This is a genomic window from Ruegeria sp. HKCCA0370, from assembly GCF_013033705.1.
Taxonomy (GTDB): domain Bacteria; phylum Pseudomonadota; class Alphaproteobacteria; order Rhodobacterales; family Rhodobacteraceae; genus Ruegeria.
In genome coordinates, this window is record NZ_WQEP01000004.1 from 115,344 (window position 1) to 346,029 (window position 230,686).

Below are 230,686 nucleotides of genomic sequence, written 5' to 3' on the forward strand. Positions count from 1 at the left end.
TTTCAGCGCGGCCGGGCTGGTAATCGACCGGTCCGTGAAGGCCCGCAGTTCCGTCTTGGCCAACAGCCGGTCCAGCCGATCTTCATCCATATATGCCAACAAAGCTTTCCCGATGCCCGATGCGTGCATCGGAGACAGCGTGCCCGGAGGGAAAAACGCCCGGATGCTGGCATGGGTTTCCACCTGGCTCAGGAACAACACCATTCCTTCTTTCTCGACCCCAAGGTTTGCGGTCTCGCCGGTGGCCTCCATCAGCTTTCGCATCACGGGTCGGGCCCGGTCCACAAGGCTGGTGCGACGCAGGAAGCGCGAGCCGATTACGAACGCGCGAGGACCGATGTGCCAGACCTGCTCGTCATGATCGAACTCGACAAGTCCCCTGCCCTCAAGCGTAACGAGAATTCGGTAAACCGTGGCGGGCGACTGGCCCATTTCGTCGGACAGCGCGGTTAACGCCTTGCCCTGCGCTTCACTCAAATACTCAAAAACTTCCATCGCACGGTCGAGAGATTTGATCGTGTTTTGCGCTGTCTTGTCGTCCCATCCCCGTGGTCTTCCACGGGCTTTTCTGCGGACTTCGCGAGTATTGTCTTGAGAATCCATAAAAACCCTTTGATCATTCGTGAAAGACTAATTCATCATATGAAAAATATAAGACACTGACAATTATAAATTAAATTCAAAACGTGGTGTTTCGAAAGTCTTTTTCAAAAATATATCGGGCAGAGCGGCTAGAACTTATTGTGTGGTCAACGACGGAAGGAGACCACCCATGAGCTTTCAAAATCCCGTTTTCATTCCGGGCCCGACCAATATCCCCGAAAGCCTTCGCAAGGCTTGCGACATGCCCACGATCGATCACCGTTCGCCGCTGTTCGGGCAGATTCTGCACCCAGCACGCGCGGGTGTGCAAAAAATTCTGAAAAGCAACAGCGCCGAAATCTTCATCTTCCCGTCGACCGGAACAGGAGGCTGGGAGACCGCGCTGACCAACACCCTGTCGGCCGGTGACAAGGTTCTGGCGGCACGCAACGGCATGTTCAGCCATCGCTGGATCGATATGTGCCAGCGCCACGGTCTGAACGTCGAGATCGTCGAAACCCCTTGGGGCGAAGGTTTGCCAGCCGATCGTTACGAAGAGATCCTGACCGCCGACACAAGCCACGAAATCAAGGCTGTTCTTGCCACGCATAACGAAACGGCGACCGGTGTGAAATCGGATATTGCCGCTGTACGCAAGGCTCTGAATGCTGCCGGGCACCCCGCAATGCTGTTCGTCGATGGTGTTTCATCGATCGGATCCATGGATTTCCGTTTTGACGAATGGGGTGTTGATGTGGCCGTCACGGGTTCGCAGAAAGGGTTCATGTTGCCTGCGGGCCTTGCCATCGTCGGGTTCAGCCAGCGGGCAATGGACGCGACCAGCACAGGGACCCTGCCCCGCACCTTCTTTGACGTGCACGACATGGCGAAAGGCTATGCCAACAGCGCATACCCCTACACACCTGCGGTTGGCTTGATGAACGGCCTCAATCAGGCTTGTGACATGCTGCTGGGTGAAGGTTTGGAAAACGTCTTTGCCCGGCATAACCGTATTGCTGAAGGTGTTCGCGCGGCAGTAGGCGCCTGGGGACTGGACCTGTGCGCGGCGAACCCTTCGGTATATTCTGACACCGTCAGCGCGATCCGTACGCCAAACGGTCTCAACGCCACCGATATTGTCACGCACGCGGCCGAAAAATACGGCGTTGCCTTCGGTGTCGGCCTTGGCGAAGTCGCGGGCAAGGTATTCCGCATCGGGCATCTGGGAAGCCTGACGGATGTCATGGCCCTGTCCGGGATTGCCACTGCTGAAATGTGCATGGTCGACCTGGGCCTGAACATCCAGTTGGGCTCGGGCGTGGCGGCTGCGCAGGAATATTATCGCGGTCATTCGGGCGCCGTTCAAAAGGACGCCGCATGATGAAGGACTGCAACATGTATATCCCGACCTACGAGGACGTGCTGGCGGCACATGATCGGATTGAACCTTTCATCCGCCGCACACCGATACGTACTTCGGACTTTCTGAACGAGCTGAGCGGTGCACAGCTGTTCTTCAAATGTGAAAACTTTCAGGAACCGGGCGCCTTCAAGGTTCGCGGCGCTGCAAACGCCGTGTTTGGCCTTGATGACGATCAGGCCAAGAAAGGCGTTGCAACCCATTCTTCGGGCAACCACGCCTCGTGCCTGTCCTATGCGGCAATGAAGCGGGGCATACCGTGCAACGTCGTCATGCCACGCACAGCGCCACAGGCCAAGAAAGACACGGTGCGGCGCTATGGTGGGAAGATCACGGAATGTGAGCCCTCCACCTCGTCGCGCGAAGCAACCTTTGCCGAGGTTCAGGCGGCCACGGGCGGCGATTTCGTCCATCCCTACAACGATCCGCGGGTGATTGCCGGGCAAGGCACCTGTTCGCGCGAGTTCATCGAGCAGACCGACGGTCTGGATGCAGTTGTCGCACCTATCGGCGGCGGTGGCATGGTGTCCGGCACCTGTCTGACACTATCGACGCTCGCCCCGGAAACCGCGATCATCGCGGCGGAACCGGAACAGGCCGACGATGCCTATCGCAGCTTCAAAGCCGGCCACATCATCGCGGATGACGCACCCAAGACGATTGCCGACGGGCTGCTGGTTCCACTGAAAGAGCTGACCTGGCATTTCGTGTCGAACCATGTCTCTGAAATCTACACGGCCTCAGAGCAAGAGATCATCGATGCGATGAAGCTGACGTGGAAACACCTTCGGATCGTGATGGAGCCATCTTCGGCCGTTCCGCTGGCCACGATCCTGAAGAACCCGGACGCATTCAAAGGCAAGCGTGTCGGCCTGATCATAACCGGGGGCAATGTCGATCTGGACAGGCTGCCCTGGCTGAACGCGTGACATCAATCCCGACATAGGAATACGGAAATGAAAGATATGACCAATCTCGACGAATTCGAAGTAGGCTTTGACATTCCGGCCAAGCCCGGAATGGACGAAGCAGATATCCAGACCCCCTCTCTTGTGCTCGATCTCGACGCGCTTGAACGCAACATCAAGAAGATGGGCGACTATGCCAAGGCGCACGGCATGCGCCACCGCGTGCATGGAAAAATGCACAAATCGGTAGACGTGGCCAAGTTGCAGGAGAAGATCGGAGGCGCTGTTGGCGTCTGCTGCCAGAAAGTTTCAGAGGCCGAAGTGTTCGTGCGCGGCGGTATCAAGGACGTTCTGGTCTCGAACCAGGTGCGTGACCCCGCCAAGATCGACCGTCTTGCCAGCCTGCCAAAGTTGGGCAGCCGCATCATCGTCTGCGTCGATGATCTGGACAATGTCGCGGATCTTTCAGGCGCGGCGGTGGATCACGGAACACAGTTGGAGGTCTTCGTTGAAATCGACTGCGGCGCTGGCCGGTGCGGTGTGACGACAACACCTGACGTGATCGAAATCGCCAAGGCCGTCGAAGCAGCCGAGAACCTGAAATTCACCGGCATTCAGGCCTATCAGGGCGCAATGCAGCACCTCGACAGCTATGAGGCGCGCAAGGAAAAGCTCGACACCGCAATTGCGATGGTAAAGGACGCGGTTAAAGGCCTCAAAGCCGAAGGCATCGAATGCGAATTGGTCTCGGGCGGCGGCACCGGCTCATATTACTTCGAATCCAACTCGGGCGTGTACAACGAACTGCAATGCGGGTCCTACGCCTTCATGGACGCCGATTATGGCCGGATCCTGGACAAGGACGGCAACCGGATCGATCAAGGCGAGTGGGAAAACGCATTCTTCATCCTGACCAGCGTCATGAGCCACGCCAAGGCGGACAAGGCGATCGTCGATGCGGGCCTCAAGGCGCAATCGGTGGACAGCGGCCTGCCCGTTATCTTCGGCCGAGATGATGTCGAGTACATCAAATGTTCAGACGAACACGGCGTCGTCAGGGACCCGAACGGCGTGCTGAAGGTCAACGACAAGCTCAGGCTGGTTCCGGGGCACTGCGACCCAACCGCAAATGTACATGATTGGTATGTCGGCGTTCGCAACGGCAAGGTCGAGACCGTCTGGCCCGTATCCGCCCGCGGACGCGCTTATTGATCCGAACTTGCTCTGTTTGGGAGGGCTGGCTCGGAAGCAGCCAGACAGCCGCCCGCGTGTATGCTCTCCTTCCGGCAGTGGCACGCGGGCGCACGAATGTTTGATTGGAGAATGAAATGCTGATCGTACCCGAGCGTGAGATCGCTGACCTTATGACCCGACAAGCGGCTTTTGACGCGGTCGAACAGGTCTTTGCCGCAATGGCGTCCGGCGACGCCTACAACTTCCCTGTCGTGCGTGAAGCCATCGGGCACGAAGATGCACTATACGGCTTCAAAGGGGGGTTTGACCGCGCCGGCCTGACGCTGGGACTGAAGGCGGGCGGCTATTGGCCGAACAATCTGGAAAAACGCGGGCTGATCAACCACCAGTCCACCGTTTTTCTTTTCGACCCCGACACGGGCAAGCCATCTGCGATGGTCGGCGGCAACCTTCTCACGGCCCTTCGAACGGCGGCAGCATCATCGGTATCGATCAAGCATCTCGCACGCAGGGACGCCAAGGTCATAGGCATGATAGGCGCTGGCCACCAGGCAGCCTTTCAGCTTCGCGCGGCACTGGAGCAGCGCGCCTTTGAAAAGGTCATTGGCTGGAACTACCACCCTGAAATGCTGCCGAATATCGAGAAGGTCGCCAATGAAGCCGGCGTTCCGTTCCAGGCGGTCGAGCTTGACGAAATGACTGAGGCGGATGTGATCATTTCGATCACTTCGGCCTTTGCGCCATCGCTGATGGCGAACCATGTCAGCGCCGGAGCTCATATCGCCTGCATGGGCACGGACACTAAAGGAAAACAGGAAGTCGAAGCCGCCCTTCTGGCCAAGGCAAGCGTGTTCACGGACGAAGTCGCGCAATCCGTCAGCATCGGTGAAGCGCAGCACGCGGTGGCCGAAGGCCTGATCCAAGAAAGCGATGTGGCGCAGCTTGGCGCGGTCATCAACGGCACCGATCCGGGCCGGATATCGGACAATCAGATCACGCTGTTCGATGGCACGGGGGTTGGCCTTCAAGATCTTGCGGTCGCTGCGTCCGTGGTTGACCTCGCCGTTCGGAAAGGGATCGCGATCGAGGTCGATTTCTGAAGCCAGACGGCGACACCTTGTTGGGCATTGTCTCGGCGGTCCTTTTGGGCAGAGAGCTTTTGACAGCAGATCTCCATTAAATGGTGACCAAAAAATGAAACGCGGCGCGCCAAGGCGCGCCGCTTCATGTTTTTTCCAGGAAGATCAGTGTATCAGGCCGAACGCATCAGACGTGGTCGTCTTGCTCGATGGACCCAAGACCATGTCCGGCCATGCCGCCCGAGACCTCTTCCGTCGCTTCGTCGGAAAGTTCTTCGGGAAGCACCAGATTCAATACAATGGCGATGACGGCGGCGGGCAGGATTCCTGATGTCGCCAGAACCTTCAATGTGCCGGGCAAGTATTGCAACGCGTTGGGTTCCAGCTGCAAACCCAGCCCAAGGCTCAGGGCGATTGCAAAAATCACCATGTTGCGCCGGTTCCAGTTCACGTCCGACAGCATCGAGACCCCTGCGGCAACAACCATGCCGAACATCACGATCACGCCGCCGCCAAGAACCTCGATCGGAATGGACGAGATTATCGCCCCGATCTTGGGGATAAGCCCACAAACGATCAGGAAAACCGCGCCGATGGTCACGACCATGCGGCTCATGACTCCGGTCATGGCAATCAACCCGACATTCTGGCTGAACGACGTGTTGGGCAGCGCCCCAAACAGGCCAGAGATCGCAGTACCAAGACCATCTGCATAGGTCGCGCCCTGTATTTCCTTGTCGGTGGCTTCTCGGCCAGCGCCCCCTTTGGTGATACCGGATACGTCCCCAACGGTTTCAACGGCGGAAACAAAAGACATTGCACAGAAACCGATGATGGCCGCGACCGAGAATTCAAGACCAAAATGCAAGGGGTTCGGCAGAGCAAAGGATGCCGCGTTGCCGACGTTGCCCAGATTCACTTGGCCAAGCAGGAAGGCCACGGCGTATCCGACCAGCAGTCCGATCAGAACCGCCGACACCGACAACATGCCCCGGGCAAAGAATTTCAGGCCAAGCGTGACCACGATTACGGTTCCGGCCATGAACCAGTTCAGACCCGAGCCATATTCCTCGGTACCTATGGCGGGCACACCGCCGGCGGCATATTGGATGCCGACTTTGACAAGTGCCAGGCCGATCATGGTCACCACAAGGCCCGTAACCAGCGGCGGAAGAGCAAAGCGAATACGTCCAATGAACAACCCGAGGAATGCGTGGAACAATCCACCAACAACGATACCGCCCATCAGAACGGCAATGGCGTCGACGCCCTTTCCAACCACCAGCGGGATCATGATCGGGATGAAGGCAAACGAAGTCCCCTGCACGATGGGCAGCCGGGCACCGACCGGGCCTATGCCAACAGATTGAAACAACGTGGCGACGCCCGCGAAGAACATCGACATCTGGATCATGTAGATCATCTGCGGAAAATCGGGGCTGTTCGAGCCAAAGCCGAAACCGGCCGCGCCGCAAACGATAATGGCTGGCGTGACGTTGGACACGAACATCGCCAGCACATGCTGAATTCCAAGCGGCACCGCCTTCAACAGCGGCGGAGTATAATTCGGATCGCGGAGTTGTTCCGGCGATCCGATGGATGCATCTGACATTTGGTCTTTCCTCCCTTGAGGTTCGCAGCCGGCTCCTCTTCCGGCAACGCGCCTCATTCTGTGATTTCAATCGCCTCGTCGAACCAATGCTCTTCGAGGTTGGGCCCGGCTCCAATTCGGTCGACCACCGCAAAAAGTCCGGGCGCATGAAGCGGGGTCAGAACGCCATGCCAGGTATTGCGATGATAATTCACTCCCTGTCCGGGCGCTGTTTTGAAGGCGATGGGCCGCCCGGGTGTTCCGTTTTCATCCGGGGCCACAACCACGACAAATGGCTTGTCCGACAAAGGCAAAAAGGCTTGGCTGCCATCCGGATGGCGTTCAACCATTTCCAACTTGATCGGCAGGCTGAAGGCTTCGGACTGAAACACGCTGATACCCGCGCGCCCATCGTGGAAATCCAACACGGCCCGGTCGTGATAGCGGGCGCATTTACCCTGATTAATAAGCTTGTCCACCTGGCCAGCCGCTTCGATGACATCGCCGAAAGGTGCAAATGCCTCTGACGTCAAGGGGCGGAGTTTCAAGGCAGCCGTCATTGCGCGAACTTCTCGATCAGGCGCAATTCGGCAATGCGCTCGACCTGATGGCAGGCTTCGGCAAATTCGCTGTCGCGGTCATTGTCGATGCGACGGCGAAAGGCTTCCAGAATGCTGGCTTTGGTGTTGTCTTTGACGGCAATGATGAAAGGAAAGCCGAACTTGGTCGTGTAGGCTTCGTTCAACGCCGTGAACGTTGCGCGTTCTTCATCGGTCAGCATGTCCAGACCCGCACCGGCCTGTTCCGCGGTGCTTTCCTTGGTCAGGCGGCCGGCGGCGGCCAGCTTGCCCGCCAGGTCCGGGTGGGCTGTCAGTACGCCAAGGCGCTGCTCGGGCGAGGCGGAACGGAACACACGCGCCAGCGCGTTGTGGACACCAGCGGCATTGTCATGCGTCGGGCCCAGTTCCAGTTCATACGCACCTTCGGCAATCCACGGGCTATGCTCGAACACGCCGCCGAATTCCAACACGAAGGTTGGTCGATCCATTTCGGACGGGGTCAGCCGTTGCACCGGTGGGTGTTCCCTGGCCCAGTGGTCGGCAATCTGCTCGCGCGTTGCGAACCAGACACCGTCGTGGTTTCTGAAATAATCAAGTGCGCGTTTCAGCGCCATGGCGCGACCCGGGCGACCGATCAGACGGCAGTGCAAACCAATCGAGAGCATCTTGGGCGCGCCCGCCTCACCCTCGGCATAGAGCATGTCAAAGCTGTCTTTCAGATAGCTTTCGAATTGTTCCCCATTGGTGAACCCAGCCTGGATTGCAAAGCGCATATCGTTGCAGTCCAGTGTATAGGGCATGATCAGTTGATCCTTGCCCCCTGCCTTGATCCAGTATGGCAGATCGTCGGCGTAGCTGTCGGCGATATAGGCAAAGTCGCCTTCCCTGGCGGCCAGTTCGACCGTATTCACCGAACAGCGGCCGGTATACCAACCACGGGGCGGCTGACCTGTAACCTCTGTGTGCAGGCGGATTGCTTCGCGGATCTGGGAACGTTCTTCTTCTGCGCCCATGTCCTTGTGTTCAATCCACTTCAAACCGTGGCTGGCGATCTCCCAACTGGCATGCTTCATCGCCGCAACTTGAGCAGGTGCACGCGCCAAAGCAGTTGCAACACCGTAGACGGTAACAGGCAGATCCTGCAAAAGGCGATGCACGCGCCAGAACCCCGCGCGGCTGCCGTATTCATAGATCGATTCCATGTTCCAATGCCGTTGCCCCGGCCAAGGGGCGGCTCCGGTGATCTCGGACAGAAACGCTTCGGATGCGGCATCGCCGTGCAGAACGTTGTTTTCACCGCCCTCTTCGTAATTCAGCACGATCTGAATGGCGATTTTGGCGTCGTTCGGCCAGTTTGCTTTGGGAACTTGCCCACCGTAACCGGTCATGTCTCGTGGATAAGGCTTCACATCGGTTTCCTTCTTCTTGAATTGATCAATACCCCAGATAATCAAAGATGTTTTTCAAAAAATGCAGAAAGCAGCTTCCCACAGACTGCCTTTGCTCCTGGATGCGAAATCAGACTAGTAACTGTATAACTTGAGGAGTAGCGCAAATGACCGGTTACCTTACAACACATGTTCTGGATACGGCCCGGGGGTGCCCCGCCGAAGGATTGAAAATCGAACTGTTCCGCATTGAAGGTGCAGACCGCCAGTTGCTGAAAACTCTGGTCACCAATGACGACGGCCGGACCGACGAACAAATTCTGCCCGAAGCAGAGTTTTCAACAGGTGACTACGAACTTGTCTTCCATGCCGGGGATTACCTTGATGCCTGCGGCACACCACCTGAAAACCCGCGCTTTCTGAACGTCATCCCGATCCGGTTTGGAATGTCCGAACATTCGCATTACCACGTGCCTCTGCTGCTTTCGCCCTTCGGGTACTCGACCTATCGCGGCAGCTGAGCGACCTACCGGGCCTTATTTGCCGCCGCAATCGACGACCCGATGCGTTCGATTATGAATTCCATGAAAAGCCGCGTTTTGGGGTCCTGCATACGGCGGTGCGTAAACAGACATGCCATCTGAATCGGTTCTGGCGGCGTCTTTTCCGCCACCGGAACCAGTGTCCCGGCCTTGAGATGTTGAGCGATCTCAAAAATCGGCTTCAACGCGATACCATGTCCGCCAAGGGCCCAGTCTGTCAGCACGTCGCCATCGTCTGACTCGTAGCGCCCGGAAACCCGGAACCGTTTTGGCCCCGTATCGGTCCTCAAGAGCCATTGAAACTCGGTCGCGCCCGGGAACCGCAAATTGAGACATTCGTGCTCATCAGCGATCAACGCGTCCCCGCTTTCGGGCATCCCGCGCTTTTTGATGTATTTCGGGGATGCACAAAGCACTCTTTCGACATCCGCGATCTTGCGAATACGCAGGTTGCTGTCCTCTGGCTGACCAAGAAAAAATGCCAAGTCCAGACCTTCGGTTGTCAGATCTACCTTTCGGTCGGTAAGCCTTAACCGAACGTTCACCTCGGGGTACTCGGCAAGAAATTTCGGGACCTGCGGCGCAATCAACCGACGCCCGACCCCCAAAGGCGCCGCGACATAGAGTGACCCTTTCAGGTTTTCGGTAAGATTGACGATCTGGGCTTCGGCACTTTCGACTGCTTCTAGGATCTCTGCCGCGCCACGATAGAAAGATTTTCCCTGCTCGGTGGGGGTCAGGCTGCGTGTTGTGCGTTGGAACAAACGCACGCCAAGATGCTCTTCCAATTGCGATATACGCGCCGACGTGACGGCTGGCGAAACCCTCAGATCACGGCCCGCGGCGGACATGCTGCCCAATTCATAGACCCGGACAAAGGTTCTGATGTTATCAAGGTAGGACATTTTTTTGCATTTTTTGATACTGCTTGGTCTTTACCAGCAATACCAGAACAAAACACACTCGCATAGAGTAACCGGAAGCAAAGAATCTTAGGAGCAAAGCCATGTATGACTTGGCCGTAATGTGGGAGTGGATCGCCTTTTCCGTCCGCTGGTTGCATGTGATCACCGCGATGGCGTGGATTGGGGCGTCATTCTACTTTATCGCGCTGGACCTCATGCTCAAGCCGAACCCAGCCCTGCCGGACGGGGCCTACGGCGAAGAATGGGAAGTACATGGCGGCGGCTTCTACCACACCGTCAAATATCTGGTTGCGCCCTCACGCATGCCTGAGCACCTGACCTGGCACAAATGGCAGAGTTACACGACCTGGCTGTCAGGTGCGGCGTTGCTCATGATCATATACTGGGTCGGTGGCGAGTTGTTCCTGCTTGATCCAACCAAAGTGGACCTGGCGCTGTGGCAGGGGATTCTGATTTCTGGCGGATCGCTGACCATTGGTTGGCTGCTCTACGACCAGATGTGCAAATCCAAGCTGAGCGATCACCCGACCGTTCTGATGCTGCTGTTGTTCGTGATCCTGGTGATCATGTCCTGGGGTTACAACCAGATCTTCACCGGTCGTGCTGCGCTTTTGCATCTTGGCGCCTTCACTGCGACGATCATGACGGCCAACGTGTTCTTTCAGATCATGCCGAACCAACGGATCGTGGTCGAAGACCTCAAGGCCGGTCGGACACCTGATGCCAAATACGGCAAGATCGCCAAGGTACGATCCACGCACAACAACTATCTGACTTTGCCGGTCGTGTTCCTGATGTTGTCGAACCACTATCCGCTTGCTTTCGGCACCGAGTATTCCTGGATCATCGCCAGCCTGATCTTTCTGACGGGCGTCACCATCCGTCACTATTTCAACACGATGCACGCAACCGGGAAAGGCCCGCACTGGACCTGGGGCGTGACGGTTCTGCTAATGGTCGTGATCGCCTGGCTGTCGTCGGTGAGAAACACCGAGACATGGGAGGACGCCGAGGCGCGCGACCTGACGCCATACGAGCAGAAATATGCGTCCGCCGCGGGCTTCGAAGACGCCTATGACACGGTCTTGGGCAATTGCTCGATGTGCCACGCCCGCGAGCCGGTGTACGGCACCATGAAATGGGCCCCGAAGAAAGTTTACCTTGAGACACCCGGCGATGTCGCCCGACATGCTGACCAGATCTATCTGCAAGCCGGGATCAGCCACGCAATGCCGCCACCATCAGCAGTGCAAATGGATGAAGAGGCACGCCAAACCCTCATCGCATGGGTGCGTGAAGTCAGAAACAAATAGTCGCCTGCGTGCGAAACCATGACAGCGAACCGGGCCGTGATGCCCGGTTTTCTTTATGCGAAAAAGCGTTTGCTGTGTTGCGCGATATGTTCGACAAACAGGCGCACCTTGGGATCTTGCAGCTTTTTGTGCGGATAAAGACACCCGAAAATCGTTGGCAAGGGGGGCGTCTCGGGCAGGACCTCGACCAGCCGCCCATCCTCGAGAAACTCCCGCACGTCAAAGCGCGGCTTGTTGACGATCCCACGACCGGCCAAGGCCCAGCCCGTCAGCACATCACCATCATCCGCGTCGTATTTGCCGCCAACTTCAAGCTTTCGCGGCCCCATGTCAGTGCGGAGCGTCCAGTAGTATTCCGGAGACCTTGGATAGCGCAGCAACAGACAGTTGTGAGGCATGTGCAACAAATCATCCGGTGTTTTGGGCGTCCCAAACTGCGACAGGTAATCGGGCGAAGCGCACAGAACACGATCACAATCCACGAACTTCCGCAGTTTCATGGTTGAATCACCGGGCTCACCAATGAAAAAGGCGATGTCCAGACCGTCGGCCAGAATGTCCACCTTGCGATCAGACAAACGCATGCGAATCTCTGTTTCCGGGTAGCGGTCAGAGAATTCCGGCACCAGAGGCGCAACGATTCTGCGCCCGACACCCAAAGGCGCGGTGATGCGGATCGCCCCCCGAGGCGCGTCGGAAAAGCTGGCGACACGCGCTTCGGCGTGATCAAGCGCCAGCAGGACCGCCTTGGCTTCATCGTAGAAAACCGTCCCCACTTCGGTTGGTGTCATCGACCGGGTCGTTCTGTTGAACAGCCGTACACCCAAATGGTTTTCAAGCTCTTTCAACCGTTTGCTAGCCACCGCCGGGGTCAGCCGAAGATCACGCCCGCCAGAGGTGATGCTGCCCAGCTCCATCACTCGGACAAAAACACGCAGACTTTCGATGTAAGACATTGGAACCTCCCGGCAGCGAAAGAATGCGCCATAGCCCCACCTTTTTCAACGATCTGTTGAAAGTATTTGCCGTTTGCGGCGATTTTCCACCTCAATCTTTGCTCCTATGGTTCCACTGACCACCCTCCGGAAGGCAGGGGCAGAGGGAGAATTCCATGACGCATCGCACCCACATCCAATTTGTCCTCAATGGCAAGGATGTCTCCGTCCCAGACGTATCGGCAGGCCAGACACTTCTTGATTTCCTGCGCCTGGAACGTCGACTGACAGGAACGAAAGAGGGCTGTGCCGAAGGCGACTGCGGCGCGTGCACCGTGCTTGTCGGACGGCTTGGGCGCACGGGCCTGCGCTATGCTCCGGTCAATGCCTGCATCCGGTTTCTTGCCTCTGTCGACGGCTGTCATGTCGTGACGGTTGAACATTTGTCCGGACCTCAAGGCCGGCTGCACCCGGTGCAACAAGCCATGGTCGATCACCATGGCAGCCAGTGCGGGTTCTGCACACCGGGCTTCGTCATGGCCCTCTATGCGCTTTGGATGCAAACTCCGGAACCGACCGAGGTTCAGGTTGAAACCGCATTGCAGGGGAATCTGTGCCGCTGCACAGGGTATGAGCCGATCATCCGAGCGGCCATTGCCGTCAGCCGCTACGGCACCCCGGCATCTGATCATCTGAACATCGAACGCGAAACCATGACCGCGCGCCTGGCGGCCCTGAAGGACGGGCGGCGCGTGGTGTCCGGACCCAAGAACAACCTGAGCATTCTCCCGTCCAGCGTCGATGATCTTGCCGAATGCCTGCAAGCTTATCCAATCGCCACGATCGTGGCGGGGGCCACCGATGTTGGCCTTTGGGTCACCAAGTTCCTGCGCGACATTGGCCCCGCCATCTTCACCGGTCATCTCGAAGACCTGAAAACAGTCGAAAGACAGGGGTCTCTCCTCCTGATCGGTGCCGGCGCCAGCTACACCGATTGCCAGGACCTTCTGTCTGAACACCTGCCACACCTGTCCTCGTACTGGGATCGCATCGCAGGGTGGCAGGTGCGGAATATGGGAACCGTCGGCGGAAATATCGCCAATGGCTCTCCCATCGGGGACACGCCACCGGTTCTTATTGCGCTTGGCGCGGAAATCACTCTGCGGCGCGGTTCCGAACGCCGAACGCTGCCTCTGGCTGACTTCTTCATCGACTATGGCAAGCAGGACCGCCGGCCCGACGAATTTGTCGAAAGCATCCGCGTGCCCCTGCCCCGACCCAATGATCTGGACGCGGCTTACAAGATTTCCAAGCGCCGTGACGAGGATATTTCTTCCGTGGCCGCCGGACTGCACATGAGCGTCACAGACGGGATCATCAGCGATGTGCGCATTGCATTCGGGGGCATGGCCGCCACGCCTAAACGCGCATCGACAGCCGAGGCGGCGCTGAACGGCCAACCCTGGGCACGCGAAAGTTTCGAAGCCGCCGCTGAAGCGCTGGCCGAGGATTTCGCGCCTCTTACAGATTGGCGCGCATCGTCGGACTATCGGATGCTGACCGCCCAAAACCTGCTGCGCCGGTTCTTCCTTGAAAACGACGGCGAAACCGACACCCCAGTTCAACTGGCTTGTGCCTGATCAGGAGACGACAACATGAAAGACAACGTTTCCATCATTGGATCGGCCCATACCAACGTAAACCACGACAGCGCGGTCAAGCACGTCACCGGGCAGGCCGACTACACCGACGACATTGCGTTACCGGAAGGCGCGCTGCACGCGTATCTCGGCGTGTCAGACGTCGCACACGCCAAGCTTCTGGGTATCGATTTCAGCGACGTTCTGGCAACGCCCGGCGTGGTCGGTGTGCTGACCGCTGATGACGTGCCGGGGGCCAATGATATCAGCCCGACCCACCTGAACGACGAACCGGTTTTCCCGACCGACGCCATACAATTCCACGGCCAGCCGTTGTTTGCCGTGATTGCCGAGACCCGCGACATCGCGCGCCGCGCTGCGGAACGGGCAAATATCGAATACGAAACCCTGCCCTACGCGTTGGACCCGATCACCGCGCAGAAAGCAGGATACCCGCATGTCACAGCGCCCCTCAAGCTGGAGCGGGGAGACGTGGCACCGGCTCAGGCGGCCGCGCCCAACCGGATCAAAGGCCGCATGAGCGTTGGCGGTCAGGATCACATGTACCTTGAAGGTCACATCGCCTTTGCGATTCCCGGCGAAGACGACGACGTGGTGGTGCATTGCTCGACCCAGCACCCGTCCGAGGCGCAGCACATGGTGGCGCATGTCCTTGGGGTGCCGTCCAATGCGGTCGTGGTCAACGTCCGTCGCATGGGTGGGGGGTTTGGCGGCAAGGAAAGCCAGATGAACCTGTTCTGCGCAGTGGCGGCCATGGCTGCCAAAAAGTGGAACCGCGCCGTCAAAATCCGCCCCGACCGGGATCAGGACATGACCGCAACCGGCAAACGCCACGACTTCGTGATCGACTATGATGTCGCCTTTGACGATGAAGGCCGCATTCAGGCGGTCGAAGGCAGCTTTGCCGCGCGCTGCGGCTTTTCGGCAGACCTGTCCGGCCCCGTGACCGACCGGGCGCTTTTCCACGCGGACAACGCCTATTTCTATCCGAATGTGCGCCTGAACAGTCGCCCGATGAAGACCAACACCGTGTCGAATACCGCGTTTCGTGGGTTTGGCGGCCCGCAGGGCGTGATCGCGGCGGAACGGATGATCGAAGAAATCGCCTATGCCACGGGGCAGGATCCGTTGGATGTGCGCAAGGCCAATTTCTATGGCACCACGGACCGCAACGTGACCCCGTATCACCAAGAGGTCGAAGACTGCATTCTCGACCGGCTGGTCGGAGAGCTGGAAGAGACCTCGGAATACCGCCAGCGCCGTCAGGACATCATCGCGTTCAACAAGACATCGCCGGTTCTGAAAAAAGGCATAGCGCTGACACCGGTCAAGTTCGGCATTTCTTTCACTGCGACCTGGTACAATCAGGCCGGTGCGCTGGTGCATGTCTATAACGACGGGTCGATCCACCTGAACCATGGTGGCACCGAAATGGGCCAGGGTCTGAACACCAAGGTTGCTCAGGTCGTGGCCGAGGCCTTCCAGGTCGATTTCAACCGGATCAAGATTACCAAGACGACGACTGAAAAAGTTCCCAACACCTCGGCCACTGCGGCGTCCAGCGGGACCGACCTGAATGGCATGGCGGCGTTGAACGCGGTCGAACAGATCAAGGAACGTCTGGTGAAGTTCGCATCCGAGACCTGGAGCGTCTCGCCAGAGGAAGTGGTCTTCCACGCCAATCAGGTGCATATCGGTCAAGACGTACTAGCCTTCGATGCGTTCATCAAACAGGCCTATCTGGCGCGCGTGCAACTCTCGGCGGCCGGGTTCTACAAGACGCCAAAAATCCACTGGGACCGGGCCAAGGGACAAGGCCGCCCGTTCTACTACTTCGCCTATGGGGCGTCCTGTTCAGAGGTCACGATTGACACTCTGACCGGTGAATACCGCGTGGATCGCACCGATCTGCTGCACGACGTCGGACGTTCGCTGAACCCTATGCTGGACAAAGGTCAGGTCGAAGGCGCATTCATTCAAGGTATGGGATGGCTGACCACTGAAGAGCTTTGGTGGGACGATGCCGGCCGCCTGCGCACCCATGCCCCGTCGACATACAAGATCCCGCTCGCGTCAGACCGCCCGCGCATCTTCAACGTGAACCTTGCCGATTGGTCGGAAAACCGCGAGCTGACCATCAAACGCTCCAAGGCCGTCGGCGAGCCGCCGTTCATGCTGGGAATTTCGGTGTTCGAGGCCCTGTCGATGGCCGTGGCCTCGGTCGCTGATTACCGGGAATGCCCCCGCCTTGACGCGCCGGCCACGCCCGAACGTGTGCTGATGGCAGTCGCGCGGCTGCAAGCCGGGTCCTGAGCCATGGTTGCCCCGGATTCCCTGAACGAATTTCTGTCCGCGCAGCATAGCGTGATCCGCGTTGCGTTGACCCGAGTCCGCGGGTCTTCGCCGCGCAATGAGGGGACAGAAATGTTCGTCGCGCCCGGGGCGTTGTGGGGAACCATAGGCGGTGGACAATTGGAATTCCTCGCCATCAACGCCGCGCGGGACATGCTGCGTGACGGTGCGTTGCATCAGGATCTGGACGTGCCACTTGGCCCCGAGATCGGGCAATGCTGCGGCGGCCGGGTCGAACTGAACCTGTCCCGCATGCGTGCGTCCGACAAATGGGCCGCGACGGAACGCGCGGCCCGGAACGAAGATGCTTTGCCTCATGTCTATGTCATGGGGGCGGGCCACGTGGGGCGTGCCCTCGCCAATCAGTTTCAGCATCTGCCGGTACGCTGCATCCTCGTCGATACCAGACCCGAAGAGATCGCGCTTTGCGCCGCTGATGTCGAAACCCGGGTCAGCGCGATTCCCGAAGCCGAAATCTGGCGCGCGCCCGCAGGCAGCGCCTTTGTCGTTCTGACCCATGATCACGGGCTGGATTTTCTGCTGACGACCGCCGCGCTGGAACGAAATGACGCCGCTTATGTGGGGATGATCGGTTCCGCCACAAAGCGGGTAAAGCTCAGGAACTGGGCGCAGAAACACTGTGACGGACAGTCCATCGAACATTTGAAATGCCCCATTGGGGCTAGCGGTAGCCGCGACAAGCGGCCCAGCGTCATCGCCGCCTTCGTCGCGGCCGAAGTGATGGCTGAATTGACCTCTGAAACTGCCGCGACCGCCCTGACCGGGGCAAACCAGGCACCCCTGCGGGGCCACCATCACGACCGGAAAGGGAGATCGGCCTGACACCTGTCGAGCCAAACCGGTCACATCAGAGGAGGAGACCGTCATGGACGGGAGGACCTATGAATACAAGCTGTTTAGCCGCAGCGATTTCAGCGCTTTCTGGGCGCTGTTTACCGACAACCTTGTCAACTTGCTGATCCTGTCCGGGGTCTGCCAATTCGTGTTTCAAATGCCTGCGGACATCGTCTTTGGCCGCATCGTTCCCGGCGCTGCCATAGCGATTTTGGCCGGTGTAACCGTCTACGCATACCTCGCCAAATGGGCGGCAAACGCGCAGGGCAAAGACGTAACCGCGTTGCCCTACGGCATCTCGACGCCAGTTATGTTCGTCTACCTGTTCGGGGTGATCGGACCCATCTATTGGGCGACAAATGATCCAATGCTTGCCTGGCAAGTGGGCATCGGCGCCGGGTTCATGGGCGGCATCGTCGCGGCTTTGGGCGCGGTGGTTGGACCGTATCTCAAGCGGATCACGCCACGTGCGGGGATGCTGGGGACGCTGTGCGGCATTGCCCTGGTCTTCATCGGCTCTGTGCCGCTGGCCGAAGTGTTCGAGAACCCCATCATTGGCTTTACGTCGCTGCTGTTCATCCTCTGGGGGTTGATCGGCCGTTTCCGCCTGCCGGGCAATGTTCCGGCCGGCCTTGTCGCGATTGCTGCCGGTACCGTGATCGCCCTTCTGCTTGGCGAGTCCAAAATTGATGTCAGCGGCATCGGGTTCTACCCGCCGATCCCGTATTTCGGTGATCTGATCGCCGGTATGCAATACCTGTTCGCCAACCCTGAGCTGTTCCTGGTGCTGATCCCCGTGCAGATCTACAACTTCATCGAAACGATGAACAACGTGGAATCCGCCGAAGCGGCAGGCGACCATTACCCTGTCGGGCTCTGCCAGGTGACGGACGGCGCGGGCACGATGCTGGGTGCTCTGTTTGGTTCGCCATTCCCGACAACCGTTTACATCGGCCATCCGGCCTATAAACGGCTGGATGCCCATGCGGGGTATATTGTCGGTGTGGCCGTTGTAATTGCCGCCGCCGCCTTTCTGGGGTTCCTGTCCTTCCTCGCGGGGCTGATCCCGATCGCCGCAGCCGCACCGGTACTGGTCTTTGTCTCAGTCAGCCTGATCACTAACACCGCCTGGGCCGTTAAACCGATGCACATGGCTGCGGTATCCTTTGCGATCCTGCCCCATATCTCGGCCTTTCTAATGGTCAAATGGGGATCGTTGATGAACGCGCTGCGCAGCAGCGGTGTCGAAGGGCTGCCATCCTTGGGAGATCCTGATCTGACCTCGGCCCTTCTGATGGAAGGGGCTCATTACGAGGGGCACCTTGCCCTGAGCCAGGGGGCGATCATCACCGGTCTGGTCTGGGGTGCCATCGTGGCCGATGTGATTGACGGGCGCTTTCGGATGGCCGGCGCGTTTGCTGTCGCAGGTGGGCTGATGTCTTCGATCGGCATTATCCATTCCTACACGCTACAGATGCCTCAGTTCGACGGGATAACCATCGGATATCTGATCATCGGTGCGTTCCTGTACGTCTACCCGGTGTTCGCCCCCAAAGAGGATCTTGAGCATCGCATCATCGTACCGGACGAGCCCGACCTCATCGATGACGACTCACCCGCTCAACAGGCCTGATCGGCAACGGGGCAGTCGCATGGCTGCCCCAAAAACCATCCCTTCCCGTTCAATCGCGGCCGTTCAAGAGGCAGAGTTTGCCCTACGGTCGCTTGTTGATCTTTCTCTCGCCTATCTCCGAGCAGGGCATTTGGTTCGCACAGGTCTTGCAGAGGATCACCCTTGTGAACAACGCATCTGCGCCGCCTGGGCATCTTCCAACACGAACACGGGCGCCGCATCGGCTGGGTCACACAAAATAGACGACCACAGGTGATGTGCGCGGGGTCAAGACCCTCACCCGCAAGCCCCGCAATCGGCCAGGCGTGACGAATTTTGTCGTTTGCAGGCTTTTGTGTCGCTTTCCGGCTTGTTGCGGCAAGCTGGTGTGAACAAGAATACCTGCTAATGAAGAGTTGTTTTCCAAATCCCATGGACCGCCGTGCCACCGGCTGTGACCTTGTGATCCCAGCCTGATCTCAGGGCCTTTGGCCCATATGCATCACGCTGTGACTACGGATTTTTCGGATAACCTCATGACAACTCAAGCGCTGCGCCTGGCCATCGATATTGGCGGCACGTTCACGGATACGGTTCTTGTCTCTGGCGACGAGACGATACTTGCCTCGACCAAAACCCTGACCACACATCACAACCCCGCCGACGGGGCCATGCAAGGCGCAGCGCGCGTAATGCAACAGACAGGGCACCGTCTGAGCGAAGTCACCGGTTTCATTCACGGCACCACGCTGGCCACCAACGCGCTGATCGAAAAACGCGGTGCGGTCGTGGCAACCGTGACCACCGAAGGGTTCAGGGACATTCTGGAAATCGCCTACGAGCGGCGCTATTCGCAATACGACATCAATCTGGAAAAACCTGATCTGCTGGTGCCACGTGAGCGCGCGCTGACGGTCCGCGAGCGCGTTTCGGCGGATGGCAAGATATTGATTCCGCTGGAAGACACAGCCATCGACGCGCTGTTGAAGGACATCGACGCCAGCGGAGCGGAAGCCATCGCCATCTGCCTGATGCACGCATATGCAAACCCCGAGCACGAGCGCAGGCTGCGCGATACGCTGGTGGACAGGCGCCCCGATCTGACCGTCTCGATTTCGTCGGACGTCAGCCCCGAAGCGCGCGAATTCGACCGGCTGTGCACGACAGTAGCCAACGCCTATATCCAGCCTCTGATGGCAACGTATCTGGCCCGGTTTGTCCGACAATTCGAGGCCCAGGGCGTCACCTGTCCGATCTTGATGATGACAGCGGGTGGTGGAATGTGCACCATGCGAACCGCCGCGCGGTTTCCGATCCGGCTGGTGGAATCCGGCCCTGCCGGCGGTGCCATTCTGGCCGCCCGCGTCGCCGCCCGCGCCGGTCTGGATCAGGTACTGTCCTTTGACGTCGGCGGCACCACCGCCAAACTGTGCCTGATCGACAACGCCCGTCCCCAGACCTCGCGCCAGTTCGAGATTGCCCGCGCCGCCCGGTTTATCAAAGGATCCGGCATGCCGGTGCGTATACCGGTCATCGAAATGATCGAGATCGGCGCCGGAGGCGGTTCGATTGCCGGGGTTGACCGGTTGGGGCGGCTGACCGTGGGGCCAAAATCAGCGGGATCCGAGCCCGGCCCCGCCGCCTTCATGCGCGGCGGAACCGAACCTACGGTGACTGACAGTGATATTGCACTGGGATATATCGTACCGGACACGTTTGCCGAGGGGCATATTCAGCTTGATCCCGACGCTTCGAAACGAGCGCTGAGCCGGGTGATCGGGTCAAAGCTGGATCTGGATGCCGTAGGCGCCGCCGATGGCGTCAGCCGTATCGTCGACGAAAGCATGGCCAGCGCGGGTCGGATGCATGCGGTGGAATCCGGCAAGGACCTTGGCCCACGAACAATGATAGCGTTTGGGGGCAACGGGCCATTGCACGCCAGCCGGGTCGCGCGATCCGCCGGGGTCAGCCGCATCGTGATCCCGCCCGATCCCGGTGTCGGATCGGCTGTCGGCTTCCTGTTCGCTCCGGTGTCTTTCGAGATCGTCCGCTCGCGTTATACGTTGCTGGGCAGCATGGACCTGAACGGGATCAACACGCTGTTCGAAGCCATGATTTCCGAGGCAAGAGAGGTCGTCTTGCAAGGGGCCGGCGATGTCCCGACCCAGACGCTGCGCACTGCTTTCATGCGCTACCACGGACAAGGGCACGAGATCGAGATCACCCTTCCCGACCGCCCCCTGACCGCCGAAGATATCGAGCCGCTGACCGCTGCATTCGAACAGGAATACCGCAAGCAATTCTCGCGTCCGGTACCAGGAATGCAGATCGAGATTCTCAATTGGGCGGTGCGTGTCGCGACCTGTGACAGCGGCGTGCCGGCGGTTCCTGAAACGCCCCGGTTGAAGACAATCTCGGCGCCGGATACCCGTCCGATCACCTGTGACGTGGACGGAGTATCGAAACCAGCGGCCTTCGTTGCCCGAGCGGATCTGAAGCCCGGCGACCACCTTCACGGCCCCGCATTGATCACCGAACCGCAGACAACCACGCTCGTATCCGCCGACTTCTCGGCGCATGTGGATGCCATGGGAAACCTCGTCCTCGTTCAGGACCAGAAAGGAGGCGCATGATGTCGTCCGATCTTTCACACGATCTTTCGCCCGCCCGATTGCAGGTGATGTGGAATCGTCTGCTGGCCGTGGTAGAAGAACAGGGCCAAACCCTGATCCGCGCCGCCTTCAGCCCGATCGTACGCGAATGTGGTGACATCTCTGCAGGGATATTTGACGCCGATGGCCGGATGCTGGCGCAGGCCGTGACCGGCACGCCGGGGCACATCAACACCATGGCCGAGGCGGTGCAGCACCTGCGCCGGGCTTTCCCGGTTCAGACCACGAAGCCGGGCGACATCTACATGACGAACGACCCATGGCTTGCCTCGGGGCACCTGAACGATTTTCTGCTGATGATGCCCGCATTCAAGGATGGCAAGGTGGTGGGCTTTACCTCCTGCACCTCGCATCTTGTTGATCTGGGTGGGTTGGGCATGGGCCCCGAAGGTTCCGACATCTATGACGAGGGCCTGCTGATCCCGCCCTGCAAGCTGGTTGAACAGGGCACTCCCAACGCTTTGCTGCTGGACATCATCCGCGCCAACAGCCGCGAACCCGTCGCCAATGATGGCGACATCTATGCACTGATCGCCTGTTGCGAAGCCGGGGTTGCAAGGCTGCTGTCGATGATGGAGGAATTTAGCCTCGACGATCTGGAGACGCTCGGCTCGTACATCATCGACACGTCGCGCCGCGGCACGCTGGAGGCCATCGCCGACGTGCCCGAAGGTGTCTACAAGAATGTTCTGAAGATGGACGGCTATGAGAATGAGCTGGAGCTGCACGCCACCCTGACCGTAAGGAAGGACGGCATGCATGTGGATTTCTCTGGCACCTCGGGCTGTTCGCGCAAGGGCATCAACGTGCCGCTGAACTATGCCACCGCCTATACGGTGTTTGCCTTGCGCTGCATTGTCGGCGCGGACATTCCCAACAATGCGGGATCGCTGGAGCCGTTTACCGTTGACGGGCCAAAGGGCTGCATCCTGAACGCGCAGCGCCCGGTGCCGGTTGCGATGCGGCATACCCTGGGTCAGGTCACGCCCGATCTGGTTCTGGGCTGCCTGCATCAGGCCCTGCCCGATGCGGTCCCGGCCGAAGGCGCAAGTTGCATGTTCGACTTGCCCATGCGCCACGCACCCGAAGTGGCCCGTGACGGCGGTCGCGAATTCGCGGTGGAACCCGTGCACAATGGCGGAACCGGCGCGCGACCTCATGCCGATGGTCTGTCGGCCACGGCCTATCCGTCGGGCGTGTTCGGCAGTCAGGTCGAGATCACCGAAAGCGTCGCACCCGTGACGATCTGGCGGCGCGAACTGCGCCCAGATTCCGGCGGCGCGGGCAAGTATCGCGGCGGGCTGGGGCAGCGGATCGAGATGACCTCGTCCAACGGGGCGCCCTTTATCGTGTTCCTGTCGGTCGAACGGCTGAAATACCCGGCGCTTGGCCGTATGGGCGGCAAACCCGGCGCCCCCGGTCGCATCCGTTTCAGGGACGGTGCAAACGATATTCCGGGTAAAGGAGAATTGCGGGTGGAACACGGTGATTACCTGATCTTCGATACACCGGGCGGCGGCGGCTTTGGCGACCCTGCCGAACGCGACCCGGATGCGCTGGCACTGGACATCAAACGCGGGTTGGTAAGTGCGCAAGGCGCCAGGATTTACGGGGGTGACGCATGATCCGACCGGTTCCTTACGTTGGCGCCATGGGCGCTTATGCGCTGCCTGATCCGAACGGCGCAGGCACGATTTCACTGGCGCAGAACGAAAGCGCCTTTCCCGCAAGCCCCGCCGCCGTTGCGGCCGGGCAGGCAGCGCTGGCGGATCTGGCCCTTTATCCAGATCCGGAATGGGCCGAAATGCGCTCGGCCATTGCCGAGGTGCACAGGCTCGACCCCGCGCGCATTTTATGTGGGGCGGGCTCGATGGAACTGATTGGCTGTCTGATCCGCGCCTTTGCCGGACCGGGCGATCAGGTGCTGGGCACACAATATGGCTATGCCTTTGTCGCCTCGGCCACAGCACAGGCACAGGCCGAATATGTGGCAGCGCCCGAGGTCGATTTGACCGTATCGGTGGACGCGCTGCTGGCCGCTGTCACACCTGCCACCCGCATCGTGTTCGTCTGCAATCCGGGCAACCCCACCGGCACGCTGATCCCGAATGACGAAATTGTCCGCCTGCGATCGGATCTGCCTGGCGATACATTGCTGGTGGTGGACCAGGCCTATGCGGAATTTGCCGATGCCACGAACGATCCCGCGCAGATCTTTGCGCTGGTGGATCGGGGCGACACCGTGATCACGCGTACATGTTCCAAGGCCTACGGGCTGGCGGGGGCGCGGGCCGGCTGGGGCTGTTTCCCAAGCGAAATCTCGGGTGAGGTCCGCAAGCTTTTGAATCCCAACAATATCTCGATTGCCTCGCAGGCAGCGGCGGCGGCGGCGATGCGGGATCAGGCCCATATGCGCAACGTGGTCGCACGGACAGCCGAAATTCGGGACCGGTTTGCGCAGGAATGCCGCGAACTGGGCCTGAGCGTGCCGGAAAGCCACACAAATTTCGTGCTGATCCGCTTTGCCTCGACCGCGCAGGCACAGCGCGCCGACACGGCCCTGCGGGCTGAGCGCCTGATGATGCGCGGCATGGGCGGCTATGGTTTGTCGGACTGTTTGCGCGCCACGATCTGTGCGCCCGAGGTGATGGACAAGGCCCGCGACATCTTGAAAGGAGCGCTGACATGACCGAGACCCGCACAGCCGCCAAGATCGGTGTTCTGGTGCCCTTCACCAACACCAATCTGGAACCGGATATGGAGATGCTGCGACCACCAAACACCACCATCCATTTCCAGCGCATGGGCGGCTATGACGTGAATGAAATTCCCGGCTCGGATCAAATGGCAGGTTTGGGCGCTTCGGATATCAGCCACGATCTGCGGATGATCTCGGGGGTGCGGCCCGATGTGGTGCTGTACGGCTGCACCTCGGCCACCCTGACCCATGGGCCGTCTTTCGACGCTGAGCTGGCGCAACAGATCAAATCGGAATCCGGTGCGCTGTCGCTGACCGCGGCCGGATCATTGATCGCCGCAATCAAGGCACTGGGGGCCACGAAGGTCGGCTTTTCCTCGCCCTATCTGGGCGAAATCAACGTACAGGCGATGGATTTCATGGCCCAGAACGGAATCGAGACCGTTCGATGCGCCGATGTGGGCCGAAAGCTGGGCAATTACGGTCAGGGAGAGCTGACCCCGGACGACGTCTATGAACTGGCCTGTCAGGCCAATCACCCGCAGGCACAGGCCATAATTCTCAGCTGCACCGACATGCGTTCGGTCGAGGCGGTCGACCGGATTGAAGCAACGCTGGGCAAGCCGGTGGTCACCTCAAATCAGGCGATGATGTTCTGCCTTGTGCGGGCGCTGAACCTGCCGCGTCACGACGAGCTGCCGGGGCGATTGTTCGACCTGCTCTGACCGGATCAGGGCGCAAGGCGACAATGTAAAAAAGCAAGCTCACCTCGAACGGGTCTTGGATCAGCCAGACTTGTTCCCAGCTCCAATTCAACCTGTCCAGCGGGCGGCAAGACCGTCGCCGCGCCGTCATCAGGATCAAGGGTGCGGATGTGCCGGTCGGAATGCGTTGATACGGCAGCTTCGGCAGATTTTACGTCTGGTCGGCGGGGGCGTAGATCAACGCGCCAAGGTCTGAGAATTTCGAACCTGGCGCGCCCAGCCCCAGAACCGCATCACGAATGGCGGCGGCACGGGATGCACCCAGTGATGGTGTCGCAAATTCCATGAATTTGTCGATCACTTCTGCCTCATCCATTCGTGCCTCGGGTCCGCCGCGTGCATGTACGTCGCCCGACTCGAGTATCCGCCCGTCGGTCAGGGTGATGCTGACATCGGCGAACCGGCTTTCGGGGAAACGGTCGGAATGGCGTGCTGCCTCTGCAACCGAGATACGCTCGACGATCGAGGCGACCAGCGGGTCGGCCAGGCCCGCACCGGTGATGTTCTCAACTCCGATCCGGCCATGCGCAACCATTGTTGCGACGGCAAATGGCAGCGAATACTGCGCCTTGGACGTATCATCCGGCATGCCCCGGAAAAGGCAGGCGCTTTCCCGAAACGTGTTAACATGAATCGCGGCAATATCCCGGTGAGTCAGGTCGTTTTCACGCATGAGCGCACGGGTGGCATCAATTGCCGCGTGGGCCCAACGGCAGATCGGGTAGGGTTTGACATATTGATGCTCCATTTGCCAGAAATCGCCCAGATCTTGCCAATGGGGGGCAACGTCTGCCGCTTCGACGGTGATGGCCGGCGCCCCGGCAAAGCCTTTCTCGGCCAATACCGCTGAAGAAATGCCAACCAACGCACCCCAGCCCGAACCGTCATGCAGCATGGTGGGATTGGCGATCTCGCGCATCATCTGGCTGCGCGGGCCATGATATTCGGCAATCCCCATGGCCTGCCGCATCTGTTCGGCCGTCAAACCGCGCAAGCGCGCCGCCACGGCCACCACGCCAAGCGCGTTCCAAGCTCCGGATGTGTGATAATCGCTGACAGTGTCATGCAACGAAATGCCCGCGCGTCCCGCGACCTCGTATCCAACGATCACCGCCGCCAACGCTTCGGGGCCTGAAAAATCTTGAACGGTTTCAGCCAATGCCGCCAGTGCGGGAACGACGACAACCCCGATGTGGCCTTTGGTCGGATTGTATCCATCATGTCCGTCCAAATTGTCGGTCTGTGTGGCCGCTGCATAGGCCGCACCCGCGACGCTGACGCGTCGACCGTCGAAAAGCATGCGCGCGCTCAGCCCCGGGTCGCCCGCGCCAAACAGCGCTACCGCACTCTCGCGCGCAATCCGTCCGGCCTGCATCGGCCCCGATCCTATGGTGATCCCCAGCGTATCCAGCAGCATCAACGCCGCTGCCTTGCGTGCGGTATCAGGAAATTCCTGCGCGGCACGATTCAGCGCAAAATCTGCAACGGTCTGAAAGGTATCTGTCACGGTGTCCAGTCGAGGTTTTTCTTTCGGGTTCCGGTTACAAGAAAAAGCCTATGTGAGTTTGCGCATAGCGGCACGAAAACAATCATGGGGCAATGGCCCCGGATTATTTGTGACTAGGACCAGATCACATTTCGAGGCAGAACCATACGTGTGAGTCGCTCATGGGCAAGACAGCAAGCCCTGGGCTTATTAATTCTTTGCGATGTGCCTTGCCTGAGAAACGTCCGTCATGATGAATCTTCCACACCTGACCTTTCTTCGCTCGTTCGAAGCGGCGGCACGGCACCTGAGCTTTACCGCTGCTGCCGAAGAGCTGAACTGCACCCAATCTGCCGTCAGCAATCATGTCCGCTCGTTGGAAGAGTTTTTGCAGCGCCCCCTGTTCGTGCGCCATCCCCGTTCCCTGTCGCTGACAGATGTGGGCGAGGCCTATCTGCCGTCGGTGCGCCATGCCCTCCAGGAAATCAACGCTGCCACGCAATCGGTCATCGTGCGGTCGCATACCCGCAAAGTGGTGGTTTCTTGCCCGGTCAGTCTGGCCGAGAACTGGTTGCCGGATGTGATCCGTGGTTTCAACGCGGTGCATCCCGATATTGATCTGACGGTTCATGGCACTGTCTGGACTGATGTCGAACCAAATGTTTCGGACATCTCGCTGACAATCAATCATGTCGACGATGTGTCGCCGGACGCCCAACGTTTGTGGGTCGAAAAGCTGGCCTTGGTCTGTGCGCCCGGCTTTCTGGTCGATGGCGCGCCGCTGACCGACCCCAAGCAATTGCAGAATGCACCGCTGATCCACATCCTGGGCCGCCCCTCCTATTGGGAGCACGCGGCGCGGCATTTCGGGTTGTCCGATCTGAGCCAGAAGGGCGGGTTGCGGACGAATGTCTCGAATTTGGCGATGGAAATGGCCGCCAAGTCACTGGGATGCGTCGCCCTGCCCCGGTCGCTGGCCCGGTCCTATGTCGAGCGGGGGCTGCTGATCGAGCCTTTCCGGTTTGATCTGAACAGTCCCTGGACCTATTTCATGCGTCTCAAGGAAAAACCCGTTTCACCACCGGTCCGGCTGTTTCGGAACTGGCTGTTGCAAGCCGCCGCTGAAATGGACAGCTGATCGACCGGTCATTTGCCGGGGCATGTCACGCGGCCCCTATTTTCCCTTGCCAGCCAGCTTGTTGGTGGCGAGAACGCGCAATCACTTCCGCGCGTCATCAATACCCAAGGCAGGGGCTATTCCAGCCATCAACAGCACCCTCTGTGCAACCGAGTTTCGACACCAACCAGTTCTTCCTGATCCTCGGTTCCGCTGAACAAAGCGGACATGATCATGGTTTCGAAGGGCTTTGCACCATCTGCGCTTCTATTGCCTCAATATCCGCAAGAATCTATGGGATGCATCACGCAACTGCTGACGGCCATTGAAACCGGCGTCAGTTTCTTTGATTGTGCCCACGCCGTCCGTGGTAATTGGTAAGAAGGATTTTTGGATGCGTATTGCAATGATCGGCACCGGTTATGTTGGCTTAGTGTCCGGTGTATGCTTTTCGGACTTTGGTCATGACGTGATTTGCGTCGACAAGGCTGAGCAAAAGATCGACATGCTCAAGGCCGGAGAAGTACCGATCTATGAACCGGGCCTGGATGTGCTGATGGCAAAAAACGTTGCTGCCGGTCGCCTGAGTTTTTCAACCGATCTGAAGACGGCAGTTGATGGCGCCGATGCGGTTTTCATCGCGGTCGGAACTCCGACCCGACGAGGGGACGGCCACGCGGATTTGACCTATGTGATGGCGGCGGCAGAAGAGATCGCCCAAGCGGTTACTGGTTACACGGTCATCGTCACCAAATCGACCGTGCCGGTGGGAACAAACAGAAAAGTTCAGGAGGTCGTTGCGGCAACCAACCCCACAGCCGAATTCGACGTGGCCTCGAACCCTGAATTTCTGCGCGAAGGCGCCGCAATCGATGACTTCATGCGCCCCGATCGCGTCGTGGTGGGTGTGGAAAACGATCGCGCCGCCGAAGTGATGGCCGAGATTTACCGACCGCTTTATCTGCGTGACTTTCCGATCTTGACCACCGATCTGGAAAGCGCCGAGATGATCAAATACGCCGCCAACGCGTTTCTGGCGACCAAGATCACTTTCATCAATGAAATCGCGGGCCTGTGTGAAAAGGTCGGTGCGGATGTCAAGGAAGTTTCCCGCGGCATCGGTCTGGACGGACGAATTGGCAACAAATTCCTGCACGCAGGGCCGGGCTATGGTGGCTCTTGTTTTCCGAAGGATACCGCCGCGCTGGCGCGGATCGGGCAGGATCATGCATATCCGATGCAGATCACGGAAACCGTCATTCGGGTGAATGACGAGGTCAAGAAGCGGATGATCGAGAAAATCCGCGACGCCTGCGACGACCGCCTTAACGGCAAGACGGTGGCGGTTCTGGGTGTCACTTTCAAACCCAACACGGACGACATGCGCGACGCGCCATCACTGTCCATCATTCCCGCTTTGATCGGCGGAGGGGCCAAAGTGCGCGTCGTCGATCCGCAGGGCAAAACGGAAGGCGATGCGCTATTGCCCGGGGTCGAATGGTGCGACGATCCCTATACAGCGGTCCAAGGGGCTGACGTTGTGGTGTTGCTGACAGAGTGGAACGAGTTCCGCGCGTTGAACCTGACCGAGCTGGCCGGTTCCATGAACTCTGCCAGAATGGTGGATCTGCGCAATATCTATTCGAAGTCACAGGCGCTGAAATCCGGCTTTGAAACCTATGTCGGTGTTGGACGCTGAACGCACACCACCTGTTGGATCAAACGCGCCCACCGGACCCGCTTGGGTCCGGCAGGGATCTGCCTTCACGGGCTATTCGGTGGCCCAGATCTTGCGGCGGCGTTCCTTGACCATGTCATTGCCTTCATCGGTGCCGTCGTGGAACGTGTTGAACCATTCATCCCAAGGGGTTTCCCAGGTGCCGTAGTTGCAGTCAAAAAACCGATGATGCAGCTGGTGAAAGAAATCCCCGACCTGAAACTTGGCCTTGTCGCCGAACTTCACGTGCTCGAACCCGGCATGAGAGGTCGGAGCGCCGATGCCGTGATGGAACAGCAGGAAAATGGCGTGGGTCGGATGGGACGGCAGCAGGAAGAAGATCATCGTATCGAACATCAGAAAGAAACTTTCGACCGGATGCATCGCAAGCCCCGACCAAGGACCGGTATTGATGTTGCGGTGATGCCAAGCGTGGACTTTTTTATAAAGCACACCCACATGCAGCAGCCTGTGCAGCCAGTAGAAATGGAACCCGGCCCAGATCGGCACAAAGACGGTCATGGCGATGAACCAGATCGGATTGCCGTCTAACGTGATCATCGTGATCCAGCCATTGGCATAGGAATACAGGATCAGACATTCCCAGAACGTCCAGAACGTCAACGCCGGGCCCAAGGTCCAGAACATGTTGTCCCAGACCTGATTTTTGAATGTGAACACCTTGGCGCCCTTCATCATCGGGCGCATGTCATAACGGTATTCGTCCTGCTGCGTGCGGAACCTCCAAAGGGCCAGGTGCAAGCCGCTTGCGACCACCATCAGGATACAGAAATTGCGGAACCAGATTTCCGCAACCCAATCCCAGCCGAAGGTCTCGATCCTGCTCAGTGAAGGCGTCAGATAGGTCCAGGTGATGACCGCAAAGACCAGCAGCAGCGCCCGCAATGCAAGCGGATTCCAGCTTTGCAGCAGGTATTTCAACGCGGCCAGAGGTTTCATCGGCCAATCCCAATAGGGTGCGGTCTGAATCGGAAGCTGAGGCGTGTAATTCCAGATCTTGCGCTTGGCTCGTGGCGGCAGGGCGGGGTCTGACATAGAAGGCTCATTTCATCTGTTCACTGATCACAAGCCTAAGGCGTGGGATCAAAAGCTCAGACCTAATTGTCTTGCCGGAGAGGCTAAGTTCTGCTTAGCCTGTCGGAATGAACACCCGCGTCCCTTCCCTCAACTGGCTGCGCGTATTCGAGGCTGCGGCCCGAACCGAAAGCTTTGCCCGCGCCGCGACCCAGTTGAACATGACGCCTGCCGCCGTCAGCCAGCAGGTCAAGGCGCTGGAGACAAGACTGGGCACACCCTTGTTTCACCGTCACGCGCATGCGGTCACTTTGACCGAGACCGGGCGCGCCTATCTGCCGTCGGTACAGCAATCCTTGCTCATGCTGGAAACGGCAACCGCCGGTCTGTTCGGCGAAACCCGCGAGCAAAGGCTTTACGTGCAGTCGGTGCTGCTGTTTGCACATGGCATTCTGGCCGGGGGTGTTCCCGGATTTCAGGCGGCGCATCCTCAGATCAACCTTTCGCTTTCGACCGGCAATGTCATGTCGGATTTTGCCAATCGGTTCACTGACCTTCAGATCGTGTTCGGAAACCCCGCGCTGTTCGGCTCGGAAAGTGACGAGTTGATGCGCGAACATCTCTATCCCATCGCCCCACCCGAGATTGCTGCCCGGATCGAGACGGCAAGGGACTTGTTCGACTTCACCTTGATCGAAGTTTCGACCCATCGGGCAAGCTGGCCGCATTGGTTCGAACACCAGCGGCTGCCAGCAGGCCAGGCACGGTATTTTTTTGCCGACAATTCGGTGATGGCGGCCGAGCTCTGCGCCAGAGGATGCGGCATTGCCTTGGCGCGCGCGCCCGCGTCAGATCGCATTATGAAGCTTTCCGGTTTGGTCCCCTGCCTGCCGGACTTCTCCTGCCCGGGGCAGGAAGCCTACCATCTGGTCTATCCCTCCCGCACGGCGCTGCGCCCGGCAGCGCGTACGTTTCGCGATTGGCTGATGGATTACAGCGCCGCCGTCCAGACGCGGTAACGCCCCTGCCCGGTGACTTCGCGAACCAGACCCCGCTGCGCGAACAGGTCGAAATTGCGCTGTACCGCGGCGCGGGAAGCCTTGGTCAGGTCTTCGGCCAAAGGCGCGGATACCATGGGCCAGGCCGTCAATGCATTGATCAGGCGCGGCGGGGTGCGGCCGCTCAGATCCTGCGTGACCTCTTTGGCTTTCGCCTCCCACGCGCTGATCCGGTCCAGATGCAGCAACGCCGCAAGGGCAGCCTGCCCGGCGCCGCCGATCCATGCGCTCAGTTTTTCCGACGAATCCCCCGAGCCGCGCAGCGCACGCGGCCCGGACAAAGCCAAGGGCATGAACTGCGCACCGCCGCGCCCCATGGAGGCCGCATGCCGCGCGGCTATGACGGCTGCTTCCGTGTCCTGTCCGATGCCTTGTGACACCGCCCGCCACGCGTGAAACGCAATTGCCGACTGCGTCACAGGATGCAACCCTTCGGCGTTTTGCATGACCTCGGCCAGATCAATGATGGATTCCGGGGTCGAGTCGGCCCCCTGAGCCAGTCGGTCAAGAAACGCGGTCAGCCCCCGTTCCCAACCGCCGGCAGCAGGCGGCGCGCCCGAACTCAGGCGTCGCACGGCCCATCCGGCCCGGAACAGGGCCTGCACGTCATCATGAGTCGCGCCGATCCGCAAACCGGTCCACAAAGCCAATCGATCCACGCTGATCCGGTCTCCGGTCCACCACCCCAGATCGGACGTCTCCATCAATGCCAAGCGATGCGTCCAGCCTTCGGGGCCCGCTCGCAACCGTTCATCCAGCGCGCCAAAAGTCAGGGCCAGATCCGCAAGTTCCGCAGAAAGGTCGGACTGCGCAGCCCGCCAATCACGCGGATCGAACAGCAGGCGCTGTTCGCGTCGCGGCCCGGGCAGGAAGAAACCCTCGTCTTCCTCGACTTCATCCGGTGGCAAGAACCACAGGTCGTCCTCTTCGGACGGATCGCCGTCATAGATGCTGGCGGGGCCAAGATCTTCGGCCTCGTCTTCAGGAAGGGGCAAGGGTTTCTTCGACGTCATACCCCGCATTCTTCGGGCATTCCCGTTGCTTCACAAGGGGTATTCCGTCAGCTCGCAAAGGTTCGGGTCAGAACATCCAGTTCGCTGCTCAAATCGGTCTGCGGAGAGCTGCCCAGCAGCATGTAACCATAGCCATCCTGCGCCCAGGTCGCTGTTGCCAAACCGCTCAGAATGGCCTGTTTGACCTCTGCCTTCGGGGCGTTCGGCCCCTGGCGGATAACACAGAAGGCAAAAGGTTGACCCTGCTCATCGGCGAAAACGACCTGAACCAAAGGCTTTCCCTTGAACGAAAGCACTTGTGCTCGCTTCAACTCCAGCCCAGGCAGGGAGTCCAGCGCTTCACGGTTCAGAGACCTGCCAAGTGCTGCCTCGGCCATCGCGAACTGCTTGTCCAGCGATGCCTCGGAACTGTCCAGCGAGACAATCGTCTCGGGCACATAAAGCGACTGATAGATCGCCGCTTGCTGCGCCCAGCCCAGTTCCGCCGGACGCGTCGCCCAGAATGTCAGGGCAACGGCTGCAACCCCGACGCCCGCGGCCACGGCCAGAAGGCGCAGAAACCCGCCATTGGTGTTTCGCGCCACGGGTTCCGGCAAATCGACCTTCGGCGCCGCGGTGGGCAGTGTCTCAAAGACCTGCCGAACGACAGGCGCAAACGGATCCAGCGCCATCAGGCGGCGTTCAAGCTCGACATCATCCTCAACCGCGGCCTCGATGGCGCGGCTCTGAGCCTCATCCAGCGTGCCTTCCAGATACGCCAACAGCGTCTCGTCGGAAAACGTCATTTGCCACTCCGTCGCGCGGCGTCTGCCGCCTCAAACTGCATCACGGTTTTCAGTTTCCGCCGGGCATTCGATAGCCGGCTCATGATTGTGCCGATGGGAACGTCCAGCAATGCAGCGGTTTCGCGGTAGCTGTACCCTTCGACGAACACGAGCATGACCGTTTCCCGCTGCGCTTCTGGCAGCTGCATCACTTGAGTAAACACTTCAGCCGCAAAAATATTCGTTTCTGAATCCGGCAAAGTTGCGACCAGTTCCGATTCTGGGGTCACGGACAGCGCCTGTGCCCGCCGGACGGAACGAGACCGCACTTCGTTCAACCAGATTGACCGGCAGATCGTCATCAGCCAACTGTCCAGACGATCATGCGACGTTACCTGATGATGCCGCTCGAGCGCACGCAGGCATGTGGCCTGCACCAGATCGTCCGCCACATCCGATGCCCCCGACAACGCCAGAGCAAACCGCCAGACGCGTCTTGAGTGCATCTGTACGGCGTCACGAACGGCCTGTTCGGAAGTCATCTCGGCACTCATCGAATAAAACGCGACCTGTGTGTGTTTGTCAGAAACGGACCCGGCCCGCAGGGCCAAAACTGACATAAACCGCGGAGGAAAGAAATGAAACTTCTGTTGAAGGCAGTCACGTTTGCGTCGGCAATTGTTGCAACACCCATATGGGCAGCGGGCTGGACACTGGAGTCCGATCGCTCGCATCTGGCCTATGGAACGATCAAGAAAAACGCGGTGGGCGAGGTCAACAGCTTCACCAGCCTGAGCGGACACGTGACGCAGGAGGGCGTGGCCGAAATCGAGATCGACCTGTCCTCGGTCGAGACCAACATAGAAATTCGCAACGAACGGATGATCGAATTTGTATTCCGCCAAGCACCCACTGCGCGCCTGACGGCCGAATTCGACATGGCGAAGGTTGCAGGGCTGGCCGTGGGTGAAACCACCACTCTGGATGCTGCTTCCGTGCTTTCGCTGGCCGGCACGGAAGTTGAGTTTGACGCGGAAATGTTCGTCGCACGCTTGTCCGAGACGTCAGTGCTTGTTTCGACAAACGACATGGTGTTTCTCAGCACCGAAGACGCCGGTGTCAACGCCGGCGTGGACAAGCTTATGGAATTGGCAAGCCTGCCCGGCATCACCCGAACGGTACCGATTACAGCCCGGCTGATCTTTCACACGGATGAAGAACATGCCGCGACGGCATCGGAAGCCACAGAGGTTGTTGCTGCCGCAGCTGTTCAGGGTGACGCGACGGCCGGCAAAAAGGTGTTTCGCAAGTGCAGCGCTTGCCACAAATTGAAAGAAGGCAGCCATGGTGTTGGCCCGTCCCTGCACGGCATTCTCGGCGCAAAGGCCGGTCAGGCCGAGGGATTCAAGTATTCGACAGCGCTGGAAAGTTCCGACATCGTCTGGACCCATGAAACCCTGAGCGCATTCCTGACGGATCCCAAAGGGTATCTTCAGGGCAATCGAATGCAGTTTCGCGGCCTGAAAAAGGACGAAGATATTGTTAACCTTCTTGCGTATTTGCAAGAAGAGGGGTGACGGCAACACCCAAGAGACCTGCTGAATTTCGATTTCACGCAACCGGCCCCGGGATCGGATACGATGCTTGTGCCCGTCCCCTGTCTGGTTTCGGATCAACACGTGTTCAAAGTCAGGAATTACAGCCTTCTATCAGCGGATTCATGCCGGACACACGACTCGTTTGTGGCAAAACAGCCCGTATTTTAAGGCGTTTTTTGCGGATCCTGTCGCGCCACCAACCCTGCCTGCGCCCGTACAAAGGGGCAAATCGCGGTTGTTGTTGCGCTTTCCAACTCTTGTCCGATCGTCAACCAGCCATTATTTAGCGGGCCTACAGCTCAGATGGTCAGGATGGGCCGCTCTGCCGCAGCATGGCATCTGTCCTTTAGGCCCGACAAGATATAGGTTAACTGAGCGTGCGCACAGTTTCACGATTTGGAGAACGCAATGATAAAGCGCGCCTGGAACAAGTGGCGATCAGGCTATATGGGCCGCCTTGTAGGTGAAAGCTTTTACGCGCAAGGCAAGCTGTATGGTATTGCGGTTCTGGCAATGATTGCCGTGGCGGTCACCACGGCCGGCTCCGCATATATGATGGAGTACATTGTCGATGCGATGACCAGCCCGGAATTGCGGGGCTACGCGCATGTCATTGCGCTTGGGGTCGTGATTCTGTTTCTGGTTAAGGCCATTGCCTCGTATATTCAGTCTGTTTTCCTGGCCCGCGCCGGCAACCGGATCGTCGCGCAACAGCAAGACAGGGTTTATCGCAAACTCCTCAGGCACGGCGTCTCGTTCTTTTCGACCAATGAATCCTCAGATCTTTTGATGCGCACCACCCACGGTGCTCAGGCGGCTCGCAGCCTCATCGATGTCCTGGTCACCGGATTTGTGCGCGACGCCCTGACTTTGGTCGGCCTTGTAGGGGTTATGGTTTACCAGCAACCCGTTCTGTCGGTGATGTTCTTTGTCGTGGGCCCGATCGCCCTTCTAGGGGTACGCTATCTGCTGAAAAGCGTGCGTTCGATCATGCAGGCCGAGTTTGCATCGCTGGCTGAAATTATTCGGGTACTTCAGGAAACATCCGCTGGTATCAAGGTTATCAAGGTCTTCTCACTGGAAGATCGCATGATCAATCGCATGGACACCGCCATTCGGAGGGTCGAGGACCGGGCAAACGATATCTCGAGACTTCAGTCCGTGGCCAGCCCCCTCATGGAATTTTTGGCCGGTCTTGCTGTGGCAGGTGTACTAGTCGTCAGCACAATGGGAATCGCTGGAAGCGAACAACCTAGCGCAGGTCAGTTGATGTCTTTCATAACCGCACTTCTGATGGCATATGAACCAGCAAAACGTCTGTCGAGAATGCGTGTCCAGATCGAAACCTGCATGGTCGGTGTCGCCATGTTGTTCGACTTGCTGGATCAGGACGAGACGATGTTGGAGAGCCCCAAAGCCCATGACCTCATCGACGGCCCCGGACAGATCGAATTGCGCAATGTAACCTTTGGCTATCATGGTGCGATGCCGGTGATCGAAGAGATGAATGTCACGTTCGAGGCCGGTAAAACCACAGCTCTTGTTGGTCAATCCGGCGGCGGTAAGTCCACGTTGTTCGGCCTGATCATGCGTTTCTATGATCCCGATCAGGGCAGCGTTGAGATTGATGGTCAGGATCTACGCGAGGTGAGCTTTGCCTCGCTGAGACGCAAAATATCCTATGTCGGTCAGGATACATTCCTGTTCTCGACATCGATCATGGACAACCTGCGCTGCTCGTCCCCTGACGCCACGGACGAAGAAGTCATAGACGCCGCCAAAGCCGCACATGCGCATGATTTCATCATGGATCTGCCCGAAGGCTACAATACGCAGGTTGGCGAAAACGGCACCTTCCTGTCAGGTGGCCAGAAGCAGCGAATTGCGATTGCCCGCGCTATTCTGAGAAAAGCCGAGATCCTGCTTTTGGACGAAGCCACAAGCGCGCTGGATGCTGAATCGGAATCGCTTGTCAAAAAGGCTTTGGACACCCTGACAAAGGACGTGACCGTCGTCGTCATTGCGCACCGACTTTCGACTGTTCTGGAAGCGGACAAGATTATCGTGGTTCAGGATGGCTCGATCGTGGAACAGGGCAATCTGGACGAGTTGATGAAAAAGAACGGAAGCTTCCGCAATCTGTTCAATCAGCAATTCAAAAAACACGCACCCTCGGCGGAAGTGGCAGAGTAGCCCCTGCATTCGGTCTGGCACATGCCTCCCTTCTCTGGGCAAGACCTGTCCGGAAGAGGGGCGGAGTATTCTCTTCACGCGCGTCCGTGCATCGAAATCATCAAGCCCAAGCCGCCCAAGGGATTTGGGCGGCTCGGGCCGCATCTTGGGAAGTAACCGGTCCTGTCTTGCGCAAGGGTTCGAAGATGGCGGTCTTCGACAGTAGCGACACAAACATGTGGCTTGGTCGCCCACGTCGGCGCCTTGGCGGGGTGGTTCTCCCACAAGAAGTCAACGTCGCTTCTATCGAGGCCGCCCTGTTTGCCACTGCCTCACGCCACGCAAAAAACCTACTTGCACTACAAGGGGTACAGACACGCGACCTGATGCGGTTCTCCGGCCAGTTCAGGCAATGTTGCCCTGCACTGATCGGTTGCCAGCCAACATCTTTGCGCAAAGGCGCAACCTTTTGGAATATTCATCGGCGATGGCAGTTCGCCCTCAAGCTTGATCCGTTCTTTTCGGGCCGTGGGGTCGGCCCGGGGCGTCGTGGACAGCAACGCCTTGGAATAGGGGTGGCGCGGCGCGGCGAACAGCTGTTCTTTGGGCGCCTTTTCAACAGCGCGCCCCAGATACATCACGATCACGTCGTCGGCAAAATGCCGGACCACGGAAAGATCATGCGAGATGAACAGATAGGCGAGGTCAAGCCGTTCCTGCAAATCCACAAGCAGGTTCAGGATCTGTGACTGGATCGAGACGTCCAGAGCCGAAACCGGTTCATCCAGAACCAGGACCCTGGGGTTCAGCATAAGCGCGCGTGCAATGGCGATCCGCTGACGCTGCCCGCCAGAGAACATATGTGGATAGCGATCATAATGTTCGGGGCGCAATCCCACCATCTCGATCATGTCGCGCGCTTGTGCCTCGCGGTCTGCGGCGGACATGTCCGGGCGATTGATGATCAGCGGTTCCTGCAATATCTGGCCGATGCGCTGACGTGGATTCAACGATCCATACGGATCCTGGAACACGATTTGCACCGTTTCCCGCATCTTGCTCCACCGCGACGGGGTAATGTCGACACCGTCAATCGTCAGCCTGCCCGACGTCGGCTCTTCAATCATCGTGACCAATCGGGCCAATGTTGACTTGCCACAGCCGGACTCTCCGACGATGGCCAGAGTCTTTCCCGGTTTCAGTTCGAAATCCACCCCCGAAAGGGCCTTCACTGTCGCTGACTTGGACAGCAACCCGCCCTTCACCGTGTAAAAACGGGTCAGATCTTTCGCCTGAACGATGGGGTCGGTCATGCCAATTCTCCGGCCGCAATTTTCTCTACGTAGTGACAACGTGCCTTGCCGAAGGCATCGGCATGAGGGGTCGGTGGTATTTCAGCGCAAATTGCATCAGCAAACCGGCATCGCGGGCTGAACAAGCACCCTGCGGGGCGATCGAACTGGCCCGGCACAACGCCGGGAATCGTCGGGAGAATCTTGGAGGTCGCGCGCTCGGGCAAGGCGCTCAGCAGGGCCGATGTATAGGGATGACGCGGCGTGCGGAACAAATCACACACGGGCTGCTCTTCGACTTTTTGTCCAGCATATTGCACCTGGACCCGTTCGGCGGTTTCGGCCACCACCCCCATGTCATGAGTGATCAGCACAAGGCCCATATCGTGTTCGTCCCGCAACCGAACCAGCAGGTCGAGTATCTGCGCCTGAATGGTGACATCCAGCGCGGTGGTCGGTTCGTCCGCAATCAGCAGCTTGGGCTTGCAGGCGATGGCCATCGCGATCATGACGCGCTGGTTCATGCCCCCTGACATCTGGTGTGGAAAGGTGGTCAGGCGGCTTTCCGGAGCCGGGATGCCGACCTGGTCGAACAGCTCAATCGCGCGCTGGTGGCGGTCCTTACGGTTCAAGCCAAGATGGATGCGCAGGGCCTCTTTGATCTGGAATCCCACCGTGAAACAGGGGTTCAGCGACGACATCGGCTCCTGAAAGATCATTGCCATGTCCTTGCCGATGATCTTGCGGCGCTCACGGGCCGAAAGACCGGCCAGATCCACCCCCTCAAAGCGCATCTCGTCAGCGGTGATCGTCGCGGTCCAGGGCAACAACCCCATCAGCGCCAACATCGACACCGACTTGCCCGAGCCGCTTTCGCCGACGATGGCCAGCAGCTCGCCCCTGTCGACCGACAGATCGACACCGTCCACGGCGCGGAACTTGCCCGAGGCCGTGGCGAATTCAACAGTCAGGTTGCGGATCTGCAAAAGGCTCATGCGATCAGCTCCGTTTCAGTTTCGGGTCAAGCGCATCACGCAGGCCATCACCCATCAGGTTGATGGCAAGAACGGTGACAAGAATCGCCAGACCGGGGAAGGTGACCACCCACCAGGCGCGCAGTATGAATTCGCGCGCTTCGGCCAGCATGGTGCCCCATTCCGGAGTGGGCGGCTGCGCGCCCATGCCCAGAAAGCCCAAGGCAGCTGCATCCAGGATCGCCGTCGAAAAGGACAGTGCCGCCTGTACGATGATGGGTGCCAGACAATTGGGCAGCACGGTGATGAACATCAGCCGTGACCTGCCAGCACCGGCCACACGCGCCGACGTGACATAATCCTTCTGACGTTCCGCCAGAACTGACGCGCGGGTCAGGCGCACGTAGTGGGGTTGGAAAACGATGGCGATGGCAATCATCGCGTTGGTCAGCGACGGGCCAAGGATGGCCACCAGCACCAGTGCCAACAGCAGCGACGGAAAGGCCAGAACGATATCCATCACCCGCATGATCAGCGTATCGACCCATTTGGGAGCAAAGCCCGACAGCAGGCCAATCATCACGCCACCCGATACGGCCACACAGACGACGACGATTCCGACAAAGAAGGAATAGCGCGAGCCCATGATCAGGCGCGACAGCATGTCCCGACCCAGCGGATCGGTACCCAACGGGAAAGCCCAGCTTCCGCCCTCCTGCCAAGCAGGCGGTTGCAGGATATGATCGCGGAACTGCTCGGTTGGGTCATAGGGGGCCAGAAGGGGCGCAAAGGCGGCACAAAAAACGAAGGCTGCAAAAACCCAAAGCCCGATGACAGCGCCGCGGTTTTCGCTGAAGTAGTACCAGAACTCGCGCAGGGCGCTGGGGCGGTCTTCCGTTCTGGGCGGGGTTGAGGATAGTTCGGCCATCACCGCCTCCGAATTTTGGGGTTGATGATGCCATAAAGGACATCGACCAGCAGGTTCACCAGCATCACGATCACCGCGATCATCAGCAATCCGCCCTGAACAACCGGGTAGTCACGGCGAAAGATGCTGTCGACCATCCACTTTCCTATGCCCGGCCAACTGAAGATGGTTTCGGTCAGGATGGCTCCTGCCAGCAATGTGCCCACCGACAGGCCGATCACCGTTACAACCGGAATCAGCGCGTTACGCAGCGCGTGCAATCCGTTGATCCGCGTTGGCGACAAACCCTTGGCGCGCGCGGTGCGGATGTAATCTTCGCCCAGAACTTCCAGCATCGCCGACCGGGTCTGGCGTGCGATGACCGCCAGAGGAATCGTTCCCAGCACAATCGTCGGCAGGATCAGATGGCGCACGGCTGATCCGAATGCCCCTTCCTGACCCGACCACAGGCTGTCGATCAGCATGAAGCCCGTGACGCTGGGAAAGTAATACAACAGGTCGATGCGGCCCGAGACCGGCGTCCAGCCCAGATTGCCCGAGAATATGATGATCAACAGCAGCGCCCACCAGAAGATGGGCATCGAGTACCCGACCAGCGCCGAGGACATCAGCGCCCGGTCAAAGAACTTCCCTCGGTTCACCGCCGCGATCACACCTGCCGGCAGACCCAGCGCAACGGCGAAGATCATGGCGCACAGGGACAACTCCAGCGTTGCGGGGAACAGCGAAAAGAACTCATCCCATACGGGTTTCCTGGTGACAAAGCTTTCGCCCAGATCACCTTGAAGCACTCCGGTGAGGTAATCCCAATACTGCTGCAACACCGGCTTGTCGAAACCCAGCTTTTCGACCATTTCCTGATAACGTTCTTCCGTCATGCCGCGTTCTCCGGCCATCACGATGATCGGATCGCCGGGCAGCACCCGGATGAACATGAACGAAATCAGCGTCACGCCCAGAAATGTCGGAACAAACAGGCCAAGACGGGTGAGGAAATAGCCAAGCATCAGCGACCTATGATTGTAAGTTCTTTGGGAAAGCGGGTCAGTGACCGACAGCCATCCCCGGTGACAAGGACGTCATCTTCTATGCGAACGCCGAACTTGTCCAATTCATACAGACCGGGTTCGTTGGTCCAGACCATGCCCGGCAGGATTTTCTGGCTGTTGCCGCGCATGATATACGGCGCCTCATGCACATCCCGGCCCAGACCGTGACCTGTCTTGGTCCGGATACGATCGGCAAAGGGCGAGGCCTCAAGCACGCCTGTGACGGCATCGTCGATGTCATGCGCTGTCACGCCGGGGCGGCAGGCTTCGAACCCGGCTTTGTTGGCGCGCAAAACCGTGTCGTAGACATCCCGGCCTTCGTCCGTGACGTCCTGAACGAAAAAAGTTCGCGTGATGTCGGCCGCAAAACCATGTTTTCGAGCGCCAAAGTCGAACAGCAAGGCGTCGCCTGCCTTGATCCGGTAGTCGGCGCGCGCCTTGCCGTGCGGTCGTGCCGAGTTGTCCCCCGCAGCCACGATGGGGGAAAAGGCCAACGACTCGGCGCCTTCCGCAAAAAGCGCCTGTATCAGCGCCTGTTCGATCTGTTTTTCGGTCTGACCTGTGCGAACACCCGCAATCACACGCTCCAACGCGCGTTCCGAAATATCGATGGCCGCTTGCAGCGCGGCGATATCTTCTTCGGTTTTGATGATGCGAAGGCCTGAGATTTCGCGTTCGCCGTCCACAATCTGCAGATCCGGAATTGCGCGGGTAAACGCGTCTGACACGAAAAACCGCATCACCTGACCTTCGACGGCCAACGATCTGATCGGACTATGCGCTGCCAGCGCGGAAAAGGCGCCGTCATAGCCGGTCTGATCGCGCCAGTCGAACACGGCACCCTTAAATCCAACCAGATCCCATGAGGCGAGTTCCAGATTGGGCACGATCGCCGCCGGATCACCCTGGGCCGGAATCACCACGACAAAAGGGCGCTCGTGGCTCATGAAGGATTTGCCCAATGCGCGGGTGAAATTCGGACCCGGCACCAGGGCCACTGCGTCCACTGACATATCCAGTGCCAATTGGCGGTATTCGGACAAATCCGGCATTCTGCCCGACCTCCTCAATAAGAAAGCCGGAGCCACCACTCTGGTGGCTCCGGTTTGCGAGTGGTGGTTTATTCGACGCTCACACCATAGAAGATGTGACCGCCCAGAGGGTGCACCTCATAGCCTTGCACCTTGTTGCTCATGGGCATGTAAACGACCGAATGCGCGATGGTTGCCCACGGAGCCTGCTCTTTGAACACAACCTGCGCTTCTTCATACAGTTTGGTCCGCTCGGCCTGATCCGTGCTTTGCTTGGCCTTCAGGATCAGGTCTTCGAATGGCTGATGGCACCATTGCGCCCGGTTGGATGCTTCGACACCGTCACAGCCCAGCAACACCGCCAGGAAGTTGTCCGGGTCGCCATTATCCCCGGTCCAGCCCAGCAGAACGGCACCGTCCCGGTTCAGTTCTTTCGACCGAGACAGGTATTCACCCCATTCGTACGAGACGATTTCGACGCCCACACCGATCTTGGCGAAATCCGCCTGGATCAACTCGGCCATGCGACGGGCATTGGGGTTGTAGGGGCGCTGGACGGGCATGGCCCAGATTTTCATCGACAGGTCCGAAACACCTTCGGCCTCAAGCATCGCCTTGGCCGCTTCGGGATCATAGGGATCGTCCACAATGGCGTCGTTGTAGCCCCACATGGTAGGCGGGATCGGGTTCTTGGCCACCTGGCCCGAGCCCTGGAAGACCACGTCGATGATCGCCTGCTTGTCGATCGCCATGTTCAGCGCTTTGCGCACCTTCGGATTGTCGAATGGCGCCATCGTGGTGTTGTAGGCCAGATAACCAACATTCAGGCCCTCTTGTTCCAGCATGTTGATGTCCGGATCATCCTTCATTGCCTGAATGTCAGCAGGGTTCGGATAGGGCATCACATGACATTCGCCTGCTTTCAGCTTTTGATAGCGCACAGACGCATCCGGCGTGATGGCAAAGATCAGGTTTTCGACCTGCGCCGGGTCTTTCCAATACGCATCATTGGCCGCGTAACGGATCACCGCGTCTTTTTGATATGCCACGAACGAGAAAGGTCCGGTGCCGATGGGTGCCGTATTCAGTTTTTCCGGCGTACCGGCTTCCATCATTGCCGCAGCGTATTCCGCCGACACGATTGAGGCAAAGTCCATCGCCATATTGGCGACAAACGGTGCTTCGGGCTTGGACAGGGTAAATTTCACCGTGTAGTCGTCGATCTTTTCGATGGACTCGACCAGATCAGGCATCCCCATACCCTGGAAATATTCCCAGGTTCCGCCTGACACTTGATGATAAGGGTGGTTTTCGTCTTTCTGACGCATGAAGGTGAAAATCACGTCATCCGCGTTGAAGTCGCGGGTCGGCGTGAACGCGTCATTCGAGTGGAACTTGACGCCCTGACGCAGCTTGAAAGTGTATTCCAGACCATCATCGCTGGCCTCGACGCTTTCGGCCAGGCCGGGGACCACATTGGTCGTGCCCGTTTCAAATTCAAGCAACCGATTGTAGATCGGATGAGAAGACGCATCAAAGGTCGTCCCTGCGGTGTACAGCGCAGGATCAAAGCCTTCAGGCGACCCTTCGGAACAATATACAAGTGTATTTGCCTGCGCCACGGCACCCGTCAGGGCGATCGCAGTGGTTGCGGCCAGAAGTTTGAGTTTCATGATTTTCTCCCAGAAAAGGACTTTAAAAGACAATCGCATGGCTCTTTGTCGTCAGAGCATTCAGTGACAGCACAGGTCGTCGCGATCCCTCTGCCCAATGTATCCAAAATACAAAATCTAAAGTCAACAGTGTCTTTCTGCGGATGTCTCTGACAACCGTTTCTGCCTTTGCACCCTGATTTCAGGGTCTCATTCTCATCTTCGCCGCGAAAACGATACGACGCCACGAAACGCTCTGCCGCGCACTCAGACCTTTCTGTTCATGGGTGCGGATTGCATGCTCTCATGGCCTGTACCCTCACGTCTTGTCCGTATGCGTAACCGCACGCCAATCCCGTGCGGGAGGGTTGGTCAAAAGCTTCGTTGCGCGCAACTTCATAACCACGGACACAGGATCCCCGCCCCGCATTTTGTCCGCGGCTTCAAACGCAGCTATCGCCTGCTCGAACCGGCCGGAACGATAATGCGCAAGACCTTGTTCGTATGTCTCGATCCAATCAAATGATCCCTCAAAACTGTCGACCATCGCAATCAGCTCATAGACCACCAGTTCCTCGGTCCGGCCAAAGACCGCAAGCGTGTCCAGCTCTCGCACGACAATTGCGTCGGCGGCTTCGCGCCGGGTCTCGGGGCCGATCAGAATACGCGTGCCATACTCCTTGTTGGCCCCTTCCAATCGGCTGGCCACATTCACGACGTCGCCGATTGCCGTATAGTTCAACCGCTGCTCTGACCCAATGTTGCCAACCAGAGCTTCCCCACTGTTCAACCCGATCCTGACACGCAGGGAATTTCCGGCCTCGTCCTCGATGCCCGCATCTTCCACGGTCGCGACAAGATCCAGTGCCGCGCGGCAGGCATTCTCGGCATGGAGCGCATCCTTGCGCGGTGCCCCCCAGATCGCCATGACCGCGTCACCCATGAATTTGTCGATCGTCCCGTCATGGCGCGCGACGGCTGCTGCGGCCGCAGAGAAAAAAGGCTCCATCAACTGGATGATCTTGGGGCCCAGTTTTTCCGACAACCCGGTGAATCCGGTCACATCGCAAAACAACACGGAGACCTGTTTTATGTCGCCGCCCGGCTGTGTCTTGATACCCTCGGCGACCAGCATCTTCACAAGATCGGTCGGCACGTATTTTCGGAACGCGGACAACCCTGCGGCCATGCTGGCAGTGGCTGCTGACAGATTGGCCAGCTCGGACAGGTTGGAAGGCCTGCGTGAAATGTGTTCGACATCAAAGCGTTCGATTTTGCTCAGGTCTTCTGCGATGCGCGCCAATGGGTTGGCCACAATTCTACGGATCAACCAGATCGCCAGAGCGGTCGAGACGATCACGACCCCGATCAGGATATAGATCAGGTCTATCAAGGTTGCATTGATACCCGACAAAAAGGCCGATTCCGGAATGACCGTAGCGACGCGCCACCCGTAAAAACCCAAAGGTGTCAGGGCCACCGCATAGGGGACGCCATCGATCACCACGCGTTTCGTCGAACTGCCCGCAGTCTTGCCATCCGGGTCGCCCAACAGTTTTTCCCCCGAGATCTTGGCAACCTCGTACAGCTCACCCTCGCCCATGCGCGCCGGTGTAACTTCGTCCGCCTTTGCGTCGGGAACAGCAATTACTTTGCCATCGGCATCCAGAATAAAGGCGGCTCCGAATTCGCCGGGCTCGAGCGTCGCCAGAAAGCGTGACAAACGGTCGGTTTCGATTGCGACCGCAAGGACACCCTGCCTTGCCCGGTTGACATCGATCGGCCCTGCAAATGCGTATACGGTCTTGTCACTGCCCGGAAGATCGCGTGCTTCGATCCATCCCATCGTGTCCAGGGACATAAAATTGTTGAACCAGGCGTGATCGCGAGGATCATAGGAGGTCGGAACAAAGGTCCGTTCTTCGAACTGAATATCCCCGGGAATAAAAATGTATCGATCGGTCCGCAGGTTCCGGTCGCGGATGTCCTTGTCGATCTCTATCATCTCAAGCCCGCTGTCGCCCAAACGGTGCGACGCGAAAAAATTGCCGTCCGGCCAACCAAAGAAAATCCAGGAAATATTCGGCTGCGCCTGCAACTGAGACAGAAAGACGAACTCTCGTTTATCGGCCTGCCGTGTTGCGATGACATTCTGTACAAAGATCGTGCGCACCGCCGACCATGCGGCTTCGGCGGATCTGAGGGTTGCCCCGACTTCGATACGGACCGTGTTTGCAATCTGGCTGTTGATCTCAGCGGCAAGCATGCGGCTGTTGTCACGCGCGGTCGTCCACCACAGCGAATGAACAACGAAGGTCGACACGCCGATGGATACGGCGACCAGCATAGATACAGCAATGCCGACACTGAACCGCATGAAAACCCCGAAAAGAATGTCCTGTACCACAGTATTCGGTTGAGATCGCAGGAAGAGCAAAGCTTAGTTTGCTCCTACCCCGAAAAATCACGCAACTGTTAAGCACATGTGTATGCCGCGACCGAAATCCACGGCACCTGGTCACTTGCCGATGCCCAGAGGACAGACCTTGCGCGTGGCGGAAATCAACTGCCCTTGGGTCCGGATTTGCGACGTTTTGGAACTGCGTTGCCACCCTTGGCGGATTTGACGGCCGCCGCGCGTGCACGATTCTTCTTGCTGTTTGGCTTGCCCTTCGGCGGCGGCGGACCTTTCGGCGCGTCTCCGGCTGGTTTAGAGCGACCTCTCCTTTGCTCGACACTGCCGGGCTTGCGTTTTTTCGGTTTTGCGCCCGAAGCGCTGAACTGGCTTTTTGCGTCGTCATCCGACGCTCGGCGGGTTTCGGTCGCGGGCACGGTCTGGGCAGGCTGAACCTCGGGCTTGGATTGGCGGCGGCGGGCTTTCCGCTCAGCCGGAGAGTTTTCCGTTTTGTGTCCCGTAGGTCTGCCTTTGAACTTTCTTTTGAGACCAGACCGACCGGTTGACGACAGGTCCGGTGCTTTGTCCAACCGCACAAGGTCTTTGGTTTCTTCGACTTTCATCTCTGGACCAATGGCCGTCAGAAAGCGGTCGACACTTCCCTCACTGATTTCGAAATAAGTTACGTCCTCGGCAATCCGAATGGCACCGATGTCGTCTTTTGTCAGATCGCCCGCCTTGCAGATCATCGGCAGCATATGACGGGGAGACGCATTCTGATTGCGTCCTTCGGACAGTGAAAACCAGACGCCTGGCCCAAAAGATGCGCGCAGCTTTGGGGCGGTCTGATCGACCCCCGACAGCTCTTCCGGGGCGGAATGGCGTAGTTTGTATTGCCTGAGGTAAGCGGCTGCGATTTGTTCGGGCGTGAAGCGAGCAATCAGTTTTTCAACAGACGGGCGCTCGCTTTCCATGACCTCGACCTGCCAGTCCTCTGATGCCAGCATCCGAGCCTGATCACGCTCGTTCACCTCATCCGCAGACGGGGCCGATCCCCATTCTGCTGTCAGCTTGGCAAATTTCAGAATGCGCTCTGCCTTTTTGCGCGATGATGGCGCGACGATCAGGGCACTGACGCCCTTGCGCCCAGCGCGACCCGTGCGGCCAGACCGGTGCAGCAGTGTTTCATGGCTGTTGGGCAGTTCGGCATGGACCACCAGATCAAGGTTGGGCAGATCGATGCCGCGGGCCGCAACATCGGTTGCGACACAGACCCGGGCCCGTCCATCGCGCATGGCCTGCAACGCGTTGGATCGTTCGCTCTGGGTCAGCTCACCTGACAGGGCCACGACAGAAAACCCCCGGTTCGACAGGCGCGCGGTCAGGCGCGAAACCATCGCTCGGGTGTTGCAGAAAACGATGGCATTGGGGGCCTCGTAATATCGCAGCACATTGATTATCGCGTTTTCACCATCACGCGGCGCCACCGTCATGGCCCGATACTCGATATCCGCATGCTGGGTCAGTTCGCCGACCGTGCTCACACGTTCCGCGTCGCGCTGATACCGCTTGGCCAGATTGGCAATTGCGCTTGGCACAGTGGCAGAAAACAACAAGGTCTGACGATCCGCGGGTGTTTCATCAAGGATGAACTCAAGATCCTCGCGGAACCCCAGATCCAGCATTTCATCCGCTTCGTCCAGGACAACCGCTCGGATAGCTGTCAGATCGATTGAACCTCGATTGATATGGTCGCGAAGTCGTCCCGGAGTGGCCACAACGATATGTGCGCCTCGGGCCAACGCGCGACGTTCATCCCGAATGTCCATGCCCCCGACGCACGAGGCCAGAAACGCTCCCGCTCCGGAATACAACCAGCCAAGTTCCCGTTTTACCTGAAGTGCCAGCTCGCGGGTCGGTGCGACAACCAGCGCCAACGGCGCTTCGGGTTTGCCGAGCGTTTCTTCATCGCCTAGCACCCTGTGCGCTATCGCCAGACCAAACCCAATGGTCTTCCCTGATCCGGTCTGGGCCGAAACCAGCATGTCGCGCCCTTCCAGCTCGGGCTGGGTGACGGCTCGCTGAACTTGGGTCAATGTATCATAGCCCTTGCGCGCTAGCGCATCTGCAATGGTTTGTTTCACGGTGGTGGTTCTTTGTATCGGCCAGGTGATAGGCGCTGTGCGGAATTGCGATCAGCGGATCATCCAAGGGTAAAGACAGCCCCTTATCGGCTGCCATCCCGGTTGTATAGACGGGAAAACGGGCATTTTCGCCGAAAAGCTCCTCATAAGGGAACACCCTGACAGGTCAGACCCTGACGCAACCGCCAGGGCCGGGCCGCGTCAAGCCTAGGTCAACGCGGGAACATAATTCAACATCTTGCCGGCAGCTGCCTGCTGTTGGGCGTCGGAAACATGCACCGGGCACGCATAATCGCGCCGATCATTTCGATGACATGGCCGTCGTCGATGCGACATGGGTCAAACAAGAGCCCGAGCGGGTTCGTTTTTGATCTTGTTGCCCCAATCTCAAGCCCCTGTTGCCCTAAGCAGTACTCTGCCACGGGTCAATCCATTCACTTTTTCGATGATGGCATCGGCGTCGATACAGTGGTGGCGATAGAGATCACCGATCGTTCCTGTCTGGCCAAAATGTTCGACCCCCATCGGAATGGTCTGATGACCGCGCACAGCGCCCAGCCACGACAATGTTGCAGGATGCCCGTCAATCACGGTGACCAGATTGCAGTGCGCCGGCAGGCCAGACATCAGGGTTTCGATGTGGGATAGTGCGGCGGGGTTGCCGCGCGACCGCGCGCGTTGTGCAGCCGTCCAACCGGCATTCAGCCGATCCGCGGACGTCACGGCCAGAACGCCGACATCGCGCCGGCCCTCGCCGATGATACCGGCGGCCTTGATTGCCTCGGGCGCGACAGCACCTTGATAGGCGATTACAACTTCGCAATTGGGCCCCGGTTTTCGCAACCAATAGGCCCCGTCAATGGCACCCTGCCGAAACTCGTCATCCACGCGTTTGCCGGGCTGCTCAATCGGGTTGGTCGTCAGACGCAAATAGACGGAACCGCCGGTTTCATCGCGCAGCCATGTGCGCTCGTCCGGTTGTCCTTCACCGTCGCGTTGCAGATAGTCGAAGGCCCATTCCATGATCACCGCCAGTTCATCAGCAAAGGCGGGTTCAAATGCAGCCAGCCCGTCCTGGCTCATCCCGATCAGCGGTGTGCCGACGGATTGATGCGCTCCGCCTTCAGGTGCCAGTGTCACGCCCGACGGCGTACCAACGAGAATAAAGCGTGCATCCTGATAGCAGGCATAGTTCAGCGCATCGAGGCCGCGACTGACAAAGGGGTCATAGACGGTGCCGATCGGGATCAAACGTTTGCCAAACAGGGAATGCGACAGACCCGCCGCTCCTAGAAGCAGCATCAGGTTCATTTCGGCGATCCCAAGCTCGATATGCTGCCCTTCCGGCGTGAATTCCCATTTCGCCGTCGAAGGGATCCGATGTTCTATGAAGGCATCGGCTTGCGTGGATCGGGCAAACAGCTTGCGCCTGTTCACCCAAGGCCCCAGGTTCGTCGTGCCGGTGACATCCGGAGAGGTTGTCACGATGCGTTCGGTCAACGGGCCATCACCTTTTGACAGATCGTCAAGGATCTTGCCAAACGCCATCTGGGTCGAGATTTCACGGCTGGTGTCGACCTCGATCCTTGGCACGTCCAGCTTGTCATCGAAATAGCGGCGCGGACCCTTGGCAAAGAACGGTGCCCTGGCCAGAAAATCCTTGAATGCGGCGGGGTCCTGTACTGTCGCAAGCGGCTCCCATTCCTCGCCGTCTGGCACGCCCATATGCGACTGCCACGCGGCGAACTGGCTGTTGTTCATCAGCCCGCCGTGATTGTCCTTGTGACCTGCGATGGGGGTGCCCCACCCTTTGACAGTGTAGGCCAGGAAACAGGTCGGGCGATCATGATCGATGGCGGCAAATGTCCGGGCCATGGTCTCGACGCAATTGCCGCCAAGGTTTTCCATCAGCGCCGCCAGCTCTGCGTCCGTCCGCCGTTCAATCAAGGCAGTCACATCCCCCTGATCCCCCAGATCGTCTATCAAGCGCTGCCGCCAGACTGCGCCCCCCATGAAGGTCAAAGCCGAATAATCCTGATTGGGGCACGCATCGATCCAGTCGCGCAGGCGATCGCCACCCGGTTCTTCAAAGGCCGCGCGTTGCAGAACCCCATATTTCACGCGCACGACATCCCAACCGAACGCATCGAAGATCTTTTCAATCCGTTCGAACAGCCCTTCGCGGACGATGCCATCCAGGGATTGCCGGTTGTAGTCAATGATCCACCACGTATTGCGCAGGTCGTTCTTCCAGCCTTCCTGCAATGCCTCATAGACGTTGCCTTCGTCCAGTTCTGCGTCGCCTACAAGGGCCACCATCCGCCCCATCGGAGCATTCGAGCCCCAGCTTTTGGCCTTGATGTAATCCTGAATGATCGAGGCAAACGAGGTGATCGCGACACCCAGCCCCACAGACCCGGTGGAAAAATCAACGTCGTCGATATCCTTGGTCCGGCTGGGATAGCTTTGCACACCGCCAAAACCACGGAAGTTTTCCATCTTCTCGCGCGTTTGATTGCCCATGAGATACTGCATCGCATGGAAAACCGGCGAGGCATGGGGTTTGACAGCCACCCGGTCTTCAGGGCGCAGGGCCGAAAAATAGAGCGCGGTCATGATCGACACCATCGAAGCAGACGACGCCTGATGGCCACCAACCTTGATCCCATCCACCTTTGGCCGGATGTGGTTGGCATGGTGGATCATCCAATGCGACAACCATAACAGACGTTGTTCAACGATCTTCAACTGGGTGGGATCAATGTGCATGGCGGTCTCCGGGTTCAGGCGGCGCTGCGGGCAGGATACGGCAAAGCTTGCTCCAGGTCTGCGAGGATATCTTCGACATCCTCAAGCCCGACGGACAAACGGATCAAACCATCGCTGATCCCATGCTCGGCCCGTTCTTCCGGGGTATAGGTCGAATGAGTCATGGATGCAGGGTGCTGGATCAGCGTTTCGGCATCGCCCAAGGACACCGCGCGCTGGATCATGTTCAGACGATTCATGAATTCGATCCCACCGGACAGGCCGGACTTGATCTCGAACGCGATCATGGCGCCGGGTTGGGACATTTGCCGCTGCGCGACATCATGCTGGGCAAAGCTTTTCAGCCCGGGGAAGTAAACCTCGCCGACGGCGGGATGGGCCTCGAGGAAATCAGCGACGACCCTGGCTGACGCGCAATGACGATCCAGACGCAGGTTCAGTGTTTTCAGGCCACGCAGGATCAGCATCGCGTTGAAAGGGGCCATGACCGCACCGGTCATATCCTTCATTCCGACCAGGCGGATTTCGGCGATCTGTTCGGCGGTGCCGACAACCAGACCAGCGACCACGTCGCCATGACCGCCGAGATATTTGGTGGCAGAATGCAGAACGATATCCGCCCCGTGCTCGATCGGGCGGGTCAGATAGGGGCTGGCATAGGTGTTGTCGACGACAACCGTTGCTCCGACCGAATGCGCAATTTCGGCGCTGGCGGCGATGTCCACCAAGCGCATGTTCGGATTGGCCGGAGTTTCGAAATAGACAACGCGGGTTTTGTCGGAAACGGCGGCTTTCAGGTTCTCTGGGTCTGTCATGTCGACATGGGTGATTGTGACCCCCCATTTTGCCAGTCCGTGGCGCATGAAGGCGAAGGTGCAGCCATAGAGCGTTTTGTCCACGATGACTTCGTCCCCCGGCGACAGAAGGGTCCAAAGCACTGCCGTGATCGCCCCCATGCCGCTGGAAAGGGCCAGTCCGGCCTCGGCCCCTTCAAGCACGGCAATGCGTTGTTCCAGAAGGTCACATGTGGGGTTCGAAATACGGCTGTAGATATGACCTGCGCGTTCACCGGCAAACATCTCTCCACCGGCCTCTGCGGTTTCAAAGGCAAACGTGGACGTCAAATGCAGCGGTGGGGTAAGGGCGCCGTCATTTTCCAAAGGGTTGTAAGCGTGGTGAATGGCGCGGGTGGCAAATCCGGTTGAACGAGTCATTGCAAGCTCCTGTTTCAAGCTGGCGACAGTTTGCACCTTTACTTTGGGCTTTTGCTTGCAAATAATACCAAGACCGCGATCCATATTGGCAGATTCTGCCAAGTTTAAGGTTGAAATGGACGAAAAAGACAGACAAATCATTCGGGCGTTGCAAAAGGACGGGCGCATGACGAACCAGGACCTTGCCGACGAGGTGAACCTGTCTCCGTCGCCCTGTCTGCGCCGGGTCAAGAACCTCGAAGCGCGCGGGATCATAAAGGGTTACAGCGCAGATGTGGACGCCACCGCATACGGCATAGGCATTACCGTTTTTGTGCGGATCCGATTGGAGCGGCACAATGAAACGGACGTTCAGAATTTCGAAAAACGCGTTCGGATGATCGACGAAGTTCTTGAATGCCACGTGCTAACCGGGGCGATGGACTACCAATTGCGGGTGTTGGTATCGGATCTCGAGGCATATGAAGAATTCATTCGAAACAGAATTCATCCGATCGGTGGGATTGCTTCGATCGACACCAGCTTTGTTTATGGAACGGTAAAGAAGACCGCCGTTTTTCCACCCTGATGGAACGCCCGGCCAATCTGCAAACTCAGGTTGAGGTGCATGTTCAACGGGCGCTGGGATCAGGAGTCACAGCCAACAGATGACGATGGCGACGCGGACGAGAAGACCATTGAGCCTCGGTTGCACAGGATTGCGACGCGCCGCCAGCCCTTGATCCTGTCGAACAAGATCTTGACGCGATTGCGCCGCTTGGCGTGCTTTGCAGGCAACCAGCACTGTTTGCGACCCTGGTTTCTGGCACGTATCCCGAAGATCAGACATGTTCACCGCTCGTTTTTTTCGAACCGTGAACACGCTGACCTGCCAAGTTCAATGGGTTCCGGGCCTAGTAGGCGACCATCGTCAAAAGCTCATATTCCGCAACCATTTCATCATCCTGCTGGGTCAGGGTGACATGCCAGCGGACTTCGCCGTATTCCTCGTTCCGTTTGGTCTTGGCCTTGACCGTCAACCGCACCTTGATGGTATCACCCGCCTCGACGGGCTTCATGAATCGCAACCCGTCAAGACCGGTGTTTGCCAGAACTGGGCCTTCGTTCGGTTCAACAAACAATCCGGCTGCAAATGACAAAAGCAGATACCCATGGGCCACACGGCCCGGGAAGAACGGGTTCCGTTCGGCCGCTGCCTGATCCATATGCGCATAGAACGTATCGCCGGTGAAATTGGCAAAGTGTTCGATGTCTTCCATCGTGATTGTACGGGGCGCCGTGTGGAGGGTCTCGCCAATCGCCAACTCGTGAAACCGGCGCGTGAACGGATGGGCTGGCCCTTCGACCTCGGTCGCGCCGGGAACCCATTTGTTCCCGATCGCGGTCAGCAGATCGGGCGACCCCTGAATGGCAGTCCTCTGCATGTAATGCTTCACGCCACGCACACCGCCCATCTCCTCGCCGCCACCAGCGCGTCCAGGTCCGCCGTGAACCATATGCGGCAGAGGAGAGCCGTGGCCGGTAGATTCCTTCATCGAGTCGCGATTGTTGAAATACAGCCGCCCGTGATAGGCCCCGGCCCCCAGGGCAACGTGCCGTGCCACATCCGCGTCACGGGTTATGACCGATGCCACCAGCGACCCTTGCCCGCGATTTGCCAGTTCGATCGCATGGTCAAGATCGCGATACCCCATCACCGTGCTAACCGGGCCAAAAGCCTCGGTGTCATGGACGCGTCGGGCCGCATCCGGATTGGCACAGTGATACAACATCGGCGGCAGGAACGCGCCTTTTTCGGCATCCGCTCCATCAACCTCAAAATCGTCAGGGTCGCCGAAAACGCGCTCGGCTTCCTGCCCGATGATTGCCGCCTTTTCCAGAACATCGCGTTTCTGACCGTTCGAGACCAGCGCACCCATGCGTGTGGTTTCCAGCCTTGGGTCGCCGATGACCGTTTTTGCCAACCGCTCGGACAGAGCTTCGATCACCGCCTGCACCTGAGGCTCTGGGGCAATGATCCGGCGGATCGCCGTACATTTCTGCCCGGCCTTCGTGGTCATCTCGCGCTGGACTTCTTTGACAAAAAGATCGAATTCCGGCGTTCCGGGCTCGGCATCAGGGCCCAGGATCGAGCAGTTCAGACTGTCCTGCTCGGCCACGAAACGAACTGAATTCTCCAGAATCACCGGGTTGGAACGCAGTTTCGACGCCGTTTCCGCAGATCCGGTGAAACTGACCACGTCCTGCATGGTCAGACGGTCCAGCATATCGCCCAGACCACCCGAAACCAGCTGCAACGCGCCAGCAGGCAAAATGCCGGAATCCAGCATCAGCCGGACGCATAGTTCGGTGACGTAGCACGAGTTCGTTGCTGGCTTTACGATGGCCGGAACGCCTGCCAGAAGGGTTGGAGCCAGCTTTTCCAGCATCCCCCAGACAGGAAAGTTGAACGCGTTGATGTGAACTGCCACCCCGTGCAACGGGGTACAGATGTGCTGCCCCAGGAAGGTGCCATTGCGCGACAACTGCTCGACCTCACCGTCCAGATAGACATGTCCGTCCGGCATCTCGCGGCGACCTTTCGAAGCGAAGACGAACATCGTGCCGATACCACCGTCTATGTCGATCAAGTGGTCGGACTGGGTCGCACCTGTGCTGAAAGACAGGTCATACATTTCCTGTTTGTGCTGACCCAAATGAACGGACAACGCCTTGAGCATCTTGGCCCGCTGGTGGAACGTCATCTGCCGCAGCGCCGGCCCGCCGACATTGCGCGCATAGTCCAGCATCCCCTGCACATCCAACGCGCTATTGCCGGCCGTGGCGATCACCTCGCCGGTGACCGCGCTTGTAATATTACGGGCACCCGCACCGGGCGAAACCCATTCACCGGCCGCGAAGCTGGAAATCTGTTGGATTGTCATGAGCGTCTCCTCATTTGTTGTGTGAACTTCGCGCGGCCATATGCCCGTCTCACGAAATCATAATATAAACCGATCGGTCGGTCAATAAATTGGCGAATTGGCAACCCAAACCGAACATCTCAGACTTGAGCTGGCAGTCGCGCGAAACCCCGAAACCGGATGCGGCCGCCCCGTGCGGCACCGTCAGTGATGCGATAGGTCGGGAATCGCGCAAGAAACCGTCCGACGGCCACGCGACCCTCCATACGCGCCAGGGTCAGGCCGACGCAGGTATGGGGCCCTCCGGCAAACGCGTGATGCTTGTTGGGACGTCGATCCAATACAACCTCATCAGGTTGTTCAAACTGCCGCGGATCGCGATTGGCCGCGCCGATACACAGGTGAATGTCCGTACCTGCCGGAATGGTCTGACCGTGGAACGTTATATCTTCGGTGGTCAGACGATTGCCAAACTGATTTGGGCTTTCCAGCCGCAGAAACTCGTCCACTGCCGTGTTGATCAGATCCGGATTGGCCAGAAGCTCGGCCCGTTTGTCGCGGTGCCGTTCCAACAGTTCCAATGCGTTGCCGATCAGGTTGGTGGTGGTCTCGTGCCCTGCATTCAGAATGAAGATGCAGTTCTGGTACAGCTCGACCTCGGTCAAGCCACCATCGGTGTCATCCTGCATCAAACGTGTCAGGACATCCGTCGCAGGATCTCCGGGATTGGCCCGGCGATCTTCTATGACATGCCGAAGATAGTCCTTGAAATCAGATACCGACCGGTTGCCCCACTCTTCCTGCTCGGGCGTCAATTGAGGTTCCAAAGCGCCCAGAATAGCCAAAGACCAATCCCGCAAAGGGCCACGTTCCGATCTGGGAATGCCAAGCAGGTTGCCGATGATCTCGATCGGGATGGCACCGGCGAAATCCTCGATCAACTCTACCGAGCCCTTGGCCTGCATCTCGTCCAGCAGCCCATCGACAAGTTGAATCAGGCCCGGTTCCATCTGCGCCAGCGCCCGTGGGTTCATCGCACCGACCATGACCTTGCGGACGCGGGTATGCAGAGGCGGATCATTGAACACAAGGCTGGTGGTATGGTGTTCGTACAGCGGGCTGTCGATACCGTATTTGGGGCCGAAAACCGCCTTTTTATCCGATATGAAACGCTCGGTATCCCGGTACACCAGATCCAGGTCGTCATACCGCGACAGGACCACCGAACCATCGGGCTGCCAGCAGACGGGCGTGTCTTCGCGCAACGCGGCGTAGGTTGGATAGGGATCCATATGAAACCCGTCCGGAAGCGCAGTCAAAGAGAACATCAGTGACCCATCGCTCCCATTTGTTCGGGAAGGACCAGAACCAGCCAAGGCACCAGAACGATTAGAGCCAGACGGAAGATGTCTGCCACCCAGAACGGTGTGACCCCCTTGAAGATTGTTCCGGTCGATACGTCCCCGACCACGCCTTTCAGAATGAACACGTTCAGACCCACGGGCGGCGTGATCAAACTGATCTCGGTCACGACGACGACAACGATGCCGAACCAGATCGGATCATATCCCAATGACGTGACCAGTGGGAAAAAGATCGGAACCGTCAGCAACAGCATCGACAGCGATTCAAAGACGCATCCCAGAATGATGTAGATCCCGAGGATCATCAGGATCACGACGAAGGGCTCCACCTCATATGCGGTGACCAAGGCGATCAACGCTTCGGGCAGACCGGCCAGGTTGATGAAGTTCGAAAAGATCTGCGCGCCGATCAGAACCGAGAACAGCGCCGCGGCGGTGAAACTGGTTTCCTTCAGCACTTCAAAGGTCGACCCAAGGGTCAGCCCGCCGCGCGACAATGCGATCAGGAATGCCCCCATGGCGCCCATACCGGCGGCTTCGGTCGGGCTGAAGGTCAGGTTCAGAGGATAGAAATCGAACGCTCCGTACAAGCCGCCGATCACCAGGAAGAACAAAAGCAACACCGCCCAGACCGAGCGCAGGGCCGACAGGCGTTCGCCCCAGCCGTGGCGTTCACCGGCGGGGCCGGCCTCGGGCCTGCGCCAAACGGTCCAGCGCACCGCGAACAGATAGAAGAGGATGCCAAGTACACCGGGGATGATGCCCGCAACGAAGAGTTTGCCGATCGATGTTTCGGTCAGCAGGCCGTAGATCACCAAAATGACCGACGGTGGGATCAGGATACCCAGCGTGCCCCCCGCTGCAATCGACGCGGTCGACAGCTCATCCGAGTAGCGGTACCGGCGCATCTCGGGCATCGCGACTTTGGACATGGTCGCAGCCGTTGCCAGCGAGGAACCGCAAATGGCCGAAAAGCCGCCGCACGCGGCAACCGTCGCCATGGCGATACCACCTCGGAAGTGGCCCAGGAAGGCGTTTGAAACCGCGTATAACTCGCGCGCGAGCCCGCCCTTGTTCACGAACAGGCCCATGAGGATGAACAGTGGAACGACCGAAAGGCCATAGTCCTGTGCCGTGTCCGTAATCTGGCGACCCACCATCGACATGGCGGCCTTCAGCCCGCGCTCGGACAGAATGCTGCCACCGCGTTCATATGCGAACCCAAGCGTCCCCACGAGGCCCATCGCAAACACGATGGGCAAACGTACCAACACAAGAACCAAGACAAGGGCGAAACCGATCAGTGCGGCAGTCATCAGGCGTGCTCCGACAAGGTTTGGGGGGCAAAAATGTGCAAAAGACCGGTGATGACCATCGCAACGGCCGTTATTGCAGTGAAGGCGGCGATGAACCAGCCGACATAGAAGACAGGGATCGACAGGTATTCGGTGACATCCCCGTAATCCCTTGCACGTTCAGCCAGAACCCAAACGCGCTGAATCGGCCAGATCAGCATGATGCCGGACACCAGATAGACAATTGCATCGCGCGCCCTGCTCAGCCGCAGGCGGGAAAAAATTCCATCGGTCAGATCAACGGCGATTTGCCCTTTCCCGGCCGAAATCATCGGCAGAACCGAGAACACAAGGATCGCCATCAGAATCCGCGTCAGTTCGGTTGCCGCCTCGATCGGAGCATTGAAGACTGAGCGCAGGATGACGTCAAAAAAGGTCATCACCATCAGGATGAACAGCGCCACACAGGCCAGCACCGTCGGAATGATACTGACGCGACGCGCGAAGGTCACGATAGATTGCATGATTGGCCCCCAACGGGTGAAGATGGCTGGCGGGTCAACCCCGCCAGCCCGGCTGCGTTACTGGGCAGCCATTTCGTTAACGATCATGTCATAAGCGGCTTGCGCATCAACACCGGTGCCATTGACCTCTTCGATGACCTTGGCGCGCACATCGGCAGCGATCGCATTGAACTTTTCCAGATCTTCAGCAGAGGCTGCATTGATCGCGTTGCCCTCGGTCTGTTCGGTCGCTTCACGGCCGATCGCGTCGATCTCATCCCAGATTTTACCGATTTCGCGGCTCAGCGGTTCGCCGAAGACCTTTTCTTCCAAAGCGGCCTGCACATCGGCGGGAAGATCAGCAAAAGTGTCTTCGTTCATGATGAACGCAAATGACCCGCGATACAGGCCACCCGGAACTTCATATACGTTTTGCGCCACTTCGGTCAGCTTGAAACCCTTGCGCGATTCAAACGGCATAACCACACCATCAGCAGCTTTCGACGCGAGTGTCTCGTATACTTTCGGCGCGGGAACCTGGATTCCGGTTGCGCCCAGCGCCGTGCCGACATCTCCGCCGACACCACCCGGGATACGCACCTTGAGGCCCGATACCTCGTCGAGCTTGGTCACCGGGCTGCTGGAATGAAGCTGTGCCGGGCCGTGTGTGTGCAGGGCGATCACTTTCACACCGCGATGTTCGTCCGCTGCCTTGAGATACTTGTCGTATGTACGCCAATACGCGACCGAGGCCGCTTCGGCCGAGCCCTCATATCCGGGCAGCTCAATCATCTTGGTGGTGACGAAACGACCGGGCTGGTATCCGTGGAAGATGATCGACGCATCCGCCGCGCCATCCATGATCAGGTCCATCTGCGCCGGCGGCGGGGCAATTCCCAGCTTCAGTTCAGCTGTGACTTTGCCGTCGGTGGCTTCTTCGACCATTTCCACGAATTTCGGCCACATCTTCGCGTTTATGCCGTGGGTCGGCGGTGCCCAGCTGGAAATCGTCAGCGTATAATCCGCTGCCAGCGCCACCGTGCCCGAAACGGCCAGCGCGGCCGAGGCCAAAAGAGTGCTCAACTTGGTGAACTTCATGGTTTTGTCTCCTCCCTGTGAAACATGACTCGAGAATGCGTTAATGGTCACTTTTGTAACCATCAACATGTTAATTGTTTTCCAATTGGCCCGCGAGGCGCCACGAACCTGGACTTTCTTTCGCTACGGTTAGCATATTTGCGGCGCACCGGCTGATGCCGATTTCGTTGCAATAGTTCATCGGTCCTCCTCTCCAGCGAGGAAAGCCGTATCCATGGATTTGAACCATATCGACAGCTTCGGCGTTTTCCGCGATCCCGTCTTCAATGATCAAAGCGCCCTCGTTGGCCAAGACCGCCAGCAACCGCGAACAGATTTCCTCGTCCGAAAAATCCCTGCGGGTGATGCCCTGCTGGTCGGAATAAGCTTCGATCAATGCCTCAACTTCGGGATCCCGAACCGGATCGCGACTGCCCTCTTCGTAGCGGTACCAGCCTTTGCCGACACGCTGGCCGAAACGCTCGCGCTGACAAAGCTGGTCCGCGATGGTGACATAACGTTCGTTCGGGTCGCGGTTGGCGGCATTGCGTTTGCGGTTTGCCCAGGCAATTTGAAGACCGGTCAGATCCTGAAGCTCGTACGGCCCCATGGGCATCCCGAACGCCCGCATTGCACGGTCCACCTGATGGGGAAGCGCCCCATCTGCCAGCAGATAATCGGCCGCGCGCCGATAGGCAGCCAACATGCGGTTGCCAATGAACCCATCGCAGATACCCGACAGCACCGAAACCTTGCGAAGCTTCTTCCCAAGCGCGACCGCGGTTGCGACCACTTCAGCAGACGTTTGCGGAGCTACCACGATCTCGAGCAGTTTCATGACATGGGCCGGGCTAAAGAAATGCAGCCCGATGCATCGGGCCTGATTGCCGACGTCCGCGAAAATTTCGCGCGGGTCCAGATAGGACGTATTGGTGGCCAAAATCGCATCGCTGCTCATACGCCTTGCCAGCTCGTCAAATACCTGCTGCTTGACGGACAGGTCTTCAAAGACGGCCTCGATCGCCAGTTCGGCATCCGCAGCGTCTGCATAACTGTTCACCGCACGAAACGCAGCAAGGCGATCCCGAAGCTGCGCCTCGGACATCTTGCCTCTCTTGACCGCGCCTTGCAGCAGACCCTCGACCCGATTGCGCGCTGCGGCCGCGGCGTCGGCGTCTCGCTCGATCAACGTCACGGACAGCCCGCCGTTCAGGGCCGCAGTTGCGATCCCTGCCCCCATCAACCCACCTCCGACAACGGCGATCCGTGTTATGTCACGGGCGGCCACACCTTTGATCAAAGAAGGTTTGGACACGGCCCGTTCAGCAAAAAACGCGTAGCGCAAAGCGCGGCTTTCCGGGCTTTGGCGCAACTCCAGATGGCGCGCGCGCTCTTTCGGTTGTGCGGTGGCAAATGGCTCAACCGACCAACCAAGCGCCGTCAGGTTTTCCAATGGCGATTTCTGACCCTTGGCGCGTTTTTTCAAAGCCTCGCGGCTCGCCTCCAACAGATCCGGCGCAAATTCCGCCACAGCACGCTGGCTGACAGGTATTGGGCGTTCGGGCAGGTCGGCAACCAATTCCAGAGCAGCAGCCTTGGGGTCTTCGGCGACGCGGTCGACGCCGCCAAGCTCGGCCAGTGTCTCTGCCTTGAGAATTTTGCCCGAACAGGCCACGTCAATTGCAGCCTGCATCCCGACCAGACGCGGCAATCGTTGTGTGCCCCCTGCCCCGGGGATCAAACCCACATTGACTTCCGGCAGGCCAAATCCCGTTCCCGGCGCCGCGATCCGCCATGCACAGGCCATAGCGATTTCGAACCCGCCACCCAGCACGTTGCCATGCATGCAGGCAATGAACGGAACCTCGCTGTCTTCGATTTTCTGAACAACGTCGGGCAAGTGCGGCTCGACCGGCGGCGCATCGAATTCGGACATGTCGCCGCCTGCGACAAAAGTTTTTCCGGCGCAACACAGCACCGCCACACGCGCGCCCTTGACCGCATCAACCGCGTCAGACAGCCCTTGCCGAACACCTGTCGACGTCGCGTTTACCGGCGGGTTGTCAATGGTGACCCACGCCACGTCGCCCTCAAATTCAACGCTCACCAGCGACGACTGCGACATTTGCAATCCCTTTGATCGGTTCAGATTCGGTTCGGGTTTATATATTGACCAACCGTTCGGTTAATGCAATGATTAAGTTGAAACGAGACCAGATGAGACAGTCATGAGCGATACGATTCTTGTACAAGACAACGGGAACTGGGCCGAAATCACCCTGAACCGCCCGGACAAGCTGAACTCGTTCAATGAAGAAATGCACCTGGCGCTTCAGGATGCGCTGAAAGCCGCGCGCGACGGCGGGGCCCGCGCGATATTGCTGACCGGTGCCGGACGAGGCTTTTGTGCCGGTCAGGACCTCGGCGATCGCGACCCGTCGAAAATGGATGGCCCGCCGGATCTAAGCAAAACGGTACGCAGGTTCTATGCCCCTCTTGTCCGGTTGATCCGGTCGATGAATATCCCGGTGATCTGCGCCGTGAACGGAGTAGCCGCCGGGGCGGGTGCAAATCTGGCGCTGGCCTGTGATATGGTTCTGGCCGCGGGAAGTGCGAAATTCATTCAGAGCTTTTCCAGGGTGGGCCTGATTCCCGACACGGGCGGCAGTTGGCACTTGCCGCGCCTGTTGGGCGAGGCGCGCGCCAAGGGGCTGGCCCTGACAGCCCAACCCCTTCCGGCCAAGCAAGCCGAAGATTGGGGGCTGATCTGGAAGGCGGTGGCCGATGATCAATTGATGACCGAAGCGCGCGCACTTGCCGCGCAATTGGCAAACGGCCCCACCCTCGGGCTCGGGCTGACAAAACAGTGCATTCAAACGGCTGCCACCACGTCGCTCTCGGATCAGCTTGAGATCGAAGCAGACGCAATGAAGACCTGCGGGGAAAGCGCGGATTACGCCGAAGGCGTATCCAGTTTTCTTGAAAAGCGGGCACCGGATTTCCAGGGACGCTGATGATGACGCCCAAAGAACGTGCCACGAAATCCGCTGAAGCGATGTGGGCGAATGACCAAGCCAGCAAATGGTTCGGGATGGATCTGGTCGAAGTCGACGAAGGCCGTGCAGTTCTGACCCTGACAGTCGGGGACCATCACTGCAACGGGCACGGCATTTGCCACGGGGGCGTCACTCATGCCCTGGCCGACAGCGCCTTTGCCTTCGCCTGTAACAGCCGCAACGTGGCAACCGTCGGCCAGCATACGATGATGAGCTACCTCGCGCCCGGAAAAAAAGGGGACCATCTGACCGCAATCGCGTCAGAGGTTGCCGTCACCGGCCGCAGTGGCATCTATGACGTCCGCGTCACCAACCAAGACAACACCCTGATCGCCGAGTTTCGCGGAATGTCCCGCGCGGTCGGCGGGCAGAATTTTCAGGAATAGCTTCGCGACTGGAGGAGTGACGCGATGGAAGACCTTTCCCCAAACAAAGCGGATCTGGACCCGATCGAGATCGCCTCAATCGACGAAATCCGCGCGACGCAGCTTGAACGCCTCAAATGGTCCGTTCGCCACGCCTATGAGAACGTTCCGATGTATAAGCAACGGTTTGACGAAACCGGTGTGCATCCTGACGATCTTCAGCAGCTTTCGGATCTGGCGAAGTTTCCGTTCACGTACAAGAATGATCTGCGTGACAACTATCCGTTCGGCCTGTTCGCCGTTCCACGCAGCCAGATCATTCGCCTGCACGCCTCGTCCGGTACGACGGGCAAGCCGACGGTGGTGGGCTACACGAAAAACGACATCGACAATTGGGCGGATCTGGGCGCAAGGTCCCTGCGCGCATCGGGGTTGCGCAAGGGGGACATGGTGCACAATGCCTATGGTTACGGGTTGTTCACCGGCGGTCTTGGCGCACATTACGGGATCGAGCGGCTTGGCGCGACCGTCGTCCCCATGTCCGGCGGGCAAACCGAAAAGCAAGTCAACCTGATCAACGATTTCCGCCCCGACGGGATCATGGTTACGCCTTCCTATATGCTCAATATCCTTGAACAGTTCCACAAGGTGGGGCTCGACCCGCGTGAAAGCTCGCTGAAGGTTGGCGTGTTCGGTGCCGAGCCCTGGACGGACGCCATGCGTGCCGAAGTCGAGGATGCGTTTGATATGCATGCGGTCGACATCTATGGCCTGTCCGAAATCATGGGGCCCGGGGTGGCCAATGAATGCGTGGAAACCAAGGATGGCCCGGTGATCTGGGAAGATCACTTCCTGCCTGAAATCATTGATCCCGCGACCGGAGAGGTCCTGCCCGATGGCGAAACTGGCGAGTTGGTGTTCACGACCCTGACCAAGGAGGGTTTGCCGATGATCCGCTATCGCACGCGCGATCTGACCTGCCTGCTGCCGGGGACAGCACGATCCATGCGCCGGATGGCCAAGATCACCGGTCGCAGCGACGACATGATGATCCTGCGCGGCGTCAACGTCTTTCCCAGCCAGATCGAAGAACAGGTCATGGCGACGGGGGGCCTTGCCCCTTATTATCAGATCGAGCTGTACAAATCCGGCCGCATGGACGCCATGCGGGTTTATGTTGAATCGTCCCCGGATTCCACCGACGAACTGTCCAAGACGGCCGCGGCACGGATGCTGAACAAGCGGATCAAGGACGTCGTTGGCGTCTCAACGGAAATTGTTGTAGGTGACCCCGGCGACGTCGAACGCTCTCAGGGCAAGGCGAAGCGCGTCGTCGACAATCGCGATAAGGAATAAGCCGTGGCCCGTACAATCGCCAAAGATCACGACCAGAAGCGGAAGCAAATCCTGAAAACGGCCGCCAAAGTGTTCGCCGACCAAGGGTTTGATCGCGCCTCGATGACCCTGTTGGCAAAAGAGTGCGGGATTTCCAAGGCAAACATCTACCACTATTACGACAGCAAGGATGCCATCTTGTATGACATCCTTGAAACCTACCTGCGCGAGCTTCGCGACCGTATCTGCAATGTGGATCTGAACGGTCTTACGTCTGAACAGAAGCTGCGGAAAGCGGTGCGCGAAATCCTGTTTGCCTACCAAGGCGCAGATGACGAACACCGAGTGCAGATCAGCGGCATGAGCGCCTTGACCGAGGAACAGCAGAAACTTCTGCGCGGGTATCAGCTGGAATTGGTGAATTTTGTGCGCGAAATCCTGAAAGAACTGGCCCCGACAGCCTTCAACGATGACAAGGACAAGCTGCGCGGCACCACGATGTCAGTTTTTGGGATGCTGAACTGGTATTACATGTGGAACAGCGGAGCAGGGCCCAAGGCCCGCGAAGACTATGCCGATCTGGTCAGCACTCTGACCGTCCATGGTATCCAAAAGCTCTAGCTGAGGCCTTTCGAGCAAAACCGTTCCAAGCCCAACACAGGGGTGCCTGCCCTTGACCCGTTGCCACAGTGGCAGGTTCAGGGCCGCAACGTGTTTTCCTCATCCTGACCAATCAATGCGGAATTCTTCCCGAAACGCAAAACGCGCCAGATGAGCCTCGATGACCTGTTGCCATCGGGCCAGATCACCGCGCGCCCGGGTGGCGGCGATTACGGTCAGGCTGGTGTCGCCCGCCGAAAGGGTGATGCGGTTCCCGTCCGGAAAGCTCACGCTGCCTTGTGTTTCATCGAATGTTACCTGAGCCTTGTGCGACCAGTGTTTGCAAAGCTGTTGCAGGTATTTCGACGCCGCGCCTGTCTGCGCGATTCCCGAAGCCACCTGATCGGGCAGCAGGCTGAGCCCATCAGCGGCAGCGGCCCGGATTGCCTTGGCGAACAAAGTCACATCGATGTCCGTGGCCACGAATGTTGCCCCCAGATCCAGGCATTTTCGCTGCATGACCGGGTCTAGCGACAATATCCCTGCCGGCTTGCCTGCCGCAACGATGCGCCGGATCGCATCAAGAACGGCCTCGATCACGTCCGGGTGCCCGGCATCGCCGATATGGCCCATATCTGCGGCCAGATCCGACGGGCCGACGAACACCCCATCGACGTCGGTCGCCAGGATGTCGTCCAGCGCCTCCAGCCCAAGCCTGTTTTCGACCTGCACCAAAAGACAGATCTGCTCGTCCGCCGTTTTCAGATAATCCGGGATAGCCGCAAAACGCGAGGCCCGCGCCAAAGCGGAACCTACGCCCCGAACGCCACGAGGTGGATACTGCACGGCCCGCACCAGTTCGCGCGCCTGATCGCCGCTTTCGACCATCGGCACCAGAATATTCTGCACACCGGCATCAAGATATTGCTTGATCATCCAGGTCTCGCCAATCGGCAGGCGTGCGACAGGGGTACTGCCAGATCCTTCAATCACCCTCACCTGCTCGAGGATCGAGCGCAGATCGTTTGGCGCATGCTCACCGTCGACCAGCAGCCAGTCAAACTGCGCGGTTGCGGCGATCTCGGCGGTGTAGGCATTGGCCAAGCCGATCCAACACCCGATCAAAGGGGTTCCAGACGTCAGCGCGGCCTTGAACGAATTGATTGGCGCAGGCATTGGCGCTCCTTTCAGGCGAAATTGATATCGACTGAGCCGAACGGTCCGAAATCCGCGTGGATTTCTGTTCCCGGGGGGCATTCGACCGGGCGGATGAAGCTGCCGGACAGAACAATCTGGCCCGGCGCGATGCTCTGACCGTATTGCGCCATGCGTCGCGCCAGCCAAACGACGCTTTCGACCGGATCGTTCAGCACCCCCGCGCCCAGACCGGTTTCCTCGATCTCGCCATTGCGGAAGGTCAGCGCCCCAACCCATCGCAGATCAAAGGCATCCACCCTGTGGCGATCGTTGCTCAAAACGATACCGGCATTGGCGGCATTGTCACTGATCGTGTCAAACACCGTACGGGCCTTGCCGGTTTCGGGATCCACCCGTTGAATCCGCGTATCCAGAATTTCGATGGACGGCACAACGTAATCCGTCGCCTCGATGATATCTGCGCGGGACACGTTTTCCGCGCCTATGGCTGATTTCATGACAAAGGCAATTTCGGCCTCGATCCGGGGCTGGATGAAGCGCCCGGCCGGAACGGTGGCACCCTGTGCAAACACCATGTCGTCAAACAGAATTCCACTGTCAGGAATGTCGATGTTCAACGCGTATTGCATGGCTTTCGAAGTCAGGCCGATCTTCCACCCGATCACCTTGCGTCCTTCGGACAGTTTCTGGCGACAGATGGCGTTCTGCACCTCGTAAGCGTCATCCATGCCCATCTCGGGGTGGCGCAGGCTGAGCAGGCCAATCTGTTCATGCGTTCGTTCCGCCTGCAACAGATCAGCGGCCGCGCGAGCATGGTCTTCGGGCGTCATACTTTTTCGTCCTCAACCGTGTTTCGCAGAGTACCGATACTGTCGACCGAGACCTCGACCACATCACCGGGTGCCAGGAATTTCGGCGGATCGAACCGCGCGCCCGCCCCGGTCGGTGTACCGGTCACAATGATATCGCCGGGCTGAAGCGTCATGAAAGTCGAGATATATTCGATCTCGCGCCGGATCGGGAACATCATGCGGTTCAGCGTATCATCCTGTCGCAGCTCGCCATTCACACGGGTTTGAAGACGCGCCTCATCCAGCTGAGCCGCATCCGTGAACGGAACCAGCCACGGGCCGATGGCCCCGGACCTATCCCAGTTCTTGCCTTGTGTGACATTGAACTTGGCGTGCCGAACCCAGTCGCGAATGGTTCCCTCATTGCACAACGTCAGCGCGGCGATGTGATCATACGCGTCTTCCTGTGGAATGCGGCGGCCAGCCTTGCCAATCACGATGGCAACTTCGCCTTCGTAGTCCAGCGTGTGGTTTTCCGGCGGGCGGATCAGAGGCCGGTCATGGCCGGTAAAGCCACTGGCGAAACGCGGGAACAGGGACATGTATTTGGGCTGCGCGCTGCCATCTTTGTATTCTGCGTTCCGGTCGGGAAAGTTCACTCCGACGCAAATGATACGTCGCGCATCCGGCATCACCATGTCATAGATGAAATCGGGATGGGTGACAGGTTTCCCCCCGGCCGCCTCTGCCAGTTGATCGAACGCCCCGGCCGCGATCACCTCATAAAGGCTGTCGTGTTCCGGGAATTCCTGGTTCAATGCAATGGCACCACCGTCGGTGATTGCCCCGAAGAAACGTTCTTCGCCCGAAACGAAAGTGGCAAACTTCATTTCATGGCCTCCCACACGTCCCGGATCACGTCCGCCGCCATCAGCACGTCGTCGCGGGTGGTATCGAACTGCCCGACCTGAAAGCGGATGATTTTGCGGCCGTCGAACATGCCCTGCGTCAGGTAAATCCGGCCGTCGTCATTCAGCGCGTCCACCAGACGCTGCTGCTGAGCATCGTCCCCCGGGCAGCGGAAGGAAAACAGGCTGAGGATCGGGCCGGTTGTGATCTCGAACCCCTCGATCGCACCAATCTTTTCCGCCAGTTCGCCGGCCCATGCCACATGGTTGCGGATGCGTTCGCGCAATCCCTCCAACCCATATGACCGCAACAGGAACCAGATTTTCAACGCCCGGAACCTGCGGCCCAGCGGGATGGTCCACTCTGAGTAATTCGTCACCTCGGCTCCGGTCGTCTTGAGGTATTCCGGTTCGATTTTCAGCGTATCGAGCTGCGGCGTGGCGTCCCTCAGGAACTGGATCGCACAATCGAATTGCGCACCCATCCACTTATGCGGGTTAAAGACGATGCTGTCATAGCGGTCGGCGCCCTGCCACAGAGCCCTGCGGAATTCGGGGCAGATCATGGCCGAACCAGCCCAGGCGGCGTCAAGATGGGTGTAGAGGTCGTATTTTTGCGCAATATCAGCCACGGCCATCAGATCATCGCAGGCCCCCACACCTGTGCCACCGGTAATCGCAACGATCCCGGCCGGGACATGTCCGGCGGCGATGTCATTCTGAATGGCGGCCTCAAGCGCCGAGGGAACAATCCCGAAATTCGGCCCCTGCGTGGGCAACTTGACCAGATTGTCCTGACCGATCCCGGCAACCCAGCATGCCCGGTCAATCGACGAATGCACCTGATCGGAACAATAGATCCGCAACGCTCCCTTCGCGTTCAGGCCCTCCCGGTTGCCGGTAAAGCCGGTGGCCCGTTCCCGCATGGTCAGTACCGCCGACAAGGTGGCCGAAGAGGCGCTGTCCTGTATGACGCCGGTCATACCCTCGGGTAATCCGAGGGCCTGCCGCAGCCAGTCGACCATGACGCCCTCGACCTCGGTCGCGGCAGGCGAGGTCTGCCACAACATGCATTGGGCCGCGATGGTCGTCACCAGCATCTCGGCCAACATGGACGGGGGCGCAGCGTTGGCCGGGAAATACGCAAAAAAGCGCGGATGCTGCCAATGGGTAATGCCCGGCATCACGATCCGTTCGAAATCGGCCATGATGGCGTCCATCGGCTCGCCTGTCTCGGGTGGCGTTGCAACAAGCTGTGCCGCGATTTCCCCCGGCGCGGTCTGCGCCCGCACGGGACGTTCAGCAAGTGTCTTGTGATAATCCACCGCCCATTTCGAGATGTGCTGACCCCAATACGAAAACGTGTCCCAGTTCATCTACTGACTTTCCTTTGTGACGGGATCACCGCCAAATCCTTTTGTTCCGTTGCGTGCGTCACACCGAAAAGCTGACATTGGCCTGACCGGTGCCAGAGCTGCCGAAATACGGGGTGTAAATGTCGATCTCACCCTTGTAGCTTCCCCACCCCAACGCACCAAACAGCAAAGCGGTGTCATTCATGGCGCATTCACCGGTGCATTTTTTTGCATAGTCCGGCAGCATTTCCAGAAACTCTTCAAATCGGCCCTGCTGCCACAGCTCCAGAACGCGCATGTCCATCTGGCGGTTGAACTCGCCATTCACGGCATTCAGCCCGTCGACCGAGCGTTCATTCGGCGTAAAGTCGTGGCTGAGCGAGCCGGACGCCAGAATGGATACATTGCGGTCCGAACGTCGGATACCCTCGGCAATGGCCTCGCCCCAGGCCCGGTTTTCCGCAATCGACGAGAATTGATTGACCGCCACCGGCAAAACCCGGGCATTCACGCCATCATTGATGAAATGCATCGGCAGGAGGGTGCCGTATTCCATGCCCATGTCGGGGTGCGAATGGCCCAGCGCCCGCTCTCCCCGTTCGCGCAGAACGTCAAGGATGGTTTCCCCAAGTTCATGATCGCCGCGATAGTCGAACTCCATATCCGCCAACATATGCGGCAGTTCGTGACTTATGAACCGGCCCTTGTGATGTTCCTTCGTGTTCAGGTGAAACCCTTGATTGGTGATCCAATGGGTGTCGAACACGATGAACGTCTCGACCCCGCGGTCGATCGCGTCCTGACGCAGGCGTGCATATCCATCAATGGCGGATTGCCGGATGCCCTTGTACTTTGGCATCGTGTGGGACATCCAGATGCTGGGTACATGCGTGATCTTTGCGGCCTGTACTATCTTTCCCATGGCAATTCCTCCTCGTGTAATGGGCTTGCCCCAGCCGGGGTCGGCCTACGTGATCTATTTACCCAACTGCATGATCTTGTGCTGACCGGTGGCAAAGCCGATATGTTTCTGTTCCATATAGAATTCAAAGCTCCAGTCGCCGCCATCCCGGCCGATGCCGGACGCCTTGACCCCACCGAACGGCGTGGGCAGGTGACGCACGTTCTCGGAATTCACCCAGATCATTCCAGCCTCCAGCCTGTCTGTAAACCGAAGCGCGCGGGTCAGATCATTGGTCCAGACATAGCCGGTCAGGCCATATGGCGTGTCGTTGGCGATCTCCAGCGCCTCATCCTCGGTCGAGAACGGGATCGAGGTCAGGACAGGGCCAAATATCTCTTCACGCGCAATGCGCATCTGGTTGGTGGCATTGGTGAACAGGGTCGGCCGGACGAAATAGCCCGCATCCCCCACCGTGACGCCGCCAGCGGCGACAGTTGCGCCATCTTCCTTGGCGATGTCGAAATAGCTCGTGACCTTGGTGTAGTGTTCTTCGGTCACCAACGGCCCGATCTCGGTATCGGGGTCCAAGGGGTGGCCCACCTTGATGTTGTTGACGCGCTCAATCAATCTGGCTTCGAAGTCTTCCTTGATCGTGTCCTGCACCAAAAGCCGCGAAGACGAGGTGCAGCGCTCGCCATTGATCGAATAGATCATGAAGATCACGGCATCCAAAGCGCGGTCCAGATCCGCATCATCAAACACGACAACCGGGTTTTTTCCACCCAGTTCCAGATGGTTGCGCTTATGGGTATCTGCGCCTTGCTTGACGATCAGACTGCCGGTACGGCTTTCGCCAACAAAGGCAATGGCCTTGATCAGCGCATGCTCGCACAAAGCCTTGCCAGCGTCGGGGCCAAACCCGTTGACCGTGTTCAGCACACCTTTGGGCAGCCCTGCCTGTTCGGCGATTTCCACCAGAAGACGGGCCGTCAGAGGGGAATCCTCGGCGGGTTTGTGAACCACCGTGCAACCCGCAGCCAACGCAGGCGCGATCTTCCAGGTCGACAGCATGAACGGCGTGTTCCACGGGGTAATCACGCCAACCGGGCCAATCGGCACACGGGTCGTCACATTCATCAGCGTCGGAGACTTCAGGTGCTGCCCATCCCGCGCCTGAATCACCTGATCCGCGAAATACCGGAAGTTCTCTGCCCCGCGCAAAGCTGCCTTTGACATGAAGCGCAGGGTCTGCCCCGTGTCCCAGCACTCGCACAGTGCTATTTCCTCGGCGCGCGCTTCAATGGCATCAGCCACATTCAACAAGATGCGACGGCGTTGGGTGGCGGGCATGTCTCGCCACTCTGCAAAGGCTGCGTGGGCGGCCTTGGCTGCCGCATCGATGTCATCTGCCGTGCCATGGGCAACATCACAGATCACGGATTTATCGACGGGCGAGACCGACTGAAACACTCCGGCGGATCCGTCCCGGTCTTCACCCGCGATACGGTTGCGGATGCCCGTTTCCCGGAACCGGTCCAGAAAGCCGTTCAGCTTTTCGATGTTTGTGTCCAGTGCGCTCATGCGTCAGGTCTCCTGCGTGGTCGCCGACAGGTGGTCGCGGATCGTACCGGCCTTGGGCGACAGCTTGGGGTCGATGTCACGCATCTCAAACGAGAGCGCGATGGAATGCTGTGAAAAAACCGGCGCCAGGTATGTTTTGACCGCCTCGAATATTCGCTGTGTCGCATCTTCTTTGACATCCGCGGATCGGCCCGCCCGCAGGCGGATCGAGATATCAATGAACCCGTGCGCCGGGTTGCCGTCCGCTATGGCGTAATGATCGACCCGTGTCGCGCGCACACGAATACCGGGCATGGGAAAGGTCTCGATTCCGGCCGCCGTTGACCGAATGCACTCGCACAGGCCATCCATGTCGATCCTCTCTTCAAGATTGCCCGAATATTCGACGTGGAAGTGAGGCATGGTCTCTCCTTTATTAGTTAACATGTTTAGTTTTTAATGCACCCCCTGTCAAGAGATTGCTTTGTTAATCTTTGCAATTCACGGAACGGCGTTCTAGAAGGCCGCATGAACACTCAAAGCCATTCCAAAAGCACCGCCCGGTCCCTTCCGATCGCGTTGCTGCGTGCCCGCGAAACCGTCATGGCTCCGATCCGGGATATGCTGCAAGGCATCCAACTGACCGAGCAGAAATGGCGCATCCTGCGCGTTCTGGACGAGTTGGGCGAAGTGGAGCAAAGCACCATCGCGCACGAGGCGTGCCTGCTGCTGCCCAGCGTGACCCGCATTTTGCGCACGATGGAGGCCGACGGCCAGATCACCCGCCGTCAGGACAGCGACGACAAACGCCGCACCATGGTCAAGATCACCGAAGCAGGCCGCACCATCCTAAGGGAAAACCTGGCCACTTCACTTACGATCTCCAGCAATATCGAAACGCAGATGGGCAAGGAGAAGCTGGATCAGCTGCTGGACCTGCTCGAGGAGCTGCAAGCCATCAAAGTCTGACCCCGCCAGGTTCCGACGGGGTCGGTTGACCGCCTACTGACCGCCTACAAAGTGGCAAGACCGGTATCCAGCGCCGACAGAATTTTGGCCACATCTTCCGAAGTGACGATCAGCGGCGGCGACAGAATGATGTTGTTGCCAGACACACGCACCATCACGCCATCTTCATATGCGGCTTTCTGAACCTGAAGCGGCAGGTGTTTTGCGACAGGTGCCTTGGTCGCCCGGTCCGAAACCAGTTCCAATGCACACATCAGTCCCTCGCCGCCCCGCACGTCCCCGATCGCGTCATGCTTGTCGGCCAGCTTTTGCAACCCGGCAAACAACTCATCCCCGCGCGCAGCAGCATTTTCCCAGATCCTCAGCCGGTTGATCTCGGACAGGGCGGCCAAGGCCGCGGCCGCCCCGACCGGATGGCCAGAATAGGTGTACCCCTGATCCACGGATGCCAGGCCCGTGGTATCACTTTCAAACACCTCTGCGACCGCACCGGAAATCATGGCCGCGCCAAAAGGGAAATACCCGTTGGTGATCGCCTTGGCCGTCGTCATGATGTCGGGCTGAACACCCCAGTGCCGCGCACCGCTTTCGCTGCCGGTACGACCAAAAGCGGTGATGATCTCGTCCGAGATCAGCAGGATGCCGTGTTTCGAACAGACCTCGCGCACCATGGGCATGAAGCTCTTGTGTGGCGGGATCACCCCCCCGGCCCCCAACACCGGCTCCATGATGAAGGCGGCAACAGTGTTTGAACCCTGAAAAGCGATCTCGGCCTCAAGCGCCTTGACGCAAAGCTGCGCCAGACGCTCGGGGTCGGTTTCGTCAAACGGGTTGCGATAGGTCCACGGCGCAGGCACGTGAAAACAGCCGGGCATCATCGGCTCATACACCGCGCGGAATTTCTGGTTGCCGTTGACCGAGGCTGCAGCAAAATGGGTGCCGTGATAACCCTGCTTCAGGCTGATGAACTTGGTGCGCCCTGCTTCACCCCGGACCTTGTGATATTGACGCGCAAGCTTCAGCGCAATTTCGACCGAATCCGACCCGCCCGACGTAAAGAATGAACGGGTCAGCCCGTCGGCCTCGAAGAACTGGGCCAGCTCATAGGACAGCTCGATCGCCTTGTCGTTGCTGGTGCCGCGAAAGGTCGAGTAATAGGGCAACGCGTTCAGCTGATCCGCTATGGCCTGTTTCACCGGTTCACAGGAATAGCCCAGATTGACGTTCCACAACCCCCCCACGGCGTCCAGCGCCGTGTGGCCATCGACATCAGTGATGTTGACCCCTTCACCACCGCTGAGAATGGTCGGTGGGTTCTTCCGGCTGTCGGCAGGGTGCGCCATCGGGTGCCAGAAGTACCGGGCGTTGTTTTCCTTCAGAAAGTTGGAGTCTTTCATGTCGCGGGTCTCCGAGTGTTGAATCCGCCCTGGGTCACGGGTGGAATCCGGTTGGAAAGGAGTCGGGCAACTGGCCGCCAAAACCAGCAGTCAGATCAACCGAAAGTGAATGCAGCGTGGACAGTATTGCCGGAAGGCGGTCGCCGGTTGCCCGGGTTTCCGGGACAGCTATCGCGATGGTACCCAATGCGACCTGATCGATGCCGAAGATCGGCGCGGCATATCCAAAAACACCTTCTTCGTAACTACCACGGCTGTCGGCCCAGCCTGAAACTCTGATCTTTGCGACCCGTTCCTTGATAAGCTTCGGATCAGTAAGCGTGGCTTGTGTAAACCGTGCCTGCACGTCCTGATCCAACTGCTCCAAAAGGTAAGCCGGCCCGAAACTGAGCATGCACAGACCGGAAGCCGTCGCATTGAGTGGCAGCATCTCGCTGGGATCAAGACTGACACGAACACTGTGCTGCGTTGTTTCCACCACAAGCGCCGTCTGCAACCCCGTTTTCTCAAGCAAAGACAGATGCAGGGATTCACCGACCACCTGCATAGCGGCCTGCATTTTTTGACGCGCGTCCTCAATGCCGGGTCTGGCGATCTCTCGCAGCGCGGCCAAACGCAAAGCCGCCGGCCCGATCGCATAGGATTTCGTCATCGGGTTCTGTTCGATCAACCCGAACTCCTCAAGCGCGCGCAGGTGCCGCAATGCCGTTGCTTTGTTCAGCCCGGACAACCGCGCCAGGTGACTCAGCCCGATCTCAGGGCGGGCATTGGAAAAGTAGTCCAGCATTTTTAGGGCCTTAAGGGCTGTACCCATGTGCGTGTGGTCCTCTTGCTCAGGTAATACTTGACAGAACTAACTTAACAAAGCAACATTATTATTGTTAACGCGGTTCAAATAATGAACCACTATCGGGAGGTGTCAATGAAGAAATTTCTAACAGCCGCCGCTTTTGCGGCTTCGGCCACTGCCGCACTGGCTGAATACCCTGAAAAGCCGGTAAGTTTTGTCGTCCCCTGGCCTCCGGGTGATCTGGAAGATGTCCTTACCCGGATGATCGCCGACGAATTCCAGGCCATGTACGGTGTGCCTGCCGCTGTGGTGAACAAACCCGGCGGCGGAGGCGGCCCATTCCCCGGCGCGGTCGAGGTGGCAACCGCCCCGGCGGATGGTTACACCATCGGCTCATTCGTCATCGGCGTACCTGTCATCGGCCCCGAAATCGGAATTCCCGAACTCAACCCGAATCCTTTTGATCCAATTGGCATCTTCCTGACCTATCCCTTCGTCATCGCGGCCAGCAAAGACGCGCCGTTTTCAAATTGGGAAGAACTGGCCGACTACGGCAAGGAAAATGACGTGGCGCTTGGCCATTTCGGATCGGTTCTGCCCCCCACTCAGGTCACATTTGCAGCCGCGGTCAGCAGCGGGTTCGACTTTGCCAGCGAAGCGGCTTTCGACGCCCTGGATTGCAACACGCTGGCCTCAGGCGACGTGGATGTCATCAATACGACGCTACAGCTTATCCTTCCCTGCCTTGATCAGGTGAATGTCCTTGCCAGCATCGGCGGCGAGCGGATTTCACTGGTTCCGGACACGCCGACGATCGTGGAGCTCAATCCGGATCTGCCTTTGGCCCTTTGGAACGGGCTGTTCGTGCACAAGGACACGCCTGCCGACGCGCGTGAAAGAATCACGGCTGCCGCGCAGAAAGCGTTGTCCTCGGACAAGGCCAAAAAGCTGGCTGAGGAAACGGGCGCCCTGATCTACTGGCAGGACCCGGACGCTTCGAATGCTCAGATCGAGCAGGACAAAGCCTCTTTCGCCAAGATCGAAGAGATTCTGGGCGAATAATCCGAAACAGGCCCGGCCAGATCGAACAACGCCGGGTCTGTTTGATTCAAACAGGAGGCCAGAATGATAGCAAAGACGCTGCAAGACATGTTCCGACGGTATCGACGTCCTGGCGATATTGTCTTTGCTTTCCTTTTCTTCGGCTTCTCCCTGTTCCTTCTCAGCCAGATCGGCGCTGAGACTCAGGCCGTCAAACGAACCAAGTGGTTTGCGCAACCCGCCCTGTGGCCCAAGATCGCGATCTGGGGCATGGTTTTGTTCAGCGGCCTCCACTTGCTGGGCTCCTTCCTGTCCCCACGCATTCCCGGACGGTTGCGAGAGGTGACGTTCTGGTTGATGTCCCTCGAATACGTTGCCTACTTCCTGATCTATGTCGTGGCGGTTCCGTGGCTTGGATACCTGCCATCGACCATGCTTTTTGCAGCCCTGCTGACGATACGATTGGGGTTTCGATTACCCGGGGCTTTTTGCGTTGCACTTGCCTTCGGCGCGGTCGTTGCAGTCGTTTTCCGCGCGTTGCTTCAGGTGAACATTCCTGCCGGTCGGATATACGAATACCTGCCCGACGGGCTGCGCGCCTTTGCGCTGACCTACCTGTGAGGCCAAGATGGACAATCTGATTTCCGGCTTTGCAATTCTGGCGCAGTGGCAGGTCGTCGTGGCATTGGTCATCGGATCGGTGGGCGGGGTCATCATCGGCGCATTGCCCGGCGTCGGCGCTGCTGTCGCAATTGCCATCCTGCTGCCCGCCACCTTCGCGTTCGAGCCCATCGTCGGCCTGACCCTTCTGTTGGGCATCTACGGGTCGTCCATGTATGGCGGCGCAATCCCCGCCATCCTGATCAACACGCCCGGTACCGCCGTCAATGCACTGACCACCTATGACGGCTATCCCATGACCAAGCGCGGCGCGGGCCACCGGGCCCTGTCGCTGGCCTATTCGGCGTCGTTTTTCGGCGGCATCTTCTCGATCCTCTGTCTGATCATCCTGTCACCCGTATTGGCCTGGGTTGCCCCGCATTTCGGCAGCCGCGAGATTTTTCTGGCCGCACTCATGGGCATCCTTCTGGTGATCCTGGCTCATCGCGGGCAAACCTTCTCGGCCGCGATGCTGGCGTTCTTCGGCATCTTTCTCAGCACCGTCGGTCTGGAACCCGTCAAATACACCAAACGTTTCACCTTTGACCAAACCTGGCTTTCGTCAGGTATCGATCTGATCGTGGTGGTTCTTGGGCTGTTCGCCATCAGTCAGGCGCTGCTATTGCTGGTCGACAAAGAACACGCGCCGGGCGAAGCCCATGTGCGCGGCAGCATCTTCGCGGGCCTCAAAGAGCTACTGGGCCTGAAACGCATCGCGACGGTTTCGTCATCGCTGGGTGTGCTCATGGGCATGATACCGGGCACAGGCGAATTCACATCACAGTTCCTGTCATACACATACGCACAGAAAACCTCTGAGGACCCGGACAAATTCGGCGATGGGTCACCCGAAGGTCTGGTGGCGTCCGAGGCGGCCAACAATGCCGTTCCCGGGGCTGCGATGATTCCACTGCTGGCGCTGGGTATTCCGGGCGAGGCGCTGACCGCGATGATGCTGTCGGTCTTCTATGTTCACAATGTGATCCCCGGACCGCAGCTTTTCGCCGATCAGATGGATTTTGTCATGGCGCTGTACATGTCGCTGATCCTGCTCAACGTGATCGTTCTGGTCTTTCTTTTGTTCTCGACCAACCTGCTGCTGAAGATCATTCAGATCCCGACGCGCTTTCTGGGGATCATGATCCTGACGCTGTCCTTTGTCGGTGTATTCAGCCTGCGCAACTCAGTCACGGACTGCGCCATTGCCGCCGGGTTCGGCGTGTTCGGGCTGATCCTGAAGCGCCTGAACCTGCCCATTGTTCCGATCATTCTGGGCATGGTTCTGGGCGGGATCATGGAAGTCAAACTGCGCAGCGCCATGGCGCGGGTGAAGTCACCACTTGATTTCATCGACCGACCGATTGCCGCAATTCTTTTCATCATGATCCTCGGGATCCTTCTGCTGCACGTTCGCTCGCTGATCAAGGAACACAAGGAACGCATCACACCGCAGCCGGTTCTCGACGAAGACTCAACTCAGCAAGGATAACCCCAATGGACCAATCCTCGATTGATGCGCTGCGTGCGCAGGACATTGCTCCGCGCGGGCATTTCATAAACGGCCGCAGTCAGGATGGCGAAACCGGGGCCCGGCATCAGGTTCTGTCTCCGATCAACGGTCAGCCTCTGGCGCTGATCACCGAAGGCACACCGGCCGACGTCGATATGGCCGCGCGCGCGGCGCGCGATGCTTTCGAGGACGGGCGATGGTCGCGCATGGCCCCTGCCGGCCGCAAGAAAGTGCTGTTGAAGCTGGCTGATCTGATTGAAGGCCGCGCACTTGAACTGGCCGTGCTGGGCGTGCGCGACAATGGAACCGAGATCACCATGGCCTACAAGGCCGAGGCACTCTCGGCGGCGGCCACTTTCCGGTATTATGCCGAGGCGATCGACAAGATCTACGGACAAATCGCCCCGACAAGCGGTGACGTCCTGGGTCTTGTGCATCACGCTCCGGTCGGGGTTGTGGGGGCCATCGTGCCCTGGAACTTTCCACTGATGATCGGCAGCTGGAAAATTGCACCGGCACTGGCCGCAGGCAATTCCGTCGTGCTGAAACCTGCCGAAAGCGCCTCACTCAGCCTGCTCAAGATTGCCGAACTTGCCGCAGAAGCCGGAGTGCCCGATGGGGTGTTCAACGTCGTGACCGGGCGTGGCTCGGTCGTGGGTGAGGCGCTGGCCCTGTCGATAGATGTCGACATCATGGTGTTTACCGGCTCGGGCACAACCGGGCGGCGGCTGCTGGAGTATTCGGCGCGGTCGAACCTGAAACGCTGCTATCTTGAACTGGGCGGAAAATCCCCGAACATCGTTTTTGCCGACGCCCCTGATCTGGCCGAAGCCGCCAAGGTTTCCGCGGCGGGCATCTTTCGCAACTCTGGTCAGGTCTGCGTCGCCGGATCGCGCCTGTTGGTTCAGCAAGAGATCTACGAGGACTTCGTCGCCGAGATCAGCCGCCACGCCGAAGGCTTTCGCGTCGGCGACCCGCTGGATCTCAACAGCCAGATCGGTGCGGTCCACAGCCTGCCAGAGCTTCAGGCCAATCTGGATTTCGTCACCAAGGCCGAGGCCGAAGGCGCCGAACGCCGGACCGGCGGAAACCGCATCCTGACCGAGACCGGAGGCTATTACATGGCGCCGACCGTGATGGCCAACGTGAAAGAGACCGACACCCTGTTCCAGAATGAGGTCTTTGGCCCTGTTCTGGCCGTCACGCCCTTTGCCGACGAAGACGAAGCGCTGCGCCTTGCCAATTCCACCGTTTATGGGCTGGCCGGTGGTGTCTGGACCTCGAACCTCAGCCGTGCGCATCGCATGGTGGCCGGCATTCGCGCCGGCGTTGTGCATGTCAACACATATGGCGGTGCCGACCTGACCGTTCCGCTGGGCGGCGTTCGCCAATCCGGCAACGGGCACGACAAATCGCTGCACGCGATCGAGAAATACTTCGATCTGAAAACCGCCTGGATAAAACTCTGAAAAAAGGCCGCCCGCATGACCCTTCCAGCAAAATCCGCGGAACTCATTGAACGCAGGGCCCGGTTGCTGGGGCCAAATGTATCGACCTTCTATGACGAACCCGTTCATTTCGTGAAAGGTGAAGGCGTCTGGCTGTGGGATGCGGACGGGCGCAAGTATCTGGATTGCTACAACAACGTGCCTCATGTGGGGCATTGCAACCCGCGCGTGGTCGAGGCGATCTGTCGTCAGGCGCGCACGCTCAACACGCACACCCGGTATCTGCATGACGGGATTCTGGACTATGTGGAAAAACTGACCGGAACGATGGACGACTCCCTGGATACGGCCATCCTCACCTGTACCGGCTCCGAGGCAAATGACATTGCTCTGCGAATGGCCGAGGCGATGACCGGAAAACGAGGGATTATTGCCACCGACGCCACCTATCACGGCAATACCGCGCTGGTCAGCCAGTTGAGCAAATCGAACATCCCGACGGTCGGCTTCGGTCTGGGCCGGTATTTCCGCTTTGTCAGCGCACCCGACAGCTATCGCCATCCCGACCCGGATGGGTCAAAATTCGCCGATGCCGTGGCGGAACAGATTGCGGAACACGAAAAGGCCGGCACCGGTTTTGCCGCATTGATCCTCTGCCCTTATTTTCTGAACGAGGGGTTTCCCGACAATCCGGACGGTTGGCTGGCACCCACGGCCAAGGTCGTCCGCCAGGCCGGGGGCCTGCTGATCTGCGACGAGGTGCAATCAGGCTTTGGCCGAACCGGCACCCACATGTGGGCGCATCAGAAGTTGGGCGTTGTGCCGGATGTCATGACCTTGGGCAAACCCATGGCCAACGGCCATCCAGTAGGCGGCGTGGTCACAGGTTCCGAGATCATTTCGGCATTCCGCAAGGGATATCGGTACTTCAACACGTTTGGCGGAAACCCTGTTTCCTGTGCTGCCGCGATGGCGGTTTTGGAAGAGATCGAAGACCAGAGCCTGGTCGCACATGCCAGATCCGTTGGCGACCATGCGCGAAAACGGCTGAACCTTTTGAAAGAAAAATATGACGTCATCGGAGACATACGCGGCTCGGGGCTGATATTCGGGGCTGAAATGGTCCTTGATCGCGACAGCAAGGAACCCGCCGGTGAATTCACTGACCGTATCATCAACGCCATGCGCCAGCGCGGGATCATTCACTCCAAGCTTGGGCGTCACAAGAATACTCTGAAAATTCGCCCGCCCATGCCATTCTCTGTCGAAAACGCGGATCTTCTTTTCGACACGCTGGACGACGTGTTGGCGGAAACGCCGCTGGTGGCATGAAGCAGATCGTGGAACATGCGCTGTCCCTTTGGGGGCTGGCTGATGGCCAGGCGTCTCTTGTGGCGGCTCGGGAAAACCTCGTCTATCGCGTTCAGGCAGGCCAGACCGCCTATGCCCTGAGACTGCATCGCAAGGGCTTGCGAACGGATGCCGAACTCCGGTCAGAGCTACAGTGGATGGCTGTTCTCGGCAAAAACGGGGTCCGGGTTCCAACGCCCGTTCCGGCCGCAGATGGGCGCTATCTGCATCTGGTGGACGGTATTCAGGTCGACATACTCGACTGGTTGCCGGGTCGCCCTTTGGGTGCGACAGGACAGGCTTTGACGCATCAGGACAGGACAGGCGTCTTTTGCTCAATCGGCCGGGAAATGGCACGGCTGCACCACATCAGCGACCAATGGACACCTCCTCAGGACTTCGTGCGTTGGTCATGGGATCGCAGCGGGCTGCTTGGGGACGCCCCTGTCTGGGGTCGTTTCTGGGAAAACCCAACGCTTGGAAAAACGGACCGGGCCCTGTTCCTGGCGTTCCGGGATATCGCAGATCGTGACCTTCGGCGCGTGGAAAATCATTTGGATTACGGGCTGATCCACGCCGATCTTGTCCGCGAAAACGTCATGGTTGACGGTGACGTACTGTGGCTGATTGATTTCGACGATGCCGGGTTCGGTTTTCGCCTGTTTGATATCGCAACGATGCTTCTCAAGAACCTGCACGAACCTGATTTCAACCAGCTGCGCGGTGCTTTGCTGGCGGGGTATCGATCTGAACGACCGATCTGCACCCGCCAACTCGACCTGTTCATGGCACTGCGCGCCGTAACCTATGTGGGATGGGTTGCATCCCGACTGAACGAAGATGGATCGGGTATACGCAATGAGCGGTTCATTGAAACCGCCCGGGCGTTGATGTCCCAATACCTTCAACAGCACACCTAGACAGGAGGCACCAATGGCCCAAAAGACAATCCTGCTGATTGGTACGTATGATACCAAAGAGCCCGAAATGCGGTTTATCGAAAAGGCGGTCAGAGCGCAGGGCGCTGACGTGCTGACCATGGATGTATCGGTTCTGGGTGATGCGTCCGAATCGACGGATATCTCGAAACACGACGTTGCCGCTGCCGGCGGCATGACAATAGAACAGGTCATCGCGCAAGGAGACGAGAACAAAGCCTTTCGCGTGATGTCCGCAGGGGCCGCAAAAGTTGTTGCACAGGCCTATTCAGAAGGTCGATTTGACGGGATGCTGGCCACGGGCGGGACCATGGGCACAGACCTTGCGCTGGATTGTGCACAGGCTTTGCCGATGGGCGTTCCCAAATATATCGTGTCAACGGTCAGCTTCTCGCCTCTGATCCCTCCGCACCGGTTGGCGCCGGATGTTCAGATGATCCTGTGGGCCGGCGGCCTGTATGGCATGAATTCGATCTGCAAATCGTCGCTCAGCCAGGCTGCCGGGGCCGTCGTGGGCGCAGCCAGGGCAGCGACCGCACCCGATCGCAGCAAACCTCTGATCGGGATGACCAGCCTTGGTTCGTCCTGCCTGCGCTACATGAAAATTCTGAAACCGGCACTGGAAGACCGCGGCTTTGAAGTGGCCGTGTTCCACTCTACCGGCATGGGCGGCATGGCCTATGAAAAACTGGCGGGCGAAGGCGCGTTTGCCTGCGTGATGGACTTCTGCATGCAGGAATTTGGCAACCTGATGGCGGGCTCTGTCGTGTCCAGCGGCGATGACCGGGTCACCAATGCCGGGCGCGTAGGAACGCCCCAGATGGTGGCACCCGGTGCGCTGGATCTATTGGATTTTGCGGGTTGGCAGGACATCCCCGAACAATATGCCGATCGCCCGTTCCACGAACACAACCGCCTGATCAAAAGCTCGGTCTTCAACGGCGCCGAACGGCGCGCCTGGATTCGGGAACTCGCCAACCGGCTGGAAGCCGCAACCGGGCCGGTGCATTTCTTTTTGCCCGTTCAGGGCGTCGAGGCCTGGGACAGGGAAGGCGAAGAGGCGCATGATCCAGAGGCTCTGGCAGAAATGGTGGACGAGGCGCGCAAGGTCATGCCCGGCCGGGTGCCGATGACCGAGCTGGATGTTCACATCAACGACGCGGCTTTCTGCGAAGCTGTTCTGTCGCGATTTGACACGTGGGTGGAAACCGGCGTCATCTGAACAGACTGAACGCCATTGGCAGCATCGGGAAAGGGAAAAACAACCCTGCGCGTTGTCTTTCAGCGAATGGGGGCACCTGTCCGGGTTGTGCAGGTCGGTTCCGTGACCCTCGGGCACCCAGTCCTCAGGCGGACGGTTCCAGAACGTGTTGGGGTTTTCTACGTCCATCCCGGCCCGTTGCAAGCTGCGCAACGCGGACCGGATCAGAATGACCGGTCCTTCATTGGATGTTGCGCCAAAAGCGTCTCCACAACGTTTTGAACGATTGGATGATCGGCTTGCCCCCACCCCCAAGACGATCAATCAGCCAAGGGCGTTTCTTGAACACTTAATCCATCCTGTAGCCGGGTACGGGCCCGTTTCTGTTGCCGGTGGAAATTTTTTATGGATGTTGGATCCAATATCCTTTATTCGTGATCGCATCTTTGATTCAGGGAGGATCACATGCTCAAGAAACTCGTCGCTTTGGCGGCCTTCACCACTTTCACAACAGGTCCTGCGATGGCGGACACGCTCGACGATGTCGTGGATCGCGGTACTCTTCGCTGCGGCGTTGTTCTGGACTTTCCGCCGATCGGGTATCGCGACGCCAGCAACGAACCGGCGGGTTTTGACGTGGATTACTGCAATGATCTGGCCGCGGCGCTTGAAGTTGATGCGGAAATCCTGCCTTTGACCTGGGCCGAACGCCTGCCGGTCATCGTGACCGGGCGCGCCGACGTCGTGTTCGGCGCAACCTCGGACAGCCTTGAACGGGCGCGGACCGTGGGCTTCAGCATTCCCTATGCAATCTACTATGCGCAGGGCGTCGTGAACGCGGACAGCGGGATCGAAACCTTCGAAGACATCCGCGGCAAACGCGTCGCCGCCGCGATTGGCACCGTGCCGGAACAGGAATGGCTGAAGATTGCCGCCGAATGGGGTGAGGAAGGCAATTATCAGGGCTATCAGTCGGAAAACGAGGTGTTTCTGGCGGTCGCGCAGGGCAAGGCCGATATCGGCATCACCACCAACACCGCCGTTCTGCCGATCACCCAGCAGTATGAAACCGTGCTGGCCGGCCCCCGTATGCCCTGGACCACCGACTACACCTCGGTCGTGGGCAAACGACAGGACGTCACCTGGCTGAATTTCCTGAACCTGTTTGTCACGCATCAGGTGCGCTCGGGCCGGTACCAGGAACTGTGGGGCAAATATGTCGGAGGTGAAGCACCCGAGCTGCGCATCCCCGGCGTGATGTACTGATTTCACCCCCCAAGTGCTCTTTCGTCGGGTTTCGCCCGGCGAAGGAGCCGGTCAATTCGGAAAAAACCTGTGTTCGATTACAACTTCCACTGGCGGCCGGTCATGAAAAGCCTGCCGGACTTGCTTGAGGCATCGCTGCTGACCTTGCAAGTCGCGGTTCTGGCGATGATCCTGGGCATCCTCATCGGCCTGTGTCTTGCGCTGACGCGGCTGCACCTGAAGGGGCCGCTGTACTGGTTCGCCTCGGCCTGGGTTGAACTGGCCCGAAACACGCCCGCCCTGTTTCAGCTGTTCTTTTTCGGCTTCGGGCTTGGCGCATTCGGCCTGCACCTGTCGCCTTACTTCATCGTGCTGGCGGGTTTGACCTTCAATTGCGCCGGCTATCTGGCCGAAAACTTTCGCGGAGGTTTCCAGGCCGTCCCCGAGACGCAACTGCGGGCCTCTCGTTCTCTGGGCATGACCGCGTGGCAGGCTTACACACGCGTGGTGATCCCGCAGGTGTTTCGCATCGTCTATCACCCGATCACCAATCAGATGGTCTGGGCCGTGCTCATGTCCTCGCTGGGCATGCTGGTCGGTTTCCGCGAGCTGTCAGGCGAGACGCAGTTCTTTGCCTCGCGCACCTTCCGCATCTTTGAATATTTCGCCGTCACCGCGATCATCTACTACGTGATCGTCAAAATCATTCTCGGAGCCTCACGCCTGCTGGCGACCCGGCTCTTTCGCTACTGAAGGACGCTCGGATGGAACCCACTGTCAGCTTTTTCAGCGGCTTCACCATCAATGATCTGTGGTTTCTGGGCGAAGCGGCCCTGCGGACACTCTGGATTTCGGTTCTGTCGATATCCATCGGAACGCTTCTTGGCGTGGTATGCGGGTGGATCCTGTACGAGGGCAAGCTGGCCGCAGCCCTCACAGTGGCCCCGTTTCTGGATGTTTTCCGTTCCGTCCCGCTGATCATCCAACTGGTGCTGTTCTACAACTTTGCGCCCATTGTCGGGCTCAATCTGGATCCGTTCGCCTCGGGCGTGGTGATCCTGTCGATCTACACGGCCGCCTTGGTTGCGAATGTCGCACGCGGCGGGATCGAGGCCGTCGGTGCGCCGATGCGCCGTGCCGCGCGCAGTCTGGGCATGACCTATTGGCAGGATCTGCGCTATGTCGTCTTCCCGATTGGCGGGCGCGCGGTGTTCCCGGCCTGGGTCGGTGTCGCATTGGGAGTGATGAAAGACAGCGCGTTGGTTTCGGTGCTGGGCTATGTCGAACTGCTCAAGGCCAGTCAGATCCTGATCACCCGGACGCAGGAACCTTTCCTGATCCTGACAATCGCAGGCGCGTTCTATTTCGCGCTCAGCTATCCGATTTCGCGCTATTCCGCGTCTCTTGAAAAAAGGTGGGCCCAATGATCGAAATTCGCGACCTGCACAAGTACTTCGGCGCGTTGCATGTGCTGAAGGGCATCGATCTAGATGTGCAGAAAGGAGAGGTCCTGTCGGTGATCGGCGCATCGGGCTCCGGTAAATCGACCCTGCTGTATTGCATCAACGGGCTGGAACCGATCCAGCAAGGCTCGGTCATAGTGGATGGCACAGATGTTCATGCCAAAGGCACCGATATCAACAAGCTGCGCACAAAGCTGGGAATGGTGTTTCAGCAATGGAACAGCTTTCCCCACCTGACCGCATTGGAAAACGTCGCGCTGGCCCCCAAGATCGTCAAAGGACTGTCAAAATCAGAAGCCCGCGATATCGCCGCCCGCCAACTGACCCATGTTGGCCTGGGCGAAAAGCTCGACGTCTACCCATCCGCCCTTTCGGGTGGCCAGCAACAGCGTCTGGCCATCGCCCGCGCGCTTGCGATGGAGCCGGAATACATGCTGTTTGATGAGGCGACGTCAGCGTTGGATCCCGAACTGGTGGGCGAGGTTCTCGACACGATGCGCCTTTTGGCCGAAGAAGGGATGACCATGATCTGTGTCACGCACGAGATGGGTTTCGCACGCGATGTGTCGGACCGGGTTGCTTTCTTCCATCAGGGCGTGATGGAAGAGATCGGTCCGCCCGGGCAGATATTCGGTGATGCGCAATCCGAACACACCCGTAAATTCCTGGCCAACGTGCGCTGAGTGCACTGGCCCCCTGAAACAACGAGGAAAATCACCTTCATGTCCAAGAATATCTTTACCGGCACCATGCCAGCCCTGATGACCCCGTGCAAAGCCGACCGGACTCCGGATTTCGATGCCCTGGTGAAAAAGGGCAAGGAAATGATCGAGGCCGGCATGTCGGCCGTGGTGTATTGCGGCTCGATGGGCGACTGGCCGTTGCTGTCGGATGCCGAACGCATGCAAGGTGTCGAACGCCTGATCGACGCCGGCCTTCCTGTCGTCGTCGGCACCGGTGCGATAAACTCGAAATCTGCCGTGGCGCTGGCTGCACATGCGCAAAAGGTCGGCGCGGCAGGGCTTATGGTCATCCCACGTGTGCTGTCGCGCGGATCGTCCATCCCGGCACAGCGCAACCACTTCAAGGCAATCCTGTCAGCCGCGCCGGATATTCCGGCCATCATTTACAACAGCCCCGTTTACGGCTTCGCCACCCGCGCCGATTTGTTCCTGGAATTGCGTGCAGATCATCCGAACCTTGTCGGGTTCAAGGAATTCGGAGGCAAAGGCGACCTGCGCTACGCCGCGGAACACATCACCTCGAAGGATGATCAGGTCACGCTGATGGTGGGCGTGGACACCGAGGTTTATCATGGCTTCGTCAACTGCGGCGCCACGGGTTCGATTACCGGTATCGGCACTGCCCTGCCCAAAGAGGCACTGCTGCTGGCCGCCCTGTGCCAGAAGGCGGCGGCGGGCCATGCCGAAGCGCGCCTGCGCGCGCGCGAGCTTGAAGAAGCCTTTGGCGTGCTGGCCAGCTTTGACGAAGGCACCGATCTGGTGCTGTACTACAAGCACCTGCTGGTCCTGAACGGTGAAGAGGAATACCGCTTGCACTTCAACGAAACCGACGAGCTGACGGATGCCCAGCGCAACTATTGCGAACAGCAATACAAACTGTTCCGCACCTGGTTTGCCGACTGGTCCAGCCAGGGCGGGGTCATCGCTGAATGCATGTGATCGACAGCCATACCGGAGGCATGCCGACGCGGGTCATCCTGAACGGCGGCCCCGATCTGGGGTCGGGCCCGCTGGTCGAGCGCGCGCAACGCCTGGCCACCGAGCACAAGGAATTCTACAAATCGATCCTTCTGGAACCACGCGGTCAACCCGGCATGGTCGGGGCGCTTCTGGTGGCCCCGGAAACGTCTGGCTGCGAAACCGGCGTGATCTATTTCGATGCCGACGCCGTTCTGGGCATGTGCGGTCATGGCACCATCGGCCTTGGGGTCACTCTGGCCCATCTGGGCCGGATCGGTCCGGGGACGCACAGGGTCGAAACGCCGGCCGGCGTCATCTCGGTTGACCTGTTGGACGCCAATACAGTGCGCGTCACCAATATCGAAAGCCGCCGGGTCAAGGCTTCGGTGTCGGTTGACGTCGAAGGCCATGGAAAAGTGACCGGCGATCTGGCCTATGGTGGCAACTGGTTCTTCATTGTCGATCCCAGCCCGATGGACGTGACGCCCGGCAACATCCGTGCCCTCACCGATCTGACCATTGCAATTCGCAAAGCCTGCATCGACCAGAACGTGCGTGGCGAAAACGGGGAACCGGTGGACCACGTGATCTTGCAGGACAAATCCCCGGACAAAGACGTTCACAGCAGGAATTTCGTCCTGTGCCCGGACGATCAATATGACCGATCCCCGTGCGGGACCGGCAGTTCGGCGCGTCTGGCCTGTCTGGCCGCGGATGGGGTTCTGGATCCGGGGCAAGAGATCGTGCAGGAAAGCGTGATCGGCAGCTCTTACCGGCTGAGCTTTCAGCCTGGTCCCAATGACGGCATCATTCCGACCCTGACCGGGCAGGCGCATATCATGGCCGAGGGCACATTGATTTTCGCGCAAAACGATCCGTTCCGCGGTGGGATCCTTCTTTGACAAAATTATCGGGGACTGGCGCAATCCAGCCCCCGGAACCGAGCCACAGTTTGAGAAGATCTGGCCATGCTGCAAGACAACCCGACGGATATCGTTGTGATCGGTGCCGGTATCATCGGCATCAGCACCGCACTTGAATTGCAAAAACGCGGCCGGCGCGTGCTGGTGCTGGATCGCGAAGGCGTAGGAGCCGGTGCCTCGAAGGGCAACGCCGGAGCCTTTGCCTTTACCGACATCGTGCCATTGGCCACCCCCGGGATCATGCGCAAGGCTCCGAAATGGCTGTTTGACCCGCTGGGTCCACTTTCAATTCCTCCTTCTTACGCTTTGAACATCGCGCCGTGGATGCTGCGGTTCTGGCGGGCCAGTTGGCAGGATCGCTATGCTGCGGCCTTGTCTGCGCAGGCTGCTTTGATGGATCACAGCCGCGCGGCGCTGGAACGCCAGATCGCGGATGTCGATGGCGAAGCGCTGATGCAACGCGACGGCCAGTTGCAGGTGTTCGAGGGTGAAGCAGAATTCCGCGCCAGTCTGCCCACATGGGACAGGCGCAAGGATCACGGCATCCCCTTTGACCTGCTGGACAACCCCGACGCTATTGCGGAAATCCAGCCCGGGCTTGACCGACGATTTACCCATGCGGGTTTTACACCCACCTGGATGAACACGGTCGATCCGGCCAGCTGGACAAGACATTTGGCCACCCGGTTCACCGCCCGTGGCGGTCAGGTCGAAATCGCGACAATCAGCGCGCTCACACCCATGGATGCGGGCGTTCGTCTGACGACTTCGATCGGTGAAATTGATGCAAGACAGGTGATCGTGGCCGCCGGGGCGTGGTCTCATCACCTGGCGAAAACCCTGGGTGATCGCATCCCTCTGGAAACCGAGCGCGGGTACAACACGACCCTGCCCCAAGGGGCCTTTGATCTGCGCACCCATCTGACATTCGGTGGCCACGGCTTTGTGGTGACGCGGATCAACGGCGGTGTGCGCATCGGTGGCGCGGTCGAGTTGGGCGGGCTGGAACTGCCGCCCAATTACAAACGCGCCGACGCGCTTCTGGCAAAGGCCGGGCGCTTCATGCCTGGCCTGAACTTGGAAGGCGGCACGCAATGGATGGGCTTTCGGCCGTCGCTGCCCGACAGTTTGCCGCTGATCGACCGCTCGGCGCGTGCGCCACAGGTGTCTTACGCCTTCGGACATGGCCATCTGGGTTTGACGCAATCCGCAGGCACGGCGGAACTGGTCGCGGATCTGGTCACGAACACAAAGCCCGCGCTCGACATGAAGCCTTTCGCATCCACACGCTTCTGATCAGGAGAACACCACATGAAAATCACTGCACTGAACGTATATCAGGTGGATCTGCCGCTGAAGGAAGGTCGCTATAGCTGGTCCAATGGCAACTATGTCGAAGTCTTCGACAGCACCGTTCTCGAGATCATCACGGATGAAGGTCTCAAGGGGTATGCCGAATGCTGCCCGCTGGGATCGGCTTATCTTCCGTCCTTTGCACTGGGCGTCAGGGCCGGGCTGGCGGAATTGTCGCCACATCTGATCGGGCAGGATCCGCTGAATATCGGCCAGATCAATCGCACCATGGATGGCGCCCTGCGTGGCCACCCTTATGCCAAGGCGCCTGTTGATATCGCCTGCTGGGATCTGCTGGGCAAGGCGACCGGGCAACCCCTTTACACCCTGTTGGGCGGCGACGCGCAACAGGACGTGGTGCTGTATCGCGCGATCAGCCAGGAAGCACCGGACATCATGGCGCAAAAGATCGAAGGTTATGCGGCCGAAGGCTATACGAAGTTTCAACTGAAAGTGGGCGGCGACGCCAATGACGACATCGACCGCATTCACGCCACCCGCGCGGTTCTGAAAAAGACCGACCTGCTGGTGGCGGATGCCAACACTGGCTGGACCCGGCACGAGGCCGCGCGTGTCGTAGGCGCCATCGCGGGCATGGATGTCTATGTGGAACAACCCTGTTTGACTTATGAGGAATGCGTGTCGATCCGCCGGCGCACCGCGCTGCCCTTCGTGATGGATGAGGTCATCGACACGCCCAACACATTGGTCCGCAGCATTGCCGACGACGCCATGGACGTGATCAACCTGAAAATCTCAAAGGTAGGAGGTTTGAGCAAAGCCAGGCTGATGCGCGATCTTTGCGTCGCACATGGTATCCCGATGACCATCGAAGACACCTGGGGGGGCGATATCACCACCGCCGCCATCGCTCATCTGGCGCGGTCGACACCGTCCGAGTTCACGTTCTCGGCCACCGATTTCAATTCCTATGGTACCGTGGACATCGCCGAGGGCGCGCCAAAGCGAGTCAATGGCCGGATGACCGCAGCAGATCGCCCCGGTCTGGGCGTCACACCGATCTTCGACGCGCTGGGTGCCCCCGTCGCGCAATATAGCTGATGTAAACATGCGCAGCAGCAAAACCGTACATGTGATCTCGGCCCATGCCGAAGGTGAGGTTGGGGATGTCATCGTCGGGGGTGTCGCCCCACCGCCGGGCGACACTCTCTGGGAACAGCGAAGCTTCATTGCGCGGGACCAGACCCTGCGCAACTTTGTTCTGAACGAACCACGCGGTGGTGTGTTCCGGCATGTCAACCTTCTGGTTCCGCCAAAACACCCCGAGGCGGACGCCGCCTGGATCATCATGGAACCCGAAGACACGCCGCCCATGTCGGGGTCCAACTCGATCTGTGTCTCAACCGTGTTGCTGGATGGCGGGATCATTCCAATGCACGAGCCGGAAACCCATATGGTGCTCGAGGCACCGGGCGGGCTGGTCCGGGTACGTGCGGAATGCCGCGATGGCAAGGCACAGCGCATCTTTGTCCAGAACCTGCCCAGTTTCGCCGACAAGCTGTCCGTCCCGCTTGAGGTATCCGGACTGGGCACGATAACGGTAGACACCGCTTATGGCGGCGACAGTTTCGTGGTCGTCGATGCGCAGGCGCTTGGGTTCGCAATCGTCGACCACGAGGCCCGCGACATTGCCCGGCTGGGGGTTAAGATCACAAACGCCGCCAATGAGCAGCTTGGATTCTCGCATCCCGAGAACCCGGACTGGGATCATATATCGTTCTGCGCCTTTTGCGGCCCGTTGAATGAAACGGAAACCGGCCTGAGCGGCAAGTCCGCCGTGGCGATCCAGCCGGGTAAGGTCGACCGTTCGCCGACGGGCACCGCTGTATCCGCGCGCATGGCGCTGATGGCGGCCAAGGGGGTGATGAAACCCGGCCAGACCTTCGAGGCTGTCTCGATCATCGGATCGCGATTCACCGGGCGGATCATTGACACTGCGCAGGTCGGTGGCCGCGCGGCGATCGTTCCTGAAATCAGCGGTCGCGGTTGGATCACCGGAATTCATCAGCACATGTTGGACCCTGACGATCCATGGCCCAGTGGATATCGCCTGTCTGACACCTGGGGCGTTTGACGTCAGCAGGCACGGTTTTCGAAAACGGAAAAGCCTGAAGATACGCGGCCTCGTTGCGGTTTCATCATCAGATTCAGGCCTTTTTTCAAATCTCGGGCAGGGGTTGAACATGGGTCGAAATCCAAGTTCGGCTTGGAAAAGTCCGTGATTGCGGGTAATTGTATCCAAAAACCGTGGCGGGATATTGGAAATGGCCGGAAAACGCGCGATCACGAAACAAAGCCTACCGGACGTCATCGCAAATGATCTGCGTGAACGTATCCTCAGCGGCGAACTCGCCGAGGGTGAGACGATCCGGCAGGAAGCACTGGCCGAGGAATATGATGTCTCTCGCATGCCGATCCGCGAGGCGCTGAAGCGCCTGAATGCCGAAGGTCTGGTGCAATGGGCCAACAATCGCGGCGGCTCGGTGACCAAGCATTCCCTCGACGAAATCGGTGAAATTTTCGATCTTCGCATCCTGATCGAAGTCGATCTGTTCCGCCGGGCCATCCCGAATATGGGCCCAGGGGAATTTGCGCGTTGCGACGAAATCCTCAAGCAGATGGAAGCGTCGTATGATGAAAATGACGTCGGCAAGTGGGGGATATTGAACTATCAGTATCACTCGGCGCTTTATGCGGCGTCACAGCGGAAGCTGACCAACGAATTGCTGGACCGCGTCAACCTGCAATCGGATCGCTATGTCAGGATGCATCTGAGCGTGATGAAACAGCGCGAACCCGCAAAAAAGGAGCATCGTGATCTGTTGCGGCTGGCCCGGGAAGGCAATGTGGACAAAGCCTGCGAGGTCTTGGCCCAGCATATTCGCCGGACCAAGGAACAGCTTCTGGAAATGATCGCCTCGAAGCGCGGGACAGACGAACCCTAGGGCGGTCTTGCATGTCCTGTCATTTTGGATACATTATCCATTAATCTGACATCCCGAAACACGAGGCCCAAATGACCTTTACTCCGCACGGCAAGCATCTGATCGCCGGCAACTGGCTTGCTGGTGACGATTTCTTTGCATCACAACCCGCACATGGGCCATCGCATGACTTTTCGAAAGGCCGCATTTCAGACGTCGACGCTGCTGCGCAGGCCGCAGAAGAGGCGTTTTGGAGTTATGGCTATTCCACTCGGGAAGAACGCGCCGCCTTTCTGAACGCCATTGCCGACGAGATCGAAGCGCGCGCCGATGCAATCACCGAGATTGGCACTCAGGAAACCGGCCTGCCCGAGGCTCGGCTGCAAGGTGAGCGGGGCCGCACGTCGGGGCAGCTGAGGCTGTTCGCAACGCATATCCTCAGCGGCGATTATCTGGACCGGCGCCACGACAGCGCGCTGCCGGACCGTGCACCCCTGCCACGGCCCGATCTGAAAATGATCCAGCGCCCGATCGGCCCGGTCGCGGTGTTCGGCGCATCAAATTTCCCGCTGGCATTTTCCACCGCCGGGGGGGACACCGCCGCCGCACTGGCTGCCGGCTGCCCGGTTGTCGTCAAAGGCCACGGCGCCCATCCGGGCACCGGCGAGATCGTCGCCGAAGCCATCCTTGCGGCCATCCGCCGTTGCAACATTCATCCCGGCGTTTTCAGTCTGATCCAAGACGGCGGACCGGCTGTGGGTTCAGCCTTGGTGCAGCACCCTCTGATCAAGGCGGTCGGATTCACCGGATCGCTTGCGGGCGGTCGCGCCCTGTTCGACCTGTGCGCCGCGCGCCCCGAACCGATTCCGTTTTTTGGTGAGCTTGGATCGGTCAATCCCATGTTCATTTTGGATGCGGCACTGGCAAACCGGGGTGAAGACATCGCCAAAGGCTGGGCCGGCTCGCTGACGATGGGCGCTGGTCAGTTCTGCACCAACCCGGGCGTCGTCGTGATGCCGGCAGGTGAAGCAACGGACCGTTTCGCTGAGATCGCACAGGCCGCATTGACCGAAGTTCCGGCGCAGACCATGCTGACCGACGGCATCGCCAAAGCCTATCGCAACGGTCAGGCCCGTGTTGCTGAAACCGCTGGCGTTCACGAGGTTCTGGCTTCGACATGCGATCAGCGCGATGCGACCCCTTTCCTTTACCGAACAAGCGCCGCAACCTGGCTGGCCAACACATCCCTCGCGGAAGAGGTGTTCGGCCCGCTGGGCATCATCGTGACTGCCGAGACACCCGACGAAATGCACAACGTCGCGCGCGGATTGCACGGGCAGCTGACCTGCACCCTGCATATGGACGAGGCCGACATGGGCATGGCGCAGTCCCTGTTGCCGATCCTTGAATGCAAAGCCGGGCGCGTGTTGGCCAATGGCTTCCCCACGGGGGTCGAGGTATGTGACAGCATGGTCCATGGCGGCCCCTACCCGGCTTCGACCAATTTCGGTGCCACATCCGTGGGCACATTGTCGATCCGACGTTTCTTGCGTCCTGTCTGCTATCAGAATCTGCCGGATGCATTGCTGCCGGAACACTTCTCATAGAGAAATCGGTCGACACCCGCCAATACCCTGAAAGCACGATGCGCAGCAGGGTGTCGGCGGTTGCAACTGCGCAGTGTCAGGGGAATGAGGCACACGCCCCTGGATCCAATTGCACAGTTTCTTTTGGGTAACAGTGCTTTTGTTCATTCGGTTCAGGGCAACGCAATCACGGCCCGATCCGTTGGCACTTTGGTGAACTACCTGTATGAAATGACCCGTGTTGCCCAGTAGCAAAACCAATTCGCCACGACCCATGAGATGATCGCCCCATTCGAGATCAATTTCCTCGCTGCATCCACCTCTCTTTTCATATCTCAAGAAAGGTAAACCTGATGGCTAACCCTCTGTATGACGGCCTGTTCGGCATCCACGCCGGCAAAGGCACACCTTTTTTGCAGCTGCTGGACGGGACAACGATCTCTCACCAGGATTTCCTCGGCAAAGCGGCGCAGATTGCGCATGTGGCCACGCATTTGGGCCTGAACCCCGGTGACCGCGTTGCGGCGCAGGTTGAAAAAACCCCCGAGGCGCTGGCGCTTTATGCTGCCTGCGCCCAGGCCGGTCTGGTGTTCCTGCCGCTGAATACCGCCTACACGGTCGATGAATTGACCTATTTCATCGAAAACAGCGGGGCCTCGCTGATTATCTGCGACACCGAAAGAGAAGGAAAACTCACCCCTGTCGGCGCGCAGCTGGGCGCCCGGGTAGAGACACTGAACGCGGATGGCACCGGGTCTCTGACAGATTTGGCCGCGACCATGCCGACACGTTTCGAAACCGTCGCCCGCGATGGCGAGGATCTGGCAGCGTTCCTTTACACGTCGGGAACCACAGGCCGGTCCAAGGGCGCCATGCTGACCCAGAACAATCTGCTGTCGAACGCACGGACACTGGTCAAGGAATGGCGCTTCACCTCGCAGGATGTGCTGCTGCATGCCCTGCCGATCTTTCACACGCACGGGCTGTTCGTCGCGACCAATATCATGCTGGCCGCAGGTGGATGCATGATCTGGCTGCCCAAATTCGATCTGGACCAGATCATCGACAAATTGCCCTGTGCCACGTCGATGATGGGCGTCCCGACCTTCTATACGCGCCTGTTGGACGAACCGCGTTTTACCAGGGAACTGGCCACCCATATGCGCCTGTTCGTTTCCGGGTCGGCACCACTGCTGGCGGAAACCCATGTGCAGTTCGAAGAACGAACGGGTCATCGCATCCTTGAACGCTATGGCATGACTGAAACCAACATGAACACGTCAAACCCATATGACGGCGAGCGGCGCGCCGGAACGGTCGGGCACCCACTGCCCGGGGTCGAACTGAAGATCTGTGATTCAGACGGCAATACCCTGCCTGCGGGCGAGATCGGCATAATTGAAGTGCGCGGGCCCAACGTCTTCAAAGGGTATTGGCAGATGCCTGAAAAAACCGCTGCCGAACTGCGCGACAACGGCTTTTTTATCACCGGTGATCTGGGCCGCATCGACGAGGATGGGTACGTCCATATCGTCGGTCGCAACAAGGATCTGATCATTTCGGGCGGCTACAACATCTACCCAAAAGAGATCGAGATGGTTCTCGATGATCAACCCGGTGTTCTGGAAAGCGCCGTGATCGGCGTGCCACATCCCGATTTCGGTGAAACGGTTGTTGGTGTCATCGTGGCAGAGCCCGGCCAGACCCCTGATCCGGAGGCGATAACGGTCGCGGTCCGCGAAGGTCTGGCCCGGTTCAAGCATCCGCGCAAGCTGATCGTTCTGGATGAGTTGCCCCGCAACACGATGGGCAAGGTTCAAAAGAACATTCTGCGTGACCGATTCAAAGATCTCTTCATGACTGTGTGAGTGAGTCTCGGCAAAGCGGGGATCAGCGGATGCACCCCCTGAAAAGAAAATCAGGCGAGGGTGTCCCCGCCTGATTTACTATATGTTTCAGGCAACCAGATCGAACCGGTCGTTGTTCATGATCTTGGTCCATGCCGCCACAAAGTCGCGCACAAACTTCTCGGCATTGTCGTCCTGAGCGTAGACCTCAGCATAGCTGCGCAGGATCGAGTTCGATCCGAAGACCAGATCAGCGCTGGTTGCGGTGAACTTGACCTCACCCGAGGCGCGGTCGCGCAGCTCATAGGTGCCTCCGCCAACCGGATGCCAACTCAGCGACATATCCGTCAGGTTGACGAAAAAGTCGGTTGTCAGCTGGCCTAACCGGTCGGTGAAGACGCCATGCGGCGATCCGCCATGGTTGGCACCCAGCACACGCAGACCACCGACCAGAACGGTCATCTCGGCCGCGGTCAGACCCAGCAGTTGCGCGCGATCCAGCATCATCGCCTCTGGCGAGACCGCGTATTCCTTCAGCTGCCAGTTGCGGAACCCGTCCGCCAGCGGCTCAAGTACCGAGAAGCTGTCCACATCGGTCTGCTCGATCGACGCGTCGCCGCGACCGGCCGAGAACGGAACCGCCACGTCAAAGCCTGCGGCCTTGATCGCCTGCTCCAGCCCGACATTGCCCGCCAGAACGATCACGTCGGCAACCGAGGCGCCGGTTTCCGCCGCGATCGGCTCCAGCACACCCAGCACTTTCGCCAGACGTTCGGGCTCGTTGCCTGCCCAGTCCTTTTGCGGCGCCAGTCGGATGCGCGCGCCATTTGCGCCGCCGCGCTTGTCCGACCCGCGGAAGGTTCGGGCACTGTCCCAGGCGGTGGTGATCATCTCGGCGATGGTCAGGCCACTGTCTGCGATCTTGGCCTTGACGGCATCTATGTCGTAATCTGTCGAACCAGCCGGGATCGGATCCTGCCAGATCAGATCTTCCGACGGCACGTCCGGGCCATAATAGTTGACGCGCGGACCCATGTCGCGGTGAGTCAACTTGAACCAGGCACGTGCAAATGTATCGGCAAAATAGTCCGGATCCGCCATGAATTTCTGACAGATCGCGTTGTAGGTCGGGTCGACCTTCATCGCCATATCCGCATCGGTCATCATCGGCATGCGACGAACGGTGGGGTCGGTCGGGTCGACCGGCTTTTCGTCTTCGGGCATGTCGACGGGCTGCCACTGATGGGCACCTGCGGGTGATTTGCCCAGTTCCCACTCGTAGCCGAACAGGTAGTCGAAATAGCCCATGTCAAATTTCAACGGCTCTTTCGTCCACGCCCCTTCGATCCCCGAGGTAAAGGCGTTGGCCGCTTTGCCGTTCTGATCAGGGTTTTCCCATCCCAGACCCTGGCTGGACACCGGGCAGGCTTCGGGTTCGGCGCCGATATTGTCGCCGGGCATCGCACCATGGGCTTTGCCGACGGTATGGCCCCCGCAGGTCAATGCCGCGGTCTCTTCGTCATTCATCGCCATACGCGCAAAGGTTTCACGGATATGCATCGCGGTTTTGGCCGGATCCGGATTGCCGTTCACGCCTTCGGGGTTCACATAGATCAGTCCCATATGCACCGCACCCAGAGGGTTTTCCAGCGTGCCGGGGGTTTCCAGATCGCCATAGCGGTTCTCGGACGGGGCCAGCCACTGGTTTTCAGAACCCCAGTAAACATCTTTCTCGGGGCCCCAGATGTCTTCGCGACCAAAGCCGAAACCAAAGGTCTTCAATCCCATGGATTCATACGCCACCGTGCCCGACAGAACGATCAGATCGGCCCAGGACAGCGCGTTGCCGTATTTCTTTTTCACCGGCCACAGCAGACGGCGGGCTTTGTCCAGGCTTGCATTGTCCGGCCATGAATTCAGCGGCGCGAACCGGATGTTGCCCGAACCGGCGCCACCTCGACCATCCCCCAGACGGTAAGACCCCGCCGAGTGCCACGCCAGACGGATCATCAGCCCGCCATAGTGACCCCAGTCAGCCGGCCACCAGTCCTGGCTGTCGGTCAGCAACGCCTCGACATCGGCACGAACCGCCTTGAAGTCCAGGCCCTTGACCGCTTCTCGGTGATTGTAATCCGCATCCATCGGGTTGGTGCGCGTGTCGTGCTGGCTCAGAATGTCCAGGTTCAGCGCATCCGGCCACCACTTGGTGACGGAATTGCCCGTACCAGTATTGCCGCCATGCATGACAGGGCAGCCGCCGGATTGGTGATTGTGGGGGGTACCGTCCATTGTAAATCTCCTGAGTATTTACCTAGGGGTTCAGATATCTTGACTCGTACCCCACGGCTTCGATAATTGGAAATTTGTAATTACTATCGTTGTGATTAATTTTTCATATGAAAGCACTCACCCTCAAACACCTGCGCTATTTCGAGGCGCTCGCCACGCACGGCCACTTTGGCAAGGCCGCCGCGGCCAGTGCGATATCGCAGCCTGCGCTTTCCATACAAATCAAAGAGCTGGAGGCAATCATGGGTGGGCCGCTGGTCGAACGCGCGGCCCGGCAAACCCGCCTGACAGCACTTGGCGAGGACGTGCTGAAACATGGCCGCGAAATCCTGACGCGGGTCGAGGATTTGGGGAAATTGGTGCAATCTCCCTCAGGCCCCCTGTCCGGCCGCATCAGAATCGGGGTCATTCCCACGGTCGCGCCCTATTTGCTGCCCTCGATCATCAAAGCTTTGTCGCAGCGTTTCCCACAACTGACCATCGAACCCAAGGAAACGATAACCAAGACGTTGATCGGTGAAATACTGGATTCGAAACTGGATTTCGGTGTCGTTGCCCTGCCCGTCTCGGAACCCAACCTCCGAGAGTTCTCGCTGTTCAACGAAGATTTTCTGCTGGTTCGCCCGGCGCAGGATGCCGACCTGCCGATGCCAAGTTCCTCGCAGCTCAGAACCATGCGCCTGCTGTTGCTGGAAGAGGGGCATTGCTTCAGGGATCAGGCCCTGTCCTTCTGTTCGATCCGCAACATCGAACCGCAGCACATCATGGAGGGCAGTTCGCTTTCCACACTGGTTCAGATGGTCGGCGCCGGCATCGGTGTGACCCTGATACCGGAAATGGCGGTCGGGCTGGAAACCCGATCCGCGGATGTGTCCATTGCCCGGTTTCAGGACACGCCGCCGACACGGACGATTGGTCTGATCTGGCGAAAGACCAACCCGCTCAGCGAAAACCTGTTGAAGATCGGCGCGATCATCCGCAAAACAGCCGAGGAAAACACGTGGGGCGTGAAACCGTCACAGCCTGAAACAACAGGCTGACCCGCCCGAAACAATGTTCCTCGGCACGAAGGCCAGACCCGGCGCAACTCGTCAGTCGTCACCCTTGTAATAGCCGATCACATCATTCTCGGTCGTTGCACCCAACCCGTTCAGCAACCGGTTTGAATAATTGAAATAGGCGCAGACCTGATTGACCTCCAGGATCTCGCCATCCTCACAGCCAGCAATCTTGAGCGCTTCGAAGTCGGACTTGACCATTTTGCCAACATCCGTCGTCAGCTTGGCGGCATAGCGCAGCAGCGCCAGTTCCTTGCCCTCGAATTCATCCTCGGGCCGATGCGCCTTGAGCGCGACGAAAATCCGGTCACTGCGCGGCTGATCCTTCAGCAGGTTGCGCACGTTCATGAAGTGATGGGTCAGTGAATAGGTGCAATCGTTCAGGATCGAAGTATAGCTGGCGACAACTTCGAGGAACCAGAATGGCAACTGGTTGTCATCGGAATGCAGGACCGAACGGTACAGCGTCACATGCCCGTTCATCGTTTCGGGCCGCAATGAATGCACACGCATGACCGTGTCCACGGTGCCATGAGGGGTGCGGGCCTTGTCCAGCAGCTCTTTCAGGCGGCCCTCGGCCTTGTCGTCCGAGATCATATCGATCCAAGCGCTCATTGCTGTGTCTCCTGTCTTGTTCGGGCTCAGCTTATGTACAAAGCCCACAGGCATGTCAGTTAATTTTTTTCCTAAGATGAAATTTTTTCTGGATCACGGAAACGTGAAAGATGTAAAATACCAGCGCGGGGGATTTTGTTGAGGATCAACGCGAATGCACAGTCCAGATCTTATGGCAGGTGCCGAAAACCTGTTGTTCAGATGCGGCGGCCTGACGGCGGGCGACCAGTTGCTTGTGGTCTGCGAAGATGCGGCCAACGGGTATTACGATGCCGATATCACCGAGGCTATCGTGGACTGCGCGCGACAGAACCGGATCAAGACCGCAGTTCAAACCCTCGCATTCGATCCCATGGGTTCATCGCTGCCAGCGGATCTGAAAACGGCGATGGAGATGGCGGATCGCACCTTGTTTCTGTCCCGCTCCGGCGATCAGATTCGTTTCGACGCAGGAATGAGGGACGTTCGGCCCATCATGTCATATGCGCTGGACGCCGGAATGCTGGCCTCGGGTTTCGGGCGCGCCAACTACACCGGGTTCGTTGAATTGAAAAACGCGGTTAACCGGCTGCTGGCCAATGCCGGGCACATCCACGTGACCTGCCCATTGGGCACCGACTTCGCCGGCCCCGGCGCCGCCTTCCCCCCAGAAGGTGCCGCGGATGTCAGCGTGGCGCGTTTTCCGATGTCGGTCTTTGCCCCGGTTCCCGCGCAGGGGTTTTCCGGCGTGCTGGTTCAGGACGGGTTTCTGGTCGGCACCGGTTCGAAATTCTACGAACCATACGGCTGCGACCTGCGCGAACCGCTGACCATACGGTTCGAAAACAACCGCCTGACCGGCTTTGAGGGCCATCCCATGGATGTGCATTGCGCGCAGATGCATTACGAAAAAGTCGGCAAGATGTTCGACCTTGACCCCCTGACCATGCATTCCTGGCACGCAGGCATCCACCCGGGCTGCGCCTACACGACCCCGGCGCGAAGCAATTTTGAACGTTGGAGCGGGTCGGCCTTTGGCAATCCGCGTCTGCTGCACTTTCACACATGCGGGCATTATGCGCCGGGTGAGATTTCACTGAACGTGCTGGACCCGACGATCCGCGTGGATGGTGTTTCGATCTGGGATGCCGGTGTTCTCCGGGCCGATCTGTTGCCCGGTGGGGCTGAAATTCTCGACCGGTATCCCTGCATCAAAGCGGTGTTCGACGCCCCGGCCCGACACGTGGGCCAAGGCGCGAACGGGCGCTTGTCGGCCTGATGATCAGCCGGCCTGCTGCGCGATCAGCTTTGCAACCCGCGCGCGGAACCGCATCGCGCCCGCGTCCAGCCCGAGGTTGATATAGCCGGTCTTGCGCCGCGCCATGCCGGTTTGAACGTGTTCCAGAACCTCTTTGTCCTCGTTGAAGGCCATGACCGCGCCTTCGAACATACGCTGCGACATGGCTGTGTCATCCGCGTGCATGTTGCGGTGCTGGAACCAGAAATACCGCGATGTTTCCGCATCGACCGGTGTGATGAAGTTGTACGAAATATTGACAAAGGCATTGGACGACATCGGCCGATCCGCCCCGCCTTCTCCGGCCGGAGTGTAAATGGACATGTTGATCGCAGTGGACGGCAGACGGCATTCGTAATGCTGCTTGCGGTCGCAGCTTGGCCCGAACGGCAGTATCGGCGCATAGTAGGGCGGCGCGGGTTCATCCGTGATCCAGCGCGAAACCATGACGCCGGTTTCGGTTTCTTCAAGATCCAGCGGGCGGTTGTCGGTTCCCGCCCCGGCAAACGAGGTCAGATGCACCCAGGCCACATGGCTTGGATCCAGCAGGTTGTCGATAATGTAAAGGTAATGGCACGCCATCTCCATCGCACCGGTCCGGGTCTTGCCCCAGGACGGGTTGTCGAAATTGGGGATGTCGATGATATCGTCTATTCTGGCTTTGTCCGGGTCCCCCATCCACAGCCAAAGAAATCCCCAGCGGTCTTCGGCCGGGTACGCATGCACGGCGGCACGGCGCGGAGGATTGTCCAGCTGTGTCGGGGCGCTGACACATTCACCGCCGCAGCCGAATGTCAGACCGTGATAGCCGCAAACCACATGATCCCCTTCGATGGTGCCCCGAGACAGCGGCAGCTTTCTATGCGGGCAAGCGTCCTCCAACGCGATCGCTTTGCCCGCTGTGTCACGATATATCACGATCTCTTCGTCCAACATTCGTACGGCGCTCAGGCTGCAGCCAAAATCCTCGGACCGTCCGGCGACGTACCAGCTGTTGCGAATAAACCCCTCTGCTCCGGCCAGATCAGGACGCATGTTTCTTACTCCGAAAACTCATCAAAAGCCTTGAGCGCCTTGGCGCTGTAGGCATAGGACGGCCCCCCGCCCATATAGGTGGCCATGGCCAACGCCTCGCACATCTGAGCGCGGTTGGCGCCCAGCCGAACCAGCGCACGCACGTGGAATCCGATGCAGCTGTCGCAGCGGGTCGCAATCGCAATGCCGAGCGCCATGAACTCCTTGGTTTTCTCGCTCAGCGCCCCGTCAGTCTTGGCCGCCTTGCCCATGATGCCAAAGCCGCGCACGGTTTCCGGCACTTCTTTCGAGAAGGTTCCGATATTGGCCTCGGTCTCGGCCATGAAATCTTTCCAGTTCATTTCTTCACTCCTTATCCGCGCTCGTCCGCGCCCATGCGACGCTCCAGCCAGCGCACCCCGGCTGAGATGATCAAAACCAGGATCAGGTATTCGAAAATCAGCAGGGTGTAGATTTCCAGCGGGCGGTATTCCGTCACCACCAGTTCATTCGCCCGGCGGGTCAGTTCCTGCATCCCGATGACGCTGGCAAAGGCGCTCATCTTGACGATGTAGATGAACTGGTTTGCCAAAGGCGGCAGAATGCGCCGGATCGCCTGCGGCAGGATCACATAGCGCATGGTCTGCACATAGTTCAGCCCGATGGTCTGCGCTGCCTCGCGCTGTCCACGCGCAATGGATTGAATGCCTGCGCGATAGATCTCGGCCGTAAAGGCGCTGTCTGAAATCGCCAACGTTATGATCGCCCCCCAGAAGGGATCGATGGGGATGTTCAGACCCATCGACTGAAACACGATGGGCAAGCCGTAAAACACCCAGAACAGCATCGGCAACAGGGGAATGGCGCGGATGAACTCCACGTAAACCCGGTTCACAACCCGCCAGCCACGTTTTTCGGACAATCCCGGCAGGGCGACCAGCAATCCGATGACGATCGACAGAACGGCGGCGATCAGGGAAATCTGGATCGTCGCGCCCATCCCCGAGATCAGGAATTTCACATTGGTCCAACCCGAGGCCGTCGTCGGATCGATAACGTACCAGCCCCAGGTCTGCGACGACGAACAGCCTGCCAGAAGAAGCAGAGGCAAAATGAGAAGAAGTTTTTTCATCGGCCCCTCTCAGTGTTGCAGGATCTGGGACAGGAATTTGCGACACCGATCGGACTGAGGATTGGTGAAGAAATGTTCGGGCTTGCCTTCTTCGACGATTTCACCGGCATCCATGAAGATCATCTTGTCGGCCACCTTTCGGGCAAACCCCATCTCATGCGTGACAACCACCATGGTCATCCCCTCATTGGCCAACTCGACCATCACGTCCAACACTTCCGAGATCATCTCGGGGTCCAGTGCCGAAGTCGGCTCGTCAAACAGCAGCACACGTGGCTCCATGCACAGCGACCGGGCGATGGCGACGCGTTGCTGCTGACCACCCGACAAATGAATGGGCTTTTTGTCGGCCTGATCTGGAATGTGCACCCGGTCCAGATAGTGGCGCGCTTTTTCCTCTGCCTCTTTGCGGCCGAGACCGCGCGCCTTGATCGGGCCCAAAGTCAGGTTTTCCAATACGGTCAGATGCGGGAACAGGTTGAACTGCTGGAACACCATTCCAACCTCGGACCGGATCCTGGCCACGGATTTCTCGTCATCCGTCAACTCGATCCCATCTACGCGGATGGTGCCTTTCTGATGTTTTTCCAACTGGTTGATACATCGCACAACGGTGGATTTTCCTGACCCGGAAGGCCCGCAAATCACCACCTTTTCGCCGCTGTTGACCGTCAGATTGATGTCCTTGAGAACGTGAAACGTGTCGAACCACTTGTTCACGCCCACAAGTTCGATTGCGGCGTCTGGCATAAGATGAACTGCCCCTGTTTTAGTCCCAGTATAATATTTTCTTGAGGTTATCTTTCCCTTTGGGCTTAAATCAATGAAGAATACGGCCACAAGGTCGAAACGCCACCAACGGGAGAAACCGATGAACACTTTTTGGAAAGCTGCGGCAGCCGCTGCGTTTGGACTTGTCTTGTCAGGCGCTGCGCAGGCGCAATCTGCACTGAACGAGGTGCTGGATTCCGGCGTGCTCAAGGTGGGCACCACGGGCGATTGGAATCCCATGTCGCTCCGCGACCCTGCAACCAACAGCTACAAAGGGTACGACATCGACATCATGAACGAGCTGGCCGCCGATCTGGGGGTCGAGGTCGAATATGTCCCCACCGACTGGAAAACACTGGTCAACGGTGTGGTGGCAGGCAAGTATCACCTGACCGGATCGGCATCGATTTCGCCGCCGCGCATGAAGGTCGCAGGTTTTTCCGACAGCTATATTTCGGTGGAACTCTTCCCCTATACGACCAAGGACAAGGCCGACAAGTTTGACGGTTATGACTCGATCAACCAGCCCGGAGTAAAAGTCGCGACCACCCTGGGCACAACATTCGAAAAGCGTGTCCGCGAATGGTTCCCGAACGCAGATATCAAGGTGGTCGAGGCCCCGGCCCGCGGTTTTCAGGAAGTAATCGCAGGACGCGCGGATGTCTTCATCACGTCGAACATCGAAGGCTCGACCCTCGAGGCGAAATTTCCGGTGGTACGCGTGAAGAACGCAGGCCCGCGTTCGCCGTCACCCATCGCGATGATCCTGCCACAGGCCGATCAGGTGTGGATCAACTATGTAAACAACTGGATCGAAGTCAAAAAGGCGCAAGGGTTCTTCGAAGAAAACCGCAAGAAATGGGGTCTCTGACTTTTCTCGGATCACCTTGATTCCCTAACGCCCGGCTTGGTCGCCGGGCGTTTTTCAATTATCGCCCGACACGGCCTTGGCAACCACGGTGACAAAGCTGACTGTATCAGTTTTCAACTCCAACGGCCCATGAGTGGCGTTTGAATCAAAACTCAGACTGTCGCCCGGCCGCATGTGATAAGCGGCTTCACCGCAGCCATAGACCATCTCGCCGGCGGTGACGTGGATGAATTCGACACCCTGATGTTGGTAAAGCGGGCGTTCGTCCAACGGACCTTCCAATGTAACGCTGAAACTCTCGAAACTGACATGTTTCGCTTCCGCCCGACCGATCAGCTTGTAACTGTGCCCGAAACCGGTGCCCAACCGTTGCACGGTTACACCTTCGCCCGCAGCCACAAATGATACATCCGTGCGTTCGACCGTGCCGGCAAAGAAGTTGATCAACGGAACGCCGATTCCACCGGCCAGGGCCTCAAGCGTCGCCAGTGAGGCTGACACCTGACCGCGCTCGATCTTGGAAATCATCGCCGTGGACACGCCGGACCGCTGAGACAATTCGGCCAAAGTCAACCCGGCCAGCGCGCGATGCGTTTTCACCGCGGACCCGACCAGGTGATCCAGCGGCGGTTTTTCGGCGGAAAGTACAGGTGAATCTTCCATTTGCGAAGCCTATCGACACGTATGAAAAAGGCAAAAGAAATGTCACCGAACCATTCGCACCAATTCGGCGGCAAACTCTCAGCTTCCGTTCAGGATGTCTCCTGTAAGATCATTCAACTTTGCCAACCCGTTGCGCAGATGATCTTCGGGCAGGGCCGAGCTGAACCGAAAATGGTTCTCGACCCCGAACCGCGACCCCGGAATGACCAGCACGTCTTTTTCGCGCAACAGGCGCATGCTGAACGCCTCGGATGCGATCGGTAGATTGAACCGCACGAACGACATGGCCGACGCCTGAGGTGGTACAACTGAAAACACCCCCTGATGCCGCGCCAGTTCTTCCTTGAGAACGTCAAACCCCGTGCGGATCAGACGGCGCGCGCGGGCCTTCAACTTGGACCGTGCCGGTTCGGCAAGCGCCTTGTCCGCCAGTTCCATCGACAACATGGATGCCGCGATCGAGGCATATTCGTGCCGCCGCCAGCAGTGCTGAATGATGTCTTCGGGCCCAACCAGCCATCCCAGCCTCAGCCCCGGAAGCCCATAGGCCTTGGACATGGAGTTCACCACAAGAACCCTGTCCGTACTTCCCCAGAACGAAGGCGTTTCGGTGTCACCTTCCCGCTCGGTTCCGGCATAAACCTCGTCTGAAACGATCCAGGCGCCAACGCGCTCGGCAGCCGATACGATACGGGCGCGATCCGCTTCGGTCAGAATACGGCCCGTTGGATTGTTCGGGTTCACTACATGGATGATGCGGGTTCTGTCATCGACCGCCCTCTCCAGCGCCTCTGCGTCTATGCCCCACCCTGCGGATTCGATCAGATCGACCCAACGCACTTCGTTGCCCAGATTGGCGGCGTTTCCTGAAATCTGTTCATAGGTCGGTCGGAAACACACAGCATTGTCGCCGGGCTCCAACAAGGTGTTGGCCACCAGCGTGTTCGCTTCGGTTGCCCCGACCGTGACCAATACCCCATCTGCCGAGGCCCCCGGATACAAGCCTGCGATGGTGTCGCGCAGGGATTGCTTTCCATTGACTTGCGGATAGTCGATCATCGTCTTCAGCAGAGCGTCGAGATCAATCCCGGCTAGCTCTACCAATCCCTGCAACGACATGGGATGAACGCCGCTTTCCGAGAAATTGAAGACCACCCCGTGTTCCGTTTCGGACAGAAACTGTTCGACCCGAAATGGTTGAAAATTTCGGTTGATCATGATGCATCCTTTGCTCGGCCGTGCTGCGCACCTGACAGCCTCAATCGGCTGCGTTTACATGAACCGTTCTGATACTGGGATCGACGCGGCTGTAGGCGGCCAGCAATCGTGCCGTCCATTTCTGTGCAATGTAATCCGCCATGAACCGCGAGGGTGCAACCAGAATGACGCGCCCCCCTGCCCTTTCCGACTCGGACAGATGCTGGAACCAACTCGCCCACAGCTCGGGATCGCGCCCGTGAAGGATTGACTGCACCTGCGACCAGACATCCTCGGGGTTGGCTTCGGGGGTGTTGATTTCAGGCCCCGGGGATTTTGCCGCGAAAGGCACGACATTTGTAACGGGCTCGGAATCCTCGCTCATCCGGGCCTGGAAATCGGAGCCTATGATCGGCCAGACCTCCTGCGTATCGATCATGATCTGTTTGAGGTCGATTTCATAGACCGTGACCCGGCCCCGTGCAGCAGGCCGTTTGACCGTTACCCAACCTAATGCGCGAAATCTGGCCATTTCGCGCTTTACAGTCCTTTCGTTCACTGACCAAAGGCGCGAAATTTCTTCGCGTCCAATCGATAATTCGTTGTTTCGCCAGTTATATCGTGTCGTAATCAATGAGATGACACGCAGTACGCTGCGTTGCCGATGCTTGTCGCCTGACAACGCATATATGGTGAGCGCAGAAAGTATATCATATTTCAAGGCCGCCGCATTTCGCCCGACCGGTTTAGCCAGCTGCATACCCGTTCTCACCGCTCTGTCTGCCTCAGACGGGTGTGTCCCGCCGATCTCGCGCTGTTTGCCAACGCTTTTCGTTATCTTGGCTTAATTAGCGTCCAAAGCTTCGATTCTGTCAAGAAGAGTCTGAAACAGGTCAGAAAATTGCGCCAATCCAGATCAAAAAATAAAAGAAATCTGGTGAAGTATTGGTGAAGGGGGACGTTCTGGATGTCCCCTTATTGGCTTGTTGTGTCCCCCCATATATCGCCGGTCCAGTAAGAATGCCCCCCTAAATACGGTTGAGGGCGTGTTGCGAATCGTCACCCTTCAACTTCTGCGCTGCCGAATCGGCGATGGCCTTGCAGGGCCTTGTTTTCTTACCCGTGGGTAAGATTTGAGTTTCATCATATTTTCTTTTGCGTAAAGCGCAAATCGGGCGTAAATAAGAAACGAACAGAAATTTACGTTCCAAACAAAGAGACATGAGGCATGTACACGCACGAAGACCTGAATGCATTGCGCAATCAATCTCTCAAACTCCAGGGGTGGATTCGTCAGCAGACCTTTAGCCCCGAGATGGAGAAGACACTCCGCCGGTTTTCGAGCTGGGAAGTGTCCGAGCTGATCTTCCGGGTCAACCAGTCAACCTTTCGCGGAAAGCTGGCCGCTGATCCGTCTCTGCCCGGAGGCGAGGTTGAGCCCGAGGGGCGGCAGCGCTGGTTCAGCTTGGAGGAGGTGAATGAGTTGCGGCGGCGGCTCAAGGTGAATCGTAAATCCCTCATGCCACCGCGTCCCGAGGGCAAGCGGGCCATTCGCGCGGCTGTGGCGAACTTCAAGGGCGGGGCGGGCAAGTCAACGGTGGCGTTGCATCTTGCGCATGCTGCCGCGCTTGATGGGTACCGTGTTCTTGTCGTTGACTTCGACCCGCAGGCCACGCTGAGCCATTCAATGGGCCTGACCGATGTCGCCGAGGATTACACTGTCTGGGGGATCATGGCGCGTGACCTGATCCGCGAGACCGAGCGGATGAACAACCGGCCCGCCGCGGCCGAGTCCGGCACCGCCCTGCCCCGCCGGGAACTGCCCCCGGCGATCACGGATATGGGGCTTGGAGATCTGCGGATCAGCGATTTCATCAGGCGGACGTCCTGGTCCACCATCGATGCGATCCCATCCTGTGCGAACGCGGCCTTCGTCGAATTTGCCTCGGCACAGTATCGCCACCTGAACCCTGAATGGTCTTTCTTTGCCGCAGTGTCCCGGTATCTGGATCAAATCCCTGACGACGCCTATGACCTGATCCTGTTCGATTGCCCGCCGGCCATTGGGTATCAGTCCATGAACGCGGTGTTCGCGGCGGACATGTTGTACATCCCGTCTGGCCCCGGGTACTGGGAATATGACTCGACCACGTCCTTTATCGGTCAGCTGGCAGAAGCTTTGGAGGACCTGGCCTACGGGTTCGACAAAACCTTACCCACGGGTAAGATCGGTCTTCCCAAAACCTTCTGCGAACTGCGGTTCCTGCTTACAAGGTACGAGCCCGGAAACGCGTTGCATCTGGCGATGTTCGACGCGTTCCAGAAAGTCTTCGGAGACCACGTCGCCCAGCACCCTGTTGAAATGACCCGCGCGGTCGAGCAATCCGGCCGCTTTCTGAGCTCGGTGTACGAAATGGATTATCGCGAAATGACCCGCGAAACCTGGCGTCGGGCCCGTTCGACGTTCGACAATGTTTACGAGGAATTCCGAGGTGTGATGCTGTCTGCCTGGGACAAGCTGGAGGATGACGCATGAGCCGCAAGCGCAGAATGTTTGATATCGACCTGCCCGCAATGGATGACATTCCTGTCGGCAAGGTTCCGGACAAGGTTCTTGAAAAGCGGCGGGGCCCGATGGCTGCGGCCATTTCGGAAAATGCCGATGCGCTGCGCGACCAGCAATCGACGGAAGAATCCATTCGCGCCGAAAATGATCGTCTTGCGCATGAACTTGTGCGCCTGCGTTCCGAAGGTCTGGTGACCGAACGTGTAGCATTGTCTGACATTCTGTTTGAAAAGCTGACGCGGGATCGTAAACCCGGGCCGGATCCGGAACTGGACGAGCTAAAAGCGTCAATTCAGGAAATCGGATTGTCCAACCCCATCCGACTTGAGCGTCGCTCAGACGGACGATTTGAACTGATCCAGGGGATGCGGCGCCTGTCTGCCTATCGGGCCTTGTATGAAGAAACGGGCGATGAGTCCTATGCCAGAATTCCAGCGGGTATTTCAGAGGCGGGCGATCTCGACAGCAGCTACCGGCGCATGGTGGATGAGAACCTGATCCGCAAGGATATCTCGTTTGCGGAAATGGGTGCTCTGGCGCGCGCGTATGCCGAAGACCCGGCAAATGATTGCCCGGATGTAGACAAGGCGGTTTCCACGCTGTTCAAATCCGCCAGTTACACAAAGCGGAGTTACATTAGGTCATTTGCCAGTTTGCTGATGATGTTGGACAAGGTTTTGAAACACCCGAACGACATTCCGCGCAACGTAGGCGTAGAGCTGAAGCGCAAGCTGGATGCAACGCCCGGTCTGGTGCGCCAGGTGAGTGCCGCGGTCATGAGCGAGCCGGACCGTGACGGAGCGCGTGAGGTTGCTATCCTCAGGTCATTTCTGGGCGCGCCGGAAACAAGCGTGGCAAAGAAGGCTCCGGTTGAAAGCGCCGATAAACCACGACGTGCAAAGACCACGTTTCAGGTATCAGGGCGGGCAGGGATCGCCAAGTGCTCGGCATCCAGTGGTCGAATTGAGTTGAGATATGATTTGGACTTTACGCGTGTTGATCGCAGCAAACTTGAGGCGGCAATAGCTGCTTTCATCGATGCTCTTCCCGAGGAAGACGATCTTACCCACGGGTAAGGTTTGGTTTGAAGGTCCGAGAAAAGGCGCCGGTCGAATCCGGCGCCTTTGTCTTGTCGCTAATGCCTGGACGTTCTCAGCAAGGGATTACTGCCCATAAGTTGTTTTGCCTTGAATTCGTGTCCCGTGATAGATGCTGCCGCAGCTTGAGACGGGGTTTGTGGCTTCAGTCATCGACGTTGGTTCAGGAACGGTCATTTTCACGGAGTGTTGTCGGGGCCTAAAACCACGGCGTCTTGTTCGGGTTCGTACGTTCAGATCACGGAAGGGCGCCCGATATCTGCTCGAGATTTCGGCATGCAATATGTGACACGGGAATAAGGTGATATGACGGCTACTCACTGCACACAATCTCGGCTAGAGCAATTACATATGATAAGAAAAATTATCAAATGTTATAGTGAAATCGTGTTGTGGAAAAGTAAGGATCAAAAACCAAAAATTATGCGCACAAGCGGAGAGGCGGCCTGAAAACACCTGCGGTTGGCAATGCTTTGCTGCTCTACAGTGTAATAAAGAAATCCGACTTCATTCTTCCCTATGTTTGACATGCTTTCGACCCACCACCTGACCGCGATGATACGGTGGCGGTTTAACCGTGAGTGAGTGTTTTCAGTACGTTCTGCACTCGGGGGCTGGTTCCCCCGAGTGGCATTCAACCGACCGTGAGTGTGGTTTCATGGAGTTCAATAGTTACTCTGGCCAGGCCAGTTGTGCGCCTCGTACACAGTTCGCAATTGGCCTGTGATCGATCTCAGACAACCGGACCCTCTCAAGTCGCGGCATGAACACGGATGTGACGACCGCGGGTCAATCTCGTGATGGTTGTAGAGATCACAAATGGTTCCCGTCTGGCCAAAACGCTCGGCACCGAGCCAGATCGTATGGTCTCCAGCCACACCCCCAGCCATGCGAGGGAGGCCGGGTACCCATCAATGGCAGCGACGATCTTGCAGTGCGACGGTAATTCGCCCATCAGGGTTTCGATGTGTGACTGGGCAAGAGAATTTCCTAGCGAACGGGCCCGCCGTGCGGCAGTCCAATCAGCATTAAGCCGTTCAGCTGACGCCGGTTTTATCGCAAACTCTGTCTCCACCTGTCAGCTTGAACGAAGTTCTGTTAACGCGGGCTAGAATATGACAGGAGCCAATCGCGACGATCTCTTTCAAGGGCGCATTTCCGAAAGACGTCATCTTGTACTCGGATTTCGTCTTCCTTCGATACAGTGTGTCGTGCCGTGACCTGGAAGAAATCATGGCGGAACTCGGCGTTAATCTGGATCATGCAACACTGAACCGTTGGGTCACAAAATACGCTAGTGCAATTGCCGATGTCGCGTGCAGGCGAAAGGGGCCGTGCGACTGTTCCATGAGAATGGAAGAGACTTGCATCAAGGTAAAAGGAGCGTAGGTCTGTCACTATCGCGCTGTCGACAGGAACGGAAAGACACTTGATTTCATGCTTTCGCAGCGTCGAAACAAACCCGCCGCCGCCACATTTTTCGCGTAGCTGCTGGAGGTCAACGGCCACCCGAGAAAGATTGTCATCGACAAAAACGGAGCTAACACGGCTGGCATCAGAGCGATAAACAAGATGCCGAAAGGCTTTCGCTGCCCGATCGCAGTCGAGATGGTCAGGCGGAAGTATCTAAATAACATCGTGGAACAGGACCATCGCTGCATCAAGAGACGAACACGGCCTATGTTGGGGTTCAAGGCCTTCGCTTCAGCGGCGGTTACATTGGACGGGATCGAAGTGGCGCATATGATCCGCAAAGGCCAACTCACGCCTGCGGTCTGCCCGTTACGCCAATTTGCAGAACTGGCGGCATAAGCCGCGGGTTCGGTTTCAACTCTTCGGTCAATAAGAAACTTTGCAACAGATCCGTTTCGTACTGTTGCGGAGACGACGCTGAGGCACTTTGACACCCTTATATTATGCGCACGCCCGGTCGCAGCTTGGTATACCTGACATCATTGAGCTGACACGGAAACTGCCCCCGTACGGCACATTTCAAGACTTTTTGCGCGATGGGTTCAAAGTCGGCTCGGAAGTGGGTTGTGCTTTTGACACATAGTATCCGAGCGTCTGCCGGCTCCAGATTGAACAAACGTATTTGCGCCAGATCCAGACATTGATTTCGAATGCTGGTGACTAGGACATGGATTTGCGTTCCAATCAGCTGTAAGGCGGCCGAAGGACCCATCGTAGCAACGCCGCCGCCATACATTTCGCCCGAATAACGACATCGGCCATCGCTTAGGTGATGCACGCGCACCTTTGAGGCCAAAGGAACGTCGCCGGGACCTCGACCACCAATCTCGGCTTCGAGTTCCGCGCCTTCGCCCAATTCGTGGGCCTTTGCCGCCAGTTGCGGGTCGTTCAGCAACCCGAGAATGGCCGAGGGGGCGTTTTGTTGCATCAACTCACGTAGCAACCCTGTCGTGTCGGCCGACGCTCCAGCCCCCGGATTGTCCTGCACATCAGCGATTACTACAGGCCCTTTGCCATTTGCATGCCGTGCAGTTTCAACAGCATCTTTCGGACTAAGCAGAGAGGTATCGAACTGCGTTTCCGCCGCTTGCAGCTTTGCGAATATCTGCGCGGCCATTGCATCGGCATCGGATTGTGACTCGCCGTAGGCCAAGACAGATGGTCCACAATCGGCCGTATCCGCTGCAGTAAACCCAACGGCGAGTTCAACCAGACGCGCGTTTGGCCCGTCGAAGACATCCAACGCGGCGTACAGCGTTTTGGCGGGGGCGACTTCGGTATACTGGCTGTGCAGCGGGATCAGATACTCCCCTTGACGCCACGCTTTTGCGGGCGGGCCATTTGTGCAGATGTCGCGCATCATTCGAAAGGCCCGCGCGCCTGTTTCTGCCATGTCGAGGTGCGGATAGGTGCGGAAAATGGTCATCGCGTCCGACAGATCCACCATTTGCCTCGAGATATTGGCATGCATATCGAGGCTTGCAACAAGCGGCAGGTCCGGACCGACGACCTGTCTGATCCGCGACAACAGCTCTCCCTCCCCATCATCCAAAGACTCTGTGACCATGGCCCCATGCAGGTCCAGGTAGACCCCATCAAGCTGCGTCATGTTCGCAAGCGCATTGGTGATATGTCCGGCAATGGTATCAAAGGCGTGATCCGCAACCTTGCCACACGGTTCAGCAGCGCACCACAGGATAGGTTGTAATTCGACCCCATCCGCCAAGGCAGTTTTTGCGAAACCCGCTATGGGCAGGTTCATACCTTGGGTTATGTTCAGAACGTCTTGACCCCAAAGCATTTCCGGCCAGCTATCTGCCTGCTCAAAATCGCTCAGCTGCGTTGGAGTGGCGACGAAGGTATTGGTTTCGTGTTGAAATCCTGCGATAGCAATTCTCATCTGACCCTTCAGCCGCTTATTGCTGCACCAATTCGGCGGTCAAAATCTCACGCAGTTTTGCCGCCACGATTTCTGGTTTGTGGCGGGTCATCGAAACATGACCTAGGCCAGGAATTTCATGGAACACGCCGTTCGGCGCAAGATCAGAAACCACCTTGCACATGACCGGAGCGGTTTGAACATCCTCGGAAAAGGCGATGACATGCATCGGGACCGGGCAGGTTTTCAACCCTTCACGACAGTCGAATTTCAGACAGGCTTCCCACTGATCAATTGTTGCCTGCGGGTCGCGATTCCGAAAACGCTCGGTGTAGGATGCTTTGAGCTGCTCCCAAAGCTCAGGCTCGTGCAGCGCTTTGGCCGGAAAGGCGTAAACGGCATAGTGCGGGGCAAGGAAATAATCAGGCAGAGTGATGCCGTCCTTGCGCAAGTCGATCTCGGCCTGCATCCAGTCGCGAGTGAACCCGTCGATATAGGCCGAGGTGCCCATCGGAATTGCCAGTCGCACCTTTTCCGGGAAGTCGATTGCGGTTTGCTGCGTGACCAGCCCGCCCAGTGACAACCCGCAGACAGCGGCCTGACCACCAGCGAATGCATCAATCACCGCAGCGCAATCGGCCGCGTAATCCTGCATCGACCAGGGCGGAGGGGGCGATTGCGTGTCACCCGCGCCGCGTGGATCATAAGTGATGCATTTAAAGTCGTCTGACAGGCACGAGAATTGTTCGGAATAAGCCTCAGCCGTCTGATCTCCGCCGGGGACGAACACGACCGGAGGCCCTTCGCCTTCAACCACGACTCGCATGGTGACGCCGCCCATGGTCAATTGATAGGTTTCTGATTTTAGACCAAATTCGGGGAAGACTGACATTGGAAGGCTCCTGTGGCCGCAAGGATGCGCTACATTCCGTTGCGGGGAATGGTGTGCGTCTTTTCTTCTTCGAAAATGAGTTCACCACCTGACCAGGCTTTTAGGCGTGAGGTCAGGTGAAACTCGGTTGCCGTTGCCCGTTGCTCGGAATAGGTCCAGATTTTCGCGGACCAGCCGTCCCGATCGAAACCGGCCGTTTGCTCCATTGTGGCGACGGCAGACAAGGGATCGCCGGGGTGGATCGTGTAGCGCCGGTCGGACACATCGCTGAGCACCGTTCCGATGTCGTCAAGACGGAAATCGCCGACCGGACCAAACACACCGCCATCCAGAAAGAACCGGTGGGTCACTTCGCCATTCGTCAGATCAGTGTGGACCGAGCGTTCCATTGAGCCATTGCGAACATGGGTTTTTCGCGGGGCCGCGGTTGGTGGCTCCGGTTCCGGCAGCGGACGCGGCTCGGCGCTGCCGTCAGGCTGGACTCTGATCGGCAGGGTCAGCCGGGACATGCCGGGCTTGATCATGAGTGTCACCGGCTGCGGCGCAGGCCAAAGAACAGGCCAATAGGCTGAGGCGATTTGCAATGTGATGCGGTGGCCTTCGGGAACATGATAGCCGGTTCCGTACAAGGGAACCGTAACGGTCATGTCTTCGCCGGGCGTGATCAGCGTAGGTTGGGTGTCGCTGTCGCGGTGGTTGAGATTGCAAAATCCCCGCGCGATCAGCGTTTGCGCGCCGTCCGGGGCCTCATCCACCAGCAGCACGGCGACATAGGCTTGCGTCTGATCCGCCGACACCGTCAGGTCAACGCTGGGCTGACCCAACAAGTCCAGCGGTTCGGTCAGGGGTGACCCCTTGAACTGTAATGCCCCCCCAGCGTCGATCCGGCAATCCTCTGCCATATCGCCGGGAATGGCGAAAGAGCACATATCGCCCGCAGCGGCACCGAAGCTCTGTGGCGAGCAGATGGACAACGCAGTCCCTGACTGTGCCGTTTCGCCCAGAGTTTGGTCATTCAGCCAGAACGTTTGCTCGGCGATATTGGGCGACGGCCAAGACGGTTCTTCGACCCAGCGCCCCGTGCGTTGCAGATGGGTCCCCGAAGGCGCCGCGCTGTCCTGCAAGAAAAACCGCAATGGGGGTTCATCCATTAACCCCGTGTCGATCCCTTTTAGCCAATGATCCCAGAAACGGATTAACTCGCCAACAAAATCGGCCTTGGGGCCGGGCACCCCTTCATGTGGGTAAAGATGCGCCCAAGGTCCCATCAGGATTTTGACTGGTCCGCCGAGGTGTTCTGCAATGCGGAAGGGCGTGTCCCGATACAGATCCATCCAGCCGCCAAAGAAGTAGACCGGTACCTGTAGGTCCGAGTAACTCTCGCAGATCGAACCACGTCGCCACATTTCGTCGTGGGTTTGGTGTTCCAGCCACATGGCGGGCCAGAATTCAGCGCCTTCCAAACGTTCGCGCCACATGTCGAGCCAGCGATCAGCTCCGACAATTTCGGGGTCCGGCGGCATAGCGTTGTAGAGCTGCATGATTGAGCCCCACCAGAAATTGTCATTGGCCAAACAGCCGCCGTAGAAGTGAATATCCTCGCGCCATCGGTCATCCGTGCCCATCACCGGAGCGATTGCCTTAAGTGCCGGGGGCCGGGTCGCCGCAACTTGGAACGCGTTATACGCCCCCCAACTTTTGCCGAACATGCCGACATTTCCGTCGCACCAGTCCTGATCGGCTATCCATTGGACAATGTCATGGCCGTCCTGGATTTCCTGGTGGGAATACTCATCCTCGGACACGCCTTCACTGTCGCCATACCCTCTTATGTCGACGCGGATTGAGGCGTACCCGGCGGCTGCGAAATGCGGGTGCATGCTTTCATCGCGCATACGCGTGCGATCCCGACGCCGGTAGGGGATATATTCGAGGATACAGGGCATCGGTGAAGTTCTGGCTGTTTCGGGCAGCCAGAGCCGGGCAGCAAGCTTGGTTCCGTCAGGCATTGGAATCCAAACGGTTTCAATGACCTCTATATCGCTCATGACGCTGCCTTTTCTGCTAGTTCCGGCGGGCGGGCGCCGGGTTCCAAAGGGAAATGACAGGCGACAGCGCGCCCGTTTGCAACCTGCCGCTCCGGCGCATCCACACTGCAACGCGATTGCGCCCATGGGCAGCGGGTGTGGAACTCGCATCCCGATGGGCGGGCCAGTAATGAGGGGACTTCGGCCGGCAGCGTGATCCGGTCATGTGTCTTATCCGGGTCGGGCTCGGGGTTGGCTGACAGAAGCGCCGCCGTATAGGGGTGTTGAGGCGCACTGAACACCTGTTCGGTGTCTCCGGCCTCGACAAAGCGGCCCAGATACATGACTGCGGTTCTGTCCGCCACATGATGCACCACATGCAGGTTATGGGTGATGATCACCATCGCCAGACCCAGCCGTTCGCGCAGATCATTCAGCAGGTTCAAAACTTCGCCCTGCACCGACACATCAAGGCCCGCAGTGGGTTCATCCGCGATGATCAGCGCCGGGTCCAGCGCAATGGCGCGCGCGACGCCGACACGTCGGGCCTGTCCACCCGATAGCTGATGCGGGAAACGCGACGCGAAGCTGGTCGGCAAACCCACTAGTGTCAGCAGGCGGTCAGCTTCATCCCGCAGATTGCGCCCTTCTATACCGTGAATTCGGAAAGGTTCGGTCACCAGATCGCCGACGGTCATGCGGGGTGAGAGGGAGCCTACCGGGTCCTGAAACATCATCGACATGCGTTTGCGAACGGGCTTCATCGCCTTTCGGTCCAACTCGTCGATGCGCTGGTCCTCAAAAGTGATGGCGCCGGCACTAATCTCCTGCAAACCGTTCACGGCCCGCGCAAGCGTTGTTTTGCCAGAACCGCTTTCGCCGACCAGGGCAAAGGTCTCGCCGCGGTTGACCTCAAAACTCACCCCAGCCACACCCAGGATCGCGCTGCGGCGTCCCAGTCCGCCGACCGGAAACGAGACCTGAACATCTTCGACCTTGAGAATCGGATCGCTGCTCATGCTGTCACTCCGGTTTCTGCTGGTGTGTCCGCGACAAAGCAGCGGGCGACATGGCCTTCCCCGATGTCCTTGTCAGGTGGCGGGGCCGAACACGCGTCGCTTACCCGGTCACAGCGGTTGGCAAAGATGCAGCCCGCGGGCCGTGCGCGCAGATCGGGGATTTCTCCGGGTATCGTCGGCAAGTGCCGGGTGCGCTCGCTTTGCCGCGCAGGGTCGCATTCCAGCAGCCGCGCTGTGTAGGGGTGGCGTGGATCCTGGAATATCTGACGGACGGTACCGCGCTCGACCACTTCCCCGGCGTACATCACCACGACATCGTCACAGAGCTCGGCGATGACACCCAGATGGTGCGAGATGAACATGACTGAACAGCCGATCTTTTGCTGAAGGTCCTTGAGAAGTTCGATTGTCGTAACCTCAAGCGTCGCATCCAGCGCCGTTGTGGGTTCGTCCGCGATCAGCAGAGCGGGCTCCATCATCAAGGCCATGGCGATGGCGATGCGTTGCTTCATCCCTCCCGAGAACTGGTGCGGATACCGCGCCAGCGCCGCACGGGCATCGGGGATGCGCACCAATTCCAGCATCTCGACCGCGCGGCTTAGCTTTTCGTCCTTTGAAAGGGGCGAGCGATACTGAATGTTCAGCATCTGTTTGCCGACCGAGATCACAGGGTTCAGCGCGCCCATCGGGTCCTGAAACACGGTTGCGATGCGCGGGCCGCGCAGGTCCCGCATGCGCGACGGGGGCAGGGTGGTCAGCTCATCCTGCCCCTCAAACAGGATCGATCCGCTGTCGATGCTGCCATTGTCGGCCAGCAATCCAAGAATGGCGTTGATCAGGGTGGATTTCCCGCAGCCAGATTCGCCCACGATACCGACAATCCGGTTTTCGGGCACATCGAAGCTGACGTTTTTCAACGCGTGCAGCGGCCCGGCCTCGGTCGAGAAGCTGACGTTCAGATTTTCTATGCGCAGCGTGGTCATCAGCGTCCTTTCAGCCGGGGATCGAATACGTCCCGCAGCGTCTCGCCCAAAAAGGTAAAGCCCAGCGTTGTGATGATGATCGGCACGCCGCCAGCAATCGCGATCCAGGCAGTATCGCGGATATTGGTGAAACCGTCATTCAGGATCGAGCCCCAGCTTGGGGTCGGGGGGCGCACACCGAGGCCCAGAAAACTCATCCCTGCTTCGATGCCGATGACGACTGGGATGTCCATCGATGCGAGGATAACCAGCGGACCGATGACGTTCGGCAGAATGTGCACCCGCAGGATACGCGCCGAAGAAGCGCCCATGCTTTGCGCCGCCGTGACATATTCTGACGTCTTCAACGCGATAGTCTGAGTGCGAATGATCCGCGCGTAACCGGGCACGGTGACCAGAACAACGACGACCATAACGGCGGTCAGCGACGGCCCCATAAGCGTGACCAGCGCAAGGGCCAGCATGACGGTCGGAAAGCTTTTCATTGCGTCGAACAAAAGGATCATCAGATTGTCCAGCCAACGCGGCCCATAGCCCGCGATCAAGCCCAGAACGATGCCTATCACCAGCGACACAGCAGTCGAGACCAAAGCCACAAAAAGCGCAATCCGTCCACCATGCAGCACCCGGGCAAACAGATCCCGGCCCAGCTGATCGGTGCCCATCAGATGCTGCGCGCTTGGGCCTTGGAACCGGTCACGCGGGTTGATTTTCGTCGGGTCCCAGCTGGTGAGAAAATCGGCAAACACGGCGCCAAAGATGACAAACAGCACAAGGAATAGTCCCAGCGCGCCCAGCGGTTCACGCAGGATTTTGCGGATCGGGCGCCACAGCTCGGCCATGCGCCCGGGGGCGGGGTTAGAAACTGCTTCTGACACGGGGATCCAAAGCTCCGATGATGAGGTCTGCCAACAGATTGAGCAGAACGAACAGGACTGTCGTGATCAGAACGGTTCCTGTCACAATGGGGAAGTTGCGGGTCAGGATGGCGTCATAGACCAGCTTGCCAACGCCGGGGCGGGCAAAGACGATCTCGGCAAAGACAGCCGAGGACAACATCTGACCGATGCCCACGCCCAGCAACGTGACCGTGGGCAGGATCGCAATCGACAGGGCATAGCGGTAGGTGATCGTTCGATCCGGCAGGCCAAAGGCGCGGGCGGTGCGGATATGGCTGGCCTCAAGCACTTCGAGCATCGAAGCGCGCACCATGCGGGCAATATAGCCGACCCAGCCCAGACCAACCGCCAGCGAAGGCAGGACCAGGTGCGTGAGTTGATCGCCGAGATTGCCGGGTTCGCCTGCGCCAATGGCAGGTAGCCAACGCAATTCAACGGCAAAGATCAGCAGCGCATAAATCGCGATCACGAACGAGGGCACGGCAATCACTGCAACGGACAGGATGCCAACGATCCGGTCGGCCCAGCTGCCGCGGCTGACCGCCGCCCAGCAACCCAGCGGAATACCAAGCGCAACCGACCACGTGATGCCGCCGACGATCAAGGCCAGCGTATAGGGCAGTTGTTCGAACACGACCGTAGTGACGGGACGACCCGATAGAACCTCATCCCCTAAATCACCTGTCCAGGCCCCGATGTAAAAATTCCAGAACTGAACCAGAACCGGCTGGTTCAGCCCCATTTTTTCGCGCAGGGCGGCGCGCATTTCCTCGGTTGCCCTGGGCCCCAGCGCAACCGAGGCCGGGTCGCCGGGGATCAGGTAGATCATACAAAACAGCAGGAACATGGCGACCGAAACGATCGCGGCAGCCAGCCCAAGCCGTTTGAAAAAATAGCTCAGCATACGCGCCCCCTATAGGCGTGCGGGCGGCGGCCATACGCCGCCCGTTTGCGTGGATCAGGCGCGTTTGAACAGCGGCAGCAGCGGCTCGCCATTCGGTTTCAGGCCCGGATTGACCGTATCCTTGTGGATCAGGCCGACCACTTCGTGCGTCAGGAAGACATAGCAGCCACTTTCATCCATAAGACCTTGCATCTTCTTGTAGACCTCATCACGCTTGGCCGGATCGCTTTCGACCAGACCTTCTTCGTGCAGCGCCTTGTATTCCGCGTTGTTGAACCGTTCCCAGTTCCAGACGCCAACCTGTTCCGGCGTGAACCAGACCGTCGCCCAGCTTGGGTCAGGGTTCATCGAAAACCGGCTGAGCACCAACTGAAGATCCATGAAATAGTCGCCGTCCTTGGAACCAAGCGTCCAGAACGTCCCACTGTCATTTTGCTTGATCTCGCAGGTGATCCCCACATCGGCCAGATTGGCCTGTATGACCTGAGCCGCCGTCAGGCGTTCGGACTGGTTCAGGATGTCGAGCGTGACGGTCATGCCTTCCGCACCCGCTTCGGCCAGCAGTTCGCGCGCTTTATCGGGGTCGTAGTCGTATGTCACGCTATCCCGGCTGCCCGGCAGGCCAGGGGCGATGATACCGTTGCCCACGGCCGCTGCGCCGAAATAGGCCGCGTCAACCACAGTCTGCCGGTCAATCGCGTGCTGAATGGCACGGCGGATGCGAACGTCTTTCAGTGCTTCGTTGTCCTGGTTCATGCCCAGCCAGACATAGGCCAGCGAGGGTTTTTCCTCGACAACCGATCCCGCCGGCGGGTTTTCCTTAAGCCGCGGCAGAGAGGATACCGAAGTCCAGGTGTAGTCCAGATCACCAGCTTCAAAACCCAGCTCGGCTGTCGAGGGGTCCTCAATGGGCAGGATGTGGATTTCCTCATACCCGCCAGGTTCATAAGCCCAATCCGGGTTGCGCTTTAGAACGGTTTTCTGCTTGGGAACCCATTCAGTCAGAATGTACTGGCCAGATTGCGCCACAGGCTCTGACCCGATCTTTCCGCCGACTTCCTCGACCGCTTTGCGCGAAACGATACAGGAGGCGGGGGTCGGCAGCGTGGTTGTCCACAGCGGCACGAATTTGTTTTTCAGATGAATCAGGCCCGAAAGGGTGTCTTTTACTTCGACCTCTTTCAGCGCGCTCCAGTCACCCGCATAGGGGCTTTCATTCGCTGGGTCAGCGATACGCTCGATCGAGAACTTCACGTCATCGGCGGTCATCTGACCAAAACCATCCGTGAACCCGATCTTGTCACGCAGTTTGAAGGCGATGGTCAGATCGTCCAGCTGTTCGATGCTTTCAACAGCAACGGGGCGCCAGTTCCACTCATCGCCCTGTTGGTTTGAGACCAGCGGGGCATAGATCGACCGCATGATGTCGGCCTCGGGCAGAGCCAGCCAGAAGGCCGGGTCCAGCACTTGCAAATCGCTATAGGATCGGATGGTCAGAACTGAGCCATCGGCACTAACTGTCATATGGGGAAATGCGAGGCTGGCTGCGCCCAATGCACCGGCACCGGCCAGAACGGAGCGTCGGGAAACGTCCCCTTTGAAAATCGAACTCATTTGCTTACTCCCTGTTTGTCTTCGTATCCGGGCATCTGTCCGGTTTGGTTGCTTGCGGGCAGGCGTGCCCGCGACTTCAGGTGCCAGCAGGCGTTATCCGTTCTTTTTCTTGTGTGACTGTGGCAGTTGCTCATCAGCGCCGAGCGCTGAGAATCTTGGAATGATCACGGGTGAGTTCACCCAGATCATGCGCGCGGGTTGATTGGATACGTTGCGCAGGACGTGAAGAATGTCTCCGGGAAAGCTGAAACTGTCACCGGTGCGCAAGGTTACGGTTTCGTCCTCAAGCACCAGTTCCAGCTCACCGTCCAGAATGACCCCGTGCATCTCGCCATCGCGCGAGAAATATTGGTCTACGACCTGTTCGGAATAAGGGCGGTAGTCCGAGACGCCCATACAAAACCCACCGCCGATGGAGCTGGACAGTAACTGATCGGCATAACCCGATTGCTCGGCCGGTTCGTCATACAGCATGTTCAGGTTTCGTCGGTTGGACTGGCGCACGACATAGGCGCGCTCCAACGGGCCAGAGCCGGGGCGGTGGTTGAAAAACCATTCCTCAGGAACGCCAAGAGCATCGGCAATGCGCGAGATCTTGTTGAGAGACGCGCTGACGGTTCCGCGCTCGATCGCGCTGAGATGGCTGATCGAAACACCGCTGCTGGTCGCAAGCTCGGCCAGGGTCATCTGGCGCGCCTTGCGCAGCTGGCGCACCTCGGCACCGAAGGCTGCAAGGCCCTCTTCGCTGGCGGTGCGGGTTTGTTTTTTCGATTTGCCCTGGCTCACGAATCCTCCCTACGCTCGCTGGGTATGTCGGAAATCCTACGTTTGTTTTTATTCTCCGCAAGAAAAATTATTCAAAATTCCTGTATTGGCGCTGCCTCCCTGCGCTTGCTACCATTGGATGCCCATACGCAGGGCGTCGTAGATTGCTGCGTGAATGTTGCGTGCCGATACGGCGTCACCGATGCGATACAGGTCAAATCTGGCGCTGGGATTGGGTTGCGGAAACAGGTCGCCTGTGCCGGAGACAAGCGCACCCTGATTCACCGCTCCGCGATTGCGCGACAGAGGTTTAAGATCAAAATAGAGATCGTCCAAAGGCTGCGTGCCTTGATTGACAACCACCTGATCATATTCCCTTTTTTCGACCAGATCAGAATAGTCTGTGCCGATATGGGCTTGCAGCTGATTGCCTGATTTTTCGATCGCTTGCAGCGTTCGTGCGACGGTAAACTTGGCTCCGGTTTTCTGCAAAGAGCGCATATAGGGCACCAGATTCATTGCCATAACCTCGGGCGCAAAGCTGCGGTCACGGGTCATGATTTCGACCCGTGCGCCGGAGGCGGCGATGACCTCGGCGGCCATCAGGGCGGGGTGATCTCCTGCATCGTCATAGATCAGCACGTTTTCGCCCGGCTGCACGTCGCCGGATAGGATATCCCAGGCGGATACCGCCAGCTCATTGCCCGAATCGAGGATCGTTGTATTCGGCAGGCCCCCGGTCGCAATCACGACCATATCCGGTGACAGCGCGGTCACGTCACTGGCTTCGGCATATGTGTTGAACTGAAACTGAACGTCCCGCGCAGCACATTGCGCCATACGCCAATCGACGATCCCGATCATCTCGGCCCGGCGCTTGGATTGTGCTGTAAGGCGCACCTGCCCACCAGGTTCGGGGGCGGCTTCCAGAACGGTGACATCGTGCCCGCGTTCTGCGGCGACGCGCGCGGCCTCCAACCCACCGGGACCTGCGCCGACGATGACTGCCCGGCGGCGCGTGTCCGCCGCAGGTATTACATGCGGCATGGTCAGTTCACGCCCGGTGGCAGGGTTGTGGATGCACAGCGCTTCGCCCGCTTGATAAATTCGATCCAAACAATAGGTCGCGCCGACGCAGGGCCGGATGTCATCTTCCTGTCCGGCTTGAACCTTGGAAACGATCATCGGGTCGGCCATGTGCGCGCGGGTCATCCCCACCATATCCAAAAGCCCCGAGGACACCGCATGTCTAGCCGTCGCCACGTCAGGGATGCGCGAAGCATGGAAGGTCGGCATGCCCGTTTCGGCCCGCACCCGCCCGGCGAAATCCAGATGCGGCGCGCTTTTCATGCCCTGCACAGGGATCACGTCCGTCATGGCAGGGTCGGTGTGAATGCGCCCGCGAATGACATTCAGGAAATCCACCTGACCGCTGTCGCGCAGCCTGCGCGCGATCTCGAGCCCTTCTTCCTCGGTGATGCCGCCCTTTTCAACCTCATCGGCAGTATAGCGAACGCCGACAATGAACTCTGGTCCTACACGGTCGCGGATCGCATCCAGTACCATGAAGCCAAAGCGCAGCCGGTTGTCGAGATCACCTCCGAACGGTGCGTCCATCGTGTTGGTCAGCGGCGACCAGAACTGGTCCAGCAGATGCCCGTAGGCCTGCAACTCGATCCCGTCCAATCCGGCGGCCTGCATGCGTTCAGCCGCATCGGCATAGTCGGTCACGATCCGTTCGATGTCGAAGTCTTCCATCTTCTTCGGAAAGGCCCGATGCGCGGGTTCCCGGTAGTGCGATGGAGAAACTGACGGCAACCAGTCACCTTTGTTCCAACCGGTACGCCGACCCAGATGGGTCAGCTGGATCATCACGGCGCAGCCATGGGCGTGGCAGGCGTCGGTTAATTCACCCATCCAGCGCACGACCTCATCTTTGTAGGCGAGGATATTGTTGAACACCGGGGGGCTGTCACGGCTGACGGTGGCAGAGCCAGCGGTCATCGTCATCGCAACGCCGGCTTTCGCTCGCATTTCGTGATAGGCGCGATAGCGTTCCTTAGGCATTCCGTCTTCGGGATAGGCGGGTTCATGACTGGTGGTCATGATCCTGTTTTTCAGGGTCAGGTGCTTCAGTTGATAGGGTTGCAACAGGGCGTCGCTGCTCATGAGGACGTTTCCCGGTTAGAAGGCTGCGTTGCGACGACATCCTTGGGAATGACGACAGGTGAGACGGCCCAGATCAACCGGCAGACCTGATCGGTGCGGTTGCGGGCATGGTGCGGGATTCGTGCGTCAAAGCTGTAGCTGTCCCCGGCGCGCAGGGTAATGAACTCATCCCCGATCTGCATCTCCAGCTCGCCTTCTAAAACCAGCCCGTGCTCTTCGCCTTCGTGTTTTTGCAAAGGGTCGTCCGGGCGTTCTGAATGGGGTGCGTAGACCGCCATGCCCATATAGAATTGTCCTCCGATCGAGCTGGACAGCAGATGATCGGTATAGCCCAGCTCTGCCACGTCCTGACCGTACAGGGTATTCAGGGCTCGACGGTTCTGGGCGCGCACAACAAAAGCCTGTTCCATTGGACCCGCCCCAGCGCGGCGGGCAAAGAACCAATCTGGCGTGACGCTGAGCGCGCTGGCGATAGTTTGCAATACGTCAACAGAAGGCTTGGATACCCCGCGCTCAATCGCCGACACGTGACTGAGCGAGATGCCCGCTTCTTCGCTCAGTTGCTTCAGCGTAAGCTGACGGGCTTTGCGTAACTGCCGAACCTCGCTGCCCAGCGAAGAAATAGCGGATGGCAAGGCGACAACTTTGTCAGATGACATGCGGGTCTCCGAAAAATGAGTAGAGTGGATGAACTCTACCCAAATTGAAAGCAGACTAGAATTTTAAAGTCAAATTCTATTTTTGGACGAATAGCACGAAACTATTGCATGTTCGATCTGGATTTGCAGAAGTGAGGCAGACATGGATTCCACGCGGCGGATCAAAATGACCGATCAAACCGATCATCCCTTCAAAGTGTCAGAGACAGACCATCTATGGATCGAAATGCCTGATGGCGTACGTTTGGCAGGCCGTCTGTGGCGCCCGGTAACACAGATGCCTGTTCCTGCCATTTTGGAATACATCCCGTACCGCAAAACCGACATGGTGCGCGCGCGCGATGAAAGGAACCACCCCTACTTTGCAGCCCACGGCTACGCCTGCATTCGGGTTGACATGCGGGGCTCGGGCGACAGCGAAGGGCACATGCCGGATATGTATGCTCAGGCTGAACTGGACGATGCGCGACAAGTGATCAAGTGGCTGGCTGCGCAACCTTGGTGCAATGGCCGTGTGGGAATGTTCGGCACGTCCTGGGGCGGTACGGCATCGTTGCAGGCCAGTGTGAACGCGCCCGATGCGCTGAAGGCGGCGATCGCCGTTTGCGCAACCCATGACCGTTTTGAGGATGACATCCACTATATGGGTGGTTGCGTTTTGTCGGATACGTTCGAATGGGGTGCGACGCTTCCGGCTATTCTGGCCTCGCCTCCAACGGCAAATGTCGGGACAGATTGGAAAGCGCTGTGGAAAGAGAGAATTGAGAACCTTACGTTTCCATTGGAAAACTGGCTGCGCGAGGATGGTAGGGGGCAATACTGGCGACACGGTTCTGTCATTCATCAAGCAGATGCACTTTCTGTCCCGGTTCTGGCTATCGGAGGGTGGAGCGATCGCTATTCCAATTCGGTAATGTCTCTGGTTGATGCGCGACCGACCCAGGTTTGGGGGGTGGTTGGCCCTTGGGGTCACCACTATCCAGATCAAGGGTCGCCCGGACCCGCCGTCGGGTTTCAGAAACTGGCTCTGGATTGGTGGGATCACTGGCTGAAGTCAGACACGTCTCAAACGCCAAACTGGCCGCGGCTTCGGGTTTGGTTACGCGAATACGTTGATCCGCAGGATTTTTTATCCATGGCCACAGGGAAATGGATAGAAAGTGGCCCAACGATCCAAGAAACAAAAGTTCAGGAAATTTCCCTGTCTTCACTAAAATCCAATACCAACCACGAGCGGTGGATCGTTCCAGCAGATCCGACGGTGGGGCAAAGCGCAGGGGATACAGGGTATTTTGGCCGAACCGGCGGTTTACCCCTTGATCAAAACTTTGATGATTCCCGTTCTTTGGTTTTCGAAACAGCGCCTCTTACAGAGGATCTGATAATCTATGGGTCGGTCGTTTTGAGGTTACATGGAGAAACGAAAGGCCAACCAAATCAGATTATCGCAAGACTCAGTGATGTAAATTCTGACGGCGTGTCGGCACGTATAACCTATGGCGTCAGGAATCTGTCGCTGGATGAGAACCTGGATCGCATTTCGCCCTCGGCAAAAACCGATGCATTTAACGCAGACATCCGTTTTCACTCGACCGCCTACCGTATCCGTAAAGGACATCGCATCCGTCTTGCGTTCTCTTCGTTTTACTGGCCCCTCATTCACGCGGCGGCACCGAAAGGTGACCTGAGTCTGGATGATGGAGAACTTGTTCTTCCTTTGATGGCCAATAAGCCTTCCGACTTAAGCGAACCTCTTCCGCCTGCAGAAGATTTGCCAGAAGAGAAATCGCATTTCACTTCTGCTGCTGACAGGCTGACACGCTGGAATAAAACCCGTGACAACTGTATCGAGATGGGCTGGCGCCAACCACTGGTGAAGACTGCATTCCCTCAGATGGGTACTGTTTTTAGCTACGAAACAGGCATGGTGCATAGATTGAAGACCTCGGATGTCGTCAAGCAAGAGACAAACGTTGATCACAAAATGATTTTTGAACGACCTGACGGAACCGCCGAGGTTTCAGTTTCTTTGACTGCGTGTTCATCGCTCGGGCATACGACGGTGGATGCTGAACTGATTGTTACATGGAACAAAGAAATCTTCATGACACGGCACTGGCGTAAATCTTAATCAATGCAGCGCAAGTGGTTTCCTCCAACCAGTGTTAGCTGTATTGCAGGTTTTCAATCTCTCGGCACTGGTTGCAATCAAGTAGAAGTGTCGCTGGTTCTGCAAAGTACAAATATCACTATAGTGCGCGGCGGTAGCAAAGCCTGACAGTGCAGAGGCTTCATAAATCGTAGCCCCATCTGGCTTGGCGGTCGTTGATGCGCTTACGATCAGCCAATGAGATTCAACCGTCATTGCGACTGCCGTTTGGCTTGTATCTTGAGCGTTGTTTGCCAGCACATCGTTTCTTCAGTGGCGCTTTGTCCTGTTCTTCTTCGATGAACTCCGGGACGGAACTGAGGCGCTTGTTCTCGGTGATTGCGGCATGGGTGACGCGCTGATCCTTGTCGAAGACACAGTAGCGGGGCGAGACGCCCTTCCAGCGATTTCCCAGTCCTGAAGCGCATGCGCGACGCGGAGCACCGGCCCATCCTCAGGCTCGTCTGTGCGGAACTTGCAACTCCAATTCATGAGCACCGGATCGGGGCCAAGCGGTATTGCCAAGATACGCTTGGACGCCACATGTGGCGAGACGGCCCATTGCGCCAGAATGCTTGTACCTTGGTTTGCAGCAACCAATTCGACGATGGCTTCGGGCAACTCGACGGCTGCAGTCCAGTTGGGATAGCGACGTTCTGCACGAAACAGCCTTGCAAATTCTTGATCAGGCTCGGGGATCTTGGTGAATGTGATAAACCTTTGCCCTTCGATATCACGTGCAGATACCGATGCAGCCCCGGCCAGCGGGTGTTCTGGCGCGCACACGAATACAAGAGGATCCTGAAAGAGATGCAACGACCGCGTCGCTGCATGGCTCGACTCTCCGGCGACGATGGCCAAGTCAATCTGACGGTCCAGAAGCGACGTGACCATGTCACGACGGTAACCAGCCATTATCTGAATATCGATCGCTGGGTGTTTAGCGCGAAACATTTGCAGAAACGCGGGGAACCAGTGATAGGCGCTGTAGTTTTCCACCGCGATGCGCACGACGTGATCAATGCCCGCATTCATCCGACGCACTTCATCTTCGATCACATACATCTCGCTCAGAAACTTGTCGCTGAATCGGGCAAGATACTCGGCGGCTGCCGTCATGCGCAAACGCTTGTGCATGCGTTCAAACAGGGGCACACCCAGCCTGCGTTCTGCTTCGCGGATTCTGTGGGACAGCGCTGACGGTGTCAGGCCCAACTCATCGGCCGCGTCAACGACGCGACCGGTTTTCCCAATGGCGCGGATCATCTGCAGGTGGCGGATGTCTAGTCGGGGATTTTCCATACTGATCTCTGCATGAAAGTTGTTCATGAAAACCTACGATTAACGCGAGTGTTGCTCAATAATTTTTCGCCAAGAATACGCCCGGCACAGATGATCAAGATCCATATGGACAAGCTCGCAGATGTCGTTTCACCCCGCGCTTGGGACCGTCAGTTCCATGTGCATGGACAGACGAACGCCCGCCTGCACCAGCGAGATGGCCCCACCGCGATGGTGACGCGCGGCCAAGGGGTCCGGATTGAAACGGATGATGGGCAAAGTATCATAGACGGCTTTTTCGGGTTGGGATGCGTGTCATTGGGTAATCATGACGACTGGCTGGCGCGGGCGGCCATGGATCAGATGCAGGAATTGCCTTTCGCGCCGACATTTTACGGGAGGTCTTATCCAAGAGCCGCGGATTTAGCGCGCACACTAACGTCGAAAGCAGCGGTGCTCTGTCCGGCCAGCCTCACATTCATGCGGGCTTTGGTCTGCCGATGCATGATTTTTCAAGCTGTCGACGTCGAACTACTATTTAAATGCCGAGGCCAGTGAAACCGAGGAGGAATTCTCTGCCCGCATGGCGGCCGAGTTCGAAGCCACCGTGCTGGAGGCGGGACCAGACACAATCGCCGCGTTTCTTTGCTGAGCCGATGCAATCCGGCGGCGGCGCGATCCGCCCGCCAAAGGGAAATTGGCATGCGATGCAGACCGTGATTCGGAAGTATGACATTCATTTCCATGTGGACGACACCGTTTGCGGCTTTGGCCGCACCGGGCATTACTGGGGCGTAGAGGCCTTCGATCTAACCCCTGATAGCACCACCTGCGCCAAGGCGCTGACCGCTGCGTTTTTCCCGATATCGGCGATCATGTTCCGGCAGGATTTCTTTGACGATCTGATGCTGAGCTCAGACGCATCCAGCGTGTTGGGCCACGAGTTCACCTATGTTGGTCACCTTGTCGGTGCCGCCGTCGCGTCGGAGGCGCTGAAAATCTATGGCGACATAGATCTGATCGGTCATGTGCGCGGGATCGGTCTGTTTTGCGGTATTCAACTGGTGCAGGGCAAAGGGACGCGTGCGCTGTGGGATCCGGCGCTGAAGGTGGGGACGATGGTGCAGGATCGCGCCCACACGCGGGGCTGTACTTGCGGTCCGTCCCTCCCGATCCGATTAGTTTTATGCCGCCGTTGATTATCAACGAAGATAAGATCGACGAGGCAACTGCGATCCTGAAAGCCGCCTTGGACAGTGTCTGGGCCGAGGTGAAAGGGCGCGCCTGGGGCTCATCCAGAACGCGGCCATCACGGTAGGAAATCAGCGATTTCATCGCATCGGCCCAATTGAGTTTCAGACAAAAGAAAAAGGTGCCTATTCATACAGACGCCTTTAGTCGTTCAGGCCTTCATTTTCAGATTGTCCGGGTCATAGACATGGGGATTATGCCGCCGAGCGTTGCGGGGCTGGCCAAGCACACGCACCGTGCAATCGGCCCCCATACCCAGTGATCCGCGCTTGATATAAGCCAGAACACAATGTGTTCCGGTGCGATAGCCTTGGCTGGCTGAGGTCACGTACCCGATCCATTCGCCATCCTTCAGGATCGGATCAGAGGCAAGCGGTTCGGGGCTGTCGTCACTGATTTCCAGCCCGATCCATTCCCAGTTGGCCTCCTCGCCAGACTGCCGCTCGACCGCATCGCGTCCGATGAACTCCCCCTTATTCATATTGGCAAACCGGTCCAGACCCGCATCGTAAAGCGTATATTCCGTTCCGAAATCCGAACCCCATCCGTGATAACCTTTTTCGATCCGCATCGCGTTCAGCGCGTAGGAGCCGAACTGGCAGCCACCAACCTCGTTCACGCGCGTCATGATCGTGTCGTAGACCGCCACAAGGTGCTCGGAGGCCAGATGCAACTCCCAACCCAGCTCACCGACGTATGATACGCGCATCGCGGTGACAGGAAAGCCGGCCAGCGTGATCTCGGCCACTGATAGCCACGGGGCAGCAGCGGCAGAGAGGTCTGCATCGGTCAGCGGGGCAAGCACCTCTCGCGATTTGGGGCCCATGACCATCAAAGCGGCATCGTGTTTGTAGCCGCGGCTTAGTGTGACGCCCTCTGCTGGTAGGTGGGCGTTCAGCCAGTCGAAGTCTCGCAGATCGGCCAGGGTCGGGCCACATAGAAGGAACCTGTCACCCGCCAGTCGCGCAACGGTGGCTTCTGACCAGATGTGCCCCTTGGGGGTCAGCATATAGCTGAGCCGGACGCGTCCCGGTTTCGGAACACCGCCGCACAGGACGCTGGATAGGAACGCCTCAGCGCCGGGGCCGCGCAGATCGTATTTGGTGAAACCGCCGTGATCCATGACGCCGACGCTTCTTGCCACGGTTTTGCATTCTTGCGTGACAGCTTCCTGCCAGGGTTCGTGGTGGAAGGACAGGTCGGCATCGCCATTGTCCTTGATCGCATCGGTTTCGAACCAGAAGGCGCGCTCCCACCCGGCGATCTGGCCCATGACGGCGCCCTGATCCTTCAGGCGTTCAAAAAGCGGGGTACAAAGCACCGGGCGGCCACGCTGCATGTTCCGATGCGGAAATGGAATGGCATATTGCAGATCATAGTGTTGTGAGGCACGGGAATGGGCATAGTCCTGCGTGGTCCAATCGCCAAAGCGGCGCGGATCCCACGCACTGAGGTCCCATTCTGTTTCGCCTTCGGTGATCCATTCGGCCATCGCTTTGCCGATAGCGGCCGAATGGGTGATGCCAACCTGCACGCCAGTCGCTTGATAGAAATTCGGCGCACCCGCCGCCGGGCCGACCAGCGGCAGGGCATCGGGGGCATAGGCGATGGGGCCGTTGACAAACCGCTGCGCGCCCGCTTCGCCAAGCAGTGGCACATGGACCATCGTCGCCTCCAGCACATCCAGAATATCCTCAACACTGTCAGGGAAAAGCTGGTGCGCAAAGTCATCCGGCGGGCCGTCCTCCTCCCACGCGGGGCGACCATCATGGGCGTAGGAACCAACAAGGAAAGCGTTGCGTTCGCGGCGCAGATAGAAGCGGATATCGGGGTCACGCACGAGTGGGAAAATATCGGCATGATCCTCCAACGCTTTGAGCGGTTCGGTCACAAGATACTGGTGCTCGAGCGTGACCACCGGGGCAGGCAATCCTGCCATCTCGGAGATTTTGCGGCCGTAGAAGCCACCTGCGTTGATGACGATCTCTGCCTTCACTGTGCCTTTCGCACAAGTGACCAGCCATTCCCCTGATGCCGTGCGGTCAATGGCTTTCACGGGCGCAAACCGTTCCACCTGCGCGCCCAGATCCCGCGCGCCCTTGGCCAGCGCTTGCGTTAGCTGGCTGGGGTCAATGTCACCTTCGTAAGGGTCCAGAATACCGCCCAGAATGGATTCGTCTGGATGCCAGAACGGGTGCATCTTGTCCATCTCGGACGGGCTCAGCATCTGCAGATCGAAGCCTGCGCTTTCCGAAATTCCGCAAAGATGGCGGAACAGGTCCATTCGTTCCGGCGTATGGGCAGGCCAGAAGGCCGAGGTATGACGATAGGTGATCGCGCTGTCCACCTTTTCGGCCAGATGTTTATAGGTTGACCAGCCGTAGTTTCCTGCCCGCATTCCCAGCCATGAAGTCGCGTAGGTCGGGATGTTGCCCGCTGCGTGCCAGGTCGAGCCGGAGGTCAGTTCGTTGCGCTCAAGTAGAAGCGTATCAGTTACGCCGGCCAAAGCGAGATGATACAGGATTGAGGTGCCAACGGCCCCCCCGCCAATCACAACAACGCGGGCAGTGTCTTTCATGGGGCTATTTTCCTTCGGGCAATCGGATATCGAAAGCGGCGCGTATCGCGGCCTCCCGGTCCTTGGGCAAATGGGTTGGTGGCTCGCGCAACATCTCGGCGCTGCGATCAACAGCGACATCCCAGATCGTGCGCGACCCGGCATCTTTCCAATCCGAAATGCTCTGCCGGTTGCCGAGGCTCGGATAAGTGTATTCGGATTTCATGAGTTCCAGTGTCTGCGCCTCGCCCAGGTAGTGGCCGTCGCCGGTCGCCACGGCTTCGATTCGGCTGAGGTCGATCGCGGTTTCGGTCAACTCGACCCCGCGAACCGACCGTAGGATCGCGCCACACATGTCATCGTCGATCACCAATGCCTCGCGCGAGGCGGCCATGATGGACCCGAGCATGCCAACAGACAGGTTGATCATGTCTGCCCCGGCTTGCGCTGCAAGAGCCACCGTGTACCCTTTTTCATACCCCGCCTGCGCATCGGGGGTTTTGGCATCGGTCATTCCCGCAGAAGCGGTTGACGGCAAGCCTAGATGCAACAGCAGTTGCGTGGCGGCAGCGGCGGCGACAGCAGCTTCGCCTGATCCACCTGTCATTGCACCGGTGCGCAAATCGGAAATGAATGGCATGAACGCAAAGATGCAGGGATACCCCGGCTCGAGGGCGTCGACGACCATCAACCCAGCCAGCGTTTCCGCAAGACCCTGCGCCAGCGCGCCCGCCAAAGTGACAGGGCTGGTTGCCCCCGCCTGTGCCGCGGTGCAGATCTGCAGCGGCATTCTGTGGGCCATGGCCCGTTGCATAATCTCTAACCCTTCGGGCGCAAAGCGCAGCGGCGAGACCGCATGCACGATCACGCCGAAACAGAAGGGTTGCGCCCGAAAGGCGCCCTCGTGGCCCAGGGACATATCAAACATGGCGATAGCCGGATCCAGATGCGCGGCGCTGTCAAAGCTGATCCCGATGGGTTTGGGGCAGGCCCTGAGACAGGCAAACCCGGTGTTGAGGTCCAGCAGCAAGGGCTGGTCCATGTCCCGTGCAACCACCGGGCGCAAACCGTAGTGGATGTTCGGCAATCGTCCCACCAACTGCATAAGATCGTAGAGATCGTACAGCTGGGCACCGCGAAACTCGCCGGTGGCGCTGTCCAGAACCTCTGTCGCCGCTCCGCCTGTTCCGATATGCACACGGCCGCCGCCAACGGTAAGGCCCATATCCTCCACAAACCCTGGTAGATTGACGCGCCTCGCCGCCCGCGCAATGGCGGTTTCCACCATCGATTGCGAAAAGCAGACCCGCCCATCCGAACGTCTGGTTGCCCCGGCATTGACGAATTGCGCTGCGATGGCATCGGGGCATTCTGCGATCCCGGTCCGCGCAAGGATATCAAACGCGGCCTGCACGATCCGATCAACCGCAGCAGCATCCAGTGGCGCAAACCGCCCACCCTGTGGAGGCGGAGTGATGCGGGGCGCGCGACGGTCGGTTTTTGAGCGGATTCTGCGGGCCATCGGGCGGTCCTTAGAAGAACAATCTACGCAAGGATTGCGCAAACTCACGCAATGGCAATTCGAAAATTCGCGCACTCAGACCAGAATCTTTCATGCAAACGTCGGCTTTTCCTGCGCAATACTACGGACCAGCATTTGACGTCCTACGACTTCGGCGGGGTGAACATGGCGAGGATTGCGTTTATTGGCTTGGGCACGATGGGCCGTCCGATGGCGCAAGTTCTGCGGGACGCAGGCCATGACGTAACGGGCATGGATATCAGCCCCGAAATGCGTGAAGCGTTTGTCGGTGCGATCGCGCCGTCGTCGGATAGCATCGCAGCGGCAGAGGTCATTATCACCATGCTGCCAGAAGCCGATCACGTCGCGCGCGTTCATGAGACACTGATCCGAGCGGCTGCCAAACCTGGCGCGCTGGTGATCGATTGTTCGACCATTGATGTGAACACGGCGCATGCGCTCGCCCTTGAGGCGATGTCTCATGGGTTGGCAATGCTAGACGCGCCCGTTTCCGGCGGCCCTGCTGGGGCCGAGGCCGGGACACTTAGCTTCATGGTCGGCGGAGACGCGGCGAACGTCGAACGGGCGCAACCAATCCTACTGGCAATGGGCTCCAAAATTACCCATTTCGGTGGACCCGGAACGGGGCAGGCCGCGAAGGCCAGTCACAACATGATCTGCGGTATTACCGCGATGGCGGTGATGGAAGGATTTGTGCTTGCCGACGCCTTGGACCTCGATCTCGACAAATTCTATGCGTTGTGCGCGGGGGCCGCGGCGCAAAGCTGGACGCTTGAAAACCGGTGCCCGATTCCCGGTGTGGTTCCCGACGCCCCATCGTCCAACAACTTTGACCCCGGCTTTGAAGTGCGCCTGATGGCAAAGGATTTGCAACTTGCTCAGGCGGCGGCAGAGTCGAGCGGACAGCCCACGCCTTTCGGGGCCGAGGCGGCCAAAGCCTTTACAAAATTTGCCAAAACGCGCGGCGACCGCGACTTTTCGGCCTTTTACACCACGCTTCGGGCGTTGCCCGAGCACCAGAAGGAATAACATATGGCTATTCTGGATTACACCTTGCCCACAGACGGGTTGGCCGGGTCCTTCATAGACGGGCAATGGCATTGGCCCGCAAGCGGAGAGATGCTGGCAGTTGAAAACCCCTCGCGGCGCGAAACGATCTGCGAGATTGGCCGGGGGACCAAAGTAGAAATAAGCCTTGCCGTTGCCGCCGCTGAGCGGGCGCGCCAGGACTGGGCCGCGCGACCTGCCGCAGAACGCGGCGCAATGCTGACCGAGCTGGGCAACCGCCTGACCAAACATGCCGAAGAGGTCGCCCGCGTTCTGGCCGCCGAAAGTGGCAATGCGGTCCGCACACAATCACGGGGCGAAGCGATGGGCGCGGCTGGAGTGCTCAAGTATTATGGCGGTGTTGCGGGTGAGCAAAAGGGCGAAACGCTGCCCTTTGGCCCCGGGCTGATGTCGTATTCCACGCGCGAGCCATTGGGCGTTGTCGGCTCGATCATCCCATGGAACTCGCCCTTGCAATTAGGCGCGGTGAAGATTTCCATGGCGCTGGCCACGGGCAATTGCATCGTCCTGAAGCCTGCCGAAGATGCGCCACTCGCCGTTCTGAGGCTGGTTGAGCTGGCTGCCGACATCTTTCCACCAGGTGTCTTCAACGTGGTCACCGGGCTTGGGGAAGAGGCCGGCGCGGCGCTGGTCAATCATCCCGGTATCGCGAAAGTGTCGTTCACCGGATCGTCCGAAGTGGGCAAACTGGTGGCTCATTCCGTGGCGGATCGGGTGGCCAATGTAACGCTTGAACTGGGGGGCAAAAGCCCCTGCATCATCTTTCCCGACGCTTGCGCACCAGAGCGTATCGACGCCACGGCGCAAGGTGTGGTCAACGCCATGCGATTTGCACGTCAGGGGCAAAGCTGCACAGCCGGATCTCGCCTGTTTGTGCATAAATCTGTCTGGGATGACCTGATGCCTTTGGTCGCAGAAAAAGCCGCTGCGATGAAAATCGGCGATGCGCTGGATGAAGACAGCGACATCGGGGCCGTGGTGAATGAAGAACGCTACTCTGAGATTTGTGCCTATGTCGCTGAGGCCGAAGAGCAAGGCGCCACATTCCTGACGGGCGAAACGCCAAAGGCTACAGACAATGGGTTTCATCCGATCCCCACAATCCTGACGGGGCTAGACAATTCTTGGCGGATTGCCCGCGAAGAAGTGTTTGGCCCTGTCCTGGTCGCAATCCCGTGGGAGGATGAGGCCGATATGATCGCGCAGGCCAACGACACGCATTACGGGCTGGCGGCGTTCATTTTCAGCCACGATATGAGCACCGTCATCCGCATGACCCGCGCGCTGGAGGCCGGCTGGGTGCAGGTCAATCAGGGTGGCGGGCAAATCCCCGGGATGTCTTACGGCGGGATCAAGCAATCCGGAATGGGCAGCGAATATTCTATCGAAGGCGCGCTTGAGGCCTATACCTATCGTAAGTGCGTGACCGTGGCGCTGTAGGCATGGAAACAGACCGGTTCGGGAACACGATTGACGCTTCGGTCAGCTATGCGCGGGGGCGATATTTGTCCTCCAGCGCAGCCGAAATCCGCCGGCTGCGCCATGCGCAAGCGGTTGCGGCAGAGGTCTTGGAAACGCGCGGGGCTGACGGAATTGGGATTTTTACAGGTAACCCGCGTTACTTTCCGCTGAAACCGGATGATCTGTCGACCTATTGCGAAGAATGGGTGGGACCGGGCCTGTTTTCAGCGGAACTGACCCAGGCTGCCATCGCGCATTTCGGGGGCGGGGATACGGTCGCTGTCACCAACCGCACAAGTGCAGGTATTGTGGCGGCCATATTGGCGCTATGCGATGGGCGACCCGTGGTCTCCGTGGTGCCCGATAAGGACCGCAGCCACGCATCGGTTGTGCGCGGATGTCGGCTGGCGGGCGTCGAGCTTGTGGAAATCGAAGGATCGGCGGACCTAGGGCCAGCGATAGCCACGCACGCGCCCGCATTGGTGGTGATCACGACTGTCACAAGCACGTTGGCGCGATTGCCGGACGCCGAGACGAGCCGCGCCATAGCTGAGGGGCGGGCCGCGGGCGCCACCGTGTTCCTGGACGAAGCTTATGGCGCGCGTCTGCGCCCGGTGCTGCATGGTGGAGCGCTGAGCCTTTCCATGGGAGCGGACATAGCCATCACGAATGCGGATAAGGCGGGCCTGTGCGGCCCGCGTGCGGGCATCCTTTGTGGGGCGTCCGCGCCGGTACTGGCCACGCTTGCCAAGGCGTCGGAACTGGGCCAGGAGGCACGCGCACCCATAGCGGCCGGCGCGATGCGCAGCCTGCAGGCCTTTGACCCGGAAGATTTGCGGATCGAGGCAAGCGACGGCGCGTCCATTGCAGAAGCGATGGCCGGGGCCTGGGGTGCAGAGGTTGTGCTGCGGTCTGATTTGGGGCCGATGCTGGATGAAGAGGACGTGTTAGCGCGGGTGCTGTCACTGGCAGGACGGGACAAGACTGACATTGTCCCGGCAGAGGCGACAGCGGCCATCGGTATGCTATTGCTGAAAGAGCACGGCGTTTTGACCGTGAACACCCATGGCGCGCCGGGCGGAAGGGTTTCGCTGCGCCTGAAACCGACCGCCGGAGCTGTGACCGCTGTGGGTGGGGTTGCCGCTTTGGTGTCGGCGCTGGACTCGGCCACAGAAGAAGTGTCGCACAGGCTTGACGATGACGCGTGGTTCACGGCGGTTTTGTTCGGAGACGAGTCATGAGCGAATTTGCAAAGTATGATGACAGGCTGGACCGGCTGGTGAACCTCGACCTCGGCAACCGGGGGATCGAGCCGCTCTATGACGCCTCGCGCGCCTTGGCGGGCCAAGCGTTGTGCGGCGCCGCGGCGGATTTGCTGCTTGCCATGCCCGAAAGCGGGACGGCAATCGTCACCACGGGATCCGTGTCGCGGGCGTGGCTGTCTCCGGCTTTGGGCGAAAACGATGGCCCATCCGGGGCGGCGGCCCTCATTCGCGCGCTTTGGCTCGCCCGAAAAGCAACCTGCGTATTGGTGATTGAGGAAACGCTGATCCCGCCCATGGCTGCTACCCTGCAGGCCTGTGGCGTCGCGATCGTGGATCTTGAGACGACGCGCAAGGCCAGTGCGGATGGCTCAATGGCCTGCGCAACCTTGCTGCCGTATCCGGTGACAGATGCCGAGGGCGCCGTTGCGGCGGCCAAGATGCTGAATCAGCTCAAGCCCGATATCATGGTCTCGACCGAACGCGTGGGGCGCAACGAAAACGGCATTTATTACAACATGCGTGGGCGCGACTACGGCTTAGGCCGGGCGCGCATCGACATGCTGTTCGATGCTGCCATGGCGCGAGGTATCCCGACGCTGGCTGTGGGTGATGGCGGCAACGAGATCGGCATGGGGCTGGTCGCCGATATCGTGAAAATCGCCGTTCCCTTTGCTGCCCCCGGCGATTGCGCATGCGGCGGCGGGATCGGCGCGACCTCTGGCGCCGATATCCTGATGACCGCTGCGGTTTCGAATTGGGGCTGCACAGCGATTTGCGCGGCCATGGCCATGCGCACAGGCGACGCCCGCCTGATCCACACCCCAGCGATGGAAGCCCGCCTGTTGAAGGTCATGACCGCCAACGGGCTGATCAATTCTGCCGATGGGATCATCGACCCCCATGTGGACGGCATCAAGGACACCACCCATATCGCGCTGGTGGAAATGGCCGAGGCCATTACCCGCAAAGCGCCGTCATAGCAGAAAGACCCAACCGTGATCACCGAAACACTCCTTCGCAATATCCGCGACCCCATCGCTCATGCGAAAAATTGCCCTGTGACGGGGGCTCTGTTGCAAAGTTTTGGCGGTTGGTGCGCCTGCGTTTAACGTGCGGATGGCTTTCGGTCCCAATTGTAAACGTAAGGTTGAAATTTCCTGATAGCATTGTTGAGCAAGGCCATCGGTTCAACAAATGTCTGGCAAAGCCAATGCTATGGTCTAAGTCTGTCGGTACAAAAATATATGTCCTTGCGGGAATGGAACTGGTCAACATGACCAGCAATTTCAATTCACGCCAGGTCGCTCTTTCCGGTTCAGCAGGTTGCTCAGCTGGTGGGCTAAAAGGATCGCCATTCCCATCGAGGCGGGTCTCAATGAATTTTGCGAGAGACCCGTATCCCAGATAGAATGTGCGTCACATTGAGAGGGGCTGAATGCGCTATCTGTTGTTGCAAATATTGGCGATTGTCGCTTTTGCAGGCGCGCTTTGTGCAGAGAAGAGCGATTATATCGAACTTGCACAGAGAGGATGGGGGTATGAGCTGCGGTCCACGATGCTGGGGCGTGATATGGCGATCCCTGTTCACATCAATGGCCGCGATCAGGCCGGTGCAGCCTTGTGCCTGGTCGGCGAAAAACCGCATCCGCAAACGCTTGTCGTTCTTAATTCCTTTCGGGCGTTGCTGAAACACAGCTTCGGCCACCCGACACCCATGCGCTACGCTGGCCAATCTGCGCGCGATTGTGGAACCGGTCGAACCGTGGTTTTGCGATTGTATTCCGGGTACCCTCCCAATCGGGACCTTTCGTCAGATATCGACTGGCTCAGCGAACTCCACCAGCTTGGTTTGCCTGCGGGTCGAAACTATGTGGTGACATCACCGGCGATGGCACAGACCTTTTTTGGTCATCGGGGGCAGGGGACCCATATTGTGGTGAAACAACCGGCGCATGATCGGCCCAGCAAGCTTGAAAGGGATTTTCACAAATCGATCCTGCTGGAAGAGCTGTTTCAGTCCTTCACCTTTGGCATGGACATCCTGTTATATGACAAATCGTCAGGGTTCTTGTCGAAATTGCAGGAAACGCCGGTAAACTTGCAGCGCCTGCCTTGGAGTTCGCACGACTTCATGCGCGCATTGCTGGCTTCGAACCCAAGCGGTCTTTGTGCGTTTGACGTCTTTATGATGCATGCTGTCGCGCAATCCCCGGTGGATCAAACCATAGACCCCGGCTTTATCGAATACATTGACGCCCAATATGATCGGCTATGGGCGCAGGCGGACGAAACCCTCGCCAATCCCAGATTTGCAGCCCTTTTTGATGAAGGCTGCACCAATTCGGTTCGTGTGCCCAGGTAATACCATCTGACGTGTTTTGTCGGGTGGGTGACTCCGGGTAGCCTGAGCGCAGGCAATGCGCCCTCAGAGGCTATGGGAGGACATATGGATACGAGGCCTGAAAATCCGCCACGCGCCATTGCGGGATTGTCCGCGTACCTGTCGCAGGGGCTTATCGGTCACGCGCATCTGGTGGACTCTCTTTTGATCGCGCTGCTGGAAGGTGGCCATCTTCTTGTAGAAGGTCCGCCCGGGCTGGCGAAGACACGGGCGGTCAAATGGCTGTCAAACGCTGTCGAGGGCGGCTTTGCCCGTATTCAATGCACACCTGACCTGATGCCCTCTGATCTGACCGGAACACCAGTTTACCAGCCTCAGGAAGGCCGCTTTGAATTTGTTCCGGGGCCGGTGTTTCACACGCTGGTGCTGGTTGACGAGATCAACCGCGCGCCGCCAAAGGTGCAGTCCGCCTTGCTGGAGGCCATGGCAGAACATCAGGTTACGGTTGGCAATGAAACATACGCCCTGCCGGATCCCTTTCTGGTCGTGGCGACCCAGAACCCCATTGAACATGATGGAACCTTTCCCTTGCCCGAGGCGCAGTTGGACAGGTTTCTGCTGCATGTCGTACTGACATTGCCGGATCTGGAAACGGAACGTGAGATCCTTGATCTGGTCATCGCCGAAACCCGGAATGGGCCTCCGGACGCGCAGCGGATGACGCTTGAGGAACTGAAGATTGCCCGTACCGAAGCCCAGTCGGTTCACGTCGCGCCAGAATTGAGGGACTATATCGTACGGCTTGTGCTTGCGACCCGTGAAGGTCCGTTTTCCGAATATATTGAACACGCAGTCTCGCCGCGTGGGTCATTGGCCCTGGCCTCGGCATCGCGCGCGCGCGCTTATCTGCGGGGCCGGGATTTCGCCCTGCCTGAAGATGTCGCCGCTGTTGCGCCCGATGCGCTGGCCCACCGCATGGTGCTGACCTGGAGAGCCGTTGCAGATGGGAAAAAGCCGCGCGAGTTGGTGGCCGAAATTCTGAATGCGGTCGAGCCGCTGTGACGGGGGTGCTGGCACATGCGGGGGTTCGCCTGACGACCGAGGCCTTGATTGCATTGCGGCATATCGCATTGACCGACCGTGGCAACCCGACAATGACGGCCCTGCCCGGAGGATTTCTGACCCGAAAGCGCGGGCAGGGCGTCGAGGTTGCAGATGTGCGCGAATATGTGGACGGGGATGACATTCGTCATTTGGATCGCGGAACAACCGCCCGCACGGGGCGTATGCATATCCGGCAGTTTCAGGAGGAACAGGACCGCGTCGCCCTGTTGGTTGCGGATTTTCGTGCACCGATGTTCTGGGGCATCCAGCGGGCGTTTCTGTCAGTCGCTGCCGCCGAAGCCTTGACCCTGATCGGGTGGTTCATGGTTGAAAGCGGCGGGCGTGTTGGTCTTTTGGCGCTTACCGCCGGCGCACCCGTCATCGTACCGTTGAGAGGGAAAACGCGCGGAATGCTGGACGTGATCGGTGGCCTGGTTCAGGCTCATGCGCGCAGTCTGACCGCGCTGCAAAAAGGTGAGGATGAAAGCTGGACGCTGGAACAGGCACTTGCCGGCGTTGAGCGCCTGACGCCGACGGGAGCCGAGATTATCATCGCGTCTGGCTTCGATCAGCAGGGAGAGGGCTTTTCGGACGTGCTGGACCGGCTCGATCATCGCCGCACCCCCAGACTGCTTCTTGTGACCGAAAGCAAAGCGCATGAGATGCCAAGAGGCTGGTATCCGATCCGCCTTTCAGATGGGCGGCAAAAGCGGGTCTATCTGGCCCGGGCAGAGCCTGCCGGTGAACTTGCGTTTCAGCGGGTGGCAGCACATCCCGCGCTTGTCCTGAATGCCAGTGACCCGGTCGAACAAACCTCTCGTCGCATTTCGTCGGTTTTCGCGGCAAGATATGTGGCATGAGTGAGAAAGCACTCTCTGAAGCCACGATGCTGGCCAGCCTGCGGGATATCCATTTGCCCGCCGAGGCCGCAGGCGGGGCGGTTGCGGAATACGCGGCTGTTCTTGGTATCGCGGCGCTGGCCTCGGTCGGCTGTGTCGCCATCTTGCGGTTGCTGAGCGTCAGGACCGCGGCAAACAGGCGGCCGGATCCACCTGATAAATCTGCTGAACAACCGGGGTGGTCCGTGGATCGCCGCAGGGTGGCTCTTTTGCACAAACTGCGCGCTCAGAATCCGAAGCGTTATGCAGAGTTGACGGGTGATCTTTATCAACCCGGCGGCGAACCGGATCTGGCGACCCTGCAAGAGGAGGTCGCGGGTCGTGTTTGAGCTTGCTGACCCTTGGATCTTGCTGGCGCTGCCATTGCCTCTTGTCATCACACGTTTGGTCAAGCCGCGGCCGGTTTTCGAGCGGGGGTTCCCAGTTCCGGACCGCATAGGCGGAATGCTTATGGCGGCCAGCCCACAGGCTCAGGCCAGGACCCGGACTTTGGCGGACCTCCTGACTTTGTGGATCATTTGGGGGCTCATGATTTTTGCACTGTCCGGTCCGCGCCAACTGCAACCCGTCAGCGCCTTGAAAGTGTCCGGACGGGACCTTGCGATTGTTCTGGATCTTTCGGGATCGATGGTGCGGGAGGACTTTTATCTCGATGGGCACCAGATCACCCGTTTGCAGGCGGTGACCCGCGTTGGATCCGAGTTCGCCCGACGCCGCGCCGGCGACCGGGTGGCCTTGATTGTTTTCGGATCCGAAGCCTATTTCGCCACGCCTTTCACTTTCGATACAGAGGCTGTCGCGCGACGGATCCAAGAGGCCACGATCGGTATCTCGGGCCGTGCGACAAACATATCCGATGGTCTGGGCCTTGCTTTGAAGCGCCTGGCCAACAGCCAGGCGGCGTCGCGGGTCGTCATTCTGTTGTCGGATGGGGTGAACAACGCGGGCGCCACGAATCCCGGTGGCGTGGCCGAACTGGCGGCCGAGATCGGGGTGCGGGTCCATACGATTGCTCTGGGCCCGAAAGACCTGCAAAGCGCCGAACCTGGTGAGCGCGGCGTCGTCGATGCGACAACCCTGCGCGCCATTGCCGAAATTTCCGGCGGCGAAGCGTTTCGCGTCAAAACCACCGATGATCTTGTCGACGTGACTCAAGCCTTGGATCGGCTGGAAGCGACGGACAGCGCGGGCCTTACGGCCGAGGTCTACCGATCATTTTGGACCTGGCCCGCAGCAATGGCGGCCGCGCTTGCCCTGTTGGCGGCGTGGAGGCAAGCGTGATGATTGAACTGGATGTCACTCTGCTCAGACCGGCCTGGGGGCTTTTGTTGCCTGTCATCTGCGGGGCAGGGTGGTGGTTGCTTTCCCGTGCCGGAGGGTTCGGAGCCTGGGACAAGATCACCGACCCGCAGCTTGTCCAGGCGATGGCCGCGATCGGCCGGATCGAAGGCGGCTCCTTCCCGGTTAAACCAGCCGCCTTGCTGCTGACCACCGGCATCATCGCAACTGCCTTGACCGGCCCTGCAATCGAACGGCGCGACGCGCAGACCTATCGCAATCTGGATGGCGTATTGTTCGTTGTGGATGCATCAGACAGCGTGGTGGAAGACGACCGCTGGCCGCAACTGCTGAGCATGGGGCGTTTGGGTGTCAGTGCGCTTGGGTCCCGCCCCGGCGGCATCATCGTTTACGCGGGTGATGCCTATGTCGCCACGGATATGACCACCGATCACCGCCAATTGGGACAAACGCTGTCGCTCATCGATGGTCAGACCGTTCCGGACAAGGGATCGCGACCCGAACGCGCGCTGGCTTTGGCGTTGCAGCGGATGGAAGGGGCGGGCATCCTGGCCGGGGACGTCGTCCTGTTCACTGACGGGGACGGGCTGGGATCACCCTCATTGCAGCGGGTCGCATTGCTTGCCGCACGAGGGGTGCGCGTGTCCTTGGTGTCGCTTCACCCCACGACTGCGCAAATCCAAACCCACGCCGCGCTCGGCGGTGGCGCTGTCTTCACTTTGGACCAGTCAGATGATCTGGCCAATTGGCTGGCAGATGATGCCGCAACCCGCTTGATACGGGCGGACTATCCGGTGCTGTTCTGGCATGATCTGGGGCGGTACTTGCTGTATTTCGCGTTGCTCCCCCTGCTGTTTTTGTTCTGGAGGGAAGGGGCATGAGGTGGTTCGCGATTGCAGGTGTCACTTGCATTGCCTTTGCCTTTGCGCTGGGCGGCGCTGCCCCCTTTGGCCGCGTCGCATTGGCAATCGGTCTGTATCCAATGGCTGCAAAGCTGTTTTCCGACCCTGACTGGCAAGGTGTTGCCTTCTACCGCGCGGGCGTTTTTGACAAAGCGGCCAGTGCTTTCGAGCGCGCCGGGAACCATTACAACCTCGGCAATGCTTACGCCCGGACCGGCCAATTGGCCGCCGCGCTGGAAGCCTATGATCAGGCCATGGCCAGGGGAAACCTGGATGCTCAGGCGAATTTCGATGTGCTGGCCGCCTATTACGCAGGGCAGCAGATCACCCCAGAGGCGTTGAGCCTTTTCCCCGAACGCAAATCCGGCCCCAAGGCCGACAGTTTTGTCGCGCGCGGGAATGCGCGGGCGGCGGGAACCGGCAGTGAGGTCACGAACGCGAACACGATGCTGGGACTGGCGGAATTGGACAGTCGCGGGCAACTGGGCGTGCGCCGCATCTTTGATGACAAGTTCATGGTTGCCGATCTGCGCTGGCTCAATCAGCTTTCCGATGTTCCGGGTGAGTTCATGGCGGCCCGGATCGCACACGAACACAAACGCCGGGCAAAGCTTGGTCTTTCGCCTCCAGAAGCGGAGAACCCGGAATGAAGTGGCTGTTTCTGCTTCTTATTGCATTTCCGATGCAGGTTTTGGCGCAGTCGAAAACAGTGCTGCCGTCCGAGGCGTTGATCGAAGTTACCATCGAAGACAATGCCCCGGTTCCGTTCACCCAAGAGATGGTGCTGTTGACGATCCGGGGTGTCTATCGTCGGCACATCACGCGCGAAGAGCTGATCCAACCCCGCTTGGATGGGTTCAGCTGGGCGCAACTGGGCCCGGACAGCTGGTCGGAACAAAGGATCAATGGCCGGAAATACAAAGTGTTCACCCGACGGATGGCGATCTATCCTGTCCAGGCAGGCAAGCTTACAATTGGTCCGTTTGTGCACAGGTTGACCCTGACAGACGAAAATGACGACTGGTTCGAACACGAGATTCAATCAGAGCCGCTGACCATTCAGGTGGCGCAAGCCCCGGCCACCAAGGAGTGGTGGTTTCCGGTTCGCAAATTGCAGATTTCGGATCAGTGGTCGAATGCGCCGGATCAACTTGCGCCGGGTGAGGGGGTCTTGCGCGTCATTCGATTGGAAGCCCTGGGCGCGACGCCCGAGATGATCCCGCCCATGCCCGAGTTGACCTCGCCTTCGGCCCTGATCTTCGCGCATCCTGAGAAGCGGCTTGTCGAACTGACCCCGGAAGGGCCGGTCACCCATGCGTTCTGGCGCTGGACCATACGCCCCTCGAACGACACGTCCGGCATCGTTGAACCCTTGCAATTCAGTTACTTTGATACCGTGGCCCGCGAAACCCGAGAGGTCGTCATCTCACCACAACGCATTGCCTATGGCACGGCCATCGAAAACGCAGGCCTTGGCGGCGCAGAGGCAGATGCGCCACCAGCAACGCTGTTGGGTTGGCCAATGGCCGCAATCGCCATTGTCGTTTTTCTGGCCGGTTTGGGGTTGGGGCTGTCCGGTCACAAACTGGCCGTTTCAAGGGCACTGCGTCGCTTTGGGGTTTTTGACCCGTTGGCCCGGGAATTGCGACGCAGTGCCAGGGCTGGTCGCGCAGACAGGCTGCGGCAAGCGGCTTCTGCCATCCTGCGCCGTGACGGCCCTTCATCCAGTCGACTCAAACACATGCAAGACTTTGACAGGCAGTTTTTTGATCCCAATGCTGCGGCGCCCGATTTGAAGGCGTTTGCCAGGGTCTTCCTCAGGAACCAAACCGGCTGAGTCATCAAGCATTTGTTATCTATGGTATCTTTCGCATGTCTCAAAATGAAACAGTTGAACTGATCGGGAAATGCTGTAACTTTCCTGTCGGAGGAGAAGCAATGCACATTGCGGGATGCCCTAAACCGGTGGACCAGGTGTCCAGCGTGCTTATCGTGGATGATCATCCGCTGTTCAGCGATGCGTTGGCCGCGGCATTGCAGCTGAGTTTCGAGAACTGCCGAATTGAAAAAGCCAACACGCTGAAGCAGACACTTGAAATACTTGGCGCAGGCTTCAAGCCCGATCTGATCATGTTCGATCTGAAATTGCCTGACGTAACGGGTATCTCGGGTTTTCAGCAGCTACGGCAGCGCTGTCCGAATGCGCCGGTTCTGGTGATATCGTCCCTGGCATCCGGAGAGCTGGTAAGATCTTTGCTGGACCACGGTGCGATGGGATTTCTGCCGAAAGATACGCCGGCGCAAACCCTGAAACACGCCATTCAGGAGATCACCTCTGGGCGGAGATACGTGCCCACCGAATACAACCGCGTCGAAGAGCTGAAGCCATCCGAAAGCACCGTCTACCAGTCCAGCCCCGAGCTTTCATCCTTGACGCCGCAGCAGGTCAAAATTCTCAAGCTTATCTGCGTGGGCCAATCCAACAAACAGATTGCCTATGAGCTGTCATTGGCAGAGGCGACGGTCAAGGCGCATATCACCGCTTTGCTGCGCCGCCTTGGGGTGCGCAACCGGACCCAGGCCGCTGTTCTGGTCGACTCGGTTGTCGCCAGACAGTCGCGACACGAACCGGAGGTCAAATCCTTTCTTCAACACTAGGGGGACACATGCGGGATCTGGAGCATGAACCAAATTTCATTGCGATTGGCCGTTCCGATGATTTGGACCCGACGACCGCCGTTGAAGAAGCCTGCGCGGAAATCGATAGTCTGTCGTCCTGCTTTGTCCTGGCCTTTGTCCCCAGCACTCTTGACCCGGCAGAGGTGTCACGTTGCCTGAACAGAAGACTTGCGGGTGTTCCAGTCTTTGGCTGCACCACCGCAGGTCAAATCACGCGATCGGGTTATGAATCGCATGCGCTTTTGCTGTTGGCCTTTCCAAAGTCCAACTTTCGGTGTTCGTCCATTTTGTTCGAGTCGCTCAGGCCGCTCAATTCAATGGAGATCGCTGCCGCAGCGCAGCGACTGGCCGAAAGATTCCGCCACACGGCGGGGTGGAACAGGCTGGCGCTGGTGTTTACGGATGGATTGTCCAAGCAGGAAGACTTGCTGGTTTCAACGCTGGAAACCGTTCTGGATGGATTGCCGATATTCGGCGGCTCTGCCGGGGATGGCCTTCAATATGAAGAGACGTTCGTTTTTCACGGTGGCAGTGCGCACAACAATGCTGCCGTCCTGTTGCTGATTGAAACCAACCTTGGTTTTCAGGGTATCGGTTTTGATCATTTCCTGCCCATCGGGTCAGAGATCATCATCACCGACGCCAACCCGGAAGAACGCGTGGTGTATGAGATCAACGGGGCGCCGGCAGCGAAGGAATATGCACGACTGGTCGGGTGCGCGGCCGAAGATCTTTCGCCACTGGTATTCGCGGAAAACCCGCTGCTTCTCAGGCAGAACCTCAATTACTATGTGCGTGCCATTCGTGAACCGATGGAGGGGGGATCCCTGTCTTTTCTAGCGGCGATCGATGACGGCCTTATCATGACACTGGGGCGCGGGAAGGAGATCATTGAAACGCTCGAAGCTGGACTGAATGTGCGCGACAACACCGGCGCGGCCCCGGATTTCATTCTTGGATTCGACTGTATTCTGCGGAAACTCGAAATCGAACAGAAGCAGTTGAGCAAACAGGTTTCGGATGTTTTGCAATCCCACCGGGTGGTTGGCTTCAACACCTACGGAGAACAGCAATCCGGCGTACACATGAACCAGACCTTTGTAGGGGTCGCTTTCTTTGAACCCGAAAAGCGGGAACTGAGCTGACCATGCTTAATCCGGACGACCCGCCAGAGATCCAGATATCCAAACAGGCCAAGATCATTGATGCGCTGATGCGGCGCGCCAACCGTCAGAAAGATGTAGGCCCGTCCGCCTTTCTGGCGTTTCAATCGGCGATAGAGTTGCAGCAGCAGGTGATGAAGCAGAGTCGCGATCTGGAACGCGCGACCACCGAACTTGAAAGCGCCAGGTACGAACGCGAACAAACCCGCAAGAGCCTCGTCAAGGCCCTGTCTTCCATGGAAGAAGGGTTTGCGCTGTTCACGGATGGTGAATTGAATCTGTGTAACGAGCTGTTTCAGGCGATCTTCCCTGATATGTCCGATATTGTCGGGCCCGGCCTCAGCCTGGGTCGGTTTTTTCTGTTGGTACAGAACAGTCCCGAATTCGTATCGTCCGACAATGGCATATCGAAAATGCTGGATACGCTTGAGCGCAATTGCCATACCGGGATGGTGTCCAGCGACGTGATCGAACTGATTGGGGATCGTTGGTATCAACTCAGCGCACAATACACGTCGCCTCAGAATGTGGTCATTCTGTTGACCGATATCACATCCGTTGTTCGCAGAAACCGTGATGAGAAAGAAACCCTTATTGACCGTCAGGAGGACTACCTTAAGGCGGTTTTCCAAAACATGAGCTCAGGCGTTTGCACGTTTTCATCAGATACGAAGATCATGATGCACAATGCGCGGTTCCGGGAAATACTGAACCTGCCGCTTTCCGTCTTGCAGGCAAATATGCCAGTGCAAACGCTTTTGGATTTGATGCGGGCGCGTGGGTTGATCAAGGCCGATGATGAACTCAGGATCGGCAAATGGCAACACGAGCTGAAAAGCCGAGGCTGGTTGCGCAAACGTGTGCGCGACGGATCAGACCGCGTATTGGACATTCAGGTCAACCAACTGCCGGATGGTGGTTTTCTGGTCGAGCTGAAAGACGTAACGTTCGAAGCACGCGCGACCGAAACCCTGGAAAACCGGGTAATGGAACGCACGGCAGAGTTGACCCATGCCAACGCCAAGCTGGTTCAGGAATACGAAGAAAAAGCGCGGGTGGAAGAGGCGCTGCGGATCGCAAAGGAACGCGCCGAAGCTGCGGTTTCTTCCAAGACGCGATTTCTTGCGGCCGCCAGCCACGACCTGCTTCAACCGATCAATGCCGCGAAACTCATGATCTCGACCCTGCTGGAGATCACGCGTGAAACCGAGCTTCATGAGATGATGGAGCGTTTGGACGGTGCGTTTGGATCTGCTGAACAACTGTTGCACTCATTGCTGGATATATCGCGGCTTGAAACCGCTGACCCGGACACGGTCTCACCGACAGAAGTTAGCCTCGCTACGATGATTGCAGGGATACAGGGCGACCAAACGCTGGTGGCCGAGAGCAAGAATGTGACGCTTGATGTGGTTCCGTGTTCGGAAATCGTGAAATCCGACCCGGTCTATCTGTTGCGCTCGATCCAGAATTTGGTCGTGAATGCCATACAGTATACCGAACCGGGTGGTCGGGTTCTGGTGGGGTGCCGCAGGCGCGGCGACAAGGTCATTTTGCAGGTCTGGGATACGGGTATCGGGATCGCACGCAAAGACCAGGAGCGCGTGTTCGAGGAATTCACGCGGGCCGAAAACGTGCCATTGGGGTCCGGCATGGGGCTGGGTTTGTCCGTCGTGGACCGCGCCTGCCGGCTGTTGGGTCATAAGCTGTCGCTGCGGTCCAAACCTGGCATTGGTTCAGTGTTCAGCATAGAAATGGACAGGGTCGAAACCGGGCCAAGCACCATCGAACCCTTGGATCTTCTGGCCAATACGGGCGACGTGCCGTTGGATTTCATCATTCTGGTGATTGAAAACGACCGTGACGTTCTTTTTGGAACAACGCAGTGGCTGGAACAGAACGGCGCCAGTGTTCTGCCGGCCCGGTCACCGAAAGAAGCGCTGCAATTCATAAAAGACATAGGAATGCCCCCGGATATCATTCTGGCCGACTATCAATTGGATGATGGGGAAACTGGCGTGATGGCCATTCACCGGATCCGAGAGATGACGCAGACTCAAGTTCCGGCGATTCTGATCACGGCTGATCGCAGCGAAGCGTTGCGCAAAGACGGATTGCGGCATGAAATTTCGGTTATGGCGAAACCGGTCAAGCTGCCTCGGCTGCGGTCTTTGATCTTTTGGAAAATACAGAATGCCCTGCACGCGCAAACGCTCAACACCGACAAAAGTCGGCGATGACATGGGGCGATTTGCCCATACTCTCATCCTTGGGAGGGCCAGGTCATGAGAAGGCTTATTTGCGGCATCGCCGTTTTGTTTCTGAGTTTGAATGCCGTATCCGCGGCATCGGTTGATGCCGAGCAAGCCTATGATTTGCTGTTCCAAAATGGCGTTCTGGACACAATCGAACGTGACAAGGAATTGATCTATCAGCGTACCGTCACAAACCGGATAAGACCCGATGCGGCGGAACGTGATACCGGTCTTATCTCTCTCAGTTTTTCGGATGACGGGAACGAGATGGCCCATCTTGAATTTCGCCAAGATGACAAACACCGCGCCATGGGTGTTTTTCCGGCCAGCGTCGGCAATCCGATGATCATGGTTTTCTATGAAAGCGCCATCCGGGATATGGCCGAGTCCGCCGGAGGCAGCCCGTTTTACATCAGAAACCGTATCAAAGATGCGCTGGTTCAACCTGCCGAGATCGTCGAGGGCGAGGCGGCGATTGGTGGCAAAACTATCCCCGTTCGGACCATTTTCATGCGTCCTTTCGCCGAGGATCCGAACCGCGACCGGATGCAAGGGTTCGGAGACCTGGTTCTTCGCGTCACGGTGTCGGAAGAGGTCCCGGGCTGGTATCTGAGCCTTGTGGCGGAAGCTGTTTCCGAACGTGACGGCACGGCCGTTTATCGATCGGAAATGCGGTTTGAAGGAATGCAGGAGGGTCGCGAATGAAAACGTCAGGCCAAATTCGGGAACGCAGCCGCATGACCTTTACAGCCCTGGTCGCGGGCATTCTGGCAGCGCCCATTGCAGCGTCAGCACAAAGCGTTGCGGATCGGCTCAATGACTACCCGACCGCGGCGCGCGCGGATTACGTGTTTGCATGCATGGTCACCAACGGTCAAACCCGCGAGATGCTGGACAGGTGTTCCTGCTCGATCGATTTGATCGCTTCGATCCTGCCGTATGAGCAATATGAACAGGCGGAAACTGTTCTGTCGATGCGTCGGGTCGGGGGAGAGCGTATGGCGTTTTTCAAAAGCGCGGTACTGGCCGAAAACATGGTGGCTGACCTGCGCCGGGCGCAGGCAGAAGCCGAGGTTGTCTGTTTCCGATAAACGCAGGCTCGTCCGTCAGCTGGCCGCAGCTTTGGGTAGGTCTTTTTCGAACGTGTTGCCCTCGGTATCCGTTGCCTTGACCGTCAACATGGTCGAGCCGTTGTCATTGTAGGCAAAACGGAAAGCCGGGTTTTCCGAGATCGAGATGCCGCCATCCATCGTGAACAGCAACTCATCCCCCTGCCAGACTTCGATATGGTCGATGAAATGCGCGGGGATGAACAGTTGCGTGACCTGGTCGCGTTGCAGGCCGGAATAGTTCGGGTGGCGGATCATGATTTGAGCTTCTCGGCGTGATGTTGAAATCTGCGCCTCTTCCCCAAAGCTGCGCAGCTTCATCTTGCCCATGGACGCCAATGCGACCTCTGGGTCTTTGCTGGCCGGTGCCGAACAGCCGCCCGATGCTTTGATAAACCGGCCCGTCATATGAAGCCCGTCAGGCGTTTCAGCGATCACGCGGACATTCGAATATTGGTTCACGCGAACGCGCATCTCGAAATCCAACTGACCCATGGCCGGTGAAAAGCTGAAGACGCCTGCGATCGGGGCCGGGTTTTCGTCGATCACGACGGTAGCAGCGGAAATCCGGGCATCGGGATCAAGCTGTTTCAAAACGATCGGCACCGTTGCGGCATCATGCGCCCGGTAAGGGGCGTCCAGCGCAAGCAGCGTGTCCGCGTTCCCGATCTGGGCGTCGCCCACGACATCGTATTGCAGGTCCTTCCAGGTTTCGCTGTCGACCAGCGGATTTTTGATCGGCTGCTGTGCCCATGCCGGCAGGGACAGCGCAAGAGAAAGGATTGCTGCGGGTGCTAGTGCTTTGGCCATGGTGTCTCCTCCGGCAACCGGTGGCCGAGAATGTGCCACAAAATGCGGGGAAAATACATGCCGACGAAAGGCGCGGTGGTTCGGGCAGAGATCTATGCCAATGTTCCGGTCGGAGGGCTGCCATGTTTGAAGCCGTAATTTTGCTATGCGCGCAGGTTGCGACAGAGCCTTGCAGAGAACAACTTTTGCCGGGTTACGAAGCCCGATCCCAGGCTGAATGCGAGCAGAAGCTGAAATCAACTCCTCCGCCGCTGTCAGATTGGCGCAGCGGTGCGCCCTATTGTCAACCCATTGGCCAGGCTCTGGAATTTGAAGAAGCTGCGCCGGGTCTGTTCGTGCATCGCGGTTTGATAGCGGAACCCGACGCGGACAATCTGGGCGACGTGTCCAACATCGGGTTCGTCATCGGTCAGGACAGTGTCGCGGTGATTGATACGGGAACAGCACCATGGATAGGCGAGGCTGTCTGGCGGGCCATTCGGGCCGAGACGGACAAGCCGGTCAGTCACGTAATTTTGACTCACATGCATCCCGATCACACATTGGGCACAGAGCCTTTGGCCCTTTCAGGTGCGCAGGTTGTCGGCCATGTGGGGCTGGAGCGAGCGTTGCTGGACCGGTTGGGCAACTATGTCGAAAGCCTGAGCGCCGCGATCGGCGAAAGCGCCTATGTGGGCGTCGGGCCGATTTCCGTCGACATCGCCGTCGAAACCACGCACGAGATTGATCTGGGTGGGCGCAAACTGATCCTGCGGGCCTGGCCGCGGGCACATACCGGGAATGACTTGACCGTCATGGATGCAAACACCGGCGTCATGTTCACCGGCGATCTTGTATTTCACCGGCACACCCCGGCATTGGATGGTCAACTGATCGGCTGGCAACGCGTCTTGAAACAGATGACCGGGCTTGAGGTCACCCAAATCGTGCCGGGCCATGGTGGGCCGATCCTGGCGTGGCCTGAAGGGGCCGAGGATATGATGCGCTATTTGAACGTACTGGAAAGCGACACGCGCGAAGCAATCGACAGTGGTCAGCGGTTGGGGGATGCGGTTGAAACGATCGCTCAGGAAGAAGCGGTGCACTGGGACTTGTTTGACGCCTACAACCCGCGCAATGCAACGGTCGCATTCACCGAACTTGAATGGGAATAGCCCGGTCAGCGAATGGCCCGATCCAGGTTTTTCGCTTCGTTCAGATTGGCCTGATCTGCGCCCTGAACATCAGTCAGCCGCGTTGCCGTCAAATCGGCATTCGTAAAATCGGCACCGGACAAAGTGGCCCCTGTCAGGTCCGCCCCGCCCAATGTTGCCATCGACAAATCGGCATTGGTGAAATTGGCGTTGGGCAATTTGGCAAATTCCAGATCGGCGCGGGACATTTGCGCATCAGTGAAATCCACGTCCGATCCACGAGCCGAGGACAGAACGCCGCGCATAAGCCCCATGGATTGGTTGCGCATGTCGGCCGAAAAATCCGCCCCTTTGAATACTGCCCGGTTCAGATTGGCCTTGGTAAAGTCGGCGGCTGTTCTGGCGTTTGTGAAATCCGTATCGCTCAGATCGGCCCGGCTGAGCTGAGTCTGGAACAGCTCGGCCCCGACAAGAGATGCGCCTGAAAGGTTGGCACCGATCATCCAGGATTGGCTGAGAATCGCGCCGTCCAGAGTGGATCCCGACAAATTGGTGCCGTTCAATGATGTCGCTCGCAGGATCGCGTTGCTGAAATCCAACCCGGACAAGTCGAGATTGTTCAGCCAAACCCTGGTGAAATCGGCAGGGGCGTCGGCCGTGGCAGCCGCAAGTCGGGCCACGACATCGGCGCGGGTCATTTGCGCTTGGGTCATTTTGGGCAGGGTCATGTCAACGCCGCTGAGTGGGGACTGGCCCAGGGCCGAGAGGGGCGACAGCGTCAGAAAGATGATCAATACGTGTTTCATGTGTCCCTCCTTCCTCCGCCGGCGCTGCGTCAACCCTGGTCTGAGGTCAATTGTTGCAGCATTTGCGAAATCGCGAACAGGCGCCGCTCGATGATTTGCGGCGTTTCACACAGATAGGTGATCGAGCGTTGACGGTCAGAATAGATAAGCTGATCCCAATCCAGCTGCTCTTCCAGGGCGTCAACGCGGTCATAGTCGGGCGGGTCGGAAGACAGGGCTTGGTCCATTTCCACCCTGGCCAGATCAATCTTTTCGGCCAGATCGATCTGCTTGAGCGAAAACTCTCCGATCCCCGCGATGATGTGCTTGCGCCTTTTGGACAAGGTGTCAAAGACGCGCTGGAACACCTGACCCAGAATATCCGGATCCCCGTTGTACCGCGCGGTAAACTCTGCAACCTGGGGCCGAAGGTCTTCCAGTTCGATCCGCCTCAGGGCCAACAGCCCGGCGATTTCGTCGATGTCGGTACTGTTTTCAGCGGTTTCGCCGTCAACAACCTGATACGGCCACATGAGGCCCAGCGACAGGTCCTCGACCTTGCGCTGAATGCACGGCCATGTTGGATCGGAGAAATCCGCAGCCAAGCCAGGGCCAGCCGCACCCAGACAGGCCAGCGCCAAAACAATCAGCTTGCCGTTTGACATCACAGCTTTCCTCCACGCGGACATCATGCATGAAATGTGCGCGCGAAGTCCATTCAACCCAATACACACCATTGTCTTAATTGTTTGCACGTGGTGCTCGCCCCCATACTCGACCCAAGCTGCCGGACTGCGGTTGATTCCGGTGCCATGGGAGGACAGACGGAGATGAGAACACGCGCGGCGGTTGCTGTGGCGGCAGGCCAACCTCTGGAAATCATGGAGGTTGAGCTGGATGGCCCGAAAGCAGGTGAAGTCCTGATCGAGGTCAAGGCGACCGGTCTATGTCATACGGATGAGTTTACCCGTTCCGGAGATGACCCCGAAGGGATTTTCCCTGCAATTCTGGGCCATGAAGGTGCCGGGGTTGTTCTGGAGGTCGGGGACGGCGTTACCAGCCTTGCCGTCGGGGATCACGTGATCCCGCTGTACACACCCGAGTGCCGCGAATGCGAATATTGCCTGAACCCCAAGACGAACCTGTGTCAGAAAGTGCGGGCGACTCAGGGTGCCGGTCTGTTGCCGGATGGAACGACGCGGTTCAGCATGTTGGATGGCACACCGATCCACCACTACATGGGCTGTTCGACTTTTGCCAATCACACCGTTGTGCCCGAGATAGCGTTGGCCAAGGTGCGCAAGGATGCGCCGTTTGACAAGATTTGTTACATCGGCTGCGGCGTGACCACCGGCATAGGGGCCGTCATCAACACCGCCAAGGTCGAAATTGGGTCGCGCTGCGTGGTCTTTGGTCTGGGTGGAATTGGCCTGAACGTCATTCAGGGCTGTCGCATGGCGGGCTGTGATCAGATCGTTGGTGTCGACCTGAACGACGGCAAGGCCGAAATGGCGACTCATTTCGGTATGACCGATTTCGTGAACCCCTCGAACGTCAGTGGTGATATCGTGGCGCATCTGGTCGAACTGACCGGCGGCGGTGCGGATTATACCTTTGATGCGACCGGCAATGTCGGCGTGATGCGGACCGCTTTGGAATGCGCACACAAAGGTTGGGGTGAAAGCATCATCATCGGTGTGGCACCCGCTGGCGCCGAGATTTCGACGCGTCCGTTCCAGCTGGTCACCGGCCGGTCATGGCGCGGAACCGCGTTCGGCGGTGCCAAGGGCCGGACGGATGTTCCGAAGATCGTGGATTGGTACATGGCCGGGAAGATCGAGATCGACCCCATGATCACGCACAAGCTGACGCTTGATGAAATCAACCACGGCTTTGACCTGATGCACCAGGGTAAGTCGATCCGCGCGGTCGTGGAGTACTGACATGGGTTTGAAAGTTATCTCGCAAAACCGCAGTTTCGGAGGGGAACAGACCGTGTACTCCCACTCGTCCGAGACCTGTGATTGCGAGATGACCTTTGCCGTCTACCTGCCGCCTCAGGCCAAATCCGGCCCGGTGCCGGTGTTGTGGTACTTGTCCGGCCTGACCTGCACCCATGAAAACGCGATGACCAAAGGCGGATTTCAGGAGGCGGCTGCGGACTACGGTGTCGCGGTTGTATTTCCCGATACGTCCCCGCGTGGCGACAATGTTGCCGATGATGACGCCTATGACTTGGGGCAGGGGGCCGGGTTTTACGTGAACGCCACCCGGGACCCGTGGCGGGCCCATTTCAGGATGTATGACTACATCGTCGACGAACTGCGCGACATAGTACTGAAGAATTTCCCCGTGCAGGATCGCCACGGAATCACGGGCCATTCCATGGGTGGACATGGTGCGATTACGATCGCGATACGCAACGCCGACAAATTCGGGTCTCTTTCGGCATTTGCGCCGATTGCGCACCCGACGCGGTCGGATTGGGGCCGTAAACAGCTCAGCAGCTATCTGGGTGATGACGAAAACACCTGGGTCGCGCATGACGCCACCCTGCTGCTGGAAGAGCACGGCTGGAAAGGTGACCTGCTGATCGATCAGGGCGCGGATGATCAGTTCCTTGATCTGCTCAAACCCGAAGCTCTGGCCAACATGATGGCCAAGCGCCGCCAGCCCGGACAGATCAGAATCCAGGAGGGGTATGACCATTCGTATTTCTTCGTGAACAGTTTTGCGCGCGACCATGTCGAATGGCACGCGGAACGTCTCAGCCAATGAAAATAACAAGGAAAGATTGATAGTGATCAGAACGGTATTCGCAGCAACCTGCCTCATGCTTTCCCCCGCCTTCGCAAGTGCCGATGGCGACCCCGAAGCGGGTGAGAAGGTCTTTCGCAAGTGCAAGGCCTGCCATGCGGTGGGCGAGGGGGCTGAAAACAAGGTGGGGCCGATGCTGAACGGCATTGTTGGACGTCAGGCCGCAACCGTCGAAGGGTTTGGCTATTCACCGGTGTTGATTTCGCTGTCCGAAGAAGGGCTGGTTTGGACACCTGAAGAACTGGACGCGTTTCTGACGAAACCGCGCGACTATGCGAAGGGGATCAAGATGACCTTCGCCGGGCTGCGAAAAGAGGACGATCGGGCCAACATCATCGCATATCTTGCGACCTTTGAGGACAACGGGTCGTAGGAGATCGCATTGCTCTCCCACCTAAGCGACCGGAAAACCGTCGGTCGGGGCGAGCATCAACAGACACCGTAATCCGACCTGGGTGAGGTGTTGCAATGCAGAGAGAGAGATCGCTGCACGAAAGGGAGGAGATTGAATGAAAAATCTATCGCTTTGGACCTCCGGGATTGCCATTGCACTGGCCACCACGGCCTATGCAAATGACGACCTGGTTGCCCAGATGGAGAACGCAAAACAATGGGCGATCCAGACGGGTGACTACAAAAATCAGCGCTATTCCGAACTGGATCAGATCAACGCAGACAATGTAGGTGATCTGCAAGTGGCCTGGACCTTCTCGACCGGTGTTCTGCGCGGGCACGAGGGTTCACCGCTAGTGATTGGTGACATGATGTATGTCCACACGCCGTTCCCGAACATTGTCTATGCTCTGGATCTGGCAAATGAGGGCAAAATCGTCTGGAAGTATGAACCCAAGCAGGACCCGGACGTGATTCCGGTCATGTGCTGCGACACGGTGAACCGCGGTGTGGCTTATGCGGATGGCAAGATCTTCCTGCATCAGGCCGACACCAAGGTTGTGGCGCTTGATGCCAAGTCCGGGGATGTCGTCTGGGAAGTTCAGAATGGTGACCCGGCGATTGGCGAAACCAACACAGCCACGGTGTTGCCTATCAAGGACAAGGTCATTGTCGGTATCTCGGGTGGCGAATTCGGTGTGCGCGGGTCGGTTACGGCCTATGACATGAACTCGGGCGAGCTGGTCTGGCGGGCCTATTCCATGGGGCCGGATTCGGACATTCTTGTTGATCCGGAAAAGACCACCCATCTGGGTAAGCCGGTTGGCGCGGACTCGGGTACAAACACCTGGGAAGGCGATCAGTGGAAGATCGGCGGCGGCACCACATGGGGCTGGTATTCCGCGGATCTGGACGAGAACCTGATGTACTATGGCACCGGGAACCCGTCGACCTGGAACCCGGCGCAGCGCCCGGGCGACAACCGCTGGTCCATGACCATCATGGCGCGTGATATCGACACCGGCGTGGCAAGATGGTTCTACCAGATGACGCCGCATGATGAATGGGACTATGACGGCATCAATGAAATGATCCTTACGGAACAGGAAATTGATGGCGAGCAGCGCAAACTGCTGACCCATTTCGACCGCAACGGTCTTGGTTACACCATGGACCGCGTGACGGGCGAGCTGCTGGTGGCCGAAAAATTCGACCCGGTTGTGAACTGGACAACTGGCGTCGACATGGATCCCAACAGCGAAACCTATGGCCGCCCGGCCGTGGTTGCGCAGTATTCGACGGAACAGAACGGCGAGGACGTGAACTCGACCGGTATCTGCCCGGCGGCTTTGGGCACCAAGGACCAACAGCCTGCGGCCTATTCGCCGAAGACTCAGTTGATGTATGTGCCAACCAACCATGTCTGCATGGATTATGAGCCGTTCCGCGTGTCCTATACCGCTGGTCAGCCCTATGTGGGTGCAACTCTGGCGATGTATCCGGCACCCGACAGCCATGGTGGCATGGGCAACTTCATTGCCTGGGACAACACTGATGGAAGCATCAAGTGGTCACTGCCCGAGCAGTTCTCGGTCTGGTCCGGTGCGCTGGCGACAGCGGGTGACGTTGTCTTCTATGGAACGCTCGAAGGGTATCTGAAGGCGGTTCATGCTGAAACAGGGGAAGAACTGTACAAGTTCAAAACGCCCTCTGGCATCATCGGCAACGTGATGACGTACGAGCAAGGTGGCAAGCAGTATATCGGCATTCTGTCCGGTGTCGGTGGTTGGGCCGGTATCGGTCTGGCGGCTGGTTTGACCAACCCGAATGACGGTCTGGGCGCCGTGGGTGGCTATGCCGCACTCAGCGACTATACCGCGCTGGGCGGTCAGCTGACCGTGTTCGCATTGCCGAACTAAGCCAAAGATCCGGCCGGCGCGGTTCAATCGGACTGCGCCGGTTTTCACTTGAAAAGAAACGAGCGTTCCATGAACCATTCTGTACGTCTTCTGGCATCAATTATTGCATCTTGCCTTCCTGTTGCCGCGATTGCCGACAATCTGGCAGTCGCGTATTCCGAAGATGGACGGTATTACACCGAAGACGATATCCCGACATTCAACGTGGCCGAGGATGGAACCGTAGACTGGATGACATTTTCGGGCTTCCGGCGCTATCACGCGGAATGCCATGTCTGTCACGGCCCGGATGGCGAGGGCTCGACCTATGCGCCGGCTCTGAAAGAGTCTGCGCTGGAAATGGATTATTACGACTTCGTTGATGTCGTCACCAATGGCCGCCAGGTGGTGAACGCCGCTGAAAACTCGGTAATGCCGGGATTTGGCGACAACCCGAATGTGATGTGCTTTCTGGATGACATCTATGTATACTTGAAGGCTCATGGGTCGGGTGCGATCCCGCGTGGCCGCCCGCCCAAGAAAGAGGCGAAATCTGACGTTATCCGCGAGGATGAAGATGCGTGTATGGGCTAAGGCCTGCCTGCCGGTTTTCGGACTTTGCGTCTGGCTTTGTCAGGCAGTGCCCGTGTCGGCGCAGACTTCTGACCTGGTTTCAAGAACGGCTTTTCGCGTCTGTGCGGATCCGGCCAACAATCCCATGTCATCCGAGGACGGATCGGGATTTGAAAACAAACTGGCCGAATTGATTGCCGCAAAGCTGGAACTGCCCGTGCAATATGTCTGGTTTCCGCAGGCGACGGGCTTCATACGGAATACGCTGGCCGCCAAACGATGCGATGTGGTGATCGGCTATGCGCAAGGTCATGAGCTGGTGCAGAACACCAACCACTACTATACGTCCGCCTATGCGCTGATCGTGCCGATGGACAGTGATCTGGCCCGGGTGGACATGTTGAACGATCCGATGCTCAAGGGGAAACGGATCGGGATCGTGGCGGGTACACCGCCTGCGGCTCATATGGCGCGGAACGGGCTGATCGGGCAAGCCAAGCCTTATAACCTGTTCGTTGACCGACGTGTGGAAAGCCCGGCCATCGACATGCTGGATGATCTGCAATCGGGTGAGATCGATGCGGCCATTCTCTGGGGTCCGCTGGGCGGACCGTTGGTCACGGCAGACTATCCTGATTTCAAGGTGATCCCGCTGGTCAAGGAAGAGCTGCCGCCGCGTCTGTTTTACCGCATCACCATGGGCGTGCGTCAGGGTGAGAAGGTTTGGCAGCGGCAGTTGAACTCGCTGATCCGCCGCAATCAGGATGAGATCAATGCTGTATTGGCCGAGGCAGGCGTTCCACTTGTGAATGATCTGGGGACCGAGGTTCTGGACCTGTCGCAATGATGCGGGCAGCGGTGGCAATTGCGTTGATCTCGACTGCCGCAACAGCGCAGACAGTACCCGAACCAAGTGATTATCGCATGGATCACTACCGCGCGCCGGTGCCGGATCAGATAACCGGCGGGACGGTCATCGGCCCGGAAGAGGCATACGGCCTGTGGCAGGAACAAAGCGTCGCGTTCATCGACGTTTTGCCGCAGCCGCCCAAACCCGCCAATCTGCCTGAAGGCACGATCTGGCGCGACAAGCCGCGTGACAGCATTCCGGGATCACTCTGGTTGCCAAATGTCGGCTATGGCGCAATTGCCGATGTTACGGCAGACTATTTTCGAACCGGTCTAGAGGCCAGCACCAATGGCGATATCAACCACGGTGTCGTGTTCTTTTGCCTGGAAGATTGCTGGATGAGTTGGAATGCCGCCCGACGCGCAATCGAATGGGGATACACCAAAGTCTACTGGTTTCCGGAAGGCACCGACGGCTGGGCCTTGTGGGGCTATCCACTGGAACGGGTAAAGCCAGCCCCGGGCCAACCCGTTGCCGGAGGCGGGTGATCTAAAAACCCGCCAGTTTTTTGTGTAAATGACTGACCGTACCGTCCGTATCCGTCATGGTCACATCGACCGCTTGCGCCCTGCTTGGAACGGAAATGCCAACCCTTGGATTTTCGGACAGAGAAATCGAGCCCGTCATCTGGACATACCCGGCGCCATCAAGATCGATATCCACGGTCTCTACATATCGCATCGGGATGAACAGCAGGGAAATCTGATCCATCTGCATTCCGGAATGCGACGGATGATCAATGTTCAGATCCATCTTGTTGGCCCGGCCCGCACCCAGGTTTGACAATCGTGTCCGCGTGTTCAGCGCAGGGACGCGACCCACCAGTTCGGCCTCCATCGTGCCAAGGTTTGCCAACGCCAGTTCCGGATCAGTTCCGGGAGGTGCCGCGCAGGCGCCAAGACCCGAGGTTTTGACGAAAGTTTCTGAAACCCAAAGGCGGCCATCCGTGGTTTCGGCGATGACATGCATCGGCGTCGGGCCGTTCACGCGCATGGTCACGTCGAAGTAGAAACTCGGCAATGGTTCTTCCAACTCGAACACGGCAGAAACCGGCATCGGGTTTTCGTCCAGCACCAAAGTCACCTTGGCCACTTTCGTCCCCCGAGGGGCCGCAATCTGAGCCGCCAGTTGAGCCCGCGCATCGTCGGGCGTGCGATAGGGGGCATCAATCGCGATGAACGCATCTCCGTTTTGCATCGGTCGGTCGCCATACAACATCGCTCGGACATTTTCCCATGCCTCGTTGGATGCCCAAACCGGAGCCGCCAGCACACAGAACAGGACTGCAATCAGATGAGAAACTTTCATGGTCGTCCTCCTTGCAGGAACCTGCCAAAGGCACGGGGCCCATCACAGGTTTCCATTGTTTCTAACACCGACAGTGCCTGCGGGTCCACGATGCTGACGGTGTTGTCGAACCAGTTTGCGATGACCAGAAGATCTTCGCCCGCCGTCGCATCAATGCCTTCGGGGTATTCTCCAACATCAATCACGGCCTCATGTTCGAGCGTCTCCAGAGATATGACGCTTAGCGTATTGGCATATTGGTTCGTGACGAACGCCCGGCCGTGGGCGAAGGCGATGCCGTAAGGGCGTTCCCCGACCGGGACCGTTGCGAGAACGGAGCCGGTTTCCGCATCGACCAAGCTGACATCATTGCTGCCGACATTGCCGACGAACAGACGCCCATCCGGGTCAAAACGCAGCCCGAAGGGGCGTGATCCAACCGGGCTGCGGTGCAGAGGCTGAAGAGTGTCGGCATCGAAAACCGACACCTGGTCCGCGTCCTTGTCGGCCGACGCCAGAAAACGCCCGTCTTTTGATATCGCAATACCCGCCGGGGCGGCTCCGGTGGGCAACTCGGATTGAACTTTCAGAGTTTCACTGTCCAGCACCCACAGTCGGGCGTTGTACCAGTCCGAGACGAAAACCCGCCCGCGATCCTGATCCAGAGCGATTCCAATCGGCCCCCCTTCAAGCGTGACTTGCGCGACCGTTTCACCGGTCTCGGCAGACAAACGCCTGACCATCTTGCTGTCCGGGGATACGGTGAACAGCGTTTCATCCAGACCAACCGCCACACCCGCAGGCTTGCCAGGTAGTGGCCAGCGGGCCGTTTCCTGCATCCGTGCAAGATCCATCCGGCTTAGTTCCTCACCGTTCTGACAGGTGATGAATGCTGTCTGTGCCAGTGTCGGGCTGCCAGAGAGCGCCAAAAACAAAATCAGCGGGTGGCTAACTTGCCGCACCGAACCGCTCGATCAACGCGTCGAGACCCGCCTGATAGACGCCGGTCACGGCGGCAATGGCGGCTTCGTCATTCAACTCGGCCGGAGGATCGTTGTTTGGATACCCGCGATAGAAGGCACCGCGCCATTCGATGATCGAACCACCTCCGTCGCGCGGTTTTACCGTCAGATGCGACGAATAGTTGGTGACTGGCAGCACCTCTACCGCGACCTCGGTGATCCGGTAGGAGTAGCTCATTTTTTCTGCGCTGTACTTGTACAGAATTTCATTGATCGTCGGCCCGCCTTCCTGGCCAAGTGTCAGCAATCGGGTCGCATCAATCTTATTGCCGCCGTTTCCTTCGGTCGCAAACACAGCCGGATGCCACGACATGTCATCAAAGTTCCCGACAACGGCCCAGACTTCCTCTGGTGAGGCTGCGACCTCGGCAGTCAGCGTGACTTTCTGCCGGGTCGGCCCGTGGGCCCAAACCAGACCCGGAACCAGCAGAGCGGTGGTTGCGGCAAGAAGAAATCGTCGATACATTCCATGTCCTCCCTGAATGCGCAAAGCGTTGGCACACGCTGCGCGCTCGCGGCGTTTCTTCTGTCAGACCTGACATGCGAGCGCACGTCGCTGGTCACCCGCAACACCCTATGAAAAATCGGCGGGTGTCGCGGGAAACCGCAGCAAGATCAACCGTATACGCGCATTCTTATAAAATAAGAATCGAGCTCAATGATGAAGCTGATAGGCTTTGTTTTACAACACGGCCAAAAGTATCGGTTCCGTTTTTCGGGGCGCTATGCCCCGGATGTTTCAACCTGAACTCTGACTTTCAGGCAACGGGAGGACATCTTGAATATTCGCCTGCTGCCGCTGCTTGCGGCGCTTCTTTGGTGTACATCCGCGATGACAGCGGCGGCGCTCGATGTAAAGGCTGCGGTGCTGCGGATCGACTATCCGTCGCTTCTGCCGATCTCGCGTTATGATCTGAAACCGGACGATCTGGGGTTTGCTGGTGCCGCGCTTGGGGATGAGGATAACGGAACCACGGGCGGATTTCTGGGACATACCTATGAGACCATCACGATGGCCGCTCCGCCGGAAGAGGCTGACGCCGCAATGGACCGGATCCTTGCCGGAGGCGTGCGCCTGATCGTCCTTTTGGCCAAGGCGCCGGACATGTTGCGCCTGACGGACAAGGCGGCAGAGTCCGGGGCGCTTGTCTTCAACGTGTCCGCGCCTGATGTCGATCTTCGCGACGCAAACTGCCGGGGCAACCTGCTTCATATCGCCCCGTCCCGCGCCATGAAGGCCGATGCGGTTGCACAGTTTGCCGTCTGGAAGAAATGGCGCGATTGGTTCCTGTTGGCGGGATCCAACCCCGAGGATGTCCAGCTTGCGGACGCGTATCGCCGCGCAGCCAACAAGTTCGGCGCGAAGATTGCAGAAGATCGAACCTTTGCGGATACCGGGGGATCTCGTAGAACGGATTCCGGTCATGTTCTTGTTCAGCGCCAATTGCCATTGGACACGCAGGATGCGCGAGACCATGACGTTGTGATTGCCGCGGACGAAACCGATTATTTCGCGCGCTATCTGTCCTATCACCTTTGGACCCCGCGCCCCGTGATGGGGTCAGGCGGCTTGCGCCCAACGACGTTTCACGGCGCGCATGAGGCATGGGGCGCGACCCAGTTCCAGACCCGTTTCGAGGATCTGACAGGGCGCTATGTCCGCCCCGAAGACTACAACACCTGGCTTGCACTGCGCGTGATCGGCGAGGCCGTGACCCGTGCCAGTACGGCAGAGCCCGAAGGTGTTCGGGATTATGCTCTGTCGGACGAGTTTGAGCTGGCCGCATTCAAAGGACAGAAAGTGACATTCCGCGATTGGAACGGGCAGTTGCGTCAGCCGATCCTTCTGTATGACGGGTCGATCACTGTCAGCGTCAGCCCGCAAGAGGGGTTTCTGCACCAGGTCTCACCGCTCGATACGATGGGATTGGATCGGGCGGAATCCAGCTGTCGCGCATTCGAGTAACCGGAGGTATTGATGAAACGACTGTTGTTGACCGTTGCCTGTGCTGCGCTGACCGCGGGTCCCGTGTTTGCGGGCAAGGCTTTTGTCTCGAACGAGCGGGGCAATACGATTACCGTGGTTGATACCGAAACCTGGGAGGTGATCACCGAATTTCCAGGCGGCAACCGACCGCGCGGGATCACCGTCAGCCCGGATGGCGGCACGCTGTATGTCTGCGCCTCGGATGACAATATCATCCGGGTATTTGATACCGAGACCTATGAGGAACTTCCCAGTTTGCCCTCTGGTCCGGACCCCGAGCTTTTCATTCTCGAACCCTCGGGCAAGCGGCTCTATATCGCCAATGAGGACGACAATCTGGTGACGGTCACCGACACTGAAACCCGCACCATTCTGGCCGAGGTTCCGGTCGGCGTCGAGCCCGAGGGCATGGGGATCAGCCCCGATGCCAAGTTCGTGGTCAACACGTCCGAGACCACCAACATGGCGCATTTCATTTCCACCGAGGATTATTCCATCAAGCATAATGTCCTGGTCGACCAGCGCCCGCGCTATGCCCAGTATACAGCGGATGGAAAGCGCCTGTTCGTGACATCGGAAATCGGCGGAACCGTCACGGTCATGGACATTGCAGAAGACGGAACGCCGACGGTTGTCGGCAAAATCAGCTTCGAAGTGGCGGGCGTGCAGCCGGAATGGTTGCAGCCTGTCGGTGCCAAGGTGACTTCGGACGGCAGCCGTCTGTTCGTTGCTTTGGGGCCTGCAAACCGGGTTGCCGTCGTTGACGCGCAAAGTCTTGAAGTGCTGGACTATATCCTGGTGGGGCAGCGGGTCTGGCAGTTGGATTTCACGCCGGACGAAAAATATCTGCTGACCACGAATGGCAATTCAAACGACATCACCATCATCGATGTCGCCTCTGAAAAGGCGATCAAATCGGTGCAGGTCGGGCAACAGCCCTGGGGTGTGGTGACCATTGACTGAAGTTCTGGGAGGGACAGGAATGAAGAAACTTATGATCGCAGCGATGGTCGCGGCGCTCGGTGGGCCGATATCGGCGGCACCACTGTGCGATGATCTGGGATTTGCCGGGCTTCTGGCGAAATGCAACCGTGGGGAAACCATCAAGCTGACGCTTGCTTCGGGGCAACCGCTGGGTGAGGACGTGGTTCTGCAATCCGGCGCGTATTACAAGCTTGAGATCACCGCTGACGGTTCGGCGGAACTGGCCATCGAAGGGCCGTCTTTCTTTCGCGCGATCTGGATGAATGAGATCGTGATCAACAAGATCGAGATCCGTCCTATGGCGGTGGACAGCATCGAATTTGACAAGGCCGGCGTCGCCGAATTGTCGTTTATCGCAATCAAACCCGGCAGTCATGAAATTCGCATCCCCGGTTCCACCGGTGACACGCAACGCATTACGGTGAGTATTCAATAGAGGAGAGATAACATCATGAAAAGATTTGGAATGTTGATAACCGCCGGGCTTCTGGCGGCCCCGGCTTTCGCCGACGACATTGACGCGGAAACGGTGGCAAAGATCGAGGCCTATCTTGCCTCTGTCGAGTGTCAGATGGACCCGGATGACATCGAGGTTGAAGATGATGGTTATGATCTGGACGATGTCATCTGTAAGGGTGGCAACCAGTTCGATATCAAACTGGACAAAGACTTGAATGAAGTCAGCCGAAAGGCGGAATAGCGAGTAAACGGGATCGGGTCATGTCCAAACTATTTGCCGCGTGCCTTGCATTTGCTTTCAGTTCGGGGGCTTTGGCCGCCGAGACCCTGCCGACCATTCGCGCGGCCGTACTCAAGATCGGAACGGTCAATTGGGAACTTGAGACCATTCGCCGGAACGGCCTGGATCAGAAACATGGCTTTGTCCTTGATGTTCAACCTTTTGCCGACAATGGCGCAACGCGTATCGCGGTCGAGGGGGATGAGGCTGATTTGGCCGTTGCCGACTGGATTTGGGTTGCTCGTCAAAGGGCTGCCGGCAAGGACTATGTGTTCATCCCTTATTCCAAAGCCGTGGGCGGCGTGGTCGTGCCCTCTGACAGCCCGGCAACCAGTTTGAAGGATTTGGCGGGCGGCAAGATCGGCATCGCGGGTGGACCGCTGGATAAATCCTGGCTGATCCTGCGCGCCTATGCAGCAAAGGAATACGGGATGGACTTGAAAGCCGACACCGAACAGGTGTTCGGTGCGCCGCCTCTGATCTTCAAATCTGCTTTGAACGGCGATTATGCCGGGGCGATCAATTTCTGGCATTTCCTGGCCAAGATGAAAGCGTCCGGCATGAAAGAGCTGATCTCGGTTGAGGATGCCGGGCAGGCCTTGGGGCTCGACACCAATACGCCTTTGCTGGGCTATTACCTGAAAGAGAGTTTTCTGAACGAAGACCCCGACCTTGCGCAAAGCCTGTTTGCCGCCAGCCGCGACGCCAAGGACCTGCTGGCCAATTCGCCTGAAGCATGGGAGGCGATCAGACCGCGCATGAACGTCAAGTCCGATGCACAGTTTGAACAACTCAAGATCGATTGGATTGCCGGTATTCCCGATCGCCGCCCGGTAGATGCGGTCGCGGCCAACAGGATGCTGGAACTTATGGCCGAATTGGGCGGGGCTGAACTGGTGGGCGCCGCGACGACTGTGCCGCAGGGTCTTTTTGCCGACGTGGAATAGGATCAGATGCAAAACGCGCGCCTCACGCCGCTTATGTCTATCGCAGGCCTTGTGGCGTTGTGGATTGTTGCGGCGTCGCTGACCGCAGACCCTCAGATACTGCCGCAACCCTGGGACCTGATCCCCCGGTTTCATCAAGAGCTTGCGTCAGGAGAGTTGCTGCGCAGCCTTGGCGCGACCCTGTCACGCGTGATCTGGGCGTTCGTGCTGGCAATGACATTGGGAACGATCATTGGCCTGGCCATGGGGCGGTCGGATGCGCTGAACCGCTGGCTCGATCCATGGCTGGTTGTCTTCCTGAACCTGCCCGCGCTGGTTCTGATCGTGCTGTGCTACCTCTGGATCGGATTGACCGAGGCTGCGGCGATCACGGCGGTTACGCTGAACAAAATTCCCAATGTCGCGACGATCCTCCGAGAGGGCGGCCGGGCGCTGAGCCCGGATCTGGATGCGTTGGCACGGGTCTACCGGATACCGTGGCAAAGGCGACAGCGCCATGTGATCCTGCCGCAGCTTGCCCCGTTTATCGCAGCTGCCGCACGGTCCGGACTTTCTCTGATCTGGAAGATCGTGCTCGTGGTCGAGTTTCTTGGGCGCTCATCCGGTGTCGGGTTTCAAATCCACTTGTATTTTCAGCTGTTTGATGTGGCAATGGTGCTGGTCTACGCGTTTTCGTTCATTGCCGTCATGCTGGTTGTCGAATGGCTGGTTCTTCAACCTTTGGAGCGTAGCGCTCGACGGTGGAGAACTGCATGATCCGAATTGACATCCGAAAGAAGCGCTTTGAACACCACGCCGTTCTGGGCCCCATTGCATTTGACATCGCCGCCGGGGAAACGGTCGCGCTGACCGGACCATCGGGCATCGGAAAGACGACGTTGCTGCGATTGGTGGCAGGCATTGACCCGGATTTCGAAGGCCAGATTGTGCGGCCGGATCGGCTTGCGATTGTGTTTCAGGAACCCACTTTGCTGCCATGGCGCTCGGCTTTCGATAATCTCGCCCTGATCCATGGTAACCTGTCGCAGGCTGACATTGACGCTGCGCTGTCAGACGTTGGCCTGGACGGAAAGGGGGATTTGTTTCCCGGTCAATTGTCATTGGGTCAGCAGCGCCGGCTTTCTCTGGCGCGCGCCTTTGCCGGGAAGCCCGAGTTTCTGATTATGGACGAGCCCTTTGTATCACTGGATTCCGAAACGGCCGAGACGATGCTGACCCTGACCGAGGACCTCATCACGCGGCATCGCCCGGCGACCCTGTTCGTGACGCATTCCAAACCCGAAGCACAGCGTCTTTCCGACCGGATCCTGAACCTGGTAGCCGGGCCAGACGGGGCCGTTCTGGGTTAGGGTCATTCCGCAGGCTCTCTCGCGGCACCGGGTGCGGTTCGATACATGAAGGGCGCATCCGCTTTGGCGGCATGTTCGTTTGCCTGGTTTTGCAGGGTCTGATGATGGGGTGATTTGATGCAAACCGGATCGGTGGCGGCTGCGTCTCCGATAACGGCCATGGCCTGACAGCGGCAGCCGCCAAAATCAATGGTTTTGCGTTCGCAGGTTTTGCACGGGTCCGACATCCAATCCGTGCCGCGATAGGCATTGAACGCGCTGCCATGGAACCAGATATCCGCAAGCGGTCTGTCCTGTACCCGGTCAAATGTCAGATGCGGGATGGACTGTGCCGCATGGCAAGGCAGAACCTGACCGTCTGGCGCCACGTTCAGCCCGGTTGTCCCCCAGCCGCCCATGCATCGCTTGGGGTAGTCGTCGTGATAGTCCGCCGGAACATAATCGATGACCAGTTGCCCCTTGAGGTTTTTCCTGGCCTCGGCCACCTGTCGCGTCACCTGTTGCGCCTGTTCCCGCGTCGGCATCAAGGCATCCCTGTTCCGCAAGGCCCAGCCGTGGAATTGCACCGTTGCAACCTCGATCCGCCGAGCACCCATCTCCTGTGCCAATTCCAGTGCCCGCGGCAGTTGGTGGGCATTGCGACGGTGCAGTACGAAGTTCAGGGTCAGCGGAAACCCGATCTTCTTGATCCATTCGACCGTTTTCATCTTGCGGTCAAACCCGCCCCGATAGCCGCCTACCTTATCCGCCATCGCGGCGTCAGTGCCCTGAAGAGAAAGCTGGATATGGTCCAGGCCGACTTCGTCCAGCTCATGCAGGCGTCGCTCGGACAGGCCGATCGCCGACGTGATCAGGTTGGTATACAACCCGGCCTCACGCGCGGCATTGACCAGCGCAACCAGATCGCGGCGGGATGCGGGCTCTCCACCTGACAGATGCAATTGCAAGACACCAAGCGCCGCCGCCTCCTTGAAAATACGTGCCCATGTTTCAGTATCCATTTCACTGTCGAGTTTGGCCATTTCGACTGGGTTGGAGCAATAAGGGCAGGACAACGGACATCGGTGCGTCAGCTCGGCCAGCATGGCAATGGGGGGAGGGGGTTTTACCTGCATCAGACGACATCCAGAAAACGACGCACCCGAAGGGCATCCAGAAACCCCGAGCTGTCTTCGACAATCTGTTCTTCCGGGGCGTTGTATTTCCTGGACAGTCTTGCGGTGATCTGACCAAAGCTGCGTTGGCCGTCTACTTCGCTCAGAATCGCATGTCCGATCTGATCCAACGTCACGGCCCGTTCAGGTGCCAGCAGAACCCATTGTTCTCGCACGGAATCGAAATGGATGCGGACACCACGCGGCAGCAAGGGGACCTCCTGCGCCAACATCACGACGCCTGCCGCATCCGTAAACCGGTGTCCGGCTTCCATGCCCCCGGAGGAATTCGGGCAGGTTCGACATAGGCGCCCCACAGGGCATCCAGCTGCGACCAGAGAACATCGGTTTTGAAAATCAGTGCCTTGGCTGCCGCGTCTTGTTTTTCTGCGGTGTCGGCATGATCCAGAACCCATGCCAGACCAAAGGCCACATCCTTGGGGGCTTCTTTCAGGCGGTTGCGGAAATAGGCAAGTGAGCTGTCATCCGCAAAATCGTAATGCCGAAGCAGACCTTCGATCCTGTTGGCATGAATCTTGGGAGCGAACAGTTCTGTGAGTGAGGCCGCAACCGCTTCCAGCAACGACTTTTCGCGGACGTATCGCACGTAAGCATCCACCGCAAATCTGGTGGCGGGCAATACGCCGTCGCATGAAGCGACATAGTCCGGATCAAGACCGACGGCTTCGGCCAGTCGCAACCATCGCCGGATACCACCTTCGTTGTCTTCCGTGCCGTCATGATCCTCGATCCGCGACCGCCAGGCTCGACGCAGCGCAGGATCTTCTACACGCGATATGAAGGCGGCGTCCTTCATCGGGATGGAATGCTGATAATAGTAGCGGTTGATCACCCAGGCCCGTACTTCGTCAGGCGTGCATTGACCTCCGTGCAGGCGATGATGAAACGGATGAAGGTCGTGGTAACGCTCGGCTCCGATCTGACGAAGCCGGGCCTCGAACTCTTTGCGGCTTTGGGTCATAGCGTTATCTCCATGCCATCCTGGCCTATCGTCCAGCCTTTGGCCCTTGCCCGGGCGTTCTCGGCGCTGTCGGGGCGCAGAACCGGATTGGTGTTGTTCATGTGGATGAACACTTTACGCCCGATTTTCATATCGGCGAAACCAGCGATCGATCCATCGGGGCCGTCCATCGACATATGGCCCATGCGCTTGCCCGTTTTCTGACCCAACCCGGCCTGCACCATTTCCGTGTCGTGCCAAAGCGTGCCGTCGAAAAACAAAAGATCGGCCTCGTCAAGCCGGGCGCGCAACTCGGGCGTCAATGCGGCACAGCCCGGTATGTAATATGCCGTCTTCCCCTGCGCCCTCAGTGCCACCCCGACGGTTTGTTCGCCAACCAATTCGGTTTCGACATGTTCCCCTTCAAGATACAGAGGCACTTTGCCGGGCACCGGAAACAATGTTGCCTGCAAGCCGGGAACCAGATCGAACGTCTGATTCAACGAGATCGGCGCACGTGTCACGACCGAGGCGTTCAAGGCGTCGAAAATCGGGTTCTGTGCAATGACGTCCTGAATACTTTGGGTCGCAAACAGCGTGAATGGCTGCATCTCGCGCAGCGTCAGCAAGCCAGCCACATGGTCGATGTCACCATTCGTCACCAGCACCGATTGAATCGGCACCTCTCGCAACCCGGTCGGATACAGGACGGGCGTATTGCCAAGCTGCGCTCGAATATCCGGAGACGCGTTCAGAATGGCCCAGTTCTGGCCATCGGGTGAGACCGCGAGTGATGATTGCGTCTGCGCCGGAATATGTCCGCTTCGGGCCAGATTGCAGTTTTCACATCCGCAATTCCATTGCGGAAGGCCGCCACCAGCAGCGGCCCCTAGTATTATCGCGCGCAACGTCATCTATTGTTGGCGCTTGCGGCTGATCAGATCAGGCCGCCACCGCGCTCATCGTCATGATCGGGGCCATACATGTTGATTTCCATGCCGCATTCGATCTCGCGAATAACAGGTCTGTTCCAAGCCATATCAGGGTCCTCCTCCTAGAATGTACTTGCGAACAATGTGGCAGGTCTCATGCGCCCGTGCGACTCTTAATTCATAAGAAGGATTTAGACTTTGGTCGGTACTCAGGTGTCATCCGACAACGGGGCGACCCCCTGAATGCAAAACCCCTGGTTGCGTATGGTTTTGATTTCAAATCCAAAATCATCCGACCCCAATTTCTTTCTCAGATATCCGATGTAGACGTCCACCACATTTTCGTTACTGGACCCGTCCTGTGACCAGAGCGTGTCAAACAGTTCTCCTCGGGATATTGGCGATCCGGCCTTGCTGTTGAGCAGCGTGAGCAGTTCGAATTCACGTTCGGTGAGCGCAATGCGTGTCTCGCGGATTGAAAGTGTTCTGTCCCGCGACGACAGGCGCGCGGGGTCCGGGCGCTGAGAGAGCACGCGTTGTTCCTGTACTTGCAACCGGGCGACAAGCTCATCAAAGCTGAACGGCTTAACGACGTAATCATCGGCCCCGGCTTCAAGCCCGGCGGCACGATGATCGACATCGGAAAGGGCAGACAACATCAATATCGGGATTCCGACCCCGGCAAGACGCGCGGCCCGGACCAGTTCGATACCACTGTCGGTTCCCAGCATGACATCGACAATCGCGCCCGAGAATACACCGCTTTTCAACCGCACCAACCCTTGGTCGGCGCGGTTTTCAGCCTCGGCTGAGTAGCCGTGCAGCGACAGGCCCCGGACAAGGGCCGACGTGATTCGGGGGTCGTCATCTATGATCAGCAGTCTGGAGACCATTTTTCTATGCCTCCGCCAGCGGTAGTCGAATGCAGACATTTGTACCGGCATTTGATCCCAGGGCGTTTTCACGCGGTACCGGGCTTGCCACCGATATGGTTCCTTCATGGGCCTCGATGACCCACCTGGCCAGTGTCAGCCCGACACCGAAACCCTGACTGTTTGCTGCCTCTCCCTGAACAAACCGCTCGAAGATCCGGGTTTGGGCGCCATCGGGAATTCCGGGGCCGTTATCGGTCAGCTGTATTTGAACGTCCCCGTCAACCGATTGGCCGGACAGCAACAACGCTTTTCCGTCCCGCGCATGTCGGATCGCATTGCGTATCAGACTGAGCAGGACCTGACGAATCCAGTTCAGGTCACAGTGCAACGAACAATCCGGGAAGTCGCCCGTTTCAAGCTGCATGTCGGCGCCATCGATTTCAGGTTGAATGTCGCTCACAACTGTTTGCATCAGATCGCATAGTGCAACGTTGGTTGGTTCCAGAGCCAGCTCACCGGTTTCGGAACGGGCGACGCGCAGCAAATCATCGATTCTCTGGTTCAGTTTTGCCGCGCTGCTTTCGATTGTCGCCAACGCCTCTGGCGCGGTCTGGTTATCCCTCTGGCCAATCTGAGCTTCCATCATGATGACCGTCAGCGGTGTGCGCAGTTCGTGACTGACATCAGCAAAAAAGCGGCGCCGGTTTTCGTCGATCTTGGACAGGGATTCATTTGCAGCGCTCAGTTCGCGGGTTCGCTGGGCAATGGTCTCGTTCAACCGGGCCCATTCTGCGTCAACCTCGGCCTGGCGTTTTCTCAATGCAGCGGCCATGCGGTTGGTCTCGCCATATAACTGGCCGATCTCATCATTGCGGGTTTGAGGCAGCGAAATTGCGAATTCGGATCGGCCGACCTGAACCGCCGCGTTGCGCAACCGATCCAGACGAGAGAACTGCGGTCGCACAAGGCCAAAATAGAACCACGCCGTGCTGAGCAAGGCGAACAGTGCCAGTGCCAGTGCCGCCCAGGTCAGAACCCAACGGGTCCGTTCGATCCCCGCCATGACGGAGTTTCGAAACAGAACCTCGGTATTCACCGCCTGGCTGAGCAGAGGATCAAACGCCGACGCAAACGAGTCGACATAGGCGCGCAGCTGGGCCTGATCGGCTTCTGCGTCGGCTAGCCCTTCCAGCGTGCTGGCCAGCAGCGCCTCCATTCTGGCCAGACCCAGGGATTGGGTTCCGTATCGCGATTGTTCGTCCAGCCCCAGGGATTGAACCGCGGCAACTGCATCTTCCACATCGGAACGAAGGTTCAGAAACGTTGCCCCAATCTGGTCTCGGATCGGCGAAAGGCGATCAAGTCGAGACTCGACTGTTTGGCCGGTCTGTATCGACTCGGTTGCGATCACAAGAAATGTGGCCGCCTGGGTCGACAGAGCAGCATAGCGTGCCATGCGGGTTTCCGATGCCAGTGCCGTTTCCAGGCGGCTGGCGACGGTCTGCATCCCGAAGTAAAGGATTGCGGCCGCCAGCAGGGTGCCTGATCCAAGCACGACGGCCCCAAGGCCCAAGCGCGTTTTCAGAAGCAGATTCCGCTTTGCGGTTTGTGGCGCGGCCGTCATGATTTTCGCCTCATCAGGCCCCGGGCCGGGTCATACCCCCAAACGGCGATCGCGCTCAGTATTGCGGTTGACGCCAGAACCCACAGCAGGGCCCCCCAGTTGATCTGCAAGTAAAGCAGAAACCGGATCAACTCGACCACATGCGTGAAAGGATTGAGCGCACAGATATCACGCAGCAATGGCGAGCTTTCAGCCATTTTCCACAGCGGATAAAGGGCGGAGGACAGGAAGAACATTGGGAAGATGACAAAGTTCATCACCCCGGCAAAATTCTCCAGCTGCTTGATGAAACTGGACAGCACCAGCCCCAGCGCGCCCAGCATCAGACCGCCCAGAACCAGCCCCGGCAGAACCGCGACATAACCGGGTAACGGCAGTACAATGCCGAACAAAGCGGCCAATCCGAGAAACGTGTAGACCTGCAGGATGGATATCGCGGTTGATCCCAGCAGACGGCAGAACAACAGCCACCAGCGCGGGAACGAGCTGGTCAGCAGTAGGCGCATCGAGCCCATCTCGCGGTCGTAGACAAGGCTGAGCGAGCTTTGCATCCCATTGAACAACAGAACCATCGCACACAGTCCGGGGACGATATAGGTCTCGTAAGTGATATAGGTCTGGTAGGGGGGAATGATCGACAGGCCGAGGGCCGCGCGAAACCCTGCTGCGAAGATCAAAAGCCAAACCATTGGCCGGACCAGGGCTGCCAGAAATCGTTCGCGTTGATGGATGAAACGCAGAAACTCGCGTCCGATGATGGCGCGGGCGACTCCCAGGAATCCGTTCATGTCGGGACCTCGGTTCGGGACAGGAACCAATCAGACAGCGTTTGATCCCCCCGCAGGCGGCCCACCTGCCCACTGGCAAGAATCTGACCGCGATGAAGAACCAGCAGCTGGTCGTCGTCGCGCATTTCATCTGTCAGATGCGTGGCCCACAATACGCACAGCCCCTGTTCCGCCAGGTCGTGCACATGGTCGGTTATCGCGTGCCGAGCCGCGGCATCAAGCCCAACGGTCGGTTCGTCCAACAGCAACACCGAAGGTTCGTGCAACAGGGCACGCGCCAGTTCCATCCGGCGGCGATGACCGCCATTGAGATCGCGCACTCGTTCCCCGGCGCGGTCGCGCATGTTCAGCCGATCCAGCGCCGCATCGATACGGCCAGGGACTTCGGATCGCGACAACCCATGCAGAGCTGCGAAATATGCCATGTTCTGGCGCACCGTCAAACCCAGATCCAGTGTCGGTTGCTGAAAGACCACGCCAAGCTTTGTCAGCGCCTTGCGTGGGGATTGGCGCAGATCATGGCCCGCGACCGTGATTTCACCGTCCGGCGCCACAAGCAATCGCGTGAGCAGCGACACCAGTGTCGATTTCCCGGCCCCATTCGGACCAAGCAGACCGCAGAACATCCCCGCCGACACGTCAAAAGAGACAGCATCCAAAGCCGTCTTGGCGCCATAATGAAAGCTCAGGTCGCGTACGGCGAGACCAGGATCGGTTTCCGCCGAGGGGCGCGCGTCTGACATTCTTCCTCCGTCCCGAACCATGGTTCTTGACAGCAGCTTGCATCGTCGGGGCGCGTTTCTCAACCTTCCAGTCCGAGGCCGGACCACGACTTAAGTATGTGAAGCTTCACGGATTTGATGGTATTTCCCGAAGGATCCGTCGCCAAAACTGGCCAGCCGAGACTGTCAGGGGAAGGCGGGCCTGATCGGCGCGAACACCCCGTTTTGCGGGCACCGCTTTTCAGTTTGCGTTCAGCAAAAACGATCTGAACTCTTTGAAGACGGGGGATCTGCTGAAAGAGGGTGTGAATTTGGCCACCATTGCGCGGGGAAGCTTCAACGAGGCCGAAAACGGGCGAACCAGATCGCCATTGTCCAGCAATTTCTGAACCAGAACTTCGTGCGCCATCAACACGCCACCGCCATGACGCGCCTCTTCCAGCGCGACGGAATACAACGAGTGCACGGTTCCCGTCTTCGGTACACCTGCGCCATCTGGTTGGCTGTTCAGCCAATTGTCCCAATCATTTGCCCATGCCCCGTCATGGAGAAGGGTTTCCTGCGAAAGATCTGAAACAGATTTCAATCTGTCCGCGACCGAGGGCGCGCAAACCGGGAAAATCACATCTTCGGCTATTTTGATTTCGTTGATTCCGATCGGTTCACCGGAAAAGAACAAAGTCATGTCAAATGGTTCACGCGTAAGGTTTGGCGGCGTTTCAAGGGCCACAACAGACACGGACAAATCCGGGGCAATTTGCCTGAGCGTTCCAAGTCTGGGCGCCAGCCACAATTGCGCGATCGACGGCAGCGCGGCGACCTTGACCTTGCGCGGCAGGGCCTTGGTTCGAAGTTCCTGCACGGCCATTCCCAATTGATCAAACGCCTGGGTGAACCCGGGCAAAAGCTCTTCGGCAAGCGCCGTCATCTCGACCCCGCGGGCATTTCGGACAAAAAGTTGGGTGCCGGCCCAGGCTTCAAGGGCCTTGACGTGCTGAGTTATCGCGCCCGGAGTAACGGATAGCTCGTCTGCCGCAGCGGCAAAGCTTCCAAGCCGAGCCGCCGCTTCAAATGCTCGTAAAGCATTGAGATGTGGGCCTTTCGGGCGACGAGGGGAAAGTGACATCCATTTAAGCCTTAGTTTTTCTGCGGCAAATAAATAGCAATACTGATTTGCTTCGGCCAGTGGAACTCTGGAATTTTGGAGAAAACGCAATCGCATCGGAGGAGCCCGGATGTCGCGGCACTTTGAAAACCCAGTCAGGATGACCGACCCCGTCGTCGCAGAAGCTCTTGCAAACGAGAAAAAGCGCCAGCAGGACCAAATTGAGCTGATCGCGTCCGAAAATATCGTCAGCCGCGCGGTGCTGGATGCTCTCGGGCATGAGATGACCAACAAGACGCTTGAAGGGTATCCGGGAAACCGGTTCCACGGGGGCGGTCAGTTTGTCGACGTCGTCGAGCAGGCGGCAATCGACCGCGCCAGGGAACTGTTCGGATGCGACTATGCCAATGTTCAGCCCCATTCCGGCAGCCAGGCGAACCTTGCTGTTTTCTTTCTGCTGCTCAAGCCTGGTGACAGGGTCTTGTCGCTGGATCTGGCCGCCGGCGGTCATCTGAGTCACGGCCTGAAGGCCAACCTGTCGGGTCGCTGGTTCGAACCGCATCATTATGGTGTCGACGCCGAATCCGAGGTCATTGACTGCGATGCGCTGGAAAAACTGGCCGAGGAAATCCGGCCAAAGCTGCTGATCGCGGGTGGGTCCGCCTATCCACGCGAAATCGACTTCGAGCGCATGGGGCAAATCGCGAGGAAGGTCGGCGCGCATTTTCACGTGGACATGGCTCATATTGCCGGGCTGGTCGCCTCGGGCGTGCATCCTTCGCCTTTTCCGCATGCGGATATTGTGACGTGCACCACGACAAAAACACTGCGTGGTCCTCGTGGCGGGTTGATCCTCACCAACAACGAGGACTGGTTCAAGAGGCTGCAATCTGCGGTTTTCCCCGGCGTTCAGGGTTCGATCCACAGCCAGGTTCTGGCGGCCAAAGCAGTTTGCCTTGCCGAAGCGCTTACGGATGAATTCAAGGACTACGGAGCGCAGGTCAAAGCCAACGCCGCCAAACTCGCGGAAACCTTGCAGTCCCGGGGGTTGCGTATCGTGTCCGGTGGTACTGACACGCATCTGGTGCTCGTGGATCTCAGCCCCAAGGGTATCACAGGCAAACGTGCCGAGGTCGTTCTGGAGAAGGCCAATATCACGACCAACAAAAACGCGATCCCCAATGACAGCACGCGACCGCCAGAATGGGTTGGATTGCGCCTGGGCGTGAGCGCGGCAACGACCCGCGGAATGAAAGAGGCCGCGTTCGACCAATTGGCAAACGTGATTGCGGATTTGATCGAAGCTGAGGCCGCGGGTGATACCGGCGCGACAATTCTGCGCTGCAAAACCTCGGTCGCTGCGTTGTGCAAATCGTTCCCCATCTACCCGGCGTAGTCACTGCGTGCCCGGTGGCAGGGCCCATTGACCGCTCTGGACCATTGGTGTGAGGGCGTCACCGCGGCGCCATGGCAACGCGTGTCTGATTGGGTGTTTGGGCTGTACCATGTTTGCAAATTTTGGCATATTCGTGCAGTCCAAAACCAAAGGGCCGGCCAATGCTCGCACCCGAACGCCACGCCATCATACTGGAAGAAGTCTCGCGCCAGCCTGCGGTCTCGATCCGTTCGCTGACGGAACGGCTTGGTGTGTCACGGGAAACCGTGCGCAAGGATATTGAACAGTTGGCACTGGAGAACAAGCTTCATCAGGTGCGGGGCGGCGCGACCAGTATCCGCAGGTGGGAACCTCCGATGGCCGACCGGGCTCAAACCAACCCGAAAGGCAAGGAACGGATTGGAGCCTATGTGGCAAGCGTGATCCCGGACTGGGCCAGCGTGATAATCGACAGCGGGTCAACGACAGTGGCGGCGGCGCAGGCTCTGGCCGCTGTGCGACAAAATCTTACCATATATACCAATGATTTGACGATTGCATCTGTGTTGGCGCCGGCGGTCGCCGAAGTCACGCTACTGGGCGGGCGGCTGGATTTTTCAGAGAATGCCACATTGAGTTTGGACACGCTCGACCACCTGTCGCGATACAATGCGGAATATGCGTTGATCGGGGTCGGCGGTGTGAGCTCTCGGGCATTGTTTACCGATTTCTCGCTGGAAGGCGCCAACTTGCGTCATATGATGATGCAGCGGGCGCAGCGGCCGCTGATCCTGGCTGATAGCAGCAAGTTCAACATGGTTGGTCCGATCGTGATGAAACCTCTGCCGGTGAAAGCGACTCTGGTGGTGGATGAGGAGTTGCCCAACAGCATAGCTGGCGCGCTGCAAAGCCAGCCCGTGGATACTGTGATCGCATGACGCAAAAACAGGAAAAAAATTGCCAAAATTTGCAAAGTACAAATAGGGTGAAGGGAAATCCGAATCCCTGAGTATGGAGCGACCCGATGGCTGACACCAAACTTCCGCACGGCGCAGCATGTCATTGTCGGGGGCATCATCATTGGCTGCACGGTTGCGTATCATCTGACCGGAAAGCTGCATCGTGATGTGGTGCTTATTGAGCAGGGGTAACCAAGCCGTGGCACCACATGGCATGCGGTTGGTCTGGATCGTCAGTTGTGCAACCAACCCGCGATGACCAACCTGATCCGCCCCTCGCCGGGGTTGCATTGCCCAGCGGGTTTGAGCCCAATAAAGCGTTGCCGTCGCGATACAGGTCAAGCTTTGGTCGAGCCGCTGTGTGTGCGCGCAAACAAGCGCTCTGAAAGCCGAATTGTGACGCAAGACAAATATTCAGCTCATATCGTCGGGCCACAATGACATTACAGGCAGTTCTCATCGTCTTGACCGCAGCCGTGTTGCACGCGCTCTGGAATGCGGTTGTCAAAGGCGCGCCCGACAAAGCGGTTGTTTTGGGGTTGGTGGCGCTTGGCCACGCCGTGCCTGCGCTGATTGCGTTGCCTTTTATCGGCTTGCCGGTTTGGGCGGCGTTCCCCTTCATCATCGGCTCGACCCTGATCCACTGGGGGTACTATTGGTTTCTCAACACCGCGTACAAACATGGAGATCTGTCGGTGGTGTACCCGATCTCACGCGGGATGACGCCAATCCTGGTCACGGTGGGTGCCATTCTTTTCGCGGGTGAGTTTCTGCCGCCGATCGCGTGGGTCGGCATTGTCTGCATCTCGGCTGGGATTGGGTGCCTGTCCCTGGTCGGGCTGGGCCGAAACACAAGCTGGGTCGCCGTGGCGGCGGCGTTTGGCACGGGTCTGATGATAGCGTCCTATTCGATTGTGGACGGCATTGGTATCCGGCTGTCCGGGAACATACTGGGATACATTGCGGCACTGTTCGTTGCCGAAATTTTTGTTGCCGGGTTTATCTTCGCGACCAGATGGCAGCGTTTCGTAGCGCTGCCCAGGCGTTATGTCTGGGCGGGTCTGACAGGCGGCGTCATCTCTGGCCTGGCGTATGGGCTGGTGCTGTATGCCAAAACGGTCGCGCCCTTGGGCGTTGTATCCGCGCTTAGGGAAAGTTCGGTTATCTTTGCATCGCTTATTGGTGTGATGTGGTTCGGCGAAGGGCCGAAATCCAACAGGCTTCTTGCAGCGACCATTGTCGCGATCGGGATCGGACTCCTTGCGATGACACGTTAAGCGTTTTTTGCGCCACTGCAGGAAAGTCTGAAGAATTCAGAGCCTTTGACATGCCCTGTTGATCTGTTGATCGTCATGGTCCCGTTCCGCGCTGATCATCTGGGGCAAGCGGATTTCATCTATAGGAAATGCTTATGACATCGAAGATATAATCGATTTTTATTGGCGTTTTTATCTGTCAAACTGCTGTCAAACAATCGTTGCACAATAATCGAGTTCGAACGCCGCGCAAGAATGGCGAAAATAACATTACTACCAACAGAGGATCACAATGAAACACAAAGCATCACTTCTCGCAGCTCTGACTATCGGTGCGCTGACGGCGACGGCGACGGCGGCGGCATCGGAAACGGAATTGACAGTTTATACCGCAGTCGAGGCGGAAGACTTGGCTCGGTATGCCGAGACGTTCAATCAAAGCCATCCTGATATCAAGATCAATTGGGTTCGCGACTCGACCGGGATCATTACGGCGAAATTGCTGGCAGAACGTGATAATCCGCAGGCCGACGTTGTTTGGGGCCTGGCCGCCACGTCGCTGCTGCTGCTGAAATCAGAAGGTATACTGGAGCCTTATGCGCCGGCCGGTGTGGAAAAGCTGGACAAAAAATTTGTTGATGGCGACAACCCCCCTGCCTGGGTCGGCATGGACGCCTGGGTTGCTGCCGTCTGCTACAATACAGTCGAGGCAGAGAAAGCCGGGCTGACCCCGCCGACATCCTGGAAGGATCTCACCGACCCGATGTACAAGGATCAGGTGATCATGCCCAATCCGAATTCATCGGGCACCGGGTTCCTTGACGTGTCCAGCTGGTTGCAGATGTTCGGTGAAGAAGGTGGTTGGGAATACATGGATGCGCTGCACGAGAACATCGCGCGTTACACCCATTCAGGTTCAAAACCCTGCAAACTGGCGGCGGCGGGCGAAATCCCGATTGGCATTTCCTTTGCGTTCCGCGGGGCAAAATCCAAAGCCGATGGCGCGCCGCTTGAGATCATCGTGCCTTCTGAGGGCGTCGGCTGGGACATGGAAGCCACCGCAATTGTTGCTGGCACCGCCAATTTGGAGGCCGCGCAGAAGCTGGTGGACTTTACCGTCACCAAGGAAGCCAACGAGATGTACAACACCGGCTATGCAGTTGTCGCCTATCCGGGCGTTGCAAAACCGGTTGAGCACTTCCCAGAGGGTCTTCTGGATGCAATGATCGAAAATGATTTTGAGTTTGCCGCCAACAATCGCGCGGCAATCCTGAAGGAATGGCAGTCTCGCTATGACGGAAAGTCGGAAGCGAAGTAACCCCATTGGCAGGAGAGGCTTTCGTGCCTCTCCTGCGCACCAGTCTCTTGTTCCCCGAAAAACAACTTACTCACCCGGTTTCAACCGGCCAGGACCGGCCGCGCCCGAGGTGCAGATGTGAGGACTTCTCCCGTGCTTCAGAAAACACCACCCGGTGAACTGTATCTCAGCATCCAGAGTTTGTGGAAAGCGTTCGGAAACTTTCTAGCGCTCAAGGACATCTCTTTGGAAATCAACGAGGGCGAGTTTGTTTGTTTCCTCGGCCCGTCCGGGTGCGGCAAGACCACTCTTTTGCGGGCAATCGCCGGATTGGATTTGCAGACCAAGGGTACGGTCATGCAGGATGGCAAGGACGTGTCCAATCTGCCCCCGTCCGAGCGTGATTTCGGGATCGTGTTTCAGTCCTACGCGTTGTTCCCAAACCTGACCATTGAAAAGAACATCGCTTTTGGCCTTGAAAACACCGGCCGCAGCAAATCGGATATCGCTGTTCGCGTAAACGAACTCTTGACCCTGGTTGGTCTGCCGGATCAGGGCAAGAAATATCCGGCGCAATTGTCAGGTGGTCAGCAGCAACGGATTGCGCTGGCGCGTGCCATCGCGACCAACCCCGGACTTTTGCTGCTGGACGAACCCTTGTCGGCGCTGGACGCCAAAGTGCGTGTTCATCTGCGGCACGAGATCAAGGAGTTGCAGCGCAAGCTGGGTGTGACCACCGTGATGGTGACCCACGATCAGGAAGAAGCGCTGGCCATGGCAGACCGGATCGTGGTCATGAACCATGGTGTGATCGAACAGGTGGGGCCTCCTACCGAAATCTACCGGGAACCGGCCAATCTGTTCGTTGCCGACTTTATCGGTGAAATGAACCAGATCCGGTCGCAGGTCACCAAAGGCGGACGTTTGAGCGTCGGGGAAAAGACCTTTGCCTGCCTCGGCCACAAGTTCAGCGATGGAACCCCGATCATCGCGGCCATTCGACCCGAAGACATCATCCCTCATGAAGCTGGTTATCTCGACACGGGCGGCAATCGGAACTGCATAGAGGTGACGCTGGATGAGATGGAGTTCCTGGGTTCGTTCTGGCGCTGCCGATTGAACAACGAGAAGTTCGGATCATCGGAACTTATCGCGGATTTCTCGATCAATGCCGTGCGTCGTCTGGAACTGGAAGAGGGGCGCAGCGTGGTGATTGAGCTTCCCGAGAACCGCCTTATGGCGTTTGAAGTGCCGGAGGCCAAGGCATGAGCTCGGTTTCTACCAATCAGGACAGCCTGCCTGTCGGGCCGGACATCAAGCCCAAGCTCAGCCGTGATGATATCCTGATGCGCGGCAGCATGATGGTGATCGCGCTGTATCTGGTCGTGACATTGGCGTTGCCGCTTTACACGATGCTGTCCAAGTCGTTTTCGACCTATCGGGTCGAGCTGTCCCAGTACGAGTTTCAGGTAAGTGACGACGCAGGCGTCTTCGATGGAACGATCCTGTCGGCGGACGAGTTGAACAGGCAATTGGGGGTCTATTCCGACTCCGATCTGGTGACGGGTTCCGACGGGCGCTTGCCTGTGACCGGATTCTTTCCTGATTTCAGCTTTCGCAGCCCGGTGATGTACAAGGTCCGCAACACGACGGATACCGGGCGCTTTCTGGTCGGATCGACATTGAATGAAGGCACCGATTGGGTCGAGCTTGATTCCAACACGTTTCGCCGGGTGCAAATGCGGCCGGTCCAGTCGCGAGGGCTGGACAATTTCATCAACTACTTCTCGACACCAGCACTGTTCAATTCGATCAAGAACTCGCTTTGGATCTCGGTTGTCAGCACCATTGTGACGGTGACACTGGCGTTTTGGTTCGCCTATGCGCTGAACCGAAGCTGCATGCGGTTCAAGGGTGTTTTTCGCCTCATTGCGATGGCACCGATCCTGGTTCCGTCGCTTTTGCCGGGCATCGCGTTGGTCTACCTGTTCGGCAATCAGGGCATGATCAAGGAGTTGCTGTTCGGTGCCAGCATCTACGGCCCCATAGGCATCGTGATCGGATCGGTTTTCTTTACCTTTCCGCACGCGTTTCTGATCATATCGACCGCGCTCGCGATATCTGACGCGCGCCTGTATGAAGCTGCGGCCAGCTTGCGGTCGACGCCATGGCGGACCTTCTGGACCGTGACCATCCCCGGGGCCCGCTATGGCCTGATCTCGGCGGCCTTTGTCGTGTTCAACCTGGTGATCACCGATTTCGGGTTGCCGAAGGTTATCGGTGGTCAATTCAACGTCCTTGCGGTGGATATCTACAAACAGGTGATCGGCCAGCAGAATTTTGAAATGGGCGCCGTGGTCTCTGTGGTTCTGGTCATCCCGGCCATTCTGGCTTTTGCCATCGACCGAATGGTTCAGTCCAAGCAGGTGGCGTTGCTTTCGGCGCGTTCTGTGCCATATCAGGCGACGCCGAACCCGAAAGCTGACCGCATATTCCTGATCTATTGCAGCCTGATCGGCCTGTTCATCGTTGGTCTTCTGGCTGTGTGTCAGTTTGCGGCGCTGATCAAGTTCTGGCCCTACGACCTGAGTCTGAGCCTCAAGAACTATCAGTTCAACAGAATGGACGGCGGCGGCTGGGGGTCGTATTTCAACTCGATCAAACTGGCGTTGCTGACGGCAGTCATCGGCACGACGGTTGTGTTCTTCGGGGCCTATCTGGTGGAAAAATCAAACGGGTTCAGAACCGGCCGGTCGATTTTCCAGATGTTCGCGATGCTGCCCATGGCGATCCCAGGCATGGTATTGGGGCTGTCATATATTTTCTTCTTCAACAACCCGTCCAATCCGCTGAACGGGATTTACGGCACGATGGCGATTTTGGTGATTTGCACTGTGACGCATTTCTACACCGTATCGCACCTGACGGCCGTCACCGCGCTCAAGCAAATGGACAGAGAATTTGAGTCAGTGTCTGCCTCGCTCAAACAGCCGACAATGAAGCTGTTCGCACGGGTAACGGTTCCGGTTTGTCTGCCGGCGGTGTTGGACATCTCAATCTATCTGTTCGTTAACGCGATGACGACCGTGTCAGCAGTGGTATTTCTTTACTCTCCCAAAACGACGCTTGCGTCCATCGCAGTGCTGAACATGGATGATGCCGGGGATATCGCGCCTGCGGCGGCGATGGGCATGATGATCTTTTACACCAACGCGGTTGCCCGGATCGTTCACCTGATTGCTTCAAAAGGCATTCTGAAGCGCACTCAGGCTTGGCGAAGCCGGTAGTCAAAGGAACCCTGCCCCCGCCGATCAGGTATCGGCGGGGGGGCTTTTTTCTTCCAGCGCGCGCTGGGCGAAGTCCATGAAGGCTCGGATGATCTTTACGTTGCGCCGTTGCGACAGCGAAATCATGCTTTCACCCATTTGCAACTTCACGTCCTTGAGCTTGATTTGTCGCAACCGATCATCATGCCCATACTCTGCCTGAGAGACAAATCCGATGCCTGCGCCCGAGGCCACAAGCTCGCGAACGGCCTCGCGCCCTTCCGCAACGATTGCAGGATTCAACGTGATACCGCGCCTTTCGGCTTCTTCTTCCAGTTTCTGACGTGTTTTTGACCCGTGCTCTCTGAATACCAGCGGCAGATCGGCCAGTTCTTCCAAAGAAAGCGAAGGTTTGGATGCCAAAAGCACGCCTTGGGCAGCAAAGGCCACGATTTCAGTGGACCCCAGGTTCAACACATCCATGTCCTTGCCGGGGGACAGGCTGCCGACAACACCGATCTCGGCGTTGTACGACCGAAGTTCTTCCAGAATTTCTTCGGTGTTTCCGGACCGCACGGTGATGGTGATTTTGGGGTACTTCTTTTGAAACGACCCCAGGAAAGACGTCATGTGATGCGCTGAATCAGCGATGATCCGCAATTCCCCGTCGATTGCGGCCTTGGTTTCCGAAAGGTAGTCCTCGATCTGATCTTCGATCTCAAAATACTGCTTTGTGAACCGGTAAAGCTGTTCGCCTTCGGGGGTGAGGTTCACGCGTTTTCGTTCGCGCTGAAACAACAACAGGTCGTGATCCTGTTCCAGCTTTCGAACCTGTTCGGAAATCGCCGGCTGCGTCAGAAAAAGCGCCTCGGCCGCGCGGGAAAACCCGCCATGTTTGGCCACGTAATGAAAGGCTTTGAGCTGGCTGTGCCGCATCACCGGTCCCCAATGATTTGTGCATAGGCTGCACTTATAATTAGATTGATATTTGCAATTTCACATATAGCAACCGTTGCTGCAATGGTGTTTGTGAAAACGCTGTTCTGGAGCCCGGTAATGACGCCATCCCATCCAAAAATCGAGCAACCGCGCCTCGGCGAACCATACCTTTTGACACCCGGTCCTTTGACAACGTCCTATGCCGTGAAAGAGGCCATGCTGAAGGACTGGGGCAGCTGGGACGACGACTTTCGCGCCATGACAAGAGAGCTGCGGTCAAGCCTGCTGGGCCTGCTTGGTGACGGCGCCGACGCCTTCGATTGCGTGCCAATGCAGGGCAGCGGCTCCTTCTCGGTCGAAGCAATGCTGGCGTCGTTTATTCCGCCGGAAGGAAAGGCGCTGGTACTGGCCAATGGCGCCTATGGGCAACGTTCTGCGCAAACGCTACAGTATCTGGGCCGAGACCATATCGTGCTGGACAAGGGCGATTACCTGCCGCCACGGGGCGACGAGGTTGCGCGCATTCTCGCGGATGATCCGGCCATCACGCATGTTGTTGCCATTCACTGCGAAACCAGCTCGGGTATCTTGAACCCCGTCGAGGAAATATCCGAGGCCACCTATGCAGCCGGCCGCAAGCTGTTGATCGACTCGATGTCGGCCTTCGGCGCGATCGAGCTCAGGCCCTCGGATATTCGATATGAAGCCATGGTGTCTTCGGCCAACAAGTGCATCGAGGGCGTTCCCGGATTTGGCTTCATTGTGGCGCGCAAGAACGAGCTGGAAGCCGCAAAGGGCAACAGTCATTCCCTGTCTCTGGATGTGCACGCCCAGTGGGCGCACATGAACAAGACCGGTCAGTGGCGTTTTACCCCGCCGACGCACGTGGTCGCCGCCTTTATCGAAGCGCTTCGGGCGCATGCCGCTGAAGGCGGTGTTGCCGGCCGCGGCGCACGTTACACCCGCAACCGGGACGTCATGGTTGCAGGCATGCGTGAACTGGGTTTCGAAACGCTGCTGGACAATCGTTGGCTCAGCCCGATCATCGTCACGTTCTTCTGCCCCGCCGATGAGAAATTCGTATTCGATCGGTTCTACAACCTGATGAAGGACAAAGGGTTCATTATCTACCCGGGCAAGCTGACCGTCGTCGACAGTTTCCGCGTCGGATGCATCGGTCAGATGGACGAAGACGTCATGCGCAATGTCGTGCGCGCAGCAAAGGAATCCATGGAAGAAATGGGCGTGACAAACGCCGCTCCTCCTCTTCGGGCACTGGAAGAACGCGCCAAGCTGGCCGCTTAAACATCAAGGAAAATACAGATGACCATTCAAACCCCCGTCGAAGCAAATGAGCGCGTCTATCCGACGCCGAAGGTGCCTGCTATTGCCATCTGCCTTGATGGATGCGAGCCCGAATACCTTGATGTCGCGATTGCGAAAGGGCTGATGCCCAATCTCAAGCGGATACGGGAAGAGGGTACGGACCGACTGGCCCATTCCGTTATCCCGTCCTTCACCAACCCCAACAATCTTTCGATTGCCACCGGGCGCCCTCCGATCGTGCATGGCATCTGCGGCAACTACCTCATCGACCCTGACAGCGGCGAGGAAGTGATGATGAATGATGTCCGCTTCCTGCGTGCGCCGACCATTTTTTCCCAATTCTACGACGCGGGTTTCCGCGTGGCGATGGTAACCGCCAAGGACAAGCTGCGCGCGCTGTTGGGGGCAGGGCTGAAATTTGACGAGGGCAGGGCGGTTGCGTTTTCTTCCGAACGGTCGGGTGAAACGACGCTGGCGGAACATGGCATCGACAACGCCAGCAAATGGCTGGGCATGGACGTCCCCGAGGTCTACTCGGCAGAACTTTCCGAATTTGTCTTTGCCGCTGGCGTCAAGCTGCTGAAAGAGTTCAAGCCCGACGTGATGTATTTGTCGACCACAGACTATATCCAGCACAAGTTTGCACCCGATCAAAAAGGCGCACTCGATTTCTATGCCATGTTTGACCGGTATCTGGGCGAACTGGATGAATTGGGTGCGGCCATCGTGGTGACCGCGGACCACGGCATGAAGCCAAAGCATTTGGTGGATGGATCCCCCTCGGTGGTGTACGTGCAGGACCTGATGGACGAATGGTTGGGCAAGGATGCGGCGCGGGTCATTCTTCCGATTACCGACCCATACGTCGTGCATCATGGCGCGTTGGGGTCTTTTGCAACCGCCTATTTGCCTGACGGAGCAGACCAGGGCGACATCATCCGCAAGCTCAAGGCGACCAGCGGCATCACTCATGTGCTGACCAAGGCCGAGGCGATCGAGCAATTCGAATTGCCGGGCGACCGCATTGGCGACATCGTGATGGTTTCCGGTGAAAACATCTGCATCGGCACGTCCGAGCATCGCCACGATCTGGCAGCACTCAAAGAACCTTTGCGCAGCCATGGTGGTTTGACCGAGCAGGAAGTTCCCTTCATCGTGAACCGTGTCATCGACCTGCCAAACCAACCCGTGCTGCGCAATTTCGATGCCTTCTTCTACGCAACAACAGCGGCGGCACAGTAAGCTATGAAAGATCAGACCATGTCGAAAATCGAAGTACGCAACGAGGGAATGCGGATCGGTGGCGAGATTGTCTTTACAGACGACACCGTTCCCGTTCTCTACCCGTACACAAACGAGGTTGTGGGTCACGTACCAGCCGGTACAGCCGAACATGCGCGCCGGGCGTTCGAGATTGCGGCGAATTACAAACCCAAGCTGACCCGATACGAGCGCAGCCAGATCCTGCAACGGGCGGGCGAGTTGATCGGCGAAAAACGCGATTATCTTGCGAAATGGCTGACGCTGGAGTTGGGGATCTGTCACCAGCATGCGATCTACGAAACCAAGCGCGCGCAGGACGTGTATCAATTCGCGGCGGCCGAGGCATTGAAGGATGATGGTGAGATCTTCTCCTGCGACCTGACCCACAACGGCAAGGCCCGCAAGATTTTCACCACCCGAGAGCCGGTTAAAGCAATCAGCGCAATCACGCCGTTCAATCACCCGCTGAACATGGTCAGCCACAAGATCGCGCCGTCGATTGCCACCAACAATTGCATGGTTTGCAAACCGACCGAGCTGACGCCGCTGACCGCATTGACACTGGCTGACATACTCTATGAGGCCGGCTTGCCGCCCGAGATGTTCCAGGTCGTGACAGGTTGGCCCGCCGACATTGGCGACGAGATGATCACCAATGAACACATCGATATCATCACCTTCACCGGCGGTGTGCCCGTGGGCAAGATGATCGCCGAAAAGGGCGTCTACAAGCGTCAGGCGCTGGAACTTGGCGGCAACGACCCTCTGATCGTACTGAATGACCTGAGTGAGGCCGATCTGGACAAGGCGGCAGCCATTGCGGTGGCGGGGGCTACCGGAAATTCCGGCCAGCGTTGCACGGCGGTCAAGCGCATTCTCGTGCAGGAAAGCGTGGCCGATACATTCGTGCCGCTGGTTCTTGAGAAGGCCAGGAAGATCAAGTTCGGCGATCCTCAAGACCCGGAAACCGAACTTGGATGCGTGATCCATGACAAGGCCGCCGAGGTTTTTGAAAACCGCGTTTTTCAGGCGGAAAAAGAAGGTGCTGAAATTCTGTACCACCCCGGTCGCCAGGGTGCGCTGCTGCCGCCTATCGTGGTCGACAAGGTGCCCCATGACAGCGAGCTGGTGATGGAGGAAACCTTTGGACCCATCGTGCCGATCGTTCGCGTGCCGGACAACGACGAAGAAGTGATGGCAATTTCCAACGGAACCGAGTTCGGCCTGTCTTCGGGTGTCTGCACAAACGATCTGAACCGGGCGATTGCCTTCATCAACGGGTTGAACGTCGGCACCTGCAACATCTGGGAACAGCCGGGTTACCGCATTGAAATGTCGCCCTTTGGCGGCATCAAGGACAGTGGAAACGGGGTGAAGGAAGGCGTCATCGAAGCGATGAAGTTTTTCACCAACGTCAAAACCTATTCGCTGCCGTGGCCTAACTGAGTCTGTTGCCCTTACCCCTTTTGCGGAAAGGGCAACACAGTTCCTCCCTGGTACTGGCGGGCTTGCGGGGTCCGCATCTTTTGATGACGGCAAAGAGGAGCGGCGATGCCACAAATTGTCCACACTGAAGGGGAATCAAACACGTCCGAGGCGCGCAAGGCGTGGCTGCAAAAGTCGACGGGGCCGAAATCATCGCCATTGCTCAAACGCGATGCGAACGTGTTCCTGCATCAATCTCTGTCCTCACCCTGCGTCAGCACCATTGCAAAGGCCGAAGGGCTCTGGATCGAAGATATCGAGGGCCGCCGGTACATGGATTTCCACGGCAACTCGGTGCACCACATCGGGTATGGCCATCCCCGCTTGGTAGCCGCCATAAAGGCACAGCTTGACGATCTGCCCTTTGCGCCCCGCCGCTTTACCAATGATCCGGCGGTGGAACTGGCTGAAAAACTGGCAGAGATCGTGCCTGGTGATCTGGGCAAAATGCTCTTTACCACCGGCGGCTCTGACGCCAACGAGGTTGCCCTCAGGATCGCGCGCGCCGCTACGGGTCGGTTCAAAACGATCAGCTTCTGGGATGCTTTCCATGGCGCGGGGTTCGGCGCTGCAAGCGTCGGCGGAGAGGCGACCTTTCGCAGTCACATTGCGGGGCCCCTTTTGTCCGGTACCGAACATGTCGCCCCCTTTGCCTGCTATCGATGCCCGTACAATCATGCGGGCCCCGAAACCTGCGGGCTGGCCTGTGCGAAAATGGTGGAATATGTCCTCGAGCGCGAAGGAGATGTGGCGGCGGTCATTGCGGAACCGATGCGCGCCGTGCCCTATGTCCCGCCGCCGGGGTTCTGGAAGACGGTGCGCGAGGCATGCAACCGTCACGGGGCGCTGTTGATCATGGATGAAATCCCGACGGGTCTTGGCAAGACGGGCAGGATGTTCGCCTTTGAACATGACGAGATCATCCCGGACATCGTTACACTTGGGAAGGCGCTTGGCGGCGGCATCCTGCCTATTGCCGCCTGTGTCGCCCGGAAACAGCTGGATGTTTGCGGAGATTTTGCCATCGGGCATTACACGCACGAAAAGAACCCGGTCACCGCCCGGGCCGCTTTGACGACGATCCAGATCATCGAAGACGAAGGCCTGGTTCGCCGGTCAGCCGAATTGGGTGAACATGCCATTGGTCGCTTGATGGATGAACTTCAGAACGTTCCGATTGTCGGAGACATCCGGGGACGGGGCCTGATGTTCGGGATCGAAATCGTGGATGATCGCGCCGACAAAACACCGGGAAACGCGTGCGCCGAACGGATCTACTATGCCTGCCTCGAGGCCGGTCTGAGCTATAAGATCAGTCAGGGGTGCGTTCTGACATTGTCACCGCCGCTGACCATCTCGCGTTTGGAGTTGGACCGCGCAATCGACATCGTAATTGCTGCAATCAAGGCCGAGAGTTGACGCCCCTTACCGATCTCGTGTCACAATAGAGGATCAGGGGCCGCGTCCTTCCGGGCGCCCTTGGCCAAGTTCATAGGTGACGGATGTTCCGTCAAAGCGCGGTCAAGTGCTTGCGGTGAAGCTCACAGGAGTTTACGCCTTGTAGGCCAAAAATGGGATGTATCCCTTCCCAATCGCGGCCGGTAACATGAATAATACAATGCGCCGCGACAAGCTGGGCCAAAAAGAATAACGGGGTAGAGTATGGCAATTGTCAGCTTCCTTATCAGCCTTGCCGGGGCGACGATGCTGCTGCTTTACGCGGTTCGTATGGTGCGAACCGGGATCGAGCGCAGCTATGGGGCGTCGTTCCAGCGGGTAATGACCCAACAACGCAGCTACCTTCAGGCCTCGGTGGTTGGGTTGACGATGGCGGTCGTGCTGCAAAGCTCGGCGGCCGTTGCTCTGTTGACCTCGGGGTTTGCGGCCAGTGGAATGCTCAGTTTTCCTGCCGGCCTTGCGATTGTACTTGGCGGCGATCTGGGGTCGGCGCTGATCATCCAGATTCTTTCGTTCCGGCTGGACTGGCTTGTTCCGATGCTGTTGGCGGTTGGGGGGTATCTGTTCGTAAAGACCGACGCCAAAAAAACCCGGCAAATGGGGCGCATCCTGATGGGCGTGGCCTTTATCCTGATCTCGCTTCGGTTCCTTCGCGAGGCGATGGATCCCATTCGGGACAGCGCGTTTCTGCCCGCGGTGGCAGATTATCTGGCGCGCGACTATATCACCGCGTTTCTGGTCGGGGGCGCCTTGGCTTTCGTCATGCATTCCTCGGTCGCGGCCATCCTCATGTGTGTCACCCTTGTGCAGATCGGAGCGATCCCGTTCGCCGCCGGGATGTCTTTGGTGTTTGGCGCGAATTTCGGCTCTGCCTTCATTCCGGTCTGGCTCACCCGTGCCATGCCAGTCCAGGCCCGGCGCATTCCATATGCCAACCTGGCATTGCGTGGCAGTTGGGCTTTGGTGAGTTTGTTTGCCGCCAACATGGCTTTGCGGACCGGGTTGTTAGGAGACCCGCAAGGCGGGCAGATGCTGGTCAATGTGCATGTTTTGTTCAACCTGTCACTGCTGCTTCTGGCCTTGCCATTTTGCGGGAGATTGAAAGTTCTGTTCGAAAGGTTTTTGCCGGATCAGAAGAAGGAACTGGTTCCGCAACCGGCACGACCGGCCAGCGCATTGGACATAGGCAATGTGGCAAATCCCAGCCAGGCCCTACCAAGCCTCAAACGTGAGCTGCTGCGGATGAGCGACCTTGTCGAAACCATGTTCCGGCCTTGCCTGGAATTGTATCGCAGTGGCGACAAACAACAGATTCGAGCGGTACAAGCCATCGACGAAGACGTGAACAATTGCCTGTCCGGGATCAGGGCATTCGTTTCCGCGATTCCACCGGATGTATATGAAAAAAAGGATGAAAAATCCGCACGCGACCTGATGGAATTCGCTATCCGGCTGGAGACGGCCGGTGATGTCGTGGCCAAGCGCTTGACCGTGTTGGCGGGTGAAATGCGGGCCAAAGGCTCGAGCTTTTCGCAGGAAGGCTGGTCGGAACTTGTTCAGATGCACGAGGGCATTCTGGCCAACATGAAGCTGGCATCAAACGTGCTTATTTCAGACGATCTGGAAAGCGCGCGCCTGCTGAGCCTTGAGAAGACCGAAATCAAACGGGTGGAACGTGAAAGCCGAAAACGACATCTGCGCCGATTGCAGCACGGGTCACGGGAAAGCTTCGAAACCAGTGATATTCATCTTGAGACGTTGCGGGCGTTCCGGGAGTTCAACAGCCATATCGCATCTATTGCTTACCCGGTGCTGTACCAGAATGGCCAGCTTCTCGAGACGCGGCTGATCGACGAAATTGCGAAATAGTCGGATGGTTCTCTGATAAAAACCTGAAAAAGCAAAGGAATGATGCTACACTTCTGATGACGGCAGCGAACAGGAGCCGGACTCGATGCAAGCACGGGAAAAGAAAACAGGAAACTCGAAACGCGAAGCAACAAAATGGCTTCAGTTTCGAAATTCGGTTTTGCGGCTGTTCGGCGTCGATGGAAGCTTCCGCCCAGAGCGCGGCGCAGAAGGCGGAATCCAAAAGGTTGCGGTCGAAAAGGCAACCACGTTTTACCTGCCTTGAAGCTGAATTGCGCAACGGTTTTTGGGGGCGTTCCCAGACCTGATCCGTGAAAAATTCTATGAACATCAATTCCGTGGAGTTTGGCGGGCCAAATCGTAGCTTCGGAACATGTTCGAGTGAGTCTTTCGCTTGGTGCGTTCAAAGCTTTGCAACAAAGCCCACACCAGACGGCAAGTCCCACCCGGGGAACCGATCTCAACAGGAAGGAATGGGCAGGGCGTTGCTGCGTTTGATTTCGCGCAGAACGACATTTGTTTGCGCGCTTTCCACCGCCGGCAGGCGAAACAGGAATTCTTCAAGAAAAACGTTGTAAGCCCCGATATCCTTGCAGATCACCCGCATGTGGTAATCTGCCTGCCCGGTCGTTGCGTAGCATTCCATGACTTCCGGGCGCTTCTCGATCGCTGCAATGAAGCGTTCGAGATGTTCCGGATTGTGCCGGGTCAGATGAACATGCACCAGGGCCTGAAACGAAAGCCCGGCGTGTTCAGGCGACAATTCGGCACGGTACTGCGAAATCAGGCCGGCCTCTTCAAACACGCGGACTCGACGCCAGCAAGCAGAGGATGACATGCCCACCCGTTCTGCAAGGTCAGCATTTGAGATGCGGCAATCCTTTTGAAGCAGCGCGAGAAGTTGGCAGTCACGTGAGTCGAGAAGCATCCGAGAAAAATACCCCATAATGTGACAAAATAAGAGAGGATTTGTCAAGAATACCCGGAAATGACGGGAAGTTAGAACAGATTCCTCAAAAGAATCCGGTAAAATACCCAGAAAAGGCGAGGTATCCATGACTGACCAGTCCCTGAAATTCGATACTTACGCCCTGTCGGACCGATACAAAGCCTCAGAGGGTCGTGTTTTCCTGACGGGAACGCAAGCTCTGGTTCGCATCATGTTGGACCAGGCCCGCAGGGACGCAGCAGCGGGAAACAACACGGCCGGGTTCATTTCCGGATATCGGGGGTCTCCTCTTGGTGGTTTGGATCTGGAGCTGTGGCGAGCGAAAGAGGAAACCGAGGCGGCCAGGATCACATTCATGCCGGCCGTAAACGAAGACCTCGGCGCCACAGCGGTTCTTGGTGCCCAGCAGGCCTCGCTTGATCCCGATTGTGAAGTCGAGGGCGTGTTTTCGATGTGGTACGGGAAGGGCCCCGGAGTTGACCGTTCAGGGGACGCGTTGCGCCATGGCAATGCCTATGGCTCGTCGCCGAAGGGCGGGGTTCTGGTTGTCGCGGGTGACGATCATGGCTGCGTGTCTTCTTCAATGCCGCATCAGTCCGACGTCGCCTTCATGACCTGGTTCATGCCAACGCTGAACCCGGCCAACGTGGCTGAATACCTGGAGTTCGGCGAATACGGGATCGCGCTGAGCCGATACTCGGGCACCTGGGTCGGGTTCAAGGCGATTTCGGAAACCGTGGAAAGCGGGCAATCCGTGCAGTTGAAGCCGGACCGAAAATTTACCTTGCCGGAAATAGATCTGCCGCCGGGCGGCTTGCACGTGCGCAGCGCCGATTTGCCAAGCCCGGCCATCGAGACACGGATCGAACACAAGTTGCGGGCAGTGGAGGCTTTTGTCGAGGCGAACCCGATCGACCGGCGCATCTATGACATCAAGGATGCCCCATTCGGTATTGTCACAACGGGCAAAAGCCATCTGGACCTGATGGAAGCGCTGCGTCTTCTGGGGCTTGACGAAAACGGATGCCGCCGTTTGGGCATCGACATCTACAAGGTCGGGATGGTTTGGCCTTTGGCGCGGCGCGATGCGCTGTCTTTCGTCCGTGGCAAAAAAGAAGTGCTGGTCGTCGAGGAAAAACGCGGGATCATCGAAAGCCAGTTCAAGGAATATTTCTATGACTGGCCGGGGGACAAGCCCGAAAAGATGGTCGGAAAACACCGCGCAGCGGGCGATCCGTTGATTCCCTGGACCGGAGAGTTGAGCCCGTTGAACCTGGTTCCGGTCGTTGCAGAGCGACTCGACCGCTTTTTCCCGGAAGAGGGATTTCTGGAAAAGGCGAAGGCGCTGACGGACGAACCGCCATCCGTTCTGAATGTTCCGGGTGCGGTCAGGGCTCCGTATTTTTGCTCGGGTTGTCCCCACAACACATCCACCAAAGTCCCCGATGGAAGCACGGCTGCGTCAGGCATCGGCTGTCACGTGATGGCAAGTTGGATGAACCGCAACACGGTCGGTTATGCGCAGATGGGTGGCGAAGGTGTGCCGCATGTTGTTGCCTCGAAATTCAATGGCAACAAACATATCTTTCAAAACCTTGGCGAGGGCACTTGGTATCATTCCGGGTCGCTTGCCATTCGCCAGGCCGTGGCGGCGGGTACGAACATCACCTACAAGATTCTGTACAATGACGCAGTGGCAATGACGGGGGGGCAGCCTGTTGATGGCCCTATCAGCGTTTCCGGGATCGCCCAGACCTGTCACGCAGAAGGTGTCGACCGGATCGCCTTGGTTTCAGACGACATAACGAAGTTCGATTCCAGCGATTTTCCGGCACGAACGAGCTTTCACCCCCGGGAAGAGATGGATGCCGTGCAGCGTGAGCTGCGTGACATCCAAGGTGTTACGGTTTTGATTTACGAGCAGACCTGCGCCACCGAGAAACGCCGTCGCCGCAAGCGTGGAAAAACAGAAGACCCCAAGCGGTTTGCTTTCATCAACCCCGCAGTGTGCGAAGGCTGCGGCGATTGCTCGGTCGAAAGCAACTGTCTGAGTATCGAACCCTTTGAAACCCCATTGGGCCGCAAGCGAAAGGTAAACCTGAACTCTTGCAACAAGGACTTTTCCTGCCTGAACGGGTTTTGCCCCAGTTTCATTACTGTGGAAGGGGCGGTGCGGCGAAAGGAACCCAGGCAGAAACTGGATATCCCGTCGCTTCTTGCCAAGGTTCCCGACCCGCAGCTTCCTGACCTGCACGCGCCGTACGATCTTTTGGTCGGTGGGGTCGGCGGCACCGGTGTCGTAACGGTGGGCGCCGTTCTGACGATGGCGGCGCATTTGGAAGGCAAAGGCGCCAGCGTGCTGGATTTTACCGGGTTCGCCCAGAAATTCGGTACGGTTGTCGGCTATGTTCGCATTGCCCGCACGCCCGAAGAAATCAATCAGGTCCGAATTGAGGCCAAAAGCGCCGACGCCGTCATTGGGTGTGACGTGGTCGTGTCTTCGGCGCCCAAAGCCTCGGTTCACTATCGCAAGGGCACAAAAGTCGTACTGAACCGTGCGGAAATGCCAACAGGCGACCTTGTTTTGCACCGCGATGCCCAGCTCAAGGTCGACGAACGAGAAGCGCTGATACGCCGGACCGTCGGCGAAGAAAATGTCTTCGCGTTGGATGCAAACCAGTTGGCCGTGGATTTGCTGGGGGATTCGGTCTTTGCCAATACCTTGCTGTTTGGTGTCGCGTGGCAGCTGGGGAACATTCCGATCAGTGAGGTTGCAATCAAACAGGCGATCAAGCTCAATGGAACCGCGATCGAGGCCAACATCATGGCCTTTGATCTGGGGCGGGTGATCGCTGCAAACCCGCAGATGCTGAATGCGAAGGAGAAGAGCTTTTCGCAAGAAACATCGCAGCAGATAATCGATTACCGGTCCGATGAATTGGCGACCTATCACGATGACGCTTATGCGCAACAGTACCGGGATCGCCTGACCCGTCTGTCAGCAGCACTGCCTGACCAGATACGCGAGGAAGCGCTTTCGCTTGCGGCAAAATCCCTGTTTCGCCTCATGGCAATCAAGGACGAATACGAGGTTGCTCGGTTGCTGACATCGCAACAATTCGAGAAACAATTGCGGTCCGAGTTCGAAGGGGATTTTCGGATCAAATACCACCTCGCGCCACCGGTTCTGAGCGGTCGCAAGGATGCACGCGGGCGACCGCGCAAGCGAAGCTACGGTGGTTGGATGACCCCCGTTCTGAGGCTCCTTTCGCGTGCACGCAGGCTTCGCGGCGGCTGGCTTGATCCATTCCGGTTATCAAGGGACCGCAAGCTTGAAAACGAAACCCTGGCCTGGTTTTTGGCTGTCTTGGATCGCATCGAAGAAGTCAGCCCCGAGCTGGAGGCGGAAACCTGCCTGAAGATCCTGTCAGCGCCGCTGGATATCCGCGGTTTTGGCCCGGTGCGCGAAGCGGCAACACAAACCGTACGTACAGATGTAGATGCCATGCTGAACGTGATCGGAGAACAGCGAAGGGATGCGCAGGGCGCCGCTTCTCACAAGGTTTGATTGTTCTTTCGGGAAACTGTCTGGAAACGCGGATTGTACGCGGGGCTGAACGGATCTGAACCCCCTTACGCTCCGGTGTAATGGACTGCTGTCTGAAACGGTCCGGTTTGCGTTCGGGCTTCACCGGCAGCGGCGCGACGCCGCCATCGGACAGACAGATTTGGGTAACCCTTTGTCACGGGCATTGCGTTGGCAGAGGCCGTCTTGCTCTGGGTGGACGAGCAAGGGACTTGTAAGTGTTTTTTGCCCAGCCGGCTTTCATTGTCTCCGACCCTTGTGATCAGACCCGTGCTTTTTCAAAGGCGGCCCAGGCGGTTTCGAATGCTTCGAAATCAAACGCGGGCTCGCGGGCTGCGTCCAGAACAATACGTTCTGTCGCCAAAAGCTTATGGATTGCAGCTTCCAATTGATCAACGACATCATTCGGTATGACCAATGCGCCATGACGATCGGCGTGAACAAGATCACCGGGGTCAACTGTCAGACCAAAAATCGAAACCTGAGTGTCAATCTCGCGGACGTGGACGAAACCATGGCTCGGTCCGATGGAACCAGCGACAACCGGGAACCCTGAGGGCAAATCCCCGAGATCCCGCATGACACCGTTGGTCAGAGCGCCAGACATGCCGAAACCCTTGTGAACCGTCGTATTGATCTCACCCCAATAAGCGCCGATGCAATCGGGATAATCCAGATCCTCGATCACGGCGATTGAAGGGCCGGGTGCCTCGGCCATGTACTTGTAATAGGCCATACGTCGGGCTTTGATGACGTCGGGCGGCTCGGTCGGGGGATTGACCGCAGCAATTTTGGCGGTGCGCGCATAGCCGACGATGGCAGGCCCTTCGGGGGCCGAGCTTAGCATGGTGCCACGCGTGAACCTGTCGAATCCGCGCCTGCCCTGTGCCACCTCGATGGCATTGCAGACAGTTGGCGTATCGACTTTGCGAAGCAAAGACAAAAGGGATGGTGTCATGTGTCCTCCAGCCAGCGGGACAGCGCCGCTGTTGTTTTTTCAGGTTGTTCCAATGTCGGGAGATGGCCCGCGTCGCCGATGATCTCAAGCGCGCTTCGTGGCAGCAGGTCATGCATAAGTCGGTGGCGTTCAACTGGGCAAAGCCGGTCTTCACGTCCGCACAAGACCAGAGCCTTTCCGGTATAAGCCGTCAGCGTCTCGCTTTGGTCCGGTCGGTTCATAAGCGCCTTGGACTGACGTATGAAAACGTTCGGGCCCAGGTCGGTGGCCATTGCCATGCACAGATCCAGGATCGCCCCCCGGTTCGGTCCGTCAGCCAGATAACCGGGCTTCATCTCGTCACGCATCACGGTCCTCATCTGACCGTTGCGAACGGCGGATATCTGCGGCGTGCGACGCGCTTTTACCTCTGGCTTTTCTGCCATTGGATTGGTGTCAAGCAAGGCCAGACGCGAAACACGTTCGGGGGCTTGGCGCGTTACCTCCATGGCCACGATACCCCCCATGGACAGCCCGGCCAGCGCGAAGACCGGCGGCGCATTTCCAAGGATATCCTGGGCCATGGCCTCTATGCTGTCGTGATGAGACAACGGAAAGGTCATCACGGGCATTCTGCCCGACAGAGCATTGATCTGAGGGCCAAAAAGCCGGGCATCACACATCATGCCCGGCAACAAGATCAGAGGTTTCATGCCGAAGCCAGCTTTGCCCCTTCGGACAACGCCGCCAGCTTGGCATAGGCGATCTGGGGATCGACGGCGCCGAAACCCGCAAAAGTGCCAAAGCCGCAATCGCTGCCCGCGATCACCCGGTCCGGTCCCACGATTTCCGTGAACCGGTCAATCCGTTGGGCCACAAGTTCGGGATGTTCGACGAAATTGGTCGTGGTGTCGACCACGCCGGGCACCAGAACCTTGTCATCGGGAATCTCGGCCTTGCGGTCCCGGAAGACAGTCCATTCATGGGCATGCCGCGGATTGGACGTTTCGAACAGGACATAGCGCGACTTGGTTGCCATCAGGGTGCTGAAGACCTTGTCCATGGCGATGTCACAGCAATGCGGGCCTTCGTAGTTGCCCCAGCAAATATGTACCCGTACCCGATCCTGCGGGACGTTCTGAAGCGCATGGTTCAGGGCCTCGACATGCATGTCGGCAATCTTGATGAACGCCTCATCCGACAGGTCGGTGAACAGCATGTGGCGCGACAGGGCAAGATCGGGGCAATCCAGTTGCAGGTCCAACCCGGCGGCGACGATGGTTTCGTATTCGTCCTTCATCGCGTCGGCCAACGCTGCCAGATAAGCCTCTCGCGTAGGGTAGAAATCATTCTGCAAAAACAACGAGATCACTCCGGGAGACGCGGCATTCATGAAACCGCGCTCGGCCCCGTGTTGAGCCATGGCCGCTTTGAGATTGGCGATGTCCTTTTGTAACTCACCTTGCCCTTTTGATCGCACCTCACCCGTGCACATCGGCCTTGCGTATTGTGGGGTACCGCCGTCATCGGCCAGTCTTTGCAGAAAGCCGGGGAACATCTTCAAGTCTGCCGGCGCGTTACGAGGGCTGTCGCCCGAAAACCCGGTGTAGCGATCTTTGACATAGGTCGCATAGGAGATTTTCGAAGTTTCGCCGTCGCTGACGATATCAACACCGGCTTCGACCTGTTTGCGCACCGTTTCGGCCACGGCGTTGGCCATGCAGGTATCAAAGGCGCCTGTGTCATAAGGTTCGCCGTTTTCGCGGGCAAAAATAAAGTCCACGACGTCCTGCGTTCGGGGCAGAGAGCCAACATGTGTTGTTTTTACGGTCATGGGGACCTCCTTAAATTTTTCGTGCCATCAGGATCGTGTGGCTTTGGGCTTCTGGATCTTCGGCCAGGTATCCGGTCATTTGCAGCCCGTTTTTCTCAAGACACCCGGCGTAACCGGCCGGGGACAGCGATGCGTGGTAGACAAGCTCTGATCCCACTGTGCCGCTGACCTCTCCGGCACGAGGTCCGACGGTCAGCATGAGCATTCCCTTGGGTCGCAAATGGCGCGCCATCCGGGCGATACAGTCTTTCTGCTCGTCCGCCGTAAGGTGGAAAAAGCTGTTCCAGGCAATGATGCCGTCGAACTGTTGATCCAGTTCAAAACTCCGCATATCCGCGTTGCGCCAGTCGCCATCGGGCCAACGGTCGCGGGCAATGGCAAGCATGGCGTCGGAAAAATCGATACCCGTGACGTCAAACCCTTCGGCCATGAACCAACGGGCAATCGGGTCGCCCGAACCACAGCCCAGGTCCAATACGCGGTCACCCGGCTTCAGGCTGGCCGTGAAGCGCGCCAACCAGCGCGCTTCGAACAGGGCCTTGGAACGGCGCCTGTCATATTCGGTCGCCTGCCGTTCATAAACGGCGTGGGTGTCATTCGGGTCCGCGTTCATCCTGTCCAGGTCGCTCCTGCCGGGTCATCGGTTGCGGTGATGCGGTACAGGCCCGCCTGTCCGGTCATAGATGGCTGAACGCCATAGGTTTCGCCGGGAAGAACCAAGGTCGTGTCGCCCACCGAGATCGTAGTCTCGTACCCGTCAATCGAAACACGCCAGTGACCGCTGGCCGGCATCAGAACCACTGGTTTCTCGGCAGCGATCGGTTGGGTCATTGCGGACCCGCGCCCCAGAAAATCGACCTCGAATCCGGGTTTGTCCTTGATCAACGCGTTTTCGCCAATCACCTTTGCGGGCTTTTTGGCCGACAACGCCATTAGATCCCAATACCGCGCAACGTATTTGCCGACCACATCTTCGACAGGAACTTCGGGATAGCTTTTCAGCTGTTCTTCGGTCAGCAAAGGCATCGGGCGGACATTGTGCGGCAGTTCCTGGCCCAGTTTGGAGTCGTACAGAACGCCATTGTCGCCCAGCATCAGACCATGTGCCTGTGCATCTTCGATCACCTGAGGCGCCCAGGTGACGCCGCCACCCGCATCGTCTCCGCCCAGGATCGACATGATCATTCCGTAATCCTGGCCGACATTCTCAAAGCCCCGGAAAATACCCGTTGGAATGTTGAAGATGTCTCCTTCCTCGGCGATGAATTCCCCGGCCGTACCATAGCGGCCCCAGAAAAACCGCCAACGACCCTTGGCAACGAAAAAGACCTCGGCCGTGGTGTGGCTGTGCAGTGAGTTGCGGCATTTCGGCGGCTGCCCGGCCGCTCCGATGTTGAAACCGATCTTGTCCGTGATGTGGACATGCTGGTCCGGAGATTCCGAGACGCCGCCGCCGATTATCGTGAAGTTCTCTTTCTGATCGCTGCCGGGAGTATGGGCATCGATAAAAGCGGTTTTACAGGGTTGAAGCTCGCCATAGCGGACTATGCGGGAAGGGATGGATGATTTTGTCATGACGTACGATCCGATTGAACGTTTTTGGAAAGAAAGCTCGTGTGCCCAAGCAGGACAGGCCCTTACTTTCCGGGCGGTCGCAGGTTCAGTCGCCGCGCCCTCAGGCTTTGACGGTACATATGGAAAAGCCGAACGGTCCGGGGCTCGGACAGACCGCCCGACAGGATGCGATATGAGACCGGGCGGCCCACTCAGACCTCGCCGTTCTGCAACAGGATCTGCTTCCAGACCGAGGTTTCATCGAACAGGGTGTATTCACGGCGCAACTGCGGCTGCCCCGCAACAAGTGCGCCGAATTCAGCGTGGCTGATCCCGAGGACATAAACATGCGCACCGGTCGGTGCGCCAAATACGCCCCAGCCGTCATGCTTGCCCCAAAGGCTCCAGCGAATTGCCGCACGCGGAGGCATATCGGGGTCATCTCGCCCGATCTGATGCTCGATCTTGAATTCCGCATTCGGAAAACTCGCCCGCAGACCCATCCAGAAGCGGTCGATGGCCTGCCAGCCATGCCCGGTTACGCCACCCACATATTCTGATTGAACAGCGCGGTCATATTCTGAACCGATCACGCCCATATCTGCGTTCATGATTCGCGTCAGAACGTCGGCGTAGCGCTGCCCCCATTCATTGTCATTCCCATGGCCTTTGTACGGTCCAGGCTGATCGATTTCGGGCGTCAGAGGTTTGACGCAGTTCTCTTTGCCGCCTTCCCGGGCAATCAGATCAGCGGCGTATTCCTTGGGATCCCAGCCCATCTGGCGCACAATCGCGCCCTGATCGCGGATCAGCCATTCATCGTTGATCTGATTGTCGATGGCGTGGCAATCCGCAAGAATCCGGTAACGCAGCTTCGTCCCGGTGGGCTTACCATAGACACCCTCGGCCAAATGCGTGGCCGTTGAAATGATCCGATGAGAGCTCAACATGCCCTCTTCCGGTGTGCCGGACCAAATCACGTCTTCGCCCAGCAGCTGCCGATCCGGAAACTCGGCAAGCGTTGCCATTGTGGCTCCGATGACATTTTGATTGCCCAAAACAACCGAACCAGGCGATCGGACGACGATGTCATCGCTGTAATACTTATGCAGCGTGGCGATCCCCCGATCTTCCCAGATCTCTTTGGTGATGCCGATGATGTAGTCCGGAAAATCCCGGAATTTCGGGTCGAAGCCTTTCATGTCTCTGTCCTTTGTGGGGCCCACCCCTTTGGCAATCGGGCCGAGGTCCGCACAACCAGTGGTCCATCAATGGCCACTTTGCGCGGTTCGGCTTTCGCCGGGGTGTCGATATGTTCGAAAAGTGCGGCAACGGTTTCGGCTACCATAAGGTTGGCCCGCTGCCGGATCGTTGTCAAATTGTAAGCCGGCCAACCGGCCGGCGGCACGTCATCATAACCCACGACCGAGACATCCTCGGGGACGCGCAGGCCAAGTTCAAAACGGATCACGTCCATCGCCGCCAATGCCATGTGATCATTGGCCACAAATACGGCATCCGGCCGTCGTTCAGGGGCGACATCGAACATCCGACGGGCTGCTGTACGGGCGTTTTCCGTGTGAAACTCCCCTACTTCGTGGGCAAACAGTTCCTGCCCGGCCTCGGCCAGTGCGGCGCGATACCCGGCTTCGCGGTCCCGCTGCGTCGAGGCCCCTTGCCAACCTGCGATATAGGCAATCCGTTGGTGCCCACCGGCTAGCAGAAATTCCGCGACTTTGCGGCCCCCGGCATAGTTGTCGGACGTGACCGTGGTGATGCCCTCGATGTCCTGGCTGCGGTTGAACAGCACCACTGGCACCCCGGCCTGTTGGCAGCGCATGGCGATATCCGACGACATGGGCACCGAGGCCAGGATGACGCCATCCACCTGGTAATCGAGAATCTCTTCCATCACATCGTCGATGTTCCCGGCCGATCGAGAGGCCATGAAGATCAGCACGTGATAGCCTTGCTCCTGAAGGGCGTTTGACAGCTTCTCGAGCGCTTCCGGATAAAAATAGTTATCAAGGTAGCCCACCACCAAACCGATAATCCGGCTTTTCCCGGACACCATGGCGCGGGCCAGAACGTTTGGACGATAGCCCAGTTCAGCAGCGGCTTTGCGCACCTTCTCTTCGGTCTTTTTGCTGACGGACGCGCCGGGCGTGAATACGCGGCTGACGGCGGACTGGCTGACACCAGCCAGTTGGGCGACCTGAAGGGATGTTACTTTTTCGGCCATCAATCTGCTGTCCAACCCCCGTCGATAAGCATTGACGTGCCGGTAACCAGTGCAGAGGCGTCTGACGCGAGATAACGCACCGCGCCCATGATGTCTTCGACTTCTCCGACCCGATCCAGCTTGATCTTTTCCATGATCCACGCGGCGCGTTCAGGATTGTCGAAAGTGGATTGGGTCAGGGGGGTTCTGATGAAAGTCGGGCAGACAGTGTTGATCCGAATGCCCTGTTTGCCCCATTCGATGGCCATGGATTTGACCATGCCCTCAAGCCCATGTTTGGTCGCACAATAAAGCGCCCGGTCGACACCGCCGACATGCCCCATCTGGCTGGAGATGTGGATGATCGATCCCGGCTTTCCTGCCAAGATCAAAGCGCGGGCGGCGTAGGCCGATAAGAAGTAGGCCGAACGCAAATTGACGTTGGTGACAACATCAAAGTCATCGGGCGTGGTTTCGATGGCCGCGCTGTGGCGCGCCACGCCCGCTGAATTCACCACGATATCGAAAGTGCGGTGATCGAAAAGCTGTTTCAGGGCATCCAGATCACCCTGATCCATCACAAGCGCTTCGGCCGACCAGCCGTGATCTCGCAAGGCGGAGACGGTGTCGTTCAACCGGTCCGCCCCTCTGGCCGCACAAACAACATGCGCGCCTGCCTCGGCCAAAGCCACCGCACAACCCTGACCGATACCCGACGAGGCTCCGGTAACGAGGGCTGATTTTCCGTTCAGAGAAAACGAAGGGGTGCGTGGCAATTCCGTCATCAGCGCATTCCATCCGGTATTTCAATACGGCCCAAATTGCGGGCCTTGTTGAATTCCCGCAGGCGGGCAAAGACGTCAACGCCAAGCTGCCGGTAGGCATCCAGCAAATCAACCAGCACCCAGTTTTCCCGGATCCTGCCGTTTTCCAAACGCCAGAAATCGAGGCTGCGCATGGTGATCTTCTTGCCTGACGGAGCGATGCCCATCCAACCATCGTCTGTGACGGTCTGGATCATGTTGGGCCAGCCCGTCACAGCTGCATATTCCCCGTCACCGAAGAAGTGATAGGTGATGTCGTCCACGAACTGCCCGCGATCCGGCATACCGTTCAGAAATGGGATCTGATGCCAATTTCGGAACCCCGCGTACCCGCGCCCGGTGCCGATGCCCGAAGGGCCGTACCAGTTCATGCGCGGGTGCCAGAACCGTTCCATCTCCATCACTTCGGGGCCGCCTTGGGACGGGTGTTTCTTGAGATGCTCCAGCATGTCGATGATATGCTGGCAGGTCTGTTTGCCCTTGGCTTCATCATAAGGGCCGGGGACAAACCCGTCCTGAGTGGCAGGGCCGGGGATGTGCCATTCTCGGCCCAGGCTCGGTGCCATCGGCCAGGCATTCGCCTGCATCATGACTTCGGGGATGTCCCAAAGGGCCTGCATCTCGACGATCTTGCCGTTTTCGAAGCGGTAAAATTCATGAAACCGCATCGTGACCTGATGACCCGTCGGCGGGATGTCCAGCCAGGGGCCGGTAAAAACACCGGTGTAATACCCACCACACCCGACCCAATCTGCGCCGAACTCATCCGGGCCGGCCATGACGATGTAATCCCGTCGTTCAAGATCGGGCCAGGCCGCCAGTAAGTCTTTGTAGCCAGTGTCATAGAACGCATCACTGCCGACGCTGTCCCCAAAGGGATGACACAGACGGAACACGGCATCCGGTGACGTGACCTCCGCCAAAGCCCGGCGTACGCCGGCCTCATCGAAATCGTACATCGCAGCCCTGAGCGGTTCGACCAGGGCCTTGTGATGTGTGTGTTTGTCACTCATTCAGCAGCGTCCCGGTAAGGGGCGGGCGCACCGTAGGGCACATTGATTCCGCCATATCGGCGCACACGAACGTTGCATTGTTCCGCGTGGCCAACGAACCCTTCAAGCATGCACAGGCGCGAGCCATACTCGCCGATCAGCGTCGCGGCCTCATCGGTCAGAACTTTTTGATAGCTGTGCGTCTTCAGGTATTTACCAACCCAAAGACCACCCGTGTAACGCCCGGCTTTTTTGGTGGGCAGCGTGTGGTTGGTGCCAATCACCTTGTCCCCGTTCGAAACATTGGTGCGCGGCCCAAGGAACAACGCCCCATAGCAGGTCATGTTTTCAAGGAACCAGTCGTCTCGGTCGGTCATCACCTGTACATGTTCCGAGGCGATGTCATCGGCAACCTGCAACATCTCATCATAAGTGTCGCAAACGATCACCTCACCATATTCGTCCCACGACACCTTTGCGGTATCTGCGGTTGGCAGGATGCCCAGCAGCCGGTCGACCTCGGCCAAGGTGTCATTGGCCAGATTGCGTGAGTTGGTCAGCAGAACGCAGGGGCTGTTGTATCCATGCTCGGCCTGCCCCAGCAGATCGGTTGCGCACAGCTCCGCATCTGCGGCGGTCTCGTCGGCAATGACCATCGTTTCGGTCGGCCCTGCAAAAAGATCGATCCCGACACGACCGAACAACTGACGTTTGGCTTCCGCGACAAAGGCGTTGCCGGGGCCAACAAGCATGTGAACCGGATCGATTGTTTCGGTGCCCAATGCCATGGCCCCGATGGCCTGAATGCCGCCCATGACATAGATCTCATGCGCGCCACCCAGGTGCATAGCGGCAATCACCGCTGCATTGGGTTTGCCCTGAAACGGGGGTGTGCATGCTATGATGCGCGGAACACCGGCGACCGAGGCGGTCGCCACCGACATATGCGCCGAGGCGACCATCGGGAATTTGCCGCCCGGAACATAGCAACCCACGGATTGCACCGGAATGTTCTTGTGCCCCAGAATGACACCGGGCAGGGTTTCGACCTCGATGTCCAGCATTGAATCCCGCTGCGCCTGCGCAAAGTTGCGCACCTGTTCTTGCGCGAATTTGATATCGGCCAGCTCACGATCGGACAATTGCCCGATCAGGTCATCAATTTCCTGCTGGCTCAGGCGGAACGAGGCAGGTGAGTAGTTGTCGAACTTCTCACTCAACTCGCGCACCGCGGCATCCCCACGGGTTTCGATGTCTTTCAGCGTCGCTTCAACCACGGCGCGGGTCTTGGCATCATCTTCCGCCCGATCCGCATCGGATTTGCCGCGTTTAAGATACTCGATTGCCATCTTTCCAATCCTCAGTTTTCCGGCCGTGGCGGAGTCTTCTCGCCGCGGTCAAATGCTTCCCAGCCTTCGCCGTTGAACAGGTCCACGCCCAGCTGAGCCGCAACGTGGGCAAAGTCGACATTCACCCAGTTGTCGACAATCTTGCCGTCGACCACTTTCCAGAAGTCCATGTACCTGATTTCGACGCGCTTGCCTGTGGGGGCAATGCCCAGAAATTCGCCGGAATGCGTGGCTTCCTGGCGGCCGAAGGCGGCGGCCCATTCACCCATGTAAAGGCGCGCTTCGTCAACACAGACCTTATCCGAAAACGCGGCTTGAAACGGGCGCTGCCAGTTATCCTGAAATTCCTGCAGGCCGGTCTTGGTGCCGCAGCCCTGATTGCCCATCCAGCGAAAACCTTGGGCGAAGAATTCACCGATGTCATCAATGCGGTGATCATTCAGACCATCAACCATCGTTTCGATCACGCGGCGCGTGTCTTCCGTCTTGCTCATGTCCGTGTCGCGGGTCAGAACCGCTTGTTCGGGACGGGAACCTTTCATTTTTCTATCCTTTGAGGTTGCCGAAGGGAGGGATTGGGACGTGCGGCCCCAATGCTCAGAAAGTCCCTCGGCATCCTGTTCAGCGCCGGGTGGCGCGACATGGCGTTATGTCGGGCGTTCTTGCTCATCAGCCTTTCACCGCCCCGGCTGTCAGACCGCTGACAATCTGGCGCTGGAAGATCAGGACAAGGAAGATCAGTGGCGCGGTGATCGACACGGCAGCGGCAACCGCAACGACCTGATCGGTTGTCGTGGTCTCGCGGTTGAACATGCCGACGATGGCGGGAACCATGGTCTGGTTCTGCGCATCAAGCAGCAGCGCGGTGACCAGAAAATCGTTGTACGCCAGCAGGAAGCTGAACAGCCCTGTGGTTATGACACCCGGCCACATCACCGGCATGATGACACGGCGGAAGGCCTGAAAGTGGCTGCACCCATCCACGCGGGCGGCCTCGTCCAATTCGGCCGGGATGTTCTGGAAGAACGAGCGTAGCATCCAGATCGTGAAGGGCTGATTGATCGCGACCAGCACCGCGATCACAGCGAAGGGTTTGCCGTACAGGGTTGGTGCGTTTTCCCCCAGGATCGGGCTGAGCCATTCGGCCGAATTGATGAAAACCGGCAGATAGCCCGCCACCAGAACCGAATGTGGCAGGGCTCGGAACACCAGTGCAACGATCAGGATCCAGAAGGCCAAAGTCGACCCTGACCGGGCCAGACCGTAGCCTGCCAACGTGCCCACGGTCAGCGACACGGTCACCACGCCCGTTGTGACAATCAGCGAATTCTTGAAGTTGTTCGAAAAGCCCCGGTCGATCCAGACGGTTTTGTAATGCTCGGTCGTCAGACCAAGCACATCCCGTCCCAGCGGGCCAAACAGCGGGTTCAACACGTTCAGGAGTGCAGGCAGGACGACGAAGAACACCAGCAGGAAACCCACCAGCACGGCCAGCACACCGATCAGCCAGCCGAACCATTCCTGTCCGGGTTTGCTGTAGGACCTGACCATTGAAGGTAACGTTCGGGTCGCCACGAGGATCGTGCCCCAGATGACCGCGATGCCCAGAATGATATCCAGCAGTGACAAGCCCTTTCCGACGCTCAGCGTGGCCGGCCCGAAGATCACGTTCAGCGCGTTGCCGTCGAACGCATCGACGGGTGATTTGAAGCTCATCACCACGATCCAGAAGATCGGGAAGGCCGCGATCAGGCACCAGAGCGCAAGGAAGATGTTCGAGGTCAACCGCAGGCTGAAGGGCTGGCGAAGCGCACGCGAGGACATGTCAGTGACCTCCTTTATGGTCGCGCCACGTACGGCGCAGCGGCAGGATAAGCAGGATGACGACACCGATCATGGTCAGCATCGAGTTGGCGGACGCCCGGCTGATCGACCGGTTGCCGGCCTGATCCGGCGTCAGATAGTCGAAGGTCAGCCATTGCAGCGAGATGACGTAGCCCTGGCTTGAAAAACCGACGATCTCTTCGAACACGCGGTAGCTGTCCATCAGGTGGATCATCGACACGAAGATGATCAGCGGCATCAGGTGTGGAATGACGATGTATTTCAGGCGCTGCCATCGGGTCGCACCGTCAATCACGGCACTTTCCAGGCTGTCCTGATTGACCGTTTGCAGCCCGGCATAGAAGACAATGGCGGCAAAGGGTGCCACGTGCCAGACGCGGTAGAGCATCATCAGTAACTCGATGGTCCAGGCTTGGGCGAACAAGGCGATGTCCCGGTTCAGCCACCATTCCATCATAGCGGTCAGGATGCCGTCGCCCCGAAACAGCCAGTTGATCGACAGCACACCGATCACGGGTGTGATGATGAAGGGCAGCAGGGACACAAAGATCACAGGCCCGCGGATGGACCGCGCGGCATTGTTTATCAGGATTGCTATTCCAAGCCCGCACCCGACCACCAGCGGCAGAGTGATCAAGGTGAAGGTCAGGGTGAACCGAAGCGCCTTCCAGAAGTTGATCGTAGACAGCACATGCCAACTGCCGTCGCTTATGGCGCGCCATGCGCGTTCAGGCTCCAACACGTTGCGATAGCTTTGCAAGCCGACATATTGGGTTTGGGTAATGACCTCGCCATGTTCGTCGAGCTTTGGCTGCGAAACCATCTCGGTCACGCAGGTCTGCGTCAGGAAACCGGGCGTGCAGGTTTCCTTTTCGACAGTCTCATAGATCGGCTGGGTGACATAGAAACTCTGCTTGAACACGCTGATCAACGGGAACGCGATGAAGAGAAGCATCATAAAGACAGAGGGGCCGACAAACGCGGCAAATGTCCGGAAATTCATGGCTCTGCCTTTCTCATGACTCTCGAGGGGAAGGGGCGGGAGGGCCGTAGCCCTCCCACGGGAGGATCAGTTGCTGATCAGACCTGCTTCTTTCGCGGCAGTGATGTAATCTGCCTCGATATCCGCCAGCGTTGTCTGAGCATCCTTGGCGCCGGTCAGGTAGTCGGCCAGACCGTTGCCCAGGGCGGTGTGCATGATGCCCATCGGGCCAGATGCCGGGTAAGCCTTTGCGCCCGCTTCAGCCGAAGCGGCTGCTCCTGCCGCCAAAGCACCCGCTGAATAGGCAGGGCTCAGCCAAACAGCGACGTCATTGTTTGCGCTGACCATTTCGCCGTCCATGCCCTCAAGCGCGACGCGGAATGCGGCGTCGGCCTCTTCGTCGCTCATGTTCGAAGCGAGAACGATGCCATCCCACCAGATGGTGGTTGCCGGCGCTGCCGAACCCATAGGAGCGGCTGCCATGGTGACTTTGCCGACGACCTGGCTTTCGGCCTCATCATTCATGGCGGCTGCACGGCTGGCCCAAAGGTTCGCCATGGCGATCTTGCCCTGTTGGAACTGTTGCTGCACGTATGTCGAGTCGGAAACCAGATATTCCGGATCCATGTACTCGGTCATGGCTTTCAGTGTTTCCAGCGCAGCGACGCCCTGCTCGTTGTTGATCGTTGGAACGTTGCCGTCGCCAAAGAACGAGCCGCCTTCGCCAAGGTACATGTTGACGAATTCCTGGCCGAGGTTCCAACCGGTCTTGAACGTTCCCCCGATTGGATAGTCCATGACGCCGGCTTCTTTGATCTTGGCGGCCGCTGCCAGGACGTCATCATAGGTTTTTGGTTCTTCGATGCCCAGTTCAGCCAGAACATCATCGCGATACATCAGGTGCTGCGCATTCACCATCATCGCAATGGCCATGGTCTTGCCATCGACCTTGATCAACTGGTTGGGAAGCAGGTCCTGGCCGTATTTTTCGACCAGATCATCCAACGGACGGATCGTGCCTGCGTTCAGCAACGGCACCAGGGTCGCGTTTGAAACACCGCCGATCTGATAAAGCGCGGGATCCGCAGCAAATGCTTCGGGCTGCTTTTCGCGGAATTCCTGATCCAGCGATGCGCTGAAATTGCCGCATTCTGCCATCGCATCGGTGACGGCTTTCCACGCTTCAAAACCGGCGGACAGTGATTTTAGCGGCACTTCGTTTTCAAAGGCGCAATCTGCCCACGCGCCGGTGGCGGCGATGGACATGGCACCGGCCATGAGGATCGTCTTGAGTTTCATAGGTTTCTCCCTGTCAGGATCGGTCCGTCGTCGACGTCCGGACCGGTGTTATGCCCTTGCGGGCCGTTTGTGGGGTTAGCCCCCGATCCGCGCACCGCTTCCAGCTTCGAAGAGGTGACAGATATCCGTCGGCACCGAGAACGAGACCGTTTCGCCAATCTCGGCGCGGAATGCTTTGTCTGCTTTCACCGAAACCAGAGCTCCGCCGACCCGAACCGAGATCATGGTCGCGTCGCCCAGCAGTTCCAGCGTATAGATCGGAGCGGTGATCTGACCTTTGCCATCGGCAAGGCTGGCATCTTCGGCCCTGAAACCCAGTGTCATTGGGCCATCCGGTGCATCCACCGCAATTTCGACATGTTCGGCGCGGAAAATTCCGCCCGCCACTTCGCCATCCATCAAATTCATGGCGGGTGAACCGATGAAGCTGGCGACGAACGTATTCGCGGGACGGTCATAAATTTCTGTCGGGCTTCCGACCTGCTGAACCACGCCCTGTTTCATCACGACGACGCGGTCTGCAAGGGTCATGGCCTCGATCTGGTCGTGGGTGACGTAAATGGTGGTGACAGCCAGCTCATGGCTCAGGTTCTTGATCTGGGCCCGAGTGGAAACCCGCAGCTTGGCGTCCAGATTGGACAACGGCTCGTCCATCAGGAACACGTTGGGTTCGCGCACGATGGCACGTGCAAGTGCCACACGCTGTCTCTGACCACCCGACAACTCGGCTGGCTTGCGATGCAGGAAATCGTCCAGTTCAACCATGGCGCTGGCGCGGCGCACCTTTTCGTCGTGTGTTGCCGGGTCGATACCACGCACTTTCAGCGGAAAGCGGATGTTCTCGTAGACGTTCATGTTGGGATACAGAGCGTAGCTCTGGAACACCATCGCCACGTCACGGTCTTTGGGTTCCAGATCATTGACCACGTTGCCGTCGACAAGGATTTCGCCCTCCGTCACGTCTTCGAGGCCGGCGATCATGCGCATTGTGGTTGTCTTGCCGCAGCCTGACGGGCCGAGCAGCACCAGAAACTCACGATCTGCAATCGTCAGGTCGAAATTGTGAACCCCAACGAATGAGCCCCATCGCTTGCCGACATTCCGCAATTGAATTTCCGCCATGGTGCCCCCTGCAAGGAATCGTTTTGCATACGTTTGCAAAACTGTAATTCGCATGTATCAAATCAGGCAAGACTTTTTTGCATACGTATGCAAAAATAACGGAGAAATCCGACTCAACCTGGCTTCGCGCCGCTCGCAAAACTTTGACTACAATGGTAAATACCGTGAACTTTCAGACAGAAAAAAAACTGGTCTCTGCGTTTCACACCGCATTGGAATCCGCCACAGTGACGGAAACTCCGAAGGTGATGAGCCAATTCTGCGCTTCGGATTCGAGGTGGCGCGGCTTTCATCCGTTCAACGAAATCAACGGCGCCGAACAGGTTGCCCGGAAATTCTGGCAGCCGCTGAAGGGCAGCCTTGCTCATTTGCAGAACCGAGTGGATATTCTGTTTGCGGGGCAAAACTCGTTGCGGAAAGAAACCGACGTTTGGGTTGTCGCCATGGGCCATCTGGTGGGGCTGTTCGACCGACCGTGGTTGGGTATTCGCCCGACCGGCAAGATGGCGTTCCTGCGATATTGCGCGTTCTACAAAGTGGCTGGTGGCAGAATTGTCGAAACAGCGATGTATTTCGACATCCCGCACTTGATGGTCCAGGCTGGCCAGAATCCGTTCCCCCCGCAGACCGCGGCACATCTGGTTCAGCCCGGACCAAGGACCCATGATGGTTTGCTGCTTGATGAGCAGCCCGCAGACGAAGGCGAAAAAACGCTGGCGGTCATCAACGCGATGATCGCGGATCTGGGCCGTTGGGACAGCGGACTGTCGCTGGAAGAAGAATTGGCGCGCACGTGGCACCAGGACATGATCTGGTGGGGCCCCGAAGGAATTGGCGCGACCTACACGATCGAACGCTATGCCAGACAACACTCTGGCCCGTTTCGCGCCGCCTTCACGGACCGGTCAAAGACCAATCACGCCTGCCGTCTGGCCGAAGGGCATTACGGTGGCTTCTTTGGATGGCCCAACTTCACTGCCACGCCCACAGGGGGGTTCATGGGGATGCCGGCCACCGGAAAACCCGGTGAATTCAGGGTGATCGATATCTATCGCCGCGTCGAAGACAAGCTGGCCGAAAACTGGATCTTCATCGACTTGCTGCATTTCTGGAAAGGGCAGGGTGTGGATATTCTGGCGCGCACCACCGGGATTGAAGCATCATGAGGATAGATGCGCATCACCACCTGTGGGACCTTTCGGCCGTGCACTACCCCTGGCTTATGGAGAAAGGTATCGTTCGATTTTTCGGCGATCCGTCTTCCATCCAGCGGGACTATTTGCTCCCGGAATTTCGCGCAGACGCCGAAGCCATGGGGTTCGGCGCTTCGGTTCACATTCAGGTCGGCGCCGCTGAACCCTGGGCCGAGGCGCAGTGGGTACAATCCGTTGCCGACCAGTTCCCTGACTGGCCGCTGGTGCAGGTGGCATTCTGCGATCTGACCTCGGATGATCTGGATGCACAGCTCGACCGTCTTCAAACCCTGCCTTCGGTGCGTGGCGTTCGTCAGATTATTGGCCGCGCTCCGGGTGAAGACGCCTCAACTGGCACGAACGCGATACTTGAAGACCCAAAGTTCTTGACGGGTCTGAAGCAACTGGGCGCGCGTGGTCTTTCCTTTGATCTTCAACTGCTGCCAGAGCTGATGAGTCAAACCGCGAATGTCCTTGCACAGGCCCCGGAGACCCGGATCGCTCTTTGCCACGCAGGTTCGCCATACGACCGGACCCCGCAAGGGTTGCGACGGTGGGCAGATGAATTGACGGCTTTGTCAAACCTGCCACATGTCTTTTGCAAACTCTCCGGCCTGGGAATGTTCGACCACAACTGGCATGCTGAAAGCGTCTCGCCGATCGTTTCAACCTGCCTGTCGCAATTTGGCGCCGATCGCTGCATGTTCGGATCGAATTTCCCGGTCGACAGCCTTACCTCGACCTACAACGAAACCGTTTCCCGGCATGAGACGCTCATCCCGGGGGCGATGCTGGACGACGTCTTTCGCGGCACGTCAGAACGTTTCTATCGCATTGAATAGCGACGGAAACGACAAACCGGACTCCCTGCACCGGTTTTCTGAGACGGCTTGGCAATCCCGGCGCGCCGGCTCAGAGGCTGACCGGCGGGCCCGCAGGTTCATGTCACCTGTTTCCTTTGATCATCCATCCCCATCGAACACAGAATCGGGCTGTTTCTTTGGCGAGACTGGAATGTCGACTTGTCCGACAGTCTGGACCAATTGGTCAGGATCAGGCTTTGCGCGACGGCACCGCCCAGCGTGGTGCCGGGACCGGTCACAATGAACAGATCCGGTGCGAACTCATGCGCGGCCTGTGCGATGGCATGGGTGAAATCATAAGTCTCGGTCACCTGATGACCCAACGTGTAATCCCAAAGCGCATTCGGGTCGCAAGCTCCGGGCCACCATATCCGGCCACGACCGTCGATCAGGGGCAGGTCCGGTTGTCGAAACAGGCCAGCGCTCAGTTGCGTGCGGCCCTGCGCCGAGACCGGAGCCTGAAGATGCGAATGGAACCCGGCATGGTTGGCCAATCGCATGGGAAAACGTTCCTGAACCACCGGTACGGCCTTTTCGAACGCGGCCAAACCGGCGTCGTCACCTGCAAGCACCAACATGCCGCCCAGATCAATCGACAGGGTCAGCGTTGCATCGGTTCGGTCAATGTCATCCACCAAGGCCAGCAGCTCTGCCTTGCGGGTCTGGTCAGGATGCCAGTCGGACTCCATGAAAGGATAGATCAATTGTCCACCGATCATGTTTTCCTGCATCAGAGTGCCCATGGTGTTGACCACCTCGAAGCCTCCTTCGGCGGACAGCGCGCCGCCGCAGGCCAGCGCCGAATACCAGCCCATCGAATTTCCCGTCACCGCAACCACTTCGATTTTGTCAGGATTGATGGCGCGGAAATCGCCCAAAGTCGCGGCATAGATCAAAGCAGATGCATTGTCGCCGCGCGTGTGCCTGGCAATGGAATATCGGGCGGCACCGTCCAGTTCGCTGAGCGTGTCTTGCCCCTGCGCGCGCCGCATGTCATCAAAGCGTCGCAACAGGGCCTTGTCGCTGAATTGCAGGCCCAAGACACCCAGTTCTGGTTTGTTGTAAGTACCGCGGCCAGGACAGATGACGACGGCAGTCTGTTTGGCGGAACTCATGTGCCGGCCTCCATCATGGATCGCGCAGCGGCTTCGATGCTGTCCTTCGATGGCATGGTCGCAGCATAGGCCGGGCCTGTTGCGATAAAGCTGTCTTCTGCGGTGATGCGGGCCAGCGGCACATCGCATGTTTCATGAAAATGCGCCATCAGAGCTTCGGCCACGCCGCCGTGGTGGCGGGTTTCGTCGACGATCAGGATGCGTTTGGCCCCGGTCACGGCCTGTGTCAGTGCCGCTTTGGGCAAAGGGGACAACCAGCGCATATCGATGATCCGTGTCTTGATCCCGTCGGCCAGCAAGGCCGCGCGCGCCTGATGGCTGAGATAGACGCCGTTTCCAAAGGTGACGATGGCCAGATCGTCGCCGTCACCATCCACGCCCACCTCGCCGAAGCCGATCTTTTCAGAAGGGTCGGGATAGGTTTGCATCCAGCCGCCGTCTCCGGCCTCGTGCAGGTCCCGCATCGGGTAGAGGGCGATGGGTTCGAGGAAAACGACCAGCCGCTGTTCTTCACGCGCCAGGCGCACGCATTCACGCAGCATCCGCGCGGCGTCGGCACCGTTCGACGGGCAGGCCAGGATCAGGCCCGGAATGTCGCGCAATACAGCGACCGAGTTGTCATTGTGGAAATGTCCTCCAAACCCTTTTTGATACCCCAGTCCGGCAATGCGCACGACCATCGGGTTGGTGTATTGACCATTCGAGAAAAAGGGCAGGGTGGCGGCCTCACCTCGCAGCTGATCCTCGGCATTGTGAAGATAGGCCAGAAACTGGATTTCCGGTATTGGCGTGAACCCGTTCTGGGCCATGCCGATCGCCAGGCCCAGGATCGACTGTTCGTCCAGCAACGTGTCGATCATCCGGTCAGGGCCAAACCGTGTTTGCAGCTTTTGGGTCACGCCGTAAACGCCGCCCTTGCGCCCGACATCTTCGCCCATCATGACGATCTCGCCGTGTTCCAGCATCAGATCGGTCAGTGCCCAGTTGATCAATCGCGACATGATCTGCGGTTCGGAATGGGCCTTGAGATCGCCGCCGAACACCTCGGCCCGACGCTCGGGTGTTGGGCCATTGGTCGGCGCGCAGGGGCGTGCGGGCGGGATCAGGCTGGCCATCACCTCTTTTGCGTTTTGCAGGCGAGGGCGCGTGATGGCCTGTTCGGCCACGCGGGCGACCCGGGCGCAGGTATCATTGTAGACGCTCAGCGCCTGTTCCGGGCTCATCGCGCCGAACTGATCCAACAGGCGCACGGAATGCAGCAGCGGGTCGTTGGCTTCTTCGGCCTCAACCTCGGCTTTTGGCATATAGGTGGTTGGCATATCGGCCCCGGCGTGACCGTACAGGCGAACAGTCCGAACATGCAGGAAAGCAGGTTTCCTGCGGCTGCGCACATAGTCCGCCGCCTGTTGCGCAACGCGATAGGTGTCGAACAGATCCAACCCGTCGCACGAGAAATACTTCAGGCCCGGACGGTTGGTGAATGTGGCCGCGATCCAGCCTTTCGGCGTTTTGGTCGAGATACCGATACCGTTGTCTTCGCAGCAGAACAGAAGGGGCAGAGGCACAGATTGAAAGGACGTCCACTGCGCCGTGTTGAACGCGCCCTGTGCGGTGGAGTGGTTGGCCGAGGCATCCCCGAACGAGCAATAGACGATGGCATCCTCGGGCATGTCTGCATGTTCAGGGCGATGACGCCGTGCAGCGGCGACGGCATATGCCGCGCCGACCGCCTTCGGCAGATGGCTGGCGATGGTCGAGGTCTGCGGCGGAATGCACAGCGCTTTCGATCCCAGAACCTTGTGACGCCCGCCACTGATCGGATCCTCGGAAGACGAGGCAAAGGACAGCAGAATATCCCATGTCGGGCTTTGGCCCGGCACCTGATCCGCCCGGGCAATCTGAAAGGCCGCATCGCGGTAGTGCAGAAAGGCCGGATCGGTCGGGCGCAGGGCCGCGGCAACGGCCGCCATGCCCTCATGTCCGGATGACCCGATCGTATAGAACCCCTGGCCCGCCTTCTGCATCGCGCGGCTTTGCCGGTCCAGCGCGCGGCTCAGGCATTGCGCCCTGTAAAGCGCGACGGCTTGATGACCGCTCAGCGGCCCGGCCGGTGCGGACCCTTCGGGAAAGTCCCGCGCCGCAACACGGCGCAGGAAATTGTCATGCACGATTGCGGCGCGATCCATGTCAGATGTCCTTAGGCGAAGGCTTGCAGACCTGTCTGCGCACGGCCCAGGATCAGGGCATGCACATCATGGGTGCCTTCATAGGTGTTGACGGTTTCAAGGTTCACCATGTGGCGGATCACGTGGAAGTCCTGACTGATCCCGTTGCCACCATGCATGTCGCGGGCATGGCGGGCGATCTCAAGGGCCTTGCCGCAATTGTTCCGTTTGATCAGGCTGACCATCTCGGGCGCGGCGCGGGCTTCGTCCATCAGGCGACCCACGCGCAGCGCGGCTTGCAGGCCCAGCGTGATTTCGGTCTGCATGTTGGCAAGCTTCAGCTGGAACAGTTGTGTCTGCGCCAGTGGACGGCCGAACTGTTTGCGGTCAAGCCCATATTGCCGGGCCGCGTGCCAGCACGCCTCGGCGGCGCCCATCGACCCCCAGGCAATGCCGTAACGCGCACGGTTCAGACAGCCGAACGGGCCTTTCAAACCTTCGACATTGGGCAGCAGGGCGTCCTCGCCGACCTCGACATTGTTCATCACGATCTCACCGGTGATCGAGGCGCGCAAGGACAGCTTGCCTTCGATCTTGGGGGCCGACAGTCCTGCCGTTCCCTTGTCCAGGACAAAGCCCTTGATCTTGCCGCCATGCGCTTCGGATTTGGCCCAAACGACGAACACATCGGCGATCGGGGCGTTCGAGATCCACATTTTCGACCCGTTCAGCACATAGCCGCCCTCGGTTTTCTTCGCGACAGTCTTCATCGAGCCGGGGTCCGAACCGGCATCGGGTTCCGTCAGCCCGAAGCAGCCGATAAATTCGCCGGTTGCCAGTTTGGGCAGGTATTTCTGGCGCTGCTCTTCGGTGCCGTAAGCGTAGATCGGATACATCACCAGGCTGGACTGCACCGACATCATCGAACGATAGCCGCTGTCCACACGCTCGACCTCGCGCGCGACCAGACCATAGGTCACATAGCTGGACCCAATGCCGCCGTATTCCTCGGGAATGGTTGTTCCCAGCAAACCCATCTCACCCATCTCGCGAAAGATGGCCGGGTCGGTTTCTTCATTGGCAAACGCGGCAGTTACCCGAGACAGCAGCTTGTCCTGCGCGTAGGCATGTGCGGCATCACGAACCATGCGTTCGTCTTCGGCCAGTTGGTCTTCCAGCAGGAACGGATCGTCCCAGGTGAAGGGGCCAAGGTGCGGGGCGGATTGAGGTTTCATGCAAGTTTCCTTTCCACAGCGGTTTTAAGACGCGCAAGGCCCGCTGCAATTGTATCTTCAGCATATGCGAATGACAGGCGAAGATGGCCCGGCATCCCAAAGGCGCGGCCGGGCACCAGGGCAACGCCGGCATCTTCCAGCAACCACGTGCAGAATTCCGCGTCGCTGTCAAATGGTCCGCCTTGTTCCTTCAACAGGCCAGTGCAGGACGGAAAGGCGTAAAACGCCCCGTCCGGGGTGGAACAGCGCAGCCCGGGTACTGCGTTCAACCCGTCGACGACCAGATCGCGGCGCGCGGCAAAGAGGGCGCGACGCTCCTCCAGCAACTCGGGGTCGCAAGTGATGGCGGCCAGCGACGCCCATTGCGAGATCGAGCATGCCCCCGATGTGACCTGACCCTGAACAGCGACCATGGCGCTTATCAGATCGGACGGTCCGATCCCCCAGCCGATGCGCCATCCGGTCATCGACCACGCCTTGGCCGCACCGTTGACGATCAGCATGCGATGGGTCAGCGCCGGGGCGGCTTCGGCCGCGGACGTGAAAGGTGCAAAGCTGAGATGGCGATAAATCTCATCGGCCAGAACCCAGACCTGCGAGTGACGCTCCAGCACTTTTGCCAGCCCCGCAAGTTCTTCCTTCGAGTAAATCGCGCCCGACGGGTTCGAGGGTGAATTCAGCATCAGCCAGCGCGTGCGCGGTGTGATGGCGGCCTGCAATTGTTCAGGCAGCAGTTTGAAGCCCTGCTCCATCGGGCAGGGCAGAACAACCGGCACCCCACCTGCCATCCGGACAATATCGGAATAGCTGGTCCAATAGGGGGCGGGCATGATGACCTCGTCGCCGGGGTTAAGGCTGGCCAGCATCGCATTTGCGATCACCTGTTTCGCGCCTGTCGATACGATGACCTGAGCCATCTCGGCACCTGCCTGTCGGGCAATTTCCGTGCGCAGTTCAGGCACACCCGCAGTGGGCGGGTACCTGGTTTTGCTCTCCAGTGCCGCTGAATGCGCAGCTTCGACCACATGGGGCGGCGTCGGCAGGTCCGGTTCGCCGGTTGACAGCGCCAGAATATCACGCCCTTGGGTGCGCAGGCGGGCGGCGGCCTCTGAGATCTGGACGATTTCCGACAATTCGATACCGTTCAACCGGTCAGCGCGCTGGAACACCATGAACCTTCCTCTGCAAACAGGTTCGGTTTTAGCCACAAAGTCACTTGAGAAAAATACGCCAATGAGTATCTTTTCAGTGACTAAAACTCATGAGTTCCATGCCCCGGATCAACTCACTGCCATCGCTGGCCCTTATGCGCAGTTTCGAAGCCGCCGCGCGCCATGAAAGCTATACCATGGCGGCCGAAGAGCTTGGCGTGACGCAAAGCGCGATCAGCCGCCAGGTCCGAGAGCTTGAGGCCGCGATTGGCGTTACGCTGTTTCGGCGGGTTGGACGCGCAGTGCGCCTTTCCAAAGCGGGGCGGGCCTTGCGGGACGAGCTGGCAGGTGATCTTGAACGTCTAAGTGGTACGATCAACCGTGCGATTGCAGCCGGAGACGGTGCGTCGCTTTTGACCCTGGCCGTCCTGCCCACCTTTGCGACACGGTGGTTGGTGCCGCGCCTGCCGGATTTCAAAACGCGTCATCCCGGGATCGAACTGGATCTGCACTCTTACACGACGCCTTTCAGCCTTGAAGAACGACGTATGGATCTGGCCATCCATTTCGGGCAGGAGGATTGGCCGGGCGCGCAATTGCGCAGGTTGTTCCCCGAGCATCTGGTGGTCACGGCAGCACCCGCGCTGCTGAGACGTCACAGGCTGGACACCCGCGCGCAAACCTTTGAGCTGCCGCTTTTGCATCTGACCTCGCGCCCCGAGCTGTGGTCTACCTATCACTCTCAGATCGGGCTGGATCCGGGAGCGGTTTTTCCGGGGATGCGGTTTGATCAGTTTTCGATGCTGATCGAGGCCGCCGTCGTCGGTTTGGGTGCCGCCATTCTGCCCTCGTATTTGATTGAAGAAGAGCTGGCGTCCGGCGTTCTGACCAAAATCGGCCAGATCGCCAACACGTCGAACAGCGCCTATTACATCGCGACGCCAACAGGTCAGAAGAACGACGCCGTTCAAGTTTTTGCAAACTGGATCAGCAAGCAGACGCGGGCACGCGCGTAACTGGTCAAATACAGAAGATCGAACTCATTGCCCGCAGGCACATCTCAGGCGAAAATCTGTTTGAGCCAGGTTTCAAACATCTGTTTGGCGGCAGAGTTCGCGTTCGATCTCTGGCCATCGACAAGGAAATGGCTCTGTTCGATTGGAATGGCGTCCCCGACTATCGCGATGGACCTTCCGGCCTTGATTGCGGTTCTGGCAAAGCGCTCAAGGATTACCGCGTATCCTCCACCTTCCGCCACGATGTCCACGGCGGCAATTGTCGTGTCCACCGTGAAGGAAGACGCCGCAGGAGAATATTCTGTGCCAAAAGCGGAAAAATACCGGTGCCACATGTCCTGAAATCCCAAAATCTGTATCTGGGGTTTGACCAGCAGTTCTTCCGTCGAAGGCCATTTCCGATCTCGTGATCCGGCTGCAACCGGTACGATACGTTCGTCCGAGATCTTGCTGAACGGCCCGTCGTTCCATTCCCCGTTTCCCAAACGCAGCTCGACATCGACGTTTTCCCTGCCCGCGGATTCTGCCCAGATATTTGAAACCAACCTGATCGATACACCCGGGTGTGCGCGTGAAAACTCGGGCAATCTGCCGGCAAGGAACAAGCTGGCCGTGGAAATCGGCGCGCGCACGACCAGCTCGTGCTTGTGACTGGAGCCAAACAGGCTTGCGGTTGACAGGTCGATATCGCCCAAGGCACGCCGAACTGAAAACGCATACGCCTGCCCGACCTCTGTCAGGCTGAGGTTGCGCGCGGCACGAAAGAACAAAGGGCAGCCCAGCTGTGCTTCCAATGAGCGGACGTGCAGGCTCAAGGCCGTCTGTGTGATGCCAAGCTCTTCTGCCGCAGCAGTAAAGCTCATATGCCGTGCGGCACAGTCAAAAGACCGCAGCCAGACCAGATTGGGCGATTTTGACATTTCCAGCACCAAAAAATTTTATGGATACTGGCGATATTTATTCGTTTTACATGCTGCATTCAACGCCCGTAGATTTCATCAGGGAAAAACAGCGCTGGTCCTCTGATTGGCCACCGGAAAGGGAACGCAGGTATGAAAGTTGGATTTATCGGCCTTGGAAATGTCGGCGGGAAACTCAGTGGCAGTTTGCTGCGCAATGGCGTTGATTTGACCGTACATGATCTGAACTCTGACCTGGTGTCAGGTTTCGTCGACCGCGGGGCAAAGGCTGCCGAGAATCCGGCACAACTGATGCGGGATTGTGATGCGGTGATCACCTGCCTGCCTTCTCCGGCGGCTTCGGACGCTGTGATGCAGGACATGCTGCCCGAAGTGACCGCGGGCAAAATCTGGATGGAGATGTCCACCACGGATGAAGCAGAGGTCAAGCGTCTGGGTGCGATGGTGAAGGAACGCGGTGGCGCTGCCGTCGATTGTCCGGTCTCGGGGGGGTGTCATCGGGCGGATACCGGCAACATTTCGATTTTTGCCGGATGTGATCGCGCCACGTTCGAACGTATTCTGCCCTTTCTGACCACGATGGGGCGTCGCATCCTTCATACCGGTGAGCTGGGATCTGCTTCGGTGTTGAAGGTGCTGACCAACTATCTGGCCACTGCAAACCTGATCACCTGTTCAGAGGCGCTTGTGGTCGCCAAGGCCGCCGGAATGGATTTGAATACGGCGTATGAGGCAATGAAGATCAGTTCGGGAACATCCTTCGTGCATGAAACCGAAAGTCAGGTCATCCTCAACGGATCTCGCGATATCTCGTTCACGATGGACCTGGTGTTGAAGGATATCGGCCTGTTTCAGGAGGTGGCGGATCGCGCCGGGGTGCCGCTGGAGATCAATCCGCTGATGATCGAGATTTTCAAGGACGGGATCGAGAAATACGGCCCTCGTGAGTTTTCCCCCAACATCATCCGCCGGCTCGAAGACAAAACCGGGCTGGATATTCGCGCGCCGGGGTTCCCATCGGAAATGCTGGACGACGAACCCGAAGAGCCCGGGTACGAAGTGATCCCGCAAGGATCTGACCTGAAGGCCGCCGAATAGGGCGGTGCGCGGCGTGCAGGAAATGGATCTACAGCATGGCGGATCATCATTCTTGCGCCGTTACATTCGCCGACATGGGGGGATCCTGCACCACGCCTGAAGCAAATCGGCTGAAAAGTCTGGCCGTTTTTCATGCCGCCGTTGCTGAGGGGAACGGTTCGCTTTCCGCTGCCGGTGTCCGCAAGAAACCGGATGGGCGGGGCAGGTTGCGCAAGGCGCTCGATAACCACCGCCCGTTCCACGAATAGGTCACATCATGTATCGCCGGCCATCACGCAAATATCCTTACGAGCCGCCTCCGGCCTGGTCCTGAAAAAGGCGACTTTATTCAGGAAAGGACAATCACGTGACGACCCAAGACGCGAACCCTCAGGACATCACCAAAGCAAGCCCCGAGCCCGGCCCCATGAGCCGCGAATGGCATTGGCACCCGGACTTGCCGGTGAAATACGCCCCGTACTGGAACTGGCCGCCGAAAATCGGCGTCCTGGCGAAATGGGTTTGGCAGAACTGGCTTCAGTTCTCGGACCGCTCGATCTTTCTGGCCTTGGCCTTCCTTGTGGCCTTCTGGGTACAACCCGTCGATGCCGGGCAGGCCTCGTTTGCCCCGGGCTGGATGTCATGGGTATTCATTCGGAACTGGGTGCTGCTGTTGATCGTCGCCGGTGGTCTGCACATGTGGTTCTACGGCGTTGACGGGCAGGGAAAGCTGCTGAAATACGACCCACGGCCTTACATGAAGCGCAAAAACGCTTTGTACAAGTTCGGCTATCAGACCTGGGACAACATCTACCATTCGATGGTCTTTGGCGCGACATTCCTTTCGATGCTGGAGTGCTTTCTACGCTGGATGTACGCCAACGACTATATCGCCACGCTCAGCTTCGCGGCGCATCCGGTCTGGTTCGTGCTGCTGTTTCCGATCCTGGCGATCTGGCAGAGCTTTCATTTCTACGTGGTGCATCTGTTTCTGCACCAGCCATTCATCTACAGACATGTTCACGCCGTGCATCATCGCAACGTCAACACCGGCCCATGGTCGGGCATGTCGATGCATCCGGTCGAGGCTTTGGGGTACCTCAGTGCCATCCTGATCGTGCTGGTACTGCCCAGCAACCCGGTGCACATGATCTTTCTGGGGTATTGGCTGATGTTGGGTGCCGCCTCGTCTCATTCCGGGTACGAGGCCATCTGGGCGCGCGACCGTCAGGCGTTGTTGATCGGGGCGTTTTTCCACCAATTGCATCACCGGTATTACGAATGCAATTACGGCAACGCGGAAATGCCCTGGGACAAGTGGTTCGGAACCTATCATGATGGCTCGGAAGAGGCCACGAAACGGACTCGCAACCGCAAACGTGACATGCACGCCAAACAGAGCGGCAGGCAACGCGACGCGCGCGCAGATGGCGCTGCCTCGGTCGATCGTTTGTCTTGCCCGACGACGCTTGACTGAACCGACCCCGTTGGCGAAATCCTGACCCTGAACGAAACTGGGCGCGCGGGGCCGGATGGCATTTCCTTCGAGCCCGATTATACTGGGCAAATGAAAGATACCGCTCCAGACTGGTTTGAAACCTGTGTCAGCCGGCTGACCACGACAAGCACCCAGCGGGTGTGGTCTGTTCTGGTCACGATTTTCGGCGATCTGGCGCAGGATGGATCAGATCAGATCAGCGGATCACTCATCACCGCGCTTACGCGTCTGGCGGGGATCAGGGCCGAGGCCACGCGTGTTGCGTTGCATCGGTTGCGCAAGGAAGGCTGGATTGAAAGCACGCGGGTTGGTCGGAACAGTGTGCACAGGCTGACCAGCTTTGGCCGCCGTCAAAGCGTTGCAGCCGCACAGCGTATCTATTCCCGCGACCCGAACATGCCGGATATCTGGCATGTCCTCATCGCCAGCAACTCGGAAAGTTCCCGAAAGGAATTGTCGGACCTGATGCTGACAGGGGATTACTTCTCGCTGAATGCGTCCACGGCCATGGCGCCCGGGCCGATGCCGGATGATCTTGAGGAGCTTCTGGGTTTCGAGAGCGTCACGATGTCCGTCCCGAACTGGCTTCGCGACCTGTGCGGGCCGGAGCCGTTGAAAACCGCCTATGATCAGTTCTGGGATGCCATTCAGGTTGTTGAGCGGCTTTTGCCCGCAGAGGGGGCGGGCGATCCGATGCGATCGGCGGTTCTGCGCGTACTGGTGGTGCATGCCTGGCGACGTATCGTTCTGCGCCACCCAAGCCTGCCACCGGTTTTCCTGCCGGACGACTGGAAAGGCGCCGCATGCAGAGAAGCTGTCTCGCACTTGTTGGACAGGCTGCCGCGCCCCTCGCTATCGAGCTTGGAAGCCGAGCTGATGGACTGACCCACAGCGGGGCAAAGTTCGGGCGAGCTGCTGGATGTCCTGCCATTGTTAAGAAGGGCTGCGTCGTCTTTTTTGCAGTCAAGAAAACCTCTTTGGTCAGCAGTCACCTTTAATGTTACAAGATGTGCGATACATGAGAAGATTGAGTAACATAAGACTTGCATCGAATCAGGGGAAGATTTATTAACCGACCAGACGGTTGATATTGTTCCGTGGGAACAGGAGTACTCTAAGATGGACGCTTTCATTTGTGACGCGACGCGCACTCCGATCGGACGCTACGGAGGAGCGCTTTCGTCGGTCCGCACAGATGATCTGGCTGCTCTGCCGTTGGCGGCATTGAAGGCGCGCAACCCTCAGGTCGACTGGGCCAGTGTTGACGACGTGATCTATGGCGATGCCAATCAGGCGGGCGAGAGCAACCGAAACGTTGCGCGTATGGCGGCGCTGTTGGCGGGTTTGCCGATTGACGTTCCGGGAACGACGGTGAACCGTCTGTGTGCCAGCGGCATGGACGCCGTGGGAATGGCGGCGCGCGGCATCAAGGCGGGCGACTATGATTTGGTCATTGCGGGTGGCGTGGAAAGCATGTCACGCGCGCCGTTCGTGATGCCCAAGGCAAGTTCGGCGTTCACTCGCAGCAACGCGGTTTACGACACCACGATCGGATGGCGTTTCGTGAACCCGAAGATGAAGCAGGCATACGGCGTCGACTCCATGCCGCAAACGGCCGACAATGTCGCCGAAGATTATGGTATCAGCCGGGAAGACCAGGATGCCTTTGCCGCGCGCAGCCAGTCCCGCTGGGCCGCCGCGCATGCCGCTGGGGTGTTCAAGGATGAAATCACCCCGGTTTCGGTTCCCCAGCGCAAGGGCGATCCGATTGTCGTTGATACGGACGAGCACCCGCGCCCGGGAACTACGGCAGAAAAACTCGCGGGTCTGAAAGGTGTGAACGGGCCCGACAAAACCGTGACGGCGGGAAATGCGTCCGGTGTGAATGATGGAGCGGCGGCGATCCTGATGGCGAATGAGGCCACGGCAGCCCAGAACGGTCTGACCCCGATGGCCCGTGTGGTTGGCATGTCGGTTGCGGGTGTTGCGCCACGTGTGATGGGCATCGGCCCGGTGCCGGCCAGCCGCAAGGTGTTGGCCCGGGCAGGGCTGAGCGTGGATCAGATGGACGTGATCGAACTGAACGAGGCGTTTGCGTCTCAGGGCCTTGCCACCTTGCGCGAGCTGGGTCTTCCCGACGATGCGCCCCACGTGAACCCCAACGGTGGCGCAATAGCGCTGGGCCATCCCCTTGGCATGAGCGGTGCGCGTCTTGTGCTGACCGCGGCCTATCAATTGAAACGTACCGGCGGGCGCTATGCCCTGTGCACCATGTGTGTGGGTGTCGGGCAGGGTGCGGCCCTTATACTTGAACGCGTGTAACGGAGGAGACGGGACATGTATGCTCAGATGGTAGAATCCGAAGCGTCGAATGAAGATCCTGACAAGCTTGCTGAATTCCAGGCGCGGATCGACGCGGATATCAAGATCGAGCCAAAGGACTGGATGCCGCACGGGTATCGGAAGACGCTGATCCGTCAGATTGGACAGCACGCTCATTCCGAGATTGTGGGCCAATTGCCCGAAGGCAACTGGATCACGCGCGCGCCGACGCTGGAGCGGAAGGCGATCCTTCTCGCCAAGGTGCAGGACGAGGCCGGGCACGGTCTTTACCTGTATTGTGCCGCCGAAACGTTGGGCGTCAGCCGCGATGAACTGACCGAGATGCTGCTGGATGGCCGCATGAAATACTCGTCGATCTTCAATTACCCGACCTTGAACTGGGCCGATATCGGTGCCGTCGGGTGGCTGGTTGATGGGGCGGCGATCATGAACCAGGTGCCGCTGCAAAGAACGTCCTACGGGCCGTATTCGCGCGCGATGATCCGCATCTGCAAGGAAGAAAGCTTTCACCAGCGTCAGGGTTACGATGCCATTCGCAAAATGGCCGAAGGTACGCCCGAGCAACGCAAGATGGCGCAGGATGCGATGAACCGCTTCTGGTACCCGTCACTGATGATGTTCGGCCCCTCCGACAAGGACTCGGTGCATTCGGCCCAGTCGATGGCGTGGAAGATCAAGATCAACACCAATGATGAGCTGCGCCAGAAATTCGTCGACCAGACCGTGCCGCAGGCTGAATATCTGGGTCTGACAATCCCTGATCCGGATCTGAAGTGGAACGAAGAGCGGGGGCATTACGACTTTACCGAACCCGACTGGTCGGAATTCTTTGACGTGATCAAGGGCAACGGCCCGTGCAACGTGGATCGGCTGGCCGCGCGCAACAAGGCATGGGACGACGGCAAGTGGGTCCGTGACGGGCTGCTGGCCCACGCCCGCAAGAAACAGGCCGGCAATCTGGCTGCTGAATAAGCTTACCCTGAGGAGGATACCCGATGAATACCGAATGGCCCCTGTGGGAAATCTTCATCCGCGGTCAGCATGGGATGAGCCACCGACATGTCGGTTCGCTACATGCCCCTGACGCGGAAATGGCAATCAAGAACGCGCGCGATGTCTACACCCGCCGCAACGAAGGCGTCTCGATCTGGGTGGTCGAAGCCAACAACATCTCGGCGTCGTCGCCCAGCGACAAAGGCCCGCTGTACGAACCGAGCCAAAGCAAAGTTTACCGCCACCCGACTTTCTTCGACATTCCCGATGAAGTGGGGGCAATGTGATGACCCGGGACGAGGCATTTCTGCAATTCCTGCTGCGGATGGGGGACAACACCCTGATCCTCGGCCATCGTGTCAGTGAGTGGTGCGGCCATGCGCCGGTTCTGGAAGAAGACATAGCGCTGGCCAACACTGCGCTGGACCTGATTGGTCAGACCCAGATGTGGCTGGGCCTTGCCGGAGAGGCGGATGGTGGCAAAAGCGCCGACGATCTGGCCTTCCTGCGCGACGCCTGGGATTTCCGCAACGTGTTGCTGGTCGAGGTGCCGAACGGCGATTTCGGCCGTACGCTGATGCGTCAATTCCTGTTCGATGCGTGGCACTCGATCATGCTGGGGCGCCTGATGGCTTCCTCGGACGAGCGGGTCGCGGCAATCGCCGCCAAGGCCAGCAAGGAAGTGACCTACCATCTGGAACGTTCGGGCGACACGGTTGTCGGGCTTGGCGACGGAACCGAGGAAAGCCATGTACGGATGCAGGACGCACTGGATTACCTGTGGCCCTATGTGGGCGAGATGTTTGCCAGCGACGAGGTGGACGCCCAGATGGTCGCCGGAGGTATCGCTCCGAATCCGGCGGATTTGCGAGAGGAATACGACGCTCTGGTTGAGCGTGTCCTCAATCAGGCAACTCTGACCATTCCGGAAAGCCGTTTTGCCCATAAAGGCGGCCGCGACGGGCGCATGCATACCGAACATCTGGGCCATCTGCTGACGCAGATGCAATGGCTGCAACGCGCCTATCCCGGAGCAAAGTGGTAAAAGCGGATGCGGGTCTCGACTGACCAGATATGGAGCTGGCTGGATGCCGTGCCCGATCCCGAAATCCCGGTGATCTCCGTCGTGGATTTGGGCATTGTGCGCGATGTGCGCTGGGACGCTGACACGCTG

At 58.4% G+C, this 230,686-nt stretch carries 207 protein-coding genes and 1 pseudogene (2 of these 208 only partly in view); 111 read left to right on the forward strand and 97 right to left on the reverse strand.

Annotated features, from left to right (window positions below; genetic code table 11):
- Positions 1–603, reverse strand: partial view of an HTH-type transcriptional regulator BhcR gene (gene bhcR / locus GOW31_RS10815; RefSeq protein WP_171118060.1) — the 5' portion only. The gene continues 246 nt to the left of window position 1, outside the view; only the first 603 of its 849 coding nucleotides appear in the window; it begins with the start codon at positions 601–603; its stop codon lies beyond the left edge, outside the window.
- A 169-nt stretch (positions 604–772) separates the two neighbouring features.
- Between bhcR and bhcA the strand changes: the two genes are divergently transcribed.
- From bhcA to bhcD, 4 genes are all read left to right on the forward strand, one after another.
- Positions 773–1,963, forward strand: coding sequence for an L-aspartate--glyoxylate aminotransferase BhcA (bhcA, locus tag GOW31_RS10820; RefSeq protein ID WP_171169967.1), 1,191 nt, complete (start codon positions 773–775; stop codon positions 1,961–1,963).
- The gene (gene bhcB / locus GOW31_RS10825; protein ID WP_171169969.1) at positions 1,963–2,931 is read left to right on the forward strand and encodes a beta-hydroxyaspartate dehydratase BhcB; all 969 of its coding nucleotides are present in this window, start codon (positions 1,963–1,965) and stop codon (positions 2,929–2,931) included. Before bhcA ends, bhcB begins: the two co-directional genes overlap by 1 nt.
- Positions 2,932–2,958: 27 nt before the next feature.
- Positions 2,959–4,122 carry a 3-hydroxy-D-aspartate aldolase BhcC gene (bhcC, locus tag GOW31_RS10830; protein WP_171169971.1) on the forward strand — a complete coding sequence of 388 codons (1,164 nt, stop codon included), beginning with the start codon at positions 2,959–2,961 and terminating at the stop codon, positions 4,120–4,122.
- 116 nt (positions 4,123–4,238) lie between these two features.
- Positions 4,239–5,204 (forward strand): iminosuccinate reductase BhcD, encoded by a 966-nt coding sequence (gene bhcD / locus GOW31_RS10835; protein ID WP_171169974.1) that lies wholly within the window; start codon positions 4,239–4,241, stop codon positions 5,202–5,204.
- 166 nt (positions 5,205–5,370) lie between these two features.
- Here bhcD and GOW31_RS10840 read toward each other — a convergent pair whose 3' ends face one another.
- Genes GOW31_RS10840 through puuE form a run of 3 tightly spaced genes read right to left on the reverse strand, consistent with a single transcriptional unit; the run spans position 5,371 to position 8,743 of the window.
- Positions 5,371–6,795, reverse strand: a complete 1,425-nt coding sequence (locus GOW31_RS10840; RefSeq protein WP_171169976.1) for a uracil-xanthine permease family protein — start codon at positions 6,793–6,795, stop codon at positions 5,371–5,373.
- A gap of 53 nt (positions 6,796–6,848) precedes the next feature.
- Complete coding sequence (locus GOW31_RS10845; protein ID WP_171169978.1) at positions 6,849–7,334, reverse strand: ureidoglycolate lyase; 486 nt, start codon at positions 7,332–7,334, stop codon at positions 6,849–6,851.
- Positions 7,331–8,743, reverse strand: a complete 1,413-nt coding sequence (gene puuE / locus GOW31_RS10850) for an allantoinase PuuE (RefSeq protein WP_371813743.1) — start codon at positions 8,741–8,743, stop codon at positions 7,331–7,333. The genes GOW31_RS10845 and puuE overlap by 4 nt, the downstream gene beginning before the upstream one ends.
- A 146-nt stretch (positions 8,744–8,889) precedes the next feature.
- On the opposite strand from puuE, the gene uraH reads away from it, so the two are divergent.
- The gene (gene uraH, locus GOW31_RS10855; RefSeq protein WP_171118073.1) at positions 8,890–9,243 is read left to right on the forward strand and encodes a hydroxyisourate hydrolase; all 354 of its coding nucleotides are present in this window, start codon (positions 8,890–8,892) and stop codon (positions 9,241–9,243) included.
- 5 nt (positions 9,244–9,248) lie between these two features.
- On the opposite strand, the gene GOW31_RS10860 is transcribed toward uraH, so the two are convergent.
- A complete protein-coding gene (locus GOW31_RS10860; RefSeq protein ID WP_171169981.1) occupies positions 9,249–10,169 on the reverse strand; it encodes a LysR family transcriptional regulator in 921 nt (306 codons plus the stop codon).
- 101 nt (positions 10,170–10,270) lie between these two features.
- On the opposite strand from GOW31_RS10860, the gene GOW31_RS10865 reads away from it, so the two are divergent.
- Entirely contained in the window at positions 10,271–11,503 is a 1,233-nt protein-coding gene (locus tag GOW31_RS10865) for a urate hydroxylase PuuD (RefSeq protein ID WP_171169983.1), read from the forward strand.
- Positions 11,504–11,556: 53 nt separating this feature from the next.
- On the opposite strand, the gene GOW31_RS10870 is transcribed toward GOW31_RS10865, so the two are convergent.
- Positions 11,557–12,459: a LysR family transcriptional regulator gene (locus tag GOW31_RS10870; protein ID WP_171169985.1), complete on the reverse strand. Its 903-nt coding sequence runs from the start codon at positions 12,457–12,459 to the stop codon at positions 11,557–11,559.
- Between the two features lie 155 nt (positions 12,460–12,614).
- Between GOW31_RS10870 and xdhA the strand changes: the two genes are divergently transcribed.
- From xdhA to GOW31_RS10910, 8 genes are all read left to right on the forward strand, one after another.
- Positions 12,615–14,078 carry a xanthine dehydrogenase small subunit gene (gene xdhA / locus GOW31_RS10875; protein ID WP_171169987.1) on the forward strand — a complete coding sequence of 488 codons (1,464 nt, stop codon included), beginning with the start codon at positions 12,615–12,617 and terminating at the stop codon, positions 14,076–14,078.
- A 15-nt stretch (positions 14,079–14,093) separates the two neighbouring features.
- Entirely contained in the window at positions 14,094–16,412 is a 2,319-nt protein-coding gene (xdhB, locus tag GOW31_RS10880) for a xanthine dehydrogenase molybdopterin binding subunit (RefSeq protein WP_171169989.1), read from the forward strand.
- A gap of 3 nt (positions 16,413–16,415) precedes the next feature.
- Positions 16,416–17,294 carry a xanthine dehydrogenase accessory protein XdhC gene (gene xdhC / locus GOW31_RS10885; RefSeq protein ID WP_171169991.1) on the forward strand — a complete coding sequence of 293 codons (879 nt, stop codon included), beginning with the start codon at positions 16,416–16,418 and terminating at the stop codon, positions 17,292–17,294.
- A gap of 43 nt (positions 17,295–17,337) precedes the next feature.
- Positions 17,338–18,939, forward strand: coding sequence for a xanthine/uracil/vitamin C permease (locus tag GOW31_RS10890; protein WP_171169993.1), 1,602 nt, complete (start codon positions 17,338–17,340; stop codon positions 18,937–18,939).
- A 515-nt stretch (positions 18,940–19,454) separates the two neighbouring features.
- Complete coding sequence (locus tag GOW31_RS10895; RefSeq protein ID WP_171169995.1) at positions 19,455–21,551, forward strand: hydantoinase/oxoprolinase family protein; 2,097 nt, start codon at positions 19,455–19,457, stop codon at positions 21,549–21,551.
- Positions 21,551–23,215, forward strand: coding sequence for a hydantoinase B/oxoprolinase family protein (locus tag GOW31_RS10900; RefSeq protein WP_171169997.1), 1,665 nt, complete (start codon positions 21,551–21,553; stop codon positions 23,213–23,215). Before GOW31_RS10895 ends, GOW31_RS10900 begins: the two co-directional genes overlap by 1 nt.
- Positions 23,212–24,279, forward strand: a complete 1,068-nt coding sequence (locus GOW31_RS10905) for a histidinol-phosphate transaminase (RefSeq protein ID WP_171169999.1) — start codon at positions 23,212–23,214, stop codon at positions 24,277–24,279. The genes GOW31_RS10900 and GOW31_RS10905 overlap by 4 nt, the downstream gene beginning before the upstream one ends.
- On the forward strand, positions 24,276–25,013 hold the full coding sequence (locus GOW31_RS10910; protein ID WP_171170002.1) for an Asp/Glu racemase: 738 nt from the start codon (positions 24,276–24,278) through the stop codon (positions 25,011–25,013). The genes GOW31_RS10905 and GOW31_RS10910 overlap by 4 nt, the downstream gene beginning before the upstream one ends.
- A 190-nt stretch (positions 25,014–25,203) precedes the next feature.
- On the opposite strand, the gene GOW31_RS10915 is transcribed toward GOW31_RS10910, so the two are convergent.
- Positions 25,204–26,559: an MmgE/PrpD family protein gene (locus tag GOW31_RS10915; RefSeq protein WP_171170003.1), complete on the reverse strand. Its 1,356-nt coding sequence runs from the start codon at positions 26,557–26,559 to the stop codon at positions 25,204–25,206.
- A 232-nt stretch (positions 26,560–26,791) separates the two neighbouring features.
- Between GOW31_RS10915 and GOW31_RS10920 the strand changes: the two genes are divergently transcribed.
- Positions 26,792–27,676 carry a LysR substrate-binding domain-containing protein gene (locus GOW31_RS10920; RefSeq protein WP_254441692.1) on the forward strand — a complete coding sequence of 295 codons (885 nt, stop codon included), beginning with the start codon at positions 26,792–26,794 and terminating at the stop codon, positions 27,674–27,676.
- A gap of 373 nt (positions 27,677–28,049) precedes the next feature.
- Entirely contained in the window at positions 28,050–29,354 is a 1,305-nt protein-coding gene (locus GOW31_RS10925; protein ID WP_171170007.1) for a UDP-glucose/GDP-mannose dehydrogenase family protein, read from the forward strand.
- 72 nt (positions 29,355–29,426) lie between these two features.
- On the opposite strand, the gene GOW31_RS10930 is transcribed toward GOW31_RS10925, so the two are convergent.
- A complete protein-coding gene (locus GOW31_RS10930) occupies positions 29,427–30,428 on the reverse strand; it encodes a sterol desaturase family protein (protein ID WP_171170010.1) in 1,002 nt (333 codons plus the stop codon).
- A 107-nt stretch (positions 30,429–30,535) separates the two neighbouring features.
- On the opposite strand from GOW31_RS10930, the gene GOW31_RS10935 reads away from it, so the two are divergent.
- Positions 30,536–31,426: a LysR substrate-binding domain-containing protein gene (locus GOW31_RS10935; protein ID WP_171170012.1), complete on the forward strand. Its 891-nt coding sequence runs from the start codon at positions 30,536–30,538 to the stop codon at positions 31,424–31,426.
- Here GOW31_RS10935 and GOW31_RS10940 read toward each other — a convergent pair.
- The 3 genes from GOW31_RS10940 to GOW31_RS10950 are packed head-to-tail and all read right to left on the reverse strand — an operon-like array spanning position 31,399 to position 33,862.
- Complete coding sequence (locus GOW31_RS10940; protein WP_371813744.1) at positions 31,399–32,487, reverse strand: helix-turn-helix domain-containing protein; 1,089 nt, start codon at positions 32,485–32,487, stop codon at positions 31,399–31,401. The genes GOW31_RS10935 and GOW31_RS10940 overlap by 28 nt on opposite strands.
- Before the next feature lie 38 nt (positions 32,488–32,525).
- Complete coding sequence (locus tag GOW31_RS10945) at positions 32,526–33,263, reverse strand: hypothetical protein (protein ID WP_171170016.1); 738 nt, start codon at positions 33,261–33,263, stop codon at positions 32,526–32,528.
- On the reverse strand, positions 33,260–33,862 hold the full coding sequence (locus GOW31_RS10950; protein WP_254441693.1) for an RNA polymerase sigma factor: 603 nt from the start codon (positions 33,860–33,862) through the stop codon (positions 33,260–33,262). The genes GOW31_RS10945 and GOW31_RS10950 overlap by 4 nt, the downstream gene beginning before the upstream one ends.
- Positions 33,863–33,880: 18 nt before the next feature.
- Between GOW31_RS10950 and GOW31_RS22040 the strand changes: the two genes are divergently transcribed.
- Together GOW31_RS22040 and GOW31_RS10960 are read left to right on the forward strand one after the other, a co-directional pair.
- Positions 33,881–34,819 (forward strand): cytochrome c family protein, encoded by a 939-nt coding sequence (locus GOW31_RS22040; RefSeq protein WP_253284242.1) that lies wholly within the window; start codon positions 33,881–33,883, stop codon positions 34,817–34,819.
- 429 nt (positions 34,820–35,248) lie between these two features.
- Positions 35,249–37,033: an ABC transporter ATP-binding protein gene (locus GOW31_RS10960; RefSeq protein WP_171118111.1), complete on the forward strand. Its 1,785-nt coding sequence runs from the start codon at positions 35,249–35,251 to the stop codon at positions 37,031–37,033.
- A 338-nt stretch (positions 37,034–37,371) separates the two neighbouring features.
- Here GOW31_RS10960 and GOW31_RS10965 read toward each other — a convergent pair whose 3' ends face one another.
- From GOW31_RS10965 to GOW31_RS11010, 10 genes are all read right to left on the reverse strand, one after another.
- Positions 37,372–38,325, reverse strand: coding sequence for an ABC transporter ATP-binding protein (locus tag GOW31_RS10965; protein ID WP_171170018.1), 954 nt, complete (start codon positions 38,323–38,325; stop codon positions 37,372–37,374).
- The gene (locus tag GOW31_RS10970) at positions 38,322–39,299 is read right to left on the reverse strand and encodes an ABC transporter ATP-binding protein (RefSeq protein ID WP_171170020.1); all 978 of its coding nucleotides are present in this window, start codon (positions 39,297–39,299) and stop codon (positions 38,322–38,324) included. The genes GOW31_RS10965 and GOW31_RS10970 overlap by 4 nt, the downstream gene beginning before the upstream one ends.
- 4 nt (positions 39,300–39,303) lie before the next feature.
- Positions 39,304–40,206 carry an ABC transporter permease subunit gene (locus tag GOW31_RS10975; protein WP_152460560.1) on the reverse strand — a complete coding sequence of 301 codons (903 nt, stop codon included), beginning with the start codon at positions 40,204–40,206 and terminating at the stop codon, positions 39,304–39,306.
- Complete coding sequence (locus GOW31_RS10980; protein WP_171170022.1) at positions 40,206–41,213, reverse strand: ABC transporter permease subunit; 1,008 nt, start codon at positions 41,211–41,213, stop codon at positions 40,206–40,208. Before GOW31_RS10980 ends, GOW31_RS10975 begins: the two co-directional genes overlap by 1 nt.
- Positions 41,213–42,307 carry a Xaa-Pro peptidase family protein gene (locus tag GOW31_RS10985; protein ID WP_171170023.1) on the reverse strand — a complete coding sequence of 365 codons (1,095 nt, stop codon included), beginning with the start codon at positions 42,305–42,307 and terminating at the stop codon, positions 41,213–41,215. The genes GOW31_RS10980 and GOW31_RS10985 overlap by 1 nt, the downstream gene beginning before the upstream one ends.
- A gap of 68 nt (positions 42,308–42,375) precedes the next feature.
- Positions 42,376–43,959 carry an ABC transporter substrate-binding protein gene (locus GOW31_RS10990; RefSeq protein WP_305849412.1) on the reverse strand — a complete coding sequence of 528 codons (1,584 nt, stop codon included), beginning with the start codon at positions 43,957–43,959 and terminating at the stop codon, positions 42,376–42,378.
- 298 nt (positions 43,960–44,257) lie between these two features.
- Positions 44,258–46,315, reverse strand: coding sequence for an adenylate/guanylate cyclase domain-containing protein (locus GOW31_RS10995; RefSeq protein WP_254441694.1), 2,058 nt, complete (start codon positions 46,313–46,315; stop codon positions 44,258–44,260).
- 185 nt (positions 46,316–46,500) lie between these two features.
- Positions 46,501–48,477, reverse strand: coding sequence for a DEAD/DEAH box helicase (locus GOW31_RS11000; RefSeq protein ID WP_171170025.1), 1,977 nt, complete (start codon positions 48,475–48,477; stop codon positions 46,501–46,503).
- A gap of 387 nt (positions 48,478–48,864) precedes the next feature.
- Positions 48,865–51,246 carry a 1-deoxy-D-xylulose-5-phosphate synthase N-terminal domain-containing protein gene (locus GOW31_RS11005; protein WP_171170026.1) on the reverse strand — a complete coding sequence of 794 codons (2,382 nt, stop codon included), beginning with the start codon at positions 51,244–51,246 and terminating at the stop codon, positions 48,865–48,867.
- 14 nt (positions 51,247–51,260) lie between these two features.
- Positions 51,261–52,460 (reverse strand): methionine gamma-lyase, encoded by a 1,200-nt coding sequence (locus tag GOW31_RS11010; RefSeq protein WP_171170028.1) that lies wholly within the window; start codon positions 52,458–52,460, stop codon positions 51,261–51,263.
- A 115-nt stretch (positions 52,461–52,575) separates the two neighbouring features.
- On the opposite strand from GOW31_RS11010, the gene GOW31_RS11015 reads away from it, so the two are divergent.
- Entirely contained in the window at positions 52,576–53,028 is a 453-nt protein-coding gene (locus GOW31_RS11015; RefSeq protein WP_152460567.1) for an Lrp/AsnC family transcriptional regulator, read from the forward strand.
- A gap of 325 nt (positions 53,029–53,353) precedes the next feature.
- On the opposite strand, the gene paaZ is transcribed toward GOW31_RS11015, so the two are convergent.
- The 6 genes from paaZ to GOW31_RS11045 form a co-directional block, all read right to left on the reverse strand.
- Positions 53,354–55,384 carry a phenylacetic acid degradation bifunctional protein PaaZ gene (gene paaZ / locus GOW31_RS11020; RefSeq protein ID WP_171170030.1) on the reverse strand — a complete coding sequence of 677 codons (2,031 nt, stop codon included), beginning with the start codon at positions 55,382–55,384 and terminating at the stop codon, positions 53,354–53,356.
- A 119-nt stretch (positions 55,385–55,503) separates the two neighbouring features.
- Positions 55,504–56,691: a cytochrome P450 gene (locus GOW31_RS11025; RefSeq protein ID WP_171170032.1), complete on the reverse strand. Its 1,188-nt coding sequence runs from the start codon at positions 56,689–56,691 to the stop codon at positions 55,504–55,506.
- Positions 56,691–58,043 (reverse strand): TRAP transporter large permease, encoded by a 1,353-nt coding sequence (locus tag GOW31_RS11030; protein ID WP_171118134.1) that lies wholly within the window; start codon positions 58,041–58,043, stop codon positions 56,691–56,693. Before GOW31_RS11030 ends, GOW31_RS11025 begins: the two co-directional genes overlap by 1 nt.
- Positions 58,043–58,546, reverse strand: a complete 504-nt coding sequence (locus GOW31_RS11035; RefSeq protein WP_152460571.1) for a TRAP transporter small permease — start codon at positions 58,544–58,546, stop codon at positions 58,043–58,045. Before GOW31_RS11035 ends, GOW31_RS11030 begins: the two co-directional genes overlap by 1 nt.
- A 57-nt stretch (positions 58,547–58,603) precedes the next feature.
- Positions 58,604–59,623, reverse strand: coding sequence for a TRAP transporter substrate-binding protein (locus tag GOW31_RS11040; RefSeq protein ID WP_171118138.1), 1,020 nt, complete (start codon positions 59,621–59,623; stop codon positions 58,604–58,606).
- 70 nt (positions 59,624–59,693) lie between these two features.
- On the reverse strand, positions 59,694–61,709 hold the full coding sequence (locus tag GOW31_RS11045; protein WP_371813745.1) for an FAD-dependent oxidoreductase: 2,016 nt from the start codon (positions 61,707–61,709) through the stop codon (positions 59,694–59,696).
- A 121-nt stretch (positions 61,710–61,830) separates the two neighbouring features.
- Here GOW31_RS11045 and paaG point away from each other — a divergent pair, with 121 nt between their 5' ends.
- Genes paaG through GOW31_RS11065 form a run of 4 tightly spaced genes read left to right on the forward strand, consistent with a single transcriptional unit; the run spans position 61,831 to position 64,979 of the window.
- Complete coding sequence (gene paaG / locus GOW31_RS11050; RefSeq protein WP_171170036.1) at positions 61,831–62,616, forward strand: 2-(1,2-epoxy-1,2-dihydrophenyl)acetyl-CoA isomerase PaaG; 786 nt, start codon at positions 61,831–61,833, stop codon at positions 62,614–62,616.
- Positions 62,617–62,618: 2 nt separating this feature from the next.
- Positions 62,619–63,044 (forward strand): hydroxyphenylacetyl-CoA thioesterase PaaI, encoded by a 426-nt coding sequence (gene paaI / locus GOW31_RS11055; RefSeq protein WP_171170296.1) that lies wholly within the window; start codon positions 62,619–62,621, stop codon positions 63,042–63,044.
- A gap of 24 nt (positions 63,045–63,068) precedes the next feature.
- Positions 63,069–64,379, forward strand: a complete 1,311-nt coding sequence (gene paaK / locus GOW31_RS11060; RefSeq protein WP_171170038.1) for a phenylacetate--CoA ligase PaaK — start codon at positions 63,069–63,071, stop codon at positions 64,377–64,379.
- A gap of 3 nt (positions 64,380–64,382) precedes the next feature.
- The gene (locus tag GOW31_RS11065) at positions 64,383–64,979 is read left to right on the forward strand and encodes a TetR/AcrR family transcriptional regulator (RefSeq protein WP_171118146.1); all 597 of its coding nucleotides are present in this window, start codon (positions 64,383–64,385) and stop codon (positions 64,977–64,979) included.
- A gap of 99 nt (positions 64,980–65,078) precedes the next feature.
- On the opposite strand, the gene GOW31_RS11070 is transcribed toward GOW31_RS11065, so the two are convergent.
- Genes GOW31_RS11070 through GOW31_RS11100 form a run of 7 tightly spaced genes read right to left on the reverse strand, consistent with a single transcriptional unit; the run spans position 65,079 to position 72,057 of the window.
- Entirely contained in the window at positions 65,079–66,134 is a 1,056-nt protein-coding gene (locus tag GOW31_RS11070; RefSeq protein WP_171170040.1) for an aldolase/citrate lyase family protein, read from the reverse strand.
- Between the two features lie 11 nt (positions 66,135–66,145).
- Positions 66,146–66,946, reverse strand: a complete 801-nt coding sequence (gene hpaH / locus GOW31_RS11075) for a 2-oxo-hept-4-ene-1,7-dioate hydratase (RefSeq protein ID WP_171170042.1) — start codon at positions 66,944–66,946, stop codon at positions 66,146–66,148.
- Positions 66,943–67,797 (reverse strand): fumarylacetoacetate hydrolase family protein, encoded by an 855-nt coding sequence (locus GOW31_RS11080; RefSeq protein ID WP_171170043.1) that lies wholly within the window; start codon positions 67,795–67,797, stop codon positions 66,943–66,945. The genes hpaH and GOW31_RS11080 overlap by 4 nt, the downstream gene beginning before the upstream one ends.
- The gene (locus GOW31_RS11085; RefSeq protein WP_171170045.1) at positions 67,794–69,191 is read right to left on the reverse strand and encodes a pyridoxal-dependent decarboxylase; all 1,398 of its coding nucleotides are present in this window, start codon (positions 69,189–69,191) and stop codon (positions 67,794–67,796) included. Before GOW31_RS11085 ends, GOW31_RS11080 begins: the two co-directional genes overlap by 4 nt.
- 58 nt (positions 69,192–69,249) lie before the next feature.
- The gene (gene hpaD / locus GOW31_RS11090) at positions 69,250–70,092 is read right to left on the reverse strand and encodes a 3,4-dihydroxyphenylacetate 2,3-dioxygenase (protein ID WP_171118157.1); all 843 of its coding nucleotides are present in this window, start codon (positions 70,090–70,092) and stop codon (positions 69,250–69,252) included.
- 54 nt (positions 70,093–70,146) lie between these two features.
- Positions 70,147–71,655 carry a 5-carboxymethyl-2-hydroxymuconate semialdehyde dehydrogenase gene (hpaE, locus tag GOW31_RS11095; protein ID WP_171170047.1) on the reverse strand — a complete coding sequence of 503 codons (1,509 nt, stop codon included), beginning with the start codon at positions 71,653–71,655 and terminating at the stop codon, positions 70,147–70,149.
- Between the two features lie 3 nt (positions 71,656–71,658).
- Positions 71,659–72,057 carry a 5-carboxymethyl-2-hydroxymuconate Delta-isomerase gene (locus tag GOW31_RS11100; protein WP_171170050.1) on the reverse strand — a complete coding sequence of 133 codons (399 nt, stop codon included), beginning with the start codon at positions 72,055–72,057 and terminating at the stop codon, positions 71,659–71,661.
- 105 nt (positions 72,058–72,162) lie between these two features.
- On the opposite strand from GOW31_RS11100, the gene hpaR reads away from it, so the two are divergent.
- Positions 72,163–72,603, forward strand: coding sequence for a homoprotocatechuate degradation operon regulator HpaR (hpaR, locus tag GOW31_RS11105; protein ID WP_171170052.1), 441 nt, complete (start codon positions 72,163–72,165; stop codon positions 72,601–72,603).
- A 44-nt stretch (positions 72,604–72,647) separates the two neighbouring features.
- Here the strand turns inward: hpaR and GOW31_RS11110 are convergent, their stop codons facing one another.
- Both GOW31_RS11110 and GOW31_RS11115 read right to left on the reverse strand, forming a co-directional pair.
- Positions 72,648–74,000, reverse strand: coding sequence for an aminotransferase class III-fold pyridoxal phosphate-dependent enzyme (locus tag GOW31_RS11110; RefSeq protein ID WP_171170054.1), 1,353 nt, complete (start codon positions 73,998–74,000; stop codon positions 72,648–72,650).
- A gap of 34 nt (positions 74,001–74,034) precedes the next feature.
- A complete protein-coding gene (locus GOW31_RS11115; protein ID WP_171170056.1) occupies positions 74,035–74,814 on the reverse strand; it encodes an IclR family transcriptional regulator in 780 nt (259 codons plus the stop codon).
- Positions 74,815–74,922: 108 nt separating this feature from the next.
- Here GOW31_RS11115 and GOW31_RS11120 point away from each other — a divergent pair, with 108 nt between their 5' ends.
- The 20 genes from GOW31_RS11120 to GOW31_RS11215 all read left to right on the forward strand — a co-directional run bounded on the left by GOW31_RS11120 (position 74,923) and on the right by GOW31_RS11215 (position 96,024).
- Complete coding sequence (locus GOW31_RS11120) at positions 74,923–75,852, forward strand: tripartite tricarboxylate transporter substrate binding protein (protein WP_171170058.1); 930 nt, start codon at positions 74,923–74,925, stop codon at positions 75,850–75,852.
- A gap of 63 nt (positions 75,853–75,915) precedes the next feature.
- Positions 75,916–76,452 carry a tripartite tricarboxylate transporter TctB family protein gene (locus GOW31_RS11125; protein ID WP_171170060.1) on the forward strand — a complete coding sequence of 179 codons (537 nt, stop codon included), beginning with the start codon at positions 75,916–75,918 and terminating at the stop codon, positions 76,450–76,452.
- Between the two features lie 7 nt (positions 76,453–76,459).
- Positions 76,460–77,980: a tripartite tricarboxylate transporter permease gene (locus GOW31_RS11130; protein WP_171170063.1), complete on the forward strand. Its 1,521-nt coding sequence runs from the start codon at positions 76,460–76,462 to the stop codon at positions 77,978–77,980.
- Positions 77,981–77,985: 5 nt separating this feature from the next.
- Positions 77,986–79,470 (forward strand): aldehyde dehydrogenase family protein, encoded by a 1,485-nt coding sequence (locus tag GOW31_RS11135; protein WP_171170065.1) that lies wholly within the window; start codon positions 77,986–77,988, stop codon positions 79,468–79,470.
- A gap of 15 nt (positions 79,471–79,485) precedes the next feature.
- Entirely contained in the window at positions 79,486–80,781 is a 1,296-nt protein-coding gene (locus GOW31_RS11140; protein ID WP_171170067.1) for an aspartate aminotransferase family protein, read from the forward strand.
- A complete protein-coding gene (locus GOW31_RS11145; protein ID WP_171170070.1) occupies positions 80,778–81,719 on the forward strand; it encodes a phosphotransferase enzyme family protein in 942 nt (313 codons plus the stop codon). Before GOW31_RS11140 ends, GOW31_RS11145 begins: the two co-directional genes overlap by 4 nt.
- Positions 81,720–81,732: 13 nt before the next feature.
- Positions 81,733–82,959 carry a Tm-1-like ATP-binding domain-containing protein gene (locus tag GOW31_RS11150; protein ID WP_171170072.1) on the forward strand — a complete coding sequence of 409 codons (1,227 nt, stop codon included), beginning with the start codon at positions 81,733–81,735 and terminating at the stop codon, positions 82,957–82,959.
- Between the two features lie 444 nt (positions 82,960–83,403).
- Positions 83,404–84,204, forward strand: a complete 801-nt coding sequence (locus tag GOW31_RS11155) for a transporter substrate-binding domain-containing protein (protein ID WP_171118185.1) — start codon at positions 83,404–83,406, stop codon at positions 84,202–84,204.
- A gap of 69 nt (positions 84,205–84,273) precedes the next feature.
- Complete coding sequence (locus tag GOW31_RS11160) at positions 84,274–84,936, forward strand: amino acid ABC transporter permease (RefSeq protein WP_171118187.1); 663 nt, start codon at positions 84,274–84,276, stop codon at positions 84,934–84,936.
- Positions 84,937–84,947: 11 nt separating this feature from the next.
- Complete coding sequence (locus GOW31_RS11165) at positions 84,948–85,610, forward strand: amino acid ABC transporter permease (RefSeq protein ID WP_152460596.1); 663 nt, start codon at positions 84,948–84,950, stop codon at positions 85,608–85,610.
- Positions 85,607–86,329, forward strand: a complete 723-nt coding sequence (locus tag GOW31_RS11170; protein WP_171118191.1) for an amino acid ABC transporter ATP-binding protein — start codon at positions 85,607–85,609, stop codon at positions 86,327–86,329. Before GOW31_RS11165 ends, GOW31_RS11170 begins: the two co-directional genes overlap by 4 nt.
- Before the next feature lie 39 nt (positions 86,330–86,368).
- Complete coding sequence (locus GOW31_RS11175; protein WP_171118193.1) at positions 86,369–87,328, forward strand: dihydrodipicolinate synthase family protein; 960 nt, start codon at positions 86,369–86,371, stop codon at positions 87,326–87,328.
- Entirely contained in the window at positions 87,319–88,251 is a 933-nt protein-coding gene (locus GOW31_RS11180) for a proline racemase family protein (RefSeq protein WP_171170075.1), read from the forward strand. Before GOW31_RS11175 ends, GOW31_RS11180 begins: the two co-directional genes overlap by 10 nt.
- A gap of 66 nt (positions 88,252–88,317) precedes the next feature.
- Positions 88,318–89,568 carry an FAD-binding oxidoreductase gene (locus tag GOW31_RS11185; protein ID WP_171170077.1) on the forward strand — a complete coding sequence of 417 codons (1,251 nt, stop codon included), beginning with the start codon at positions 88,318–88,320 and terminating at the stop codon, positions 89,566–89,568.
- Between the two features lie 15 nt (positions 89,569–89,583).
- Complete coding sequence (locus GOW31_RS11190) at positions 89,584–90,687, forward strand: cis-3-hydroxy-L-proline dehydratase (RefSeq protein ID WP_171170078.1); 1,104 nt, start codon at positions 89,584–89,586, stop codon at positions 90,685–90,687.
- Positions 90,688–90,694: 7 nt separating this feature from the next.
- The gene (locus GOW31_RS11195; RefSeq protein ID WP_171170081.1) at positions 90,695–91,720 is read left to right on the forward strand and encodes a proline racemase family protein; all 1,026 of its coding nucleotides are present in this window, start codon (positions 90,695–90,697) and stop codon (positions 91,718–91,720) included.
- 190 nt (positions 91,721–91,910) lie between these two features.
- A complete protein-coding gene (locus GOW31_RS11200) occupies positions 91,911–92,591 on the forward strand; it encodes a GntR family transcriptional regulator (protein WP_152460603.1) in 681 nt (226 codons plus the stop codon).
- Between the two features lie 71 nt (positions 92,592–92,662).
- A complete protein-coding gene (locus tag GOW31_RS11205; RefSeq protein ID WP_171170083.1) occupies positions 92,663–94,177 on the forward strand; it encodes an aldehyde dehydrogenase (NADP(+)) in 1,515 nt (504 codons plus the stop codon).
- Between the two features lie 84 nt (positions 94,178–94,261).
- A complete protein-coding gene (locus GOW31_RS11210; protein WP_171170085.1) occupies positions 94,262–94,408 on the forward strand; it encodes a hypothetical protein in 147 nt (48 codons plus the stop codon).
- A gap of 101 nt (positions 94,409–94,509) precedes the next feature.
- Positions 94,510–96,024: a malonyl-CoA synthase gene (locus GOW31_RS11215; RefSeq protein WP_171170087.1), complete on the forward strand. Its 1,515-nt coding sequence runs from the start codon at positions 94,510–94,512 to the stop codon at positions 96,022–96,024.
- Between the two features lie 87 nt (positions 96,025–96,111).
- Here GOW31_RS11215 and katG read toward each other — a convergent pair whose 3' ends face one another.
- Positions 96,112–98,292 carry a catalase/peroxidase HPI gene (gene katG, locus GOW31_RS11220; RefSeq protein WP_171170089.1) on the reverse strand — a complete coding sequence of 727 codons (2,181 nt, stop codon included), beginning with the start codon at positions 98,290–98,292 and terminating at the stop codon, positions 96,112–96,114.
- A gap of 107 nt (positions 98,293–98,399) precedes the next feature.
- Here katG and GOW31_RS11225 point away from each other — a divergent pair, with 107 nt between their 5' ends.
- Positions 98,400–99,332, forward strand: a complete 933-nt coding sequence (locus GOW31_RS11225) for a hydrogen peroxide-inducible genes activator (protein WP_171170092.1) — start codon at positions 98,400–98,402, stop codon at positions 99,330–99,332.
- Between the two features lie 51 nt (positions 99,333–99,383).
- Here the strand turns inward: GOW31_RS11225 and GOW31_RS11230 are convergent, their stop codons facing one another.
- The gene (locus GOW31_RS11230) at positions 99,384–99,965 is read right to left on the reverse strand and encodes a carboxymuconolactone decarboxylase family protein (protein ID WP_171170094.1); all 582 of its coding nucleotides are present in this window, start codon (positions 99,963–99,965) and stop codon (positions 99,384–99,386) included.
- A gap of 154 nt (positions 99,966–100,119) precedes the next feature.
- Between GOW31_RS11230 and GOW31_RS11235 the strand changes: the two genes are divergently transcribed.
- The gene (locus tag GOW31_RS11235; RefSeq protein ID WP_171170096.1) at positions 100,120–101,223 is read left to right on the forward strand and encodes a hypothetical protein; all 1,104 of its coding nucleotides are present in this window, start codon (positions 100,120–100,122) and stop codon (positions 101,221–101,223) included.
- Positions 101,224–101,226: 3 nt separating this feature from the next.
- Here the strand turns inward: GOW31_RS11235 and GOW31_RS11240 are convergent, their stop codons facing one another.
- Genes GOW31_RS11240 through GOW31_RS11255 form a run of 4 tightly spaced genes read right to left on the reverse strand, consistent with a single transcriptional unit; the run spans position 101,227 to position 104,137 of the window.
- Entirely contained in the window at positions 101,227–102,276 is a 1,050-nt protein-coding gene (locus GOW31_RS11240; protein ID WP_171170098.1) for an aromatic ring-hydroxylating dioxygenase subunit alpha, read from the reverse strand.
- Positions 102,277–102,281: 5 nt separating this feature from the next.
- A complete protein-coding gene (locus tag GOW31_RS11245) occupies positions 102,282–102,617 on the reverse strand; it encodes a carboxymuconolactone decarboxylase family protein (RefSeq protein ID WP_171170099.1) in 336 nt (111 codons plus the stop codon).
- 11 nt (positions 102,618–102,628) lie between these two features.
- Positions 102,629–103,387, reverse strand: a complete 759-nt coding sequence (locus GOW31_RS11250; RefSeq protein WP_171118222.1) for an amino acid ABC transporter permease — start codon at positions 103,385–103,387, stop codon at positions 102,629–102,631.
- Positions 103,388–103,396: 9 nt separating this feature from the next.
- Positions 103,397–104,137: an amino acid ABC transporter ATP-binding protein gene (locus GOW31_RS11255; protein WP_171118224.1), complete on the reverse strand. Its 741-nt coding sequence runs from the start codon at positions 104,135–104,137 to the stop codon at positions 103,397–103,399.
- 121 nt (positions 104,138–104,258) lie between these two features.
- Here GOW31_RS11255 and GOW31_RS11260 point away from each other — a divergent pair, with 121 nt between their 5' ends.
- Entirely contained in the window at positions 104,259–105,029 is a 771-nt protein-coding gene (locus tag GOW31_RS11260) for a transporter substrate-binding domain-containing protein (protein ID WP_171118226.1), read from the forward strand.
- Positions 105,030–105,083: 54 nt separating this feature from the next.
- Here GOW31_RS11260 and GOW31_RS11265 read toward each other — a convergent pair whose 3' ends face one another.
- From GOW31_RS11265 to GOW31_RS11275, 3 genes are all read right to left on the reverse strand, one after another.
- A complete protein-coding gene (locus GOW31_RS11265) occupies positions 105,084–105,692 on the reverse strand; it encodes a helix-turn-helix domain-containing protein (protein ID WP_171118228.1) in 609 nt (202 codons plus the stop codon).
- Between the two features lie 78 nt (positions 105,693–105,770).
- Positions 105,771–106,910, reverse strand: coding sequence for an aminotransferase class I/II-fold pyridoxal phosphate-dependent enzyme (locus GOW31_RS11270; RefSeq protein WP_171170101.1), 1,140 nt, complete (start codon positions 106,908–106,910; stop codon positions 105,771–105,773).
- Positions 106,911–106,950: 40 nt separating this feature from the next.
- Positions 106,951–107,421, reverse strand: a complete 471-nt coding sequence (locus GOW31_RS11275) for a DnaA N-terminal domain-containing protein (RefSeq protein WP_254441695.1) — start codon at positions 107,419–107,421, stop codon at positions 106,951–106,953.
- Between the two features lie 696 nt (positions 107,422–108,117).
- Between GOW31_RS11275 and GOW31_RS11280 the strand changes: the two genes are divergently transcribed.
- The 3 genes and pseudogenes from GOW31_RS11280 (at position 108,118) to GOW31_RS11290 (ending at position 112,364) form a co-directional block, all read left to right on the forward strand.
- A complete protein-coding gene (locus GOW31_RS11280) occupies positions 108,118–109,425 on the forward strand; it encodes an AAA family ATPase (RefSeq protein ID WP_171118234.1) in 1,308 nt (435 codons plus the stop codon).
- Positions 109,422–110,531, forward strand: a complete 1,110-nt coding sequence (locus tag GOW31_RS11285; protein ID WP_171170105.1) for a ParB N-terminal domain-containing protein — start codon at positions 109,422–109,424, stop codon at positions 110,529–110,531. Before GOW31_RS11280 ends, GOW31_RS11285 begins: the two co-directional genes overlap by 4 nt.
- Positions 110,532–111,680: 1,149 nt before the next feature.
- A pseudogene (locus GOW31_RS11290) lies at positions 111,681–112,364 on the forward strand (IS6 family transposase).
- Positions 112,365–112,461: 97 nt separating this feature from the next.
- On the opposite strand, the gene GOW31_RS11295 reads toward GOW31_RS11290, so the two are convergent.
- The 11 genes from GOW31_RS11295 to GOW31_RS11345 form a co-directional block, all read right to left on the reverse strand.
- The gene (locus GOW31_RS11295) at positions 112,462–113,925 is read right to left on the reverse strand and encodes a M81 family metallopeptidase (protein ID WP_171170107.1); all 1,464 of its coding nucleotides are present in this window, start codon (positions 113,923–113,925) and stop codon (positions 112,462–112,464) included.
- 16 nt (positions 113,926–113,941) lie between these two features.
- A complete protein-coding gene (locus tag GOW31_RS11300; protein WP_171170109.1) occupies positions 113,942–114,796 on the reverse strand; it encodes an alpha/beta fold hydrolase in 855 nt (284 codons plus the stop codon).
- A 29-nt stretch (positions 114,797–114,825) separates the two neighbouring features.
- Positions 114,826–116,844, reverse strand: coding sequence for a CocE/NonD family hydrolase (locus tag GOW31_RS11305; protein ID WP_171170112.1), 2,019 nt, complete (start codon positions 116,842–116,844; stop codon positions 114,826–114,828).
- Positions 116,841–117,842, reverse strand: a complete 1,002-nt coding sequence (locus GOW31_RS11310) for an ABC transporter ATP-binding protein (protein WP_171170114.1) — start codon at positions 117,840–117,842, stop codon at positions 116,841–116,843. The genes GOW31_RS11305 and GOW31_RS11310 overlap by 4 nt, the downstream gene beginning before the upstream one ends.
- Complete coding sequence (locus tag GOW31_RS11315; RefSeq protein WP_171170115.1) at positions 117,839–118,825, reverse strand: ABC transporter ATP-binding protein; 987 nt, start codon at positions 118,823–118,825, stop codon at positions 117,839–117,841. The genes GOW31_RS11310 and GOW31_RS11315 overlap by 4 nt, the downstream gene beginning before the upstream one ends.
- Complete coding sequence (locus tag GOW31_RS11320; RefSeq protein ID WP_367396971.1) at positions 118,825–119,703, reverse strand: ABC transporter permease; 879 nt, start codon at positions 119,701–119,703, stop codon at positions 118,825–118,827. The genes GOW31_RS11315 and GOW31_RS11320 overlap by 1 nt, the downstream gene beginning before the upstream one ends.
- Positions 119,684–120,628, reverse strand: a complete 945-nt coding sequence (locus GOW31_RS11325) for an ABC transporter permease (RefSeq protein ID WP_171118247.1) — start codon at positions 120,626–120,628, stop codon at positions 119,684–119,686. Before GOW31_RS11325 ends, GOW31_RS11320 begins: the two co-directional genes overlap by 20 nt.
- A 54-nt stretch (positions 120,629–120,682) precedes the next feature.
- The gene (locus GOW31_RS11330) at positions 120,683–122,242 is read right to left on the reverse strand and encodes an ABC transporter substrate-binding protein (RefSeq protein WP_171170117.1); all 1,560 of its coding nucleotides are present in this window, start codon (positions 122,240–122,242) and stop codon (positions 120,683–120,685) included.
- Positions 122,243–122,335: 93 nt separating this feature from the next.
- Positions 122,336–123,028: an XRE family transcriptional regulator gene (locus GOW31_RS22270; RefSeq protein WP_171170118.1), complete on the reverse strand. Its 693-nt coding sequence runs from the start codon at positions 123,026–123,028 to the stop codon at positions 122,336–122,338.
- 108 nt (positions 123,029–123,136) lie between these two features.
- The gene (locus GOW31_RS11340; protein WP_171170119.1) at positions 123,137–125,176 is read right to left on the reverse strand and encodes an NADH:flavin oxidoreductase; all 2,040 of its coding nucleotides are present in this window, start codon (positions 125,174–125,176) and stop codon (positions 123,137–123,139) included.
- Entirely contained in the window at positions 125,173–125,835 is a 663-nt protein-coding gene (locus GOW31_RS11345) for a helix-turn-helix domain-containing protein (RefSeq protein ID WP_171118256.1), read from the reverse strand. Before GOW31_RS11345 ends, GOW31_RS11340 begins: the two co-directional genes overlap by 4 nt.
- Positions 125,836–126,001: 166 nt before the next feature.
- Between GOW31_RS11345 and GOW31_RS11350 the strand changes: the two genes are divergently transcribed.
- Positions 126,002–127,966, forward strand: a complete 1,965-nt coding sequence (locus GOW31_RS11350) for a CocE/NonD family hydrolase (protein ID WP_171170120.1) — start codon at positions 126,002–126,004, stop codon at positions 127,964–127,966.
- A gap of 288 nt (positions 127,967–128,254) precedes the next feature.
- Here GOW31_RS11350 and GOW31_RS11355 read toward each other — a convergent pair whose 3' ends face one another.
- Positions 128,255–129,313 (reverse strand): LysR family transcriptional regulator, encoded by a 1,059-nt coding sequence (locus GOW31_RS11355; RefSeq protein ID WP_171363253.1) that lies wholly within the window; start codon positions 129,311–129,313, stop codon positions 128,255–128,257.
- On the opposite strand from GOW31_RS11355, the gene GOW31_RS11360 reads away from it, so the two are divergent.
- Both GOW31_RS11360 and GOW31_RS11365 read left to right on the forward strand, forming a co-directional pair.
- Positions 129,299–129,823 (forward strand): hypothetical protein, encoded by a 525-nt coding sequence (locus GOW31_RS11360; RefSeq protein WP_217356667.1) that lies wholly within the window; start codon positions 129,299–129,301, stop codon positions 129,821–129,823. The genes GOW31_RS11355 and GOW31_RS11360 overlap by 15 nt on opposite strands.
- A 98-nt stretch (positions 129,824–129,921) precedes the next feature.
- Positions 129,922–130,464: an aminotransferase class III-fold pyridoxal phosphate-dependent enzyme gene (locus GOW31_RS11365; RefSeq protein ID WP_171170123.1), complete on the forward strand. Its 543-nt coding sequence runs from the start codon at positions 129,922–129,924 to the stop codon at positions 130,462–130,464.
- A gap of 203 nt (positions 130,465–130,667) precedes the next feature.
- On the opposite strand, the gene GOW31_RS11370 is transcribed toward GOW31_RS11365, so the two are convergent.
- Positions 130,668–133,094: an FAD-dependent oxidoreductase gene (locus tag GOW31_RS11370; RefSeq protein ID WP_171170124.1), complete on the reverse strand. Its 2,427-nt coding sequence runs from the start codon at positions 133,092–133,094 to the stop codon at positions 130,668–130,670.
- A gap of 4 nt (positions 133,095–133,098) precedes the next feature.
- The gene (locus GOW31_RS11375) at positions 133,099–134,595 is read right to left on the reverse strand and encodes a trimethylamine methyltransferase family protein (protein WP_171170125.1); all 1,497 of its coding nucleotides are present in this window, start codon (positions 134,593–134,595) and stop codon (positions 133,099–133,101) included.
- A 135-nt stretch (positions 134,596–134,730) separates the two neighbouring features.
- On the opposite strand from GOW31_RS11375, the gene GOW31_RS11380 reads away from it, so the two are divergent.
- From GOW31_RS11380 to GOW31_RS11460, 17 genes are all read left to right on the forward strand, one after another.
- Complete coding sequence (locus tag GOW31_RS11380; protein ID WP_217356668.1) at positions 134,731–135,645, forward strand: NAD(P)-dependent oxidoreductase; 915 nt, start codon at positions 134,731–134,733, stop codon at positions 135,643–135,645.
- Between the two features lie 3 nt (positions 135,646–135,648).
- The gene (locus GOW31_RS11385; protein WP_171170126.1) at positions 135,649–137,124 is read left to right on the forward strand and encodes an aldehyde dehydrogenase family protein; all 1,476 of its coding nucleotides are present in this window, start codon (positions 135,649–135,651) and stop codon (positions 137,122–137,124) included.
- A gap of 2 nt (positions 137,125–137,126) precedes the next feature.
- Positions 137,127–138,386, forward strand: coding sequence for an aminotransferase class I/II-fold pyridoxal phosphate-dependent enzyme (locus tag GOW31_RS11390; RefSeq protein WP_171170127.1), 1,260 nt, complete (start codon positions 137,127–137,129; stop codon positions 138,384–138,386).
- Positions 138,383–139,390, forward strand: coding sequence for a glutamate cyclase domain-containing protein (locus GOW31_RS11395; RefSeq protein ID WP_171170128.1), 1,008 nt, complete (start codon positions 138,383–138,385; stop codon positions 139,388–139,390). Before GOW31_RS11390 ends, GOW31_RS11395 begins: the two co-directional genes overlap by 4 nt.
- Positions 139,391–139,845: 455 nt before the next feature.
- Positions 139,846–140,772 carry a hypothetical protein gene (locus GOW31_RS11400; RefSeq protein WP_171170129.1) on the forward strand — a complete coding sequence of 309 codons (927 nt, stop codon included), beginning with the start codon at positions 139,846–139,848 and terminating at the stop codon, positions 140,770–140,772.
- A gap of 84 nt (positions 140,773–140,856) precedes the next feature.
- Positions 140,857–141,813, forward strand: a complete 957-nt coding sequence (locus GOW31_RS11405) for a MoxR family ATPase (RefSeq protein ID WP_171170130.1) — start codon at positions 140,857–140,859, stop codon at positions 141,811–141,813.
- On the forward strand, positions 141,810–142,715 hold the full coding sequence (locus GOW31_RS11410) for a DUF58 domain-containing protein (protein ID WP_371813749.1): 906 nt from the start codon (positions 141,810–141,812) through the stop codon (positions 142,713–142,715). Before GOW31_RS11405 ends, GOW31_RS11410 begins: the two co-directional genes overlap by 4 nt.
- Complete coding sequence (locus GOW31_RS11415; protein WP_171118282.1) at positions 142,712–143,083, forward strand: hypothetical protein; 372 nt, start codon at positions 142,712–142,714, stop codon at positions 143,081–143,083. The genes GOW31_RS11410 and GOW31_RS11415 overlap by 4 nt, the downstream gene beginning before the upstream one ends.
- Positions 143,076–144,035, forward strand: a complete 960-nt coding sequence (locus tag GOW31_RS11420; protein ID WP_171170131.1) for a VWA domain-containing protein — start codon at positions 143,076–143,078, stop codon at positions 144,033–144,035. Before GOW31_RS11415 ends, GOW31_RS11420 begins: the two co-directional genes overlap by 8 nt.
- Positions 144,035–144,934, forward strand: a complete 900-nt coding sequence (locus GOW31_RS11425; protein WP_171170132.1) for a VWA domain-containing protein — start codon at positions 144,035–144,037, stop codon at positions 144,932–144,934. Before GOW31_RS11420 ends, GOW31_RS11425 begins: the two co-directional genes overlap by 1 nt.
- Positions 144,931–145,605: a tetratricopeptide repeat protein gene (locus tag GOW31_RS11430; protein ID WP_171170133.1), complete on the forward strand. Its 675-nt coding sequence runs from the start codon at positions 144,931–144,933 to the stop codon at positions 145,603–145,605. The genes GOW31_RS11425 and GOW31_RS11430 overlap by 4 nt, the downstream gene beginning before the upstream one ends.
- Positions 145,602–146,792 (forward strand): BatD family protein, encoded by a 1,191-nt coding sequence (locus tag GOW31_RS11435; RefSeq protein ID WP_171170135.1) that lies wholly within the window; start codon positions 145,602–145,604, stop codon positions 146,790–146,792. The genes GOW31_RS11430 and GOW31_RS11435 overlap by 4 nt, the downstream gene beginning before the upstream one ends.
- A 101-nt stretch (positions 146,793–146,893) precedes the next feature.
- On the forward strand, positions 146,894–147,613 hold the full coding sequence (locus tag GOW31_RS11440; protein WP_171118293.1) for a response regulator transcription factor: 720 nt from the start codon (positions 146,894–146,896) through the stop codon (positions 147,611–147,613).
- 8 nt (positions 147,614–147,621) lie between these two features.
- Positions 147,622–148,779: an FIST N-terminal domain-containing protein gene (locus GOW31_RS11445; RefSeq protein ID WP_171170137.1), complete on the forward strand. Its 1,158-nt coding sequence runs from the start codon at positions 147,622–147,624 to the stop codon at positions 148,777–148,779.
- 2 nt (positions 148,780–148,781) lie between these two features.
- The gene (locus GOW31_RS11450; protein ID WP_171170140.1) at positions 148,782–151,037 is read left to right on the forward strand and encodes a PAS-domain containing protein; all 2,256 of its coding nucleotides are present in this window, start codon (positions 148,782–148,784) and stop codon (positions 151,035–151,037) included.
- A 45-nt stretch (positions 151,038–151,082) separates the two neighbouring features.
- Positions 151,083–151,757, forward strand: a complete 675-nt coding sequence (locus tag GOW31_RS11455; RefSeq protein WP_171170142.1) for a hypothetical protein — start codon at positions 151,083–151,085, stop codon at positions 151,755–151,757.
- 32 nt (positions 151,758–151,789) lie between these two features.
- A complete protein-coding gene (locus GOW31_RS11460) occupies positions 151,790–152,143 on the forward strand; it encodes a hypothetical protein (RefSeq protein WP_171170302.1) in 354 nt (117 codons plus the stop codon).
- Positions 152,144–152,158: 15 nt separating this feature from the next.
- On the opposite strand, the gene GOW31_RS11465 is transcribed toward GOW31_RS11460, so the two are convergent.
- Positions 152,159–152,971: a quinoprotein dehydrogenase-associated SoxYZ-like carrier gene (locus GOW31_RS11465; RefSeq protein ID WP_171170145.1), complete on the reverse strand. Its 813-nt coding sequence runs from the start codon at positions 152,969–152,971 to the stop codon at positions 152,159–152,161.
- Positions 152,972–153,093: 122 nt separating this feature from the next.
- On the opposite strand from GOW31_RS11465, the gene GOW31_RS11470 reads away from it, so the two are divergent.
- A complete protein-coding gene (locus GOW31_RS11470; protein ID WP_171170147.1) occupies positions 153,094–154,125 on the forward strand; it encodes a quinoprotein relay system zinc metallohydrolase 2 in 1,032 nt (343 codons plus the stop codon).
- Positions 154,126–154,130: 5 nt separating this feature from the next.
- Here GOW31_RS11470 and GOW31_RS11475 read toward each other — a convergent pair whose 3' ends face one another.
- Both GOW31_RS11475 and GOW31_RS11480 read right to left on the reverse strand, forming a co-directional pair.
- On the reverse strand, positions 154,131–154,910 hold the full coding sequence (locus GOW31_RS11475; RefSeq protein WP_171170149.1) for a pentapeptide repeat-containing protein: 780 nt from the start codon (positions 154,908–154,910) through the stop codon (positions 154,131–154,133).
- A 29-nt stretch (positions 154,911–154,939) separates the two neighbouring features.
- Complete coding sequence (locus GOW31_RS11480; RefSeq protein ID WP_171170151.1) at positions 154,940–155,554, reverse strand: hypothetical protein; 615 nt, start codon at positions 155,552–155,554, stop codon at positions 154,940–154,942.
- A 165-nt stretch (positions 155,555–155,719) separates the two neighbouring features.
- Between GOW31_RS11480 and GOW31_RS11485 the strand changes: the two genes are divergently transcribed.
- The 7 genes from GOW31_RS11485 (at position 155,720) to GOW31_RS11515 (ending at position 161,968) form a co-directional block, all read left to right on the forward strand.
- Positions 155,720–156,832 (forward strand): S-(hydroxymethyl)glutathione dehydrogenase/class III alcohol dehydrogenase, encoded by a 1,113-nt coding sequence (locus GOW31_RS11485; RefSeq protein WP_171170153.1) that lies wholly within the window; start codon positions 155,720–155,722, stop codon positions 156,830–156,832.
- A 1-nt stretch (position 156,833) separates the two neighbouring features.
- Positions 156,834–157,667, forward strand: coding sequence for an S-formylglutathione hydrolase (fghA, locus tag GOW31_RS11490; protein ID WP_216601148.1), 834 nt, complete (start codon positions 156,834–156,836; stop codon positions 157,665–157,667).
- Between the two features lie 55 nt (positions 157,668–157,722).
- Positions 157,723–158,079, forward strand: a complete 357-nt coding sequence (locus tag GOW31_RS11495) for a cytochrome c family protein (RefSeq protein ID WP_171170155.1) — start codon at positions 157,723–157,725, stop codon at positions 158,077–158,079.
- A 136-nt stretch (positions 158,080–158,215) separates the two neighbouring features.
- Entirely contained in the window at positions 158,216–160,018 is a 1,803-nt protein-coding gene (xoxF5, locus tag GOW31_RS11500) for a lanthanide-dependent methanol dehydrogenase XoxF5 (RefSeq protein WP_171170157.1), read from the forward strand.
- Between the two features lie 69 nt (positions 160,019–160,087).
- Complete coding sequence (locus tag GOW31_RS11505; protein WP_171170159.1) at positions 160,088–160,591, forward strand: c-type cytochrome, methanol metabolism-related; 504 nt, start codon at positions 160,088–160,090, stop codon at positions 160,589–160,591.
- Entirely contained in the window at positions 160,575–161,417 is an 843-nt protein-coding gene (locus GOW31_RS11510; protein ID WP_371813750.1) for a substrate-binding domain-containing protein, read from the forward strand. Before GOW31_RS11505 ends, GOW31_RS11510 begins: the two co-directional genes overlap by 17 nt.
- On the forward strand, positions 161,414–161,968 hold the full coding sequence (locus GOW31_RS11515) for a PQQ-dependent catabolism-associated CXXCW motif protein (RefSeq protein WP_171170163.1): 555 nt from the start codon (positions 161,414–161,416) through the stop codon (positions 161,966–161,968). The genes GOW31_RS11510 and GOW31_RS11515 overlap by 4 nt, the downstream gene beginning before the upstream one ends.
- Position 161,969: 1 nt before the next feature.
- Here GOW31_RS11515 and GOW31_RS11520 read toward each other — a convergent pair whose 3' ends face one another.
- From GOW31_RS11520 to GOW31_RS11530, 3 genes are read right to left on the reverse strand one after another with little or no spacing between them, the layout of a single operon-like run.
- Complete coding sequence (locus GOW31_RS11520) at positions 161,970–162,788, reverse strand: quinoprotein dehydrogenase-associated SoxYZ-like carrier (RefSeq protein WP_171170165.1); 819 nt, start codon at positions 162,786–162,788, stop codon at positions 161,970–161,972.
- Positions 162,785–163,729 carry a YncE family protein gene (locus GOW31_RS11525; RefSeq protein WP_171170167.1) on the reverse strand — a complete coding sequence of 315 codons (945 nt, stop codon included), beginning with the start codon at positions 163,727–163,729 and terminating at the stop codon, positions 162,785–162,787. The genes GOW31_RS11520 and GOW31_RS11525 overlap by 4 nt, the downstream gene beginning before the upstream one ends.
- Positions 163,716–164,255, reverse strand: a complete 540-nt coding sequence (locus GOW31_RS11530) for an SRPBCC family protein (RefSeq protein ID WP_171170169.1) — start codon at positions 164,253–164,255, stop codon at positions 163,716–163,718. The genes GOW31_RS11525 and GOW31_RS11530 overlap by 14 nt, the downstream gene beginning before the upstream one ends.
- 366 nt (positions 164,256–164,621) lie before the next feature.
- On the opposite strand from GOW31_RS11530, the gene GOW31_RS11535 reads away from it, so the two are divergent.
- From GOW31_RS11535 to GOW31_RS11565, 7 genes are read left to right on the forward strand one after another with little or no spacing between them, the layout of a single operon-like run.
- Positions 164,622–165,755, forward strand: a complete 1,134-nt coding sequence (locus GOW31_RS11535; RefSeq protein WP_171170306.1) for an ABC transporter substrate-binding protein — start codon at positions 164,622–164,624, stop codon at positions 165,753–165,755.
- A 12-nt stretch (positions 165,756–165,767) separates the two neighbouring features.
- On the forward strand, positions 165,768–166,739 hold the full coding sequence (locus GOW31_RS11540) for a YVTN family beta-propeller repeat protein (RefSeq protein WP_171170171.1): 972 nt from the start codon (positions 165,768–165,770) through the stop codon (positions 166,737–166,739).
- A gap of 19 nt (positions 166,740–166,758) precedes the next feature.
- Positions 166,759–167,196, forward strand: coding sequence for a hypothetical protein (locus GOW31_RS11545; protein WP_171170174.1), 438 nt, complete (start codon positions 166,759–166,761; stop codon positions 167,194–167,196).
- 15 nt (positions 167,197–167,211) lie between these two features.
- On the forward strand, positions 167,212–167,460 hold the full coding sequence (locus GOW31_RS11550) for a PepSY domain-containing protein (RefSeq protein ID WP_171170176.1): 249 nt from the start codon (positions 167,212–167,214) through the stop codon (positions 167,458–167,460).
- A gap of 20 nt (positions 167,461–167,480) precedes the next feature.
- Positions 167,481–168,446: an ABC transporter substrate-binding protein gene (locus GOW31_RS11555; RefSeq protein WP_171170178.1), complete on the forward strand. Its 966-nt coding sequence runs from the start codon at positions 167,481–167,483 to the stop codon at positions 168,444–168,446.
- Between the two features lie 6 nt (positions 168,447–168,452).
- Positions 168,453–169,202, forward strand: coding sequence for an ABC transporter permease (locus tag GOW31_RS11560; protein WP_171170180.1), 750 nt, complete (start codon positions 168,453–168,455; stop codon positions 169,200–169,202).
- Complete coding sequence (locus GOW31_RS11565) at positions 169,199–169,795, forward strand: ABC transporter ATP-binding protein (RefSeq protein ID WP_171170183.1); 597 nt, start codon at positions 169,199–169,201, stop codon at positions 169,793–169,795. Before GOW31_RS11560 ends, GOW31_RS11565 begins: the two co-directional genes overlap by 4 nt.
- A gap of 2 nt (positions 169,796–169,797) precedes the next feature.
- Here the strand turns inward: GOW31_RS11565 and pqqE are convergent, their stop codons facing one another.
- The 10 genes from pqqE to GOW31_RS11615 all read right to left on the reverse strand — a co-directional run bounded on the left by pqqE (position 169,798) and on the right by GOW31_RS11615 (position 177,977).
- The gene (pqqE, locus tag GOW31_RS11570) at positions 169,798–170,910 is read right to left on the reverse strand and encodes a pyrroloquinoline quinone biosynthesis protein PqqE (protein ID WP_171170185.1); all 1,113 of its coding nucleotides are present in this window, start codon (positions 170,908–170,910) and stop codon (positions 169,798–169,800) included.
- The gene (pqqD, locus tag GOW31_RS11575) at positions 170,910–171,224 is read right to left on the reverse strand and encodes a pyrroloquinoline quinone biosynthesis peptide chaperone PqqD (RefSeq protein ID WP_253282467.1); all 315 of its coding nucleotides are present in this window, start codon (positions 171,222–171,224) and stop codon (positions 170,910–170,912) included. The genes pqqE and pqqD overlap by 1 nt, the downstream gene beginning before the upstream one ends.
- Positions 171,182–171,931: a pyrroloquinoline-quinone synthase PqqC gene (gene pqqC, locus GOW31_RS11580; protein ID WP_171170187.1), complete on the reverse strand. Its 750-nt coding sequence runs from the start codon at positions 171,929–171,931 to the stop codon at positions 171,182–171,184. The genes pqqD and pqqC overlap by 43 nt, the downstream gene beginning before the upstream one ends.
- On the reverse strand, positions 171,928–172,824 hold the full coding sequence (gene pqqB / locus GOW31_RS11585) for a pyrroloquinoline quinone biosynthesis protein PqqB (protein ID WP_171170189.1): 897 nt from the start codon (positions 172,822–172,824) through the stop codon (positions 171,928–171,930). The genes pqqC and pqqB overlap by 4 nt, the downstream gene beginning before the upstream one ends.
- A 23-nt stretch (positions 172,825–172,847) precedes the next feature.
- A complete protein-coding gene (pqqA, locus tag GOW31_RS11590) occupies positions 172,848–172,949 on the reverse strand; it encodes a pyrroloquinoline quinone precursor peptide PqqA (RefSeq protein WP_117873022.1) in 102 nt (33 codons plus the stop codon).
- Between the two features lie 102 nt (positions 172,950–173,051).
- A complete protein-coding gene (locus GOW31_RS11595) occupies positions 173,052–173,735 on the reverse strand; it encodes a response regulator transcription factor (protein ID WP_171170191.1) in 684 nt (227 codons plus the stop codon).
- Between the two features lie 4 nt (positions 173,736–173,739).
- Positions 173,740–175,341, reverse strand: a complete 1,602-nt coding sequence (locus GOW31_RS11600; protein ID WP_171170194.1) for a HAMP domain-containing sensor histidine kinase — start codon at positions 175,339–175,341, stop codon at positions 173,740–173,742.
- Complete coding sequence (locus tag GOW31_RS11605; protein WP_171170196.1) at positions 175,338–176,129, reverse strand: ABC transporter permease; 792 nt, start codon at positions 176,127–176,129, stop codon at positions 175,338–175,340. Before GOW31_RS11605 ends, GOW31_RS11600 begins: the two co-directional genes overlap by 4 nt.
- A complete protein-coding gene (locus GOW31_RS11610; protein ID WP_171118352.1) occupies positions 176,126–176,872 on the reverse strand; it encodes an ABC transporter ATP-binding protein in 747 nt (248 codons plus the stop codon). The genes GOW31_RS11605 and GOW31_RS11610 overlap by 4 nt, the downstream gene beginning before the upstream one ends.
- A 220-nt stretch (positions 176,873–177,092) precedes the next feature.
- Positions 177,093–177,977 carry a LysR family transcriptional regulator gene (locus GOW31_RS11615; protein WP_171170198.1) on the reverse strand — a complete coding sequence of 295 codons (885 nt, stop codon included), beginning with the start codon at positions 177,975–177,977 and terminating at the stop codon, positions 177,093–177,095.
- 139 nt (positions 177,978–178,116) lie between these two features.
- Here GOW31_RS11615 and glyA point away from each other — a divergent pair, with 139 nt between their 5' ends.
- The 6 genes from glyA (at position 178,117) to GOW31_RS11645 (ending at position 186,130) form a co-directional block, all read left to right on the forward strand.
- Complete coding sequence (glyA, locus tag GOW31_RS11620; protein WP_254441697.1) at positions 178,117–179,352, forward strand: serine hydroxymethyltransferase; 1,236 nt, start codon at positions 178,117–178,119, stop codon at positions 179,350–179,352.
- 161 nt (positions 179,353–179,513) lie between these two features.
- On the forward strand, positions 179,514–180,269 hold the full coding sequence (locus GOW31_RS11625) for a DeoR/GlpR family DNA-binding transcription regulator (protein WP_171170202.1): 756 nt from the start codon (positions 179,514–179,516) through the stop codon (positions 180,267–180,269).
- A 485-nt stretch (positions 180,270–180,754) separates the two neighbouring features.
- Positions 180,755–181,567: a hypothetical protein gene (locus tag GOW31_RS11630; protein ID WP_367397098.1), complete on the forward strand. Its 813-nt coding sequence runs from the start codon at positions 180,755–180,757 to the stop codon at positions 181,565–181,567.
- A 271-nt stretch (positions 181,568–181,838) separates the two neighbouring features.
- Entirely contained in the window at positions 181,839–182,864 is a 1,026-nt protein-coding gene (locus tag GOW31_RS11635) for a putative 2-aminoethylphosphonate ABC transporter substrate-binding protein (RefSeq protein ID WP_171170205.1), read from the forward strand.
- A 132-nt stretch (positions 182,865–182,996) separates the two neighbouring features.
- Positions 182,997–184,112: a putative 2-aminoethylphosphonate ABC transporter ATP-binding protein gene (locus tag GOW31_RS11640; protein WP_367396976.1), complete on the forward strand. Its 1,116-nt coding sequence runs from the start codon at positions 182,997–182,999 to the stop codon at positions 184,110–184,112.
- Positions 184,109–186,130: a putative 2-aminoethylphosphonate ABC transporter permease subunit gene (locus GOW31_RS11645; protein WP_171170209.1), complete on the forward strand. Its 2,022-nt coding sequence runs from the start codon at positions 184,109–184,111 to the stop codon at positions 186,128–186,130. Before GOW31_RS11640 ends, GOW31_RS11645 begins: the two co-directional genes overlap by 4 nt.
- Positions 186,131–186,154: 24 nt before the next feature.
- Here GOW31_RS11645 and GOW31_RS11650 read toward each other — a convergent pair whose 3' ends face one another.
- Entirely contained in the window at positions 186,155–187,045 is an 891-nt protein-coding gene (locus GOW31_RS11650; protein ID WP_171118368.1) for a LysR substrate-binding domain-containing protein, read from the reverse strand.
- A 120-nt stretch (positions 187,046–187,165) separates the two neighbouring features.
- Between GOW31_RS11650 and GOW31_RS11655 the strand changes: the two genes are divergently transcribed.
- The 6 genes from GOW31_RS11655 to GOW31_RS11680 all read left to right on the forward strand — a co-directional run bounded on the left by GOW31_RS11655 (position 187,166) and on the right by GOW31_RS11680 (position 194,714).
- Positions 187,166–188,353, forward strand: a complete 1,188-nt coding sequence (locus tag GOW31_RS11655; RefSeq protein WP_171170211.1) for a 2-aminoethylphosphonate--pyruvate transaminase — start codon at positions 187,166–187,168, stop codon at positions 188,351–188,353.
- A gap of 18 nt (positions 188,354–188,371) precedes the next feature.
- Positions 188,372–189,616: a phosphonoacetate hydrolase gene (gene phnA / locus GOW31_RS11660; RefSeq protein WP_171170213.1), complete on the forward strand. Its 1,245-nt coding sequence runs from the start codon at positions 188,372–188,374 to the stop codon at positions 189,614–189,616.
- A 3-nt stretch (positions 189,617–189,619) separates the two neighbouring features.
- Positions 189,620–191,083, forward strand: a complete 1,464-nt coding sequence (gene phnY / locus GOW31_RS11665; RefSeq protein WP_253282465.1) for a phosphonoacetaldehyde dehydrogenase — start codon at positions 189,620–189,622, stop codon at positions 191,081–191,083.
- Between the two features lie 105 nt (positions 191,084–191,188).
- Positions 191,189–192,541: an aspartate aminotransferase family protein gene (locus GOW31_RS11670; RefSeq protein ID WP_171118375.1), complete on the forward strand. Its 1,353-nt coding sequence runs from the start codon at positions 191,189–191,191 to the stop codon at positions 192,539–192,541.
- Positions 192,542–192,784: 243 nt separating this feature from the next.
- Positions 192,785–194,449 (forward strand): Na/Pi cotransporter family protein, encoded by a 1,665-nt coding sequence (locus GOW31_RS11675; RefSeq protein ID WP_171170215.1) that lies wholly within the window; start codon positions 192,785–192,787, stop codon positions 194,447–194,449.
- Between the two features lie 85 nt (positions 194,450–194,534).
- A complete protein-coding gene (locus GOW31_RS11680) occupies positions 194,535–194,714 on the forward strand; it encodes a hypothetical protein (RefSeq protein WP_171170216.1) in 180 nt (59 codons plus the stop codon).
- Positions 194,715–194,909: 195 nt separating this feature from the next.
- Here the strand turns inward: GOW31_RS11680 and GOW31_RS11685 are convergent, their stop codons facing one another.
- Positions 194,910–195,377, reverse strand: a complete 468-nt coding sequence (locus GOW31_RS11685) for an Lrp/AsnC family transcriptional regulator (protein WP_171118486.1) — start codon at positions 195,375–195,377, stop codon at positions 194,910–194,912.
- 127 nt (positions 195,378–195,504) lie between these two features.
- Between GOW31_RS11685 and GOW31_RS11690 the strand changes: the two genes are divergently transcribed.
- Complete coding sequence (locus tag GOW31_RS11690) at positions 195,505–198,966, forward strand: indolepyruvate ferredoxin oxidoreductase family protein (protein ID WP_171170218.1); 3,462 nt, start codon at positions 195,505–195,507, stop codon at positions 198,964–198,966.
- Positions 198,967–199,246: 280 nt separating this feature from the next.
- Here the strand turns inward: GOW31_RS11690 and GOW31_RS11695 are convergent, their stop codons facing one another.
- From GOW31_RS11695 to GOW31_RS11765, 15 genes are all read right to left on the reverse strand, one after another.
- Complete coding sequence (locus GOW31_RS11695; RefSeq protein ID WP_171170220.1) at positions 199,247–199,942, reverse strand: RraA family protein; 696 nt, start codon at positions 199,940–199,942, stop codon at positions 199,247–199,249.
- Complete coding sequence (locus GOW31_RS11700) at positions 199,939–200,634, reverse strand: alpha/beta fold hydrolase (protein WP_171170222.1); 696 nt, start codon at positions 200,632–200,634, stop codon at positions 199,939–199,941. The genes GOW31_RS11695 and GOW31_RS11700 overlap by 4 nt, the downstream gene beginning before the upstream one ends.
- Complete coding sequence (locus GOW31_RS11705) at positions 200,631–201,755, reverse strand: cobalamin-independent methionine synthase II family protein (protein WP_171170224.1); 1,125 nt, start codon at positions 201,753–201,755, stop codon at positions 200,631–200,633. Before GOW31_RS11705 ends, GOW31_RS11700 begins: the two co-directional genes overlap by 4 nt.
- 10 nt (positions 201,756–201,765) lie before the next feature.
- On the reverse strand, positions 201,766–202,368 hold the full coding sequence (locus tag GOW31_RS11710) for a trans-aconitate 2-methyltransferase (RefSeq protein ID WP_171118386.1): 603 nt from the start codon (positions 202,366–202,368) through the stop codon (positions 201,766–201,768).
- Entirely contained in the window at positions 202,365–203,330 is a 966-nt protein-coding gene (locus GOW31_RS11715) for a cupin (RefSeq protein ID WP_171170226.1), read from the reverse strand. The genes GOW31_RS11710 and GOW31_RS11715 overlap by 4 nt, the downstream gene beginning before the upstream one ends.
- Before the next feature lie 191 nt (positions 203,331–203,521).
- A complete protein-coding gene (locus GOW31_RS11720) occupies positions 203,522–204,511 on the reverse strand; it encodes an ester cyclase (RefSeq protein ID WP_171170227.1) in 990 nt (329 codons plus the stop codon).
- On the reverse strand, positions 204,508–205,551 hold the full coding sequence (locus GOW31_RS11725) for a LacI family DNA-binding transcriptional regulator (protein ID WP_216597841.1): 1,044 nt from the start codon (positions 205,549–205,551) through the stop codon (positions 204,508–204,510). Before GOW31_RS11725 ends, GOW31_RS11720 begins: the two co-directional genes overlap by 4 nt.
- Complete coding sequence (locus GOW31_RS11730) at positions 205,551–206,315, reverse strand: SDR family NAD(P)-dependent oxidoreductase (protein ID WP_171170230.1); 765 nt, start codon at positions 206,313–206,315, stop codon at positions 205,551–205,553. Before GOW31_RS11730 ends, GOW31_RS11725 begins: the two co-directional genes overlap by 1 nt.
- Positions 206,315–207,367, reverse strand: a complete 1,053-nt coding sequence (locus GOW31_RS11735) for an ester cyclase (RefSeq protein ID WP_171170232.1) — start codon at positions 207,365–207,367, stop codon at positions 206,315–206,317. Before GOW31_RS11735 ends, GOW31_RS11730 begins: the two co-directional genes overlap by 1 nt.
- Positions 207,364–208,695: a histidinol dehydrogenase gene (hisD, locus tag GOW31_RS11740; protein WP_171170235.1), complete on the reverse strand. Its 1,332-nt coding sequence runs from the start codon at positions 208,693–208,695 to the stop codon at positions 207,364–207,366. Before hisD ends, GOW31_RS11735 begins: the two co-directional genes overlap by 4 nt.
- A gap of 11 nt (positions 208,696–208,706) precedes the next feature.
- Positions 208,707–209,237, reverse strand: coding sequence for an ester cyclase (locus GOW31_RS11745; protein ID WP_171118397.1), 531 nt, complete (start codon positions 209,235–209,237; stop codon positions 208,707–208,709).
- Between the two features lie 127 nt (positions 209,238–209,364).
- A complete protein-coding gene (locus GOW31_RS11750; RefSeq protein ID WP_171170237.1) occupies positions 209,365–210,519 on the reverse strand; it encodes a carbohydrate ABC transporter permease in 1,155 nt (384 codons plus the stop codon).
- 1 nt (position 210,520) lies between these two features.
- Complete coding sequence (locus tag GOW31_RS11755) at positions 210,521–211,543, reverse strand: carbohydrate ABC transporter permease (protein ID WP_170346863.1); 1,023 nt, start codon at positions 211,541–211,543, stop codon at positions 210,521–210,523.
- Positions 211,544–211,609: 66 nt separating this feature from the next.
- On the reverse strand, positions 211,610–212,821 hold the full coding sequence (locus tag GOW31_RS11760; protein ID WP_152460109.1) for an ABC transporter substrate-binding protein: 1,212 nt from the start codon (positions 212,819–212,821) through the stop codon (positions 211,610–211,612).
- Positions 212,822–212,896: 75 nt separating this feature from the next.
- The gene (locus tag GOW31_RS11765; protein WP_152460110.1) at positions 212,897–213,943 is read right to left on the reverse strand and encodes an ABC transporter ATP-binding protein; all 1,047 of its coding nucleotides are present in this window, start codon (positions 213,941–213,943) and stop codon (positions 212,897–212,899) included.
- Between the two features lie 164 nt (positions 213,944–214,107).
- Here GOW31_RS11765 and GOW31_RS11770 point away from each other — a divergent pair, with 164 nt between their 5' ends.
- Both GOW31_RS11770 and GOW31_RS11775 read left to right on the forward strand, forming a co-directional pair.
- Complete coding sequence (locus tag GOW31_RS11770) at positions 214,108–215,109, forward strand: ester cyclase (RefSeq protein ID WP_371813752.1); 1,002 nt, start codon at positions 214,108–214,110, stop codon at positions 215,107–215,109.
- Complete coding sequence (locus GOW31_RS11775; RefSeq protein ID WP_171170241.1) at positions 215,106–215,978, forward strand: amidohydrolase; 873 nt, start codon at positions 215,106–215,108, stop codon at positions 215,976–215,978. The genes GOW31_RS11770 and GOW31_RS11775 overlap by 4 nt, the downstream gene beginning before the upstream one ends.
- Positions 215,979–216,076: 98 nt before the next feature.
- Here GOW31_RS11775 and GOW31_RS11780 read toward each other — a convergent pair whose 3' ends face one another.
- The 4 genes from GOW31_RS11780 to GOW31_RS11795 are packed head-to-tail and all read right to left on the reverse strand — an operon-like array spanning position 216,077 to position 221,686.
- Positions 216,077–217,114, reverse strand: a complete 1,038-nt coding sequence (locus tag GOW31_RS11780; protein ID WP_171170243.1) for an ACP S-malonyltransferase — start codon at positions 217,112–217,114, stop codon at positions 216,077–216,079.
- Positions 217,111–219,300 (reverse strand): thiamine pyrophosphate-dependent enzyme, encoded by a 2,190-nt coding sequence (locus tag GOW31_RS11785; RefSeq protein WP_171170245.1) that lies wholly within the window; start codon positions 219,298–219,300, stop codon positions 217,111–217,113. The genes GOW31_RS11780 and GOW31_RS11785 overlap by 4 nt, the downstream gene beginning before the upstream one ends.
- Positions 219,301–219,311: 11 nt before the next feature.
- Positions 219,312–220,514, reverse strand: a complete 1,203-nt coding sequence (locus GOW31_RS11790; protein ID WP_171170247.1) for an acyl-CoA dehydrogenase — start codon at positions 220,512–220,514, stop codon at positions 219,312–219,314.
- Entirely contained in the window at positions 220,511–221,686 is a 1,176-nt protein-coding gene (locus GOW31_RS11795) for a pyridoxal phosphate-dependent aminotransferase (RefSeq protein ID WP_171170249.1), read from the reverse strand. The genes GOW31_RS11790 and GOW31_RS11795 overlap by 4 nt, the downstream gene beginning before the upstream one ends.
- 89 nt (positions 221,687–221,775) lie before the next feature.
- Here GOW31_RS11795 and GOW31_RS11800 point away from each other — a divergent pair, with 89 nt between their 5' ends.
- Positions 221,776–222,681 (forward strand): LysR family transcriptional regulator, encoded by a 906-nt coding sequence (locus GOW31_RS11800; protein WP_254441698.1) that lies wholly within the window; start codon positions 221,776–221,778, stop codon positions 222,679–222,681.
- A gap of 44 nt (positions 222,682–222,725) precedes the next feature.
- Here GOW31_RS11800 and GOW31_RS11805 read toward each other — a convergent pair whose 3' ends face one another.
- Positions 222,726–223,601 carry a LysR family transcriptional regulator gene (locus tag GOW31_RS11805; protein ID WP_171170251.1) on the reverse strand — a complete coding sequence of 292 codons (876 nt, stop codon included), beginning with the start codon at positions 223,599–223,601 and terminating at the stop codon, positions 222,726–222,728.
- 132 nt (positions 223,602–223,733) lie between these two features.
- On the opposite strand from GOW31_RS11805, the gene GOW31_RS11810 reads away from it, so the two are divergent.
- The 9 genes from GOW31_RS11810 to paaD form a co-directional block, all read left to right on the forward strand.
- A complete protein-coding gene (locus tag GOW31_RS11810; RefSeq protein WP_171170253.1) occupies positions 223,734–224,699 on the forward strand; it encodes an NAD(P)-dependent oxidoreductase in 966 nt (321 codons plus the stop codon).
- Positions 224,700–224,734: 35 nt separating this feature from the next.
- Positions 224,735–224,947, forward strand: coding sequence for a hypothetical protein (locus GOW31_RS11815; RefSeq protein ID WP_171170255.1), 213 nt, complete (start codon positions 224,735–224,737; stop codon positions 224,945–224,947).
- A gap of 98 nt (positions 224,948–225,045) precedes the next feature.
- On the forward strand, positions 225,046–226,155 hold the full coding sequence (locus GOW31_RS22275; protein WP_171170257.1) for a sterol desaturase family protein: 1,110 nt from the start codon (positions 225,046–225,048) through the stop codon (positions 226,153–226,155).
- A 90-nt stretch (positions 226,156–226,245) separates the two neighbouring features.
- On the forward strand, positions 226,246–227,061 hold the full coding sequence (locus GOW31_RS11825) for a PaaX family transcriptional regulator C-terminal domain-containing protein (RefSeq protein ID WP_171170259.1): 816 nt from the start codon (positions 226,246–226,248) through the stop codon (positions 227,059–227,061).
- Positions 227,062–227,295: 234 nt separating this feature from the next.
- Positions 227,296–228,498, forward strand: coding sequence for a 3-oxoadipyl-CoA thiolase (gene pcaF / locus GOW31_RS11830; RefSeq protein ID WP_171170262.1), 1,203 nt, complete (start codon positions 227,296–227,298; stop codon positions 228,496–228,498).
- Positions 228,499–228,513: 15 nt separating this feature from the next.
- Positions 228,514–229,491, forward strand: a complete 978-nt coding sequence (gene paaA, locus GOW31_RS11835; protein WP_171118422.1) for a 1,2-phenylacetyl-CoA epoxidase subunit PaaA — start codon at positions 228,514–228,516, stop codon at positions 229,489–229,491.
- A gap of 23 nt (positions 229,492–229,514) precedes the next feature.
- A complete protein-coding gene (gene paaB / locus GOW31_RS11840; RefSeq protein WP_171118424.1) occupies positions 229,515–229,799 on the forward strand; it encodes a 1,2-phenylacetyl-CoA epoxidase subunit PaaB in 285 nt (94 codons plus the stop codon).
- Complete coding sequence (gene paaC / locus GOW31_RS11845) at positions 229,799–230,557, forward strand: 1,2-phenylacetyl-CoA epoxidase subunit PaaC (RefSeq protein WP_171170263.1); 759 nt, start codon at positions 229,799–229,801, stop codon at positions 230,555–230,557. The genes paaB and paaC overlap by 1 nt, the downstream gene beginning before the upstream one ends.
- Positions 230,558–230,563: 6 nt before the next feature.
- Positions 230,564–230,686 carry the beginning of a 1,2-phenylacetyl-CoA epoxidase subunit PaaD gene (paaD, locus tag GOW31_RS11850; protein ID WP_171170265.1) on the forward strand. The gene runs 336 nt beyond the window's last position, so only the first 123 of its 459 coding nucleotides appear in the window; it begins with the start codon at positions 230,564–230,566; its stop codon lies off the right edge, out of view.

What these genes read in the sequence shown, in the direction of transcription:
- bhcA (WP_171169967.1), top strand. Translation starts at nt 773, where the DNA reads ATGAGCTTTCAAAATCCCGTTTTCATTCCGGGCCCGACCAATATCCCC.
- bhcB (WP_171169969.1), top strand. Translation starts at nt 1,963, where the DNA reads ATGAAGGACTGCAACATGTATATCCCGACCTACGAGGACGTGCTGGCG.
- bhcC (WP_171169971.1), top strand. Translation starts at nt 2,959, where the DNA reads ATGAAAGATATGACCAATCTCGACGAATTCGAAGTAGGCTTTGACATT.
- bhcD (WP_171169974.1), top strand. Translation starts at nt 4,239, where the DNA reads ATGCTGATCGTACCCGAGCGTGAGATCGCTGACCTTATGACCCGACAA.
- GOW31_RS10840 (WP_171169976.1), bottom strand. Translation starts at nt 6,795, where the DNA reads ATGTCAGATGCATCCATCGGATCGCCGGAACAACTCCGCGATCCGAAT.
- GOW31_RS10845 (WP_171169978.1), bottom strand. Translation starts at nt 7,334, where the DNA reads ATGACGGCTGCCTTGAAACTCCGCCCCTTGACGTCAGAGGCATTTGCA.
- uraH (WP_171118073.1), top strand. Translation starts at nt 8,890, where the DNA reads ATGACCGGTTACCTTACAACACATGTTCTGGATACGGCCCGGGGGTGC.
- GOW31_RS10860 (WP_171169981.1), bottom strand. Translation starts at nt 10,169, where the DNA reads ATGTCCTACCTTGATAACATCAGAACCTTTGTCCGGGTCTATGAATTG.
- GOW31_RS10865 (WP_171169983.1), top strand. Translation starts at nt 10,271, where the DNA reads ATGTATGACTTGGCCGTAATGTGGGAGTGGATCGCCTTTTCCGTCCGC.
- GOW31_RS10870 (WP_171169985.1), bottom strand. Translation starts at nt 12,459, where the DNA reads ATGTCTTACATCGAAAGTCTGCGTGTTTTTGTCCGAGTGATGGAGCTG.
- xdhA (WP_171169987.1), top strand. Translation starts at nt 12,615, where the DNA reads ATGACGCATCGCACCCACATCCAATTTGTCCTCAATGGCAAGGATGTC.
- xdhB (WP_171169989.1), top strand. Translation starts at nt 14,094, where the DNA reads ATGAAAGACAACGTTTCCATCATTGGATCGGCCCATACCAACGTAAAC.
- xdhC (WP_171169991.1), top strand. Translation starts at nt 16,416, where the DNA reads ATGGTTGCCCCGGATTCCCTGAACGAATTTCTGTCCGCGCAGCATAGC.
- GOW31_RS10890 (WP_171169993.1), top strand. Translation starts at nt 17,338, where the DNA reads ATGGACGGGAGGACCTATGAATACAAGCTGTTTAGCCGCAGCGATTTC.
- GOW31_RS10895 (WP_171169995.1), top strand. Translation starts at nt 19,455, where the DNA reads ATGACAACTCAAGCGCTGCGCCTGGCCATCGATATTGGCGGCACGTTC.
- GOW31_RS10900 (WP_171169997.1), top strand. Translation starts at nt 21,551, where the DNA reads ATGTCGTCCGATCTTTCACACGATCTTTCGCCCGCCCGATTGCAGGTG.
- GOW31_RS10905 (WP_171169999.1), top strand. Translation starts at nt 23,212, where the DNA reads ATGATCCGACCGGTTCCTTACGTTGGCGCCATGGGCGCTTATGCGCTG.
- GOW31_RS10910 (WP_171170002.1), top strand. Translation starts at nt 24,276, where the DNA reads ATGACCGAGACCCGCACAGCCGCCAAGATCGGTGTTCTGGTGCCCTTC.
- GOW31_RS10920 (WP_254441692.1), top strand. Translation starts at nt 26,792, where the DNA reads ATGAATCTTCCACACCTGACCTTTCTTCGCTCGTTCGAAGCGGCGGCA.
- GOW31_RS10925 (WP_171170007.1), top strand. Translation starts at nt 28,050, where the DNA reads ATGCGTATTGCAATGATCGGCACCGGTTATGTTGGCTTAGTGTCCGGT.
- GOW31_RS10930 (WP_171170010.1), bottom strand. Translation starts at nt 30,428, where the DNA reads ATGTCAGACCCCGCCCTGCCGCCACGAGCCAAGCGCAAGATCTGGAAT.
- GOW31_RS10935 (WP_171170012.1), top strand. Translation starts at nt 30,536, where the DNA reads ATGAACACCCGCGTCCCTTCCCTCAACTGGCTGCGCGTATTCGAGGCT.
- GOW31_RS10940 (WP_371813744.1), bottom strand. Translation starts at nt 32,487, where the DNA reads ATGCGGGGTATGACGTCGAAGAAACCCTTGCCCCTTCCTGAAGACGAG.
- GOW31_RS10945 (WP_171170016.1), bottom strand. Translation starts at nt 33,263, where the DNA reads ATGACGTTTTCCGACGAGACGCTGTTGGCGTATCTGGAAGGCACGCTG.
- GOW31_RS10950 (WP_254441693.1), bottom strand. Translation starts at nt 33,862, where the DNA reads ATGTCAGTTTTGGCCCTGCGGGCCGGGTCCGTTTCTGACAAACACACA.
- GOW31_RS22040 (WP_253284242.1), top strand. Translation starts at nt 33,881, where the DNA reads ATGAAACTTCTGTTGAAGGCAGTCACGTTTGCGTCGGCAATTGTTGCA.
- GOW31_RS10960 (WP_171118111.1), top strand. Translation starts at nt 35,249, where the DNA reads ATGATAAAGCGCGCCTGGAACAAGTGGCGATCAGGCTATATGGGCCGC.
- GOW31_RS10965 (WP_171170018.1), bottom strand. Translation starts at nt 38,325, where the DNA reads ATGACCGACCCCATCGTTCAGGCGAAAGATCTGACCCGTTTTTACACG.
- GOW31_RS10970 (WP_171170020.1), bottom strand. Translation starts at nt 39,299, where the DNA reads ATGAGCCTTTTGCAGATCCGCAACCTGACTGTTGAATTCGCCACGGCC.
- GOW31_RS10975 (WP_152460560.1), bottom strand. Translation starts at nt 40,206, where the DNA reads ATGGCCGAACTATCCTCAACCCCGCCCAGAACGGAAGACCGCCCCAGC.
- GOW31_RS10980 (WP_171170022.1), bottom strand. Translation starts at nt 41,213, where the DNA reads ATGCTTGGCTATTTCCTCACCCGTCTTGGCCTGTTTGTTCCGACATTT.
- GOW31_RS10985 (WP_171170023.1), bottom strand. Translation starts at nt 42,307, where the DNA reads ATGCCGGATTTGTCCGAATACCGCCAATTGGCACTGGATATGTCAGTG.
- GOW31_RS10990 (WP_305849412.1), bottom strand. Translation starts at nt 43,959, where the DNA reads ATGAAACTCAAACTTCTGGCCGCAACCACTGCGATCGCCCTGACGGGT.
- GOW31_RS10995 (WP_254441694.1), bottom strand. Translation starts at nt 46,315, where the DNA reads ATGCGGTTCAGTGTCGGCATTGCTGTATCTATGCTGGTCGCCGTATCC.
- GOW31_RS11005 (WP_171170026.1), bottom strand. Translation starts at nt 51,246, where the DNA reads ATGCACATTGATCCCACCCAGTTGAAGATCGTTGAACAACGTCTGTTA.
- GOW31_RS11010 (WP_171170028.1), bottom strand. Translation starts at nt 52,460, where the DNA reads ATGACTCGTTCAACCGGATTTGCCACCCGCGCCATTCACCACGCTTAC.
- GOW31_RS11015 (WP_152460567.1), top strand. Translation starts at nt 52,576, where the DNA reads ATGGACGAAAAAGACAGACAAATCATTCGGGCGTTGCAAAAGGACGGG.
- paaZ (WP_171170030.1), bottom strand. Translation starts at nt 55,384, where the DNA reads ATGACAATCCAACAGATTTCCAGCTTCGCGGCCGGTGAATGGGTTTCG.
- GOW31_RS11025 (WP_171170032.1), bottom strand. Translation starts at nt 56,691, where the DNA reads ATGTTCTCTTTGACTGCGCTTCCGGACGGGTTTCATATGGATCCCTAT.
- GOW31_RS11030 (WP_171118134.1), bottom strand. Translation starts at nt 58,043, where the DNA reads ATGACTGCCGCACTGATCGGTTTCGCCCTTGTCTTGGTTCTTGTGTTG.
- GOW31_RS11035 (WP_152460571.1), bottom strand. Translation starts at nt 58,546, where the DNA reads ATGCAATCTATCGTGACCTTCGCGCGTCGCGTCAGTATCATTCCGACG.
- GOW31_RS11040 (WP_171118138.1), bottom strand. Translation starts at nt 59,623, where the DNA reads ATGAAGTTCACCAAGTTGAGCACTCTTTTGGCCTCGGCCGCGCTGGCC.
- paaG (WP_171170036.1), top strand. Translation starts at nt 61,831, where the DNA reads ATGAGCGATACGATTCTTGTACAAGACAACGGGAACTGGGCCGAAATC.
- paaI (WP_171170296.1), top strand. Translation starts at nt 62,619, where the DNA reads ATGACGCCCAAAGAACGTGCCACGAAATCCGCTGAAGCGATGTGGGCG.
- paaK (WP_171170038.1), top strand. Translation starts at nt 63,069, where the DNA reads ATGGAAGACCTTTCCCCAAACAAAGCGGATCTGGACCCGATCGAGATC.
- GOW31_RS11070 (WP_171170040.1), bottom strand. Translation starts at nt 66,134, where the DNA reads ATGCCTGCGCCAATCAATTCGTTCAAGGCCGCGCTGACGTCTGGAACC.
- hpaH (WP_171170042.1), bottom strand. Translation starts at nt 66,946, where the DNA reads ATGACGCCCGAAGACCATGCTCGCGCGGCCGCTGATCTGTTGCAGGCG.
- GOW31_RS11080 (WP_171170043.1), bottom strand. Translation starts at nt 67,797, where the DNA reads ATGAAGTTTGCCACTTTCGTTTCGGGCGAAGAACGTTTCTTCGGGGCA.
- GOW31_RS11085 (WP_171170045.1), bottom strand. Translation starts at nt 69,191, where the DNA reads ATGAACTGGGACACGTTTTCGTATTGGGGTCAGCACATCTCGAAATGG.
- hpaD (WP_171118157.1), bottom strand. Translation starts at nt 70,092, where the DNA reads ATGGGAAAGATAGTACAGGCCGCAAAGATCACGCATGTACCCAGCATC.
- hpaE (WP_171170047.1), bottom strand. Translation starts at nt 71,655, where the DNA reads ATGAGCGCACTGGACACAAACATCGAAAAGCTGAACGGCTTTCTGGAC.
- GOW31_RS11100 (WP_171170050.1), bottom strand. Translation starts at nt 72,057, where the DNA reads ATGCCTCACTTCCACGTCGAATATTCGGGCAATCTTGAAGAGAGGATC.
- hpaR (WP_171170052.1), top strand. Translation starts at nt 72,163, where the DNA reads ATGAACACTCAAAGCCATTCCAAAAGCACCGCCCGGTCCCTTCCGATC.
- GOW31_RS11110 (WP_171170054.1), bottom strand. Translation starts at nt 74,000, where the DNA reads ATGAAAGACTCCAACTTTCTGAAGGAAAACAACGCCCGGTACTTCTGG.
- GOW31_RS11115 (WP_171170056.1), bottom strand. Translation starts at nt 74,814, where the DNA reads ATGGGTACAGCCCTTAAGGCCCTAAAAATGCTGGACTACTTTTCCAAT.
- GOW31_RS11120 (WP_171170058.1), top strand. Translation starts at nt 74,923, where the DNA reads ATGAAGAAATTTCTAACAGCCGCCGCTTTTGCGGCTTCGGCCACTGCC.
- GOW31_RS11125 (WP_171170060.1), top strand. Translation starts at nt 75,916, where the DNA reads ATGATAGCAAAGACGCTGCAAGACATGTTCCGACGGTATCGACGTCCT.
- GOW31_RS11130 (WP_171170063.1), top strand. Translation starts at nt 76,460, where the DNA reads ATGGACAATCTGATTTCCGGCTTTGCAATTCTGGCGCAGTGGCAGGTC.
- GOW31_RS11135 (WP_171170065.1), top strand. Translation starts at nt 77,986, where the DNA reads ATGGACCAATCCTCGATTGATGCGCTGCGTGCGCAGGACATTGCTCCG.
- GOW31_RS11140 (WP_171170067.1), top strand. Translation starts at nt 79,486, where the DNA reads ATGACCCTTCCAGCAAAATCCGCGGAACTCATTGAACGCAGGGCCCGG.
- GOW31_RS11145 (WP_171170070.1), top strand. Translation starts at nt 80,778, where the DNA reads ATGAAGCAGATCGTGGAACATGCGCTGTCCCTTTGGGGGCTGGCTGAT.
- GOW31_RS11150 (WP_171170072.1), top strand. Translation starts at nt 81,733, where the DNA reads ATGGCCCAAAAGACAATCCTGCTGATTGGTACGTATGATACCAAAGAG.
- GOW31_RS11155 (WP_171118185.1), top strand. Translation starts at nt 83,404, where the DNA reads ATGCTCAAGAAACTCGTCGCTTTGGCGGCCTTCACCACTTTCACAACA.
- GOW31_RS11165 (WP_152460596.1), top strand. Translation starts at nt 84,948, where the DNA reads ATGGAACCCACTGTCAGCTTTTTCAGCGGCTTCACCATCAATGATCTG.
- GOW31_RS11170 (WP_171118191.1), top strand. Translation starts at nt 85,607, where the DNA reads ATGATCGAAATTCGCGACCTGCACAAGTACTTCGGCGCGTTGCATGTG.
- GOW31_RS11175 (WP_171118193.1), top strand. Translation starts at nt 86,369, where the DNA reads ATGTCCAAGAATATCTTTACCGGCACCATGCCAGCCCTGATGACCCCG.
- GOW31_RS11180 (WP_171170075.1), top strand. Translation starts at nt 87,319, where the DNA reads ATGCATGTGATCGACAGCCATACCGGAGGCATGCCGACGCGGGTCATC.
- GOW31_RS11185 (WP_171170077.1), top strand. Translation starts at nt 88,318, where the DNA reads ATGCTGCAAGACAACCCGACGGATATCGTTGTGATCGGTGCCGGTATC.
- GOW31_RS11190 (WP_171170078.1), top strand. Translation starts at nt 89,584, where the DNA reads ATGAAAATCACTGCACTGAACGTATATCAGGTGGATCTGCCGCTGAAG.
- GOW31_RS11195 (WP_171170081.1), top strand. Translation starts at nt 90,695, where the DNA reads ATGCGCAGCAGCAAAACCGTACATGTGATCTCGGCCCATGCCGAAGGT.
- GOW31_RS11200 (WP_152460603.1), top strand. Translation starts at nt 91,911, where the DNA reads ATGGCCGGAAAACGCGCGATCACGAAACAAAGCCTACCGGACGTCATC.
- GOW31_RS11205 (WP_171170083.1), top strand. Translation starts at nt 92,663, where the DNA reads ATGACCTTTACTCCGCACGGCAAGCATCTGATCGCCGGCAACTGGCTT.
- GOW31_RS11210 (WP_171170085.1), top strand. Translation starts at nt 94,262, where the DNA reads ATGAGGCACACGCCCCTGGATCCAATTGCACAGTTTCTTTTGGGTAAC.
- GOW31_RS11215 (WP_171170087.1), top strand. Translation starts at nt 94,510, where the DNA reads ATGGCTAACCCTCTGTATGACGGCCTGTTCGGCATCCACGCCGGCAAA.
- katG (WP_171170089.1), bottom strand. Translation starts at nt 98,292, where the DNA reads ATGGACGGTACCCCCCACAATCACCAATCCGGCGGCTGCCCTGTCATG.
- GOW31_RS11225 (WP_171170092.1), top strand. Translation starts at nt 98,400, where the DNA reads ATGAAAGCACTCACCCTCAAACACCTGCGCTATTTCGAGGCGCTCGCC.
- GOW31_RS11230 (WP_171170094.1), bottom strand. Translation starts at nt 99,965, where the DNA reads ATGAGCGCTTGGATCGATATGATCTCGGACGACAAGGCCGAGGGCCGC.
- GOW31_RS11235 (WP_171170096.1), top strand. Translation starts at nt 100,120, where the DNA reads ATGCACAGTCCAGATCTTATGGCAGGTGCCGAAAACCTGTTGTTCAGA.
- GOW31_RS11240 (WP_171170098.1), bottom strand. Translation starts at nt 102,276, where the DNA reads ATGCGTCCTGATCTGGCCGGAGCAGAGGGGTTTATTCGCAACAGCTGG.
- GOW31_RS11245 (WP_171170099.1), bottom strand. Translation starts at nt 102,617, where the DNA reads ATGAACTGGAAAGATTTCATGGCCGAGACCGAGGCCAATATCGGAACC.
- GOW31_RS11250 (WP_171118222.1), bottom strand. Translation starts at nt 103,387, where the DNA reads ATGAAAAAACTTCTTCTCATTTTGCCTCTGCTTCTTCTGGCAGGCTGT.
- GOW31_RS11255 (WP_171118224.1), bottom strand. Translation starts at nt 104,137, where the DNA reads ATGCCAGACGCCGCAATCGAACTTGTGGGCGTGAACAAGTGGTTCGAC.
- GOW31_RS11260 (WP_171118226.1), top strand. Translation starts at nt 104,259, where the DNA reads ATGAACACTTTTTGGAAAGCTGCGGCAGCCGCTGCGTTTGGACTTGTC.
- GOW31_RS11265 (WP_171118228.1), bottom strand. Translation starts at nt 105,692, where the DNA reads ATGGAAGATTCACCTGTACTTTCCGCCGAAAAACCGCCGCTGGATCAC.
- GOW31_RS11270 (WP_171170101.1), bottom strand. Translation starts at nt 106,910, where the DNA reads ATGATCAACCGAAATTTTCAACCATTTCGGGTCGAACAGTTTCTGTCC.
- GOW31_RS11275 (WP_254441695.1), bottom strand. Translation starts at nt 107,421, where the DNA reads ATGGCCAGATTTCGCGCATTAGGTTGGGTAACGGTCAAACGGCCTGCT.
- GOW31_RS11280 (WP_171118234.1), top strand. Translation starts at nt 108,118, where the DNA reads ATGTACACGCACGAAGACCTGAATGCATTGCGCAATCAATCTCTCAAA.
- GOW31_RS11285 (WP_171170105.1), top strand. Translation starts at nt 109,422, where the DNA reads ATGAGCCGCAAGCGCAGAATGTTTGATATCGACCTGCCCGCAATGGAT.
- GOW31_RS11295 (WP_171170107.1), bottom strand. Translation starts at nt 113,925, where the DNA reads ATGAGAATTGCTATCGCAGGATTTCAACACGAAACCAATACCTTCGTC.
- GOW31_RS11300 (WP_171170109.1), bottom strand. Translation starts at nt 114,796, where the DNA reads ATGTCAGTCTTCCCCGAATTTGGTCTAAAATCAGAAACCTATCAATTG.
- GOW31_RS11305 (WP_171170112.1), bottom strand. Translation starts at nt 116,844, where the DNA reads ATGAGCGATATAGAGGTCATTGAAACCGTTTGGATTCCAATGCCTGAC.
- GOW31_RS11310 (WP_171170114.1), bottom strand. Translation starts at nt 117,842, where the DNA reads ATGAGCAGCGATCCGATTCTCAAGGTCGAAGATGTTCAGGTCTCGTTT.
- GOW31_RS11315 (WP_171170115.1), bottom strand. Translation starts at nt 118,825, where the DNA reads ATGACCACGCTGCGCATAGAAAATCTGAACGTCAGCTTCTCGACCGAG.
- GOW31_RS11325 (WP_171118247.1), bottom strand. Translation starts at nt 120,628, where the DNA reads ATGCTGAGCTATTTTTTCAAACGGCTTGGGCTGGCTGCCGCGATCGTT.
- GOW31_RS11330 (WP_171170117.1), bottom strand. Translation starts at nt 122,242, where the DNA reads ATGAGTTCGATTTTCAAAGGGGACGTTTCCCGACGCTCCGTTCTGGCC.
- GOW31_RS11340 (WP_171170119.1), bottom strand. Translation starts at nt 125,176, where the DNA reads ATGAGCAGCGACGCCCTGTTGCAACCCTATCAACTGAAGCACCTGACC.
- GOW31_RS11345 (WP_171118256.1), bottom strand. Translation starts at nt 125,835, where the DNA reads ATGTCATCTGACAAAGTTGTCGCCTTGCCATCCGCTATTTCTTCGCTG.
- GOW31_RS11350 (WP_171170120.1), top strand. Translation starts at nt 126,002, where the DNA reads ATGACCGATCAAACCGATCATCCCTTCAAAGTGTCAGAGACAGACCAT.
- GOW31_RS11360 (WP_217356667.1), top strand. Translation starts at nt 129,299, where the DNA reads ATGAAAGTTGTTCATGAAAACCTACGATTAACGCGAGTGTTGCTCAAT.
- GOW31_RS11355 (WP_171363253.1), bottom strand. Translation starts at nt 129,313, where the DNA reads ATGAACAACTTTCATGCAGAGATCAGTATGGAAAATCCCCGACTAGAC.
- GOW31_RS11365 (WP_171170123.1), top strand. Translation starts at nt 129,922, where the DNA reads ATGCAATCCGGCGGCGGCGCGATCCGCCCGCCAAAGGGAAATTGGCAT.
- GOW31_RS11370 (WP_171170124.1), bottom strand. Translation starts at nt 133,094, where the DNA reads ATGAAAGACACTGCCCGCGTTGTTGTGATTGGCGGGGGGGCCGTTGGC.
- GOW31_RS11375 (WP_171170125.1), bottom strand. Translation starts at nt 134,595, where the DNA reads ATGGCCCGCAGAATCCGCTCAAAAACCGACCGTCGCGCGCCCCGCATC.
- GOW31_RS11385 (WP_171170126.1), top strand. Translation starts at nt 135,649, where the DNA reads ATGGCTATTCTGGATTACACCTTGCCCACAGACGGGTTGGCCGGGTCC.
- GOW31_RS11390 (WP_171170127.1), top strand. Translation starts at nt 137,127, where the DNA reads ATGGAAACAGACCGGTTCGGGAACACGATTGACGCTTCGGTCAGCTAT.
- GOW31_RS11395 (WP_171170128.1), top strand. Translation starts at nt 138,383, where the DNA reads ATGAGCGAATTTGCAAAGTATGATGACAGGCTGGACCGGCTGGTGAAC.
- GOW31_RS11400 (WP_171170129.1), top strand. Translation starts at nt 139,846, where the DNA reads ATGCGCTATCTGTTGTTGCAAATATTGGCGATTGTCGCTTTTGCAGGC.
- GOW31_RS11405 (WP_171170130.1), top strand. Translation starts at nt 140,857, where the DNA reads ATGGATACGAGGCCTGAAAATCCGCCACGCGCCATTGCGGGATTGTCC.
- GOW31_RS11415 (WP_171118282.1), top strand. Translation starts at nt 142,712, where the DNA reads ATGAGTGAGAAAGCACTCTCTGAAGCCACGATGCTGGCCAGCCTGCGG.
- GOW31_RS11425 (WP_171170132.1), top strand. Translation starts at nt 144,035, where the DNA reads ATGATTGAACTGGATGTCACTCTGCTCAGACCGGCCTGGGGGCTTTTG.
- GOW31_RS11430 (WP_171170133.1), top strand. Translation starts at nt 144,931, where the DNA reads ATGAGGTGGTTCGCGATTGCAGGTGTCACTTGCATTGCCTTTGCCTTT.
- GOW31_RS11435 (WP_171170135.1), top strand. Translation starts at nt 145,602, where the DNA reads ATGAAGTGGCTGTTTCTGCTTCTTATTGCATTTCCGATGCAGGTTTTG.
- GOW31_RS11440 (WP_171118293.1), top strand. Translation starts at nt 146,894, where the DNA reads ATGCACATTGCGGGATGCCCTAAACCGGTGGACCAGGTGTCCAGCGTG.
- GOW31_RS11445 (WP_171170137.1), top strand. Translation starts at nt 147,622, where the DNA reads ATGCGGGATCTGGAGCATGAACCAAATTTCATTGCGATTGGCCGTTCC.
- GOW31_RS11450 (WP_171170140.1), top strand. Translation starts at nt 148,782, where the DNA reads ATGCTTAATCCGGACGACCCGCCAGAGATCCAGATATCCAAACAGGCC.
- GOW31_RS11455 (WP_171170142.1), top strand. Translation starts at nt 151,083, where the DNA reads ATGAGAAGGCTTATTTGCGGCATCGCCGTTTTGTTTCTGAGTTTGAAT.
- GOW31_RS11460 (WP_171170302.1), top strand. Translation starts at nt 151,790, where the DNA reads ATGACCTTTACAGCCCTGGTCGCGGGCATTCTGGCAGCGCCCATTGCA.
- GOW31_RS11465 (WP_171170145.1), bottom strand. Translation starts at nt 152,971, where the DNA reads ATGGCCAAAGCACTAGCACCCGCAGCAATCCTTTCTCTTGCGCTGTCC.
- GOW31_RS11470 (WP_171170147.1), top strand. Translation starts at nt 153,094, where the DNA reads ATGTTTGAAGCCGTAATTTTGCTATGCGCGCAGGTTGCGACAGAGCCT.
- GOW31_RS11475 (WP_171170149.1), bottom strand. Translation starts at nt 154,910, where the DNA reads ATGAAACACGTATTGATCATCTTTCTGACGCTGTCGCCCCTCTCGGCC.
- GOW31_RS11480 (WP_171170151.1), bottom strand. Translation starts at nt 155,554, where the DNA reads ATGTCAAACGGCAAGCTGATTGTTTTGGCGCTGGCCTGTCTGGGTGCG.
- GOW31_RS11485 (WP_171170153.1), top strand. Translation starts at nt 155,720, where the DNA reads ATGAGAACACGCGCGGCGGTTGCTGTGGCGGCAGGCCAACCTCTGGAA.
- fghA (WP_216601148.1), top strand. Translation starts at nt 156,834, where the DNA reads ATGGGTTTGAAAGTTATCTCGCAAAACCGCAGTTTCGGAGGGGAACAG.
- GOW31_RS11495 (WP_171170155.1), top strand. Translation starts at nt 157,723, where the DNA reads ATGCTTTCCCCCGCCTTCGCAAGTGCCGATGGCGACCCCGAAGCGGGT.
- xoxF5 (WP_171170157.1), top strand. Translation starts at nt 158,216, where the DNA reads ATGAAAAATCTATCGCTTTGGACCTCCGGGATTGCCATTGCACTGGCC.
- GOW31_RS11505 (WP_171170159.1), top strand. Translation starts at nt 160,088, where the DNA reads ATGAACCATTCTGTACGTCTTCTGGCATCAATTATTGCATCTTGCCTT.
- GOW31_RS11510 (WP_371813750.1), top strand. Translation starts at nt 160,575, where the DNA reads ATGCGTGTATGGGCTAAGGCCTGCCTGCCGGTTTTCGGACTTTGCGTC.
- GOW31_RS11515 (WP_171170163.1), top strand. Translation starts at nt 161,414, where the DNA reads ATGATGCGGGCAGCGGTGGCAATTGCGTTGATCTCGACTGCCGCAACA.
- GOW31_RS11520 (WP_171170165.1), bottom strand. Translation starts at nt 162,788, where the DNA reads ATGAAAGTTTCTCATCTGATTGCAGTCCTGTTCTGTGTGCTGGCGGCT.
- GOW31_RS11530 (WP_171170169.1), bottom strand. Translation starts at nt 164,255, where the DNA reads ATGTATCGACGATTTCTTCTTGCCGCAACCACCGCTCTGCTGGTTCCG.
- GOW31_RS11535 (WP_171170306.1), top strand. Translation starts at nt 164,622, where the DNA reads ATGACAGCGGCGGCGCTCGATGTAAAGGCTGCGGTGCTGCGGATCGAC.
- GOW31_RS11540 (WP_171170171.1), top strand. Translation starts at nt 165,768, where the DNA reads ATGAAACGACTGTTGTTGACCGTTGCCTGTGCTGCGCTGACCGCGGGT.
- GOW31_RS11545 (WP_171170174.1), top strand. Translation starts at nt 166,759, where the DNA reads ATGAAGAAACTTATGATCGCAGCGATGGTCGCGGCGCTCGGTGGGCCG.
- GOW31_RS11550 (WP_171170176.1), top strand. Translation starts at nt 167,212, where the DNA reads ATGAAAAGATTTGGAATGTTGATAACCGCCGGGCTTCTGGCGGCCCCG.
- GOW31_RS11555 (WP_171170178.1), top strand. Translation starts at nt 167,481, where the DNA reads ATGTCCAAACTATTTGCCGCGTGCCTTGCATTTGCTTTCAGTTCGGGG.
- GOW31_RS11560 (WP_171170180.1), top strand. Translation starts at nt 168,453, where the DNA reads ATGCAAAACGCGCGCCTCACGCCGCTTATGTCTATCGCAGGCCTTGTG.
- GOW31_RS11565 (WP_171170183.1), top strand. Translation starts at nt 169,199, where the DNA reads ATGATCCGAATTGACATCCGAAAGAAGCGCTTTGAACACCACGCCGTT.
- pqqE (WP_171170185.1), bottom strand. Translation starts at nt 170,910, where the DNA reads ATGCAGGTAAAACCCCCTCCCCCCATTGCCATGCTGGCCGAGCTGACG.
- pqqD (WP_253282467.1), bottom strand. Translation starts at nt 171,224, where the DNA reads ATGGAAGCCGGACACCGGTTTACGGATGCGGCAGGCGTCGTGATGTTG.
- pqqC (WP_171170187.1), bottom strand. Translation starts at nt 171,931, where the DNA reads ATGACCCAAAGCCGCAAAGAGTTCGAGGCCCGGCTTCGTCAGATCGGA.
- pqqB (WP_171170189.1), bottom strand. Translation starts at nt 172,824, where the DNA reads ATGACGTTGCGCGCGATAATACTAGGGGCCGCTGCTGGTGGCGGCCTT.
- pqqA (WP_117873022.1), bottom strand. Translation starts at nt 172,949, where the DNA reads ATGGCTTGGAACAGACCTGTTATTCGCGAGATCGAATGCGGCATGGAA.
- GOW31_RS11595 (WP_171170191.1), bottom strand. Translation starts at nt 173,735, where the DNA reads ATGGTCTCCAGACTGCTGATCATAGATGACGACCCCCGAATCACGTCG.
- GOW31_RS11600 (WP_171170194.1), bottom strand. Translation starts at nt 175,341, where the DNA reads ATGACGGCCGCGCCACAAACCGCAAAGCGGAATCTGCTTCTGAAAACG.
- GOW31_RS11605 (WP_171170196.1), bottom strand. Translation starts at nt 176,129, where the DNA reads ATGAACGGATTCCTGGGAGTCGCCCGCGCCATCATCGGACGCGAGTTT.
- GOW31_RS11610 (WP_171118352.1), bottom strand. Translation starts at nt 176,872, where the DNA reads ATGTCAGACGCGCGCCCCTCGGCGGAAACCGATCCTGGTCTCGCCGTA.
- GOW31_RS11615 (WP_171170198.1), bottom strand. Translation starts at nt 177,977, where the DNA reads ATGTCACTTTCCCCTCGTCGCCCGAAAGGCCCACATCTCAATGCTTTA.
- glyA (WP_254441697.1), top strand. Translation starts at nt 178,117, where the DNA reads ATGACCGACCCCGTCGTCGCAGAAGCTCTTGCAAACGAGAAAAAGCGC.
- GOW31_RS11625 (WP_171170202.1), top strand. Translation starts at nt 179,514, where the DNA reads ATGCTCGCACCCGAACGCCACGCCATCATACTGGAAGAAGTCTCGCGC.
- GOW31_RS11635 (WP_171170205.1), top strand. Translation starts at nt 181,839, where the DNA reads ATGAAACACAAAGCATCACTTCTCGCAGCTCTGACTATCGGTGCGCTG.
- GOW31_RS11645 (WP_171170209.1), top strand. Translation starts at nt 184,109, where the DNA reads ATGAGCTCGGTTTCTACCAATCAGGACAGCCTGCCTGTCGGGCCGGAC.
- GOW31_RS11650 (WP_171118368.1), bottom strand. Translation starts at nt 187,045, where the DNA reads ATGCGGCACAGCCAGCTCAAAGCCTTTCATTACGTGGCCAAACATGGC.
- GOW31_RS11655 (WP_171170211.1), top strand. Translation starts at nt 187,166, where the DNA reads ATGACGCCATCCCATCCAAAAATCGAGCAACCGCGCCTCGGCGAACCA.
- phnA (WP_171170213.1), top strand. Translation starts at nt 188,372, where the DNA reads ATGACCATTCAAACCCCCGTCGAAGCAAATGAGCGCGTCTATCCGACG.
- phnY (WP_253282465.1), top strand. Translation starts at nt 189,620, where the DNA reads ATGAAAGATCAGACCATGTCGAAAATCGAAGTACGCAACGAGGGAATG.
- GOW31_RS11670 (WP_171118375.1), top strand. Translation starts at nt 191,189, where the DNA reads ATGCCACAAATTGTCCACACTGAAGGGGAATCAAACACGTCCGAGGCG.
- GOW31_RS11675 (WP_171170215.1), top strand. Translation starts at nt 192,785, where the DNA reads ATGGCAATTGTCAGCTTCCTTATCAGCCTTGCCGGGGCGACGATGCTG.
- GOW31_RS11680 (WP_171170216.1), top strand. Translation starts at nt 194,535, where the DNA reads ATGCAAGCACGGGAAAAGAAAACAGGAAACTCGAAACGCGAAGCAACA.
- GOW31_RS11685 (WP_171118486.1), bottom strand. Translation starts at nt 195,377, where the DNA reads ATGCTTCTCGACTCACGTGACTGCCAACTTCTCGCGCTGCTTCAAAAG.
- GOW31_RS11690 (WP_171170218.1), top strand. Translation starts at nt 195,505, where the DNA reads ATGACTGACCAGTCCCTGAAATTCGATACTTACGCCCTGTCGGACCGA.
- GOW31_RS11695 (WP_171170220.1), bottom strand. Translation starts at nt 199,942, where the DNA reads ATGACACCATCCCTTTTGTCTTTGCTTCGCAAAGTCGATACGCCAACT.
- GOW31_RS11700 (WP_171170222.1), bottom strand. Translation starts at nt 200,634, where the DNA reads ATGAAACCTCTGATCTTGTTGCCGGGCATGATGTGTGATGCCCGGCTT.
- GOW31_RS11705 (WP_171170224.1), bottom strand. Translation starts at nt 201,755, where the DNA reads ATGACCGTAAAAACAACACATGTTGGCTCTCTGCCCCGAACGCAGGAC.
- GOW31_RS11710 (WP_171118386.1), bottom strand. Translation starts at nt 202,368, where the DNA reads ATGAACGCGGACCCGAATGACACCCACGCCGTTTATGAACGGCAGGCG.
- GOW31_RS11715 (WP_171170226.1), bottom strand. Translation starts at nt 203,330, where the DNA reads ATGACAAAATCATCCATCCCTTCCCGCATAGTCCGCTATGGCGAGCTT.
- GOW31_RS11720 (WP_171170227.1), bottom strand. Translation starts at nt 204,511, where the DNA reads ATGAAAGGCTTCGACCCGAAATTCCGGGATTTTCCGGACTACATCATC.
- GOW31_RS11725 (WP_216597841.1), bottom strand. Translation starts at nt 205,551, where the DNA reads ATGGCCGAAAAAGTAACATCCCTTCAGGTCGCCCAACTGGCTGGTGTC.
- GOW31_RS11730 (WP_171170230.1), bottom strand. Translation starts at nt 206,315, where the DNA reads ATGACGGAATTGCCACGCACCCCTTCGTTTTCTCTGAACGGAAAATCA.
- GOW31_RS11735 (WP_171170232.1), bottom strand. Translation starts at nt 207,367, where the DNA reads ATGAGTGACAAACACACACATCACAAGGCCCTGGTCGAACCGCTCAGG.
- hisD (WP_171170235.1), bottom strand. Translation starts at nt 208,695, where the DNA reads ATGGCAATCGAGTATCTTAAACGCGGCAAATCCGATGCGGATCGGGCG.
- GOW31_RS11745 (WP_171118397.1), bottom strand. Translation starts at nt 209,237, where the DNA reads ATGAAAGGTTCCCGTCCCGAACAAGCGGTTCTGACCCGCGACACGGAC.
- GOW31_RS11750 (WP_171170237.1), bottom strand. Translation starts at nt 210,519, where the DNA reads ATGTCCTCGCGTGCGCTTCGCCAGCCCTTCAGCCTGCGGTTGACCTCG.
- GOW31_RS11755 (WP_170346863.1), bottom strand. Translation starts at nt 211,543, where the DNA reads ATGAATTTCCGGACATTTGCCGCGTTTGTCGGCCCCTCTGTCTTTATG.
- GOW31_RS11760 (WP_152460109.1), bottom strand. Translation starts at nt 212,821, where the DNA reads ATGAAACTCAAGACGATCCTCATGGCCGGTGCCATGTCCATCGCCGCC.
- GOW31_RS11765 (WP_152460110.1), bottom strand. Translation starts at nt 213,943, where the DNA reads ATGGCGGAAATTCAATTGCGGAATGTCGGCAAGCGATGGGGCTCATTC.
- GOW31_RS11775 (WP_171170241.1), top strand. Translation starts at nt 215,106, where the DNA reads ATGAGGATAGATGCGCATCACCACCTGTGGGACCTTTCGGCCGTGCAC.
- GOW31_RS11780 (WP_171170243.1), bottom strand. Translation starts at nt 217,114, where the DNA reads ATGAGTTCCGCCAAACAGACTGCCGTCGTCATCTGTCCTGGCCGCGGT.
- GOW31_RS11785 (WP_171170245.1), bottom strand. Translation starts at nt 219,300, where the DNA reads ATGGATCGCGCCGCAATCGTGCATGACAATTTCCTGCGCCGTGTTGCG.
- GOW31_RS11790 (WP_171170247.1), bottom strand. Translation starts at nt 220,514, where the DNA reads ATGAAACCTCAATCCGCCCCGCACCTTGGCCCCTTCACCTGGGACGAT.
- GOW31_RS11795 (WP_171170249.1), bottom strand. Translation starts at nt 221,686, where the DNA reads ATGGTGTTCCAGCGCGCTGACCGGTTGAACGGTATCGAATTGTCGGAA.
- GOW31_RS11800 (WP_254441698.1), top strand. Translation starts at nt 221,776, where the DNA reads ATGAGTTCCATGCCCCGGATCAACTCACTGCCATCGCTGGCCCTTATG.
- GOW31_RS11805 (WP_171170251.1), bottom strand. Translation starts at nt 223,601, where the DNA reads ATGTCAAAATCGCCCAATCTGGTCTGGCTGCGGTCTTTTGACTGTGCC.
- GOW31_RS11810 (WP_171170253.1), top strand. Translation starts at nt 223,734, where the DNA reads ATGAAAGTTGGATTTATCGGCCTTGGAAATGTCGGCGGGAAACTCAGT.
- GOW31_RS11815 (WP_171170255.1), top strand. Translation starts at nt 224,735, where the DNA reads ATGGCGGATCATCATTCTTGCGCCGTTACATTCGCCGACATGGGGGGA.
- GOW31_RS11825 (WP_171170259.1), top strand. Translation starts at nt 226,246, where the DNA reads ATGAAAGATACCGCTCCAGACTGGTTTGAAACCTGTGTCAGCCGGCTG.
- pcaF (WP_171170262.1), top strand. Translation starts at nt 227,296, where the DNA reads ATGGACGCTTTCATTTGTGACGCGACGCGCACTCCGATCGGACGCTAC.
- paaA (WP_171118422.1), top strand. Translation starts at nt 228,514, where the DNA reads ATGTATGCTCAGATGGTAGAATCCGAAGCGTCGAATGAAGATCCTGAC.
- paaB (WP_171118424.1), top strand. Translation starts at nt 229,515, where the DNA reads ATGAATACCGAATGGCCCCTGTGGGAAATCTTCATCCGCGGTCAGCAT.
- paaC (WP_171170263.1), top strand. Translation starts at nt 229,799, where the DNA reads ATGACCCGGGACGAGGCATTTCTGCAATTCCTGCTGCGGATGGGGGAC.